Source organism: Sulfurimonas lithotrophica (assembly GCF_009258225.1).
Classification (GTDB): Bacteria; Campylobacterota; Campylobacteria; order Campylobacterales; family Sulfurimonadaceae; genus Sulfurimonas; species Sulfurimonas lithotrophica.
Genome location: NZ_CP043617.1, coordinates 801773 through 1032458 on the forward strand (window position 1 = coordinate 801773; position 230686 = coordinate 1032458).

Genomic DNA, 230686 nt, shown 5'->3' on the forward strand with positions numbered 1-230686 from the left:
GAACTTGTAAATTATCATTTAGAAGGTTTTAAATTAAAATTGCTTTCATCACCTCCAAGAGAGATCCCATATCGTGTTAATAATCTTTATTTTCAAATTGAATTAACAAGTGAAAATAGAATAGAGTTAGAAAAATCAGGAGGTTTTGCCTTCCATTTATCTGCAGAATTACCAAATATAGTGTACGCACTATGGTCTATTAGAAGCTCTTCATAAGGAAATATATATGAGTAGTACAACATTATTAATTCCAAGTTCTGAGAATAAAACGAATTTGACAAATTTTGATAAACATAAAGAAGAAAATTACAGTACTTTTAAAGATAAAACTTTGAGTTTTGTAAGAAATACTAAAAAAACACATATCCCTTATTATGATGAAGATATGAATTATTTCTTATTAGCTTCATCATCAATATTTCAACAACTTAGTATTGTACAAAACAATTATGATGTAGGACCAATTTTCGAAGTTAGACAATCGTTTATTGATTCCATAAACGAATATACTGAAATGTTAATGCAATACAATGTAGAAGAATCACAGGCCTTAGTATCAAGATATATACTTTGTACCTTTGTAGATGAGTTGATAAATACAACTCACTTTGGACAAGAAAATAATTGGTCCAGTAATAGTATGTTGAGAATATTTCATAATGAAAGTTACGGTGGTCAAAACTTTTTTAAATTGTTAGATAAATTCTTAAAAGCACCTGCTAAATTTATTTATATATTAGAACTTATGTATGTATGTTTATCTTTAGGTTTTCATGGAAAATATCGTGTAGATAATTCAAACAAGCAAGAATTAAACATGATTAGAGAGAGTTTATACAAACAAATAAAAATTATTCAAGGAAGGGAACCGTTAAAGTTTTACACCAAACATGAACCTTCAACTTTGAAACATAGACTATTTTATATAACTTCATATACTAGTATAGCTTTAATCAGCTTATTAGTATTAATAATAGTGTACACAGGCTTAAGCTTTGGAATATTTAATGAAGATCAGAAGTTTTTTACTACAATAGAAAAAAGTTTAAGTTCAAAATATTTAACAGCTAAAAATTTTAATTTAGAAAAATATAAAAAGGAATATATAAATGATTAAATCATTAATTAAAAGTGGAATTTTTTGGACACTTTTTGTATCAGCTATAGTTACTGCAATAATTATATTTGCTTTTCCTTATTTTTTTGAGTCATTTGAGGAATTGAACTATAGGTTATTGATTGCATTGTCTTTCTTTTTTATTATTGTGATTTTTGTTTTACTATATGTTGTTTTTTTACAAGAAAAGACACAAAAAAAGATTAAATCGTTTAAAGAAAAAAGAGATGTACATGTAGATAAACAAAAAAAGATTGATTTAAAGATCAAAGATATTAAAATTAAATTTAATGAAGCTTTGAAAATTTTAAAAAATTCTACATTATACAGAAATAAAAGAAGAGCAAGGTATGAACTTCCTTGGTACTTATTAGTAGGAAAAGAAAAAGAAGGTAAAACAACTTTACTTGAGGCTTCAGGATTAGAATTTCCATTAAATATAAATTATGATCATAGAAGTGTTAAGGAGGAGGGGACTTCACAAGGATTCTTATGGTATTACGCTGAGCATGCTATTTTTATTGATATGCCTGGTAAGTATATTGAGCAAGATTTGGAAGAAGTTGACAAAACAGTGTGGGAAAAAGGTTTTTTAAAAATATTTGCAAAAAAAAGATTAAGAAGACCCCTCAATGGAATTTTATTAAATATAAGTGTAGATACATTCATTAATAAAAGTGAAAAAGAACTTGAACAATATGCAAAAGACTTACGCGATAGATTCGACGAATTGTCTGATGGTTTTGCTTCAAGTATCCCAATTTATTTAATAATAACAAAATCAGATAGGATAGTAGGTTATAATGAGTATTTTTCAACTTTAAGTGAAGATGAAAGAGAAGAAATATTAGGAATTACATTCGATAATCCTTCTATGAATATTGATACTACTGTGGTAAGACCGGAATTGGAAAAGCTTCTTAAACGTATTCATAGCTCGGTTGTTGATAAACTACATCAAGAATGGGATGAAGATATACGTAGTAAGATTTTTCTTTTTCCAAATGAGTTTAGTAATATTTTTGAAAAAATTGGTATGTTTACAGATATTTGTTTTTCTCAAACTAGATATAGAAAGTCTTTAATGCTTCGTGGAATCTACTTTACATCAGTACCGGCAGATCAAGAAGCAAAAACCTCTTATTTATTATCTCAGAAAGATGATAATAAGTTGAGTACAGGTAGAAGTTCTAAAGGTTATTTTATAAAAAAACTTTTACAAGATATTATTTTTCCAGAATCTGATTTAATTAAAATGGATGAAAGTTTTAAAAAAATAAATAAGAAACGTCAAGTTTTTGCTTTAAGTTTAGCTGTTTTAAGTGTTTTAATTTTAAGTACATTATGGGTAAATGATTTTGTATCTCATAATAATTTACTTCATAACTTAGAAAAAAGAACTATAAAAATAGAAAATGAGAGAAATAAAATAACGAGCAAAGATAGTCTTGAAAAAATATTGCCAATTTTAAATGAAATAAAATCTATAAAAGATACATATGAAAATGAAATTTCAGATAGCTTTTATAGACTAAATTTTTATAATGTTGAAGACAGAACAACTCAACTTTATAGTTATTATCAAAATACGCTTGCAACCCTTTTATTACCAAGGGTAGAAAAGAACTTAAATAAACAAGTACTTTTAAATTTAAGTAATTATGATAGAACATGGAAAAATACAGAGTTATATTTGATGTTAAATGATGAAAAACATAGAAATAATGATTATTTAAAAACTGCTATGGGAGAAATTTGGGCAAAAACTTATTCAAATAAACATACAGTACAAAATAATTTAAATGAACATTTTAAAAATTTATTATCATTAAACTTTAGCCCTTATAAGCTGAATAAACAAACATTAAAAGTAGCCCGTTCAGTGCTTTATAATAAAGCAAATGTTGTTTTAGTTTATGATGAATTAAAGAAACTTGCAAATGAAAAAATGAATTTTCGTACATTTAGTTTTGAGGAAGTTTTAGGAACTAATGTAAATGTGTTTAGTGGTGATAATTATAAGATTCCAAGCTTTTTCACTAAACAAGGATTTGAAACAATAATAGTTTCAAATGGTAAAGGTTATGTAAAAAATATCTTGAAAAATAATTGGGTATTGGGAACAAGAACAGATTTAACACAAAGTGAACTTGATGATGTTTATTCTCAAGTATTAAGTTTGTATTTCAAAGAGTATAAGCATTATTGGATAAGTTCTATTACAAAACTAAATATTCCAAAAGTACATACGGAGAGTGCACTTCGTAACCAGTTAGAAGTTCTATCTCTTGCAAACTCTCCTATTATATCTATTTTACAGGCATTAAAGAAGAATACAAACATTTATACACCTGAAGAGTTAATTTTAATAAAAGCTAGAACAGAAGATAAAGCTATTGATAAGATAGCACAAACTACAGCAGAAAATAAACTTAAAACAAGTAAGCTTGTGGCAAATATTAAAACTGTTAGAACATTTTTTAAGCCTTATCATGATTTATTAAAAGATGATGAAACACCAAATATCAATTTAGAAAATTCTATGTTAGTTTTAAATGATACTTTTCAAAAGATGAATGATATATTTTCATCTATAAATCCAAAAGAAAGAGCTTTTAAGATTCTTGAAGCACGTACAAAAGGTAAAGTAGAGCCTGTAATGAAAAACTTTTCAGCATTACCTATAAACGTTGATCGCTGGCTAAAACAAGTTTTAGGGTACAATTGGGGATATCTGTTAAGACAGTCTAAAGAGTATATTCAAGAAAAGTATGAAGAAAATGTATATTCATTTTATCAACATAAACTTCAACAAAGATATCCATTTGAAAAATATTCTAATTTACAATCTGTAAATCTTGAAGATTTTAAATTATTTTTTGAGCTTAATGGAATTTTTGACAAGTTTTATAAACACCATATAGAACCTTTTATAAACATAAATAACATATCGTATAAATCATATTCCTTTAAAAAAGTTGATGGTAAATCAATAGAATTTGATAGAGAGTTTATGGAAAATATGTTGCGTGTATTTAGATTGCGTAGTATATTCTTTGATAGTAGTGGAGAAAGGCTTTACAGTAATTTTTATATTACCCCTAAGACATTAGATAAATCATTCTCAACTGTAAAGTTTAGTTATGGAAATGAACATATGCTTTATGAACATGGAGCAATTAGAGATATGTTATTCACATGGCCTACAAAAACAGAAAATAAAGCTAGTTATATCCTATATGATATATATGGTAACAAAGCTGTAAATATCAATTTTGATGGTGCTTGGTCTTTATTAAAGATTTTAAATACTCTAGATATTCAAACAGTTTCAACCAGTAAAGTTGAAGTAAAATCTAACGAATATGAAGATAAAGTCGTATTCTATATTAAAGGTGATATTTGTAAAGTATTTAAAAAAGACAAGCTTTTTGAGAATTTTAAATTAAATAAGAAAATTTAATGAAAAATAAAAGTTTTTCTTTTACACACCCTGGACATAAAAGAAGAGTTAACGAAGACTCTTTTTATGTAAATGATGAAAAAGGATTATGGGTTGTTTGTGATGGTATGGGTGGACATGAAGAAGGTTTGTTTGCCAGTAGTTTAGCAACTGATAGTTTTTCAGCTTTAGAACTAAACTCAACTTTTAATGATAATGTCGAAAGAATTCTACAAACTATTCATTTTATTAAACAACAGCTTGATAAAAAAGTTTATACTTTAGATATTAATGATTTTGTCGGTACAACTCTAATATTACTATATATTAAAGATGGTAAAGCATTATGTATAAGTGCCGGTGATTCAAGGTGTTATATATTAAGGAATGATAAGTTATCACTAGTTAATAAAGATCATACAAGAGATGTAATCGATGCGAAACAAGAAACCAGAAGTGTTTTAACAAATGCAATTTTTGCACCTGGAGATATAAATATAGATATAAAGAAGTTTACTATAAATAAAAATGATGTTTTTTTATTGTGTAGCGATGGTTTATACTCTTATTTAAATATCAAAGAAATAAAGCATGCTATGAATCTGGCATTTGAAGGTAGAGGGTTAAATTTACTGAAAACATCTGTTCTTTCTCAAGATGCTGACGATAATTTAACAGGTGCTATGATATGTGTATTATAGGCTCAAATAAAAACAAACAAGCTTTAATTGAAGATATATATGAAAATACATCAGGAATTTTCAATCAAAGATATATAATAGTTGAATATATATCTTTTGGTGGAATGAGTGTAGTTTTTAAAGTTAAAGATATATATTGTGAATACTTTAATGAGAATAAACAGTTAGTTATTAAAATTCCTATAAAGAATTTACTAAAAAAAGATGATATAGCTGCTTTTATGTATTCTGAATACACTTTTTTAAGGGATTTGAATAATGAAAATATTGTCAAAGTATATGACTATGGTATAGATATTAATACTGATATTCCATATATTGTTATGGAATATTTAGATGGAAGTTTACTAGAAAATATAAATTTACAAAATTTAAAATATAAAGATAAAATTTTTATATTTAAAAATTTACATAATACCATCAGACATATCCATAAAAAAGGTATTATTCATGCTGATATAACACCAAAAAATATAACAGTAGTACATAATAAGTTTATAACTTTATTTGATTTTGGTATATCAAAAAGAATAAATACTGAAAAAAAAATGGAGTTAGACTATAATCAAGCAAAAGCATATAATCCTAAATATTCCGCTCCTGAAATAATTAATGGAGGAAAACCAACAGTAGAGTCTGATCTTTTTTCATTGGCATTAGTCCTTTATGAAATATTTACTACAAATTTACCTTTTAATATAAATAGTTTAGAACTTGAAAAAAAACCATTGACATTTTTAAATTGTCCAAAACAGATACCCTTTATATTAAAAATATGGTTTGTTAAAAATTTAAATATTAATCCAAAAAAGAGAACTAATAAGTTGTCTATTTTACACAAAGTGATTATTTAAAGTATAAAATTATTCTAAATTGTTTTAAATAATGACAATTTAAATAAATTTTAACCAAAAAAATCATATATTACTATTTCAATTTTATTAGGAGGACAAAATAAAATGAACAATCCAATTTTTATTTCAATAGAAGGAAGTACACAAGGTCTAATGACTGAAGGTGCTTTTACACCAGAATCGGTAGGTAATTCCTATCAAGAAGGTCACGAGAATGAAGCTCTTGTAAAAGAGTTTAAACATACGATTAAAGTTCCTAGAGATCCACAGTCTGGTCAACCATCAGGTCAAAGGATTCATGAACCTCTTATAGTTTCAAAACTTTTCGATAAATCTTCACCTCTTTTATACAATGCATTAACAAAGGGTGAAACACTTAAAAATGTTGAAATGAAGTGGTATAGAACTTCATATGAAGGTAAACCGGAACATTACTTTACAATGGTGTTAGAAGATGCTGTTATAGTAAACATATCTTCAGATATGGGTTTAGAAGATAATAAAACAACTTCTCAAATAGCCCCGATGGAAAAAGTTTCATTCGCATATAGAAAAATAACTTGGAGACATGAAATAGCTTCAACATCTGGTGAAGATGATTGGAGACTTGGTGTTAGTAAGATGGCATAAGTTTTTTGCAGGGTACTCCCTGCAAAATTTGTGAAATTAAATTTGAAAAATTAAACTAAATTTTTTAAATTTAATTTTATAGAAAAGGTATTGCAGTGTCCACTCTTCCAACAGTAAATAATTCTTCAAAAATCACTAAACAATTAACAAATAAGATAAATCAAAGGATAGTTACGGATATAGTGTTAAAAACACTCAGTAATGAGAGTTTTAGCGTATATAGACTAAGTGGAAGTAGTGAAGTCGGAGAAACGTATGAGTTTAATGTATCATTTGTTTCAAGTCATGCAATAGATATTGAAGATATAGTTGATACAGATGTAAAAATAAGTATAAAAGATGAAAACTCTTTACAGATTAAAGAGATATACGCTAAAGTTTATAAAGCAAGTGAAGACTCAGTGGTAGCTTCTAAATATATGTATAAACTACATGTTGTATCACCACTGTATTATTTAAAGTTTAACAAAAGATATGAGATATATCATGATAAAAAAGCAAGTGATATAATAACTGAGATATTTAATAGATACGGTTCAGTATTAAACATCCGTCTTGAGAACAAAATAGATAGTGAAAAAATTCCTCTTAGAGAATATACTACACAATACAATCAAAGTGATTTAGAATTTATAGAAATGCTTTGTAAAGAGGAAGGATATAGTTTAGTATATCATTACTCATCAGAAGATAAAGATTTTTTCACAAGTGCATTTGAGTTTACACTATGTGAACTAAATGAACATTGTAAAGTCATCAACCATTCAGCAGTAGCAGATTTTAATATATCTAAAAAGTTTGTACCTACTAATGTGCTTGAAGATTATTATGACTATGATAAACCATCACTGGATATGAAAACAGAGTTTGGAGCTACACTAGATACAGAATTTTTAAAAGATAATAGCTCTACTAAACAACTCCGTTCGCACTTACAAACACATACCTTGAGAGATAAACTAAATGTACAAGATGAGTCTTTATATAAAGACTTAAAAAGATACTCCCAAATAGATGCATATGCTAATATGGCACAGTCTAGAGTCATAGAAGCGAACACGCAAGAACTATTTATACATGATAGTATGGCTATAGAGTTACATGATGAAAAAGCAGGAAAAAATTTTGAAGTAATAATAACTAAGTGTGAATATAAAATAGTATCCCCAAATGCATTGGAAGAGTACATTGAAGCAGAAGAATTTAGTGATGAGTTAGAGTATGAAGTACACTTTGAAGCTATACCAAAGGATGTAATATATAAACCTCTCCAAACAACACATAAACCAAAAATAAACTCAATCCAAACAGCGATAGTATCTAAGGGTACACAACAAAGTGATGAATCTGCAAATGAAATAGATGTAGATGAAAAAGGTCGTATTAGAGTGTTGTTTCACTTTGAACAAAACAAAGAAACTTCGTGTTATATAAGGGTTGCAAGTTTTTACAATGGTGATGGATACGGAGCACAGTTTTTACCTCGTGTAAATAGTGAAGTTTTAGTTAGTTTTATAAATGGTGATATAGACAAACCTGTTGTAGTAGGATCTTTATATAATGGGGAAAATAAACTCCCATATAATCTTCCTAAAGATAAAACAAAGTCATATATACGTACACATTCAATACCAGCATATGAAGAAGAATTTGGCTATAACGAAATTAGCTTTGAAGATAAAAGAGGGGAAGAAAAACTCTATCAAAGAGCCCAAAAAGATTATGAACTTGAGATAAAAAATAATTACAAAGCTGTAATAGATCATGATATGCATAGCATAGTCGGAAACGATGAAACACAAAGTATAAACAACAACTATAAGCAAACTGTAGGTAATGATTCTACTCGTCAAATTCAAGCTAATGATATTAAAGTAGTTGAAAAAGAAGAAGTTCATACTATAAATGAAGATAAAGAGTTGTTTGTGTTAAAAGATTACAACACAGTGGTTGAGCAATCTAAAAAAACAATAGTAGAAAAAGATATGATACATCGTGTTAAAGGGATACTGCATCAGTATGTTCATAAAGATGTAAAACATAAACTATTAAGTAATCTATTTATACAAGTAGGTAAAGATTATAGACTAGATGTAACACAGTCTTATCATGTAAAATCAAAAAGTGAAAAACACACTACAGGAACTTTTGAGATTTTAGCCCAAGATGGAATAAGTTTAAAATGCGGCGGGAGTGTACTAACGGTTGATGGAAGCGGGATACACCTAAAAGCTCCAAATGTAGATACGGCATCAGGCAATGGCGGAGTTGAAGCAACAGCAGTTGAAAAAGTTGAAATAGAAAAACCGGTATATAATAAAGTAAGAGTTACAAGCCTTAGTGTAGATGTTGAAAAACAAGTTGACATTACAGATATACTTACTTTTACGGCAGAAGTAGAAGTATATGAAGATGATGCATGGGTAGCAAAAACAGAACTCACAGATACTCAAAAATCACAAGTAGTTTGGGCATTTGTAAAAAATAATGATGAAAATGACAAAGATATACTCACAGACAATCCGGTGAACGACAACATAACAGAAGATGGTTTAACCATGACTGTAAATGTAGATGAAGAAAATATATATAAATACGCACACGTTCATTGTTATGTAGCCGATAGTGAGAATGAAGGTTATGCTATGAGTGAACTTAAACGTTATCTTGAGGTGGAAAATATCTTGCCTAATGGAGGCTTAGATGAAAACTCAAAAGTGGATTGTCAAGCTATACTGAATGTAGAAGACCCAAGAGCTGATGAACTAGAACAAATAAGATGGTCAATCAACGATAAAGATAAAGCAGAGTTTAATGGTAAAGAAACGATAACACACGATATGAACAATGAATCTACACGCTCGGTTATGTTTAATGCTTATATAGATGGTTCAAAAGAACTAATGGCATCATGTGAATTGCAAAATACAAAAAAAGTACAAGAAAGTTCAAACACAACATCCAATGAAAAATCTTCTTCAAAAAACAGAGATATAGAACATGATGAAATATAAATTATCTATATTACTCCTCTTAGTAAGTATTTTAAACGCAGAGATAAAAGAGTGCTTTTTAGTTGAAAATAAGACGGAGTTTATAGGATGTTTAGAGAGTGAAGTAAAAAAGAGTGATAGTGTAAAAGATACAAACTTTTTAGCATCTATATATGTAAACGATAAAGAGTATGAAAAAGCTATAAAACTTTATGAGAAGTCTGTAGAAAAAGGTGATGTAAAAGCTATGTACTACTTAGGTGGTATATATAACGAAGCTTTAAAAGATTATGACAAAGCACTTTACTGGTTTGAGAGAAGTTATGAGTATAACTACAAAGACTCTTCTGCATTTGTAGCTGAGATTTTAAGTAAAAAGTTTAATAATAATCAAGAAGCAGTCAAAAACTATCTTCAAAAAAGAATAGATGCAAACGACTCAAAAGCTTATGAATTTTTGGGAGCATATGAATACAATTTAAAAAATTATAAAAAAGCGATAGATTATTATAAAAAAGCAGTAAAAGCTTATAATAGTCCACAAGCGATGTATGCTATAGGAAGTATATATTATCAACACCTCAAAGATACAAATAAGGGTATGAAGTGGTTAAAAAAAGCATCTAAACTTCAACATCCAGATGGAGTATATAGTGTTGGTTTTATATATAAAGATAAAAAAGAATATAAAAAAGCTATAGAGTGGTTTAATAAAGCACTAGATTTAGGAGTAAAAGGTTCCCATTATGCAATATCAGAGTGTTATCGTAAAATGGGAGAGTTTGATAAAGCAAAAGAGCAATACCTAAAGATGGTAAAAGAGGGAAATATAAAAGGATATAGAGAAATAGGTGTCATGTATAGTCTTTATCCTGAAATTAAAGATGAAATAAAAGAGATGAAATGGTATGAAAGAGGGATAGAGGCAAGAGATGGTTCAGCAGCAGCAGCAGCAGCAGTAGGCTTTAGGGATAAAAAAGATTATGAAAATTTTTTAAAGTATAACAAAATAGCGTATAGTTTGGGATATGCTGGTGGTGCAAATGAGATAGCATATTATTATCTAAGAACCGTAAAAGATGAAAAAAAAGCAATTGAGTGGGGTAAGAGAGCAAACAGACTAGGCGATCCAATGTTTTTAAAATTTCTAAAAAATATAGGGGTATATGATGAGTAAACCTTTTAGTATAGGCACAGTAGTATATAACGGCAGTGAGTTTATGTCTGTTGCAAAGGTACTTAGCAATGAAGAAGTTTCTAGTACATCACACGATATGTGTGTACCTCGCGATGAGTACAACCACTGGGCTTACCTGATAGTCGGGTATGAAGAGAGTAAAAGTTTAAGAACAGGTGTAAAAGAAGATAAAAAGATTTTAGAAAACATAAAAAATAAATACATCCAAATACTAAAAAGTGCCATAGAGTCAACCGAGGGTAAGATACAGAGTAATGGATATGAGATAGATAACAAACTCGTGTATCATCAAATAAGCGGAGTAAAATCCACTAAAAACCTAAAACATTTTTTACAATCTGAAAAGTTTACTTGTCAGGCAAAAAAACTAAAAGATAGTGAAAACTCTATACTCCAAAGTAGGATGTACTTAAAACTTACCAACCAAGAAGCAAATCAGCTTTTACAAAAAGAGTACGATACACTAAACCCGGACCAGAAGAAAAAAGTACACGCTTATGCATTTGTAGCCATGCCCTACACATACAGTAATGATAAGCTTAAGTTAAATAGTGAAGCTGTTTTTGTAGCTTTTATGCCAAGGGTGCAGTTTGAAGCAGGTGTGTTTTTTGATGGGACACTTAACAATATGTACAACACAAACTTAAGGGTTGACTTTGAAAAATATACACAAGCACAAGTCGATGTTTTAGGTGGATTTTCTTCTCAAGAAAAAATATCAACAAATGGTCCAAAAAGATTTTTAGAAGGTGCTCCAAAAGAAGAAGTTTTAGAAAAAATCCAAACAGATTTAAAAAAGAGTATAAACTTTTATAAAAATGGTATTGGAGATAGTAAGCTGAAAGATTATGTCGAAAAAAGTGCGAAGGGAGCATCTGAGGAGCTTTATGCGTACTTTGAAGATGTACTATCAAGAAAAGCTTCCAGCGTGGAGGAATTTGTAAAAGAGGAACTGTTGCCGGATAAAGGAAGCTACCAAAACGACCAAAGCAATATAGCCATACTTCACAGTCTTTACGACACGAACATAAAAGACTCTAAAAGCAAAGGGGAGTTTTTTAGAAAAAGTATCTATATTACCGGAGCCGGGAGTTATAACCCTTACCTTAAAAAAGAACATGAGAGCGATGCACTTTTAGGAAAAGCTTTGGGTATGGGAGAGACAGGAGTACTAGCAAAAGTAAACCAAGCCTGCAAGTTTATAAAAGAGAGTATTGAACAGAAAAACCTAAGTTACATAGATACCTTGGTATTTGATGTTTTTGGTTTTAGCAGGGGTGCGGCGGAAGCTAGACACTTTGTAAACTCTATAGCAGATGAGTTGGATCTAAAACTTAAAAATGATAATAAAGAGTTTGTTCTTTATAAAAAAGACGGCTCAAACCTTTACCCTTATCTAATAAAAGAGATAGAGGGTAAAAAAGATGAAGTGATTATAGATAAGATAGTATTTCGTTTTGTAGGTATATTTGATACGGTTTCACACTATGGACTTTATCAAGAAGACGACAAAGAAGATGAGTTAAATCTTGTATTTGACGATACAAAAATATCAAACGTGTTGCACTTAGTCGCAAAAGATGAATATAGAGAAAACTTTGCCCTTACCAAACTTCAAACAAATGTAAGACATTTTGAAGAAAAATCTTTTCATGGTGCACATTCGGATATAGGCGGTGGATATATAGATGGAAAAGATGAAAAAATACAACTTTATAAAAGTTACAATATAAGAGAAAATTCCTTAGTAAAAACAAAAAAAAGTTTAGAGTCAAAACTTAAAAAGTGGAATAAAAAATATAGATGGTTACAAAACGATCTAATCAGCTATAAGTATGATGTAAAAGATGGATTTTATATACAAATAACAAAACGTATTCGAGGAAGTCATAGAAATGTAAGTTACACTTTATCTGCTTGGATGATAAGAAGCAGTGTAAGTTCCGAGTACTCAAAAATTCCTCTTGAGTATATGCATAAAAAACTAAAAGAGTTAAAAATACCGTTTACGTCACTTGGCACTCATAAAGTTACAGACTCTATCCTAAAACAAAACCAACAAAAAATAGTAAATTTAGATGAAAATACTATTAAGTCAATAAGGGCAAAGTATTTTCACCATTCAAGTGATTTAAGTGGGGTAGGAATGGATGGTGCAGATGCTATAGATGATAGTGAATTTTATGGAAAAAGGGTTGTATATTAGACATGTATGAATTAAAAGAGATTATATACTATCTAAGAAAATTTGACTTAGACGAAAAAAGTATAAAAAAGTGTTATGAGATGATACCAGACCCTGCCGGAAAAGTAGAATCACAAGATAAACTGTTTATAGAGTGTCAAACACAATACCATATAAACACTATAGGCTCTTTTATTGAAAATATAACCAGAGGTATAGAAAAAGGGTATATTACAGAAGCTATAAAAAAAACTGCAAGAGAGTTTAGCTATGTCAGAGAGATACCTCGTATAGCATTTTATGTGGTAGTTCTTAGCAAGGTTGTAAAATAGAGACTAGACTTTGATATAATAAGCCCAAATAAATTTTATGGGTTTTAATATGAGTATAAACGGTCGAATACTTTTTTACAATTCTCAAACAGGGGAAGGAAAACTAATCCTAGATACAAAAGAAAAAATTGATTTTTCTGTTGATGTATGGGATGATTTTGAAGTAGGACCCCAGAGTAACATCTTAGTAGAGTGTGATATTGAAGACGGCATACTAAAAAGTATAAAAGCTTCACCATTAGATGAGCCGATGCAAAAAAGCAATTTTCAAAAACAAGAAACTCAAAAGATGTTTTTTGATGAAGATGGTGGAGCTAGATACAGTGTTAGTGAAACATTGAAAAATTACTTTAGTCATATTGAAGATGTTATAGGTGAACCGCCTGAGATAATCAACACAAAAGCTCAACTTGACTATTTTTTATCTAAACGTTTTTTACTTACGGCATATAACAATTTAAGAGGGCTTGATCCTTCTTTATACGAACGTAAAAATATCAAAGAAAAAATAAATACCATAGAAGAGTTACATAAAGCATATAACAGTATCACGGAAAAAATAGATATACCGCATCTAGCTTTTGAGATGATTTTTTTACGTGTACAACCTGAATATATAGAATATCAGAAAAAAAAGGAAAAGTATCTTAACAACATTCCAATCTTGACAAAACTCATTAACTCTCTTGAACCGGAACTAAAAAAGGGAGAGGGAAATTTAAAAGTAATAAAAAACCCTAAAATTAGCACAGAACTAAAAAACAAATTAAAAAAGATACGCGGAAGATATGTCGATGCTATTCATGAGAGAGCTTGCATAACAGAAGAACTTTCTGAGATGCCTGATATAAAAGCTATATATACGGACAGATATTTTCATGATTTTGAAAGAGAACTCTCCATACTTCAAGTAAAGTATAAAGATATGATTTCAAGGATTTTAAACTATAAAGCTTATGATTTAGACGTATCGATCTGGCAAAATGCAAGTAAGTCAAAAATGATACAGGAGTACTTTAAAGATGCAGGCATCAAAGGCGGGTACTCTACTAAAACATTTTTACGCTACTACTTGGAGACGCTTGATAAAGACAAGGTAAAAGAAGAACAGGAAGAACTTTTTAAACTGCTTGATTATTTAGAAAAAATAACCAAATAAAATCTATTTAAAATAGTTCTTCTATTTTTTTGTCGGGTACTGCTAAAAGTCTTCTTTCCAAACGGTTTAACTCTTCAATAAGTTTTTTAGAAATTACTTCTAATTCTTCAAAATATTTTTCTGCCATTTTAACATCTTGAGCAGAGACTTCTCTTTTATCTCCAAAGATTTTACTGAGAAATCCTTTTTTTTGTTTAGTATAATAGATGTTATATATATTAAAATAAACATCGTGGAGTTGAAAATGCAGTTGCTCTATTTCACTCATACATTCCGCAGGATTGTTAGGAAGTCCGTTAAGTTTTTGACCTTCTTTGTAAAACCATTTGCCAAAGTTACAGTCCATAGAATTTACAGGTATTGCTTTTTCTTCAATATTCATTCCGCGTATTAAAAATTTTGCATGTTGTGTCCACTCTAAATGGGAAGCTTTGGCTGCACGTAAGTGTTCCAAAGTTTGCTGTTTATCCATATTAAATCCTATTATTTTAGTGATATAATATCAAATAATAGCAAAAATTAAAATATATTTTAATCGCTTTTTTCTTTTGTTTTAAACATATTATCAAATATGCTGTGATAATACCTTGTCATGTTTTTTGTATCTTCGCCTGCAAAAGGAAGAGGTCCTGCCATTTGGTTTACTTCAAAGAAAACAATTTCACCCGTAGTAGTTTGAGCAAACTCCAAACATCCGGTGTCAAAAGTCATAAGTTCTAACATCTCATATGTGAGTTCACTACCGAATTTAAAGACATCGGAATCTGTTTTAACTTCATGCCATTTTACGGAGATATTTTTATATATTGTGATATCGTCTTTGTCAAATACATCTATATCTTCGTGATTTACTCTTTGTTTGATGGAATATACTGTTTTTTTATCTCCGTGCTTTGTAAAATAACAACGATATTCACGTTCAATATCATATGCTTTAGATATAAGGACTTCTCTGTCTTTGGATTTATGAGAGTTTAGTATTTTAGATATGCTTTGCATCTGGTTATCACGCGAAAGATCTTTAAAAATAACACCTTTACCTTCTTGAACACAGTCTTTTTTGAGAACTATTTTATCGCCCAAGTTTTCTCTTACGTATTTCATAAAGGTTTTATGGTCACGCTGGGTTATATTAAAAGGTATTATCACATCTCCAAGGTATTTTTCCCTTTTAGAATAAAGCTCACGTTTTGCATAAAACTTATTCATGCATCCGGTATTTTGCATAGTTTGCATATTTGGTTTTACCAAGGCTCCGCCTTTTGCTTCAAGGATTATTTTTAGTATTCTGAAAAAGGGATGTGCAAGTGCTTCACGAAGCGATACAAAGTACAAATTTTCTATGTTTTCTTCGACAACTTCATCCCCTTTTATTCTAAAGAGCTTTTCATTATGTATAAAGAGAGGATTGTTATACCAAAGGCGTGCCTTTATTTTGTTTTGTTTTAAGTAATCAAGTAAAAGATAAGTCTCTATTATAGAAGCTTCTAAAACCATTGTTTGCGGGTTATAGTTGTTAAGTCCGGTTGATGGGTAATGTTTCCATATCTCATCAGGAGATGCATTCTGCAGCTTGGAAAATTTACTAAACTTATCGTAAGTTTCTCTTGGCATAATGTCAAGTGAAATTATTGCTTCTTTAATTTTCATAATATTTACTGTCCCTCTATTTTAAAAAGAGGTATTATACTATTTTTTATATGCCTGAATATAATTGTACTCGGGTACAATATACTTTTCCCCTACATTCAAAATATAATTACATAATAAAATAAAACTTTTAGGAGTTCATCATGTCAGCTGTAATAGGAAAAATAACGAATATAGACGGCGGTAAGTTTTACATTAAGTCCGAAGACGGTTCTTTACGTGAGGTAACTGAAGGGTATGAGATACATGAAGGTGAATCTCTTGTAGGTGCTGATTCTAACAGCGGCATCGATAGTGTAATCATCTCTTTAGAAGACGGTAGTGATGTTGTTGTACTTGGAAATCAAGAACAACTTTTTGATACTATGTTAACACAGCCTGCTTTTTCAGAACCTGAAGTAGCTACAAATAACGGAGCTATCGAGAACTTGATGGAAGAATACGGTGAGGATATAGATGTAGAAGACATAGAAACGGCAGCTGGTGAAGAAGCTGTTGAATCTTCTGAAGGCGGAGAAGCTGACTTTGCCGACTTTAACGGAGCTTCTACAGATATTAAAGCTGATTTACGTGACGTGAGATTCAATGCTAACCAAGAGAGAGTTTCAGAAGAAGAAAAAGAAAAGAATGATGAAGAACCTATAGTTGACTTTTCAGATGTTGCAGCTGAAGATACTACTCCTGAAGATACGACTCCGGATATTCCAGAGGATACGGTTGCAGAAGATACGATACCTCCGACTCCTGAGGACACTTTAGCAGAAGATACGAGATACCAAGTAGAAGAGGACACAACCGACGGTGTAGTTAATACTCCTGCTTCGGGTGAAGATACTACAGATGAGACTACTACTGATGCAACTGCTGAGAGTACCGTTGATGAGACTACTACGGATGCAATTCCTGAAAATACAACTGCTGAATCAACTGTAGATGCCGTAGATGAAGATACTGGTGATGTAGTAAATACGGAAGCTCAAGCTGAACAAACCGTAGATGAAGATACTATAGATGCGGTAGCGGAAGATACAACGCCTGAAGATACTACGGATGCGGTAGCGGAAGATACAACGGATGAAGCTACGACAGATGAAGTTCCTGAGAACACTATAGATGAAGCAACAATAGATGCTATACCTGAAGATACAACAGAAAATGTAGTACATACGGCTGCACAACCTGAAGATACAACGGATGAACAAACTACGGATGCAGTGGATGAAGTTACAACGGACGCTATAGTAAATGTAGCTGCAAGTGATGAAGTTACTACAGATGAAATAATACATGTAGCTGCAAGTGATGAAGTTACAACGGATGAGAGTACGGTAGATGCAGTAGCAGAAGATACAAGTGATGTAATAAATACGGAAGCACAAGCTGAACAGACCGTAGATGAAGACACTGTAGATGCGGTAGCGGAAGATACTACTGATGAAGCTACTACCGATGCGGTAAATGAACAAACAACGGATGAAGCTACGGTAGATGAAGTTCCTGAAAGTACTGTAGATGAAAATACTATAGATGCAGTAGCAGAAGATACAACGGATGAAGCTACGGTAGATGAAGTTCCTGAAAGTACTGTTGATGAAGATACGACAGATGCTATCCCGGAAAGTACGGTTGATGAGAATGTTATAACAGAAGCTAGACCTGAGGCAACAGTTCTTTCATATGAAATAATAAGCCAAAGACCTGAAGATACGGAACCTGAGAGTACAATAGATGCAGTAGCGGAAGAGACTACGGATGAAGATACTGTAGATGCAGTACCTGAATCTACAACTGATGAAGTTGTTAATACTCCGGCAAGTGATGAAGCAACTACTGATGAAGATACTACGGATGCTACACCGGAAAATACTGTTGATGAAGCAACTGTAGATGCCGTACCTGAAAGTACGGTAGATGAAGCTACTACGGATGCACAACCTGAGCAAACTGTAGATGAAGATACGTCTATACCTGAAGATACAGTAGATGAGCAGACGGTAGAAGCTACGGATGAGCAAACTCAAGATGTGCCTGAGTCAACTGAAGTAAGAACTGAAACTCTTGTTGAAGCTAGTGATATTATCTATCTTCCTAACGATGATGGATCAACAGGTCAAGATACAAATCTTGTAATCACATTAGATGTGTCAGGATCTATGTCAGGTCCACAATGGGGTGGTGTAGTTGAATTAGAAGATGGAACTACAACTACAAGATTTGAAATTGCTAAAGAATCGTTAATAACTACTATTAAATCTTACCAAGATAGTGGAGACGTTGACGTAAATTTAACTCTGTTTGGTAAAAATGCAGAAAATATCGGTTGGATGAACGGTGATGATGCTATAGATTATATAAATTCATTAACAATGAGTGCTGATGGGTATCACATTTACCAAGATGGTTCAGAGTTAAGCATAAGTACCTTAAATACAGACTACTATGACGGTATTACGGCAACTGATGACATAGACTTTAGCGGGCACGATGCAGATAAAACCGTAGGTTTCTTTATATCTGACGGAAAACCGAACGATAACAGTTGGAGAGTTGATTCAAATTATGATAGTGCAATTCAAGACTGGAAATCATTTGTAGAAAATAATATCGATGAATTAAACGTAATCGGTGTCGGTGAAGGTGCAGATGCAGATTACTTAAATATCATTCAAACAGAATCGGGTGAAACGGCTATAATGATTACGGATGATACTAAACTAGGGGATGCTTTAGAAGAGATAGTTGTAGATACTACTCCTGTAGTCGATGAAGCTGCAATGATTGAAGCGGGATATGTACTAAATGCAGATGGAAAATGGGTAAGCGTTACTACTGAGATCGTAAACAATACTACAGAAGATACTACAGATGCAACGCCTGAACAAACCATAGATGAACAAACTCAAGATGCTCAAGTAGAAGATACTACGGATGAGCAAACAACCGATGCGGTAGCAGAAAATACTACTGATGCAGTAGATGAAAGTACAACTGATGAGAGTACGATTGATGAAGATACTTATGATAACAGCGGAGCAGATACATCTAACTTAAATCATAAAGGTGATTCTACAGGTATTATCTCACTAGGACATGACGTGGATGACTTGGATATTGAGATTAAATCTTATAAACCAAGTAAAGATGAGGGTGAAGTTATCCTTTATAAAGACGGTGTAGAAGTCGGAAGAATCAGCATAGATGATGTATATAACTCTAATGATAATGCAGATACGACAATAACAATAAATGACGGAACAGTATTTGATTCTTATGAAGTAATTCACACTGGAAATGCTTATGGTTGGGGACACCATAGTCAAGAGTTTAAAGTCGGAGGTGCCGTAGAAAATAACGGTTCTGAAAATACAACGCCTGAGGACACTACGGATGCAGTAGATGAAGCTACGGTAGATGCTATCCCTGAGAGTACGGTAGATGAAGATACATCTTATGAATCTGCTGAAAATACGACAGATGAGCAAACTACGGATGCGATAGATGAACAAACGGTAGATGAGGATACTACGGATGCCGTGGCTGAATCAACTGTAGATGAATCAACCGTAGATGCGATAGAAGAAGATACGATAGATGAACAAACAACAGAAGCGGTAAGCGAACAAACTACACCTGAAGACACTATAGATGCAGTAGCAGAAGATACTACCGATGAAGTTGTAAATACGCCTGCTTCAGAAGAACAAACCGTAGATGAAGATACTACGGATGCAGTAACTATTGAAGATACCGTAGATGAGCAAACTACAAACGGCGGTGAAGAACAAACTACACCTGAGGATACTACTACAAGCGGTACAGGCGGTAGTATAGATTATGTTAATGAGGATGCAGGACACAGTAATGTAGTCGGTATCTACATTATAGATGAAAACGGTAACCCTGTTAACGCTCAGGTACTTATCGATAATCAAAATTTACTTGAAGACGGTACACAATTAGCTGATATGCTAAGTGATGGTCAGGAGTATGGATTCTTTATTATAGATAACGGTGCCGGTTTCGTTGATGCTAACAGCGTAATTACGTTTGATAACTCTGGAGATAAACCTGTATTGCTGGTTAACGGTGAAGCTATTTCAAGTCCTACATTTTATTCTCAAACTGAGCATAACAGTGATGGAGTAGATCACTTTATATTTGAATCAGATGGTGAAGGCGGAACTATTATAAGTATAGAAGATTTACCAAATAACGGAGACAAAGATTTTAATGATGTTGTTCTGCATACTGACTTAGATATACAAAACGGTGTATTTGAAAATAATGTAAATGAAGATACCGTAGATGAACAAACTACTTATACCGGCATACCTGAGGAAACTACAGATGAGCAAACTTCAGATGCAGTGGATGAGCAAACTACGGATGAAGATACTACGGATGCGGTAGATGAAGACACTGTAGCAGAAGATACAACGGATGCCGTAGCTGAACAAACAGTAGATGAAGCTACTACGGATGCAATACCTGAAGTCACAACAGATGAAACAACTGTGGATGCAGTGCCTGAGAGTACAGTAGATGAGGATACGGTAGATGCGATACCTGAAGATACGGTAGATGAAGACACTATAGATGCAGTGGAAGAAGATACGACTGACGATGTAGTACATACGCCTGCTTCGGATGAAGTTACAACAGATGAGAGTACGGTAGATGCCGTAGATGAGCAAACTACGGATGAAGATACTACGGATGCGGTAGATGAAGACACTACGGCAGAAGATACGGTAGATGAGATACCGGAAGATACAACAGATGAATCAACCGTAGATGCAGTTGCAGAAGATACAAGTGATGTTGTAAACACTGAGGCTGAGGCTGAAGAAACTACGGATGAACAGACTACAGATGCTGTAGCTGAATCTACGGTGGATGAACAAACTAGAGACTATGTTCCTGAGCAAACAACGGATGCAGTAGTAAATATTGCAGCTACGGCTGAAGATACCGTTGATGAAGATACTATAGATGCAGTAGAAGAAGATACGACTGACGATGTAGTACATACGCCTGCTTCGGATGAAGTCACAACCGATGAAAATACGATAGACGCGGTAGATGAAGATACGACGGCTGAAGATACCGTAGATGAGATACCTGAAGATACTGTTGATGAGCAAACAATAGATGCAGTTGATGAAGATACGACTGATGAAGATACAGGTGATAATATAGTTGTAGATACACTTGTCGGAGATTCTGTTACAGAGATAGATTTAAGTGCGATATCTCAAATGAGCGAAAATGGAGTAAATACACTAGACCTTGGTCAAGGTGCTCAAAACGTCGAGATAACTCTAGAAGATGTTCTGGAGATAACTGATGATAGCAATACAATGCGTATTGACGGTGATGAAACCGATAGTGTTGATTTAAATACTACGGGTGAAGATGCCGAGTGGGCTTTAGGTGAGTTTAAAACTGATTCTGAGACAGGTGAAACCTACCAAGAATATGTATCTATAGAAGGTGATACTAGCGTAACATTAGAGATTAATACTCAGATACAAGTAGAAGAGTCTTAAGACTCTTTTACGTTTTAACTACTTTAATAATAAAACCAAAGAAATTCTGTCATTAACATGAAGTTTAGAAAATATTGAACTTATATGTGCTTTTACCGTTCTTGTTGTAATACCAAGTTCATTTGCAATAGCGTCGTTCGTTAAACCTTCAAGTACCAACAATACTACATCTCTTTCTTTTAATGTTAATCTTGATTCTATCAACTCGGCAGCATCCGAATTAATTGAGGTTTTTTTTGTAGATTTTACAAGTGCGGCAGTAAGTTCAGGATAAGTCCAAGTTTTATTTTCTTTTACGGTATCTACAAGTTGGTTAAAGTGTTTTAGAAGCATTTTGGAGTTTCCATATGCTTTTACTCCGTTTTTTATAAGTATTTTTCCCGTAGCAATTGCGGGCGAGCGTTCTAAAACTACGCTGTAGTAAGGAAGGGTTTTAGAAGATATTAGAGTATTTAAGTCATGTGCAATACTATCGTAATCACATACTAAAATAAACTTTTCAATATTTTTGATTTCATTGTTAAGAGATTCTATATCATAACATGACTTGAAGTCTTGTGTATTGTATTTATTTCTCCATTCATTGATAGTATTTTCATCTGAACTAAAAAAAATAATCTGCATCTATCTACCTCTCTGAGAATACATACTGTTTAGATTTTAAAATAGGTTTTAAAATATACTGCATGATTGTTTTTTTACCGGTTACAATATCAACGCTAACCGTCATACCCGGAATGATTTTTAAAGGATGCTCTTTTGTGCCTAAATAATTCTTTTCCGTTTCTATATTGATAAGATAAAAAGTATTTTCTTCTTTATCGGTTATGGTATCGGGAGAGATATTGACTATTTTTCCTACAAGACCGCCGTGTATTGCAAAATCATAAGCAGATACTTTTACTTTTGCTTTTGCTCCGGGATGTAAAAATGCTATATCGCTAGGTTTTATTTTTACCTCTAAATACAGCTTTTCATTTGTAGGGACTATCTCAACCAAATCCGCACCGGGCTTTATAACACCGCCAATCGTGTTTACGTATAATTTTTGTACTATTCCATCTACAGGCGAGGTAACGACTGTTCTTTTTACTTCATCGCTATACGCGACCTGTTGTGTTTGAAGCCTTAGAATTTCAGCTGTTACTTCATTTAATTCTTTTTTTGCGGTATTAATGAAGAGTTGTTTATTTTCAATTCTTTTTTGTCTAAACTCTTTTATGGTTGATTCAATACGCGGAAGTGAAAGCTTGGCAGCTTCAATATCATTCTCTATACCGTTTGCTTCACGTTTTAGTTTTAAAAAATCAACCTTACTCTTTACACCTTCACGAACCATAGGTGCGGTCATAGCTATCTCTTGCGATACGTACTCAAGTGATACGTTTAAAGATTTTAACTTTGCTTTTGCCTCTTTATATTCTTGTTTTTTTTGTTCTATCTGTTGTACTATAACATTGTCTTTTGCTTCAAATTCTATTTTATTGGATTCATAAAGATTTTTAGCCAGTGCTATTTGTCTATTTAGTTCCGGATTATCCGTAAGTTCACTTTTAAACTCTTCTTGATTAGCTTCAGCTTCTAGTCTATACTTTTTGGCAAGTAGTTCTTCATACTTCATTTTATTTGTTTCAGATTTTGAAAGAGACTCGGCATTGTTGATTTTTAATATTTTATCGCCTTTTTTTATTGTTTGACCTTCGTGAACAAAAATAGACTCTACTATACCGCCTTCAAGATTTTGAATAATTTGATTTTGCCCATATGGTACTACATCGCCGTCTCCACGTGTAATCTCATCTATTTTGGCTAAAGAAGCCCAGATAATAAAAACTACTATAGTTATCAACCATATTTTTATAATAGCACTAACTCTGGTTGGTGTATGTTCTAAAATAGCAGAGCTAAGGCTCTGCATAAATTCATAATCTTTATCAGTATATTCTACAGGTTTATTGTTTTTGCTCAACTTTGTTGCCTCCACCTTGTAGTTTTAAAAGTGCTTCCTCTTTTGGAGCGTCTATAAAAACTTTACCTTCATTGAGTACGATTACTCTCTCGACTATTTTTAAAATCGTCATTTTTTGTGTAACTATAATCGATGTTTTATCTTTTAAATTTGTTTCTAAATTATCAAGCAGTTTAGATTCGGTTATTTGATCCATAGCATTTGTAGGCTCATCCATAAGCATAATAGGTGCATCAAGTAAGAAAGCACGTGCAATACCTATACTTTGTCTCTGTCCGCCTGAGAGTCCTTGACCGCGTTCGCCTACAGGCATCTCGTACCCTTTTGGATGTTTTTTTATAAACTCCGAAGTTCCGCTTACTTCTGCTGCTTTTATCATTGCAACATCGGATGCATGGGACGCACGAAAAGTTATGTTGTCTTTAACCGTGCCGCGAAATAGCATAATATCTTGAGATACATAACCGATATTTTTTCTTAAATCTGCAGGATCTATCTGTTTAATATCGATTCCGTCTATTAAAATTTGACCCGAGTCCGGTTCATACAGCCCTAATAACAACTTTTGAATTGTACTTTTTCCGCTTCCTATTCGACCTATAATAGCGATATTTTCACCCGGATTTATAATAAAAGAAACATTTTTAAGTGCAGGAATTTCAGTATTTGGATAAGTAAAAGTTACATCTACAAACTCTATATGCCCGCTGAATTTAGGACGTTCAACAAACTTTTTACCGCTAGGTCTCTCTGTTGGTTTGGATATTATGTCATTTAGAGTCTCATAAGAGGTTTTAGTATCTTCATAGTTAGTCATAAGAGCAGCTACTTGACCCATAGGTGCAAGTGTACGTGATGTTAGTATAACTATAGCAATTAGTCCACCCATGGAGAGTTCGAAGTCTTGAATAAGATATACGCCGTAAATAATTATCATAACTGTATTTAGCTGAATAAGTAGTTGAGTTACGGTTGGAATTGAAGCGGAGAGTAAACGTGATTTTAAACTCTTACCTGCTATCTCTCCTGTAGATTCTTCCCATTTATATTGAACTTGATTAATAGTTCCCAGTGTTTTTAAAGTCTCGATATTATTTAGAGTTTCGATTAAGATAGAGTTCTTTTTGGCATTGGCTTCGTGTGTACTCTCTATACTTTTTCTAAGAGGGTTTTTTATAAAAAAAGCGTAAGCCAATATTAAAAACATAGTAACCATAGGTATAAAAACTATACTTCCGCCTATGTATCCGATAACTGCCAAAAATATAACGGCAAACGGCAAGTCGATAATAGCTGCCATTGTAGCATTTGTCAAAAAGCTTCTGATTGAATCGAAATCTTTTAAGTTTGATGAAAAAGAACCAACGGATGCAGGATGGTGTGCCATTTTTAAATCCAACACTTTTTCAAAGATGATTGAGGACATAATTATGTCGCTTTTTTTAGCGGCAGTCTCCAGCAAAAAAGTCCGGGTAAATTTTAAAAACGTATCTATACCGTATATGATTGCAACACCTATTGCAAAAACCCATAAAGTCTCTATGGCATTATTTGGTACGACTCTGTCATATACGTTCATAGTAAAAAGCGGAGATGCAAGTACAAAAATATTTATAAGTAAAGATGCATATATAACGTCTTTATATATAGGCAATGATAGCTTTATAGTGCTCCAAAACCAATGTTTCTGGTTTAGATGAAGTGTCCTTGTATTATCGTCTGTATATTCATACGCTTTTTTTATCATAAAACCAAAGCCGATATACTCATCCTCAAGTACGTCTAAATCAACCCATTGCTCAACCGCTTCATCGGTCGGCATGATTATTTTTGCTTGTGTTCTGTCCTCGCTAAATCTTTCTAATATACAGGCACTTTGATTTGACAAGAGTATTATCATAGGAAGCTGAAGAGTCGATATATGAGATAGCGGTCGTCTTATTAGAGATGATTTTAATCCCGCTCTTTCGGCTGCACGTGAAAAAAGACCTTTTGCATTGTTTATTGAAAAAAGTTCGGGTGTTTCATGCCCCGGTTCCGTCGGTAGTCCGGCTGATAAAGCTTCAGCCGAAAACGGTTTATGATATAACTTTGTAAATAGTACTAAACAATCTAAAAGCGAATCCATTCTTAGATTGTCAGCTTCAGCTATTAACATATATTTCCCTTATTCAAATTATTTATATAGTTTTTTTACAACAATATCCACGCGATTATTTTTCTCTATCGCTTCATCAAGTTCCCTACTAAACATAGGTGCTTTGTCACTGTTAGCGTGTATTTTAATATTTTCCTCTTTAGCACCGGCTTTAACAAGTTGGTCTTTTACGTATATAGCTCTTTGTTTTGAGAGTTCAATCTTATCAAGGTCACTCATCTTAGCATCATCTACGTTTCCTAATATATCAAACTTCAAATACTCAAATCCGTAAGGGGAAATTTGTTGTACTAAACCGTTGAGTTTTAATGTACCCTCTTCGTTAAGTGCCGTTGCATTATTATCATCTGTATCGTTTGTGTAAAAACCTGTATATCTTTCGATTTTTAAGGTATCCTCAAATACAAACTTACATCCGTATATATTTCTCATTTTATCGTTTAAAGAGTTGCTACATAGATCATACTCATCAACTATTAAGTCTAAATCTTTATCATACGAAATAGGCAGACTATCCATATTTTGAGGTGTTTTACCGTTTAGTCCGACGTTTGAATAAACTATGTCAGTATTACCTAAAACAGTCTGAACAAGTGTCCCCATAGCATCTAAAATTCTGTATTTTGCAAAAAGCATAGAGTATTGTGTATTGATAATCTGCTGTTTTGCACCTATAAAGTCATTTTGGGCAGATAACAAGTCAAGTAAAGAACGACGACCTAAGTCATACTCTTTAGCATATAAAGTAAGTGTTTTAAACGAGAATTTTTTGTATTCGTTTAGATGCTCTAATTGATCGCCCAGTTTTTCATTAGCAGCCCATGATAAGTTAAGTCCTTCTAAAACTTGTCTTCTTAAGTCGTTTTTATTCTCAACTTCCTGATGAATTTTTGATACGCTTTGTTGAACTCTGGCTTCGTCTGAAAAACCGTTAAATAGGTTGTATCTTAGATACGCCATCGCACGTAATCTTTCATCTTTTCCCTGGATACCCGAGAGATTTTTATTCATATTTTGAGATATTTCAATATCTATAGTCGGATAATAAGCAGATTTTTGTTGTTTATATCCCGCTTGTGCCAGTTTAACATTATATGCAGCTACTAAAAGTGAAGGGTTGTTTTGTATAGAATATTGTGCAGCTTCTTCTATGCTACCCGGCAGGGCAACGTTTAAAACAGGTTTTTGCATCTTATCAACATCTAAATAGCGTCCAAAAACTCTTTGCATATTATATGTAACATCTAGCAGGGTGTTTTCTTGAACTACATAGTTTGATTTTGCCAAAGATAAAGATGATTCGATTTTATTTACTTCCGAGAGAGTAGTTAAACCTGCATCGTAGAGTTTTTGCACTTTTTTAAATATCTCTTCGTTTATATCCACATTTGCTTGAGCTGTTTCTAAAAGTTCTTTGTTTCTCATAACTTGAAGATATGCATCTACCATCTTAAAAGATATATCGTTTACATTTTCTATATAACTGTATGCAGCTGAAGTTGTACGATGCTGTTGTTGAGATATTTTATTTGTAGTCGAAAAACCGTTGAAAACATTTTGGGTAAAAGTTAGGGAATTTTGATAAACAGAAAGCGTATTACTGTTTGTTATATTCGGTCCGCCTTTTTCTATTAAAGTGGAAGCTCCGCTATAATCGGTTTTTTTCTGATTGTTTTCAACTCCAACGCCTATAGATAAATCAAGCGTAGGATAATACTCCGATTCTGCTATTTTTATATCTTCTTTTGTAGCATTATAGTTTTTAAGACGCTCTTGTACAGTAGGGTTTGTGTTTATAACTTCTTCAACAGTTGTTCTTAAGTCCTGTGCGCTAAGTAGTGTTACTAAACTTAGCGGTAAAAAGATTAGTTTTTTATTCATAATATTCCTTTTTTAACTATTGTAGAAGTTCAACTTCTATACGTCTGTTTTGTGCACGACCCTCTTTAGTAGAGTTGTCACCTATCGGGTTCTCTTCACCTTTACCTATTGCCGTTAATCTAGTAGTGCTTATACCGTAACGCGTAAGTACTTCTTTTACGGCTTCGGCTCTGTTTTGAGAAAGAGTTTTGTTTGCAGCCGCTTTTCCTACACTGTCGGTATATCCATATATAATTACGTCATAACCTTTGTTCTCTTTTAAAAACAGTGCAAAAGTCTGTAAATCGCTAATCAACTTCTCATCAATGTCCCATTTGCTTGATTTAAAATTTACGTTTAAAGTAGCAGTCTGCGGACAACCGTAACCATCAACAACAAACTCTTTTGAAGTATCGGGACAAGTATCTTTGGAATCTGCTATGCCGTCTCCGTCACTGTCAACTTCACAACCTCTGTAATCGACTTGTGTACCTTCTTGGCTATTTGGACATTTATCGTCAGAATCAGGTACTCCGTCTTTGTCCGAATCAAGTTTTACTAAACATCCAAACTCATCAACTTTTTCACCTTCTTTAGTGTTAGGGCATCTGTCTTTTTCATCTAGTACGCCGTCTCCGTCTTTATCCGAAACTGTTTCTTGGGGAACAATTTCTTTAACGGGAGCTTTTTCAATAGCAATCGGTTTAACAAACTGATATTCACTTATGGATTGATTATTTTCTTTAATTATATTTTGAGCATACAAAGAAACGCTCAGAAATGCTATAATTAAAAAGTTTACTTTAATTTTCATATTAACTTCCTCAGTTAAATTTTATTAGCTCGATTATAGCAGGTAAAATTGATTTTGCAAAGAGTTTTTATGTTATAATCGTAAAATATATGAAAAAATAATTACAAATTTGTGACAAAGCATTCTGACAATATTAGGTATAGATAAAACGTGATATAAATGTGATAAAAAGCAAGATAGGTGAAAAAACTATATGAAACATTCTGAAGTTGATAAAATATTAAATAATAAGAAAAATTTATTAACGCAAACATATTTTGAACTGCAAGAACATTTTGAAAATAAGTATGGTTACGATACCGTAGTGTTTATGGAAATAGGTACTTTTTTTGAAGTATATGAAGTAAATAACGATGATATGCAGATTGGAAAAGCTAAAGAGATAGCTGAACTTTTAAATATACAACTGACTAAAAAAAATAAAAATATTATTGAAAACTCAGATAAAAATCCACTCTTAGCGGGCGTACCTGCCGTGTCTTTTGAGAGGTATCTCTCACGCCTTATTTCTGAACAAAAATACACTATTATTGTTGTGAAGCAAAAAGGTAACCCTCCTAAAATTTCACGTTATATTTCGCAAATTGTGTCTCCGGGGACAAATTTTGACTATATAGTCGATAATGACGACAATTATATCGTTTCACTTTTAGTAGATAAACATAAAGATATATATACCGTCGGTTATTCTGCTATAGACGTAACAACAGGAAAAACTTGGCTGTATGAGACACACGGAACGAGTGAAGATCCCTCATATGCACTTGATGAAGTTTTTAATCTCTTAAACGTGTATAGAACAAGTGAAGTAGTTATAACGTTTTTAGACGGCATAGACGATCAGCGTCACGTGATGCAGTACCTTGAAATATCTGAGCACTACCACTACAGCGTAAATAACGACAGACCAAAGATAGACTTTCAAAATGAACTTTTTAAAGGTGTGTATCAGATTCAGTCTCTTTTATCTCCTATAGAGCATCTGGACCTTGAACGTTCCCCTATGATAACCGAAGCCTTAGCAATCTTGATTAATTTTGTAGTAGAACATGATTATCATATAGTTCAAAAACTCTCAATGCCAAAAACAATAGACAACCGCCGTTTTATGTATCTTGGAAATAATGCACTAGAGCAGATGGGTGTAATATCTAAGGATAAAAAAGAATTCACGTTACTAAAAATGATGGATAAAAGCTCAACCGCAATAGGAAGAAGACTTTTAAAAGAGAGACTGCTAAATCCTATAATGGAAAAAGATGAGCTGGAGCGTCGTTATAATCTTGTAGAGAGGGTAAACTCACACGTAAGGTTTTTAGATGAGACTATGCGTGGAATTTATGATTTGGAAAGGCTTTCAAGAAGACTGAATTTAAGCAAGCTTCATCCATTTGAGATGAACCACATCTACGATTCTATTGTCAGCGTTAAAGAGTTGATGCAATATGTAAAAAAACATAAGATTCAAAAAACTCCCTTTTCCGAGTTTGAGATAGATGAGTTTTTACGCGATATTCAAAAAAGTATAGATTTGGATGTTTCACGTCGTTTTACAAACCAGACCGTTGATGAGAACTTTTTAATGAGCGGTGTTGATGAAGCCATAGATACCCTTGTAAAAGAGAACTCTGTGATGCTTATAGCATTTGATGATATCATGGCGAAAATAGAATCTATGCTAAAAGATGCAAATGCATCTAGTTCAAATAAACTTGTTACTTTGGGCTTGCTTGAAAAAGAGGGTTATTATATCTCTTTATCAAAAACACGTTTTTCTATGATAGAGAGTGAATTCAAAAAGAGTGAAGAGTTTAGTGAATTTATTGTAAAAAAACTTACAAATAACGTAAAAATAACATCTGCTTTTACAGATAATCTCTCAGATAAGATTATGCAAAACAGGCGTAAGATAATTACTCTTGTAAAAGAGAGATATATTCAGCTTCAATCTTTGTATGAACGTCGTTATGCGTTGTTGTTTGATAGGATAATATCTTATGTGGCAGATTTGGATGTGGGTGTCAGCTCATCAAAAGTTGCACAGACTTACAACCATTCACGTCCGATGATAGTCGATGTAGCAGATGAGGATAACTTTATGCAACTTATGCAGCTTCGTCATCCGCTTATAGAAGTTCAAGAACGTGGAGGCATCTATGTACCAAACGATATAGTTATGGGAAATCGTGACTATATGGATCTGCCGCATCCAAAGACTGTAATGTTAGATGTATCTGTACATGACGGACACGATGTAAACGGTGTACTTTTATACGGAATTAACTCTAGCGGTAAGAGTTCTTTGATGAAAAGCATCGGTATAGCTACGCTTATGGCTCAGTCTGGATTTTTTGTTTCGGCTTCGGTTATGAAATTTTCTTTGTTTGATTCACTCTTTACCCGCATCGTATCTCGTGACAACTTGGCAAAAGGACTCTCGACTTTTGCCGTTGAGATGCTGGAGATGAAAAATATATTTAACCGTGCTACGCTTCGCTCACTTGTTTTGGGTGATGAGATAAGTCACGGTACGGAGACGCTATCCGGCGTATCTATTGTAGCATCTGCAATTATGAAACTTGCAAAAGTTCGCTCATTGTTTTTGTTTGCAACGCATCTGCATCAGCTCTCAACAATGAAAGAGATAACAAGTCTTGATAATGTGGTCGATTTGCATCTAAGCGTTGAGTATGATGAAGATAAAGATGCACTTGTGTTTAACCGTGTCCTTCAAGCAGGAAGCGGAAGCAGCATCTACGGACTTGAATTTGCAAAATCCTTGCATATGGATGAAGAGTTTTTAGATACTGCAAATAAAATTCGTAAACGTCTTGCAAAAGATTTTGACGAACTTGAACTGCTTGTCAAGAAAAAAACTTCTAAGTACAATAAAGATTTATACGTTACAAAATGTGTTATTTGTGGAGCTATGGCAGAAGACGTACACCATATAAATAATCAAAGTCTAGCAAATCAGGCAGGTTTCATAGACCATTTTCACAAAGATGCAAAACATAACCTAATCCCTTTATGTAAAGAACATCATAAAGAGATACATGAGGGCAAATTACGGGTGGACGGATTTGTTATGACTTCAAACGGACTTGCCCTAAAGTATGAGCAGCAGATGAGTAAACCTAAAGAAAAAGTTGTAGAAGAACCTGAAATAAATGAAACAAATGAAGATGAGCCTAAAGGTTTTGTTTTAGACGATTGGGATTAATTTCCTATAGATAAGGGTACTGATATAATAAAACAACAGCCCGAATCTTTATTTATCACGCTAATCTTACCGTTCATTCTTGATTCGATTATATTTTTGGCAATATATAATCCTATCCCCGTTCCGTTTGCATTTAGTTTTGTAGAGAAGTAAGGTTCAAAAATAGAATCTATAATCTCAGATGCAATGCCGCCTCCGTTATCGCATAGTTTTATTATTCCTTGATTATTTTCACGATTAATACTTATTAGTATTTTACCTTTTTTGCTTTGTTCTATTTTTTGTTGCAGTTTTATCGCATCTTTACTGTTGTTAAGTAAGATTAGCATCACTTGTTTAAACTCGTTTTCAACGCCGTAGAGTAACAGTTCATCGTTACATTGAAGAGAATATTCTATATTATAGTTTTGAAGTTGTGCGCTTAAGATTGTTAGAACATCTTCAATACTTTTTTCAGCTTCAAAGATACTCATATCTTTTTTAGGATTTAAAAAATCTCGAAAATCATCTATAGTATCTGACATATAATTTAAATTTAGTGAGATTACGTCCATCTTTTCATGAAATTTTTTCTCATTGATTAAACCAAGATCGTATTCCGTTTCTAAATTTGCAGTTGCTATTCCTATGATATTTAAGGGTTGTCTCCACTGATGTGCAATAGATTCTAACATTTCGCCCATTGCAGCCTGACGCGACTGGTGTATCATCATGTGTTCTTGGTTTTGTTGTTTGTTTATTTCATCTTTTACACGTTTTTCCAGTTCGTTGTTAAATGATTTTAATTGCTTAACATACTCTGCAAGATTAACAAACATTTCATTTGCAACATTTGCTATAGTAGAGATTTCTTTGCTTCTACTTGATTGTAAAATAGGTTTGGTGTCTTTATTTATAGAGTATTGTCTTAAAGAATTTGCAATATTCCTAAGAGCTATAAGATCATAACGTATGTAAAAAAATACGGTTGAGAAAATGATAAGTGAAAATAAAAAAGTAAATTGAAGCACTATAAATATCTCTTCATTGTATTGCGTAATATAGTGGTTTGAATACTTTAAATAAAGCGTAGCTATCTTTTCTTGTTCAACCAAGTCTAGAATATCAGCGGTATATACCTTGGTATTGTCTTGATTATAATCGTTACTTTCTTGCGAATAAAGAACTTTATTTTGTTTTGATACCAATTTTACGGATTTTATATCTTTATTTTCAAACGTAGTATTTAAAAGTTCGTTTAATTGTTTATCTTGGTCGAGAAAAATATGTATCGAAATTATAGGTCTTAAAGAGTTAAATATAATAGTTACTTTTTCATCTTCAGAAGCTCTAATAATATTTTTAAATTGAAAACTAGTAAAATAGTATATCGGTATGGTTACGATTAAAAAGAAAAACCAAAAGAAAAATACAAATTTACTTATAAAAGATTTGAACATTTAAAAAACCCGCTTGATATTTAAAAATAGTATGATAGCACAATTTATTAGAGAACAAGAGGGCTTACTAGAGATTTCTAATAGTGTATTAAATAATTATAAGTATAATGTTGTCATATTATAGAAAAACAACAATATGAAAAAAACTTATATATTTTATGATAATCCACAAAACTGAGGAATAGATGCAAATAATAGAGTTATTTAAACGACTTATTGAATCAAAAAGTGAAACACCCGATGATGGAGGTTTGCTTGATTTTATAGAAAATTATCTAGACGGTTTTAGTGCAAAAAGAATAGATATAGAAGATACTAAAAATCTTTTTATATATAAAAAATTCTCTGAAGGTGAGCACCTGTGTTTTGCAGGTCACGTAGATGTCGTTCCTGCAGGTGAAGGTTGGGATACAAACCCATACGAACTTGTTGAAAAAGATGGCTATCTATACGGTCGCGGAACTCAGGATATGAAAAGCGGAGTTGCCGCTTTTGTGCAAGCCGTTAGTGAAGTAAAAGATTTTAACGGAACATTATCCATATTGCTTACAAGTGATGAAGAGGGTGAAGCAACCTATGGTACTATAAAGGTACTGGAGTATCTAAAAGAGACAAGTTTTCTTCCAGATGCAGTAGTTGTAGCCGAACCGACTTGTGAAAAAAAATTTGGAGACGCTATAAAAGTAGGTCGCCGCGGTTCTATAAACGGCTACATTACTTTAAAGGGTAAGCAGGGTCATGCCGCATATCCAGAGAAAGCGATAAATCCTATACATAATATAGCTGGCGTACTTGGAAATATGGCGGGTATAAATATAGATGAAGGGGATGAGTTCTTTAGCCCTTCAAAATTTGTAGTTACGGATATTAGAAGCGGGATGCAGGTAACCAATGTAACTCCTAATGAGCTGAAGATGATGTTTAATGTAAGAAATACTACATTAACTACCCAAAAAGAGGTCCGTGAGTTTGTGCATCAGAATTTAAAAGAGTTTGATTATGAACTTAAGTTAACACAGGGTTCTTATCCGTTTCGTACAAATACGGATACAAAACTGGTAAAAAATATTGATTTGGCAATAGAAGAAACTACAGGTTTAAAACCGAAGCATTCTACGGCAGGTGGTACAAGTGATGCACGATTTGTAGCCGGATTTGGTATTGATGTTATTGAGTTTGGCGTAAAAAATGATACTATACATGCCGTGAATGAAAGAACTACCGCTTATGAAGTTGAGAGTTTATATAAAGTCTTTAAAAGATTAATCCAAATATGGGAGTAAAATGAGAAAGATATTTATACTGTTACTATTAGTAAATTTGCTGTTTTCAGAAGAAATAGGAGAACTTACGTTTTCGAATGATTATAAAAAAGTCATGGCTCAGGCAAAAAAAGAAAACAAACGTGTATATATGCTTATAACAAGCAGTAGTTGCAGGTGGTGTAGAAAGTTTGAAAGTACAACTCTTACCGATTGGACCGTTGCAGAAAAACTTGAAGGAAAATATTTATTATTGCATATAGATAGAGATAATGATTATTTTCCAAAGCACTTAAAACATAAAAGAGTGCCAAGACACTATTTTTTAACTCCCGATGAACAAGTTATATATACATTCTTGGGTTATTGGAACGTTGAAGACTTTACTTCATATGTAGATGATGTAGATTGGCAATATAGTGATAAACTAAAGAAAGGAATTATAAAATGAAATTCGTACAAACAGATAAAGCTCCATCGGCAATAGGTCCTTATTCTCAAGCCGTAGTAGTTGAGGGTATGGTATATACGTCGGGTCAAATTGCACTGCTTCCGGATGGTTGTGAAGATGTTTTAAAAGACGGCATCGCACCGCAGGCAAAACAGGTTATGGCAAATCTTAAAGCTGTTTTAGAAGAAGCAGGAAGTTCTATGGATAAAGTAGTGAAAACTACTATTTTTCTTGCATCTATGGATGATTTTATACTTGTAAACGGCATATATGAAGAGGCATTTGGTTCACATAAACCTGTACGTTCAACCGTAGCGGTAAAAACATTACCAAAAAATGCTCTTGTCGAGATAGATGCCGTTGCACTTATATAAAGGATATCAGTGACACCGAAGAAACGTCAAAAATATGAAGCTATAATACAAAAATCTTTAGAACTTTTTTCTTCTAAAGGTTTTTATAATACTACAATTCCCGATATTGCCAACTCTCTTAAAATGAGTGTCGGAAATATGTATAACTATTTTAAATCCAAAGATATTTTGGCAAAAGAGATTATCCAATATATATCCGTTTATCTTGGGCAAAAGATTAAAGAGATTAACGAAGAAGATATATCTACAAAAGAAAAAACAACCAAGATTATAAAGATGTACTTTGAAACCGCTGCTTCAAAACCTGAAATGATAGACTACTTTTTACGCATCTATCTCTCAAACCGTGAAGTATTTGTCGATAGTTGTCAGGGGATGATATGTGTAAACGAGTTTGTTACCGAGATTATGATCTACTTTGAAGAGGGCGTAAAGAGCGGAGAGTTAAGAGATCAGGACTTTTTCAGCGCGTTTGGTCTTTTCATGGGCTATCTTGGCGGTATGGTCTTTTTAAAAGGTGAAAATATCCTACCAAAAGAGTTAGACGAATATGTTGAAGATATCTCTAACAATATCTACAAAGCTCTGAGTGTATAAAGATGAAAAAGCTAAAAGTACTTTGGCTAAGTGCTTTGTCTTGCAATGGAAATACCCATGCTTTTTTTAATTACCCGAACTTAGAGTATTTTTTAGAAAATTTTGAATTTATTTATCATCCCGTTATTGATTCTGAGTATTCACTAGAAGATATAGTATCAAAAGAGATACAGTGTGATATATTACTTGTTGAGGGCAGTGTATCAAAAGAGTTCACACGTGCAGACGTACCAATACTAAAGATTATAAAAAAATATGCAAAAAAAGTTAGAAAAATCGTTAGCGTTGGTACTTGTGCGTCATACGGCGGTATATTTAAAAACGGTGCTTATAAAGATGTTACGGGGCTGTTTTTCGATGAAGAAAAAGAGATAGATATACTACAAGAGTTTAGATATAAAGCCATAAACATATCAGGTTGTCCCGTGCATCCGGATATATTGGTAAATACGCTTTTTGCTATCAAACAGGAGTTGAAATTAAAACTAGACAACCTTTTAAGACCAAAAGAGTATTATGCATATAGCATACACAACGGATGTACCAGAAACGAATATTTTGAATATAAGGTAGATAACCACAAATTTGGCGAACTTGAGGGCTGTATGTTTTACGAACATGGATGTCAAGCCCCTTTTACGCACGGGAGCTGTAACAAAATACTTTGGAACGAAGTAAATTCTAAAACAAGAGCGGGACTTCCTTGCATGGGATGCACCGAACCTAGTTTTCCTAGAGAGAATCTTTTTAGTACGAAAAAAAATATGGGTATCCCTCAGGAATTACCCCTTGGTGTTAATAAAAGAACTTATCTTACCTTAGCCGGAATTACAAAAGCATTTACGATAGAGAGATTACAAAAGAAGCTGATAGATGATTAAACTGATAGAAAAAATAGAGGGCGAAGCTACGCTTGATTTTAACTTTAAAGATGAAAAAATAGAGTTTGTAGATATAAAATTTAACTCAACTAGGGGAATTGAAAACATTTTAAAAGGCAAAAATGCCTTGGATGCACTTGTTATAAACCCAAGAGTTTGCGGCATCTGCGGTCATGCCCATCTGATAGCTACGGTAAAAGCTTTAGAGAGCTGCTACGATGATTTAAAAATAAGTAAAAAAGCTGAAATAATAAGAGAACTTACACTAAATTTTGAACTTATACACAACCATTTTAAATGGTTTTATCTTACATTGTTTCCGCTTTTTGGATTTAAACAAGAAGTTTTAAAAGCCTCATATGCATCACAGATAATGGGAAAAGCCATAGCTACCTTTGGAGGCCAATATCCCCATACGTCTTACGCGATAGTTGGCGGTGTCGTATGTGAAGTAACGAGTATGGATATTGTAAAAATAAACTCTTATATAGATGAGACGATAAAGTTCTTTGAAAGAAACGTAATTGATGTTGACGTAGAAAAGTTTATACTATGCGATAATGTTGAGATGGCTTTAAAAAGTAAAGGTGACTTGGCAAAAATTTTGCAAATTATTTATGAAAAAGAGTGGGTAGAACTAGGAAAAAGCTATGACAGGTTTATAGTTTTTGGTAAAAACTCTTATTTTAAAAGCGGGAAATCTCATAAAACAAGAATATCAAAAAACTTGCCATATGAGTATGTAAAAGAGGAACAAAACAAATCATCATTTGCTAAAAACGTCTCTTTTAAAGATAAGTACTATGAAGTAGGTCCGCTATCGCGTGCGATGCTAAAAAGAATACCGCTTATAAAAGATGCTCATAGAAGATACGGAGATAGTATATTAAGCAGAATTTTAGCCAGAGTTTGTGAAATAGCTCAACTTTTAAATCATTCTAAATCATTGTTAAAAGAACTAGACTTGAGCGAAGCTTCATATATAGAACCGCAAATAGATATATCAAAAGTATCGGCTAGCGGTGTCGGTGCTGTTGAAGCTGCACGCGGATCACTTATCCATAAAGTCTCCCTTGAAGAAGGCATAATAAAAAATTATGAAATAATAACCCCTACACAATGGAATCTAGCAGGCGGAAGCAGGGAAAATCAAGGCATCTCGCAAAAAGCTATGGTCGGACTCAAAGATGAAAAAATAGCGGAACTTGTTTTTAAAACATTTGATGTTTGTTCAGTCTGTACTACACATTAAATAAAAAAATTAAATTGTTTTTTAAGTAAATAGTATTAGTATAAGTTATCTTAAAGTTTTATTCCATTAAAATTGAATGAATGATTATTCAGTTTTAGAATATCAAGTAATTGAAAGGGTGGATTATGGTTGAGAGAAGAGAAGCTTTAGCTAAGATGTTTAGTGCTAAAGGGTCAAAAATAAATACTAATCGCGGTACTGAGTATTATGATTCTTTAATGCAAACAATGACTAAAAGATTAAATGAGCTTGAACAAACCGAGGTGGCTACAAAAAATTCCATAGCAAATGTTTTGGAAGCAGAAGGCTTGAATAGAAGAGATTTTATGAAGTGGGCAAGTGCTACCTGTGCGGCTTTAATGCTTCCTTCTAATTTTACTCCGCTTGTCGCCAAAGCGGCTGAACTTATGAACAGAGTACCTGTAATCTGGCTTGAACTTCAAGATTGTGCAGGAAATTCCGAAGCTATTTTAAGAAGTGATGCTCCTACTATAGATGAATTAATTTTAGAGGTTATATCTTTAGAGTTTAACGAAACTATTATGGCAGCAGCAGGGCATCAGGCAGAAGAGCATCTAGAAGAGGCTATGCACACTTTTAAGGGAAAATATCTTTGTGTCGTAGAAGGTGCAATTCCTACAGGTATGAATGGTTTTTACGGAACCATAGGTGCTACGGGGGAGACATTTGAAGAACATCTTTTACGTGTTGCTAAAGATTCTGCAGCTTTAGTTGCAGTAGGTACTTGTGCTACATTCGGCGGTGTTCCTGCTGCTGCTCCAAACCCGACAGGTGCAGTCGGTGTTCAAGATATCGTAAAAGGCAAGCCTATCATTAATATTCCTGCTTGTCCTGCAAATCCTGCAAATATTACCGGAACAATTTTGCATTTCGTTCTAACGGGACAAGTTCCAGAGTTAGACCATCTAAACCGTCCGAAATTTGCATTTGGATACAGAATCCATGACAACTGTGAAAGACGTGCACACTTTGATGCAGGTGAGTTTGTTGAAGAGTGGGGTGACGAGGGTGCTAAAAACAACTTCTGTTTATATAAAATGGGTTGTAAAGGTCCTATGACTTTTAATAACTGTTCAATCGTAAGATACAACGAAGGTGTTAATTGGCCAATCGGTTCCGGTCACGGTTGTATCGGATGTTCTGAACCGCAATTTTGGGATAAATACGCTCAAGAGCGTCCAATGGCAGATACTCACTTTAAAGCTCCGACCGGCGGGGTTGAAAAAACTGTAGATGAATTTGGTTTAGGATTATTAACGGCAGCGGGTATAGGTATAGGTGTACATGCGGTTGCCAGTGCTGTTGGCGGGAAAAAAGAAGAATGTAAAGAAGGAGCTGAATAATGTCAAAATCACAACATATAATAGTAGATCCTATAACAAGGATAGAGGGACATTTAAGGGTTGAAGCTGTAATAGATGAGAACAATGTTATTACGGATGCATATGCTTCTTCAACTATGTTTAGAGGTATTGAGACAATTTTAAAAGGTCGTGATCCTCGTGATGCAGGACTTTTAGCTATGCGTATATGTGGAGTTTGTACAGGTACTCACTACCAAAGAAGTATAGAAGCGGTTGAAAATGCATTTGATATTACTATTCCAAAAAATGCCAGACTGGTAAGGAACCTTATTCAAGGTGCATTATATATTCATGATCACGTAGTTCATTTTTACCATCTTCACGGACTTGATTGGGTTGATTTGGTAGATGCCCTAAAAGGCGATCCTAAAAAGGCTCAAGAGGAGTCTTTTAACTGGTCTAGGACTCCATACGGTGTTAGTGAATCTGAACTTATTCAAGTTAAAGAGCGTTTAGCTAAGTTTGTAAAACAAGGTCGTTTGGGAATATTTTCAAACGCATATTGGGGAAGCAAAGCATATAAACTTACACCTGAACAAAATCTTATTGCTACGGCACACTACCTGCAAGCATTGGATTTGCAACGTGATGCTGCAAAACTTATGGCGATTTTCGGCGGTAAGATGCCACACCCGCAATCACTTGTAGTCGGTGGTGTAACTTGTGTTCAGGATATTCAAAATCCTGCTCGTATAGCACTATTTAAAACACTTCTTAAAAAGTTTACGCACTTTATTAAAACTGCATATCTTCCTGATTTGGCAATGGCGGGTGTAAAATATGTAGATGAAGCGCTTGACGGAACAGGGGCAGGACTGAAAAATTTTATGTCATACGGTGATTTTAAGCTTGATGATACCGGTTTTTATAATGCTAAAAATCTATTTCCCAGCGGTGTAGTTTTAAATGGAGATTTATCAAAACTGCATCCTTTTGATCAAAGTAAAGTTGCTGAAGACGTAACCCATGCTTGGTATGATGCTTCAGGACCGCAACACCCTTATGATGGAACTACAAATCCTAACTACACGGGTTTAGAGAAAAAAGATGACGGATATGCATATCTAAAAACAAAAGAAAAATACTCTTGGATTAAATCGCCTATATATGATGATCATCGTGTTGAAGTCGGACCTCTTGCTCGTATGGTTGTGGGTGTTGCAGCAGGTGATGAGAGAATTACAAAATACGTAACTAACTTTTTAGCACTCCTTGGTGATAAACTAGGACTTGGAAAACCTGCTCCGACTGCTGCACTTTTCTCGACTGTTGGTCGTACAGCCGCTCGTGCTATCGAGACAGAACTTATGGCTGATGTTATGATTGAGTGGGTAGATGAATTAGCCGCTAACGTTGCTTCAGGTGATCTTAGTACATGGACAGAATTTGATTTTGACAAAGTAAGTAAAGATGCTAAAGGTTACGGTTTAGCCGAAGCTCCTCGTGGAGGTCTTGGTCACTGGGTAAAAATCAAAGACGGTAAGATAGAGAACTATCAAGCAGTAGTACCTTCAACTTGGAATGCTGCTCCAAGAGACTATAAAGATAGAATGGGTGCATACGAAGCAGCATTAATCGGAACAAAAGTAGCCGATGTGTCTCAGCCGATTGAGATACTAAAAACCGTGCACAGTTTTGACCCGTGTATAGCTTGTGCAGTTCATATTGTAGATACGAAGGGTAAGGAACTTAGCAAGTTCAAAGTAAGTACAAGCTGTTCTATATAAGGAGTCAGTTATGAGTTATAAAAAAATAGAGCGAATGACGGGGTTTATGAGAATAAATCACTGGATAGTAGCTATCTGTATGGTTATAGCCGTAATAACTGGTTTATATATAGGGCATCCATATTACCAAAGTTTCATAGCAGATCCAGCAGTAGATAAGTATGTAATGGCGTGGAATAGATGGGCTCATTTAATATCTGCTATTATTTTTGATGTTAGCAGTGTTGTTGTTGCTTATTTGTATTTCTTCTCAAGGTTTGAGAAGCCATATAAAAAGTTAATACCAAATGCAAAAAATCTTAGTGAATTTTTTGCAGTATTAGTAAATTTGATTACGTTAAATAGAAATAAAAATTTTGATTCATCTCATGCAGACAGCTTTAATGCCGTGTACTTTTTTATATTTCACCTTATGTTAGCGTGGATGCTTTTAACAGGCTTACAGTTATATGTACACGGTTTGGCACACGGTATGAGTTCAATTGGAGCTTGGTGGCCTTGGATGCTGCACCTTGTAACAGACTGGACGGTTGTAGTAACAGGTGGAACTTATATGGATGTGAGAATATCCCATCATGCAACAATGTATCTGATTATTGCATGGGCGGCATTTCATATATACTACCAAATCTGGCGTACTATCTTCTGGCAAGAGGGCGATATAGGTATCGTAGTAGGCGGTTCTAAGTTTGTTAAAACGTCAGAGGAATAAAATCCCTCTGACTACGCTAGCCGCTATGGCACTAAAGCTAGCCTCTAAAGAGGCAGAAATGGAGTTGTAAAATAATGAAAGTCGCAATCGTAGGTGCGGGCACTATCATCTTTAAAGATGAAGGTGTCGGTGTTTATGCTCAAAAATATATTGATAAAAACTATACATTTGAAGATGATGTTACACTTGTTGACGGCGGTGTACTCGGATTTCAGCTGATGACATATTATCAAGACTATGATAAAGTCTTAATACTTGATACTATCACAATGGAAGATGAGATAGGTTCTATCTATAACCTTCCAGCAAACGAGATGCTGGGACTTGGTTCTTATAAGCAGACCGCTCATGAAGTTGAAATAGTCGAGATGCTGGAGATTTGTTCGGTTCTTGATAAAATGGCAGAAGTTAACATCATAGGTATTATCCCTCAAGATATTATCAGTGTAAATATAGGTTTGAGCGATACAATTAAAGAGAAGTTTTTTCAGTTTATAAATGCCGCTATGGCAGAACTTGATAAAGCAGGTATAAAATACAAAAAAAACGACAAAGAATATTCTTTAGAGGATGTTATATTGTCATATTCAAATCCACAAAGTGAGTATAAAAATGGCTATCAAGCAAACTATCAAGTATAATTCTAACTCTGAGTATTTTGCAGGCTTTTTACAAGATATTGTAAAGAAAAGTGAAATAGCGGGTAAGGTCTCAAGAGCTGAAGACTCTGTAATACTGCTTTTGGATGATAGTGATATAAGTGCTATAGAGAGATTTTCAAACAATACTCAAAAGTTTATGCCTCACTCTATCTTTATGGGAAATATAGATACTATAAATGAAGATGCAGATATTACAAACAGCTCATTAGAGTCTAAAAACTATAATATCTCTTTGTGTCCAAAATGTTTGGATAAACTTACAAACCCTTCAAGTTCTTCTTATCTTGATGACTCTATTACTTGTAATCATTACTCAAACAAACAGCCTTTAAAGGTTGAGGACAACAATGTATATTCACCTCATTATAGTGAGGGTGATACACTTTTAGTAGTTGATTCATCAAAGTTAAATAACTTATTTATAATGACCGAAGATGAGATTAAAGCACTTCTCTCGATAGAGAAGCCAACAATAAAAGTAACTATAAAAGATGCCGGCTTAAAAAAGATAACTTCTAAGAACTATATAAAAATAAAATCTCCAAATACTGTAAAAGCTACAATGACGGCTTTAAATGCAAAAGACGGCGAGGTAGAGTACCTTTTCTTTGAAGAAACAGATACTTTGAGAGTGACTACGCTTCAAGGAAATATATTAATCATAAAAGACTCTCTAAATATATCAAATTCACTTGAAGATTTAGATGAAGACAGGGTGATAAACAGGTTTTTAAATATATCCAAAGAGGCAGGATTTTCTGAGGCTATATGTGCAAATTTAAGTGTAAAAAATGGAATTTCATTTTTAGTATCAAATAAACAAGAGACAAAATACACTCTAAAATTCGGCGAATTTAGACTTGGCAGTATTTTAGAACTTATGAAGCTTGATGAGAAAAAACAAAAACTGCTTGTGAATTTTGAGAAAAAATATTCAAATATTATAGAAGAATTTGAAAATAATCCAGAGTATAATCTTTTTGAGACTTTATCATGTATTTTTGAACTTAAAGGTAGAGACTTTGAGAATGTAAGTGATAAATCATTAGAGTTTCATGGAAACGGCGGGCTGAAAATAGATACATTTTTTAAAGAAGACGGGTTTGATTATGTATCGTTTTTAGGCTCGATTATGAGTTTTAAACTTGCCGGAACGGATGAGCATTATCTTGCGTATTCTACTTTTGAGGCTTTGGCGGATATGGCCATATCTACGTTAAACCAATTGAAAACAAAATATAAGATTGATAATTTCGTTATGATGGGTGATATGTTTGAAAACTCAGTTCTTCACAGCCGTATAGTTAGTAAATTTTCTCTAGCAAATCCGTATTTTTCAAAAGGCTTTGCTATAGATGACTAGGAAACACTATTTTATAGAGGGTGTTGTCCAAGGTGTGGGATTTCGTCCCTTTATCTATAAAGTAGCTACAGAATTGGGTCTTAGTGGATTTGTAAAAAATACGCCTGAGGGTGTTGAGATTGAACTCCAAGGTTGCATACAGAGTATTGAAGATTTTGAGAAAAATTTAAAAACAAAACTTCCCGTATTAGCACGTATAGATGCTATAGAGTCAAATTTTATTAAAGTTGAACAGTTTCAAAAATCATTTGAAATACTTCAAAGCGATGCAACGCAAAACAGCTCTAAAACTACACTCGTATCTCCCGATATATCGGTTTGTGACGATTGTTTAAAAGATCTAAAAAATACTAGATTTAAAAACTATTTTGCTACAAACTGTACAAACTGCGGACCTAGATATTCCATAATAAAAACTTTACCGTATGATAGAAAAAATACCTCTATGCAAAAGTTTGAAATGTGCCAAGAATGCCAAAGAGATTATGAGAACCCGCAAAACAGAAGATATCATGCCCAACCAATATCGTGTCCAAATTGCGGGCCAAAACTAAGTGAGAGTATTGAACTAGCGGCTAAAAAGATTATAGAAGGCAAAATCGTAGCCATAAAAGGTATCGGCGGTTTTCATATAGTATGTGATGCAAGGGATGACAATGTTATCAGAAGACTGCGTAAATATAAAAACCGTCCTTCAAAGCCTTTTGCCATTATGTGCCAAAATATAGAACAGGTAAAAAAATTAGCCAAGCTAAATGATAAAGAGGTTGAAATTTTAGACTCTAAAGAGAGACCGATAGTCATTTTAAACAAAGAACAAAATTCTTTAATATCTGATTTAGTCGCTCCAAACATAGACAGAATAGGATGCTTTTTGCCATATACCCCTTTGCATCATATGCTTTTTGAATTTTTATACTTTCCAATACTTGCTACAAGTGCAAATCTCGGCGGTGAACCTATTATCACTACAAAAGAGATGATTAAAGAGAAGCTCCCCTTTGTTGATTTTATTTTAGATTTTGATAGAGATATAGTAAATGCCGTTGATGATTCAGTCGTTCAAGTTGTAAATAATAAAAAACAAGTATTAAGACTAGCAAGGGGTTATGCTCCAAAAGTTATAAAAATACCTTTTAAAATAGATAAAAAAATCTTGGCAGTCGGAGCAAATCAAAAAGACACTATCGCCTTATCTTTTGAAGATAATATTATATTATCACCACACATAGGGGATTTGGATTCTTTAATGAGTTTAGAGTATTTTAAGCGGACTATAAAGACCTTTGAGGATTTTTATGATTTTAAACCCGAACTTATAGTACATGATAAGCATCCAAACTATGAGACTACAAAGTGGGCGAGAGAACAAAATATACAACTTAAGCAGGTTCAGCATCATTTGGCTCATATCTATGCTACAAAAGCAGAGTTTGGACTAAGCGGTGAGTATTTAGGGTTTAGTTTTGACGGAACGGGTTTTGGAGATGACAAGACTTTATGGGGTGGAGAAATTTTTGTAGGTGATAAGAGAAAATATCACTTTAAACCTATAAAGCTTATAGGTGCAGATAAAGCTATAAAAGAACCGCGTCGCGTTGCTTTATCTATGCTTTTTGACAATTATACTTTAGAAGAGATTTTAGAACTTGACTTAGCTTGTGTAAAAGAGTTTTCAAGCTCAAATATAAAACTACTGCATCAAAGTTATATAAAAAACATCAATTCACCTCTTAGCTCATCGGTTGGCAGATTATTTGATGCTATTGCATCTATGGCAGGACTTCTTCAGATGCAGAGTTATGAAGGTGAAGCGGGACTTATGTGTGAGATGGCTTACAACTCAGATATAGAGGATACTTTCAAATATAAAATAGATGACGGTAAAATAAATATAGAGTATGATTTTTTTGATAAAAACCTAGTTTCTAAGTTTATAAATACACTTGTTGATATAGTTTTTTATATATCTAAAAAAGAAAAAATGGATGTTATATTAAGCGGCGGTGTTTTTCAAAATAAAACTTTACTTGAACTGATTATAAAAAAATTAAAAGATGAAAAAATAAAATACTACTTCCAGCAAAAAACTCCTATTAACGACGGAGGAATCTCTTTAGGACAGATATACAATTATATTTCATAATTCGCGAAATTATATTATATATTATGATATTTTAAGCCTAAGTGAGTAAAATGTTCCAAACTATTAGGGGTATTTTTTTGACAAAGTCTTTTATATTAATTTTGCTCAGTTTAAATCTTTTGTATGGACAAACTTTAAACTCTTTGCTGGAAGAATATGAAACAAATACACAAAAATCACTGCATACGATTGACGAGAAACTTGGAAACGTAACAATATATTCACAAAAAGATTTAAGACTTATGCAATATACCACTTTAAGTGATTTGCTTAAAGAACTCCCCGTAAGTAATTTAAATAAAAATAAGTTCGGTGCTTCAAACCTCTCATTGCCAGGCAGTAAAACCGATGTCAGCGGTTTTTTCAGAATATTTATAAATAACCATGAAGTAAGTTCAAACTATACGATGAGTCCAACGGCAACCTGGATGGAACTGCCTATGGATATGGTGGACTATATTGAAGTATATAGAGGAAACAGCTCTTTTGCTTTGGGAAGTGAAAACGGCATATTTTTTATAAGAATATATACCAAAAAAGCTTCAAAAGAAAATGCTTCAAGGATTTACGGAGCCGTTACGGACAACGGTTCAAACTTGGAAGCATTTTCATATTCGGAAACTTTGGAGAATGGTTGGTCATATTTGGCATACTTGAGTTCTGCTAAGATAAATAATTATCAAAGATATAAATATAATAAAATAAAAAATGATTCAAATAAAAAGTACTTGTATCTAAATATTGAAAAAGAAGATACCGATATTAATATCGCTTATTCATATGACAATAAAGAAAACTATTTCGGTCTTTCTTTAGATGCTGACTTGGATTACGGAAAATCAACATCGCAAGATTTTTTTGTGGATTATACGGGCTATTTTTTAAATGACAACTCCTTAAAACTAAATCTCTCATACGATTTTAATAAATGTGAATATAAAGAGATAAATAATGAAGGTTTAGCATTAATCCCGGTAATTGATTTTTCAAATCCCGGTACTACTATTCCAAAAGAATATTATGATAATAAGGATGTTACTAAAACAAGTGCACTAGTTTCAAAAACAATAAAAAGCAACTCTAATAACTTACTCTTAGGTCTAAGTTTTCAAGAGAAAAAATATACGATGAATAACTCATATACGATTAATTTTGCAAATGTGATGACATATATAGATAAATTTTCAGGGTTTGATAAAGAAAAAAAATATTCTTTATTTGTGCAGGATGATTATAAAGTCAATGAAAATTTTTTGTTGGTATTAAACGGTAAACTTGATAAATATGTTCGAAACAATAATCTTAAAAATATAAAAAACGAGCAATATAGAATAGGAGCTATATATACGATAAATGAAAACTTTGGTTTAAAAACATTTCACACCAAAACAAATATAGCTCCATCTTTTTATACTTTGGATTTTGCTGATAAAAGGACACCGAATTTAGATAGACAAAGATATATTTACAGTTTTATAGAAGGTATATATGCAGATGATGATATCAGGTTTAGTATATTGTACAACGATATAAAAATCAAAGATTTTATATACTATTCTCCGATAGGTTATATCAATGTAGATCATACGATAAAATCGAAAAATTTGATACTAGATATAGTTTATGAACTATCCAAAAATAATACTTTTTATATAAACTATTATACTACCAAACTAAGTGAACACTTTAATAACTCATATAGAGGCGGTTTTGTAAAGTTAACCGGTGAACAGGATAAGTTTGAGTATTTTACATCTTTAGTTTACCGTAACGGCTACAGTTATTATAGTGTATCGACAGATGATAGTTTTAATTTTAATATGGGTCTAACCTATAAAGTAAACAATGATATATCCATAAGTATAAAAGCTGAAAATATTTTAGACGATTCGACTAAATCTCTTTACAAAGAAGGATTTATACAAGAAAACGGAAATTTCGCTTTAGAAGATTATGAACGTGAAATCACTCTAAGTACAAAGTGGGTGTTTTAATGAGAGTTCTTTTTATATTATTAACACTTATTTCACTTAGTTTTTCCAAACAACAGGTGTTTATGCTTGATGAATATGATAAAGAGATAGAACTCGAAGCTAAGATAATTTCAAAAATTGCAACGGCTACTTTAAATAATAAAATTAAGATATATATACCTAATATTTCCAAACACGAACAAGAGATATATTCAAAATATTTTGATTTAAGCGAAGATTGTAAATATGCCGATTTTATTTTTGACAAAAAAGGTTCTTTGGCAAATAGTTGTAAGAATTCTACCAAACTGTTTTTTACAAACAACTATAAAAAACTTGTCTCGGACAGTAGATATTTTGGAGCATTTTTTTGGAATAAAAGCAGACCTAATATAGTATTTATAAAAAAAAGGCTTCAAAAGAACAATATCAAACTTTCTAAAGAGTATGAACAGTTTATAGAAGATATTTATGAATAAAAAAAATGTTTTAAGGCATCCTTATTATTTAAGTATTATCGCAATAGGCACTATCTCTTTTTTAATGATTTTATTATTTTTAATAATAAAATATGAAAAAAGTATAGAAAACGATATGTTTAAAATATCTACTTCCGATGTTTTTCAAATAACTAAACATAAAGCAAACTATATAAAAAGCATATTGGGGGAGAGTGATAGTTTTATCGATGATATAAAATCAGATGAAAATCTAAGAATAAACTTAGAGAGAAATATAAAAAATCTTTTAACGACAAATATAAAATATTCTTACATAGTTTATAAAGATGAAAATGATGTTTTTAGGTTTTTAATAGATGCTTCTCCCGAGAGTGAAAAATCTATGTTAAACCAAAAGTTTGATGTTACGAGTAAAAAGTGGTTTGAAATATACACAAAAAAAGAGCCTTTGCTTATTAAACATCATCTTTTACAAAAATTATATATAAGCTATTTAGTACCGATAATAAATAAAGATAATGTTGAACTTATACTGGTTATAGATTTTTCGATAAATAAAATATCTGAAATAAATAATATTATAACGATTATGAAAATTGGGATTATCCTAATTATAGTTGTTATCTTAACTGCATTATTATTAGTTGTTTTCCAACTTATTAAATACAAAACTATGAGAAAATCATCTTTTACTGATAGGCTGACAAACATATATAACAGAAATTATCTTCATCATATAGAAAATAATATAAAACTCGACGAATATGTTTTAAGCGTATTGGATATTGATTATTTTAAAAAAATAAACGATACCTACGGTCATGATATAGGGGATGAAGTCTTACAGAAAATAGGGAGTGTTTTACTGCACACTTTAAGAGAAGATGATGACATAGCTATTAGATACGGTGGCGAAGAGTTTGTTATTTTAATTAAAATAAAAAATGAAAATACAAAAGCATCCATAAGTGTAATTCAAAGAATATTCAACAGAATAAAAGAACACAAATTTTTTGTAAAAGATGAAGAATATATTCATATTACATCATCTATAGGGGTAAATGTAAGTCCAGGCGACTATGATAATTTTGCAGAGGCATTTAAGGCTGCAGATATGGCACTTTATGAAGCTAAAAATAGCGGAAGAAACAATATAAAGTTTTCAAGAAAAAATACTTAATATATTAATTTGTACAAACTAAATGCTTTTTTAATAAAAAAGTTCCAATTTAAACTCAATTTTAATATAAAAATATAAAATATGAACAGCTATTCAGTTTTAAGGAGATTATCTTGGAAAATCTAGGTTTGGCAATTATTTTTTGGTACGGTATATTACACGCGTTTGGTCCAGATCATCTAACGGCTATAGCCGATTTTTCAATAGGTAAATCAAAGAAAAAAACACTGTTTATCACTACTCTTTTTGCAATAGGACACGGGATTACTCTTTTTGTCTTTGCAAAAATTCTACAAACTTATCATATAAGCGATGCAGTTTTAGGTTACGGTGACACAATCTCTTCAGTTGTGATTATAAGTATGGGGATATATCTTCTCTATATGGTCTTAAACGATAAAATCCATCTTAAAAAACACGTTCACGAAAATAAAGAACATATACATATCTGGTTTGGAGATGAACATAAACACGATTCAAAAGACAGTGTGAGTGCTTTTAGTATAGGGATGCTTATGGGTATAGGCGGAGTTCGCGGTATGCTTATCACTTTAGGAGTTGTAGAGAGTCAAAATGTGGACTTTATGTTAGTTGGTGCTTTTACTTTGGGTGTGATGGTAATATTCATAGGTTTTGGTGCTATTATTCTTTATATAAACCAAAATCTTTTAAACTCAAAACAAAATATAAGAAGAGTATTTGCAAGTGCGGGAATAATTTCTGTACTAGTCGGCTCAAATATGATAATAGGATAAGGAGATTTTATGTGTGCAGATTGCGGATGCAGTATAACAGACAGTAGTGTAGCAGTGGGACATCATCATAGTCATGGGAGTAGTGAGGAGCATCAGAAGGCTCATGCGCATCTACATGATAATCCTCAGTTAAACGATAAAAAAACTATAGATGTTATTAGTAAAATACTGGATAAAAATGATCATGAAGCCGGACATAACCGTGCACATTTTGATAAGAATAATGTCCTTAGTATAAATCTGATGAGCTCACCGGGAAGTGGAAAGACAACTCTTTTAGAACATCTGGCTGATTTTGTAGATTTTAAATTCGGTGTTGTAGAGGGTGACTTGGAGACAAGCCGCGATGCAGACAGACTAAAAGCAAAAGGTATAGAAGCTCACCAGATTCAAACAGGTTCGGCTTGTCATTTGGATGCCTTTATGGTTCACAAGGCACTTCACCATATGGATTTAGCTAATATTGACGTGTGTTTTGTAGAAAATGTAGGAAACCTTGTATGTCCTGCCTCGTATGATGTCGGAAGTCATCTAAACATAGTGTTGGTTTCGGTTCCCGAAGGTGAGGACAAGATTGCAAAATATCCGGTTATGTTTCGTCAGGCTGATTTGATACTCTTTACCAAGACAGATTTGCTGCCGTATTTTGAATACGATATAGAAAAAGAAAAAGACTCAGCTAGAAAGCTAAAACCAAACGTAGATATACTCGAAGTAAGTACGAAAGATGTGGATTCACTTAAAAAAGTAGCAGCTTGGATAAAGTTTAAAATGGAGATGAGATAATGTGCCTTTCAATCCCCTCTAAAGTCGTAAAAATAGACAAAGAGCTAAATATGGCTACGGTTGATACGATGGGTATAAAACGTGAAGCTTCACTTGATTTAATGGCAGAAGATGATGTAAAGATAGGGGACTATGTACTTCTTCATATAGGCTTTATTATGAACAAGATAGATGAAGAAGATGCTTTAGCATCTATAGATACATACAAAGAACTGATTGAGCTTATGGATGAAGAGGAAAGGCAAAAGGCAATTTTGGAATGAGTTTAGAACTTAAAAATCTCTATGATAATTTTAGAGATGCAGATACCATAAAAGCATATGCAAAAATCATAGCCGAAGATGCAAAAAAACTGCAAAACCCTATAAATATTATGGAGGTGTGCGGAGGTCATACCCATACTATTATGAAATACGGTATCCCTCAACTACTGCCCGAAAATATAAAGTTTATCCACGGTCCGGGTTGTCCGGTTTGCATCATGCCAAAAGAGCGGATAGACCATGCATATATACTCTCAATGCAAGAGGATGTGATACTTGTAACTTTGGGTGATATGATTAAAGTACCGGGAAGTAACGGCAGTCTGCAAGCTGCAAGAAGTAAAGGTGCTGACGTAAGATTTGTGTATTCACCTATGGAGTGCATCAAGATAGCAGAAGAAAATCCAAATAAGAAAGTTATATTTTTTGCCATAGGGTTTGAAACCACAACTCCTATGACTGCCGCACTATTAGATGCTGTTATAAAAAAAGATATTAAAAATATTTACTTTCATATCAACCATGTAACGGTACCTGAAGTTATGCGTGAACTTATAGATTCACGTGATGAGCACGTTGATAGTTACAACAACAAGATAGATGCTTTTCTTGGACCGTCTCACGTTAGCGTAATAAGCGGAAGCAAGATATATGAAGAGTTTCCAAGGGATTATAAAAGACCCGTAGTGGTCTCAGGTTTTGAACCTGTCGATGTTATGCAGGCAATCTCTATGATACTCAAGCAGTTTATACAAAACAGATGTGAGTTAGAAATCGAGTATAAAAGACTTGTCTCATATGATGGAAACCTAAAAGCCCAAAGTCTTATAGATAAATACTTTGAAAAACGCGGCATGTTCAAATGGCGTGGACTTGGAAATATTCCTGATTCTGCTTTAAAACTAAGAGATGAGTACGCTAAGTACGATGCCGAGATAATATACAAAGAAGTCCTGCCTTTAGAAGAGATAGAGGATCATAAACTCTGCATCTGCGGCGATATTTTACGTGGTATGGCAAATCCGCCCGAATGTACTATATTTGGCACTGCATGTAAACCTTCAAGCCCTGTTGGAAGCTGTATGGTAAGTAGTGAAGGGGCATGTGCGGCATATTATAAATATGGAAACTTATTATGAAAAAGCTTTTTTTAATAAGACATGCAAAATCCTCTTGGAGTGATATGAATTTGGATGACTTCGATCGACCTCTTAATAAACGCGGACTTCAAAATGCTCCTATGATGGCAAAGCGTTTAAAAGAAAAAGGTGTGATGCCTGATATTATATTGTCAAGTCCCGCTAAACGTGCCAAAAAAACGGCTAGTATTATCGCAGACGGTATAGGTTTTTCTAAGAAGGTAAAGTTTGATGATGAATTATATGAAGCAATGCCTAGTTTGTTGCACTCTAAAATAATAAACATAAAAGACAAACATGAATGTGCATTTTTAATCGGACACAACCCTGAGTTAAATATGATAGCGGAAGATTTTATCGATTTTGGAGAGAATATAGTGACTTGCGGAATTGTTGAGATTGAATTTAAATGTGATTCTTGGGCAAAAGTAAATAGCAAAAATGCTAAATTTCTTTCTTATGATTATCCAAAAAAAGGCAATTGATAGATGCAATACAGATACATAGGAAAAACAGGTCTTAGAGTTACGCCCATTTGTTTAGGAACTATGAGTTTTGGTTCATGGAGTGATGAGAAAGAATCTTACAAAATTATGGATAAAGCGGTTGATTTTGGAATAAATTTCTTTGATACGGCAGAACTTTATCCTGTCCCTCCAAAAGCAAAATACACAGGTGAGACTGAACATATTATAGGAAAATGGCTAAAGGGTAAAAAAAGAGAAAATCTTATAATAGCATCTAAAGTCGCAGGTGCGGCAAACGGTTGGTTTGTACCTCCCATTCGTAATGGTATGACGGCAATTGACAGCTTTCATATAAAAACCGCGATAGAGGGAAGTTTAAAAAGACTAGGTACAGATTATATAGATTTGTATCAGATGCATTGGCCGGATAACGTAGTACCCATAGAGGAGTCTTTAAAAGCTTTTGATGAGTTGGTTAAAGAGGGTAAGGTACGCTATCTTGGAACATCAAACGACACGGCTTACGGTTTGACTAAAGCAAACGAGACCTCTAAAAGACTAGGCATAGCAAGATTTGAATCGATTCAAAATAACTTTTCACTAAACAATCCAAGGTTTTTAGACGAGCTTGCAAACGTATGTAAAAAAGAAAATATATCACTGCTTCCATACTCACCAATAGCAGGAGGAGTATTAAGCGGAAAATATAACGGCGAGTTCTTACCTAGTATAGCAAGATATTCAGACTATTTAAAAAGTGAAAATCCAAGATTAAAAGCACAGGGTACAAGGTTTGTAAATGAGAAGTCTTTAGCCGCAACTGTAAAATATATGGAGCTTGCTAAAAAACTGGAAATTTCACCCGTAACTTTAGCAGTGGCATATTCAAAGCAGTTTGACTTTGTGGCATCCACTATTATAGGTGCAAGGACTGCAAAGCAATTGGATGAGTCTTTTTCGGCTATGGATATAAACTTGAATGATGAGACTATGAAAGAGATACAAGATATTCAAAATGAAATAATGTACCCGATGGGTTGAGTATAAATAACCATTGTTTGTGATATAATAAACTTAAATATAAGGAGATATTAAAATGGATAATTTTAAAAATATTGTTGTGGGATTGGATATCTCAAAGAATTCATTACAAATTTTAAAAAGAGCTTTTTCTCTAGCAAATGAAAATAAATCAAAAATTACAATAGTTCATGCCATTGATACTAACTGGCTCGATAGTATTTTATCGGATATCAATTTTGAAGATGTAAAAGATAGTGCTAAAAAAGAGATTGAAAAAGAGATATCTTCTTTTGATACAAATAATATTGAGTATTCTATAATTGTAGATAAAAAAGATCCATCCTCTTTTATAATAAATACGGCAAAAGATATACAAGCAAGTTTAGTTATAATCGGGGAAAATTCAAAAGAAAATTTTGAAACCAAAGTTTTTGGAACAACTGCACATAAAGTAGCACAAAATAGCAATATACCTTTGTTGATTATAAAAAACAATTATAATAATCCATATGAAAATATAGTTGCTTTTACGGACTTTTCTAAAGTTTCTTTAGATGGAATTAAATTTTCGAATGATTTTTTCAATAAAGACGATATAAAAGTTGTTTCAGCATATCAACAGGCAAGTGAACTTACTCTTAGATACTATAATAATTACGAAAATAAAGATAAGATTCAATTAAAAATAAAAGAAAAAAAAGAAGAAGAGTTTAGAAGTTTTGTTGAACAAAATAGTATAAAAAATGCTCAATTACTTGAAGATACGTACAGTGTTAAAAATATATTGTCTGAGTATGTTGATAAAAACAAAAACGATTTAGTTGTTTTAGGTTCTAAAGGTATAAATAACTCAAGTTCTTTATTATATGGATCAACATCATCTTATTTGATGGAAAACTTAAATAGTGATATTTTAGTTTTTGTACCATAGTGTGAAAAATAAACAACAAATAAAAACATATGAATAAAACAATAACTTTAGCTCAGGGGAATGGCGGAGTTGAAAACAATGAGTTGATCTCAAAAGTATTTTATAAAGCATTTAAAAATGAGATTTTAGAAAAAAGCGAAGATGCCGCGGTAATACAAAACGGCTCGCTTGCGTTTTCAACCGATAGTTTTACCGTAAGTCCTATTTTTTTTGAGGGTGGCAATATAGGAAAGTTAGCCGTATGCGGAACATGTAACGATTTAGCCATGATGGGTGCCAAGCCCAAATATCTTACTTGCAGTGTTATTATTGAAGAGGGTTTTGCCCTGAGAGATTTGGAAAAAATAGTCCGCAGTATGAAGAGTGAATTAGAGTTAAATGGCGCTATTGTTGTTAGCGGCGATACAAAGGTAGTACCTCGCGGAAGTGTTGATAAGATATTTATAAACACAACAGGAGTGGGCGAGATTACAAAAGAGGGCATCAGCTCAAACAAAATAAGTAAAGATGATGTGATTTTAGTAAACAGAGATATAGGATGCCACGGAGCTACCATCTTTATAGCCCGTGAAGGAATTGAGATGGACTCTGAGCTTGAAAGTGATTGTAAATCTTTATATCCGCAAGTAAAAGCTTTAATAGATGCAGGGATAAATATTACGGCTATGCGTGATGCTACACGCGGAGGTGTCGGGGCTGTTTTAAACGAATGGGCAAAACAGTCAAATATATGCATCGAAGTAGAAGAAGAAAGAATCCCTGTTAGGGATGAGGTAAAAGGTGTATGTGAGATGCTGGGCTTTGAAGCTACATCTTTGGCAAATGAAGGCACGTTTGTACTTGCGATAAAAAAAGAGGATAAGGAAAAAGCACTTGAGATTCTAAAGGTTTTTGAAGACAACTCATATGCGTGCGAGATAGCAAGTGTGACAGATGAGCATCTGCAAAAAGTAATACTTAAAAGTTCATGGGGGACTAAAAGGTTCTTAGATACTCCAACAGGTGAGTTACTTCCTAGGATTTGTTAGTTTGAGAATATTACTTTTGGTATCTGCTTTTAACTCTCTTTCACAAAGTGTATATACATATCTAAAAGATAATAAACACGAAGTTGTAGTTGAATTTTTTATAAGTGAAGATGAGTTAAATAAAACCATAAAAGAGTTTTTACCGGATATTATCTTTGCACCTTATCTTAAAAAATTCATCCCAAAAGAGATTTACGAAAAAACTCCTACATATATATTGCATCCGGGGATAAGAGGCGACCGAGGACACAATGCACTTGATAATGCACTAAAAGAAAACAAAGATGAATGGGGTGTAGTAATCCTTCGTGCAAATGAGGAGTTTGATGCAGGTGATATATACGCAGAAGTTAATTTTAAAATGCGTGAAGATACAAAAGCATCTATATACAGAGACGAGGTTACAAATTCTGCTTTAAAAGCCTTGGATAAACTTCTTGAAAATATTAAAGATAAAAGTTTTATACCAACTTCTCAGCTAGATGCACCTTTTCACACTTACCTTACCCAAAACGACAGGGCAATCGACTGGGAGAGAGACAGTTCAAAAGATATTATAAAAAAAATAAACTACAGCGATTCATATCCTGGTGTAAAAGATGAGTTCTTTGGTATAGAGTGCTATCTGTTCGGGGCTCACGAAGAAGAGAGGTTCAGAGGTGGAGTGAAAGAGGTCTTGGCAAAGCGTGACGGTGCTATATGTGTCGGAACAAAAGACTCTGCTATTTGGATAAGTCACTTAAAAGAGCTAGGCAGGTTTAAATTGCCTGCCACCTATGTACTAAAAGATAAGATTCAAGGTGTTAAAGAAGAGAGGCTTCCACTATTATTTGATATGAGTTATAAAACTTTTTATGAGATAAGCGTAACAAGGGACGGTGACGTATCATACCTTTGTTTTAACTTTCATAACGGTGCCATGAGTTCTGAGCAGTGCATTAGGTTAAAGTATGCGTTTGATTTTTTAAGAGAAAACTCAAAAGTAATAGTCCTAGTCGGTGCAAAAGAATTTTTCTCAAACGGAATCCATCTAAACATACTCGAAGACTCAAAAAAGCAGGGTGAAGACGGTTGGAGCAATATTAACGCTATGAACGATTTGCTAAAATCGATTATATTTGCCGATGATGTTGTGAGCGTTGCATCTCTGCATAAAAATGCAGGGGCGGGTGGTTTGTTCTTGGCCTTAGCCTGTGACAAGGTCATAGCAAGGGATGGTGTAGTTCTAAATCCACATTATAAAACACTTGGACTAAGCGGTAGTGAGTACCATACTTACACTATGGCAAAAAGAGTAGGGCAAGAACAGATGGATAAACTGCTTGATGATTGTTTGCCTATAAGTGTGCAAAATGCTAAAAGTATAGGCTTGATAGATGAAGTATGTGGGAGGGAAAATTATTTTCAAGATTTAAAAGAGTATGCAAAAACTTTTTTAGAAGATGAAGATTCATATGATGATTTTATATATGAAAAACAAGATTATCTTGATGAGAACAAAGAGTATATAAATTCCTGCAAAGAGAACGAACTAAAAGTTATGCATCCGCAGTTTTGGGATGAACAAAGTGAGTTTCATAAACTAAGACATGAGTTTGTATATAAAACATGTCCTATAAAAACACCGGAGAGATTCAAAAATCATGCATGAATATTCAATAGTACAAGCTTTAATAGACAGCTGTGAAGAAAACGCAAAACAAAACCAAGCAAGCAAAGTTACAAAAGTAGTAGTAAAGATAGGTGTAATGAGCGGTGTTGAACCACATCTTCTTGAAATAGCATTTAATACTTTTAAAGATGGGACTATGTGTGCAGATGCAGAGTTTGTTATGAATATACAAGAGATAAGAGTTTTATGTGAGAGTTGTATAAAAGAGAGTGAACTAAAAAAATTAGAATATTTATGTCCAAACTGTGGAAGTAATCAGCTGAAAGTACTTGACGGCGAAGATATGTATCTGATGCAACTTGAATTAGAGTAGCTGATTAAATAAAACTTAAAGCTTCTTTGGGTATAATTCCGCACTTTTTTAAATTAGAATTATGAATTGACAAGGAATTGTAATGTACGCAATTATCAAAAATGGTGGTAAGCAATATAAGGTTGAAGAAGGCGATATCTTATTATTAGATAAAATGTCTTTAGAGCCAAAAGCTACTATCGAAATCGAAGAAGTTCTTGCTGTAAATGCAGGTGAGCTTAAAGTTGGAGCTCCATATGTAGATGGTGCTAAAGTTACTGCTGAAGTAATTAATGAAGGTCGTGATAAGAAAGTTGTAATCTTTAAAAAGCGTCGTCGTAAAGACTCTAAAGTTAAAAGAGGTTTCAGAAGAGACTTCACACGTGTTCGTATCACAAAAATCGCTGCATAATTAGCGAATAAAATAAAGGAGAGATAAAATGGCACATAAGAAAGGTCAAGGTAGTACACAAAATAATCGTGACTCGGCTGGTAGAAGACTTGGTGTTAAGAAATATGGTGGTGAATCAGTAGTAGCTGGTAACATCATTATTCGTCAACGTGGAACTAAAATCCACCCGGGTAAAAATGTTGGTATGGGTAAAGATCATACAATTTTTGCTCTTGTTGACGGTGAAGTGAAATTTGAGCGTAAAGATAAAAAACGTCAACAAGTTTCAATTATTCCTGCTGCATAATTCTTCAAACATTTAATATTTGGGTAAAAACCCAAATATTTTTCTTTCAATTTTAGAGTATAATCTCTTACACAATTTATTAAAATTTTTCAAAACAAAAGGATATACGATGTTTACGGACAGTGTCGAATTAAAAGTTTCTTCTGGTAAAGGCGGTCCTGGTTGTGTGTCGTTTCGTAGAGAAAAGTTTGTACTAAACGGTGGTCCAAACGGTGGAGATGGCGGAAAAGGTGGAGACATCTATTTCAAATGTGACAACAATACTCATACACTTTCTGCTTTTCAGCGTAAAATGCATATAAAAGCCGACAACGGTATGCCGGGTGAAGGCTCGAACATGACTGGAAAATCAGGCAAGAAAAAAGTTATCATTGTACCTCCCGGAACTCAGATTATAGATATGCAAAGCGGTGAAGTTCTTTTTGATATGATTAAAGACGGTCAAGAGGAAAAGTTTTTAGAAGGCGGAAAAGGCGGACTTGGAAATACCCACTTTAAAAGTTCGACTAAACAACGCCCAACTTACGCTCAACCTGGTCAAAAAGGTGAGAGTAGAGAGATAAAACTTGATCTTAAACTGATTGCTGATGTCGGTCTGGTAGGCTTTCCAAATGTCGGTAAATCAACTCTGATCTCTACAGTTTCAAATGCCCGCCCTGAGATTGCAAACTATGAGTTTACTACACTTACTCCAAAACTTGGTCAAGTTAACATAGGTGATTTCGAGTCTTTTATCATGGCTGATATTCCTGGAATTATCGGTGGAGCACATGAAGGTAAAGGACTTGGAATTAAGTTTTTACGCCATATTGAGCGTACGAAAACCTTACTTTTTATGATTGATTTGGCATCTTACAGAGATTTAAAAGAGCAAATCGAAGTTTTAAAAGATGAAGTTGCATCTTTTTCAGAAAAACTTGGGAGTTCTAAGTATGCTATCGCACTAACTCGTACGGATATTATAAATCCTGATGAGTTAAACGATTTAGTTCAAAGCTTTTTAGATATTATAGGTGTTAAAGCAAATACTAAAAGTGATTTTAATTTTGATGATAATATACCTTATTTTGTTCAAGAGAGTGCAGACGAGACTTTAGGGTTTGATAAATCTATGCCTTATTTTATTGCACCGATATCTTCGGCTACACATAAAAATATAGATGCATTAAAACATGCCTTGTTTAATTTAGTACAAAGTGACAGAAGGTAGTTATACCGTGCGTGTTATCTTTATGGGGACACCCGATTATGCCGAAGCAATACTTGCTAAACTAATAGATACCGATGGTATTGATGTTGTTGCAGTTTACACTCAGCCTGATAAACCGGTGGGTCGTAAAAAGATATTAACCCCTCCTGTTGTAAAGACTTTGGCACTAGATAATAATATAGATGTGTATCAGCCAAATAGACTTCGTGATGAAGATGTTGTTAATGAGCTTTTAAAAATAGAATGTGATTATATTGTTGTAGCAGCATACGGTCAGATACTTCCAAAGGCTGTACTTGAACATGCCCCATGTATAAACCTTCATGCATCAATTCTACCACAGTATCGTGGAGCAAGCCCGATCCAGCAGTCACTTTTAAATAACGATGCTAAAACCGGTGTTACTGCGATGCTTATGGATGAAGGTTTGGATACGGGCGATATTATAAAGATAGAAGAGATAGAAATTCCAAAAGATATGATAGTCGGTGAGCTTTTTGATGCACTGACAAAAATAGCAACAGATTTAACTGTTGATGTAGTTCAAAACTATGATAACTATACACCTGTAAAACAAGATGATTCAAATGCTACCCATTGTACAAAAATTACAAAAGCAAACGGTTTGGTAGAATTTGAAGATGCATATGATCTATATAACAAGTATCGTGCATATACACCTTGGCCGGGGATATATTTACAAAGTGGATTAAAACTAAAGCAAATATCTTTATTAGATTCCCAAAAAGACGGTGAAGCAGGAAAAATCATATCTATAAATGAAAACAGTGTAGATATCTCTTGTTTAAAAGGTTCTATTAGAATATACAAAGTTCAGCCGCAATCCAAAAAAGAGATGGATGTTATCTCTTATATAAACGGAAAAAGACTATCTATTGAAGATAACTTATCTTAAAAGTGTTGACTCGACACAAACTTATCTTAAAAATCTTATTTTAAAATCTGAGATAAAACTACCTCATGCCGTTTGTGCCGAGATACAAAATGCGGGCATTGGAAGCAGAAACAACAAATGGAGCGGGATAGAAGGTAATCTGTTTTTATCTTTTGCAATAAAACTGAGTGATTTGCCAAAAGATTTAAAACTAGAATCTGCTTCTATATATTTTGCATATATTTTAAAAGAAACTCTTGCAGAAGAAAATTCAAAAGTTTTTTTGAAATGGCCCAATGATTTTTATGTTAATAATAAAAAAATAGGCGGTATGATTACAAATATAGTCTCAGATGTTCTAATTTGCGGAGTTGGTTTAAACTTAGTAGATGCACCTGAAGATTTTGAAAAACTTGATATTGTTGTATCTAAAGAAAAGTTATTAAATAGTTTTTTTAAAAATGTTCAAAATTTAATCTCATGGAAGCAAATTTTTAGCAAATATAAGTTAGAATTTTATCAAAACAGAAACTTTTTTACACATAATAATACTTATAAGGTTTTATTATCAGAAGCTGAGCTTCAAGATGATGGCTCTATAATTGTTAACGGTGAAAGGATATATAGTCTAAGATGAGCGAAGTTATAGTAATAGCAAATCAGAAGGGTGGTGTCGGTAAAACAACCACTGCTGTAAATCTTGCCGCTTCACTTGCTGTTGCTGAGAAAAAAGTTCTTTTAATAGACTCAGATCCGCAGGCAAATGCGACTACCTCTTTAGGCTTTCATAGAAACGACTATGAATTTAATATTTACCATGTATTAATAGGTACTAAAAAACTTAAAGATATTATTTTAAAATCAGATCTTCCGACACTGCATCTGGCTCCCTCAAATATAGGTTTGGTAGGAATTGAGAAAGAATACTACGATGCCGACAAAGCAAAAGGTCGAGAACTTGTTCTTAAAAATGCTATTGCAAACGTAAAAAAAGATTATGATTATATTATTATAGATTCACCTCCTGCACTTGGACCGATGACTATAAATGCACTCTCGGCTTCAAATTCGGTTATTATCCCTATTCAGTGTGAATTTTTTGCATTAGAAGGTTTAGCACAACTTTTAAATACCGTTAAACTTGTTAGAAAATCAATTAATCCAAAGCTTAGAATTAAAGGTTTTGTGCCTACTATGTTCTCTGCGCAAAATAATCTTTCTAAGCAGGTATTTGCTGATTTAAGACAACATTTTAAGACAAAGCTATTTCGTGATTTAGAAGATAAAATCATAGTAGTGCCGAGAAATGTAAAACTGGCGGAATCACCTTCTTTTGGAAAACCGGCTATATTATATGATGTAAAATCTGCCGGGTCTTTGGCATATCAAGATTTAGCACAGGCGGTTATTGCATAATGAAGTCGCAAAAGTTAGGACGCGGTTTAGATGCACTCCTTGGTGAAATAGATGAAGCTTATGATAATGAAGGTTCTTCAAAAGATTCTATAATAGAACTTGATTTAAAATCAATTCGTCCAAACCCTTATCAACCCAGAAAGCATTTTGATGATGAAGCACTTGGAGAACTTGCCAACTCTATCAAACATGATGGACTTATTCAACCTATAGTAGTTACCGAAGATGTAGATGGTTATATTTTAATAGCCGGAGAGAGAAGATATCGTGCTTCTAAGCTTGCTAAACTTAAAACAATCCGTGCAATTATTCAAAACTCGGATGAGCAAAAGATGCGTCAATTTGCTCTAATTGAGAATATTCAGCGTCAAGAGTTAAATTCTATAGAATTGGCAAATGCATATGGGGAACTTTTAAAACTTCATAATATAACTCAAGAAGAATTAGGATCTAAAATTCATAAAAGCCGTACGCATATTACAAATACAATAAGACTTCTTCAATTATCGCCAAAAACGCAAAAAGCATTAATAGAAGGTAAAATAACGGCAGGTCATGCTAAGGTTTTAGTTGGACTTGATGAACGTCAACAACAACTTGTCGTAAATTCAATAGTAGGTCAAAAGCTGAGTGTTCGTGAAGTTGAATCTATGATAAAAAGCTTAAAAAATGAACAATTTTCTTCAAATAAGCTGAATAAAGAAACAGCAAAAAAGCTAGATTTTACAAATATTCAGACAAAATTTGATGATTTGGGATTTAAAGTTAAAAGCTCTCAAAATAAGCTGACTATCGAATTTAAAGACAACTCAGATATAGAAAAACTACTCACTTATTTAAACAATCTATAAAAATTATAAATTTTTTTATCTAATTTAACAAATATTTCAATTTTATCATTGTATAATGGCGCAACTTTTAGGAGGTGCTATGTTAGATATTAATCCGATATTGCTGATAGCTACATTGGTTGTATTTCTTACACTTATCGCTACTCTTAACAGTTGGCTATATAACCCGTTATTCGCTTATATGAATAAAAGAGATGATGACATTAAAAAAGACATGCAAAAAGCAGGTACTAACGATAATGAAATCAACGAATTAAATAATAAAGCTGAACAAATAGTTATGGATGCTAAACTGGAAGCTGCAACTTTAAGAGAAAAAGTAATCGCAGACGCAAAAGAGTTAGCTGAGAGTAAGTTAGAAGCTAAGAGAGCCGAATTGGCTAATGAATATTTAGAGTTTGAAAAAACTTTGGATGAGGCTAAAGAGGTATTAGAGAAAGATTTAGAGTCTCAAATGCCAATTTTTAAAGATTCACTAAATGCTAAATTTAGTCAACTGTAAGGATGTTAAGTGATTAAAATTATACTATTACCGCTAATGGTATCAACATACGCGTTAGCATCTGGTGGTGAAGGTGGCACGGATATAGTTCAAAGAACTGTAAACTTTGCTTTGTTTGCCGGACTTATTTGGTATTTGGTTGCAGAACCTGCTAAAGCTTACTTCAAAGGAAGAAGTCAGGGGATTGCAGATGAATTGCAAAAGGTTAAAGATAGATTAAAAGAATCTGATGACCTTAAAAAAGAAGCACTTGCAAAAGTTAGCGAAGCTGAAAAGTTTGCTATTGAATTGCAAGAATCATCAAAAAAAGAGAATAAAATCTTAAACGATAATATCATGGCACAATGTGAGAAGGATTTAGTTAATTTAACTAATGCACAAAAAACACATATGGATTTTGAACAGCGTAAAATGGTAAGAAAAGTTGTAGAAGATACTATTACTAAATTACTTGCTGAATCAACAAATGATTTTGATAAAGAAGCTATGGCTAATGTTATCTTAAAGAAGGTGGCATAGATGAGTGAATTAATTGCAAAAAGATATATAAAAGCTTTAAAAAACGATATGGATGCTAAAGCCTTAGAAAACATAAGTGAAATATTTTCAGGCTTGGCTTTATCTTTTAAAGATGAAAAATTTTTAAATGTTATTTCAAATCCGGCTGTAAGTTCTCAAGATAAAACAAATATTATATTAGATGCAGTAAAATCTGCAAAATCTGAAAAAGTTAATAACTTTATTAAGCTGCTTGGTGAGAATAACCGTTTAAATGTTATTCCTTCTTTATCGGCTGCATTAAATAAAGATATTGCACAAAGTACTAAAACTTATACAGGTGTAGTATATAGTGATAGCGATATCGATGCTTCTGTTATAAAAAATTTAGGTGATGGTTTAGGGAAAAAATATGACTCTAAAATTACACTTGATTTTGTAAAGAGTGAGTTTAACGGTATTAAAGTAGATGTTGAAGATTTAGGTATTGAAATTAATTTTTCAAAATCAAGAATTAACGACCAAATTATAGAACATATTGCAAAAGCAATATAATTTTCGAGAGGAGATAAATAGTGGTAGCAAAAATACAAGCTGATGAAATCAGCTCAATAATTAAAGAGCGTATTGACAATTTTGAATTAAATGTTGATATTAACGAAACTGGTAAGATTGTTTCTTATGCTGATGGTGTTGCACAGGTTTACGGACTAAGCAATATTATGGCCGGTGAAATGGTAGAGTTTGAAGAGGGTACTAAAGGTTTGGCAATGAACCTTGAAGAAGCAAGTGCAGGTATAGTTATACTTGGTACTGGTACTGGACTTAAAGAGGGAATGAGTGTTAAGAGACTAGGTCGTCTTTTACGTGTACCTGTTGGTGATGCTCTTTTAGGTCGTGTTGTAAATGCATTAGGTGAGCCAATTGACGGTAAAGGTCCTATTGAAACAACTGAAACTCGTTTCGTTGAAGAAAAAGCACCTGGTATTATGGAGCGTAAATCAGTACATGAGCCTTTAGCAACCGGTATTAAAGCAATTGATGCACTTGTTCCAATCGGTCGTGGTCAACGTGAGCTTATAATTGGTGATAGACAAACTGGTAAAACTACTGTTGCACTAGACTCAATTATCAACCAAAAAGGTAACGGTGTTGTATCTATCTACGTAGCAATCGGTCAAAAAGAATCAACTGTAGCACAAGTTGTTCGTCGTTTGGAAGAACACGGTGCAATGGAGAACACTATCGTTGTAGCTGCAAGTGGTGCTGAAGCTGCTGCGCTTCAATTCTTAGCTCCATATACTGGTGTAACAATGGGTGAATACTTCCGTGACAATGCTAGACACGGTTTAATCGTATATGATGATTTATCTAAACATGCGGTTGCTTACCGTGAGATGTCTCTAATTCTTCGTCGTCCTCCGGGTCGTGAAGCATACCCGGGTGATGTTTTCTACGTTCACTCAAGACTGTTAGAGCGTGCAGCTAAATTAAGTGATGAAGAGGGAGCTGGTTCTTTAACTGCTTTACCAATCATTGAAACTCAAGCTGGTGACGTTGCGGCATATATTCCAACGAATGTTATCTCTATTACTGATGGTCAAATCTTCCTTGAGACTGATTTATTCAACTCAGGTGTTCGTCCTGCGATTAACGTTGGTCTTTCAGTATCTCGTGTTGGTGGTGCTGCTCAGATTAAAGCTACTAAGCAAGTTGCCGGTACGTTGCGTCTTGACCTTGCACAATATCGTGAATTACAAGCGTTTGCTCAGTTCGCATCTGACCTTGATGAAGTTTCTCGTAAACAACTAGAGCGTGGTCAAAGAATGGTAGAAGTTCTAAAACAAGGTCCTTTCTCTCCACTTGCTGCTGAGAAACAAGTTCTTGCTATTTTTGCAGGTAACGAAGGTTTCTTGGATGATATGGATCCGTCTAACGTTGTTAGATTTGAAAATGAGTTATATCCATTTATTGAAGCTTCTTATCCTCAAATTTTTGAGAATATCAGAAGTGCAAGTAAAGTTGATGACGACACAAAAGCACTAATGTTAAAAGCACTTGAAGAGTTTAAAGCTTCTTTTGTAGTAGCATAAGGGATTACTTATGGCAAACTTGAAAGATATTCAAAGAAAGATTAAGAGTGTATCTAACACTCAAAAGACGACACGTGCTATGAAGCTGGTTTCAACTGCTAAGCTTCGTCGTGCAGAAGAGCTTGCAAAACGCTCACGTCTTTATTCTGATAAACTTAATCAGGTTATTGCCGAAATAGCTGGACGTATCAAATGTCATAAAGTTGGTGGATTAGAAGGTAATAGATGTTTTACCGATATAGATAATCCTAAAACTGTTGATATAATCTTTGTTACGGCTGATAAAGGTCTTTGTGGTGGTTTTAATATTCAAACAATTAAAGCTGTTAATAAACTTTTAGCTGAGTATAAAGAAAAAAACGTAAAAGTTCGTCTAAGCGGTGTCGGTAAAAAAGGTATTGAATTTTTTAAATATAACGAAACAGAACTTTTCGAATCTGTTGTAGGTTTAAGTTCAAAACCTGAAAAGAAAACATCAGATGATTTCATCTCAACTTCTATAGAAGATTTTAAAGATGGAAAAATCGATGCAGTTCATATTGTATATAATGGTTATAAAAACATGATTACTCAAGAGTTACATGTTAATAAAATATTACCTATTGATACTGAACAATTTGAATGTGGTGAACCTGAAAAGTCGTCAATGTTAGAGATAGAAGCACAAGATGAAGAAAATATGCTTGATTCTTTGGTAAACAGATATGTTGAGTACTCTATGTATTACTCACTAATCGATTCTGTTGCTGCTGAGCATTCTGCTCGTATGCAGGCAATGGATGCTGCTACTAATAATGCTAAAGAGATGGTTAAGTCTTTAAACATTGAATTTAATAAAGCGCGTCAAGCTGCAATTACTACTGAGCTAATAGAGATTATTAGTGGTGTAGAGTCTATGAAATAATGGAGAAAAATATGATAGGAAAAATTAGCCAAGTTATGGGTCCTGTTGTTGATGTTGATTTTGACGGATATCTTCCGATAATCAATGAAGCAATCGAAGTACAAGTAAATGTAGAAGGTAGTGAGCATCGTTTAGTTTTAGAAGTTGCTGCTCACTTAGGTGACGGTCGTGTTCGTACAATTGCTATGGATATGAGTGAAGGTTTAGTTCGTGGAATGGAATGTAAAGCTACAGGTGCTCCAATTCAAGTACCTGTTGGTGAAAAAGTTCTTGGACGTATATTCAACGTAATCGGTGAGACAATCGATGGTGGTGAACAAGTTACTGATTCTGAGACTTGGTCGATTCACCGTGAGCCGCCTGCATTAGTTGACCAATCAACTAAAACAGAGATGTTTGAAACAGGTATTAAAGTTGTTGACTTACTAGCTCCTTACTCAAAAGGTGGTAAAGTTGGACTATTCGGTGGTGCCGGTGTTGGTAAAACAGTTATTATCATGGAGCTTATCCACAACGTTGCTATGGGTCACGACGGTTTATCTGTATTTGCCGGTGTTGGTGAGCGTACACGTGAAGGTAATGACCTTTACCACGAGATGAAAGAATCAAATGTACTTGACAAAGTTGCACTGTGTTATGGTCAAATGAGTGAGCCTCCAGGAGCACGTAACCGTATTGCTTTAACTGGTCTTACTATGGCTGAGTATTTCCGTGATGAGAAAAAACTTGATGTACTTATGTTTATCGATAACATCTTCCGTTTTGCTCAGTCAGGTTCTGAGATGTCTGCGCTTCTTGGTCGTATCCCATCAGCTGTTGGTTACCAACCTACACTTGCTCGTGAGATGTCTGCATTACAAGATCGTATTACATCTACAACTAACGGTTCTATTACTTCAGTTCAAGCTGTATATGTACCTGCGGATGACTTAACTGACCCTGCTCCTGCTTCTGTTTTTGCTCACTTAGATGCAACTACGGTACTTAACCGTAAAATTGCGGAAAAAGGTATTTATCCTGCGGTTGATCCACTAGATTCAACTTCAAGATTACTTGATCCGCAAATTTTAGGTGAAGAGCACTATAATGTAGCTCGTGGTGTTCAACAAACATTACAAAAATATAAAGACCTTCAAGATATCATTGCAATTCTTGGTATGGATGAGCTTTCTGAAGATGATAAAAACGTTGTTGAACGTGCTCGTAAAATTGAGAAATTTCTTTCTCAACCATTCTTCGTTGCAGAAGTATTTACAGGTGCTCCTGGTAAATATGTATCTCTTGAAGACACTATCAAAGGTTTCAAAGGTATCTTAGACGGTGAGTATGACCACATGCCGGAAAATGCATTCTATATGGTTGGTGGTATGGATGAGGCTATTGCTAACGCTGAAAAAAGCAAGTAAGCCTAAATAAAGGACTCTAATGGATACGTTCAAATTAGAAATCGTAACGCCAAACGGTCTTATCTATGCAGATGAGGCTCTTAGCGTAACATTACCGGGAGAAGAGGGTGAATTTGGTGTTTTAGCCGGTCACTCATCTATCTCAACATTACTTGAAGCCGGTGTAGTTGATATTGAAAAAACAGATAAATCTGTAGAATCAGTATTAATCAACTGGGGTGTTGTTAATGTTGATGAAGAAAAAGTTGTTGTTCTAGTAGAGGGTGCTGTTGCTATTCGCGGTGAAAGTGAAAGTGATGTGGCTCGTGCTCTTGAAGATGCTAAAGAACTTGTAAAAAGTATTGAAGATTCAGGTGCTGCTATTGCTACCGTATCTGCAAAACTTGAAAATGCAGCTCAAAAATTAATATAGATAAATTTTAAGAATGTTTAATGAAATCTTAGATTTTTATCTAAAAAGTCACCCTGTTACTATAGGTGTATTAGTATTATTGGCTATATACTTTATAGTATTAAATTGGGTGTTTTTTTATCGTTATTTTTCACTTGATAACTGGCTAAAACAAGAAAATGATTCTTTTGAATCCTTGCTTTTAGGAGCTTCAAGTGTTAGTGAATCTTCTTATTTGCATAAATTTTTAAGAGTATCATCCACAACTAAAAAAGAAGTACTACAGTTAGGAATGTTAGCAGCTACTAAAGAGGCTACTAAAGGTCTTTCAATATTATCTGTATTTTCATCTACTACACCATTTATAGGTTTATTTGGAACTGTTGTGTCAATTTTGGATACTTTTACGCATATAGGTCAAAGCAGCGGCAGTATGTCGATAATCAGTTCTGGTGTGTCAGATGCATTAGTAGCAACTGCAGCGGGTATATTTGTAGCGATTTTTGCTTACACTTACCATCAAATTTTAAAAAGAAAATCTTTTGAGATTATTAATTTTTTACAGATGCAAAGTGATGCTATACTTTCAAAGAAAGATTAGAAATGCATTATGATTGGGATGAAAAACCGGAATTAAATATCACGCCTTTAGTAGATATTATGCTTGTTCTTTTAGCTATTCTTATGGTAATCGCTCCCAACATAGTTTATGAAGAAAACATCAAATTACCTCAGGGTTCTACTTCTAAACAACTAGAAAAGATACCGCCTGTTCATATCTCAATAAAAAAAGATTTGACACTAAAAGTAAATAAAGATACTTTTGATTTGAATTCTTTTGAAGATAATTTTTATAAGTACTCAAGAAAGCTTGACTTAAAAGCTACAGTTTTAATCAGTGCTGATAAAAGCTTAGACTACGGTGTTGTTATGGGTGTATTAGGTGCTGTCAAGCAATCAGGTTTTACGGAAGTTTCCCTAGCTACAAATGGTTAAAGACAATAATTATTACTTTTACCTTAGTGGATTTATCTCACTATCTTTATTCTTCTTAGTTACTGCAACTTTTATATATATGTTGTTTCGTGATGTAAAAATAAAATCTTATGCATTAGATAAAAAAGAGTTTATATCTGTATCATTAAATACGGTTGTATCAATACCTAAAAAAAATAATTTACCAAATACTATAGAAGAGGATATAACCGTACCTATTCAAAAAGAAGAAAATATAAATATTGATGATCTTTTTAGTGATGTATCAACCAAAGAGATAACAAAAAGAAAGACTAAATCTAAACAAATAGACTCAAAAAGATATAATGAAATAGCAAAAAAAGTTAAGAAATCCAAAAAAAAAGATGTTGAGTCGATAAGCGAAAAAGTAAAATCTATAGAATCCAACGAATTGGCAAAACAATCAGATATAAGTTCTTCAGATTCATCAGCCGATGAAGTTAATGAATATTTAGCTAAAATTCAAGCTACAATTTATAATCATTTTAATCCACCTCAAAATACTCAAGGAAAATCTGCTGAAGTTGTTATTGAATTGAGTTCGATTGGTAAAATGTTGGATTTTAGGGTCTTGACTTACTCAGATAATGAGAGCTTTAATGATGAATTAAAAAAAATCAAAAAAAGATTACAAAGTGTAATCTTTCCCAAAAATCCTAATAATGAAAATTATAGATTGAGAACAATAATTATCTCTAAGGAGTAGATTTGAAAATATTATTTTCTATATTAATATCCGTAACATTTTTATTTGCAAGTGACGCAACTATTGAAGTTATAAAAAAAGTTGACTCTTTACCGGCATTAGCAGTTGAAGATTCTTCTGTCCACAATGATGAAACTTTTAAACTTAGATTTTTTAAGGCTTTAATAGCTGACTTGAATGTTTTATCCCTATTTAACGTCGATAGACATCATGTTCTTTCGGATTATGATACTGATACGGTAGATGTAAGAAATAAAGATATGGAGTATGTTTTAAAATATAAAATAGAACCGCAGGATGTAGGTTTTGTTTTAGAAATGAAAATAATAAGTAAAAACGAGATAGTTTTATCTAAAAAATATAAAATAAATGATTCAAATAAATATATGTTTGTAGCTCATACAATTGCATATGAAATTAACGAATTTATGGAGCAACCATCAATTGAGTGGATGAAGAAAAAAGTTATTTTTTCTCGTATAGTAGGTCCAAAGCGTAGTGAAATAGTTATTGCAGACTATACTTTGGCTTATCAACATATAGTTGTAAAAGGCGGTTTTAATCTGTTTCCAAAATGGTCTTCACAAAAACAAAACGGATTTTATTATACATCATTAAATGAACAAAAACCAACTCTAAAGTATGTTGATACCAGAGACGGAAGTGTAAGAGATATTATTTCTTCTGAAGGAATGATGACTTGTTCAGATGTTAATTTAGATGGTTCAAAACTTCTTTTAACAATGGCTCCAAAAGGTCAACCTGACATTTATATGTATGATGTTGCAAGCAAAATTTCTAAAAAGTTAACAAATTTTAGAGGTATAGACGTAGGAGCACAATTCAAAGAAAACAATAAAATAGTTTTCATCTCAAACAGATTAGGTTATCCAAATGTTTTTTCTAAAAATATTGATACCGGAGATATAGAGCAGATGGTATATTACGGAAAAAACAATTCTGCTTGTACTGCCAATGGAGAGTATGTAATATATAAGGCACGCGAGAGTTCAAACGCATTTTCAAAAAATACTTTTAATCTTCATATGATATCTACTAAAACAGATTTTATTAGACGCTTGACTGCTAGTGGAGTAAACGAGTTTCCTAGATTTTCAAAAGATTCGGATGCGGTTTTATTTATTAAAAATTATAAAAATCAAAGTTCAATAGGTATTATCAGATTAAATCATAATAAAAATTATCTTTTTCCATTAAAATATGGTAAATTACAAGCTATGGATTGGTAAATAATAAATTATTAATATTTTTTTGGTACAATCTTGACATTCAAACTACATAAAAGGTAAAAGTAAATGAAAAAAGCAATTCTATCTGGTGCTATACTAGCACTTATATTAAGTGGTTGTAGTGATTCCCCTAAACCTCAGGTTGATGAGAGTACAGAAGAAGTTAAGCAAGTAAAAGAAGTTGCACCTGTTGAAACAGAGACCGTATCGGCAGAAAACGGTAATGTAATTAATGAAGATGTTACAAGTTCGGCGGACAGCAATGAGATGAATATGGCTTCACTAGAGAGTGAATTGGTATCAGCTTATTTTGCATTTGATAAATATGATATTACTTCTGAAACAAGAGAAAATATATCTGCTAATGCTTCAGTTGCAAATGGTAATGCAAGTGCTTTTATGATTAAACTAGAAGGTAATTGTGATGAGTGGGGTAGTGATGAATATAACTTTGCATTAGGACTTAAACGTGCAGATGCAGTTAAAAAAGCATTAGTTTCAGAAGGTGTAGATGCTAACCGTATTACTATGGTAAGTTATGGTGAATCCAATCCTGTTTGTAATGATAAAACAAGAGAGTGTTGGGCTAAAAATCGCCGCGTAGATTATAAACTTCTACCATAACATCAATATATGAAAGATAGATTATTAGTATTATTTTTAACTTCTTTTCTATTTAATTTTGTTCTTTATGCAGATGAACCGTCTGCATTTGGAGCAGGTGACTTAAATAACCCTTCCCCATATGGACTTACTCAAGAAGAAGAAATCCTTCTTCAGAATAAAAAAAATCTTAAAAAAATAACCGTAAAAAGTAATGACCAGTCTAATGAACTTGAATCTCTAAGAGATAGGATAGACGGCTTACAAGGTATTATTGAGAGTTTAAGTAGAAAAGCGCATAAAAATAATTTAGAATTAAAAAATTTAGATCAGCAAAATAATGAAAGACTAATTAGTTCAAGTGAATTTGAAAAACGTCTTTTAGAAGTATCTACTTCAAATGCAGAATTAATTAAAAAAAATGAAGCAGAAATAAAAAGTTTGAAACTTATAATTAGTGAGTTAAGCGCATTGATTGATAATATAAATAAAAATTACGTATCAAAAGATGAATTTAATTCGTTGGTAAATGATGTAAATTCGTTTAAACAACTTGTTGCAAAAGAACTCAAAGGTTCTATGCAAAAGCAAGCTTCTTCATATAGTTCTAAAAGTAATGCAGAAGTAGCAAAAGAAGCTAGAGAACACTATGATAAAAAGCGTTATACTGAAGCTATAGATATGTACACGTATTTAATAGAAAAAAACTATAAGCCTGCTCGTGCACATTATATGATTGGTGAAATGAAATATTATAGAAAAGATTATTCCGAAGCAATCGCATATTTTAAAAAAAGTGCAAAGCTTTACTCTAAAGCCAATTATATGCCGACACTTATGTTACATACTGCTTTTTCTATGAAATATAATAACGATAATAAAAATGCAAAATCTTTCTTTGAAGCAATTGTAAAAAAATATCCAAACACAAAATTTTCTGATGAAGCAAATAAACAGCTTGAATTAATGAAGTAGTAAGAAAAAGATGTTAAAATCGCAAAACTATATATAAAGGTTTAATAATATGGCAATTGAAGCAAATCAAATCGTATCGTTAGAGTATGAAGTACGTGATGGAGATAAATTAGTTGATGGGAACGTAGGTGGTGCACCGCTAGTATTTATGTTCGGTAAAGGTCAAATTATTCCGGGACTTGAAAACGGAATTAAAGATATGGCAATCGGTGAAAAAGGCGATGTACTTGTAAAAGCTGCAGATGCGTATGGTGAATATAATGCTGAAGCTAAACAAGAAGTGCCAAAAGAGCAATTTGCAGGTATTGAACTCGAAGTTGGAATGACTTTATACGGTCAAGGTGAAGACGGCGGTACCGTTCAAGTAGTTGTAAATGAAATTGGTACAGATAGTGTAATTATAGATTTTAATCACCCACTAGCTGGAAAAGATTTAATGTTTAGTGTAACTATAAACAACGTACGTGATGCTTCTGCTGAAGAAGCTATGACCGGGATACCGGCTGAGAACAAACAAGAAGATGATTGTTGTGGTACAGGTGGCGGCTCTGGCTGTGGATGCAACTAATTTTGTAACTGCTTGTGCATCCAGTGCACAAGCATATAAAACTGCTACTCTCTTAAAAACTTTAAATGTTAATGCTCTTATTAGCGGTGAAGTAGGTGTAGGGAAAAAAACACTTGCAAGATATATTCTTAATGAAGCTCCTATGTTTGACGGTAAGGAGTATGAAGATATATTGGCAACACTTCAAAGTACAAGTGAAATAATTATAATTAATTTAGAGAATATACCTAATATAAAAATAGTTTTAGATATTATTGTAGAAAAATCAATAAGATTGATAGCAACTGCAAAAAGCTCTTTTTATAGTGAGTATATAGATGAAGTATGTAGTATTAAGTTTGATATACCACCGTTAAGCCAAAGACCGGAAGATGTAAATGAATTAATTAAAATATATGCACAGGAAGCCTCAAAATTATTTAATACTTCCAGTGAAATTAAAATTGATAATTTTAAACCTGATTTGTCTTCAAATTCGAATTCTCTAAAGAGACAAATTATGATAAATTCGCTTTTTGCTGATATAAGTGATTCTGAACTTATGGATATTATGCAGAGTTATTTGAGTGATAAATTGGGTTCAAATAATGACTATAGAAATTTTTTACATCTTTATGAAGTACCATTGATTCGTGCAGGCTTAGATAAATTTAAATCGCAACTTCAACTTGCGGACAAACTTGGATTAAATAGAAATACATTAAGAAAAAAGATATCAGATAACAAAGATTATTTAAAGGAAAATGAATGAAAAAAATAGCAATGATTTTTGCAGGGCAAGGATCTCAAGCAGTAGGCATGGGTAAAGACTTTTATGAAAATTCGGAGTTAGCTCGTGAAATGTTTGATAAAGCAGGTGAGAGAATAGGTGTTGACTTTAAAGAGTTAATGTTTGAAGAAAATGATAAACTCTCACAAACTGCATATACTCAGCCTGCAATTTTACTTGTTCAAATGATTGCATATAAATTATTCAAGCAAGAATGCCCTGATGTAAAAGCGGAACTTTTTTTAGGGCACTCATTAGGTGAATTTTCAGCTTTATGTGCATCCGGTGCTATTGATTATGTAGATGCTGTTGAGCTTGTTCATAAACGTGGAGCATATATGCAAGGTGCATGTGAAGAGATAGAAGCCGGTATGATGGCTATTGTCGGTTTAGATGATGCATCGGTAGAGAAAATATGTGCAGATGCACAGGCTGAGGGTAAAAAAGTATGGCCGGCAAATTACAATCAAGACGGTCAGTTAGTTGTAGCAGGTATGAAAGCAGATTTAGTATCTTTAGAAGATACTTTTAAAGAAGCCGGTGCTAAGAGAGCATTACTATTAAATATGTCTGTAGCATCTCACTGTGAGTTATTATCACCTGCTCAAGAGCCTTTAGCGTCTCTTATGTCAAATATGGTTAATGATAGTTTTGAAGCACCAATCGTATCAAATGTTACGACTAAAAAATATGCCTCAAAAGATGAAGCTGTATCTTTATTAAAAGACCAGTTAATCAAACCTGTAAAATATAAACAATCTATAGAGACTATTGCATCTGAAGTAGATATGGCTATTGAATTTGGTCAAGGTGTGGTATTAAAAGGACTTAACCGTAGAATCGCAAAAGATATGAATACTCTAAATATATCTGATATGGCTTCTCTAGCTAAGGTTAAAGAGGAAGTTTGCAGTTAAATGAGGGTAACCCTAGCTCAAGTATCTCCTAAGTTAAATAGAAGTAATTTAGATGATATTATCACTATTGTTAAAGAATTTAAAAATGATAGTGACATAATAGTTTTTCCCGAGTTATCTCTAAACGGTTATCTTCTGCAAGATAAACTATATGAAGATGCCTGGGATATAAATGAGTTAGACAATTTAAAAGAGTTAAGTAAAAATATAGACATAGTTGTAGGCGCAGCCATGAGAGATGGTGATGCTTTTAGAAATGCAGGACTCTATTTCTCAAAAGCTGAACTCTTATCACAGCATGATAAAGTTCATCTTCCAAACTACGGTATGTTTGAAGAAGCACGTTACTTTAAAGCCGGAAATATTTTTGAGAGTTTTCAATCTACTTTTGGAAAAACATCTATGATAGTTTGCGAGGATATGTGGCATGAAGATGTACATCGTGATCTACAAAAAGAAAACCCTGATTATATAATAGCTTTAGTTGCATCTCCGGCACGTGGATTTTCAGATGATGGTTTAGCAATACAAGATAAATGGTACGATATTTTGAAAAAAGTATCCCTAGAGTGTAATGCTAAAGTTATATTTGTAAATCGTGTAGGTTTTGAAGACGGACTTGGGTTTTGGGGCGGTTCTTGCATCGTTAACAATAATGGAAAGATAATTGAAAAACTTCCGCTTTTTAAAGAAAAAATAAAAACATTTAATATATAGGGAAATAGATATGCAAAAAATAGCAATTATGGGTGCTATGCCTGAAGAGGTAGCTCCGATTTTAGAAAAACTAGGCTCGTATAAAACTACGGAGTATGCAGGAAATAAATATTATGAAGCTTCATATAAAGGTATAGAAGTTGTTGTAGCATACTCAAAAATAGGTAAAGTATTTTCAACTTTAACTGCTACGACAATGATTGAGCATTTTGGGTGTGACAGACTTCTTTTTTCAGGTGTAGCAGGTGCTGTGTCACCTGAGCTTAAAGTCGGAGATTTGGTTGTAGCTACAAAGTTATCTCAACATGATTTAGATATTACAGCTTTTGGACATCCCTATGGGTTTGTACCTGAGGGTGCTGTTTTTGTTGAAGCTGATAAAGATATGATAGAGCTCTCAAAAAAAGTAGCTTCAAAAATGGGTAAAAGTGTTAAAGAGGGGATTATTGCTACAGGTGATCAGTTTGTTGCAAATGAAGAGCGAAAAAACTGGATTTTAGAGACTTTTGACGCCAGTGCATTAGAGATGGAAGGTGGATCTGTCGCCGTTGTTTGTAATGCTTTAAACGTACCGTTTTTTATACTTCGTTCAATTAGTGATGCTGCAGATATGGATGCCAGTTTTTCTTTTGATGAGTTCTTAGAATCAAGTGCAATAATATCTGCCGAGTTTGTTATGAATATGGTCGATGAAATCATTAAAAACTAAAGAATATAAATGTCAAAATCGATAGTACCTTCTAAAAAAATTATGTCAAAACTAGGTAAAACTAATGCCGAGTTTGAGCTAATAGAAGAGGGTGATAAGATACTTGTAGGTCTTAGTGGCGGAAAAGACTCACTTACGATGATTCATGCTATGAAAGAGCAACAGCGTCGTGCTCCTTTTAAATTTGAGTTTATTGCAGTTACTATATCTTACGGTATGGGTGAGAACTATGATGAACTTGCCCGGCATTGTAAGGAATATGATATACCATATGAGATAGTGGATACCCAGACTTATGAATTGGCAAAAGACAAGATACGTAAAAATTCATCTTTTTGCAGTTTTTTTTCACGTATGAGACGCGGTTATCTTTACACGGCTGCATTGGAGCGTGGATGCAATAAGGTTGCACTTGGTCATCATATGGATGATGCCGCAGAAAGCTTTTTTATGAACTTTATTTATAATGGTCAGATGAGGAGTTTGGCACCTAAATATAAGGCTGAGAATTCTCTTATTATAATTCGTCCTCTTATACAGATGCGTGAGCGACAGTTACGTGCATTTGTAGATGACAATGAGTTAAATGCAATTGGTGATGAAGCTTGTCCTGCAATGAGGTTTGATGTTAAAATGCCGCATGCCAGAGCAAGTACTAAAGAGATGCTAAGGGATATGGAAAAAGAATATCCTCAGCTTTTTACATCTTTAAATGCAGCTTTTAAAAATATATCATATGATAGTTTTTTTGATAAAGAAAAATTTTCTATTTAGTATTGCTAAATTTTGAAGTTATTCCTTCTTCTGATTTTTCAATTTGTTCTTGTTTTGATTGAAGTGTCTCATCTTTTAAATTTTGTAAAAAATCGAGTATTCTTGTTTGATAAGCAAGAGTTTCTTCATCTTCTGTTAAAAGACAGATGGGTCTTAATGCGTCAACATCAATTTTTTTGGCATATCTAGGTACTATTTTTAATTCTTTTTGAATATTAGATATTAAAGTATCTATATTAAGCCCATTGTCATCATATACTTTTTTAACTAACTCTTTAGTTGTAAGTACTAGTAAGTTGGCCCTATTTTCATCTTCATACAACTTAAGAGCGTATTCTTTAATTAAGTTATATGCTTCTGCTTCATCATAGACAGTATTTTCAAAAGAAGCTACTATAAGGGCAAAAATTTTTGCACGAAATTCCAATGAACCATGGTGATGAACAAAAATTTCACGGAATGCACTAAAAAAGCGATGCTTAATATTTGATGTATTTGCCATATTTATCTTAACCTAATTTTCAAATTTTACGGGAATTTCAAAATGAAACGTACTCCCTTGACCTTGTTTAGATTCAAATCCGATTTTACCATTTAAAAGCTCTATAATAGATAAAGAAATAAATAAACCCAAACCTGTCCTTGTATCTTCAAAATTTACATTAGATTTATCTCTTATAAAAGGTTTGAAAATATTTTCCTTTTTTGAATCAGGGATACCTATACCGTTATCATCTACATATACCTTTAATAATGAATTTTGAGTATCAAAAACTACTTCAAGTTTTACAGAACCTTCTTTTTCTGTAAACTTTATTGCATTAGTTAAAAGATTTGATATCACTTGAGATAATCTATTTTCATCAGTATCTATGAATTTTGGTAGATTTTTACCGAACTTAATTGAAAAGCGAAGAGATTTTTCTTTTGCTTTTAAACGAAATAGTTCAAAATTTTGCGATAAAAATTCCATAAGATTTATTTTTGTAATATTTATCGAAAAAGTTCCGTTTTGTATACTAGATATATCTGATACGTCTTTTATAATGTTATCTATATTTTTAGCACTATTATGAATCAGTTTTAAATATTGTTCTCTATTATTTGCGTCATATGAGTTTTTCAGTAAAGACTCTGAAAGTTTCAAAACTGCTTTTAGAGGGATTTGCATTTCACTAACCATATGTGATAAAAACTGATCTTTAGAGCTACCATTATCCATATATGCACTTTTTTATTTTTGATATTATAACAAAAATACTTTTAGCTATAGTATTCTTATGGTATTATACGCTATAAATTTTAGATGAGAGATTAAATGTTAATTGAAGAAGATTATGAAAAATTGAAGTTAAGCTTTATAGACTCACAAAGACTATTTGATAAATTAAATCGTGTTGCCGATCAAGCTGAAGAATTGGAGTATGATGAGAGTGGTATGTATGCTGAAGAGGAAGAGACGCTGCAACGCCATTGGTTAAAGTTAAGTGCAAAAATAGTTGATGCATTAAGCGATGCATTAAATGAATATACAATTGAACTGAAAGATATGATATCGTTAGAGAGTAGAGAATTAAATCTAAATCTTATCAAAGCTGAAAATGTTAGTGAAATAAAAGTTGATTATAGTGAAGACGGTGCAATTAGCATCTCTCAAGTTAGTTAGGAGATATTTATGGGTAGAGCGTTTGAATATAGAAAGGCATCAAAGTTAAAAAGATGGGGAGCAATGTCAAAACTGTTTCCAAAACTGGGTAAAGTTATTACAATGGCAGCAAAAGAGGGTGGTGGTGATCCTGATTTAAATCCTAAACTGCGTACGGCTATTTTAAATGCAAAAGCTGAAAATATGCCAAAAGACAATATTGAAGCTGCAATAAAAAGAGCTACTGAAAAAAATGCTGCGGACATGACTGAAGTTACTTTTGAAGGTAAAGCTCCTCATGGTGTACTTATTTTTATAGAGTGTGCTACAGATAACAATACACGAACAGTCGCTAATGTAAAAAGTATATTAAATAAAAATGGCGGAGAGATGCTGACAAACGGTTCACTTGAATTTATGTTTGATAGAAAAGCACTTTTTGAATTTGACTTAAAAGAGGAAATGGATCCGGAAGAGTTAGAGTTAGAACTTATAGATGCAGGACTTGAAGAGATTGAAGTTGAAGAAGGTGAAGTACTGGTTACGGCTGATTATACAAGTTTTGGAACTTTAAATGAAGCTTTAGAAGGTATGGGTGTTGAGATTAAAAAAGCGACATTGGAGCGTATGGCAAATTCACCTGTTAATATAACTGATGAGCAACAAGCTGATATAGATAAAATTTTAGAGCGTTTAGAGGATGATGAAGACGTTCAAAAGGTATTTACAAATATCGCTTAAATGTATTATATAGATAAAATATATACAGATACTTTAGAAGTAAAGCAATCAAAGTTTATTACCTACCTCACACCTTATGCAGAGTTTGAAAAAACTCTTGCAATCTTAAAAGAAGAACATCCTAAAGCAAGACATTTTGTTAGTGCATCTAGATACTTGAATGAGTATAATCAAATAGTAGAAGCTTCAAGTGATGACGGTGAACCAAAAGGAACATCGGGAAAGCCATCTTTAATGGTCTTACAAGGTGCTGATATGATAAATACAGGTGTGATCATTGTAAGATACTTTGGTGGTACAAAACTTGGTACGGGTGGTTTGGTTCGTGCGTATAGCGATGCTGTGAACTTGGTACTTAATGAGTCTCAGTTTTTAGAATATAAAGATGAAATAGTGAAAAATATTAGTTTCTTATACAGCAATGTAGGGAAAGTAGAACATCTATGTATGGAATGTAATATTGATATACTTGATAAAGTTTTTGATACAGATGTAAAATATAAAATAAAATCAACTAAAGAGAATTTAGAAACGTTTATTAAAAAAGCAGATAGACTTATATCTTTATAAGTTTTATCTACCTTGAACAGCATTACCCATATCCCACATAGGCATAAATATACCAAGTGCAAGTAAGATAACCATACTAGCAATCATTAAAAGCATAATAGGTTCAATTGCCGATGATAAATTATCTATAATAGCGTCAAAACGCATTTTATAGTAGTCTGCTACTTTTTGCATCATTTTATCTAAAGCACCACCGTCTTCACCTGCTTTAACCATTTGTATAATCATACTCTCAAAAAGTTTTGTCTCAGCCAAACCGTCATTTAACATAGCACCTTTTTCAACGGAGATTCTAACTTGTTTTAATTTTGATTTTAAAGGTAAGTTATCAATCATGTCTATAGATGTGTCAAGTGCTTCAGCTATTGGGATACCTGCACGTACAAGTTCAGAAAAAACCAGTGTAAATCTATTTAGTGTAGCATACTTAATAATATTTTTTATCAGGTATGTTTTTAATAATAGTTCATGCCAGCCATACCTTATATGTTTGTAGTTATTTATAAGATAGTTGAGTGTAAAAAAGGTTAATATTAGTATGGCCAAAACATAAGGACCGTAATTGTTAAAGAGATGCTCAAGTGTTAATAAAATTTGTGTAGGTAAAGGTAGTTCGGCATTTAACTCTTCAAATATAGCTTTAAATTGTGGTACAACATATGATATCAGTACCGTAAATGCTACAGCCATAGCTATCATAACATTTCTTGGGTATGCCATTGCTTTTTTAAATTTTATGACGTTTGCTCTTATTTCTTCTAGCATATCAGCCAGTGAATTTAGAGCTTCATCTAAATTACCTGTTTTTTCACCGAGTTTTACCATAGCTATTGTAAGGTTTCCAAGCTCAAACCTGAAATTCTCCATAGCTTTAGATAATGAGTTACCGGCATTTATATCATCAGCTAATTTTTCTAGTACGTATGCTAAATTTTGATCAGCCGTAGAAACGGCTACTTCACTTATAGAATCGTGAATAGATATACCGGCATTTGTCATAACTGCCATTTGTCTAATTGCAGCTATTAAAGCATCGGGTTTTACTTTTCGTTTTTTCACATTTTGCAGTAATTCATTTTTTATACGCTTAAACTTTAACTCCAAAGGTTCGGTAGATTCTTCAACTTTTATTAAAAGTCCGGAGTATTTTATTTTTGCTATGTCAGTAGCTTCTTTTCTATCTCTTGCATAGAAACCAAAAATCTGTTTTTTACCTTTAGTAAGCATTGTTGCTTGAAAATAATCCATTATTTAGCCACCCTTAATACTTCTCCAAGACTTGTTATTCCATCAAGTGCTTTTTGAATACCGTTTTCAAATATACCGATAAAACCGTCTTCTACAGCTTGCTTTGTCATATCATCCTTTGAAGCACCTTTAGCTATTAATGATGATAGCTCTTCACTGATATTTAAAACTTCACAAATCATTTCACGTCCTGAAAATCCAGTCTCATTACACTCTTTACATCCTGTTCCAGTATAAAATACTGCATCTTCAGGAATGTACTCATGTAATTCTTCTAATGTTGAAGCAGAAATTTCTTCTTCTGTTTTACAGTTTGTACATATCTTTCTAACAAGTCTCTGTGCTTGTATGGCAACAAGTGCACCTGAAATGAGATAGTGTTGTATACCCATATCTGCCATACGCGGTATTGCAGATATTGAATCATTTGTATGAAGTGTAGATATAACAAGGTGACCTGTTAATGCAGCTTTAATAGCAATTTCAAGTGTTTCTTGATCACGAATCTCACCAATCATGATTTTATCCGGATCTTGACGTAAGATGGAACGCAAAGCATCTGCAAAACCTAAACCTACTTTAGGATTAACTTGAACTTGTTGTATAAGATTCATTCTATACTCAACAGGATCTTCAACCGTAATAACTTTGTCTGCAGGATCTTTTAGCTCATTAAGTGCACCGTAAAGAGTTGTTGTTTTACCGCTTCCCGTAGGACCGGTTACTAATATTATTCCATAAGGAGCAGAGAGACCTTTTAAGAGTTTGTGATAACTCTCAGAATCCATTCCGGCTTCTTCAAGTTTTACAAGTGCTTTTTGTTTATCAAGGATACGCATAACTATTGATTCACCGTAAAGTGTCGGAAGGGTAGATATACGAAAATCATATTCTAAACTTCCAACTTCAGTTGAAAAACGACCGTCCTGAGGTTTTCTCTTTTCAGCTATATCGAGATTGGCAAGTAGTTTCAAACGTGATGTCAAAGGTGCAAATATATCTTTTGGAAAAATAAAAATTTCAGATAATTTACCGTCTATACGTCCGCGAACAGAACAGTTACGTTCACTAGGTTCTATATGTATATCACTTGCACGACCTTTAATACAAGCATTAAGAATTACGTCTATCAGTAGTAAAATAGATGAAGCTTCTTGTTGTTCTTCTATGGAACTTATTGAGTTTAGCTCATCTCTAACTTTTTTTACTAGAACTTTTTCTTTATCTTTTAGTTCAACTTTAAACAGATTATTTTGTATCTGTTTTTTTACTGCAACTTTGAGTTTAACCGGTTTTCTTGGAAAAAGTCTTTGAAGAGATTCTTTAGCTTCTATATCTAGTGGGTCGTTAATAGCAATATATACATTTAAATCATCTGAGTATATTGGTAGGGCATGATATTTTTGCAATTGATGCAGTGGAATTTTATTTGTTAAATCATGATCTATATCTATATCGTCTAAATCTATAAATTCAAGATTAAGACCTTCTGATAATTTTTTTAGTACAATATCTTCTCTGATATAATCATATCCTTCGATTATGGATAAGTCATATACTCCTTTTCTGATTTTATCTACTATAAAACGAACAAGCCTGTCCATAGTCATAAAACCTGATTGTGTAATGTGCTTTAATACAAGCATGGAGTTGACATCTTTTGCTTTGAGTCTGTCAACTTGGCCTTTCATTATAAGACCACTATCAAGTAAATCTTCTGTTATCCTATCCATCTGAAAATACCCCGTTACCAATAAACATGGCGTTGAATTGATATTGTATCAAAATACTCTTCAATTACCATTTTACTTAGTTGCTCATCGTTTATAACATATAATTTATAAGAAACTCTTGGATTCTTTTTATCTGTAAAAATATATAATGTTCTAGCTTCGTGTTCTCCTAGTTCAGAATATAAGTCAAACACTTTTGATAATATATAATCGGTTGAGGGAAGTTTTAACTTAGATAAATTATATCCATCAACTAAAGAGTGGTATAGAAGTTTTTTTTGCATTAAAATAACTGAAAAATAAGCAGAATTTGATCTTGATTCACGAGAAAACTTTAAAAGAGATATTGGAATAGATAAGCGATCTATATAATCAGATTTTAAACAGCTAAAGGCATATAAAGATATAAATTCTTCATCCCTTATATTTTTATCTAACCATTTATGACCTAAAGTACAAGCATCTTCATATTTTTCATTTTGATAATAATTAAATATATCATCTTTAATATCTGCAAATAATAAAGTTGATAAAAGGATTAAAAAAATTATTTTCATCTAAACTTTCCTGATTTTATATCTTCTAACAATACTTTCGCATTACCTGAATGGGAATGTCTGATGTATTTTTTTAAGGTTTTAATTGCTAAATCTTTTTTATTCAATTTAACCAATGATTTTGCAAAAATAATCCAGCTTTGCTCAATTTCGTTATTTATTTCATTTGTAATAAGGGCATAGTTATAGGCTTTTTCATAATCACCGAGTTTATAATATTTTTTAGCAACAAAAAGACTTAGTGCCGGGTTGTTATTTTTTTTGAATCTTTTAATAACGTCTTGAATATCGTTTTGAGTTTCTCTTTTAGATATTGTAATTTTAGGTTTTTTTGCAAAAGTTTCACTTTCCTGCGTATCTTGGTCTTGGTAAGTTTGTATAGTTTTCTCTTCTTTGACTGTATCTTCCGAAATATTTTTAGATATCTCTTCAGAAATATTATTATAAGATTTAGTTTGTACATCATTATACGAATTTACAGAATCTGTTTTAAGCTTTTTCATAAAGTCTAAAGATGGAGACAGAATCAGTTTTTCATCTTTAGAATCTTTTATTTCATTGAGAGGTTTTGTTGACGTTTTTTTATTTATTTTTTGTTCAGTGTCTTTTTTTATATCAATAGTTTCTTCTTCTATGTTTTGTTCAGAAGAAACTTTAGTACTTTGTTTTTGTTTACTTATATTATATTCTTTTTTTGAAATCGTTAAAGGAGAAATTGATTTAAAATCATTTATAAATATTAGTGTAATTATTAATATTGCAAAAAATATTATAACAACAACATATGGTAGAAAAAACTTAATTTTATATTTAAACCATTTTTGTTCAAGTTCATGTATATTATGCATCAATTAATCCTGTATGAATCGCCGACATCTCAATGATTTTATTTGATATTTTATCCATGCTTATTTTTGAGGAATTATGCTTATAATAATGTTCATATATCTCAAAAACAGAATAAAGTAGTTTGTTTGTATCTCTATAATTACCATTAGTTAATTTATATATTAACTTTATAGATTTATTTGTAAACATGTTGGCACTGTCAAAACAGTTGGCTTTCATAAGCTTTTTTTGAATATATATTTTCGATTCAGCCATAGAAGCGTTTTTAAGTTCAACAGACTCCCAAATTCTAGTTTGAAAATGCTCTTTTGCGATTAAATCTTCAGTCTGTGTTTTGTGTAAGGCAATAACAAACTTTAATTTTCTGGTATCGGATAAAAGCCTTATCTTTTCCATTAAAGAATCTGAATAAAGTTGTGCTTCATCAAGCAAAATTAAAGGAACTTCTTGAGTTTCTTTTGTTTGTATAATTTTCATAATCTGAGTGAAATTTAATTCTTTATTCTCACTAAAACCATATAAATCATGAGCTAAAACTCTATAAAATTCACTTTCATCAATAATAGGAGTCATATAATAATGAACCTCTTGATTTTTAGATAAATCTTGATGCAACTTTGATAAAAACATACTTTTACCGGTACCTGGTTTACCGTAAAGTAAAATCATTTTAAGCGGTTTTTTTACCGAATTCTTTAAAGATTGATAAATTGTAGATACACGATCTAACTGTACGTAATCTTTAGGGTTTACAGCATCTATAAAAACATCTTTGGAGTTAGTATAAATGCTAGATTTCATTTTTTTCTTTTTCTGAAGATTTAGAACTGTTTTCTAAATCTTTAGATTTTGAATTTTTCCCGTTTTTTATAAAATCTTCAGATATACCCGTATAACCTAAATCAGATAAAGATAAATCGTTATTTGATTTTTTAATAATATGTGTTTCAATTACAATTACTAATTCTTCTACTTGTTTAGAGTTCGCTTCATATCTAAAAAGATAAGATAAACCTGGTATGTCACCTAAAATTGGAACTTTACTTGAATCTTGAACATTTTTACTATTAATAAGACCGCCTAAAATAATCCTATTACCGTTTTTAACGGTAACTACCGAAGATAGTTGACGTCTACTTAAATCAGGAGGCATAATTCTATCAGAAGAAGTACTTTGACTTATATCATCTCTTGTCTCAGATAAAGACGGGTTTATTTTAAGCGTTATTGTATCATTATCTGATATCTCCGGAGTTATATTTAATAATACACCGGCAAATACAGATTCTATTGACTCGTTTTGAGTTGTAGCTGCTACACCGCCACCACTTCCTTGCTGATTTGTAGAAGATTTAATTTTGTAAAAATATTCTGTTCCTGCCGTTATTAAAGCAGGTTGATTATTGAGTGTTAAAACTTTAGGATTTGAGATTGAGTTTACATCACCTTGAGTTTGTAAAAATTTAATAACTTCTTGTAAACTTCCTTCTGCCTGAATAGTAAACATCTGACCAACTTCTCTGAGATTATTACCATATGGTGTTCCTTCAGTTATTAAGTTTTCTTCATAAGTAGAAACATTTTGCCAGTCTCTTCTATCTAAACCTAAATTGATGTTTTGAAGTTTATACAGTTGTGACCAGTCAACACCCGTAGTTTTTCCTTCACTCATGGTTACAGATAAAAGCTGAACATCTATAAGTACTTGAAGTTGAACTTTTTCTTGAAGCTTTTTTAGATATTTTTCCAATCTTCTCATCTGTTTAACGGTAGCCGTTACTGTAATTAATCCTGCATTTTTATTGATTATAGGAAAAGCTGCTTCATATTTGTCTTCAGGACGATTAAGAACTTGTTGAAGTTCTAAATCAAGTTGATGCCAAAATTTAACTTCATCGTTGCTTTCAATTTTTATACCAGATTGTGTTGTAGAACTATTACCTTGTGCTGAAGTTGAATTATTTGAAGTCGAATTAGCTGAAGAACCACTTTGGGAACTTGATGAACTTAAAGTTATATCAGTGCTCCCTGTTGCTTTTCTTTGAGATAATATATAATCTATAGCAAAAACCTTTGTAGTTAAGTAAGATATTTTTAAAAGATTGTTTTCTAAAGTGTAAGATAGGTTGTTCTCAATTAATATAATATTTAAAACTTCTTCAATGGTAAGATTTTTTAAATGAGTTTTATTTAATGGTGTATTAAGAAATTCTTGGGCATGCGGATCTGTTACTATTACGCTAAATTCACATTGATCACTTAATTGATCGATAAAATCAATTATTTTAGTGTCTTTTGTAGAGCTGACGCTGAAAAGTTCATATGAACAATCAGCATTAATCTGTGTAGATAATAGTAACGCTAGTAGTGCTCTGGATATATATTTTTTTATTGTTTTCATTTTCAAACCTACCTATTTTTTAAATTTTAATTTTGTATTTTTAGATGCAGTTGAGAGCACCTTAGTTTTTGAACTATTTTTTAAAGTAACAGTTTTATTATCTAAATGAGTTATTTTATAACTATTTACAATATCACCGAGTTTATACCATTTGCCGTTTATAAGTGCAGTTTTATTTATTATTGCATATAAAACAAAAGAATCTTTTTTATAAAGAGGTGTTGTGCTGACTTCAGTAACCGAACCGGAAACCTTACTTACCTCTTTTTTGTTAGCTTTACTACTTACATTTACGGATTTTTTATCAGTTTCTTTTTTTGAAGAGTTTTTCTTTAAAAAAATAAAAGGGTTTTTGATTTTTGACATATTTATATTGCTTTCGCCGTCTCTTGGAGGTTTTATAGCTTCAATCTGAGTATCAACCCAAGATAAATCATCATTATTTGCTAGCAAGGAAGATGTCAAAAATATAAAAATTATTATAGTTTTCATTAGTAAGTAATCCCCCATACTGAAAGCTCAATATTAGTATTGAGTTTATTTTGAGCTTTTATATCTAAATTATGAATATCAACTACTAAATCACTTTGTTCAAGAGAGTTTATAAACTTTAGTGTATTTTGAAATCTTCCCGATAAATTGATTTTCAAATCTAGCATATGACCAAAAGATTCATTGTTATCTACATATTTATTTGAAAAATCTTTAATTTTAATATTATATTTTTTTGCATTATATGCGATTGAATTTATATAAGCTCCCCATGTACGTTCATCATATATCAATGCTGATATAGTTTCAATTTTATGTTTGATATAGTCATTCTTATCTTTAAACTCAAGCATCTGTATTTGAGTTTTTTGTATATCTTTTTCCAAATTTGTTATTTTGGATTGTGGATTTAAGCTAAGATATGATTTGTCCTTATTAATTTTACTTTGTATCTGTTTAATTTCATTTTGTACTTTCATAAAATCGTTTTCGGAACTATCCCAAAAAAGATACGCAAATGCAAATATTACGGAAGCTACCATAATATAAGTGAGTTTTCTATCTTTTTCACTTTTGTCTTTTAAAGATGAATCTATTTTATGTAAATAATCTTCTATATTCATAATACTTCCACCTTTAATGTACTAAAATATTTTTTTTCGTCTTCATCATAAAATATCTTATCTATAGAAAATTTCATAGTACCCTCATAAATTTTTGTTAGATGTTTAATAAGTTTTGTAATTCTAATACTTTTATATGATACTAAACCCAATTCAAATTTATCACTTTTTTCTTTTTGAGCATATAAAACCGATTCTAACTTAACATTAAAGTTATTTAAATCTTTTGTTAAAGAGGTTAAGGTTTTAGCTTTCATAAGATAGTTTACTTTAACATCGTGGATTTTTACCAAAGTCCCTTTTTTATCTATATAGCTATTCTTTTGTTCGTTTAGCAACTTAAGAGCTTTATTTTTATCTGCCATTCTGTTCTTAATCGTAGCTTCTCTTGTCGTTTTTTTATTGTGAATTTCGACATATTCGTTATTCAATATATCTTTTTGGAGCCCTTGTGCATACGAAGCAATCCAGTTTCCAACAGGATATGCGAAACCTAAAACTAAAGAAGCAGCAGCTATCAGTATCAATTTACCGCTTTCTCTTTGAATAAATCTAGGCGGTCTTTCATAATTTGTAAAATTACAAATATATTTTTCTTCATCAGGTAAAATTACATGAAGTTGCATCAGTGAATGAAGCAGACTAATGTTTTCACCCTCAGCTGACTCAAAACCATAGTCAAAATCAAGGATTGATGTTTTGATTTGAAGTTCAAATTCACATATTTCATCTAAATTTGAAGCTGTTTGAAATTGTGTACCTATATAGATATACTCGAATTTTTTAATCTCATAAGCTCTTTTTACATAGGTTAAAATATCGTTTATATTGTAAAAAACATCCTTATAAAGTTTTATAAAAAACTCTTTGTAAGGACTGATGGTATTTTTTAAGTCTTCATTTTTAATAAAATCTATAAATTCTTCAAACTCTATACGTTCACCGTAAAGTTCACAAAAATTCTCATGTAACTGTTCAAAGGAATATTCAATCGTTTTACTGAAAATAAAATCTTTTTCATTATAAATTGCTATAAATGCACTTGTTCTTTCAAAGTATAAAAATACGTGTGCACCTGAATTTGTTATTAATTCTTTTGAATAAAGTGATTTAAATAATAGTGGAGAAGGAATTATCGTATCAATATACTTTATCTGTTTTATACTTTCCTCAAAAGTTTCATCTATAACTAATGGATCTACAATAAAAACATTGAAGTATTTATTTTCTGCATCTAAGGCATTATAAAGTTCAATATATTCTATTTTATATGAAAGGGCTTGGTCTAAAGCTAATTCATCATATGTTTTGCTAAGAATAGCATCATATATATCTTCTTCGGGAATATTTTTACTTATCGAAATTTGGGCATTTATAAAACTATCTGTATTTATATACGAGATAGAGTATTGGCCTTTTTTAAAAGTAATATCTTTATCATACGCTAAGAAGCTAGAAATTCCACTCACATAATCATTATCATAAGGATTATGTGATACAACACTTGAAAATACCTGTTCAGTCTTTTCACTCATAAGTTAAGTTCCTATCTAAAATGAACCATTTGCATGGAACAAAATTTATTATTTTTATAATACTCAACTCTAAAAACCTTTTCGTCTTTATCAATAGAGAATCTTTTAACTATAGCTTCATGAGCAATATCAATTCCAGATTCTGATTTTGAGTTTTTGCTTTTATATCCGATAACATTAACTCTAATAGAACTATCTGTCAATATTCTAAAATCGTCAATAACAGAAATTTCTGAAGTATTTTCAAATATTCCTATATCCTTATCAACTTTAACTTTAAAATATTTAGGACAATCACTACCTAACTCAAAATATTGAGAATTTAGAGTTGTTATTATTTTATTTCCTATATATATAATGTATTTGTCGTTAATTTTCTCAAAACTACCTAGGGGATGAGAGAATTCAAGTACATTGTCTTTAGATTTTAACGGAAAGTAGCTTAAATATTTTTTTATGTTAGTTAAATTCAATGAAATATTGTCATTAATCTTTAAATTTCCATTATTTTCCAATAGTTTTGATATATCTTTTGTATCTAATTTAAAGTTTCTTGTATAGGTAATGCCCATTATTTTCATAAATTCTTCTATAGCCGTTAGCTGATAAAACACTTTTTGTGAGAGAGATGATAAGTTTTTACTAGTTTCAATTGCAAAGGCGGGTTTGTTGTTTGTAACAGAAAAATATGTTAAAGATAACTGCATCGCTTCATCTTCAAACTTTGTTTTTGTATTTCTAACATCAAAGCTATGATGAGACTGAATAAGACTTTTATTCATACGATTTTTAATTGTTAAAGCTATATCGTTTAAATTTCCAAATGGTTGATTAGGACTCAATGTACATTGGTCTATTACACATGTCTGTCCCCAAGCATTTGGATTGAATATCTTACTTTTGTTCTCTTTTCTGTAAAAACCGTGACCATCGTGTAAGTTCAAGACCAGTGATACGTTTTTTGATAGTATAATATTCTTAATCTCTTTTATAATTTTTAAATCTTTATCATTATTGTTTAAACTTGCAAATTTTCTATTCATATCACCGTTGATGCCACGAGTGTTCTTTTGAATACTTTTTTTATTTAAATTTGGAACAATCCATAAGTTTCCGGATTTTATATCATACTCTGTAGCTAATAAAGAAGCAGCAAAATAACCTCCCGGTTCATCACCGTGAATACCGCCTATAACTAAAAGAGTTGTATTTGAATCATTATTTTCTTTTTTTATAAGTTGTATATTTGAAAATGATAAAGAAAAAGATATCAATAAAAGGAAAAAAGATTTTATCATTACTATTTTTCAATAAATATTTTTAACTTGTTTGAGTCGTTTAATCTCACAAGTAATGTTTTGTCTCCGTTAAATTCAAATGTTCTTGATTTGTAATATTCATTAAAAGTCACTTGATAAGTATTGTCGGCAGCCGGATAAGCTATTATGTTTATATTGGAGAATATAATTGTTTTTTTCTCTATTTTATTAAATACACGGGTCTTATATTTTTTAAATGCTTTTATGCCCATTCCGTCAAATCTTGTAAAATCATCAGAGTAATATGATAAATATTTTTCTATATCGTTATATAACCAGGCATATCTCCAATCGTATAGTTGAGATAAAATTTTTGAGAGTTCTTCTTTACTTGTAGTCTTAGGTTTGTTGGGATAGATGATTAATGCAGTTTTTTTAATATCTATATTTCTATCTAAACATTCAATACTTTGGTTATCTATGGCTATACAACCTTTTGTAAAATCATCACGTTCTTGGTTTATCGGTAATCCGTGTACCCATATTCCGCTTCCGTTTTTGCCACGCATTCTGTCGTATAAATTTGGATAAGATGTCACAAAGGCTAAAGGTCCGTAAAAAGGATCTAGTTTAGTGTCTTTGCTTAATCTGTTGTTTATATGGTACACTCCAATCGGAGTTTTCAAATCTCCTTCTTTTTGCTTATCACCATTGATTTTTCCTGTAAAAGCATTATATTCTCTTTCCTTTACAAACGTGTTGTTTTCGTCTTGCTTGTATATGGCTAAAGTAGAACTGTTTTTATCACATATCAAAAAAGAGTTGTATGACTCTGTATAACCAAATCTTGTATCTTTGTCTTTGAGTAAATTGTCCCAAAAAATTTCTTTTGTTAATTCCAAATCAAACTGTTTTTCGATACTTGATATTCCATTGGTTCTGTAAGTATTCAAAAGTTCGTTTGCAAATAAACTTGATGTAAAAAAAGCTATAAATATTATTAATTTCATGATGTATAACCTATCTCTTTTAAATATTCTTTATCTTTAGACCAACCTTTTTTTACAATAACCTGAAGATCTAAAAACACCTTTTTGTTGCTTAATATTTCTATTTTTTTTCTTGAATATATACCTATTCTTTTTATCGCATCTCCGCCTTTTCCAATAATAATACCTTTTTGAGATTCTTTTTCGACTATTATAGATGCATATATTCTATCGACATTACCGTCTTCTTCAATTTTATCAATTAAAACATCACTCTCATAAGGAATTTCATCACTTATATTTTCAAAAATTCCTTCACGAATAAACCCTGCATATATATCACGAACAAGTTCACTCGTTAAATCATCCGGATCATAAAGGTAAGGAGAGTCAGGAAGATTTTTGGATATTGTGTCAAGTAGATCATCATGTCCGACTTTCTTAGAAATTGCAGTAGGGATTAATGCTTCAAACTCGTCTGAGAATTGATTATATTGATTTATTTTCTTAAAAAGTTTTTCTTGGCTTACTTGGTCAATTTTGCTAAGAACAATTATATGTTTGACTTTTTTCTCATTTAGTTTTAAAAATTTTTCATAATGTTCGGTTGAATCCGTAACAGGTGCAAGATATACGATTAAATCACAATCACCCATAGCTTTTAGTGCTTCATCCAACATATATTGGTTAAGTACTTTTTCTTTCTCGTGCAAACCGGGAGTATCTACAAATATGATTTGAGTATCTTTATGCATAACAATAGCATTGGAGCGTTTTCTTGTGGCATTTGCTTTTTGGCTAACCATTGCAATTTTTTCACCTAGAAGTGAATTCATTAGGGTACTTTTACCTGCATTTGGTCTTCCTATTAAAGAAACGAATCCTGCTTTTGTCATTATTTGCCTTTTTTAACTTTTATAATATATATCTTGATAAATCATCGTTTTCAACAACAGTATCCAACTTATCATGTACCAATTCTTTTGTAACAATATACTCTTTGTCTTTATACTCATCAGCTATAAAACTAATCTCTTCTAAGACTTTTTCAAGTACAGTGTGAAGACGTCTTGCTCCAATATCTTCAGTAGTTTCATTTGCTTTATGGGCAAGTTTTGCGATTGCATGAACTGCTTCATCATCAAATTTCAACTCCATTCCTTCAACAGATAAGAGTGCTTGGTATTGTTTTAGAAGTGAGTTTTTAGTCTGTGTTAAAATTTGATATAGTGAATCTTCAGTTAAGCTCTCTAACTCGACTCTTAAAGGAAAACGTCCTTGTAATTCTGGTATTAGATCACTAGGCTTACTTACATGAAATGCACCTGCGGCAATAAAAAGTATATGATCAGTATTAATTACACCGTACTTTGTTGTTATGGAGCTACCTTCAACGATAGGAAGCAAGTCACGCTGAACTCCCTCTTTTGAAGGATCGTTCCTACCTTGTGATTTTTCACTCAGTGCTATCTTGTCAATCTCGTCTAAAAAGATAATTCCACCATTTTCGGCTCGTCTAAGAGCTTCTGCATTTATAGAGTTGTTATCTATTAGTTTAGCACCGGCTTCTGCACGAAGCATGATTTTTGCATCTTTTACGCTTATCTCTTTTTTCTTATCTTCTTTATTCATTTGAGAAAATACTTTTGTAAAAGATTCTTGTACTTTTATCATTTCTGGCGGTAAGTTAGAGTCAGCAAATTCTACATGGATGCTTGAGTCTATCTCAATCTCGATTATTTTATCATCCATTTCACCGCTCTCAACTCGTCTTTCCATACCTTCTAGTAGTCTTTTATAGTCATCTTTTTTAGATTCACTTGCACTCTCAGGAAGAGGGGGTAGAAGTTTTTCAACTATTTTATTTATTACATAGTTTTCAATCTTTTCTTTATTTTCTTCCTCTTTTTCAGCTTTTACAATTGATACGGCATTTATAACCAAATCACGAACCATAGATTCAACATCACGACCCACAAAACCTACTTCTGTATATTTACTGGCTTCGACTTTTATAAACGGAACTTTCATCATTTTTGCCAAACGGCGAGATATTTCAGTTTTACCTACACCGGTTGAGCCTATCATTAAAATATTTTTGGGGGTAATCTCATTTTGAAGTTCATCACTAAGTTGCATACGTCTATAGCGCGTGCGAAGTGCCAAAGCTATTGTCTTTTTAGCATCTCTTTGACTTATTACATACTTATCTAGATATTCAACTATCTCTTTTGGGGTTAAATTCAATTACTTATCCTCTAAAGTTAATGTTTTTATATTTTGGTTTGTGTAGATGCAAAGTTCACCTGCAATCATTAAAGATTCTTTTACAAGGTCTTCTTCATCCATATTTGCGTGTTTTTTAAGTGCACGGGCAGCTGAAATTGCAAAGTTTCCGCCACTACCGATAGAAGCTATTTCACCGTCTTCTGGTTCAACTACGTCACCGTTTCCGGTCAGTATAAAAATATGATCTTTATTTAGTACAATCATCATAGCTTCTAAACGACGAAGAACTTTGTCTTTTCTCCATGCTTTTGAAAACTCTATAACCGATTTTAAAATATCGCCTTTTTTATCTTCTAAAAACTCTTCAAACATATCAAAAAGATTAAATGCATCTGCAGTGCTTCCTGCAAAACCTGCCAAAATTTTTCCGTGATGCAATTTTCTTATTTTTGTAGCATTGCCTTTTAAAACAGAGTTGCCAAAAGTTACTTGACCGTCACCGCCGATTACAGCTTTGTTTTTACCTTTATAGGCAAGTATAGTAGTAGCATCAAACATAAGTTATTGCTCTCCTTGAACATCCACATGTAGTGTAGCATGTATAGCATGACCAAGTTTTAAATCTAAGTCATGCTCACCTACGGTTTTAATAGCTGTTTTATCTGTTATATGCTTTTTATCTATTTCAATATTATGTTGTTCAAGTAGTGCTGCAGCTACTTCGTCTTTTGTAACGGCTCCAAAAAGGTGTCCGTTTTGACCTAATTTTTTAGTGATGATTATCTCTAGTTTATCAAGCTTTTTAGCAAGTTCTGTAAGCTCAGCTATCTCATTTTTTAGCTCTTGAGCTTTTTTGGCTTCTTGCTCTTTATGCTCGGCAATTATTTCATCCGTAGCATTTTTTGCAAAACCTTTTTTGATTAAAAAGTTTTGACCGTAACCCGGTTTTACTTCTTTTACTTCACCGGCTTTTCCTAAGTTTTTTACATCTTTTATTAAAAGTACTTTCATCTATTTTATCTCTCTATTTCTCCACCGTATGAAACAATACCGTGAGTTAAATTTCCTATATTTGTATAACCCATGTCTTTCATAATCATTGCTACATGGGCACTTCTACTACCAACATGACAGTAAACTATGTTATGTGCATTTTTATCTAGTTTTGCATCTTCGAGTGCCTGGTAAAAACTACTTGTAGGGATAAGTTTGTCAGCACCTTTAATATGACCCATCTGCCATTCCATATGCTCACGAACATCTATAAGTGTAAAGTCAACCATTCCAAGTTCTCTTGCTTCAAGTAGTGCATTTAGCTCATCACCGTCTAATTCACTCTGTTTTATAAGAAGTTCACATTCCTCTTTTGTAAGACCGCGTGAGTGAGTATGCACGGCTTCTTCCATACCAAGTTCAATCCTTTTCTCAGCCGCATATTCAGGTGTACAAAAAATTCCACAGTGACATTTACCGTCTTCAGGAATCTCTTTCTCAATTGCAGGTTTACATGGACAAATCCTGTCATCTACACTTTTTGGTTTGTCTCCGCTGTCATCAACCATAAAACATGGACAAAATCTTTTGTTGTACATAATTTTATTACGTGCCAGACCCATCTGTACACCTTCGTTTACTTCCTCCTGTGGGTTGTAAACCCAACCGCGTGACTCACAAACCTTATCCGTAAATTTTACTGTTTTATCCATCTCGCCGATGAACTCTTCAGAGTTCATGTCAATCTTAACAATACTCATTACTTATTCCTTTTTTTTCCGGCGATAATTCTTCTAAGTGCGTTTAGACGTATAAACCCTTCAGCATCTTTTTGATTATATACTTCGTCCTCTTCAAAAGTAGAGTGTTCTTCAGAATAAAGTGACATATCAGATTCACGTCCTACAACTTGAACATTACCTTTGTAAAGTTTTAGTTTTACATTACCTTGTACGTATTTTTGTGTATTGTCTATTGCCGCTTGAAGCATCTCACGCTCTGGTGAAAACCAGAATCCATTGTAGATTAGTTTTGCATATCTTGGCATCATCTCATCTTTTAGGTGCGCTTCTTCACGATCAAGTGTGATAGATTCAATAGCACGGTGAGCTTTTAGCATAATAGTACCACCCGGAGTTTCATAACAACCGCGTGCTTTCATACCAACGTATCTGTTTTCAACTATATCGATTCTCCCGATACCGTGTTTGTTACCGTATTCGTTTAATGTTCTTAAAATTGTAGCAGGACTCATCTCTGTACCGTTAATTGAGATAGGGTCTCCATTTTTGTATCCGATAGTGATATATTCAGCTTCATCAGGTGCATCTTCAGGTGAATTAGTCCATAACCACATATCATCTTCAGGTTCATTCATCGGATTTTCTAAGTGAAGACCTTCATAAGAGATATGAAGTAGGTTAGCGTCCATAGAGTATGGACTTACTTTTGGGTTACCGTTTTCATCTACGTGTTTTTGAGAAATCTCGATACCGTGTTCCCTTGCATATGCTAAAAGTTTTTCTCTTGAATTTAAATCCCATTCACGCCAAGGAGCGATAACCGTAATATCAGGGTTTAGTCCTAAATATCCAAGCTCAAATCTAACTTGATCGTTCCCTTTACCGGTTGCACCGTGACTAACTGCATCTGCACCCATTTCTTTTGCTATTTCTATTTGTTTTTTTGCGATTAACGGTCTTGCGATTGATGTCCCTAAAAGATACTCACCTTCGTAAATAGCATTTGCTCTAAACATTGGGAACACATAATCTTTTACAAATTCTTCTTGGATATCTAAGATAAAAATATTTTCAGGTTTTATACCGTTGTCAAGTGCTTTTTGACGAGCCGGTTCAACTTCTTCCCCTTGACCCAAATCTGCTGTAAATGTAATAACTTCGGCTTTATACTCTTCTTGTAACCATTTTAAAATAATACTGGTATCAAGCCCACCAGAATAAGCTAAAACTACCTTTTTGACCTCTTTTTTCATACAAAAAAACCTTTAATATTAAAATAATTGACGCGATTATACAATAAAAGAGATTAAAAAAATGTTAGCTTAACTCCGCTTTTTAGGTGTTTAAGTTTAAGTAGTAAAAAAAGGGTAAGCTTTCTTACCCTTTTGTATCGAATAACATTCCCGATACTTCTTGCATTTTCGGTAAAAAGTCTTGAGCTTGTTCGGCCGGAAATCTTCTAATCATTTTATTTGTTTTTGATTCACTAACCGCTACATAAAATATATCATCCAAATCAACACCAAAACTTAAATCAGTTTTCATAGGTGCCAGTGCATCATTTAGTTTTTTTACTAAATCTTCAACTTGTTCTTTAGAATCTATCTTAGTAGATTTCTCTTGAGAAGCTTTTACCAAATCCGGTTGTTGAACTTGAGGTTGTTTAGATTCCTCAGTTTTTATTCCTTGTGCTTCTGTAGTATGAATTTGAGATTGTTGCTGCCTTGCAACATTTGCTATGCCATCCATGACGTACTCCTTTTTTCATATTCAATATATAAAAAATATTGCTATCAACATTAATATCGACTAATGAAAAATAAACTTTAATAATTTTATGATAATCTTGCATTTATGAAAAAATACATTAAACTATTAAAAACTGAATATGTTCTAAGACAGTTATCAACTATACAATTAATATCATACTTTGGCGCTTGGTTTAGTAATGTAGCTATATATACCTTATTGATAGAATTAAACGTAGATGCTAAAGTTGTAGCATTTGTTGCAATGCTACATTTTTTAGCAGGTGTAATTCAAGCACCTTTGTCAGGTTCGATTATAGACAGTGTCAAACCAAAAAAACTTTTGCTGACTTTGATTGGCTTTGAGATAATTTCAACATTTTTATTAATATTTATAAATGACACCTCAGACTTAAATTATCTATATGTTTTGATTTTTATAAAAATGGCAGCTGCAAGTTTTTATTTTACGACGGAGATGTCATTACTACCTAAAATTTTAGACGGGAGCAAGCTTCAGCATGCAAATGAATTACACTCTATTATCTGGTCGTTTTCTTATACTTTAGGTATGGGAGTAAGCGGTTTTGTAGTATATTGGTTAGGTGTAAAGATAGCATTTTTACTAGATACTTTAATGTTTATAGTCGGATTTTTATTGTTATACAGATTAGAGATAGATATTGAAGTGATTAAAGTAAAAGAAAAGCTTTTAAGTATGATGGCGGATACTTTTAAATATATAAAAAAATTTCCACATGCGATGCATCTGATGTTTGTACATGCTTTTGTCGGTCTTACCGCTTTTGATGCTCTTGTGGCTTTAATGGTCGATAGATATTATACCTCTATTATTGCTGCTTCTTTGGCACTTGGAATTTTGCATGCATCTCGTGCATTAGGACTTGTTTTGGGTCCTATATTATTAAGTAGGTACACAAATAATAAAGGTTTATTTTATATATTTTTAGCTCAAGCTATTGCAGTATGGTTATGGGCAATTATGATGCAAAATTTTTATCTCTCAATAGTAGCTAGTTTTATAGTGGGCTTATTTACAACAACGCTTTGGTCATATACTTATACTTTATTACAAAAAAATATTGATAAAAAGTATTATGGTAGAATTGTTGCTTATAATGATATGTTGTTTTTAAGTTCGGCTGCATTTACATCTTATATGACGGGTGTATTGGCCCAAAACGGCTTTACCTTGGAGAATATAACCTTTATAATTGGATTTGGTTTTATATTAGGCGGATTATACTTTAAATGGGTTATAAAAACTCAAAATATAAAGGAAGTTAATTGATTAGTTTTGCGTTGATTGGCGGCATACTTCTAAATATTGGAGCATTTTTAACATTTCGCGGCAAGATATACGAATCTATAGTAGTGTATCTTTTAGCAGATGTTTGTTGGATTGTGATGGCATGGGAGAGAGAAGACTTTGTCGGAGTCATATCAATTATACTCGGAGTTACTTTTGGATTATTGGCATTTATAAAAATGTACAGAGGCGATATGTATAAAAGTTTAAATAAGGAAGATATAAAAGATGATTTACAAAACTAAAGCCGGGGATATTGATTTGGATAAACTTACAAGGTTGTATCCTGCATCGGTAGTTGATTTAAACGGTGAAACGGCAGAAATGAGTCTTGAGTGGACAGATTTAAACGCAGATAAGGTCAAAGTTTTAAGATATGTATTGGTATTTGATTCAACCCCTCCGAATCAAGAACAAAAAATAAGAACTGCACTTTCATTTGATACAAAAGATGAACTTATTTTAGAGATGCAAAAAGTATCCGAGGTATTAAATGGATAGTGCTACAATCCCTTTATTGTCGATTATAGCAAACTTAAACGATGACCTTATTGTTATATTTAAAGATGAAAACGTAATTTTTACAAATAGCTCGTTTAATAGATTTTTTAACGTATTTTCAACCGAGGATTATAATACTAATTTTGGAGAATTTGAAAATAATTTTATACCGCATCCAAATTATTTTAACAAAAATAAAATCACTGGCGGTGAAAATTGGATAGATGCTATACTAAAATTAGACGAAAAGGACAGAATCGTCAGTATGCTCAGTCAAACATATGACCCTAAAGCTTTTAGCGTCAATATAGATAAGAGTGTAAAAGAGTATAGAGTTGTAGTATTTAAAGATATTACACAAGATTTAATAAAAAGAATAATGATTCAAAACCATACAAACATAGATGCAAAAAGCGGTGCATATGATAGAAAATATTTTAAAGAGATTGCAAAAAGTTATCAAGAGGCTGCCGTATTTAACGAAAAAATAGTTTCAATCTTATCTATAGTAATTACAAAAGAGGATGGTTTAGTTCATAAAGATTTTGTAAATAATTTACTTGTAATGATTCGCAGAGACGATATGTTGGTAAGATGGGATGAAAACAGATTTTTACTTGTATATATGTCTGAAAATAGTGAAATAGCCAATAAAGTTTTAGAAAAGTTTAAAAATATAATAAATTTAAATCCGATAAATAAATACGGCTGCAAGATTGAACTAAATACTCAAAAAGAAAAAGAAGATATAGCCTCCTTAATTAAAAGATTATAATAACAATGATTCCAAAATATTCTCAAGACACCCGTAAGGTTTTTTCACTTGCTATACCCGCTGCACTTAAAAGCCTTGTTGATATTCTTCAATCACTAATAGATATGCTTATGGTAGGGATGCTGAGTTTTTATGCTTTGGCGGCTGTGGGTGTAAGTATGCAGTTTATGATGATCGTTAACGTACTTATGACACTTTATGTTGTCGGTGGAAATGCCTTGATATCACGTTTTATCGGAAGCAATAGAAAAAAAAGAGCATCTTCGCTTTTGTATGCGTTGTTGATAATTTCGGTTATATTGTCGATTTTTGTAAGTTTTTTAGGTTATTTCGGCAGTGAATATTTTTACTCTATTTTAGGTGCGGAAGATGAAGTCATAGAACTTGGAAGTGCTTATTTTAAAATTCTATCTTTAGGTATTGTAGTTATTTTTATAGATGCACTGTTATTTAATGCTTTAAGTGCATCAGGGGATACAAAAAGTTCACTTTACATAAAACTCGTGTCGGCAGGTATAAATGCATTTTTAAACTATGTACTTATATTTGGTCATTTCGGATTTGTAGCTATGGGAATAGAAGGTGCGGCTATAGCAACACTTATAGCATATGCTTTTAATGTATCGGTATATTTTTTGATACTAAAAAAAACAACGGCAAAAATAAATATATTACCGATAATCAGATTTGTAGATTTAAAACGTGCACTTAAAGTGGGATGGGGTGCCGCACTTGATAGAGGAATATCAAGTATGAGTTTTGTTTTTTTCGTTGCTATAATTGCATGGTACGGCACGGTGGAACTAGCAGGTTATCAAGTGGGTCTTAGAATTGAAGGTATAGCTTTTATGCCGGGATTTGGTTTTGCAATTGCCGCAATGGCATTGGTTGGACAAAATCTAGGAGCAAAAAACAAAGAAAAAGCATACCATATGGGTGTTATAAGCGGACGTATAGCATATATTTTTATGGGCAGCATAGGTTTGTTTATGATATTATTTCCCGAGTATATTGTAGGCGTGTTTACTAATGATAGAGCTACGGTATTGGTAGCTTCACAATATTTGATACTGGTAGGTTTGGCTCAGGTACCACTTGCTATAATGTTTGTTTATTCATCGGCACTACGCGGTGCGGGTGCGACAAAAACAACTTTAAAAATAAATGTGCTATCATTATGGTTTTTTAGGATTATTCCATCATATATAGCATATAAGTTAGGTTACGGCATTATCTCTATTTTCATAATAATGAATGTGGAGACACTTTTTAAAGGTATAATATATTGGTATATTTATCAAAAAAGAGATTGGTTAAATACAAAAGTATAAAGTGGATTTATGAAGACAATAGAAAAAACTAAGAAAAATGTTTTTTTATCATCAATGGTCTTTATAACACTTCTTTTTATAATAGGCTATGTTTTTTTGACATATCAGTTTGATAAAGTCGTCGATGAAAAAGTAAAAACAATATCTGTATCCGCCAAAGAACTTTTTAATCTAAATATTCATAAATATGAAGCTAAGTTAAAAAACAAATTAAACCGTTTTGTTTATTTGGATGGTCTTAGTAAGGCAATTGCAGATAAAGATACAAAAGCAGTAGATAAAATTATACAGCATAAATATCTAAATGAAAAAGCATTAAATAAAAATATAAATATTCTTACTTTCCGCTCCTTTGACGGGATTACCATATATAGAGCACATAAACCGAATTTCTTCGGTGATAAGTTAAGCCAAAAACGAACGTTAATAACAGATACCGGTAGGTTACAAAAATCTTTAAGCGGGTTTGAACAGGGAAAACTGGAGTTGACATATCGTGTAACCAAACCGATTTTTTATAAAAATCAATATGTAGGAAATGTCGAAATAGGACTCTCCCCTATAGCTTTTTTAGAAGACTTAAAAACGATAGAAGATGTAAAACTCGAAATAATAAAAGGAAATAAAGAACAATCGGTTCAAAAATATTTCAATAATAAAACTTTACTGGATTTAAAAAACCATAAGTCTGAAACAGTCGGTAGTTTAGTGATTATATTTGATATCGAGAAACTACATAAACCATATTCAAATTTAATCAACACACTACTCGTCGTCGGTTTAATAATATCGCTATTAATTCTTTTTGCAACAAAAAAAAGTTTCGACAATGTATTTAACCATTTTAAGCATCAGGCATTTACAGACAGTACTACAGGGTTAGGAAACAGACAGTTTTTAGATGTATCGTTTTCAGAAGAGAAGATAAATGTTTTAATTCTTGGAAATATTAAGGAGTTCAGCCTTATAAATGAACTCTACGGTATGAATACGGGAAATATTGTTTTAAAAGCCGTAGCGGACGAATTTAGAAAATTCGGACACGAATACTCTATGAAGATATTTAGAACTTCATCCGATGAATTTGCTCTTTTAAAGTGTGATGAGTATTTTTCCGAAGATGACTATGTTGATATTTTAGAAGAATTACACTTAAGATTAAAGTTACTGAATATAGATGTTGAAGAGTTTGATGATATATTGCAAGTTGAGATGTACTTTGGAATATCAAACGGAAACAGCAACTTAGTTGAAAAAGCACAAATGGCTTTAAAAAAAGCCAGAGAAAAATCGCTACCGTATATAGCTTATACAAACAATATCGATACAAAACAAAGCTCTTCAAAAACAATAAAAATGAAAAAAATTTTAAAACAAGCCATAGATAACAATAAGGTAGTTCCTTTTTTTCAAGAGATAAGAAATAGGGAAGAAAAAATAGTTAAATATGAAGCGTTGGTTAGAATAATTGATTTAGAAGACGATAAAGAAAAAATTCTTTATCCAAGCGATTTTTTACCTATAGCTATGAACGGAGGACTTTATGCTTACTTAGCTAAAGAGGTGTTGATTCAGTCTTTATCGTTCTTTTCCCAAAGGGATGAACAAATATCTATCAACTTTTTACCGAATGATTTTTTTCAACCAAGGGTTATGGATACTTTATTGGAAATATTAGAAAAGTTTAACAATCCAAACAGGATAATTATTGAAATAGTAGAACAAGAGAACGTAGAAGATTTTAACAGACTTGTAAAAGTTGTGAAAAAGCTTAAAAAGATAGGTGTTAGGATAGCTATAGACGATTTTGGAAGCGGTTATGCAAACTATGCACATATCCTTAGATTAAAACCGGATTATTTAAAGATTGACGGTTCATTGGTTCAAAATATATTAGAAAAAGAAGAATCAAGAATATTGGTCAAAAGTATAGTTCATTTTGCACAAGACCTAAATATTAAAACAGTAGCCGAATATGTAGAAAATAAAGAAATTTTTGAGTTGTTGAAAAAATACGGGGTTGATGAATTCCAAGGTTATTATTTTGGCAAGGCTCAAAATTTACTGCAAGTACACTAACGAATATTTTAGTAATTTTAAGATAAAATTTCCACATGAATAATCAAGAGTATAAACAAGCAGTCCAAGAGTTAAATTTGTATGCCTATCATTACTATGTATTGGATGACCCGATTACAACCGATGAGGTTTATGATGAGCTATATCATAAAGTTTTAGACTATGAGATAAATAATCCCGATAAAAAATTAAATGATTCTCCTACTTTAAGAGTAGGGGATGTCGTGTCTGAAAAATTTGTAAAAGCAAAACATCTCTCTCGAATGTGGTCACTTGAAGATATCTTTAATGCAGATGACTTAGAGGCTTGGCTTAAAAAAACTTATAAATTAGATGAAAATATATCTTTTTATTGTGAACCGAAGTATGACGGGGCTTCACTTAATTTGATTTACGAAAACGGTAAGCTGATTCAAGGTATCACTCGCGGTGACGGAGAAGAGGGAGAAGACATTACTTCAAACGTAAAAACTATCCGTTCAATCCCTTTAAGTATAGAGCATCAAGGACGCATAGAGATTCGCGGTGAAGTTGTTATATTTAAAGATGATTTTGAAAAAATAAACGAGGAGCGTTTAAAAAATAACGAATCCGTATTTGCAAACCCTAGAAATGCAGCTGCAGGAAGTTTAAGACAGCTTGATTCTAGTATTACGGCATCCAGAAATTTAGTATTTTTACCTTATGGGATTGGGGAAAATACACTAGAGCAAAAACTTTTAAGTGACAGAATGGAATATATCTATTCTTTAGGATTTAAAAAACCGCCTCAAAGTAGATTATGCAAAGGTTTTGAAGATATTGAGGGCATCTATGAACTTATGAAAAACGAGCGTGATAATTATGCGATGATGCTTGATGGCATGGTTATAAAAGTAAATGAGATATCTTCACAAATAGATATGGGTTATACCGTAAAAAATCCTCGTTGGTCGGTTGCTTACAAATTTCCTGCAGTCGAGAAGATAACTACACTTAAAGAGATTAAGCTTCAAGTAGGTAGAAGCGGTGCAGTGACACCCGTTGCGGTGGTTGAACCCACGGATATAGACGGAGTTGTAGTTGAGCGTGCGACACTTCATAATTTTGATGAGATAGATAGAAAAGATATTCGCATCGGAGATAAAGTTATAATACTTAGAAGCGGGGATGTTATACCTAAAATCATAAAAGTTTTAGAACATGAACGCAGTGGCAATGAGCAAAAGTTTGAGCGTCCGACAAATTGTCCGGTTTGCGGTAGTGAACTTCTTCAAGAAGAGGTACTTGTAAAATGTCAAAACCTCTCATGTGAAGCAAGGGTCGTAAACTCGATAATCTACTTTGCATCCAAGCCGTGTCTAAATATTGACGGACTTGGAAATAAAATAGTAGAAGCACTTTTTAATGCCGGACTTGTGAAAAACGTTATTGATTTGTTCTCTTTAACTTTTGAGCAGTTAATGGAGTTAGATAGTTTTAAAGAGAAAAAATCTCAGAACTTGCTGGATGCACTTGAAGGTGCAAAGGGGTGTGAGTATTGGCGTTTTATAAACTCTTTGGGAATTGAGCATATCGGTGAAGTTGCTTCTAAGACACTCTCAGATGCATTTGGTTTTTCTTTTATAGATGCAAGTAAAGAACAAATAGTTGAGTGTGACGGTATTGGCGAAGAGATGGCAGAGTCCGTGTTGGAATTTATAAGAGTAAACAGAGAGACTGTTTTAGAGTTGCAGAGTATTTTAAATCCGCTAGAACCGGTAAAAAAAGCAGAAGCGGAAGATAACCCTTTTAAAGGAAAAACTGTAGTTTTAACAGGCACTATGAGCCAGCCTAGACCTGCAATAAAAGAGATGTTGGAGTCTTTAGGTGCTAAAGTTAGCGGCAGTGTCAGTAAAAAAACGGACTTTTTAATCTACGGTGAAGATGCAGGTAGTAAGTATGACAAAGCTATGGGTCTTGGAGTTAAATGTCTTACAGAAGATGAAATGAATGGATTGTTATGAAATTTTTTTTAGTTTTAGTTTTTGTATTTACCCTTAGTTATGCAGATAGAGACGGTGGTCCATATTTGGGTTATGGATACGGAAGTTCTGAATATAAAAGCGGCGGATTATACAGCTCTATGAAAGATGAAAAGGCTAAAGCCGAGTATTTTTACGGCGGAGCATATATAAATAAGCATCTATCGGTAGAACTTGGATATGTAAAACTCAAAGACGGTGGGTATAAAGTCAATGATACAGTAAGTTTAAATCATACCCTTTATACTGTGTCAACATTAGCACATTATGCTTTTTTTGATGATATATGGGATTTTTACGCTAAGTTCGGAGCAGGCTATGCAAAGTCTTTTGGTGAACAAGGTTTTAGTTTTGTTTATGGTGCGGGTACATCTGTAAGGTTTAGCGAACTTTTTAGCGTTAAACTTGCTTATGATATTTACGAATTTGGTTTTGACGAGTCACAAAACGGTTCGGCTGATTATAAACAACGTATATATTATCCGTATATAGGTGTGGAGTTTCAGTTTTAATGCGCTTAGATAATTATCTGGTTGAGAATGGTTTTGTAGATAGCCGTTCAAAAGCGCAAAATATTATAAAAAACTCTTTTGTTAGCGTAGATGCAAAGATAGTAAAAAAAAGCTCTTTTAGTGTAGATGCAAACTCTGTTGTTGAAGTGGCAGAACATGATAACTATGTAAGTCGCGCTGCTTATAAACTAAAGTATTTTTTAGAAGAGTTGAATCTGGATTTAAAAGATAGCATCTGCTTAGATATAGGATCATCTACGGGTGGATTTACTCAGGTTCTATTAGAAAACTCTGTTATGAGTGTAGATGCAGTGGATGTAGGAAAATCTCAACTGCATAAGTCACTTTTAGAAGATAAAAGAGTAAACTCCTATGAGAGTTGCGATATAAGAGAATTTAAGAGTGAAAAAAGATATGATTTAGTAGTCAGTGATGTCTCTTTTATATCTCTACTTAATATTTTAGATGATGTAGAAAGACTTGCATCTAGTAAAATCATACTTTTATTTAAACCGCAGTTTGAAGTGGGACGTGATGTTAAACGTGATAAACACGGAGTAGTACTGGATGAAAAGGCTATTGCATTAGCTATGGAGAACTTTGAGAGTAGATGCAAAGAAAAAGGATGGAATCTAATTCAAAAATCTCCATCAAAAATAACTGGTAAAGAGGGTAACTTAGAGTATTGTTATTATTTTGATAAGTAATGGTTTAGTTGACTAACTTATCGTATTGTGATAATATATCAATATGATAAAATCTTTTAAGTGTAAATATACAAAAAAGCTGTTTGACGGCAAAAGTCAAAAAAAGTTTTCACAAGCTGTTAACAATGTCGGTAAAAGAAAGCTTGATATGTTGGAAGCTTCTTATGATGAAGCTGACCTTAGAGTTCCGCCGTCAAACAGGTTTGAACACTTAAAAGGCGATTTAAAAGGGTTTTGTAGCATCAGGATAAATGAGCAATATAGGATTGTTTTTAGGTTTGAAAATTCCAATGCTTATGATGTATATATAGATGATTATCACAAATAAAGGAAAATAGATGTTAGATATAAGACCAAGTACACATCCGGGTGTTATTCTAAGAGAAGAGTTTGCAACTCCGTTGAACTTAACTCAGGCTAAATTATCTGAAGACTTGAATGTAGGTATTAAAACTTTAAGTGAGTTGTATAATGAAAAAAGAGGCATCACTTCTCTTATGGCTTTGAAACTAGCAGAGTATTTTGGAACGACTCCACATTTTTGGATGAACTTACAAAATGCCTATGATTTGTACAAGACATATGAGAAAGAAAAAAATAATATAAAAAACATAGCACATTGTGCAGCTTAGAGGGAACATTAGTTGAAAAGTATGAAAAATAGCACAGCTATTGCCATAGGTGGGTTTGACGGGATGCATATAGGACATCAGCATCTATTTGCAGAGTTAGGTGAGCAGGGGAGTATTGTCGTTATTGAAACAGGGTATGCAAACCTGACTCCCAAAAAAGAGCGTGAACATTTTAGTAAATATCCTATAATGTATTTGCAACTTGATGAAATACGTCATCTGGATGCAATAGGCTTTATAGAGCTATTACAAAGTAAATTTCCAAATTTAGAAAAAATAGTAGTAGGTTATGATTTTCACTTTGGAAAAGATAGAAAATATAACTTTGACGATTTAAAAGAACTTTTTACGGGAGAGGTAAAAGTAGTTGATGAGGTTTCATTAAACGGGGATTCTATTCACTCTCACAAGATTCGTGCAAAACTGGGCATCGGAGATATAAAAGGCGCAAATGCATTTTTAGGTCATAACTATACTATACGCGGTGTAAGAGAAAGCGGTCAAGGGATAGGTAAAAAGGAACTTGTTGCAACTATAAATCTTTCATGTAAAGACGGTTTTTTATTACCAAAAGAGGGAGTTTATGTTACTTTGACGCGTATAGATAATGAAGAACATTACCATCCTTCCGTTAGTTTTGTAGGGCATCGGGTAACAACTGACGGTAGTTTTGCCGTAGAGAGCCATATACTTGAGGGTGAAGTAGGAAATGTGGAAAAAGCAAGTATAAGTTTTGTCTCTTTTATAAGGGATAATAAAAAATTTGACTCTATAGATGAGCTCAAAAAAGCAATTAAGAGCGATATAGCTATTGCTTCAAAAGAATTAAAGTTATTACAATTATGAGAAAAAGAGAATATTTAGACAGTGTCGGCGATATCGACTTCAAATTTTACCAAACACAAGATGATTTTATAGTCGATGAAATTCCATCTATAGAGTTTAAAGGTAAAGGAAACTCACTGGTAGTTCACGTAAAAAAGACAGAAATGACTACATGGGATATGATAGCCGCTTTTTCAGAGTATCTAGCAATTCCTGCTCAAAAGATAGGATATGCCGGTTTAAAAGATAAACACGCAACTACCACCCAGTATATATCTGTAGATGTTTCGTATGAGAAAATGATTAAACAGTTTTATCATAAACAGATAGAGGTTTTGGATATAACTCGTCACTCTACGGGAATAAGAATGGGAGATTTAGCAGGGAACAGGTTTAGCATCAACCTTTTTGAAGTTGATAATATAGATGCAGGTCGTATTGAGAAGTGTGCCAGAAAAATATCCAAAAACGGTCTTCCAAATTATTTCGGTTTTCAGCGTTTTGGACGTGACAGCGACAGTTTTAAACAAGCACGTGATATGTTAAGCGGTGAGATATTTGTAGAAGATGCAAAAATAAAGAACTTTTTGATATCAATATACCAAAGTGAGTTTTTTAACCAGTGGTTACGTGAACGTGTCGAGATAAGTCAAAATGAGAATAACGGAAAATTTAAGTTGTTAGAGGGTGATGTATATGTAGATGTTAAAGGTAAACTCTCAACACCGAAAATTATTCCTATAAAAGAGTTTGAGGCAAAAAAACTGACTCCAACTGGACTTTTATGCGGTCGTGATGTTTTTCGTGCTCGTGATGAAGCTTTAGAGATAGAAGCTAAGTATGACGATGAGTTTTTACAAGAGAAAGGTTACAGAAGAGAAGCACTTATTTACCCAAAAGATATAGAGTGCAAATATGTCAAAAAACAGACAATGTTAAATATATCTTTCACTCTTCCTAAAGGCTCATACGCTACGGTTTTCTTAGAATCAATAGCAGATAAAAACTACTCTGCAAAAGATGTAAAGAAAAAGTAGGAAAATTAAAAAAAATATAAGCTCACACTGGCTATAATTTCGCCCTACAACGAAAGTGGGTTCGTAGCTCAGTTGGTTAGAGCCCTCCGCTCATAACGGAGTGGTCCCGTGTTCGAGTCACGGCGAACCCACCACTTTCCAAAATTATTTTGATAAAAACTACCAAACCCGATAAATCTTAGTAAATAATAAACCATGTGTTTTAATAATTTTAATTTATTATATTTATAAGATTTATTTCTGTATAATTCCGCTTTCAAAAAAAGGAAGTGTTTGTTTAGAATATTATTATTGTTAAGTGTAGGAAAATTATTGTGTGCGGATGTTTCAAAAAAACAGCTTGAAGTATTACAAACTGTTAGAGATGTCGCTAGAACAATTTCAGATAATCAAGGTGAAACATACGAGAATACTTTAAGTGCTATTTGTCTTACTGAGAGCAGTGGTGGCGTCCATATACTCGGTGATGTGAAAAAAGGTACTGACATTACTAAGGCATCTTTGGGAGCTTTACAGATTCAGTTAGCTACGGCAAAGCATATTGCAAAACTGACACCCTCACTTAATCATCTGTTAAAACTAAGCGATACAAAATTGGCAACGCTTTTGTTGACAGATGTAAAGACTTCTACTAAAATCGCAGCACACTTGTTAGTTAGATTAAAACACAGTAGAAAAAAGTATTTTAACATGGTAAGCGGTTATAACGGAGGATATTCAAATGCTCCTTACTATAAACGCGTGAAAAAAAATCTAAATCTAGTTTATAAACTTGTAAAGAAAAATTTACTTCAATAAGTGTAACAATAAAATTATTATTTTGAAACTACTCTACAATATTGTATAATGTTTTATAAGGTTTTATAATGAGTAGCAGAGTAAAGTTTTTAAATAAAATTACTTATATTGTTGTATTTGTATGGACATTTATAATGTTTGTAGCAGGTTTTGTACTTGTGTACAAAAACTATGAATATGCAAACGTCCTAGCAAAACACGAAGCTGTAGTCAGTGTAAAAAAAGACTTGGCATATCGTTCTTGGGTTGCTTCCCATGGAGGCGTGTACGTACCAATAACTGAAAAAACTCCGCCAAATCCTTATTTGTCTCATATACCAAACAGAGATGTAAACACTTCTGACAACCAACAACTTACCCTAATGAATCCGGCTTATACTTTGTCTCAGATGATGCAAGACTATTCACAACTTTACGGGACAAAAGGTCATATTACCAGCAGTATATTGATGAACCCTAAAAACAAACCTGATGAATGGGAAGCAGAACAACTAAATATAATAGAAAAAACAAAAAAGCCTAGCTATAAAAAAGCAGTTATAGAAGGCAAAGAATTTTTTAGATATATAAGTCCTCTTCAAACAAAAGAATCTTGCTTAAAATGTCATGCTTTTCAAGGTTATAAAGTCGGTGATATTAGAGGTGGAGTTTCCGTATCTATACCTATGCAAAAGTATTATGAAGAGGCATATTCTTTATCTTCAATAAATGTACTTATAATTTTTCTTATATATCTTTTAGGGTTGTTTTTGATCTCATATGGACGAAAAAAAGCAAAAGAAATTTTAAAAAATAAGATTAAAGATTATGAACAGCATATTTTTTCTTTAGTAAACATAATAGAAAAACGAGACAGTTATACGGCAGGACATACACAAAGAGTAGCAAACTACTCTACGGCTATAGCAAAAGAGATGGGTTTTAAAGAGGATGTTATAGATGATTTGTACAGAGCATGTATGCTTCATGATATAGGAAAAATTTCTACACCGGATTCAATACTTTTAAAGCCCGGCTCATTAACAAGTCTTGAATATGAAATAATCAAAGAACATGTTGTCGTCAGTTACGAACTTTTAAGTAAGGTGGATATCTATAAAAATATTGCTGAAATTGTACGCCATCATCATGAGCATTATAACGGTGCAGGTTATCCAAATGGCCTCAAAGGTAGTGAAATACCTATATTGTCTCAAATAATGACTGTAGCTGATGCATTTGACGCTATGACTACTAACAGAATATATAAATCTAGAAAAAGTGTCAAAGATGCCATTGTTGAACTTAATGACTTATCGCAAAAGCAGTTTAATCCAAAAATAGTAAAAGCAGCTAGCAAGGCATTGAAAAATATAAAAGTAGAAACTACAATAACACAAAGACCAAAAACGAAAATAGAAAAAGAAAGATTTTCATACTTTTACAGAGACCAAGTGTGTGGAGTATATAATACCTCGTACTTAGAGCTTGTTTTGACATATAATCATACGGATGAGTTTGATGTTAAGTGCATAAATGTAATAAATTTGCATAACTTTAACCAGTATAATCAACAAAACAGCTGGACTAAGGGTGATAGACTGCTTAAAAAATTTGCCCAAAGACTTTTAAAAATAAATACAAGTGATTTTGTCTTTAGAATTCACGGTGATGATTTTGTTATTATAAATAAAACACATTTTACACTTGATGATAAGCTTTCGTCTTTAGAAGAGATTTTAGAGGATACCGGAATTTATATTACATACAAACATTTTGATATAGAAGAAGACGATATTAAAAATACAAATGATTTAGAAAAACTACTTCAAGTATAAGTGCTCTCAGTTCAATAAAATTGAGCTGAGAGTTTAAAAAGATTTCTTTCCGTCTATTGAGACGATTTTTAAACCTTCAATATTTTCAAGTTCTTCAGCCGTAATAAATGAAATTACACCTTCTTGCCTTTTTGTATAACTTATTACTTTACTATTATCACTAAAGAGTTTAGGTGCTATACCATAACCTGCAAATACGAGTTTCAACCAGTACTTTTTAAAACGTCTTTGGTTCTTACCTATCATCTCTTTAAAAAAGTGGTCTGTTTTTTCGCCATCGGCAGTGCTTAAACCTATTTGGATGCGTTTACCGTTATCCCATATCGTTGTTTTTCCAAGAAATATACGTTCAAGTTCTTTTTTGCTAAGATTTTTTACATTTACATCTTTACTTACAACTATTACACCTTTAGAATCAGCATAAAGTGAAGGTGCCAAAAGTGCTAAAACACTTACTAGAAGTAATGATTTTATTATTTTATTAAAAAATTTCATCATATCCTCCTAAAACCCGATAGCTAAAGCGGCTCTGATTTCGCTATAGTCTTTTCCGCCAAAGAGTGGATTATTAACTTCTGATTCAACATTGTAATAATCCATTTTGATAAACATATTGTCATCAACTTCTATATTTACTCCGGGTGCATAATTTACAACGCTATTTTTACTAACATCGTGATTTGGATCTGCTTTTGAATATAAAAAATATAGATTCACAATATCGGTAATAAAGTAACTTGGTAAAATACTAAAACCGCTTCGTCTAAACGATTTTATCCCTTCTACGTCTAAAGTTCCCGTCATATACTCTGCTTCTAAACGAAAGTCGTCATTTATATGCCAGATTAGTTGTAAACCTTGAGAATCTACTACCATATTTCCAAGAGCATTACTAGAAGAATCATAATGAATCATTTTATCATGATATGCAGATGCACCTATTTGTAAATCATCTGTTAAATCAACCCTTACACGTGCAGTTATCGCTTTTTGATTGTTATCGTCTTTGTCGTATTCATTTTTATTTACTCCATAAGTTAAATCACCGTTTGTAACTTGTAGTATATAATCGTAACTCATCCCAAATATCATATCGTTACCAAGCAATGCTACACCGGTTCCCCAACGAGGGTAAAGCATCGTCTGTTCATATTCGTCATTGGATATAAAATACATCTTGTTTGTCGGATTTGGTTCTTTAAGAATTATTGTTGATGGTTTTGCAGTGTGTATTTCATTATATATACCAAAAGGCGTAAACATTTTTCCTGCACGGATTCTTAGCTTATCACTTAATGTATATTCAGCAAATGCATATTCGTAACCTACGTTACCTTTATCGATTTCACTTTGGCTTCCATGTTCCCAAGTAAAATCTACTGCAAGACGCAGGCGATCCGTCGCATTTACGTTTAAAACAATATCTATCATATCTGAATCAAATGAAGCATACTCATCCGAACGCCAGTGTTTATCTCCTTTGATATGTTCTTCAAACTCGAAATTAAAATAACCGTTTATGGTTACTTTGTCTGTCCAATCCCCATATAGAGAAGAAAACATCAGTAACAAAAACGGTAAAATCCATTTTTTCATTTTAATTTTCCCTTTTATGTAAAATTTACTCTTAAGGTTTTTATAATAGCAATATTTTTCTTGATTTATGTTACAATCTTCTAAATTTCTCCAAAAAAAATATTTAAAGTAAAAAAGGGTATCTTAAATTTAATGTTTTCTCTAATGACTAAGCTATTTTTTGCAGGTGTTTTTATATCTGTTGTTCCACTATTTATATATCAGTATATTAGTTTTGAACAAAGCAGTAAAACACTACAATTAACTTATGCCAAAGAGTTAAAACATAAAACTGAATTAACAACCCTACTTATCAATCAAGCAATTTCACACCGCTCTTCTGATTTAAATATTATTGCCGGAGGAGTCGGTGAATTACTGAGTTTAAAAAACTATAAAACAATAGAAAAACAGTTTAATAATTTAGCATTGAATAAAAACGACGTAAATTCTTTGACACTCTTAGATAAGGAAGCTAGGGTACTTATAGCCAGTGACAAATCAAGAAAAAATATTTCATCGGAAGTAAGAAATATTTTAACAACTTATAAATCCTCCGCTATAAATGAAGTATATTTATCCGAACTTGTAACAAATAATGATGAAGCATATATATACATGATAAAAAAAATGATTGATTATGATTATTTTTTGGTTATTGAGATAAATATAAAAAATATTGATTTATTATTGTCAAATTTTGATGATGAAGTAAATGGAGATAAAGCTATATATATTATTGATAAAAATAACAATATTATAATAAGCAGCGACAAAACAAAAAAAATTATGGCATCTTTTACAGATATCGATAAACTAAATTCACAAAACGAACTTGATGATAGAATTTTTCACTTTAAAGATTTTGAAAATGAAGACGTAATTGCTTCATACGATGAAATTTCAAAGTTTGGATTTAGTGAAGCACTAGGCTGGAAAATTATTGCATCTATACCTATAAGCGTGATAAACAAAGATGTTAGTAAATCTTTGGCAATAAATAAAAAAGTAAGTATTTTAATTGTTATTATCACCTTTTTGATTTTAACTTTACTTTCTAGAAATATTGTAAAATCAATTCAAAAGGTTGTTGATGTAGCAAATAAGATCAGTAGTGGAGATTATTCTGCACGAGTAGAGGATAAAAATACGACTACGGAATTTAATACTCTTTTAATTGCACTTAACTCTATGGCAGACAAAATACAAAATCGTACAAATAAGCTTGAAGAACAAAAACTTTTACTTGAAAACTTGGCACATTACGATACTTTGACACAGATACCAAACAGAGTTTTATTTAAAGACAGAATAGAACAAGCTATAGCAAAAGCTAAACGTCATAAAAATAAATTTGCTCTTTTTTATATAGATTTGGATGAATTTAAACATATCAATGACTCGTTTGGTCACGATATGGGAGATGAAATTTTAAAAGTCATAGTGCTTAGAATAAATACCGTACTAAGAAAAGAAGATACTTTTGCAAGATTAGGAGGAGACGAGTTTACTATCATACTTGAAGAATTGCAAGATATAAACTCCATTACTGTAATAGCCGATAAAATTATAGATACGATAAAAAAACCTATAGATATTAACGGAAATGTTTTTAAAGTCTCTACAAGTATCGGTATAAGTATATATCCAAAAGATGCAACGGATAAATCAAATTTAATTAAGTATTCCGATATAGCTATGTACAAGGCAAAAAGTATGGGTAAGGATAATTACCAGTTTTATTCTGAAGATATGAGTAACTACAGTTACAATAGAATCAAAATGAAACAAAGTCTTGATTTTGCTTTAGAAAATAACGAATTTGAAGTATATTACCAACCGCAGATTAATGCCAAAACAAATGAATTAAGTGGAATGGAAGCACTAATAAGATGGAATCATCCTGAGGATGGATATATCGCACCTTTAGATTTTCTTCCTCTTGCCGAAGAGATTGGGATGATTATAGAAATTGATCAGTGGGTTATGAAAACTGCCATGAAGCAGATGCTTATTTGGAATGAACAAGGATATAATCCGGTGATCTTATCTTTAAACCTCTCTATAAAGCATCTGCAACATGAAAACTTTGTAAGTATGTTAAAAAGTAATTTGGAAGAAACAGGATGCAAACCTGAATGGATTGAACTTGAAGTGACCGAGAGTCATATTATGAGTAATTATGAAGAATCTATTGCCAAATTAAAAGAGATAAATAAATTGGGTATAAGAATATCCATGGATGATTTTGGAACAGGCTACTCATCACTCTCACACTTAAAGCTTCTACCGATAGATAAACTTAAAATTGATAAATCGTTTGTAAACGACATACCTGAGGATGAAGAAGACGTAGCAATTATAAAGGCTATAATCGCATTATGCAAAAGTCTGGATCTTACAGTTTTAGCTGAAGGTGTAGAAACTGACAAACAGAGTGGATTTTTAGTTGAAAACGGTTGTAGCTACATTCAAGGGTACTTATATGGAAAGCCTCAATCAAACAAGGATTTTGAAAGAAATTTTTTAAAGAGTTAAAACTATTATTTAGTTTTTAACTCTTTACACCAAGTAATCATAACTTCATTTAGTGTTTCATTTGGAGCATCAATAAAATCTATTGTAAATTTGTCATCTAGTTCGGCTATACCTATGCTTCTTGGTCTTGCAGCCAACATCTTTGTATTTGGCAGTGCTGCACCAAAACAAAAAACAATATTTTTTGCATCTAATATATCTTTATTTATCTCACCCTTAAGTGATTTTGTATGCTCATAATGGTCAAATATAGATATAAAAGTAGATATAGGATGTGCCTCTATTTTAGTTTTAAAATACTCTAAAACTTCATTGATAGTTTTTTGAGAAATTTCATTTTTTTGTAATTCCATAGAATTTACGGGGTATTTGTCCATAAATACAGTTTTTTTCATTAGTCAAATCCTTTCTTAAAAGTTAGAATTTTAACTAATATATCTTAAAGTAATTATAATTATTAATGAAGTTTATTTGTATTTAAGGGCTTCTTCTAAAGTAGCATCTAGATTATTCATAATTTCAAACTCCAAACGACTTATATTTAGAGGTGAATTTTTATCTGAATCGCTTAACTCCATAAGCTGTTCTAAAAGTAGTTTTCTATAATCTTCTACCATATCATCGATTTGTGCAAGTTCTTCAGGAGTTGGATTTTCTCCTAAGTTATCAATTAGTTCTTGTTTATATTTTTCAACCATCTCTTCAATTTTTTCCATATTATAATCATATAGAAATTTGATGGCACCTTTTGTAGTCAGATCTTTTTTAAACTGTTGCAAAGCAGCATCCTCGTCATTTATCTCATCACGAGTTTTATAGTCGGATTTTGTTTCACCTGAATATGATTGGCGTATATCTCTTAAAAACTGTTCAAATTCAGGATCACTTGATTGTTCAAAAGCAATACTCTCTATCATCCAGTCAAGTGTATATATATTTCTTTCTTTATCAGTCTCTAAAATATTCCACTCTTTAGTTTGCTGTTGCATAGCAGTTTTTACGTTATCTGGCATATCATCTGGATAATCGCCGTCACTAAATTTTAAAAACATAGGACCAGAGGTAAGATGAAGAGACAAACTCATAGCACGTTTTAGTTTCGTGTCGGCATCCAAACCTTCGCTCATCTGCTCAAATAGCTCAGCTATTTCAGGGTCAACCTGCTCCATAAATTTTGAAGCCGATAAACCGTAACTTACATTATTTTGTTTAGTTGCGGAAACATTTACCAAACTGTTGTTATTTGTATTTATTTGCATAACTTACCCCTATAGCAATTAATGTTATTATTTAACAAGCAAAAATAGTTCCTTTAAAAGTTTGGGGGAGTATATGCTGAAAGTGAATTTCAGTGAAGTAAGCTTTATTACTTCACCGAAATAGATTTCGTAGTGTCTATAGGTTCTACTTTTGGTATTACAACCTCTAATATACCGTTATCGCTTTTAGCTTCGATATTTTCAATATCCGTATTATCAGGGATAGTAAAGCTTCTTGTGAATTTTCCGAAGTTACTCTCGATACGATAATAATCTTCCTCTTTGACTTCTTCTTTATGACTTCTCTCACCACTGATAACGAGAATATTATCTTTAACATCTACTTTGATGTCTTCTTTTTTTACACCCGGTAAATCAACATCTATATGATAGGCATATTCTCCCTCACGGGTGTTAACTTTAGGAGTAAAGTTCATAACACTGTCTTCAGTGCTTAAATCACGACTGCTAAAAAGTTTACTCTCTAAATCTCTAAGTTCTTTAAATGGATTGTATTGTGTTAATAACATGATTTTCTCCTTTGTTTTAAGTGGCATAATTTTAATACAACTCAAATATATGTGTCTGCCACTTAAGTGGCATTTCTTTTAAATTGTTAATATTTTTTTATTTATATTTGCTAAACTTTTCAAAATATATTTAAAGGTTACTCATGGGAAAGCAATATAAACATTTAAGAGAAAAAGATATAGAGTTTATAAAAAAGCAAAAATTATTTTATATAGCATCTTGCAGTGGTAAGGAAGTTAACCTCTCACCAAAAGGTTATGATACTATTCGTGTATTAGATGAAAAAACTATAGTTTTCGCAAATTATCCCGGAAGCGGCAACAGAACTTACAGAGATGCAGAAGCACAAGGCGAATTTACACTTGTATTTAATGCTTTTGAGGGTGCTGCGCAGATACTTCGCATATTTTGTAAAGCTGAAATAGTCGAATATACGAGCAAAGAGTTTGATGAACTAAATAGTCTTTTTAATATAGAAACAGGTTTGATAAGGGATATATTTAAGTTTAATATCTACGCAGTTGAGTCCAGTTGCGGTGCGAGCATACCGATTATGGAATATAAGGAAGATAGAAGTGCGTTAATAGACTGGGTTAAAAATATGCATGAAAATGAAAAACTGGACGAGTATAAGAAAAAGCGTCATAACCCTCCAAATCTTAAGGACTTGTAAAATAAAAAGGAGTTCAAACTATGACTTTGGATATGTACCAAATAGATGCATTTGCATCTAAAGTATTTGAAGGAAACCCTGCGGCAGTCATTCCGCTAAAAGAGTGGCTTGATGATGCCCTAATGCAAAAGATAGCACAAGAAAACAACCTCTCAGAAACAGTGTTTTTTGTAAAAGAGGATGAGTATTATCATATACGTTGGTTTACACCAAATACAGAAGTCGATATGTGTGGACACGCTACACTTGCAAGTGCATATGTACTGTTTGAACTGCTTAGTTTTAAAGATGATGTGATTGCGTTTAATTCTAAAAGCGGTATTTTAAAAGTAAAAAAAGAAGATAAAAAGTATGTTATGGATTTTCCTGCTCAAACAATAGATAAATGTGAGATACCAAAAGTGATAATAAATGCATTTGATAAAACCCCGATAGAGTGTTACAAATCTATGGACTACTTGGTGGTATTTGAAAATGAACAAGATATACTGGATGCAAAAGTAAATCTGCAACTTTTAAAAGAACTTGACTTGCGCGGAGTTATCATAACTTCAAAAAGTTCAAACTATGACTTTGTATGTAGATTTTTTGCACCAAGCCATGGGATAGATGAGGATCCTGTGACCGGCTCTGCATATACTCAGTTAGTCCCTTACTGGAGTGATAAACTAAACAAGAACACTTTTGCATCTAAACAGGTCTCACAAAGAGGTGGGGAAGTGTTTTGTAAGTTAGATGCAGATAAGGTTGAGATATCGGGAGAAGCTGTGAAATATTTGGAAGGAAAAATTTCAATATAAACGACTTATGATTTTTAAAAGCAAAGTTTAGGTAAAATCGCTCTAATTATCTAATCGCTTTTAAGGAAATCTATGTTTGAAGTAGTTATTGGACTTGAAGTCCACGTACAACTAAACACTAAAACTAAACTTTTTTGCTCGTGTCCTACGAGTTTTAACCATAAACAAAATACAAACACTTGTCCAACCTGTTTAGCACTTCCGGGTGCACTGCCTGTATTTAACAAAGAGGTACTGCATAAGTCTATTATGTTTGGTACAGCTATAGATGCAACAGTCAACAAGACATCTTACTTTGACAGAAAGTCTTATTTTTATCCGGATTCTCCATCCGCTTATCAAATCACTCAGCTTTATACTCCCGTAGTTGAACACGGTGAGTTAGAGATTGACTTTGAGGATGGAAGTCATAAGACTATCCGCATCAATCGTGCTCATATCGAAGCAGATGCAGGTAAAAATATCCACGATGGCGATATCTCAAAAGTCGATTTAAACCGTGCAGGAACTCCACTTTTAGAGATTGTATCTGAACCGGATATGAGAAGTGCAGAAGAGGCAATTTTATATCTTAAAAAACTTCACTCGATTATCCGTTACTTGGATATCGGTGATGCAAATATGCAAGAGGGTAGTTTTCGTGTTGACGTAAACGTATCTATCCGTCCAAAGGGTGAAGATAAACTTTACACTCGTGTTGAGGTTAAAAATATAAACTCATTCAAGTTTATCCATAAAGCGATAGAAGTAGAAGTTCAAAGACAAACGGAAGCTTGGGAAGATGGTGTATATGATGACGAAATCTACCAAGAGACAAGACTTTATGATCAGGATAAAAATGAAACACGTTCTATGCGTGGTAAAGAGGAAGCTGCGGATTACCGTTACTTTCCTGAACCTGACCTACTAAAAGCCGTAGTAACTGACGAGATGCTTGAAGTTTATTCAAAAATTCCTGAACTTCCTGATGAAAAACGTGACAGGTTTGTAAAAGAGTACGGTATAAGTGAGTACAATGCAGGTGTTATAACATCAAGTGTTGAGATGGCACACTATTTTGAAGAGATGATGGAACAGGGCATCAGTGGGAAAAATGCTGCTACATGGTTGACTGTTGAACTTCAAGCTCGTCTAAAAGGTGACACTAACATCACCAATACTCATGTAGATGCCAAGAAGCTGGGGCTTTTAGTTAAGCGTATAGAAGATCAGACTATCAGCGGTAAAGCTGCAAAAGAGGTACTGGACAAGCTTGTTGAAGAGAACCTTGATGTTGATGGTGTTATAGATGCACTTGGACTTAAACAAGTAACAGATACGGGTGCTATTGAAGCTATTTGTGATGATATAATCGGTGCAAATCCTGAGAAAGTAGCAGAGTACCAAGGCGGTAAAGAAAAGCTCTTTGGTTTCTTTGTTGGTCAGGTTATGAAAGCAAGTAAAGGTACTGCAAGTCCTCAAGCCGTAAATGAAATTTTAAAAGCAAAACTAGGATAGATAAGTGAGTATCTTAAGCAGGGCTATTATAAATATATCCTATGCTTTAGACGACTCACAAAAATACAACGATGCAAAAAAGTTTTTTTATAACCTTTTAGAAAACGATAATTACAGATTAAAAAAATATTTTGACGGATTTATGATAACGCTTATATTTTTAAGTGTATATATCCTTATCCGTGATGTTAAGCATGATATCAATGAATTTTGGATAAATTTTAATAATATAATAATTTCAATAATTTTTTTAATAGAGTATCTGCTCAGATTTTGGGTAAGCAGTAGCATCTCAAAGGTTGTTATCCATCAAAATGAGCACAATCTACTTTTAAATCGAGAGTTTAGTCTTAAAAAACTTTTTATAGTAGTAGCAAAAGACAAGCTAAAATATATTCTTTCTATAAAAGCTATAATCGACCTTTTTGCAATAATACCTTTTTTCCATCAACTTAGGCTTTTAAGGGTATTGATACTATTTAGAGTATTTAAGCTTTTTCGTTATGCAAAGAGTTTTCAGACATTCGTATCGGTTTTAGCAACTAAAAAATTTGAGTTTATAACTCTTCTGATGTTCGCATCTATCATTATATTTGTATCGTCTGTTCTTGTTTATGTTATGGAAGCAAATAATCCGTCCTCACCTATAAATACACTTTTTGATGCACTGTATTGGTCTATAGTTACTATCTCAACCGTAGGTTACGGAGATGTCACGGCTGTTACAACGGAGGGTCGTGCAGTAGCACTTGTAGTTATAACATCGGGTATAGCGGTTTTAGCTTTTTCAACATCACTTGTAGTATCCGCATTTAGTGAAAAACTTGATGAGATGAAAGAGATGAAAAGTATCGATAACGTTTCAAAATTTAAAAACTTTTATCTTATCTGCGGGTATGAAGGTGTAGCAGGAGAAGTTGCTAAGATGCTTAAAAAAAACGATTTTCAAATTTTGGTTATGGATGAAGATGAAAAACGTATAAAGCAAGCTGTTAAAGACGGTTTTGAAGCTCTTAATTTTGATCCGGGAGAGGTGGATAGTTATAAGAAGTTAAATATTGACCTCTCAAAACATGTAAAAGCAGTTTTGGCACTGCGTCAAAGTGATGTTGAAAATGTATATACGACTCTGACGGTTCGCTCAATGCATCAAGATGTTTATATACTCTCACTATTGATGGAGGAGATGCATAGAAACAAACTCTCTATTGCAGGTGCAAACGAGATTATATACGCAAAAGACTTAGTCGGTATGATAGCTAAAGAGTTTGTCGGTCAGCCTGTTGCTTTTGAAGTTATTCATGCTTTAAGAAGTGAGTTTTCAGGTGTAGATATGGAAGAGATTTTGGTAACTGGTCGCATCTTAAAATATATCTCAAGTATCAATCAACTTGAAAATGAAAAATTTCGCGTAGTTCTTTTGGGAATATGGAAAAAAGAGAGTGATGAGTTTATTTTTAATCCTAAGTCGGATACGGTTATTGAGCTCGGTGATTATTTGGTTGTGATTGGGAACTCTTTATTTATTCGTGAATTTAAAAGAGCACTGCAAAAAAAGATATTTAGATGAAAAAATTGGTAGAAAAGAAAGAAGCAGCACTTATTTTCGGTTACAACGAGTATTCGTTAGAGATAGCTAAAAATATATCGTTTAAATATAAAAATATAGAAGTCTTTAGTTTGGAAAAAAATGAAGATTCTAGTCATTTTGATTTGAGTGATGATTGGTCGGAACTTGAAAATAAGTTTGATATGGATAATTCCGTAGCATTTTGCGTACTTCAAGACGATGCTACAAATATATTTTTAACTTTGTCACTTCGAGCTACTTTTAAAAACCTAAATATTATAGCTTTTTGTAAAAACAAAGAGGGTGCAAATAAACTTACCTTAGCCGGTGCAAATAAGGTAATACCACTTGTTCAAACAACTGCAGCCATGATAAGCGATATGTTAAGAAAACCTATAGTTACTAAAGTTATGCACGGAATATTATATGAAAAAAGTGATTTGAAAATCGCTCAGATTCGTGTGGAAAAAGAAGCAAGCTTTATAGGAAAATATCCTTTTGAAGTAAACTGGGGTGAGGATTTTGGGATTATAGTTTTATCAATTATGCAAGACGATATTAGTTCTAGCTTTATATACTCGTCAAAAGCTAAACATAAAGCTATAAAAAATGGAGATATTTTAATAGTAGTTGGGTATGATAACGATATAATAGAATTTGAATCTTTGATAGGGAGTAGATGTGAAGTCAATTGGGGTGATTGGAGCAGGTAAGTGGGGGAGTGCATTAGCATACGCATTTAGTGAAAAAAATGATGTAGTTATCACTTCCCGTACGCCTCGTGACTTGCCAAATTTTGTATCATTAGAAGAAGCCTTAAAATGTGAGTACATTGTTATGGCAATACCTGCTCAACAAGTCTCTACATGGTTAAAAGAAAATTTTAGGTTCAATGGGCAAAAAGTCTTGGTCGTAGCTAAGGGTATAGAAGCATCCAGCGGGCGTTTTTTAAACGACATATACAGACCATACGTACCTGATGCAAACATAGCTTTTTTGTCCGGTCCGTCTTTTGCGGTAGAAGTTCAAAAATCATTACCTACTGCACTTGTAGTAAACTCGACCAATGAAGAGTTAGCAAGAGATTTTGCAGATATATTTCCCTCTTTTATTAAAAGTTATACATCAACTGATGTTATAGGCGCAGAGGTTGCAGGTGCATATAAAAACGTAATAGCGATAGCCGCGGGCATCTGTGAAGGCTTGGGTCTTGGTAAAAATGCGGCTGCAGCTTTGATATCACGCGGACTTGTTGAGATGCAGCGTTTTGGGTTGGCTTACGGTGCAAAAAAAAGTACCTTTACTGGACTTGGCGGAGCAGGAGACTTATTTTTGACTGCGAGTTCGACTATGAGTAGAAACTTCCGTGTAGGGCTTGGATTAGCCAAAGGAAAAAATCAAGATGAGATTTTAAAAGAGCTTGGCGAAGTAGCAGAGGGCATCGGTACGGCTTATGCACTTCATGAGATATCTGAACATAAAGATTTGTACCTGCCTATAGCAAAAGAGGTATATGAGATGCTAGAGGGCAAAGACCCGCAAGAGAGTTTAAAAGATTTACTTTCAAAATGAGGGATATATATGATTGAACACAAAGAACAAATTAAAAAAATATCTATAGGTATTTTAATAGGTTTGCTTGTTTTTGGGATTTCAATCAGTATATTCAATCCTACACAAGCCTCACTTCTAGGTCTTATTGCAATGATGGTAGTTCTTTGGACAAATGAGGGCTTGCCACTTGCTGTGGTTTCACTTTTACCTATTATTTTGTTTCCAGCTTTTTCCATACTAAACACAAAAGCAACGGCAATAAACTATTCGCATCCGATTATTTATCTATTTTTAGGTGGTTTTTTAATAGCAATTGCAGTTGAGAAAACAAACCTGCATACTTGGATAGCAGACAAGATACTCTCTCTTTTTCCAAATACTCCAAGGGGTATGATATTTTCTTTAGCCATAACTTCAGGATTGTTAAGCTCAATTCTTTCAAATACGACTACAACTCTTCTTCTTATGTCGATAGCTTTGTTTATAACAGAAGATGTAAAACTAAAACTTAGGTTTGCTCTTGCTATAGCATATGGTGCGAGTGTTGGTGGGATTATGACACCTATCGGTACACCTCCAAATCTTATACTTTTAGGAATTATGTCTGATAAGGGGATGGATGCTATACCGTTTTTTCAGTGGATGTGGATGGTTGTCCCGCTTGCTGTTTTAATGTTTATAGTAGTAAGTATGTTACTTAGTCTTGGAGTTCCAAATGTTCCATTAGACAGGGTAAACGATAAAAAACCGCTTGAAAAAAATCAAAAAAAAGTTTTATATATTATAGGTGGACTTATATTTATGTTGCTTCTAAACGCACCTATGAAGCCTTTTTGGTCCGGTCTTGGACTAAGTGAAGCAGGAATGTTACTCGCTGCAGGACTTATACTTTTTGCACCGCCGTTTAATATATTGGAGTGGATGGAAGATAAAGCAAAAATTCCATACAGGATTATGTTTTTATTTGGAGCCGGGTTTTCTATAGCGAAGGCTTTTAGCGAAACAGGGCTTGCATCGGAGGTTGCATCGTATCTTATAACTATGACGGAACTTCATCCGATACTTTTACTTTTTGCGGTAGCTATGCTTATAACATTTACGACAGAGATAACTTCAAATACTGCACTTATATCTATAATGCTTCCTGTTATATACTCTGTTTCTATCCAAACAGGTATAAATACAACACTTTTTATGATGGTAGCAACTCTTTGTGCAAGTTATGCTTTTATGTTGCCTATCGCAACTCCACCAAATGCCATAGCCATGAGTAGTGGAGTCGTAAATGTTAAAAGCATGATGAAGTACGGGATTATTCTAAATCTTGTAGGTATATTTTGTATAGTTATGATAGCCGAGTTTTTTTGGAAAGGGATTCTCAGTTAGTCTTTTTTGCATCTGTTAATTCTTTTATTTTTTATCATCACATAAACATCTTTTAAAATTAAAAACAGACAGTAAAACCAAAGTGCATCCAGTATGTAGTTTTGGTTTAATCCATTTATATATAAGTATGGAAATCCTAAAAAATATGGCCATTTAAAAAAATAAAAAAACAGTATTCCCGCACCGTAAATCTCTTTAATAATTCTTTTCATATTGTATTATTGTAAAATAGATATAAAAAAATAATAAATTTGTATTATTAACTAAATGGAAACAAAAAAATTAGATTTAGTTAGTTTTTATTTATTAAATTGTAATATACCAATTATTAAAAAAAGATTGGATTGGTTGATGAGAAAAAAAATAACAGTTCTATACATATTTGGCTTATTGTTTTTACTGACAGGTTGTGGGGGTGGATCTTCATCTTCATCTGCTTATGTTTCTGTTGGTTCTAGTGTTACAGGTAGTATTGTTCCTACAATATCTGCTTTTTCAGCTTCTGTGGATGAAAATGCTTCTATAAATACGGTGGTAGGTACTATAAGTGTTACCGATTCAGGTGATAGTAGTATAAGTTCATTTACGTTAAGTGATACAACAAACTTTAGTATTGCCTCATCAGGGGTTATAACAACTAAAACACTGCTTGATTATGAAGCTAAATCAGTTTATAACCTAAGCGTATATGCTACAAATGAAGCAGGGGACAGTACAAGTAAAGATGTTACTATAAATATAAACGATATTGATGATGATCTTGCAACAGTTATTAAGATTCCGACAATAGTCGTAGTAATGAATTGGGATGATTATTTTGAAACAGATTCTTCAATATGGTATGATAAAATATTTAATAAATCTCTAAATTCAGTTAATCGCTGGTTTTATGAGACAACCGAAGGTGAGTTACAGCTTGAACCGATAACTGAAAGTTCAGGAACTGCAAACGACGGTATTATTATGGTTAATATGGGTATTTCTCATCCGGGAAGTAGTTCTGGCGATGAATCTTCTTGGAGAGATACACACTTAAGTTCGGCAATAACAAACTTAGAGGTAGTAAATAATGCTGATTTTGCGGCACTCGATACAAATGCTAACGGTTCTTTAGATAGAAAAGAGTTAAATATTATCTTTATAGTAGCAGGTGGCGAAGAATCATACACTGATGATGCAACTCACTCTATTTGGGCGCATGCTTGGTCTTTTCCCTCAGATTCAAACTTAACCGTAGATGGTAAGTATGTTATGAAATACACAGGTGTAGAAGCTACCAGTGGAACATATGGAAGATTTGGTGCAAACCATGATGACCATAAAGCAACCATAGGTATTATAGCACACGAACTAGGCCACTCCCTATTGGCTTTGGATGATTACTATGATCCTTTCAATATTAGTTCAGGTTTGGGGTGGTATGATATTATGAGTTCCGGTTCGTGGGCACGTAAAGTCGGTGATGCATACTACGGTGAAACACCAACGCAGTACAGTGCATTTAACAGGGCAGATTCTTTCTTGGACGTAAATGTAACAACGCTTAATTCATCATCGGATGTTACTATAAAGTGTAGTTCAAAAAATATAATCAAACTTGAGACAAGCTCGGCAAATGAATATTTTTTGGTTGAGTGTAGAGATACGGCAAAGATAAACTCTGATATATCTGTAATTATATTGATCATGATTTTACGGAAGACAGACTCTTTATGATGGCATATCATGTAGATACAAATAAAGCAGATAATTCTGAATCGGGTGTACAGACATCGCTTAACCATTATAAAGTTGCACTTATGCAAAAAGATAATATACTTTTTACCGACACACAAAATTTAGCGGCATATTTTGATAATGTTTATATTCAAGGAGATACGGCTATACCTACGTCAGAAACTAGGTTATATGACGGTACAAATACAAACTATACTATCCAAGTTATAGCAGAAGATTATACTAATAGAGAAATGACTATTAGAGTAACTAAATAAAGGAAAAATTATGAAAATAGAAAATTTATTCTTAAAAATAAGTTTAATGCTTGTGTTCTTAACTACTTTTACTTTTGCAGGACCTGCTTTTCCAGGTGCAAGAACATTTACTCAACCCGATGGAACTAAATTTGAAGGAGTTCTAAAAGGTGATTCATCATTTCACTGGATAGAAAGTGACGGCTCAATTATTATAATGAATCCAACAGATAAGTTTTACTATAAAGCAACTATAGATGCAAATAATTCTTTAAACTTAACTAGTGAAAAACCAGCGAATAAAACATCTGAAATATCTGCTTCTAGTGGTATAGAAGATAAAAAACACGATGTATCTCAAGAAGATAGAAAAAAATTGTATAAACTGTATAAAAAGTCTAAAGTAGGTAACTATCCTAGATAGAGTTTATACTGTTAACAATTTTGTATAAATTGTTTCCATATTTTTAGAAGCTATCATTTTAGGATGTACGGTGAACTCATTTTTATTGTCTATATTTAAGTCCGTTTTATTTGTATAATAATAACATCTATATGCTATAATCCAAACTCAATACAATATAAAGAGTTTAAAATGATAGTCCACATAGTTATGTTCAAGTTTAAAGATGAAAATAAACAAGAAAATCTTTTAGTAGTAAAAAGTAAATTAGAAGAGTTACAATCAAAAATACCAATGTTAGAGAAAATGGAAGTCGGAATTGACTTTAACCAAAGTGAGCGCGCATTTGACCTTTCACTTTATTCTACTTTTGCAACAAAAGAAGATTTAAAAGCTTATGCCGTGCATCCTGCACATCTTGAAGTAGTCGAGCTTATAAAGAAAGTTACAGAGGTTTCAAAAGTAGTAGATTATGAATTATAATTAAAAAGTTTTATAATGCATATTTCACCCGCAACAAAGATAACACTTTTGCTAATTTCGATGCTGACTATGATGTCAAACGTAGCAATAGTGACGATGCTTCCGCATCTAAATGAACATTTTGAACATATAGAAAATATTGAACTTTTTTCGCGTTTAATGATTACTTTGCCGTCTTTGGCTATAGCTTTGTTGTCTCCGTTTTTAGGTCATTTAGTTTATAAAATAGGTAAAAAAAGAGCATCTGTTATAGCTTTGATTCTTTTTTCTTTGTTTGGTACGGCAGGTCTGTACCTTCAAGATATTTATAATCTTTTATTTTCAAGGTTTTTGTTCGGTATTGCTATAGCACTTTTGATGATAATAGCTACTACGCTTATCGGCGATTATTTTAAAAATGAAGCAAGACACAAGTTTATGGGAACTCAAAGTGCGTTTATATCCATAGGCGGAATCATGTTTATAGTCGGAGGGGGAATTCTTTCCGATATAGACTGGCGTTATCCCTTTGGCATCTATATACTTGGTTTGTTTGTTTTAGTATTTGTTATAAAGTATCTTGTAGAGATAAACACACATGAACAAAAAGAGGAAGACGATACATACTTAAACCATAATCTTTGGTATATATATCTTTTAGCGTTTATTTTGATGCTTGTATTTTATATATTACCGACTCAGATGCCGTTTTTGATGATAAATGTTTTTGGAGCAAGCGGTACTTTAACGGGAGCTATTATAGCTATGGCATTTGTCTTTAATGCACTTGGTGCTATTAGTTTTGCAAAGTTTAAAGCAAAGTTTCATTTTAGTAGCATCTATCTAATCGGAATGGGTATTATAGCTACCGGATTTATATTGATAGGAAATGTAAATAATGTTTATTTCTTCTTTTTAACATCGCCCATAATGGGCTTTGGCGGAGGACTTTTAATGGCAAATATGACCTCGTGGATGCTTGATGTCGCACATCATACTAAACGTATAAAAGCATCTGCGTATCTATCGAGTGCTTATTTTTTCGGGCAATTTTGTTCACCTCTAGCTACAATGCCGCTTGTTAGACAAGTCGGTATTAAAAATTTTTTTATAGTAAGCGGAGTTATCCTTTTTATAGTTATATTAATTGGAAAGTTTTTTACAAAAAGTAGGGCTACTTAAACTCTATACCTTCATACCTGTCGTATATCCACTCAGCTACTGCTTGACTCTCCTGATGAGTTATTTTTCCTTTTAAACTAGGCATTACCCCAAAACGCTCCAATGCTCCGGCATTACACATAAAATAGTCTAAATTTGGATTTATAATATAATCTTTAATAAACAAAATAACCAAATGACGATGTGTATCTTCATCATCGTCTTTAATTATAATATTTTCTTTTAGGCGGTTTGAGACTTCAACCATAGGAGGTGCTTTTATTTTGTCAAGATTATTTATTGTTTTTTCTTTGCTTATCATCTCTATATGACAACTTGCACATTTGTCTTTATATACTTTGTATCCATCAACAGCAAAAAGTGATGTATAAAAAAATATGGAGTATAGAATCAACTTTTTCAATTATTTTCCTTTATTATTAAAATTATAAATATAAAAAATACTTAAATCTTGTAAGTAATTTTTATATACTACTTTTTTTGTATTAAAGATTTGTTAATGTATAAAAAAATTTATAGAAGGAGCTTACTATGGGTGAACCTCGTTTAGAAGATATTGCAGATTATGATACTTTAAAAGGTGAAAAGAAAAAGGTGGTTTTTGCCGTAATCTTGGCAGGCTTAACTATAGGAGTTATATATACTATAGCTTATAATATGTATGATAATTCAGATGAAAATTTAGCACAAGATAAATCATATAAAGTTGCCCCTAGAAAATAATGTTATCCATTATTTAGATAATATTACAAAAATTTTATGAAGGTCAATATATGTTAATGACAATTGTCACAGTTTATTCTATTTACGTACTAATCTCTATATATGTGAGTATTATGCAGATAGGTTATATTAATGAAGTTAAAAATAAAGAAGCAGTACTGTTAAGTCCGAGTGAATTTTTAAAAGCTGCTTCTTACTCGGTAGCTAAAGAAAAACTATCTATTTTTACGACATTTTTTGATTATCTGTTTTTCATTGCATGGATGAGTTTTGGTATTTCATATTTATCAAATAACATATTCTTTGAAAATGAAGCTGTTTTAAATATAGCAATTGTTATGGGTTTTGTAATTGTAAACTCTATATTGTCACTTCCTGTATCTTACTATGAAAAGTTTGTACTGGATGCTAAGTACGGGTTTAACAAATCCAGTATGGGCTTATGGGTAAAAGATACCTTAATAAGTTTTGTGATGACCTTGATTTTTGGTTCTTTGGTTGTTTGGGGTATTTATGAAATTATATCAAGCTTTACACTTTGGTGGTTATGGAGCTTTTTATTTATTTTTGCAGTTGTAGTACTTATAAATATGTTATACCCTGCATTTCGTGCAATGTTTTTTGACAAACTGACTCCGCTTAAAGATGAAGAACTGGATGCAGAAATAAAAAGCCTTATGGATAAAACAGGCTTTAAAAGTTCAGGTGTATTTGTAAGCGATGCATCTAAACGTGACTCAAGATTAAATGCATATTTCGGCGGTTTTGGAAAAGCTAAGAGAGTAGTGCTTTTTGATACGCTCATTGAAAAACTTACTACAAAAGAATTACTTGCAGTACTTGGACATGAACTGGGACATTTTGCACACGGAGATATTTATAAAAACATTGCACTTGTCGGGGGTATGCTTTTTGTTATGTTTGGCATCTTCGGTAACCTTCCCGAGTCGCTTTATCTTGAACTTGGAATATCGCAAGAACCTTATTTAGTCATGATTTTACTTATGCTTTTTATGCCTGTTCTTGGATTTATAATGATGCCTGTAATGGGGATAGTAAGCCGTCATAACGAATATGAAGCAGATAGGATGGGAAGTGAACTAGGCGGTGCAGGCGGTGAAGTAGAGCTTGCAAATGCACTAAAAAAACTTGTTGAAGAAAATAAAAGCTTTCCTCTTTCGCATCCTTTATATGTGTTTTTTCATTATACGCATCCGCCTGTAATGGAAAGACTTCGTGAACTTGGAGTAGATATATAACTTCGCTTAATAGATTTTCTTGACCTATGCACTTAAAGTGTAAATATTACTTAGCTATAATATCCCTTGTAATTACGTAATTAGAGGGATAAAATGATAGAGATTGAAAATGATTTAAACATAGTAATGGATGCCGAATTTGAAAAAGGTAACTTTGTTATTTTACAGTTCACATCCGAGCTTTGTGATGCCTGCTCAGCTTTAGAGATGGAACTTGAGGATATAGAAGAAGACCATAACGATGTATCAATACTTTCAATCGATGTTAGTGAAAATGAATCTGCAGTAGAATATTATGATGTTTACCAGACACCGACTATGATAATTTTTAATAATCAAAGAGAGGTTCTTTTTAACGGTATAGGCGTTATGCTCTCGCAAGATATTGAAAAGTTATTGGGTAAATAGTATAATATCCGATTAAATTTTATGGATTAAATAATTTTGAGAATTTTTTTACGATTTTTTTTGGTTTTAAGTCTTTTACACGGTATTGTCTATGGGCTTGATTTTAAACAAACGAAAGTTATTAAGCTAAAAAAGGATGAACAAAAGAAAATTCTTGTAAAATACGACAACATTATTAAACTTTTTGAATTTAGATGGACACTGTATAAAAACGGCGGATTGGTTATCCATAGGTCGTATGATAAGATAATTTCGCAAAATATACTTTATAAAAGATATAAAAATAATTCATTTAGATTAGAACTTAAATCGCCTGGTGCGGGTAAGTATTATAATTTGCCGTATATACTTGTCAAGTTTGAAGATTTTGATTTTAAAACAGATGAAGCAATTTTTAAACTATTTTTGTATGACGATGCAGGAAACGTTAGTTTAAAAGAGATAAAATAAGAGCTAAAGAGGATAGATGCAAAGAGTAGAAGATGAAATACTAAGGCTAATAGACGAGTGTGACTATAGTGAAGTTACACGCCTATTTAAAAATTTAAGCGGTGGAAAAAGACTTCGTGCAAAGCTAATATTAAAAATAGCTTCAAATCATGAAATGGCTCCGCTTTTAGCTGCAATAGTTGAACTTATACATGCAGCAAGTCTGCTTCACGATGATGTAATAGATGAAGCAGATACTCGCCGCGGCGTAGCTTCGGTTAATGCGACTGATGGCAGTAAAACGGCGGTAATGCTTGGAGATATATTATATTCAAAAGCTTTTACCGAACTTGTTAATTTTGATAAAGATATCGCAAAAACTATAGCATCATCTGTAACGGCATTATCCAAGGGTGAAATGATGGATGTTAAAATGGCTGATGAATTTAATGCAGACGAAGACAAATATCTCGATATGCTTTATCTAAAAACTGCTACACTTATAGAAGCTGCTGCTGCAGCTGCGGCAATGCTTGTAGGAAAAGATGTAGAAGCTCATGCAATCTATGGTAAAAACCTTGGTCTGTCTTTTCAAATTATAGATGACATTTTAGATATCACTCAAGATTCTGCTACTCTTGGTAAACCTGCACTAAATGACTTTGTAGAAGGTAAATGTACACTGCCTTATATCTATCTTCATAGAAAGTTGGATGATTCGGATAAAAAACGTCTTGAGTCTCTTCATGCCAAAAAATTAGATGAAAACGACAGTGTTTGGATAAAAGAGAAAATGCAAGAATATAAAACGGTAGAACAGTCCTTTGAGTTGGCGGCACTGCTTTCAGATGAAGCTAAAGGCGTTATGTCTGCAGATGCCGAGCTTGTAGCTATACTAGATTCAATGATAAAAAGAAGTTTCTGATGCATTATTTAACGGTAAGTTTTTCACATAAAAATTCGACTATTGAGATTAGAGAGAAGTTAACATATCCAAATGAGAAAAGTGTAAACGGCTGTCTTACAAAACTAAACTCTTCAGATGAGATAAACGAAACTATCCTTATCTCAACCTGTAACAGGATGGAGATATTTTGTTCATGTAGCGATATTGTTGCGGCAAAAGAACACGTGTTTAACATGTTAAGCGAGAGGGCCGGCATATCTATTGAAGAGCTTCAGGAAAGAGCTGACGTATATGATGACTCTACTGCTATTCATCATCTTTTCTCGGTAGCATCCGCCCTTGATTCAATAGTAATCGGAGAGACGCAGATCGCGGGTCAGTTAAAAGATGCATTTAGATTCTCTTATGATAAAGGTCACTGTGATAAAAAGATAGCACGTGCGGTAAAGTCTGCTTTTAAGTGTGCCGCAAAAGTCAGAAATATGACAGATATATCTTCAAAACCGGTATCGGTTGCATCTGTTGCCGTTTCAAAACTAAAGTCTGTTTTAGACGATATCGAAGGTAAAAAAACTTTGGTTATCGGTGTAGGCGAGATGAGTGAGATAACTGCAAAACATATGATTTCCCACGGTGCCGACGTATATATAATGAATCGTACAAAACAAAAAGCACAAATACTCGCAGATGAAGTGGGTGCAAAAGTTTACGACTACGGTCAGCTTGATAAAGCAGTGAATGAATTTGAAATACTTTATACGGCTACAAGCTCAAACACTCCGATTATCACAGACGATATGATTAAACTGTGTAACTACCAAAGATTTTGGTTTGATCTTGCCGTTCCAAGAGATATAAGCTGTTCATATACGGGTATGATACAGCTTTTTACTGTTGATGATTTAAAATCTATCGTAGAAGAGAACAAAGGTATAAAAGAGGGTGAAGCCAGAAAAGCTCACGGAATAGTGGGTCGTAGCGTTGTAGAATTTTTTGAATGGTTGGATGCTTTAAATGTTGAACCTATGATAAAAGATATTTATAAAAAAGCATATAAAACGGCTGAGATAGAATCAAAACGTGCAATTAACAACGGTTATTTACCTAAAGAGTATGAGGTTCAGGCTAAAAAGATGGCTGAACAAACATTAAAAAGATTTCTTCACGATATGACATCAAAGATGCGTGAAGTATCAACAGAGCCAAAGTCAGACAGTATAAGCGGTGTTATGCAGATGCTTGCAAACAGTGAAAATGACAGTATTCCTGATAAATATAAAAATATGGAGAAAAAATAGTGAGAAGATCTAAGGCATTTATTCCAACAACTAAAGAAGCACCTAGTGATGCGGTACTGGCTAGTCATATATTTTTGTCGCGTGCGGGTTTTATTTCGCAAGTCGCTTCGGGGTTATACTCTTATATGCCCTTAGCTAAAAAAGTAATAAGAAAAATAGAAAACGTTATACATGAAGAGATGGCAAATGTGGGTGCACAAGAAGTTGAGTTAAGCTTTGTTGCTCCGAGTGATTTATGGATTGAGAGTGGTAGGATAGATAAGTTTGGAAAAGAACTTTTAAGATTTTATGATAGAAAAGAAAAGCTTTTTGTTCTTGGACCTACACATGAAGAGATGATGGTTGATTTAGTTCGTAATCGTATAACATCTTATAAAAACCTTCCATTAAATCTATATCAAATAAAAACAAAGTTCCGTGATGAAGTAAGACCTCGTTTTGGTCTTATGCGCGGGCGTGAATTTATTATGAAAGACGGTTACAGTTTTCATGCATCTGTAGAAGATTTAGATAGAGAATTTAATGCACTTGAAGATGCATATAAAAGAATTATAAAACGTCTTGGACTTGACTTTAGAGTTGTTGAAGCTGATAGCGGTGCAATCGGTGGAACAGGTTCAAAAGAGTTAATGGTGCTTGCAGATAGCGGTGAAGATACTATTGCCGTGTGTGACAAATGTGAGTATGGTGCGAACATAGAAGTTTTTATGGATATGGAAGAACTCGGTGAAGATTTTGATGCAAGCAGTGTTAGTGATATAAAAGAGTTAAAAGGTGATGACAACTGTCCACACTGTGATGGTAAACTCTCTCTTACAAAAGGGATAGAGGTCGGGCATATCTTTAAACTAGGTACTACATACTCAAAAGCCTTAAAAGCAGAGTTTTTGGATGAAGAAGGAAAAAGCAAACCCTTTATAATGGGTACATACGGGATGGGTGTATCTCGTCTTGTTGCAGCCGTAATTGAACAGCATCATGATGAAAACGGTTGTATTTGGACCAAGGAGACTGCTCCTTATACTATTAATATTATGATCTCAAATGTTAAAGATGAAGCACAAAATACTTTAGGTGAAGAACTTTATTTAAAACTTTTAGGTGAAAATATAGAAGTTATGATTGATGACAGAAAAGATAGATTTGGTTTTAAAATGAAAGATGCTGAGTTAATTGGTTTTCCATTCACTGTTATAATTGGAAAAGAGTTAGAAAACGGTATAGTTCAAATATTTAACAGAGCTACAAGAGAAAAAATTTCTGTACCCTCGGGAGAGATTTATAAAAAAATTATGGAATTAATTTAATGATATATTTTATCGTTTATCTGTTTTTAGAGGTGCTTTTATCGGTTAATATTTCATCGTATATAGGTGGATTATGGACTTTTTTTGAAATACTTCTAAGCGCTTTTATAGGCATATACATATTAGTAAATTTTAAAGAGTCTCTTCGTGAAAATCTTACGGCAGTCTCTTATAACTGTATAGACTTGCAGGAGTTCCAAAGTTTAAATCTTTTTACTTTAATCGGTGCCGTTTTTCTTATAATACCGGGTTTTTTAACAGATATCCTCGGTGTACTTATGCAGTTTAGTGTTTTTACTACTATGTTTGTAAATAGATATCAAATGCATAAGACTAACTCATGTAGAAAAGAAGATCAAGAATTTAATTCGTATAACTCACATATTACAAAGGAATCAGATGTCATTGATGTTGAAATTATTAGCGATAACTCTACTAAGTAGTACGTTTGTTTATGCTACAAGCAATAAACAAGTTGAAGATTTTTTATATAAAAATTTTAAAAGTAATCCAAATATAAAATCTATAAAGATTGGTGTAAGTTCAAAAGTAAAAATAAAGCAAATGCCGCAATGGGAAGCTTTTATCGTTGATGTTGATGCAACGGTTAAAGGTGATAGAAAAGTTAAACAGAAGATGATATGGTTTTCAAACGGAATAGTGATGTCTCCTGATTTAATCGATATAAAAACAAATAAATCATTAAAAGACAGTGTCTCTCCAAAATTAGAAGCTAAGCACTATAAAAAAGAAAATCTTATTTACGGAAATGAAAATGCCAAGCACAAAGTAGCTATATTTTCCGACCCGCTATGCCCGTTTTGCCGCTCTTATGTTCCAGAAGCGATAGAATATATGAAAAAGCAACCGGAGAATTTTGCTCTTTATTATTACCATTTTCCGTTGCCGTCATTGCATCCGGCTGCAGTTGAACTTTCAAAAGCAGCTATAGCAGCAGAACTTCAAGGCGTTAAGGATGTAGTTTTAAAACTCTACAATGTCAAACTTGATTCAAAAGAACGTAACGTATCCAAAATTTTAAAAGCATTTAACGATGCAGTAGGTACAAAAATAACCGAGAAAGATTTAAAAGATTCGAGTGTAGTTAAACATTTTGAACAAGATCGTAATATAGCAGATGACGTTATGGTTCAAGGTACACCGACAATATTTTTTGACGGTGTAAAAGATAAATCAAAGAAAAAATATTTAGGTGTAAAATAGATGGATAAACTCGTAATTGCGACAAGGGTTTCAGATTTAGCTTTATGGCAAGCTTATCATGTAAAAGAAAGGGTGGAAGCTTCATTTCCGAATATAGAAGTTGAGTTAAACAAAATAGTAAGTAACGGTGATAAGGTTTTGGATAAACCACTTGCTTTAATAGGCGGAAAAGGTCACTTTACAAAAGAACTTGAAGATGAGATGCTTGCAGGCAATGCACACTTGGCAGTACACTCTTTAAAAGATGTACCGACATATATACCTGATGGTTTAGAACTTGTATCCGTAACACAGCGTCAAGATCAAAGTGACGTATTTTTATCTCATAAGTATAAAAGTCTGGAAGAACTGCCTCAAGGTTCAGTAGTTGGAACAACAAGTCTTAGACGCCGTATGCAGCTTTTACAAAAAAGACCTGATTTAAAAGTAAAAGATTTACGTGGAAACGTAAATACCAGACTTAGAAAACTAGCAGAAGGGCAATATGATGCCATTATATTAGCTTTCATCGGTTTGCATAGATTAGACTTACTAAAAGATATACCTCATACGCAAAAACTATCACTTGATATGATGATACCGCCTATGGGTCAGGCAGCACTTGGTATAGAGATAGTTCAAGGTAATGATAAAGTACGCGAAATAGCAGAGTCTTTAAAAGATGAAGATACATTTATCTGTACTCAAATAGAGAGAGACTTTATATCTAAAATCGGAGCAGGGTGTTCAGCTCCTGTTGCTTGTAATGCCGTTAAAAATGCAAATGAGATTACTTTTAGAGTTATGCTTGGGTTTCCCGATGGCACAAACGTGATGCAGGAAAAAGTAGTTTGTGATGCAAGTGAGTGTGAAAATTTAGGTAGTGAATTAGCTCAAAAGATGATAGACAACGGGGCACTGGAACTACTTAAACGTGCCGAAGATACTGCATTTAAAGAAGAGATGCCTCAAAGATTATAAGGACACAAGAAGATAATGGGGATTATCTTCTTAGGAGAATGAAACAGGTTTATTAAAAGTTGTTTGATTGTTTTAAAAAAATTAGTGGTGACCCCGAGGAGAATCGAACTCCTGTAACATGGATGAAAACCATGGATCCTAACCGCTAGACGACGGGGCCTTAAAAAAATGGTGTCCTGTTCAGGATTCGAACCTGAGGCCACATCATTAAAAGTGACGTGCTCTACCAACTGAGCTAACAAGACGTTATTCTCTTTGTTAAGAGGTCGAAATTATAGACAAATCATTTTTTAATGTCAAGAGTTTTTTTGACAAATTTCTAAATTTTTTTAAAACATTACATTTTGGGTAAAATGCGAACATGAATTATTTTTCTTTTGAGTACCCTTGGTTTATATTGTTACTGATACCGATTATATATTGCCTATATAGATGTAAGGAATATTCAAAGAGTATTTTTTTTGTTCACTTACACCTTATGAGTGCAAAAAAAAGTTTAAAAAATATAGAGTGGATAATAAAGATACTGATTTTTATATTTTTGGTCGTAGCTTTAGCTTCCCCTATTTTAATAGATAAAACAAACCCTCTTAACCGTCACGGAAAAGATATAGTCTTAGCAATAGATGCAAGCGGTTCTATGAACTCATCCGGTTTTGCCGAGGATGAGGAAGAGTTAAAGGGAAAAAGCCGCTTTGAAATAACAAAACATATAGCAAAAAGTTTTATAAATACAAGACAAAGCGATAATATAGGTGTAGTAATGTTTGGTGATTTTGCTTTTATTGCATCTCCGATAACTTATGAGAAAAATATTATTGTAGATATGCTTGATCTGTTGACTCAGGGTATGGCAGGACAAAATACGGCAATCGGTGAAGCTATAGCTATAGGTGTGCGTGCTTTTAAACACTCACGTGCAAAAAGTAAGATAATAATACTCCTTAGTGACGGTGAACACAATAGCGGAACGATAAGCCCAAAAGAAGCGGTAAAAATAGCAAAAGATAAAGATGTTAAGATATATACGATTGCCATTGGGAAAAAAGGTGAGGCTGATGAATCCCTACTTATGAAAATAGCATTAGATAGTGATGCACATTTTTATTATGCATCCAATGCTAAAGAGTTAAAAGCGGTATATGAAAATATTGATAAACTGGAGAGTTCAAAGATAAAAAGCAGAGAGTATTTGTTAAAAGATTATCTTTATGAGATATTTTTACTCTTAGCTACAGCACTTTTAATCTACTTAATATACAGGGAGATAAAAAGATGAACTTTTTAAATCCTGAATTTTTTTGGTTGTTTTTATTTTTACTTGCCGTGTATGTAAAAAAAGACTATAAAAAGTTCAATCCAAGTACATACGGATATGTTGTTACATTTATTTTTATTGTTATTGCACTTAGCAGACCTGTAATAGAACAAGAACCTATAAAAACAAAACAATCTTTAAATGATGTAGTCATAGGTGTTGATTTGTCCTACTCGATGCAGGGAGAGGATATAAGTCCAAACAGACTCTCTAGTGCAAAAGAGTATCTCTCTAATCTCGTAAAAAATAATACAAAAACAAGATTTGGAGTACTTGGATTTACAACAAATGCAATAGTGCTTAGTCCACTTACACAAGACAGTGAACTGCTTTTGCATCTGTTTAACTCTTTGGATGAATCACTTATCGTAACTAAAGGCTCCAGTGTAATGCCTGCGTTAAAACTAGCGAGAAGATTATCTAAAAGTAAAAAACTTTCAGTTGTTCTTTTAACCGACGGCGGGGATGAATTAAACTACAGTGATGAATCCGAGTTTGCAAAAGAAAATAAAATGACTGTAAATATTATGATGCTAGCGACAAATAGCGGTTCGACTCTTAAGCTAAAAAACGGAGATTTGCTTGAAGATGAAAAAGGTGATATTGTAGTAAGCCGAGCAAATTCTGCCATCAAAACTATAGCAGATGCAACAGGTGGAGTCTATAGTACAAACTTTAGTGATATAATCTCGGCATTATCATCCCAAAGAGAGGCAAATATTAATACTCAGGTCACTATTGTTCAAAATAAGGAACTTTTTTATTATTTTATTGTTTTGGCAATACTAAGCTTTTTAGTAAGTGTTACAAGTCTAAAAAGATTTGTTATAGCTTTTTTAATTTTAATCGGTGTAGATGTGCAAGCATTTGACTATAAAAGCTTTTATGAGGCAAATAGATTATATACTGAGGGTAAGTATGAAAAAGCCCTGCAAAAGTATAAACAACTTCGCTCTAGCGATGCTTTAGATAAGTCTATAGTTTTTTATAACATTGCAAACAGCTACGTAAGGCTAAAAGAGTTTAAAAAAGCTAGGGAGAACTATATGAAATCACTTACACTTCATTACTCTTTGGAAGCGGATGAAAATCTTTATTTTATAAAAGACGTAGATGAAGAGAAACAGATGAGTACGGGTCAGCAAAAAAGTGTAAAAAAATCTTCAGATGCCAAACAAAAAGAATCAAGTGAAAAGCAAAAAGAGGGTGGCGGCTCAAATATGAATGTAAGTGCAGCCTCAAGTTCCGCAAGCGATAACAGCGGAAAAAAAGTAAAATCAAATCAAAGCTCCGTAGATATGAGTAATGGAAAGGCAAAACTAAGTTCGCGTCAATATGAGTTAATAAATAAAAGGGGTGTAAGTGAAAAACAACCTTGGTAAGATACTGATAATACTAATAATAATTTTTATAAACCTAGATGCCAAAGAGTACATTTGGAGTGCGTCTATAAATAAAAAACAAGCATATGTAAATGAAGCCGTGCATCTACACTATAGCTGTAAGTTTAATTCAAGAGACGAGCTACATGTAATAGAGTTTAATCCTGTAGGTACTTACAAAGATTACGATATTTATCTCTTAAGCGAGAGTGAAAATATCATAGACGGCAAACGCGTAAATGATTTTGAATTTGTCGCTTTTTTAAAAAAAGCGGGCTTAATAGAATTTAATTTTGATGTTTTGATGAAAAAAACAAATCAAGACTCCATAAACAATACTGTACTTGGTCGTGACAATGCCGACTATGAACAATTTAGCAAAAAACTTATAAAACAGAAAAAACTGAGCATCGATGTCTTAGCAAACGATATTACGCTTCTTGGTGATTTTGAATTTAAAGTAAAAAAAGATAAAACGAGCATCGATGCTTATGAACCTTACCATTTTGAACTAATCATAGAGGGTACGGGTAATCTTGATAAACTAGAAGATATAGATTTAAAAATACCCGGTGCAAAAGTATTTACATCTAGGGCACAAAAGAATTATGTGTTGACAGAAGATGGTTATAAGGGAAAATGGAGTCAAAAATTCGCCATAGTTTCATCTGAAAACTTTGAATTTCCAAATATTAGCTATGAGTTTTATGAGAAAAAATCAAATACTTTAAAATCATATGAGATAAAATCTTTTGAAGTAAAGGTAAAAGAGTTATATAAAAAAGAAGATCTTTTAGATGATGTTAAAGAGGAAAGAAATATTTTTAAAACAGAGTATCTGTACTATATTTTAATTTTTATCAGTGGTTTTTTAGCAGGTAAAATAAAAATAAGTAAAAATTCCAAAGACGAAAAAAAAGGTGATTTAACTCATAAAGTACAATCTTGTAAAACTTTGGATGAGTTATTAGTATTGTTAATAATTATAGATTCTGTAAAATACAGTGACTTGATAAAAAAGCTTGAATCTAAAGAGTTGTCTTTATTAGAAGCTAAAAAACAACTTAGTAAATAGCATATTTATAAAAAATCTTGTACAATACGGCTACATTACGAAATAAAAAAACATTTGGGGATATTATAATGAACACAAAAAGTATAAAATTTAGAATTACTTCTTTAATAGCCGTGGCTATTTTTGTAGTTATATCAAGTATACTTTATATATCTGTATCACGTGCAACCGAGTCTTTGGTTAAGAGTAATATTGATTTACTAGATGCCGTAAAAGAGTCTAAAAAAGAACATATAAACGATTTTTTCTCATCAGTAAAAAACCTTTTGCTTGCCAAAAGTACGGATAATGCAACTACTCAAATTTTATGGACTTTGGATGAAGGCTTTGAAGAACTTGAAGACTATGATGAAGTTGATATGGAAACAATAAAAAAAGAGTTGATTAAACATTATAAGAACGAATATATTAACAAAATAAATTATAAGGTCAAAAACTCAGCCCCAAAACGCTCAGCAGAAGAATATCTTCCTAAATCAAAAAGTGCACTTGTAGCTCAATATCTTTATATAATACAAAATCAATATCCGGTCGGTGAAAAAGATAAACTCTTTATGAACAAAGAGTCAAAAGATACTTACTCGCCTAACCATGTACAAGTACATCCTACATATAAACATATACTCGACAATTACGGATTATATGATATCTTTTTGGTAAATTCTAACGGTGATATAGTTTATTCCGTAGCTAAAGAAAAAGATTTTGGAACAAATATTTTAAGAGGCGTATATGCAAACAGCGGTCTTGGAAAAGTCTTCAAAAAAATCCAAAATACCCAAAGAGGTGAAGTTGCATTTTCCGATTACTCGCCTTATGAGCCTAGTTTCAATGACCAAGGTCTATTTTTAGCATCTCCGCTTAATTTCGGAAAAGATTTTGAAGGTGCCGTAATCTTCCAACTACCGCGTTCTAAGATAAACAATGTTATGAACTTTCATGGAAACTATGAAAAAGCTGGTCTTGGAAAAACTGGTATTGCAAATTTAGTTTCAAATGACGGATATATGAAAAACGACAGTCGTTTTTTAAAAGATATTACCGATAAAGATGTTATTAATTCAGGAACGACTATCGGTACCGTTCAAATAAAATCAAAATCGGTGGATGCAATTCGTGAAGGTAAAAGCGGCAGTTGGATTATAAATAACGATATGGGTGTCAGTGTTATAAGTTCATATGAACCTCTTAATGTTTTTGGAAAAAAATGGGGTATTATCGTTGAGATTGAAGAGGAAGAAGTATTAGATAACGTTAATGAGTTAAGAGATGCTATTTTAATGATTTCGGTAGGCTTGTTTTTAGTCTTTTTCGTATTAAGTGCGTTTTTGATACAAAAAATAGTAGTGAGTAAACTTCAAGTACTTCAAGATGCTACATATGATTTGGCAAAAGGCGAGGGTGACTTGACTCAGCGCATTTCCGTACCAAAAGGTGATGAAATATCTGAAGTCGCTACAAATATAAACGATTTTATTAAAAAAGTTCAAACAACCGTATCTGAAGCAAAAAATTCATCGTCACAAAATACTTCTATAGCATCTACACTCTCGACTACATCTATAAATATGCAAGAAAAAGCTCAGCAAGAAAGTGAGATTGTCGAGGCTGTATCAACAGAAGGAAACAACCTTAGAGATATATTGACAAGTTCAGTTGAGCAAGCAAAACAAACTAAAGAGAATATTAACTCTGCAGGTATAATTCTTCGTAATGTAAATAATCAAATTATACATCTTGCAAACGAAGTACAACATCGTGCAGATGATGAACTGCAACTATCACACAGGCTGGAGCAGTTAAGCTCAGATGCCGAACAAGTAAAAAGTGTACTTGAAGTTATATCCGATATTGCTGACCAGACAAATCTTTTAGCTTTAAACGCAGCTATAGAAGCTGCCCGTGCGGGTGAACACGGTCGTGGATTTGCCGTAGTTGCAGATGAAGTTAGAAAACTGGCAGAACGCACGCAAAAATCACTCTCAGAGATTAATGCTACTATCAGTGTTATCGTTCAGTCGGTTATAGATGCAAGTGACAGCATCTCTACAAATGCTAAAGAGATGGAGAGTTTGTCTCAGTATGCATCTAAAGCCGAAGAAGATATAAATACAAGTGTTGAGTCGATTGAACAGTCTATAACACAAGTTGATGAGACCGTAACGGGATATATAAACAATTCGGCAACGGTTGAATCTATGGTAAATAAAGTTAATGAGATTGAAGATATATCGTCTCAAAACAAAAGAAGTATAGAAGATATTGCCAATGCATCATCCGAGTTATCTAAGATGACTGCAAACTTGGACAAAATGTTAAACGACTACAACACATAAGTTTTGCAAGACAAAATATACTACCTATCTAAAGAACTCTTTGAAGATGACTTTTACTTCAAAGAGGTTATCTGTAAAAATACCAAAAATAACTACTACTGGAGTGATGAGTGGAGTGAAGAGTTTTATATAAAACTCGCACAACTTGGGTTTATCTCAACTACTTATGATACAAAAGACGGTTTAGTTTTGCTTCCTGAGCTTCAACTAGACTATGCCGTTTTAGACTTTAAAGAACTTCACATATCTAAAAAAGTAAAAAAACTTCTGGATTCTGATAAATATATTTTTACAAAAAACACTCAGTTTCATAATGTTTTAGAATCCATAGATAAACTGCATAAATACAACTGGTTAAAGGGAAAATATAAAGATATTTTAATGTCTTTGTATGCATCTAACGAAGATAGAGATGATTTTGAAATTATGAGTTTTGAAGTGTTATGCTCATCTACAAAAAAATTAGTTGCGGGCGAAGTAGGTTATAAAACAGGTGGCATATATACAAGTCTCAGCGGTTTTAGCCTTAGAGATAAAGAGTATAACAATTTTGGTAACCTTCAAATGGTTTTACTTGCACAGTACTTGGAAAAAAATGGATACTTGTTTTGGAATCTCGGGCATCCTCATATGGAGTACAAGAAAAAACTCGGTGCTAAAGTTTACAGCAGAGACGAGTTTTTAAAGAGATTCATACACATGTCTGAAAAATAAAGCACTATTTTTTTTGCTCCTCTATTTTTTGTACTACTATACTTTTATCAATACCTGCAGCATATTTATAAACAAGTGTTCCTCCGCTTCTACCTTGGTAAAGCGAAGCTATCAATACGATTATAATTAAAACAAGAGAAATGTTTTCATATAACACAGAGTTTTTGGAAATCGCAAACCATTTCACAATGGAAGTAACTACCAAGATGCCTACAACTATAAAACCGAATATTTTATGTTTATTTAAAGAATTTATACCTTCTTGAAGGATATTTTGATCTGTGATAATTTTTTGTGCATCATCTATCCCGCTAACTACTGCGAGAAAAGAAGCCAGCATCGCAAAACCTATAATTCTCAAAGCTGCTTTGGAATACGCTTTATCTTTTGTAATAAAATATGTAAACTGTGAAAATAAAGCGATAATCGGTAACGCTACCACAAAATGTACAAACGGAGGATGTAAGATATTCATTTTTCTTCCTTTTTAGTTAGAGGGTAGATAGATTGTAGTATTAAAAAAATTAATAATATATTAAATTGTTTTAATAACTCTTAAGTAAGTAAAATAAGTGTTAATACTGTCATAAAATGACTATATTTAACCAAACATTTACCACCCTAAGATATACTACTACAATTTCAAAAAATAGGCATATTTAATGAGTAAATTAACAGATATTAAAAAAGAAGTAAGTAAAGTAGTGGTGGGTCAAGAGAAGATGATTGATTCACTTCTAATCGCACTTTTATGTGAAGGTCACATACTTATAGAGGGTGTACCGGGACTTGCAAAAACTACGACCGTAAACGCACTTGCAAAATCTCTGGGGCTAGGCTTTAAACGTGCACAGTTTACACCGGATTTACTGCCGTCGGATATCTTGGGTGCTGAGATATACGACCCTCAAAATAATGCTTTTAAAATCAAAAAAGGTCCTATTTTCACAAATCTTTTACTTGCAGATGAGATAAACCGTGCCCCTGCCAAGGTTCAGTCCGCTTTACTTGAAGTTATGCAGGAAAAGCAAGTTACATTGGGTGATGAAACGTTTAAGCTAGAACCTCCGTTTTTTGTAATGGCTACACAAAATCCTGTTGAGCAAGAGGGTGTGTATCAACTTCCAGAAGCACAGCTGGACAGATTTATGTTAAAGCTTGTAGTAGATTACAATTCAAAAGATGAAGAGTTAGAGATTGCAAGACGCATTTCAAGTGGAAATTTTGAAGATATAGAAGCTGTTGTAAGCAAAGACGATATAGATGAACTTAAAAAACAAATCAAAGATGTCCATGTAGATGCAGAAGTAGAAGAGTATATGATAGAGCTTGTAAATGCTACAAGAAACCCTAACGAGTACGGACTTGAAGAGTTGACGGATTTTATTCAGTTTGGAGCAAGTCCTCGTGTAAGTATAGATATGTTCAAAGCCGTTAAAGCTATGGCTTTTATGCGTGAGAAAGATTTTGTAACGCCTGTTGACGTGGCATATATTGCAAAAGAGCTTATGCGTCACCGCATCGTTTTAACATACGAGGCAGAAGCAGAGGGAATCACTACCGATGAGATTATCCAAAAAGTTTTAGAGACAGTAAAAATACCGTAGGTAAATTATGAGCAAACTGCAAAAAATATTAGTTAGGGCTCGTCGTCAAGTCTTTTCTGAAATGGTCGGAAATAATCCTTCCATTTTTCAGGGCGAGGGTTATGACTTTATAGAGCTTCGCGAATATATGCCCGGAGATGATATCAGGCATATTGACTGGAATATCACAGCCAAGATGCAAAGTCCTTACATCAAGATTTTTCGTGAAGAGCGGGAATTAAATGTCGTACTTGTTACTATTTTGAACGGTAGTGTTCATTTTGGATCTAAAAAGTTTAAGCAAGAAAGTATAGCCGAAATAGCGGCACTGCTAGGTTTTTCAACTCTTAAAAATGGTGACTTGTTAAGTTACTATAGCTTTACCGATAAGATGGATAACTTTTACAAACCAAGCAAAAAAATACACCAAATCCAATCTATCACAAAAGATATTTTAGACTTTGAAGCCCTAAATAAAAAGGTTGATTTTAAATTTATAGCAGATACTTTATATAAAAGATTAAAAAGAAAATCTCTTATTCTTTTTGTAGGTGACTTTTTTGAAATTCCTGACTTTAAACTGCTTGCTAAAAAACATGAAGTAGTATCTTTGATAGTAAGAGATAAACTGGAAGAAAAACCGCCTCAAATGGGTTTTGCATCTTTGGTTGATCCTGAGAGCGGAGCTACACTAGAAGGAGATTTTAACCGTTCAAGTGTAGATTCATATGCAAAAAAAGTCCATGCACACGACCATAAACTATATGACACGTTTAGAAAACATCAAATACGTTTTACAAAAGTATATACGGACGATAACCCAAGCGTAAATTTACGTCGTCTGTTTGAGGGTAGGTAGATGCAACAGCAAAGTTATGACATACCTTTACACGATATAAAAACTATAGTTGAAGTAGAAGAGTACTCGCTTTATTACCTTTTAGGTATCTCGGCAGCAGCTATTGTTGTTCTTTTTGGAATAGGCTATTTGATATATAAATACTTTAAAAACAAGAATAGATATAACGAAAGAAAAGAGCATTTTAAAATTATAAATAGTTTAGATTTGAGCGATACTAAAAAAGCTGCATATGCTATTAGTCTGTATGGAGCTACATTTAAAGATGACGGCGATAGACAAAAAGGGATGTATGAAAATCTGACAGACAGACTAGAAGCTTATAAGTATAAAAAACAAGTTGATTCTTTTGATAAAGATACACTGAGTTATATTGAACTGTATAAGGGTATGATTGATGTTTGATGGCATCTACTTTGAGTTTCCAAAACTTATATTTGTTATATTTTTCTTTATAGCGTGTGCTAGTTTATGTAAGATGAAACTTCCGTCTTTGTATTTTCCACATACTGCATCTTTTATGAAAAATACCGCAAGTAAATCAAAACTTCTGTTTTTTCTAAAATGGACGGCAATAAGCATGATGATAGTAGCACTTATGAGTCCTGTAAAAGATGAGCCGTATGAGTTAGAACCTAAAGACGGATATGAAATGACGCTTGTTTTAGATGCATCGCAGTCGATGCAGGCACGCGGTTTTGACATAACATCTCCTACATCTACGCGTTTTGATGTTGTAAAAGAGATAGTAAGCGATTTTATAGATAAAAGAAAAAATGACAATATAGGTCTTGTAGTCTTTGGCGCTTACTCTTTTATAGCATCTCCTCTTACATATGATGAAAATATTTTAAAAGGAATAGTGAAAGAACTCTACATCGGTATGGCAGGAAAATATACGGCACTTTACGAATCGCTTGCACAAGGGGTAAACCTTTTAAAGATGAGTGATTCAAAATCAAAAGTCATCATACTTTTGACGGACGGTTTTAATACGCCTGATAATCGTTTTCCTCTTGATGTAGCACTCGATATGGTAAAAAAAGAGAAGATTAAAGTTTATCCTATCGGAATAGGTGGACAAAATGAGTACAATAAACAAGTACTTATAAAAATTGCAAAAGAGAGTGGCGGTGTCGCCTTTGGTGCTGCAAATGCAAATGAACTTCAAGATGTTTACAAACGTATAGACGAGCTTGAAAAATCCGAGATTAAAAATGAGACCTTTTCTTATCTTGAATACTACTATATATACCCGCTGTTTATAGGATTTTTAGCTTTAATGTTTTACGTATATCTGAGAAATAAAATAGGAGCAAGCGAGTGAGTTTTTTACATCCCGAATTATTATATTATCTGCTTCCTCCGATGTTTATATTATTTGGACTTTTACTTACCCAAAAAGAATCGCAAGCTCATTTTTTCAGTGACGACGTGATAGATAAATTAAGAGTCTCAGCCAATATGCTTACTCTAAAGGCAAGGAATGCACTCTTTTTACTGACTGGTGTATTAATAGTTTTGGCACTTGCTCAACCTGTTATAAAAGATGGTAGTGTAGAGGTTAAAGCTAAAAGTGCGGATATTATGATAGCACTTGACATAAGTGATTCTATGCTCGCAACAGACGTTTATCCTTCAAGACTCGAATCTGCTAAGAAAAAGGCTCTTATGTTACTCTCAGATGCACCAAACGAGCGTTTAGGCGTAGTGGCATTTGCAAAAAACTCTTATCTTGTATCGCCACTTAGTTTTGATTCATCTGCAGTTGCGTTTTTGCTCTCAAAACTCGATACTGCATCCATTACACAAAAGGGAACCGATTTTTTATCGATGCTTGAGGTTGTATCAAATGCAAAAAGCAAAAGCGAGAAAAAATATTTGCTAATTTTAAGTGACGGTGGCGATAAAAAAGACTTTTCAAAAGAGATTGAATTTGCAAAAGAGAAAAACATAATAGTATTCATACTCGGTATGGGTACAAAAAAAGGTGCACCTATAAAACAAAAAGACGGTAGTTTTATAAAATATAACGGGGATATAATAATCTCAAAACTAAATGAAGAAGTGTCTGATTTAGCTACTAAGACGGGTGGAGTTTATATACAAAACAGTGTAAGTGATAAAGATATAAAAACAATGTTTGCCGAGATGCAGCGTGTTAGTGATAAAAAAGAGTTAAAAAGTCAAAATATAAATAAATATATACCGCTATTTTATTATCCTCTTGGTTTGGCACTTTTTATACTTTTAATAGCTACAAGTTCGATGAGTAAAAGGGTAAAGGTTAATCTGCCAAATATTTTTGTTTTATTTTTAATATCTTTTGCATCTGTAGATGCGGAAGCAGGAGTGTTTGACTTTATAGAACTTGACAAGGCTAAAAAAGCTTATGAAAAGGGTGAGTATAAAGATTCTGCAAAAATATATGAACAATATGCATCTGAGCATCAAAACGGGCAAAGTTATTTTAATGCCGCAAACTCGTACTATAAACAAGAAGATTATAAAAAAGCATTAGAGAACTATGAAAAGGCCACATTTAACGATAAGTATGAAAGAGCTAAGAACTTTGCAAATATGGGAAATGCATATGTAAAATCAAAAACTCCCGATGGACTAAACAAAGCAGTGGAAGTTTATGAGAAGTCTTTAGAAATAAAAGAAGACAAAAAGGTCAGAGAAAACCTTGAAGCTGTTAAAAAAGAGCTAGAAAAACAAAAGAAAAACCAACAAAACAAAGATTCTAAAAACGATAAGAAAAAAGATAAAAAAGAGGATAAGAAAAAAGACAATCAGTCAGAAGACTCGGATAATAAAAATTCGGATGAAAAATCAGACGATAAAGATCAAAAAGACAGTTCAAAATCTAAAGAGTCAAAAGATAAACAGCAAGAACAAAAAGATTCAAAAAGCAAAGAAGAAGAGCAAAAAGATCAAAAACAAAACAAAGACAATAATGAATCAAAACAACAAGAACAGCAAAAACTCCAAAACCTGAGTGAAGATAAAAATGAAACAAAAGAACAAGATAAACAAAGCAAGCAGGAAAAACCTGCTCAGATGCAGCAGATGAGTGATGCGGAGTTGGAAAAATGGATAAATCAACTTCAAACTAAACAAAAAACATATCTATATCAGTTAAATAAATCAAGTAAAAGGCAAGATGAGAATGAAAAACCTTGGTAAGATAATAATTTTTTTAACCTTTTTTATAAGTGCTTTAAACGCCTCAGTTGTGGCAAGTGTAGATTCTTCAACTATCACTAGAGGTGAGATGGTAACCTTGTCTTTAAAGCTTGAAGGAGAAGATATTGAAACTCCAAATATACAAACTGTATGTGGCGAAGACGTAATATCTACAAATTCTCAGACCAGTATAGAGATGATAAACGGGAATTTTAGAAAAAACTATGTACTTTCATATAAATTTTTACCTCAAAAAAGTTGTGTAATTGAGCCAATTGCGGTAAATATAGGCGGAAAAACAGAATATACTAAAAAGATAAGTATCAATGTAGAGACTCAAAAAGTAACAAAAGATTCCCCGTTTATATTAACTTTAGAATCATCAAAAGACGAAGTTTTTGTGGGTGAGAGTTTTGAAGTTACACTTTTATTTAAACAAAAAAACAATGCAACGGCAGTTGACAGTGAGTTTGTACCGCCAAATTTACAAGGATTTTGGATAAAAAATGAATCAAAACCTGAGCGTTTTAAAGATGCGGAATATACAACTACAAAGGTTGTATATACGATGGCAGCCCAAAGAGAAGGTATGCTTAAAATATCTGAAGCTAAGATGAAGATTGCCTTGCGTAGCCATATAACCGATAGTTGGGGCTCATGGGTACCACAGATAAAATGGAAGACATACTTCTCAAACGATTTAGAGATAAAAGTTAAAAAACTTCCTGCAGGGATTGAGTTAGTAGGTGACTTTACTATAGATGCTAAGGTAGATAAAACATCTATAAACCCTAACGAAGCCGTAAATTTAAGTATAGAGTTAGTAGGTCTTGGAAATTTAGAAGATATAAAAACTCTAAAACCAAGTATAGACGGAGTTAGTATATTTGATGAAAAGGTCGAAGTTAATTCTAATAAACTTACGCAAAAAATAGCTTTTGTATCTGACAAAGATTTTACAATACCTCCAATTACACTAAGATATTTTGATCCACAAACAAAAGAGATAAAAACTATAAGTACCAAAGAGTTTAAGATAGATGTAAAAGGTGTAGAAAATAAGAGTGAGGCATTAAATATTAAGCGTCAAGAAGTGCCTGATAACGAAACCGCTACTTCAACAAGTGAAAATTTGCCTTTTTTATGGGCTGTGTTAATATTTATATCCGGTATTTTAGTCGGAATAGTTATTATGTTGTTCAAGCCTTCTATAAATAAAGATACAAATAATGGTTTTGATATTAAAGATGAGAAAAAACTTCTTATAAAACTTCTTCCGTACGAGGATGACAAAGAGGTTAAAGAGTTGATGAACAAACTCGAAGCAAATATCTACTCGGCTAAAAAAGAGCCTGTAGATAAAAAAGCCTTAAAAGAGTTGATTAAAAGATTAGGAATTTCCTAGTCTTTTGTTATTAGTGGTATGGAATTAAAGCATAACCACTATTTTGTAATTGAATTACACGTGTTATAGAGTTTTTAACGATATCTGCTTCAGAAATAATATCATCTTTTTTATATCCAAATTTATTTGTAGCAATTTTACAAGCTTCGATTTTTACATTGTGTTCACGTTTTAACTGTGTTAGCTTTTGATGGATTGCTTTAATATCTTTATTGTCACTTTTTTTATTCACTATCGGTGTACATTTTGAATGGATTGTCAAAACAAAATCATACGGTATATTTTTTTGTTTTAATTCTTTTGCCGTCATATCAATTAACTTCATTCTTGTTAAAACAAACTTCATATCCCCTGCAGCACAATCAAATACGGCTTTTTGTTCTGCTGATAAAATGCTAAAAAGCATTACAAAAGAAACTAATATTTTCTTCATTATATATCCTTATTTTTTTAAATGGTAAAAACGTTAAGTTTAACTTAACGAAATGATATTTTATTAGGTTTTACTTAAGAGTTATTTAAAGTCTTTTAATACATTCATAAAATGAATTAAGTTCATTTTATGAACTTATATATTAAAATAGTTAAAAGATTTTAAAGGGAAGAGTGTATGAGTTTAAAGAAAAAAATAGAAGAGATAAAAAGAGATTTAATACTCGAAGAAGCATCAAAACTCTTTCAAAGTGAGGGTTACGAAAATATGAAGATAGCTGATTTAGCTTCTATTGTCGGAGTATCTGTAGGTTCTATTTATACACTTTTTGGCTCAAAAGAAAATCTTTATAATAACTATATATTAAATCAAATTGATTATTATTTAGAGATACTGGAAAATGAAATCAAGAATGTAAAAGATCCGTATGAAAAACTTAAAATACTCACAAATATCAAGTTTCAAGCCTTTACATCGCATAAAAACATACTACATATAGGTGTAAATCATCCGTTGTTTTATATAAATACTTACAATTTTACCGACGAAGATGACGTTATGATGCATGTATATATGTTTATAAGTGAAAATATCATGGAACCTTTGAGGAAAAAAATCTCAACTACTAAGACTGCACTGGAGATGACTTTACTGTATGATAGTCTTAGTACCGCTATGGTTAAACACTGGGTTATCGTAAACGATGATTTAATGCAAAGAAGTGATGAACTTTTAGAAAGTTTTTTATTAATAACCAAAAATAGATAAAAGGGAGTGTTATGATTAAAGTTAAACTATTTTTAATGCTGTTTTTTGCAACTGTTGTTTTAGGTGCTGATTCATTATCACAGGAGATAAAAGTTGGTATTATTATGGATGCACAAACTTCTGGATATCAAAAGATAAAAGATGAACTCTCAACAGAACTAAAGCTTATGACACAAAGTGAATTTAATGTTCATTTTGTAAATCCAATCATTATTGACTGGTCAATTATAAAAGCACAAGCTGCTTTGGAAAAATTGCAAAATAATCCTGATATCGACTTGATAATAACTATAGGACTAGTAAGTGCAAATATAGCTTTAAAAGAAACAAAACTTACAAAACCAACTTTTGCACCGTACCTACTTCATTTTGAACAGCAGCCAATAGTTGTTAAACAAAATTTAAACTATCTATATTTTAGTACACCCTTTGATATAGCACTTAAAAATTTTTTAGATGTTGTTAATTTTAAAAATATGACACTTATTGTGGATGAAAAACTTTCTTCATCGCTTCCTGAAGCAATGAAAAGTTTAAAAAAATCTGCTTTGGAAAAAGGTATAAATCTTCATCTATTTGTAATTAATTCTAAAAATTCTTTTAAACAAATACCATTAGATACCCAAGCTGTTATGCTTACACCTCTTCCGTCTTTAGATTTTGAATCTAAAAAAGAATTAATAGATGATTTAATAAAGAGACGGATTCCAAGTTACTCTTTTGGAGATGATTTGAGTGTTTATGACGGAGTTATGATCTCTTCGTTCTCAAGGGAAAATATCTCCAGAAGAATTAGACAATTGGCATTAAATATACACTCCGTTCTAAGAGGTGAAGACCCGCGACAACTGCCTAATAAATTTGAAGATAAACATCAACTGATAATTAATCTAAAAACGACAAATAAAATTGGCGTATATCCTCCATTTGATATTTTAAACAAATCAAAACTTATAGAAGATGATAAAGAGTCGCAAGGTGATGAATTTAGTTTAAGTGATGTTGCAAAGCTCGCAATAAAAAACAACCTTAATATTATTGCGGGAGAGTTGGAAATAAAACTAGAAGATGAAAATATTAAAGAGATACGTTCTGTTTTACTACCTCAAGTAACAGGTGATATTACATATACGCAACATAATAGTGATAATATTTATGTAAAAAACGGTTTTTATGCCCACAAGAGTTCAACCGGAGCTATTAAGCTTCATCAAGTTCTTTTTTCAGAGAAGGCTTTGGCTGCTTTAGATATACAAAAAAAATTTAAGACTGCTAGCGTAGCGCAACAACGTACATTGGAGATGGATATTGTTGAACAGACCAGTACGCTGTTTTTAGATATATTGATTGCACAAACGCAATTAAAAGTAGAACAAGAAAATTTAAAATTAACCAAATCCAATTTAGATATGGCGCAAGCACGTGTCGATGCAGGAAGTTCCGATCTTTCAGAGCTTTACCATTGGGAGAGTAGAATTGCTACTTCAAAACAAGGTGTACTTCAAGTAAAAGCAGTACTTGAACAAGCCCAAGATGCACTTAATCTTATTTTACATCGTCCAATAACAAGTAGAATAAAAACCATACCTGCTACTTTAGATGACCCTTCTTTACTCATAAGCAATAAAGAACTTTTATCTTTAATTACAAATGAAAATGAGATAAAGCTTATAAACAACTATTTTGTAAAAGAGGGATTAAAAAGTGCATCTGAGTTACAGATGTATGATGCTTACATAGCTGCTCAAAAACGTAAACTTGTATCTCAGAGCAGGGCTTACTATTCGCCTGATATTGAATTGGTTGGGGAAATGTCTAGGGTTTTTGACGAAAAACGTAATCCCTCAACGGGTACCAGTTTAGAAGATCAAACTAATTGGAGTGCGAGTTTTGTACTTTCACTGCCTTTGTATGAAGGAAGTGCCAGAAGTGCTCGTTTTTCAGAATCACAGCTTAAATTGCAACAGTTACAATTATCAAAAGATTATCAAAAAAACTCAATAGAGCAGCAAATTCGCTATGATTTACATACTATTCGTTCTAGTTATCCTTCTATTAAACTTACTAAACAAGCGGCAAAAGCAGCAAAAAAAAGCTTTAACCTTGTGCAAAATAACTATGCAAAAGGGACTCGTTCTATGAGTGATTTACTTATAGCTCAAAATGAAACTATTTTAGCCGATCAAAAATCTGCAAGTGCAATCTATAAGTTTTTAAAAGATCTTATGAATTTGCAAAGAGATATAGGAAAATTTGATTTTTTTATGGATGAATCTGAACGTAAGCTTTATACAAACAGGTTTTCACAAATCATAAATAATTCGGATAACCAATCATCCCCAATATCAAAGGTGAAATAATGAATAAAAGTATTTTAAAAAAGGTTTTTTTAGGAGTTTTGATTGTAGGAGGTTTCATTGTATATTATATGATGGAAAATTTAAATTCGAATCAGCTACCGGATGCATTTGTATTTGGAAACGGACGTCTTGAAATGACTGAAGTTGACATAGCTACAAAATACCCCGGAAGAGTAAAAGAAGTGTTAGTCCAAGAAGGTGATATGGTTTCTAAAGGGCAACTAATGGCTAAGTTAGACACAAAAGAGTTAGAAGCAAAACTAAAACAAACCAAAGCTATGGTTGAACAGGCTGTGCAACAAAAAGAGTATGCAAAAGCAATAGTAGCTCAGCGTAAAAGTGAACTATTGCTTGCAAAAAAGAATTTAGAACGTTCCAAGTCACTTTATATAAATAAAAATATATCCTTGGTGCAGTTACAACAAGATGAGACAAAACTTATAAGTTCAAACGCAGCATTAGAAGCTGCAAAAGCTCAAGTAGTGAGTGCTGATGCTTCTATAGAAGCTGCAAAGGCACAGGTGGAAACTATAAAAGTAAATATTGAAGAAAGTAATTTGTTCGCACCGATCGAGGGAAGAGTGCTTTATAAACTTGTTGAACCCGGAGAAATTGTAGGCAGTGGTACAAAACTATATACTCTTTTAGACCTAAGCGATACATATATGACAATTTTTCTTCCTACGGCAGATGCAGGGCGAGTAGCTATAAATACTCAAGCACGTATTGTTGTTGATGCAATGCCAAATATGCCGATACCGGCTTTTGTATCTTTTGTTTCTCCAGAAGCACAATTTACTCCAAAAGAGATTGAAACTGAAAAAGAGCGTGCAAAATTGATGTTTCGAATAAAAGTAAAAGTTGATTTTAAAATGTTTAACGGTGGTTTTAAAAATGCAAAAAGCGGTCTTCCCGGTATTAGTTATGTACGTTTAGATGATTCAACGCCATGGCCGAATTATCTTCAAGTTAAAAAGAATAATAAAATTGTTCCATGAAACCTGTTGTACGCATAGAAAATCTTTCTCATCACTACGGTAATACGATTGCAGTAGATAAGATAAGTTTAGATATACCTTCTGGATGTATGGTTGGTTTTATAGGTCCCGACGGTGTAGGAAAATCGAGTGTACTTGCATTAGTCTGTGGAGTGCGTAAACTTCAAGAAGGTTTTATCGAAGTTTTTGATAGTAATATTAATCTACAAAGCAACAGAAATGCTATAGGACCACGTATTGCATATATGCCACAAGGTTTAGGAAAAAACCTTTATATGTCGCTCTCAGTTGAAGAGAATATTGATTTTTTTGGTCGTTTATTCGGTCAAAGTAAGAGTGAAAGAAAAGCAAGAATAACGGAACTGTTGGCAAGTACAGGGCTTACTAATTTTAGGGATCGTCCGGCAGGAAAATTATCGGGAGGGATGAAACAAAAGCTTGGACTTTGTTGTGCACTAATTCATGACCCAGAACTTTTGATACTGGATGAGCCGACTACAGGTGTAGATCCACTTTCCAGACGTCAGTTTTGGGAGCTTGTTGAGAGAATTCGTCAAAGACGAGAAGGTATGAGCGTTATTATTGCAACGGCATATATGGAAGAGGCTGAACATTTTGACTGGCTTGTGGCTATGGATGAAGGCAAAATTTTATCTACGGGCACACCAAAGGAACTTCTCTTAAAAACTAAAACTACTAATCTTGATGAAGCATTTATCGCTTTACTCCCTGAAGAAAAACGTCAAGGGCATGAAATTTTACATATAGCTCCAAGAAAAGCTCAAAAAGAAGAAACTAAGGCTATTATTGCCAAAGGTTTAACGATGCGTTTTGGTAATTTTACTGCTGTTGAAAATGTGAGTTTTTCTATAAAACGCGGTGAAATATTTGGATTTTTAGGTTCTAACGGTTGTGGAAAAACAACAACTATGAAGATGCTGACAGGCTTATTGACGCCAACAAGCGGAGAATCATGGTTGTTTGAGCAAGCAACGGATGCTCAGGACATACAAACAAGAAATCAGGTTGGTTATATGACTCAGTCTTTTTCTCTTTATACGGAGTTAACGGTATATCAAAATCTTATCTTACATGCACGATTGTTTCATATACCAAAAGAGAAAATTAAAGCTCGTGTAAATGAGATGATAGAGAGATTTAACCTTCAACATTATCAATATATACTCACTGCCGATTTACCTTTAGGAATTCGTCAACGTCTTTCTTTGGCAGTAGCGGTTATACATTATCCTAAAATACTTATACTTGATGAGCCTACTTCAGGCGTAGATCCGATATCAAGGGATCGTTTTTGGGAGTTGCTAATAGACCTTTCACGTAATGACGGTGTAACAATATTTGTCTCAACACACTTTATGAATGAAGGTGAGCGTTGTGACAGAATATCGCTAATGCATGAAGGACGTGTTCTTGCAAGCGATACTCCACAAGCACTAACAAAACAACGAAATAAAGAGACTCTAGAAGAAGCATTTATTGAATATTTAGAAGAAGCCGGCGGAACTAAAAAGGAAAAAAACACTGAACCTATAGAGCTTGAGTTTGAAAAATCTAAGATGCCAAACCGTTTTTTCAGTCCTTTACGTCTATTTGGATATAGTTACAGAGAAACACTTGAACTACTTCGTGATCCTATAAGACTTATGTTTGCATTATTGGGTACGATTTTACTTATGCTGACTTTAGGATACGGTATTACAATGGATGTAGAAGACTTACGTTTTGCCGTACTTGATCGAGATCAGACTCCTCAAAGCCGTGATTATATTCAAAATCTCTCAGGTTCCAGATATTTCCTTGAACAAGAAGCTATTAAGACTCAGTATGAGTTAGATCAGCGTATGAGAAGTGGAGAACTATCTGTTGCACTTGAAATACCTTCAGGTTTTGGGCGTAGCCTTAAGCAGGGGCGTGAAGTTGAGATAGGCGTTTGGATTGATGGTGCTATGCCTTTTAATGCTGAGACAATTAAAGGTTATATGGGTGGAATGCACTATGACTATTTAGTAAATTTGACACGTCAAACAATGGGATATACACCTAAGTTATCAGCTGCAAATATTGAAATGCGTTACCGTTATAATCAGGATTTCAAAAGTATTTATGCAATGGTTCCTGCGGTTATTCCTATGTTACTGGTATTTATTCCTTCGATTTTAATGGCATTAAGTATAGTCCGTGAAAAAGAACTTGGTTCTATAACCAATTTTTATGCGACACCAGTAACACGTTTTGAGTTTTTACTCGGTAAGCAGCTTCCTTATATAGTAATAAGTATGATAGGCTTTTTTGGTCTTTTGCTTTTTGCAATATTTCTTTTTGGAGTACCGCTTAAAGGAAGTTTATCGAGTCTTATTTTAGGAGCATTGCTTTTTGTTACTACTACGACAGGTATGGGATTGTTAATGTCTGCTTTTGCCAAAACACAAATTGCAGCAATTGCGGGAACGGCAATCGTTACTCTTTTGCCGACAATTAGTTTCTCGGGACTAAAAGACCCTGTCAGTTCTTTAGAGGGTGTAGGTGCTTTAATCGGGCATATATTCCCTGCAACTTTTTTTATTAATATAAGTCGTGGTGTTTTTAGTAAAGCGTTAGAATTTAAGGATTTAACTAATGACTTTATAGGTTTGATAGCAGCAGTAATTGTAATTACCGTGTTAAGTGCAATAGCACTGAAAAAACAGGAAATGTAATGAAAAAACGGGTATTAAACGTATTATATTTGGGTATTAAAGAACTTCAAAGTCTTTGGCAAGATAAAGTTATGTTGTTCTTAATCATATACTCTTTTTCTTTGGGTGTTTACATAGGTGCTACTTCTGCTAGTTCGGAACTAAATAAAGTACCAATTGCATTTGTAGATGAAGATCACTCACCGTTATCTGCACGTTTAATGAAAGCTTTTCATGAACCTATGTTTATCTCCCCCGATATAATTAATGCAGATGAAGTAGATAAAAATATGGATGAGGGGATATATACTTTTGTAATCACTATACCTCCTTCTTTTGAAAAAGAGTTATTACAAGAAAAAAATCCTACTATACAAGTTAATATCGATGCAACTCAGATGTCTCAAGCAGGAATAGGGGCTGGTTATATACAGCAAATGATAAATGATGAATTAAATATATTTCTTAACGGTTATAAAACTGGTGCAACTTTGCCGATTAATTTGGTAACAAGGATAAAGTTTAATCCAACTCTTGATAGTTTGTGGTTTGGAAGCATAATGAAACTAATTGAGCAAATTTCAATGCTCTCAATTATACTCTCTGGTGCGGCATTAATCCGTGAACGCGAACACGGAACGTTAGAACATCTTTTGGTTATGCCTCTGAGTGCTACAGAGATAATGCTCTCAAAAGTATGGTCGATGGCTTTAGTCGTGGTTGTTTCATCGGCACTCTCTTTGTTTTTTCTTATTAAATGGATATTGGCGGTTCCTATTTTAGGTTCGGAAATATTGTTTTTATTTGGAGTGTTATTAATGCTTTTTGCTACAACATCAATGGGGATTTTTATGGGAACGGTTGCACGTACCATGCCCCAACTTGGATTAATAGTTATACTGACAATTTTACCGTTGCAAGTACTCTCAGGCAGTGTTACCCCTTTTGAGAGTATGCCTGAAGGTATTCAAGACGTGATGCTAATTATGCCTACGAGCCATTTTGTTAAAATGGCGCAAGGGGTTTTATACAGGGGTGCGGGTATAGATGTTGTATGGCCTGAACTTTTAGCTATTGTTTCTATCGGTATGGTGTTTTTTCTTATATCTTTGGCAATTTTTCGTAAAAGTTTGGCAAGTTCCCAATAAGAAAATATTATATTTTAGTCGAATATATCGTGTAGTTTTTTACCGTTTTGGATATCTTTATGTACATTCTCCCAATCATCGTTTTGTATATTTGATTTCAATATTTGGAGTTCTTCTTCAAATAATTTTATAGCTTCTAAAAGATTTGATTTATTTTGTCTAAATATATCTTCCCACATATCAGGGCTACTTTTTGCCAAACGGCTCATCGAACGAAAACCACCTGCTGCCAAAGCTAGAATATTGTGTTTGTTCTCTTGATTCATAACCGTATTTGCTATAGAGTATGATATAGCATGAGGCATATGCGATATAAAAGCAGCGTGACGGTCATGTTCACTTGAACCCATAAAATATTTTTTCATTTTAAGAGAGCGAAAAATTTTTTTAGATATATCACGTTGTAGCTCTCCACTATCCTGTATATCGCATAGTACTACCACTTTATCTTCGTATAATCCTTCTATAGCAGCACTTGGACCAAAATTCTCAGTCCCTGTCATGGGATGTGCCGCTATAAAGTTTTTACGGATTGATTTTGGAATAGACTGAACGATTTTTTCTTTTGTACTTCCAAGGTCTATAATAGTTGTGTCTGCATCCACATCTGTTAGATTGTTTAGTGCAGATATTACGCCATCTACGGGTATAGCCAAAAATATTACATCGTATTTTTTTACATCTTTAAACTCAACTATCTCTTCAACTAAACCAAGTTTTAAAGCTTCACGTTGATGTGTTTCATTATGATCGCTACCTACTATTCTTTTTACAAAATCCAATTTTTTTAAACTAAGTGCCAATGATCCGCCCATTAGTCCTAAACCTACTATCGCTATATTCATATGTTTCATCTTTTTATACCAAATTTAAAGTTGTTTGAAAGTTTACCTAATATTAACCTCATAAAAGGTAAAATCTTTTCTTATTTTACATTATGGATAATCTATGAAACTACTTTTAGCTATATTGCTAACTTTTTTAATCACAGAAAATATTTTTGCACAAACGATAAAGTCTATTAAATATGACGGTATTGTTCATATCTCGGAATCGGTTGCACTAAATATGCTTGACTTTGAAGTCGGTGACGAACTTGACGAAAAAAAGATAAACGAAGCTATAAAAAAATATTTTAAACAGGGATACTTTACAGATATTAGAGCAGAAATCAAAGATGGCGAGCTTACATTTTACTTTGTTGAAAAACCATTAATCTCAAAAATAGAGCTTAAAGGTTACAAAGAAAACGATGAGGAAGTTAAAAATAGTATTATCCAAATTAAACGCGGTTCATTGTATGATGAGAAAAAACTTCAAGCTGCTAAAAAAAGACTTATAGATGCTATGAGTCAAGACGGTAAGATTGATTCAGTTGTGGAAATACAAAAAGAGTATTTAGAAAACGGTAGTATAAAAGTTACTTTTATCGCAAATGAAGGTGAAGAAATAATCATCGAAAAGCTTAAGTACTCAGGCTTAAAAGGTATAGAAGCAGATGAATTTGATGATGTAGTGGCAAACAAAGAACATCAATGGATGGGTTGGTTTTTTGGGCGAAATGATGGAAAAATGCATCTGCAGGATTTAGCATACGATCATCTTCGAATACGTGATTATTATATGCAAAACGGTTATTTGGATATTAAAGTCGAACAACCTTTTGTAAAAGCCGATTTTAACAACTATACTGCTTTTATGAGTTATGTCATAGAAGAGGGTGAGGTATATGAAATAAGTGCTATAAGTATAAATCAAGTTAAAAAAGTAATTGATGATGAAAAAATTAAAGAGGTCATCTCTTTAAAAGCGGGTGATGCTTTTAATATTAAAACATTTAGGGAAGATTCCAAAAGAATTAAAACGCTTATAGGTGATTTGGCATATGCTTTTGTTCAAGTAGTACCTGATTTAAGAAAAAATGAAAAAGATAAAACCGTTGAAGTCGTATTTAAAATAATGCCAGGTGATAAAGTAAAGATAAGAAATGTTTTAATTTCCGGAAACAATAGGACTTTAGACAGGATTATAAGACGTGAGTTATATCTTGGTCCTGGAGATATGTACTCTATGACGGATTTAACGGATTCAAGAAACTCACTGGGGCGTTTAGGCTTTTTTGAAGGTCAAACAATCGAAGAAAAAAGAATAGACAATCAGACAATGGACTTAATCGTAAAGGTTAAAGAAGCACCGACCGGTAATGTTCAACTTGGCGGTGGTTACGGTTCATACGGCGGATTTTTACTTAATATTTCCGTTGAAGACAGAAATATATGGGGTTCCGGTATAAATGTTGGAGTCAAAGCTGAAAAATCAGAGACTACAAGAAACTACTCGTTTAATATATCAAATTCTAGATTAAACGACAGTGACTTCAGCGGAAACTTCTCTATATATAAATCTTCATACGACTATAACGATTATACAACAAACAGCAGTGGTATAAACATGGGTATCGGGCATAGATTTTCAAGACATGTTAGCGGTTATTTGGCATACGGATATTCAAGTCATGATTATGAAAATATAGATTCGAGTATTACTACGAACCCATACTACTTTGAAGATTATTCAAAAAGTTCAATCTCCATGAGTATAAGCTTTGACAATACAGATGACTATTATCTTCCTAGAAGCGGCTATACTCTTAGTCAGGTTTTTGAAAAAGCAGGACTCAATGCAGATGCAAACTATGTTAAATCACGTACTAAATTCAATGTATATAAAGGCTTGAATGACTATTTTGGTTTTGATGCTATATTTAGGTATAAATCAAGATACTATTTAGCAGTAGATACGGGATACCTTCCTATAGCTGAAAGATTTTATATGGGTGGTCTTGGCTCGGTTCGCGGATATGATTCATACTCAATATCTCCTAAAATTTTACAAACAAGTGCAGATGGTATAGTTAGTGAGATAAGAACAGGAGGAAAGCAAACATTTTCAAACTCTTTGGAACTGAGTTTTCCTTTAGTTGAAAAAGCTAAAATGCGTCTTGTAACATTCGTAGATTGGGGTTTTATAGGAGATTCCAAACTTGATGAATTTTCACGTGGCGGCTACGGAGTAGGACTTGAATGGTTTAGTCCGGTAGGACCAATTCAGCTTATGTATGCAAATCCGCTTAATGAGAAGGTGGGTGACAATACTTCTGCCTTCGAGTTTACAATGGGTCAAAGATTTTAGATTTAGTTAAATACTATTTCTAAATCTTCCAAGGCTTTAAGATTCTCAATATCCTCTTTTGCCAAGTACATTCTATTTTTAGAATCTATAATTAGCTTGTTACCTTCAAGGGAGCATCTAAAATCTATATTTCTAGGTCTGTGATTAAGTAGATAGATGCTTAGAGTCAATATGTAACTAAGTGTGTTTAATGTTTTTGTATCAGGCAATAATACTTTATACTTTTCAATATGTACATTTGATGGGAGTTTTCTTTTTGCATATCTTACAAGCGTAGATATTAAAACCATCTGCTTTTGTGTAAAACCATACTCTAAAGAACTTTGGATAAGATAGTAGCTGTGCCTGTTTTGTGCAAACTGATGGATACTGCCGCCTGAAGGGTACAGTTTAGCTGCGATTGCCAAATCTCTTCTATATTTAGCATCTAAATTAAATTTATCCTGCAAGATATCAAAAAGTTCTTTTGAGAGTTTATTTAAGTTATTTGAGTATTCTTTGTCGCTGACGTGGGCATCTAATATATGTCTAACCGATGTATTATAGTTCGCAGGTAGCTTGTCTTTTGATGTTCTTAGTAAATCACTTAAATATACACCTTCACGGACACCTACGCCACTTGCAATAAGTTCATTTATGTTGAGCTTTTTTATTACCCTTTGAAGTATTAAAGAACCGGGTTTTATTATATCAAATCTATTTTCTTTAATATTTAATTTGCAAAGTTCTTCTTCATCGGCATTTAGTACAGCTTTTAAAAATGTTTCAAACTCATCGGATTTAGACTCATATGCATGAATTTTACGTAGAGGAAAACTTTTTTGCTTCATTATTGCAGTGATTATGGCACGAAATGTTCCGCCTATACCTATTAGTTTAGAAGCATCAATATCATTTAATACTTCTAATTTTTCATCTATATATTTTTTTGCACCGTTTATATCGTTATTGTCGAAAAATAACTCTTTTAATCTAACCGTACCCAAATCAATAGATATAGTATCTGTCACATTTTTATTGTCTATATAAGCAAATTCCGTTGAACCACCCCCTACATCTATTGTAAGGGCATTGTTTTGATTGGGTAGAAGGTTTGCACAGGCTATACCGCCAAGATATGCTTCACGTTCTCCGTCAATAACTTTGATGTTTAGTTTTAGTTCATCTCTGATACGTTTTATAAAATCATACTTGTTTGGTGCATCCCGAAGGGCGGAAGTAGCTACACATAGTGTTTTTCTAGCTTTAAAAGATGATATTATATTTACAAAATCAGCCAGTGCAAAAAATGTTCTCTCCATTGCATCTTGTTGTAGGTTTGAATTGTTTTGGTAGGCATTTTGTGATAGACGAACCTTACTTTTAGATTCGTATAAAAGATGGAAGGCAAAGCGGCTTGTTTTTTCATAAATAACCATTCTAACAGAGTTAGAACCGATATCTATTACAGCTACTCGCTTTGCCAAGCTTTATTCTTCTTCAGCTAAAATTGTTTTATATTTAAATTGAAGTTCGGTAATTGATTCTACATTGTCTTTATCTAAAACTATACAATCAACAGGACAAACGGATATACATGCAGGCTCATCATACACTTCTACACATTCAGTACATCTATCAGAATCTATAAAGTATATAGGGTCACCTTCTTCAATAGCCTCAGTAGGACATTCTTCCCTACAAGCATCACAAGCTATACATTCATCATTTATCATTAAAGCCATTTAAAAACCTTGTTTTTATAATCAGTAATTTTTATTAATCAGATTTATATCAAATTAAAGCTTTAAGTTATCTTTTGCTAGGAATTATGCATGATAACTTTGAATTTATCTGTAAGCAAGCTATTGTTCCGCTTATCCCGTCTGTTCTGTTTCTTATATTTATTCTAGCTCCTAATGCATCAGCCCCGCTTTTTGCCAAAAATAAGCCAAGACCTACTCCGCTTTTGTTTCCTTGACGTTTAAAAGGTGCAAAAAGATCTACACTTTCATCTATACCGCAACCTTCATCCAAAACTTCAATTAAAAGTCCATAGTCGTCTTGACTACTTCTAATATGTACTTTTTTATCTACCGGTGTAAATTTAAGTGCATTTTGTAAGAAATTTTGAACTATTTGGTTAAGAAGACCAATCTGCAACATTGCCATAAAACCGTCCGGTTTAAAATCCATGGTAAGTTCTTTACCTTCATTTTCTGCTATTAATTTAAAATCGTTCGCTTTGTTTTTCAAAAATTTTATTACATCCACTTCTACCGGTTTTTCAAGTTGTGCACCCTCTTGACGACCTATATTAAGAATATTTGATACGATGATATTCATATCATCTACGGATTTATTTGTAGTCTCTATTGCCTCTATATATTCTTCGGGTGAGCGTTTTTTTATTAATGTAACTTGATTTTTTAACTTTATCACCGCAAGTGGAGTTTTCATCTCATGGGCAGTACCGATGAAGAGCTCTTTTTGATATTTTACAAAGTTTTGGATGCGAAGAATCAAGTGATTTATCGTTTCACCAAGTGGTTCAAATTCTTCGGGAAGTTCCTCGACTTTTACAGGTCTCATAAGATGCTCATTCATGTTTGAGAGTTTATTTGAGAGTGATTTTATCGGTTTAGTCAACATTTTAGAGAGTGCAATTGCATATATAATTACAAGACCAAATCCTACTATATTTATAACAAGTATATATTTTAAAATTTTCTCTAGAAGTTTTTTTGTAGGTGTTATCTCTTTGGTAATTTTGAGATAGCTAAAGTCATCAATATTAAATGGATAAATTAGAGTTAAAAATGTACGTTCATTTTTTGTGTTTTCATAAAGATCTATTTTATTTTCCATATTTTTTTTCAAAGATATAACTCCTACAGCCAGATTTAAATAAGAATCTGTAGAATCTGTTGCTAGTTCTATGATAGATCTGTTTGAAGATATGTTCTTTGCATACTGTAAAAGTTCACTATGTTTTTCATCATATATAGATTTTTCTATGTAAAAGTATAAAAAAGATGAAAAGACAAATATTAATAAAATAGATGAAAATATAAGTTGAAATAAAAAATTTCTTCTAATACTGTTTGAAAACATATAATATCCATAAATTAAGATGTAATATTATATCTAAAAGGGAAGGGAAAATGTAAAGGGAACTTATCCCCTTACTTGTTTTTTAGTTTATCTCTTTAGGAAAACAAAAACGGTAACCACGACGACGAACAGTCTCAATTGTAGTAATACCTAATGGTTTATCCATTTTTTGGCGAATTTGATTAATAGCAACTTCAATTACATTTGGAGTAACTAGTTCAGGTTCTTCCCAGATAGCATCTAAAAGTTGTTCTTTAGACACGATTTGGTCACGGTGACGAGCTAGATGAGTTAATACTTCAAAAGGTTTACCTTTAAGTTCGATCTCTTGCTCTTTATAGTTGATTTTTTCCTCTTCAGGATTAATAGTTAAATCTTCTATCTCAATTATATTGCTTCCGCCAAAACGTAAACGTGCTTCAAGACGAGCTACTAGTACGTCAAAGTCAAACGGTTTACGAATATAATCATCCGCACCTGCTCTTAAAGCTTCAATCTCACTGTCATTATCATCACGAGCAGATAATACAACTACGGCAGTTTTTGGTGTATTTGTTTTAATATCACCGATAATGTCAACTGAATTTCCATCCGGAAGCATCCAATCCATTAAAACTAAATCGTAATTACGAATATCTAAATAGTATTCACCGTCTTTTAAAGTCTCTGTAACATCACTTTGGTAACCAAACTCTTTTAGTCCCTCTGCTAACATTTTGTTTAGAGTAACTTCGTCTTCTATAATTAATATACGCATATATATTTTTCCTATTAAATGAAAATTTGGTGGAATTGTAGCATAAAAATAACTTAGTTTAAAGTATTTTTAATAATTCGTCAAAGTTTTCTTTAAATTTAGACAGAAAAGGTATCGCTTACACTTACGGTGCAATCTGCTAAAATAGAGGGTTTAGAGATTTTTAAGGTATATGAGTTTATTAAAGGAAATTCTTTTGAAATTTCTGATTTTAAACTTAAAATTGCGTCTTCTATAAGCTTAAATTTAGAAAAAATCATCTTTTTTTTGATTAAATCTACGATTTGGGTATAGTTTATATACTCATTTTTAAATTCATATTCACATTCAAAATTTATGATTACATCTTGTTCTTGAATGCGTTCATGCTCTAAAATTCCAATTATGCATTGAAACTTTAGATCTTCTATATGAATTTTCATCTTATATAACTCTTTTTTCTTCACCTTTAAACAAACGAATAAAGTTAGGGATATGTTTATAAAAAAGTATAAATGCTATGATTAAAACAGGTGCATGAGCCATTTCAGGTTTAAGTACAAAACTTGCAATAACTAATGCTAAAAGTGCAGTCATTGAAGACAAAGATGATATACGAATAACTTTAGCACCTATTGCCCAAACAACTAACGCTATTATAGTCTCAATCGGTAGCATAACCATCATAACACCCATCCCCGTTGCAACGCCTTTACCGCCTTCAAAGTTCAGATACGGAGAAAAGCAGTGTCCGATTACCGCCAGTACGGCTATACCCCAAAGTGTAGCCTCGCTTAATCCTACAGCCATGGCTATAAGTAAAACTACTATACCTTTTAGTGCATCTAGGGCAAGAGTTGCAGCTCCCAGTTTTTTAGCAAGTATCGGATTTGTCTCTTTTACGACGCGTAAAACATTTGTAGCACCGATACTTCCGCTACCGCTAGCTTTAACATCGACACCTGCAAACCATTTAGCTAAAAGCAGACCAAAAGGTATACCTCCCGCTAGATATGCTAAAATAAAAAATTGAACATTAGTATTATTTAAAAATTCCATAAGTGTCCTGAAAATAAATTATTGTATTTTACTTAAATCTTAATAATATATAGATAAAATGATGCAAAATAAGCAGGAGAAACAATATGTTGGATTTTTTCATAAAACTTTTTAAAACTTTTAACTCTTCACAAACTCCTTGGCAGATGTCTTTATCAATATCACTCGGAATGGCTATGGGACTTACGCCTTTTATAGGCTGGCAGAGTATAGTTATTGTACTGTTTGTACTTGTAATAAACATACATATAGGACTTTTTATAGTCTCAAGTGCTTTTTTTGCAGGTATCGCTTATCTTTTAGATCCGACTTTTGAGTCTTTGGGCTATAATATATTAACAAATCCAAATCTGCAAGACTTATTTACAACTGCTTACAACTCTTCACTTATGAGGATGACATACTTTAATAATACTCTTGTAACGGGTTCGTCTGTTGTAGCTTTTGCTTTACTGATTCCAATGTATTTCGTATTAAATTCTTTGGTATATATTTATAGAGATAAAATAGCAGGCGTACTTCAAAAATATACTATTTTTAAATTTTTAGGTATTGAAGTAAGCGGTAAAAAAGATAGGTTTTTAAGAATCTGGGGATTTGGTGTTTTCGCAATTTTAGGGACTTTAATCGGTGTTTTTATTTTAGTGTTTTTAGACCCATTGGCTAAAATTGCACTTGAAAAGTCTATAAGTAAAGCTACGGATAAAAACGTACAGATAGATAATGTAAACTTGTCTCTAAAAGAGGGTGCTTTAAAGATTGATAATTTAAATATATTTGAAAACGGTGTTAGCTCTTTTAGGTCTAAAAATATAGGGGTGGATATAGATTTTAATCAGCTTTTGTTTAATCGTTATCATGTAAATAATCTATCGGTTAAAGGTATGGAATTTAAACAAAGCACGGATGCAAAGGTTCAACAAAAAGAGATAAAAAAACAAAAAGAATCTTCTTCGCCTAGTTTAGACTTTGGTTCTATAGATTTGCCTAAACCCGAAACGCTAATAGCAAATATGGGACTTAGTTCAACTACTAACTATGAAAATGCAGAAAAAGAATTTAATTCTATAGAAAAAAAGTATAAAGATATTGTAGATAAATATTTTTCCAAAGATGAACTAAAAAGCATCAAGGCTGATGTTGAAAAAATAAAATCAAATTTGAAAAAAATTCAAAAAATTAAAAAATTAAAACCGGAACATTATGATTTAATTTCAAATGCTTTAGAAGATATTGAAAAGTTAAGAAAAACTATAAAACAAAAAAGAAAAGTTTTAAAAACTCTCAAAAATGACTTTGAAAAAGATAAAAATATACTTAGAAAGTTTTCCGATGAGCTTATTAACGGTGCAAAAAATGATTATGAAAATCTGTCTAAAAATTATAGGTTTGATGAACAAGGCGGTATAAATGTAGTCGGAGCTTTGTTTGGAAATAATATAAAGGGATATTTAAAAACTTTTTTAGATTATTATGAAGTGGCAAAACCCTATCTTTCAAGCAAAGAGGAACCGCCTGCACCTCCAAGAGGAGAGGGTAGGTGGATAAAATACAAAGAACTTAACTCTTTAGCTGATATTTATGTAAAAAATATAGATATAGACGGTATATACGAGACACATAAATTTTTGGCAAATATTAAAAATATAAGCTCAAACCAAAAGCTTATAAACAAGCCTGTAAGCTTAAACATAAAGAGTGACGGAAAACTTTCCAAAAATATAGACTTTAAAATAGTGAAATTGCAAAAAGCTGACTATAATTTAAATTTAAATGCCAAAACACTTGATTATATAACGATAGATGCAGATGCAAAAATAAACTATGCAAAAACTCAGTTTTCAAGTAAAAATTTAAAAAACCTAAAAGAATTTTATATAGATATTATACTTAGCAAAGAGATATATTCTCCAAATATTAAAGTTAAGTCGGATTTGGATAAGAAGTTAAAAGATATATTTCAAAAAGCTATAGAAGAACAAGTGTTAAAATATAAAAACAGACTTAAAGAGTTAATAGATTCCAAAATGCAGGAAAAACTGAAAAAACTTGGTTTAAAGAATTCGGAAATAGTAAAATTAGGGGCACTTTTAAATGGTTCACTTGACGACTTTTCAAATACGGAACAATTACTGAATTCATATGAAAAAGAACTTAAGTCACAAGCTAAAAACAGGCTAAAGGAGAAAGCTACGGAAAAAGTAGGTGATTTACTAAAATCATTTAAATTTTGATTTTGTATCATTTACTTGATAGAGGTCATAGGAAAATGATTTACATAGTATTATAATTTGTATAAATTATTTTTATAAAAAGGTTTTGTAATGAAAAAGATTATAGGTATGGTTATTTTATTTTTATTGCTTGCATCTCAGGCACAAGCAATAAGTGAAGGTGAAAATTTAGCAAACGAAAAATGCGGATCTTGTCACTTAATGGGTCAAATAACAAAAGAAAAATTAAATAGAATGGCTGCACCGCCTTACTGGATTCTTGGTAAAAAAGTTAAAGCCGTTAGTAAAAATGAAGAAGAAGCCGTAAATTTTATAGTAGATTACGTATATAATCCATCTGAGGATAAGATGTTGTTTCCAAAAGAAACAAAGGAAAGATTTGGTTTAATGCCTTCTTTAAAGGGTATTGTTACCGAAGATGAATTAAGAAGCATTGCCAAATATATTTTAGATAACGCTTCAAAATAATATATTATTTTTTTTGATATAATTACGAAAAATAAGTTTTAGGAATAATTTTTTGAGTTTATCAAATAAAGAATTAATAGAAAAAATAAATGAATATAAGAAGAAGTTGAGCGTAACTATCGTAGCTCACTTCTACCAAAGAGACGAAGTATTTGAGATGGGTGACATTACAGGTGATTCACTTGAACTTGCAATGCGTACAAAAGCCGATGATGCTGAGTTTGTAGTTTTTTGCGGTGTAGGTTTTATGGGGCAAAGCGTAAAAGTTTTAAGCCCAAACAAACGTGTAGTTATGCCAAAAGTTGCTTGTTGTGCAATGGCCAGTATGATTGATGCACTTCAGTACGATAATACGGTAAAAGCATTAAACGATGCCGGAATACCAAATGAAAATATACTCCCTATAACTTACATAAATTCAGATGCAGGTGTTAAAGCAAAAGTCGGTGAAATGGGTGGTATGGTTTGTACAAGTTCAAATGCCAAAAAAATTATTACTACTGCTTTAGAAGAGGGTAAAAAAATCCTTTTCGTACCTGATAGATGCCTTGGTCAAAATATTGCAAATCAGATGGGACTTAAATCTTGCGTAGTAGGTGACGGAACCGATTTAAATGAAGCGGATATCATCTGTTTTGACGGTTTTTGTTCAGTTCATCAGCTTTTTACGGTTGAAGATATAGAGTTTTACAGAGAAAAATACCCTGGAATTTTAATAGCCGTGCATCCGGAATGTGACCCTGCTATTTGTGACAAAGCAGATTTTGTAGGTTCAACTTCTCAACTGATTAAATATATTACAGAACTAGACCCTGAACAAAAAGTAGCGGTAGGAACAGAGTTTAATATGGTAAACCGCTTGCGTCCTAAAAATACTTATGTTTTAAGTTCTACCAAGCCAGAATGTCCTACTATGAATGAAACTACACTAAAAGACTTGTATGATGTACTTAAAGCAATTGACGAGGGTGAGCCTTTAAATGAGATTCATGTAGATGAATCAACTCAAAAATGGGCTAAAATAGCACTTGAAAGAATGTTAGAACTATGATGAACCTTGAAGAGTTTGTAAAATCTACATTAGCCGAAGATATCGGTCGCGGTGATCTTTACGCACTTGTTGAAGAAGCCGTAGAAGCGGAAGCTTATGTTATTGCAAAGTGCGACGGCATTATGGCAGGGCAAACATATGTGAATACTTTGGCTTTTATAGAAGAACTGGAAATAGAATGGTTAAAAAATGATTCGGAATCGTTTGTAGATGGTGATATTTTACTTAGAGTTCGTGCAGACAGTCATAGAGTTTTAAGAACGGAACGTACCCTTTTAAATATGCTTTTACATGCAAGTTCTATTGCAACTCTTACAAAAAAATATGCCTCTATAGTTGAACCTTACGGTGTTAAATTATTAGATACAAGAAAAACAAGACCACAGCTTAGAGTATTTGAAAAGTATGCTACGAGATGCGGTGGTGCGGTAAATCACAGACTTGGGTTAGATGATTCGCTTATGATTAAAGATACTCACCTAAAGACTATAAAAAACTTAAAAAATTATATTCAAAAAGCTAGAAGGCAGATACCTTTTACAACAAAAATAGAAGTAGAAGCTGAGACTTTTGATATAGCAAAAGAAGCATTTGAATCGGGTGCAGACGTAGTTATGTGTGATAATATGACACCTGAGCAAATAAGGGAAATAGTAGCTTACAGAGATGCAAACTATGCACATATTACACTTGAGGCGAGCGGAAATATCTCACTTAAAACGATAGAATCTTATGCAAAAACCGGTGTAGATGCAATTAGCAGCGGTGCTCTGACTCATCAGGCAAATTGGATAGATATATCAATGAAAGTACAGTAAAGGTAAACTATTTTTCTTAACTAACAATAGTTTCAGTAAAATTTGATAAAATTATCACACTTAAGTAGGTCCTACTTACTTGAAACCAATATAAAGATTTTTTATGCAACAAACACAAGCAAGAGTAAATATTTATGCACTTTTATCCAGAGTTTTACTTCAAGAACTTGATTTAAAACTTTTAAAAACTATTAAAAATGATGAGAATATTTTAGAGTTTTTTCCAACTTTTAAAGATTGGAAGGCACTTAAAGAATTAAGCGATGAAAAGTTAATAGAAGAAGTTATAAATCCTGATTTTGTAAACCTATCGGTTCTTCATTTAATTCCTTATGAAACATTTTATACAAGAGATGACCAGATGGTTGAAACCGGTGGTGCAAACCCCGTTACGGATATGTACAGTGCTTATGATTTTATGGTTGATTTTGAAAAAGCTCGTACGGTCTCGGCTGATCATATAGGTGTGGAGTTAGAATTTATGCATCACTTGGCAACTGCAGAATTAAAAGCACAAGAAGCTGATGATAAAAAAGCTGCAGATGAGCTAAAAGAAGTACAACATGAGTTTTTAAACAAACACTTATTAAGGTGGGCTCCGATGTATTTAATAAACTTAAAATATGAAGCTCGTACACCGCTTTACTATGATGCAGCTGATTTGGCTTTAGAATTTATTCTAAGTGATAACGAGTACTTAACAGAAGAGTTAAAAAAATAAGTTTATGATTAATCTAAATGCAGGTGCATGTGTACGCTCATTAAGCGTAGAATCCAAGTGTGATAATTGTGAAGTTATATGTCCCACACAGGCAATAGCTTTTGTTGAATCAAACCCTATTCCGGCAATAAACCACTCTTTATGTGTGGGCTGTGGAGCCTGTGATGCCGTGTGTCCTAATGAAGCATTGCAACTTGATGATTTTAAATCGCATGAGTTTTTCTTTGATTTTTTAGAGGATAAAGAAAATTTAATTTCGTGTAGAAAAAATGTACCGTGTATAGCTGCACTAAATGTTGAAAATCTTATATCAGTAGCTGTAATAAAAAAAGATATAGTTTTTGATATGGGGCATTGTGATGAATGTGAAATAGCACATACCTGTAAGCCAAAAATAATTGAAAATGCAGAAGAAGCTTCTTATTTACTTGAGGCTATGGAAAATAAAGCTACGATAAGTCTAAAAAAAGTAAAGTATGAACCTGCAGAGGTTGAAGATCAAACAAGCAGACGTGATTTTTTTCGTTTGGCTAATTTAAAAACAGTCGGTAAGGTTCAAAAAAACTTTGAAAACGAGATAAAAAAAGCAACGGATGAACTTACTGAGCACACACTCGGTAAAACTGATATCGCACTGCTTAGAAAAAAAACAATACCGACAAAACGAAAGCTTTTTTACACAGCGATAAAAAGGGTAGAAAAACCGAGTCAGTATCATGTAGTAGATGCAACAGAGGTCTCTTTTACATCTTCAAAACTTCTTGATTCAGATAAATGTACGGCTTGTCAAATGTGTTATCGCATCTGTCCGACAGGTGCACTTACAAGCGATATAAAGAATTCAAAAATAGATTTTGACCCGTTTGTATGCATCAAATGTAATACTTGTCACGATGTTTGTGAGCCTGAAGCGCTGACTCTTAGTCCATCTTATAACGTAAAAGAATTTTTTGAACCTAGTGTAGTAAATCTTATAAATTTTAACGTAAAAAGATGTAATGAATGTAATATGATTTTTAGCACAAACGATACAGATGCAAAACTATGTTACAGATGTAAAGTAGAAGAGGAAGAGGCAAGAGAGCTTTGGGGGATAAATGAGGAGTATTAAAGATGATGAACAATGATAACCAAATATCTAAAGAGACCAAACTTTTTGGATATATCGGTGAACATGCTGGTGTCAGCCGTTTTTCGGCTATAAGTAACAAACTATACAAAGCTGATGGATTTGATGCTATGATGATACCAATGAATATACGTGAGGATGATTTGTACTTTACGGTGGCAAATATGAAAAAGTCACACGTAAACGGAGCCGTAATATCAAGTGAATATGTTAGCGATGTTTTAGAGATAGTTGATGATGCAACAAGTTTAGCTAAGCGAAGCGGAATGTGTGATATCATATTCCGTGAGGGTGAGAGTCTAAGCGGCGATGTGTTTTCTATCAGGGTTTTAACGGAGCTTTTAAAAGATATGCATATACGACGTGTAGCACTAATAGGTATAAATCATTATGCAAAAGCATTCTCATTTTTAGCATGCGGATTTGAAGTAAGTTACTTTAATGAAAATTTAGAAGAACTGATGGCTTTTACAAAAGATGTAGATTTAGCACAAGCAGATATAAACCGTATAGCTGATGGTATGAATATTGATTTCTCGGCATATGATGCGGTTTTGGATTTTTCGGATTTGGAGGATTTTTCCATGATTGAAAAATTGGCTGAGTTTAACTTTGATATGAAAAATACAAAGCAGTTCTCGGCATTAAAACAAAGATGCAACGAACTAGGTAAAAAATATATCTCATATGATGATATGTTGGATAATTTAGCACAAGCAGTTTATAAAAGAATAAAATAGATAAAGGAATATACAAAATGAACCACCATGATATAGATGATTTAAAAGCAGAGTTTGATAAGTTTGTAAAAGATAAGTGTTCACTAAATTCGGAAGAAAACATATATGAAAATCAAAATCCGGACGCAGGCGATAAAGAGGATGAGGAACCGGTTCCTCAGTTTGTAGATGCACTTACGTCAAAACTTTTAGCACCTGCAATAAGCGGTGTGTATCTTTCACGTTTAGATATAAAAAGGATAGCTGAGGCTATAGATGAATCTATACCAATAAAAGAGCGTACAAAGATGGTAAAGGCATTATTCCGCCATACAACAAAAAGAAAGTATCTCGAAGATGCATTTACAGAAGTTAACAAGCATATAAACGGTCGTATTTTAATGTATAAAGAACTCAGTGAATCGTTTCCTGCTTCAAAAGAGATATTTGACGATTATATCCAAAAAGCAAATAAAACAATGAAAATGTTTGAACAGATAATTAATGATTATGAAGAGATAGAACCTACAGACGACCCAATGTTTGTATAAATAGTTATCATCTTCGTTTAATTAAGAGTTTATGGATATATATTTATCTATTGATTCTTTTAATATATCTAGGTTTTCTTTATATCTTTTTGCATATTCAGGAAGTATCTCATACTTTTTGAATATAATTTTTTGTAGTATTTCACTTGATAGCTCTTGCATATCATCAGCTCCAACGGCACCTGCTAAGCCTCTCATGTCAAGACATAACATTCTAGCTTGCTCAAATCTGTGTTCTTCAATCAAGTTATCAAATACTTTGTCACTCTCTCCGTATGCATCTATAAACTCTTTTAAAACCTCTATATAAAAAATAGGATTATCGTTAGTCTGCCTAAGACCGCTTTGTATATTTAAACCATCAAGTTTATCTAATATTTCAGCATCTATGTTTTTAGGTAAAGATTCTGTTATATTTTCATTTTTTTTATTTATAAAAGTATCAAAAGCACTGTATAATCTTTCTTTTTCCAAAGGTTTGGCTAAATAACCGTTCATACCTACATGAAAAACTTTATTTATTTCATCTGTCGCAGTCAAAGCACTTAATGCTACTATCGGCACCATATTAAGAGAAGGGTTTTTTCTAATTCTTAGTGTAGCTTCATATCCGTCCATAATCGGCATATTAATATCCATTAGTACCATATCGAATTTATTGTCGTTGTATAGGATGTCAACGGCTTCTTTACCGTCATTTGCAATAGTTACGTGCATATTTGATTTTTTCAAAATACTTGTTAAAACTTTTTGGTTTATATGGTTGTCTTCAACAATAAGTAATTTTGAATCACTAAAATGGGAAAAACTCTCTAAAGATATATTTTTTGCATATATAAAACGTTCTTTTTGAACTTTAAGTATATTGTTTTGTAAATTATTTTCACTCGTTAAAGCATCTTTTTTTGTATCTAAAAGTGTATAATAGATACTCTCTTTTGTAAGTGGCTTGTAAAGTTTTGATGCAGTTAACTTTAATTTGTTTGTTTTTGAAAAAATATTCCCTAGTATTATTACTTTTGGTTTATGGTTTTTATCTATTTTTGAAATACTTTCAATAACTTTAGAGTTAGCTAGTTTTTCATCAAGTATAATTGTAGTATATTTTGAAAAATCCGGAAGTTGTTCTAAAAATTCATCTTTATTTTGTGTATTTACATCACACCTTAGCGTTTGTAAGATTCTTTTTATGGCAAGAGTAGTTTCTATAGATGAATCAAGAAGATATATTTTTTCATCTTGTATTTTTTTGGTATCTAGTTTATGTTTTTTTAGTGTAGCGGAATCGACTTCGTTAAATGGAAGGTTTAAAACAAACTCGACATTAGAATCTTTATAATTATTTCTTGCAATTATGCCCCCGCCAAGCAGTTTTGAGAGTTCATTTGATACAAATAAAGACATTCCGTCGTATTTTTTTGTATTTTCATTATAGGTTGTTTGGAAGATATCGGCGCTGACTTTAACTTTTGTATCGGCATAGAGTACAAAATGAAGTGTAGTCGGTGCATTGAATTTACTTCTTTTTGAAACTTGAATTACTATTTGTTTAGATGAGTTTATGATACAAAACTCTATTAAAGTTACTAAAATTTTTGAGATACCCAAAGTATCGGAATTCAACATATCCGGAATATTATCATCAACATCAAAAATAAGTTCTAAATCACTCTCTTTATTATTCGATTTAACTTGACCTAAAATATCGTTAAGAAGATTTTCGAGTTTAAATATTTTATTTTTTGGATGAATCTTTTGTGCTTTTATTTGCAAAAATTCTATTAAATCGCTTGTAGCATCTATAATCGTATTTTCGGAATTAATAACTTTGCTTATATGATCTTGCACAGATTCGTTTTTTGTTTTTAATTTTGTCGTATCTCCAAGTGTTTCTTTTGTGATGTTTTGGATGTTTTTACTCATCTCGACAAGTAGTTCACTCTGTCTTTTTTCTATCTCTTGTTGTTGTTCTCTCATTTTTTTGTGTTCAGACTTTAAGCGTGCTAATTGTTGTGAAGACAAATACAAGGCTGCTATACCTATAAAAGCAAGTCCAAAAAGAGCTATCCACATTGTTTGTTGTTCTGCTATATCAACTTCGATTGAGTCTGCAAAAAGTGAGATATTTAGAAAAAGCAGTAGTGAAAAAATATTTTTCATTATATTCCTTGGTTAAGTTTAAAAGATTATAACAAAATAATTAATAAAAAAAAATTATATAATTTTTAAGATTCCTTGCCAAATAACTGCACTTAAAATCCCGGCTGCAAAACCTGCAACTATGTCATCTGCCATAACGCCGACTCCGCCTTTTGCTTCACGATCTAATCTACCGATAATAGATGGTTTTGTTATGTCGAAATATCTAAATAATATGAAAGATAAAACAGATTGAATTAAAAAACCGTTTTCAAAAGTTGAAAGTTCATTTAAGTCGATGCTTATAGCCGGTGCTACACTCAGTGCAAACCACATACCTGCTAGCTCATCAATAACAATTCTTTTATCATCGTGAATACCAGATTTTTCTTCATATCTATTTATCTCTTTTATGGCGATTGCAGTTATTAAAACAGTAGCCATAAAAAGTGTTTCTGCACTAAAATATATTAGTATTAGCATTCCAAGCGGCAGAGAAATCAATGTACCTATGGTTCCCGGAGCTTTTGGTGCAAGACCAGAGTAAAAAAGTGTTATAAAAAACCAGTTCATATATTTGCCTGTTATGTTAAAGATGTTGTTTGATAAAGCTTCATGAGTTCTAAATAAAAATCTTTTTCGGTATGTTCTTCCAATAAGCCCTCGATAGGCAACAAATCGTAATAAAGCTTTTCTAAATTTTTAAATCTGTTTGGATGCAGTTTTGATAAGATTTGTGCCGAGAGTTCTTTTCTTATCAATATAGTCGGTGGAAGAATACCTAATTCAAGGAGCTCCAAAATAGAATCGGAATGAAAAGATATCTGATGATGCTGACCATGCGGACAGGTGTTTTTGCTGACAAGTGTAGTACATTTATCACAGTAAACATATTGACTAGCCACCGTTATCTCTATATCTATCCCTATAACTTTATCTATAATAGATTTATTTGAATTAGAATCATAAAACATACCCAGACCTGCATGGTTTAGACCTACCGTCAGCCTGTCACAGCCATAATTTTTTGATACTATAGCATCTAAGATAATTTCATTATATCCTGCAAATATATAACTGTTCTCAAGCGGTACGATAAGCACTTCGTTTTTTGTTAAAAAATTATTTATAAAGTATTCTAAAGATTCTTTTCTGATATCATAACTAAGATTTGATTCCGTATATGGTTTAAGTAAAAAAATTATTAATAAACCCGTGTTTTCTAAAGTTTGACGTATAAGCCTTTCATGTCCACGATGCAAAGGATTTGCAGCCATCATTAAAGCCGTCGTATGTTTAGCATTTACTCTTTCTTTGGCATCTTCAATCATTTTTTTGCATTGAAATTGCTTTGGATTTGAAATGGTAAAGTCACCGCTTATGGCTAGAGAACCTATTCTGTTGTACGTTGCCTGAACACCAGGATGGGAAGCATCGTCAGTTCCGTATATTTGTCTGATACGATCTTTTGGGTCAATTTCAAAAACTTCTTCAACAATCATTTTTGCAAATTCTACTTTGTCGGATATCAATGTTATCTCTTCCCCGACCTCTAAAGATTTTAAAACATCATGATTCATTTTTCCAGAAGGTGCCAGTATAAACGGAAACGGAAAAGTCTGTCCGTTTATAAGTCCTGTTTTTAATACTTCTTCACTCTCTTTTGAGTTCATCAGTTTAGTCGCAGGTTTTAAAAGACCGTTTTTCAACATCTCCAATGCAGATGCAGCTTCTGCATCTATAAAAAGTGTTTTATTTTTTCTTGACGATGTCATATTTTTTACGTTTCTCCCATAAGCTTTTACGCGATATACCTAGTTTTTTAGATAACTCTGTATCCGGAAATTTATTTTGATAATTCAGTACGATAAATTTTACATAATCCTCAATAGGAAGTATCTCTCCTTGGTCAAAAATATTGTTTTCGCTTTTTATTTCTATTATATTATAATCGATATCATCTATTTTATCGCTACTTGCCACAATGGCTTGTTTATCTGCTATAGCTTCAAAAAATGCCTTTTTCTCACTTTTTTTAAGTGACTGATAATCAATTATGTAAAGGATTGTATTCGGTCCGGTTGCATTTATTTCGGCCAGTGCTTTTGGATCTGTTAAAGTAACAAAACTTAAAGCCTTGTTTTTTACACGCGCGTGTTCAAATGCAAAGGCATCTGCATTTTTTACAAAACCGGATGATATAAACACAGGAAGTTCAATATCTTCATGGTTGTAGTCGTTTGATATATTGGAAAAAGAGTGACTTAGGTATTTTTCATAAGCAATATTACGTTTTTTAACTTTTTCGTAGTCTTGATAATGATTTATCTTTCTTACAAGCTCTTCAATCATAAAAGGTTTTAAAATATAATCTTTAGCCCCTGCAGCAAGAGGTTTTGATACCGTATCGTTTGATATATAAGAAACCATCAATATTATAATAGAATTTTTAAACGTATCTATTACCGGATTAAAGTCTTGCCCGTTGATGTTTGTCGATAGCAGCACTACATCATAGTTATTGCTTTTAATTGCATCTCTGGTTGAAGTACACATTTCACATACATGTCCTAAGTCACCTAGCTTTGTAGCTATACTTTGTGCTAAATATACTTCATTTTCTATAATTAATATCTTCAAAATACTTTACCCTTATTCTTATTTTATTTTTTGCCAATCAAAATATTTTAAATTAGCATTAGCTATTACTCCAACACCCTCGGCTCGACCTATAAAACCGAGCTTTTCAGTTGTTGTAGCTTTTACGTTAACTCTTTGCATCTCACAATGTAAAATTTTTGCCAAAGTTTCTCTAATCTGCATTTTATATTTTCCTATACGAGGTTTTTGAGCAGCTATGGTTATATCTACGTTCACAATGATAAACCCGTAACTATATATTTTTTTTACTACAAGTTTTAAAAGTTCTTTTGAATCGATACCTTTATATTTGTCATCATTGTCAGGAAACATCATACCTATATCGCCCATTCCGGATGCACCAAGTAATGCATCTATAAGAGCATGTATAACTACATCTCCGTCACTGTGAGCTTTAAATCCAAAATCTGAATCAATTTTTACACCGCCTAGATACATTTCACCCTTGTCATCAAACGCATGTACGTCAAAACCGTTTCCGCTTAATGTGTCATTTGATGGAGCTTCAAGGCAAGGTATCTTGTTCAAATCGCCAATATAGGTAATTTTATGTGCAGCTTCATCACCTTGGATAAATTCTCTTGTACCCCCTGAATCAATAATGGCACTACTCTCATCCGTAAACTCTTTATCCGTATTTAATGCCGATCTGAGTGAAGATGTTTTTGATAATTGGGGAGTTTGAATACGTTTTACTTTGTTTCTGTCTATGGTGTCGTTATCATATACTATTGTATCATTTACGGGTAAGTACGGAACGATGCAGTCTGCATCCGAAGATAGTGATATGATTTTGTTTAAAAATGAATTATCTATACAGGATCTTGCTATATCACTTACTAATACATAATCTGTTTCTACGAATTTCAAAGAGTTTTTAAGTGATTGCTGACGGGTATCTCCGCCCTCTGCATATGTGAAGTTACCGTAGTTTTTCATAAACTCTATATCTTCTTTTGAAGATGAAATTATGATTTTACTGAAAAAACCTGTCTTTTGCAGTTTGTTTGCTACGAAATACCACAGTGGATCGTGACCAATTCTAAGCCATTGTTTTTTAATATCTAACTCAAATCGGCTAGAACTGCCTGCTGAGAGTAAGACTAACGTTAAGTCTCTCAAAAAATAACCCCATAAAAACTAAGTGTTACAAAATTATACATCTTATAAACTTTGGCAATCTTGAAACGCATATATTTTTTAATATTTTCATGTTTGTATAATGGTGTTTTTTTGGATATATCAATAATAAAAAGTGTGATATAATCACGCTATGAAAAATACTATCAATTTACTAAAAAAATACAATGAATTAACAGTTATAGATACACCGCTTGATATCTATTTGGAAATCCCGCACTTGGCATATGCAGAGGTTAAAAAAGAGGATGGGGGAAAAGCTCTTTTATTTACCAATGTTATAGAAGAAAAAACCGGTAAAAAATTTGATGAACCCGTACTTATGAACTTGTTTGGCTCTTACAAAAGATGTGAATTGCTTTTTGGTCGCACTATAGAATCAGTTGCAGATGAGATTACAAAACTTCTTCATATGAAACCACCCTCAGGTCTTAGAGACAAAATATCTATGGCAAGTGAATTGTTTAATTTGAAAAACATATTTCCAAAACGCTTAAAAGGCAAGGGTGCATGTCAAGAGATTGTATATAAAGATGAAGACGTAGATCTTTCACGCATACCTGTACTTACGACATGGGAGCAAGACGGTGGACCGTTTATAACAATGGGACAGGTTTATACGCAGTCGCTTGACGGTGAAATGGTTAATCTTGGAATGTATAGACTTCAAGTATATAACAAAGATACTTTGGGAATGCACTGGCAGATACATAAAGACTCTTCACACTTTTTTGATCAGTATCAAAAAGCAGGTAAAAAGATGCCCGTTTCAGTTGCAATAGGTGGAGACCCTCTCTATACTTGGTGTGCTACGGCTCCTCTTCCATATGGTGTAAATGAACTTTTAATGTACGGTCTTATTACTAAAAAACCTGCGCAGCTTGTAAAATCGCTTACAACACCGCTTTATGTACCAAAAGATGTTGATTATGTTATTGAGGGTTGGGTCGATACAGAGCAGTTAAAACTTGAAGGTCCTTTTGGAGACCATACAGGTTATTATACTTTAGAAGAGATGTATCCGTGTATGAAAGTAAGTGCTATCACAACCAAGAAAAAACCTACTTTCCTAGCTACGGTAGTTGGTAAACCGCCATTGGAAGATAAGTATATGGGTTGGGCAACAGGAAAAATATTTTTTCCGCTTTTAAAAACAACGGCACCTGATCTAATTGATTATCATATGCCTGAGAACGCAGGTTTTCATAACCTCATTTTGGCAAAAATGCAACCACTTTATAAAGGACATGCTAAACAATTTATGCATGCATTTTGGGGAGCAGGGCAGATGAGTTTTGTAAAACATGCAATTTTCTTGGATGAAAATGCTCCTAAATTAGAAAATTATGAGGCATTAACGACATATATTTTAAACAGGTTTACTCCAAAATCTCTTTTTATATCCGAGGGTATTCTGGATGCACTTGATCATTCGTCTCCCGAAGAATTAGTCGGTGGAAAGTTAGGTATAGATGCAACTGCGGCACATAAAGTTGAAGCTCCAAATCTTCTCAGTGATGAAGATTTGTTAAACCAAGTAAAAGAGTTGATTCCGGATGCAGTTGATTTGCATCAGTTTATGAGACGTACAAAAAATCCTATAACCGTAATAAGCATCAATAAAACAAAAAATGTAAAAGAGTATTTTGAAGCTCTTGTTCCTTTAAGTACAAATATCCGTATAGTTGTATTTATTGATAATAAAGCCAATGATGTTTTTAATTCATATATGACAATTTGGAGGGTTACAAATAATATTGATGCACTAAGAGATATTTTTATATCCGGACTTATGGTCGGAGTAGATGCTACAAATAAAAACTCACTTGACGGTTTTAGCAGAAGATGGCCGGATGATGTTGACTGCACTCCAAGTGTTATTGAAAGACTCAAAGAAAAAGGTGTATGGGACTTTTCTGACAAACTACATAAGAAGTATCAAATATAGTTAAAAAATAATTTTGTTTTTTAACTATTAAGGTGCATATAATATTTTGTAATGTACTATAGCCATTATATTTTAAGGTCAATTATGAAAAAAGCTTTTTTTATTATTATCTCAATATTTTTCTTCACGGTTATACCATCTCAAGCTGCACTTTACAAGGGACAAAAAGTATATTCAAAGGTTTGTATGAAGTGCCATACTAACGGTGAAGCATTCGTATCAAATAAAAAGCAAAAAGAATGGAACTCCCTTATGAAAAACAAGGGGAAAAAGTTAGCTGAACTACACTTAATATCAGAAGATTTTAAAAAAGAAAAACAATATCAAAAATATAAAAAATATTTTGAAGGAAACGAATTTAAGAAAAAATCTAAACATTTAAAGCAGTTTTTAGTAGAGTATGCTAAAGACAGTGGAAATGTACCTGCTTGCAACTAACTTAACTATAGTCTATAAAAATTTTGTAATCTCCCTTTATTTAGCTAAAATACGAAACTTATTTTCTTAGAGGATATATTAATATGGAAAAAATGTGGTCGGGTCGTTTTTCACAATCTGCGTCGTCTCTTTTAGATGAATTTAATGCATCTATTATGTTTGACAGAGAACTTTATATAGAAGATATAGAAGGCTCTATCGCTCATGCTACTATGTTACAAAAGCAGGGAATATTAACGCAAAAAGAATTAGAAAATATAATTACGGGTTTAAATCAAGTCCGCTCAGAAATTGAGAGTGGTGAATTTAAGTGGAATATATCGGACGAAGATTTACATATGGGTATTGAAAAGCGTCTAACCGTGCTTATAGGGGATGCCGGTAAAAAACTTCATACTGCACGTAGTAGAAATGATCAAGTTGCAGTTGATTTTCGTCGTTGGACACTAAAAAAGAACCTCGCTATAGTAGAGGCTATTAAAAAGCTAATGGCAGAAATTTTAGTAGTTGCCAAGCAACATACAGAGACTTTAATTCCGGGTATGACACATTTACAACATGCACAACCTACTAACTTCGGGTTTCATCTTGGAGCATATCTTTCAATGTTTAAGCGTGATATTGCAAGATTTGAAGACTCTTTTAAAAGAAATAATATCTCTCCTCTTGGTTGTGCGGCACTAGCAGGTACGCCACATAACGTAGATAGAAAAATGACAGCAGAACTACTTGGTTTTGATAGTGTAAGTACAAATTGTTTAGATACCGTAAGTGACAGAGATTTTGCTTTGGAGATTTTATTTAACATCTCTACAATGATGATGCATATCTCACGCCTCAGTGAAGAGCTTATTATGTGGAGTTCTTACGAATTTGGGTTTGTAGAATTAAGTGATGAATACTCAACCGGAAGTTCAATTATGCCACAAAAGAAAAATCCTGACGTACCTGAGCTTCTTCGTGGAAAAACAGGACGTGTATATGGTTCTTTAATGGGACTTTTAACCGTAATGAAAGGTCTTCCGCTAGCATATAATAAAGATACTCAAGAAGATAAAGAGGGTGTGTTTGATGCAGTAAAAACTGCTGAAATATCACTAGAGATTTTAAAAGAAGCTATTAAAACTATGGAAGTAAAACCACATAATATGGAAAAAGCTTGTGCTATAGGGCATTTAAGTGCTACGGATTTGGCTGATTATCTAGTTGAAAAATGCGATATTCCATTTCGTGAAGCTCATTTTATTACGGGTCGTGCCGTTGCAAAAGGTGAAGAGTTAAACACAGACTTAAGCCAGATGGAATTCAAATATCTTAAAGAGATAGATGAAAGAATCAAAGAAGACGTAATGGAGTATTTAGTGTTACGTAACTCTATGAATGCAAGAACTTCAGAGGGTGGAACCGCTACAAAAAGAACAAAAGAACAATTGGCATATTTTAAAGATTTTTTAGAAGGAAAAAACTAATGAAAGTCACAGTCTCTCATCAAAATGATATGAAATTTGAAGCTAAGACTTCAAAAAGCAGTTTTATAATCGATTGTCCTACTATTTCACCGGTTGAATATTTTTTATCCGGACTTATAACATGTAGTGCTACAGATATTATATTGATACCAAAAAATCAAGGTAAATCTGTGACTGATTTGGTTGTAGAAGGTGATGTTATTCGTGCCGAACCGCATCCGGCGAAGTTTGACAAACTGCATCTAACATACAGTTTTAACTCAGATGCAGATGATGATACACAAGCTGCACGCTGGGTAATGGCTTCTCTTGAGACATATTGCTCAACTATCAATACTATACGCGATACTACGCAGATTACTTACACGATTATCCACAATGGTAAGACTATCCGTGAAAACGAAAAGATGATATCAGGCGGTGGTTCAAATATAGATCTTGGTGATATATCAGGATGTCCGTCTTAATATTTTAACTTCCGTAAATCTCATTATACGCAGCCATACGTTTAGAAACTTTTTTTAAGTAGCGTTTTGGCTCATCAAACCTTAAATTTTGTAATAGTTTAGCGTAAACTTCTTGAGGTGATAGTTTATTTATTATCGGTGCAGCTTTATTCATATTGTATTCTTTTGTAAAAGCATATGCTATATTCCCCGTACCGGTATTATATGCTGCAATTGTGCAGTAGAGCCTACTATCTGGATTTTTGATTTTTCTTAAATACTTATAATATAAAATATGTAAGTATGCACTTCCCATTTTGATGTTATTTTTAGAGTTGTAAAGGTAAGCTCCAGATACAAGTTTATCCTGATTGTATAAAAACTTATATGTATCACGACCGGCAGTATTTGGAACTATCTGCATTAATCCATATGCCGGTACGTGACTGCGTGCACGTGGATTAAAGCTACTCTCAGAATGTATAACGGCAAAAATTAGAGGTTTTGGCAGTTTACGTTTTTTAGCATGTTCTTTTACGTCGGCAAGGTATATTTTGGAACGTTTAATCATAGTATCGTTTGGTAGTTTTACTACTACACTGTAAATTTTTGCATGTTTTAATTTCTTAGATTCTATAACATCTATTTTTGAATCCGATATATGTTTGTTAACATATTTTTTTACAGAATTTTCAGTAGGTTTTTTATCAAATACTACCGTTGAGAGTATAGGTTTGTTATCCACTTTTGAATCTTTTATGTCAAAAGGTTTTGCTATTTCAGATAACTTTTTCTCCAGCCCATCATTTTCTTGGAGAGTTTTTGTGTCTATTGTTACGGCTTTGGCAAGGGCAATTTGTAGGTTTCTTTTAGCCTCGTCTTCCGAAGCGGCTATAGTTTCAAGGGTTATTATATTGTCTTTAAAATTTACGTCTGAACGTGTTTTTTTGTCATCTGAGTATGATAACCAACTCTCCTGTGTTGAGAGTTTGGCATCATTCCAAAAAAGGTTTATCTCTTTTTTGTAGTCTTTATAAACTTTTGTTTGAGCTTTTTGATAAGCCTCAAACTCTGCTTCTTGAGATTGTTTATATCTGTTGAAATCCTCCATACTTTTTCTAAAATCATCAGCATTTAAAACAAATGCCAAAGAAAAAAGAAGCAATACAGCTAGGATTTTTTTTAGCATCAGAAGTTATCTTTCGGGTTTGAATCGCTAAAGTGTCCCCATTTGAGTTTTGCACCGCCCAATATATGAAAATGCAGATGCTTGACTTCTTGTCCGCCATCATCCCCTATGTTTGTTATAACTCTGTAACCGGTATTGTCAATACCCATTTTCACTGCTATCTCTTTTATAAATTCCGTCATCCCGGACATAATAGATGCATCAACGTCATGGAAGCTGTCTACGTGTATTTTAGGTATAGCTAAAATATGTACAGGTGCCTTTGGATTGATGTCGTGAAATGCTAAAAAATCATCGTTTTCAGCTACTATATTTGATGGAATTTCTTTATTAATTATTTTACAAAATAAACACATGTATTACCTTTATAGTCGAATTTTTACAATTGTATCATATATTTGTTGATGGTATATTTATTGTGCTAGTAGATTTATACAAGCTATTTATAAATATTATTTAAGTATAATCCTTTCCAAATTTAATATGTGGGTGAGACTGTTGGAAGAATGGTATGATGAGATAAAAAACGCCACTGCTGTTGAGCGTATAGAAGAGATAAGAATCTCCGTATTTGGTAAAAAAGGGATTTTAGCCGCAGAATTTGCTAAGATGAAATCAGCACCAAACGAAGAAAAATCAAAAATAGCTAAAGAATTAAATACTCATAAAAGCTCTTTGATGGAACTACTGACAAATAAAAAAATAGAACTTCAAACAAAAGAGTTAGAAGAAAAAATGAAAGAAGAGGGTATTGATGTCTCTTTATTTGGTACTAAAAGTGAAGCAGGTGCACTTCATCCGGTAATGGAAACCATGGATAGAATGGTTGAGTATTTTGTTGCTTTAAACTTTTCTGTAAAAACAGGAAACATAGTAGAAGACGATTTTCATAACTTTGAAGCATTAAACCTTCCAAAATATCATCCGGCTCGCGATATGCAAGATACTTTTTACTTTAAAGACGAGATGCTGCTTCGTACACATACGTCACCGGTACAGATTCGTACGATGATGAGCCAAAAACCACCGATTAGAATGATAGCACCGGGAGCTGTTTTTAGACGTGATTACGATATTACGCATACACCTATGTTTCACCAAATTGAAGGACTTTTAGTCGATGAAGAAGGTAAAGTTTCTTTTGCCAACTTAAAGTATATTATGGAAGATTTTTTAAAATATATGTTTGGTGATGTGGATGTAAGATTTCGCCCGTCTTTCTTCCCGTTCACGGAACCATCCTCAGAAGTTGATATCTCATGTGTTTTTTGTAAAGGTGACGGTTGTCGAGTTTGTTCACATACAGGTTGGATAGAGATTTTAGGCTGCGGTATAGTTGATCCAAATGTTTTTGAAGCAGTAGAATATGAAAATGTTAGCGGATATGCATTTGGTTTAGGTGTTGAGCGTATTGCAATGCTTATACATCAAATAGGTGATTTACGTTCACTTTTTGAAGGAGATATTAAGTTGCTGGAGCAGTTTCAATGATAGTTACAAAATCTTGGTTAAATGAATGGATAGATATAAATGAGATTTCAACTGATGATTTATGTAAAACGTTTAATGCTATCGGTTTAGAAGTTGATAGAGTAGTCAACTATGATATACCTAATAAAATAATATTCGGTAGAGTTGTAGAATGTGAACAACATCCCGATGCCGATAAACTCAGCGTGTGTAAGGTAGATATAGGTACAAGCATCCGTCAAATCGTATGTGGAGCTTCAAATGTTCGTACGGGACTAGACGTAGTGGTAGCTACAATCGGTTGTACGATGCCTGGCGGTATGGTTATAAAACCGGTAAAGCTTCGCGGTGTAGAATCTGAGGGTATGATATGTTCCTCATCTGAAGTAGGACTTCCTGATATCGGTGAAGGCATTATGGAAGTTGATAGCAGTATCGGTGATTATGAACTTGGACAAGAGGTAAATACTCATCCGATATTTAATGATGATTTAATAGAGATAGAATTGACCGCAAATCGCGGTGATTGTTTGAGTATTCGTGGTGTTGCACGTGATTTGAGTGCGGCATACGGAACACCTTTAAAAAGTACAACTATCAAACAAAACGATGATAAACGTTTGGGAATCGGACGCATACTTAGTTTAAATCACGATAATGATTACAATGTCAACCTTAGATATAAGGCTATGGATATAAAAGGGTTGATATTACCTTTTATAGTTAGATTGAGACTCGCTCAAATCGAAGAAAATAGAGAATCGGACATAATGTCTATGATGCTTTATGCTACACATAGCAGTGGAGTTATTTTAAGGGCATATGAACATTCATTTTTTCAAGAAAACAGTGATAAGATGGCAAAAATAGATCTTGTAAACGATGATAAAAATTTTGCTTCAATAATGACTCATGAGGGGAAAAAAGCTTCAACTGTAGGTATTATTCAAGAAGAAGAATCAAAAGTTTCTTCTAAAGAAGGAATAGTTTTATTAGAAGCCAGTTATATACCACCCGATATAATATCTAAAAAAATGCTAGATAATAAATTAGAATCAGGTCCTCTTTATTATAGAACTTCACGTGGAAGTGAACCTGAATTAAATAGAGGTTTAGATTTTTGTATAAAACTAGTTGAAGCAAATTCAGATTCTACTACTTACGGCGGAACAATTGAATTGTGTGATAATTATGAAGAAATAATTGTTAGTGTTTCAAAGTCTGAGATAGATGAAATAGTAGGTGCTAAGATTGATAAAACTAGAATAACAAAACTTCTAAAAGATCTTGGGTTTGATACGTCAAAATCTCAAGGAGATTCTTATGTTGTTTCAATACCTAGATACCGACACGATATTACAAACAAACAAGATATTGTTGAAGAGATAGTTCGTATGGTAGGGATTGATAATATTGAATCAAAACCTTTTGAGATTAGAGAAGAAAATCGTTTAGAGGATGATTATTTTTGGTATAAAAAAAGAAAAACATATAGGCATAAAGCTGCTTCATCAGGTTTTTTTGAGTCAATTCACTTTGTGTTTGACGAGAAAAAAGTTTTAAATGAATATGGTTTTAAAACATTAGACGATAAAAAAGACTTACTTAATCCAATAGCAAAAACATTAGATACCCTAAGACCTACGCTTTTAACTTCTCTCTTAAAAGCAGCTTCTTCAAATGCAAAGAACGGGTATTCGTCTATTAAACTTTTTGAAGTCGGTTCTGTATTTTCAACTTCAAGAGAAGAAAGCGTGAAAATGTCTTTGCTTTTTAGCGGGACAGTTTCTAAAGACGGCATCCGAAATAACGGTAAGCCAAAAATGGTTGATTTTGGATTTTTTACTCAAAAAATATCTGATATCGTAGGAGAGTTTGAGTTAGTGAAATATGAAACAACTCATAATCTTTCTCATAAGTATCAGTGTGGCGCAATAATACAAAATAAAGAAAAAATAGGAGAGGTTTTTCGAGTTCATCCAAATGTCGAAAAAACATATGATTTAGATGTTACATATATGTGTGAACTTGATTTTGAAAAACTTGCATATACACTTAAAACTGCTATAAGTAGATCAAAGTATCAAGCTTCTCAAAAAGACTTAAGTTTAATTATGCCTAAATCGATGGATTATTCGGTAGTTAAAAAAGTCATTAGTGATGCAAAACCTGATGAAATAATAGAATTTTATCCCGTAGATAGGTATAGTGATAATGAATTGGGCGATAATATGAGTTTAACTATACGTTTTGTCTTACAAAGAGATGACCGTACATTAGAAGAAGAAGATATCACATCATCTATGGAAGCGGTGTTGGAAGTATTGAAAAAAGAGTTAAAAATAGGTCTTAGATGAGCAAAATAGTAGTTAATCCAGTCGATAGTTTTTCACTGAATATTTCTGATATAGCACCGGATAAATCTATATCTCATAGAAGTGCTATGTTTTCAATGCTTGCAGATGGTGAGAGTCAAATAACGAATTTTTTAAGAGCAGAAGATACTATGAACTCTTTAAAAATAGTACAAAATCTTGGTGCTAATGTTGAAGATGACGGAGAGATTATTAAAATATCTTCAGACGGTATAAAAGAGCCATTTGAAATACTTGACTGTGGAAATTCCGGAACGGGTATGAGACTTTTTTGCGGGCTTCTTAGTTCCGCAAATGGTCATTTTGTTTTAACAGGTGACAAATACCTTCGTTCTCGCCCTATGAAGCGAGTTACAAGACCTTTGATGGAGATAGGTGCAAAATTTGACGGTCGTGATGATGCGAACTTAGCTCCTCTTAGTATTCGAGGTGCTAAATTAAAAGCATTTAACTATAAAAGTGAAATTGCATCTGCACAGGTTAAATCGTGTATGATATTAGCAGCATTAAGAGCCGATGGAGAGTGTACATATACTGAGCCTGAACTATCACGTGATCATACTGAGAGAATGCTAAAAGGTATGGGAGCTGATGTAGTAGTTGATGGACTTAAGACTACTATCAAACCTATGAAAAAGCTTTTAAATCCACTTAGTATTCGTGTACCTGCTGATCCTTCATCTGCATTTTTCTTTGCCGTAGCTGCTGCGATAACTCCAGGAGCTGATGTTACTTTAGAAGGGATTACTCTTAATCCTACCCGTATCGAAGCTTTTAAAGCATTAGAACGTATGGGTGCAGATATAGTTTATGAAAAAACAGATGATAGGTATGAACCAATCGGTAATATAAAAGTTAAATATGCACCTCTAAAAGCTATAACGGTTGAAGATAATATCTCATGGCTTATAGATGAACTTCCTGCACTCTCAATCGCTTTTGCCTGTGCAGATGGAGAGAGTGTTGTTAAAAATGCAGAGGAGTTACGTGTAAAAGAGTCTGACAGAATATCAACCGTAGTAGAAGGTTTAAAAGCCTGTGGAATTAAGACAACAGAATATGAAGACGGTTATACCGTGACGGGTGGAGAACTTAAAAGTTCTGTTGTTGATAGTGACGGTGATCATCGTATAGCCATGAGTTTTATAATTGCAGGACTTAGAAGCGGTATGGAAGTAACAGATTTAGAATGTATAAATACCTCTTTTCCAAACTTTTTTGAGATTTTACAAAGAATAACGGAAATAAAAATAAACTAAATTCATCTAAGAATTTACTTCTTTGATGAAGGAGATGATAACGATGCAGATACAACTTGCAGAAAATTATGGATTTTGTTTTGGGGTTAAGCGTGCCATTAAAATAGCTGAAGATAATAAAAATTCTTCTACTTATGGTCCATTAATACACAATTCAAAAGAGATTGCAAGACTTGAAGATGATTTTCAAGTCGGACTAACCGATAGTCATAAAGTATTTAAAGCCGGTGATAAGGCGATTGTTCGTACACACGGTATTCAAAAACAAGAACTCGAAGAACTTAAAAACAATAATGTAAACGTTGTAGATGCAACCTGTCCATATGTGACAAAACCCCAAGAGATAGCTCAAAATATGAGTGAAGCCGGTTATAGTGTCGTGATATTCGGAGATGAAGCACATCCTGAAATCAAAGGTGTAAAATCATATGCTACAAACGGAGCATTAGTCGTTACATCTTCTAAAGAATTACAAGATATAAAACTAAAAGAAAAAATAGCTTTGATAGCTCAAACGACCAGAAAAGTTGAAGACTATATGGAAGTTGCTAATTATTTAATTCCTAGATATAAAGAGGTCAGGGTTTTTAACACAATATGTAATGCAACTTTCGAGAATCAAGAAGCGGTGCTAAATCTTTCCAAAAAGGCAGATGTGATGCTTGTAATCGGTGGAAAAAATTCATCAAATACTAAACAACTCTTTAGTATCTCTAAAGATAATTGTGCTGATTCTTATCATATCGAAGATGAAAAAGATTTAGATTTTTCATGGTTTAAAAACAAAAAACTTTGTGGAATAAGTGCAGGTGCATCTACTCCTGATTGGATTATTCAAAACGTTATAGATACAATAGAATCAAAAATCGACTAAATATTACTTGAAAATTATAATTTTTATAAAAAAGTAACCATTTTTTGGATATAATCACGAAATTTTATATGTAACAGAGGATAGGTAATGGCGTTCGATAACGAATCATTTGAGGAAGAAGAAAATTTTGCAGAGATGTTCGCTGCAAGTGAAAAGAAGCAAAGTGCAAGTAACCGTATAGTTGAAGGTGAAATTGTAGAGATTCAAGCTGATGACAATAGAGCATTAGTTGGTGTCGGTGATAAATCTGAAGGTATTTTAAACCTTGATGAGATTAAAGATGAAAACGGTGAACTTAAGTTTGGTTTAGGCGATAAAATCAAAGTAATGGTTACAGGATACTACAATGAGCGTCCAAAAATCTCTTATAAAAAAGTATTAGAGCAAGAAAAAACACTTGATTTTATTGAAGCAAATAAAGATAACTTTGAAGATTTAATTATTGAAGGTGTAATTACAAAGAAAAATCGTGGCGGTTATGTTGTAGAAGCAGACGCCGTTTCATTTTTCATGCCACGTTCATTAGCGGCTTTTAAAGATAGCGATGATGTAATCGGTCGTAAAATCAAAGCACAAGTTATTAAAATTGATGAAGATGAAAACTCTATCGTAGTTTCACGTCGTAAACTTTTCAATGAAGAGCGTAAGAAGAAAAAAGAGATTATTGATAAACTAATGGAAGATGACGTAATCGTAGAAGGTGAGATTAAAAAAATCACTTCTTACGGTATGTTTGTTGATGTTGGAGGAGCTGACGGTCTTGTTCATTATAACGAGATCTCTTATAAAGGTCCTGTTAATCCTTCAAAACTATACAAAGAAGGTGATAAAGTTAATGTTAAAGCTATCGCTTACGACAAAGACAAACGTCATCTTTCACTTTCAATAAAAGCTGTTCAACCTGATCCATGGGCTGAAGTTGAATCTGAACTGGACGAAGGTGATACTATCACTGTAACTGTTTCAAATATTGAAGCATACGGTGTATTTGTTGACTTAGGAAACGACATAGAAGGTTTCTTACATATTTCTGAGATATCTTGGGATAAAAATGTTAAAAATCCAAATGATTATTTAACAGTAGGTCAAGAGATTGATGTTGAAGTTATCGAGATTAATTCAGATACTCACAAACTTAGAGTTTCTCTTAAAAAACTTCTTCCAAAACCGTTTGATGAGTTTGTTAAAAATCATAAAGAAGGTGATATTGTTACAGGTACTGTTACATCTCTTACGGACTTTGGTGCATTCGTTCGTATTGACGGTGTTGAAGGTCTTTTACATAACCAAGATATCTCTTGGGATAAAAACGTAAAATGTAAAGATGTTTTAAAATCGGGTGAAGAAGTTGAAGTTAAGATTGCTAAAATCAATGCTGATGATCAAAAAATCTCACTTAATCGTAAAACTCTTTTAGAGTCTCCTATTGATACTTTCTCAAAAAGCCACAAAGTAAATACTGCTATTACCGGTACAATCCGTGATATTAAAGATTTCGGTGTATTCGTATCGCTTGGTGATGGCGTAGATGCACTTATCCGTGATGAGGATTTAGCTCCATTAAACAAAGAAGAGTTAGAAGTTGGTCAAGAGATTGAAGCTGCTATAGCCGTAATCGATACAAGACGTGATCGTATCCGTTTATCTGTTAAAAAATTAGACTATATTAAAAGCCAAGAGATTTTAGATGAGATTAATGATAATCAATCTCACTCTTTAGGTGATTTAATTAAAGATCAAATAAAGTAAGATGCATACTGTATTAAAATGGTTTACTCCTCTCATTGGGATTGGAGTAATCATTTTTGTTGTAATCTTTTTAATAAATATTAACTCTCATGAAAGAATTAAAGAGTTAGAACCGCTTTCTCGAAAAAGTACTACTGCTAAACCAAAAAATGAAAAGGTTTGGTTAGAACACTTTTCTGATACTCAAAGATTAGGGTATTTTTATCCTGTTAATGAAGTATATATAAAAACTTCTTTAGATAAAAAGATACTAAATAAAACTGTATATAGATTATCTGCTTCACTTATAGATCCATATCAGTTATTTTGTTTAAAAGAAGAGCTGAATCAGCATAAGTTAAAGTATTATCTCAAAAGAGATAAAAACGGAGTATTATTAGATATATACTCTCAAGACAAACCTAAACTAAGTTCATTAGTTAAAGTTTTAAAAAACTACCAAATAGAGGCGAGTATTTCGCTATATAAAGAGGACAAATAAATGCAAAAACATACTATAGTAGTTTGTGACCATATTCATGATGCCGGTCTTGAAATGTTAAAAAATGATGAAAACATAAACTATGTTTTCGCAGCCGATGTTGATAAGACTGAACTTGTAGAAAAAATTATCCCAACTGCCGATGTTGCAATTACAAGAAGTTCAACAGATGTAGATGAGTTTTTTATCTCACATGCAAAAAATTTAAAAGCTGTTGTTCGTGCAGGTGTAGGTGTTGATAATGTAGATATTCCTGGATGTTCAAAAGAGGGTATTATAGTTATGAACGTACCTACTGCAAATACCATTGCTGCCGTTGAACTTACAATGGCTCATATGCTCTCATGTATGAGAATGTTTCCATACTCTCACAATCATTTAAAACAAGAGCGTATATGGAAGCGTGAAAAGTGGTACGGATATGAGCTTAAAGGCAAAAAACTCGGTGTAATCGGTTTTGGTAACATCGGTAGTCGTGTTGCTAAGCGTGCTAAGGCTTTTGAGATGGATATTGTTGCATATGATCCATATATTCATCCATCTAAAGTAACTGACTTGGATATGACATATACTAAAAACTTCGATGATATTTTAGCTTGTGACATCATTACTATACACACACCTAAAAATAAAGAAACTATAGATATTATCAATGAAGCTGAAATAGCTAAAATGAAAGACGGTGTAGTTTTAGTTAACTGTGCACGTGGTGGTCTTTATAATGAAGATGCACTATACAACAATCTAAAAAGCGGTAAAATCCGTTTTGCGGGTATAGATGTATTTATTAAAGAACCTGCAACTGACCATCCATTACTTGACTTGGATAATGTAACTGTTTCACCACACCTTGGTGCTAACACTTATGAGTCTCAGTATAATATCGGTACTCAAGCTGCTCAAAATGCTATTGAAGCTGCAAAAGGCATAGCTTATCCCCATGCTATGAATTTACCGATAGATGAAACTACTATCCCTTCATTTGTAAAACCGTTTTTAGAGATGGGGCAAAAGATCGGTTTCTTAGAGTCTCAAATGAATAAAAGCCAGATCGTGTCTATAAAAGTAAGCGGATACGGTGAGATCGGTAAATATGTAGATTCACTTTCAACTTTTGTTGCAGTCGGTGCAATGAGTGAAAATTCTAGCGATACTATTAACTATGTAAATGCCGACTTTATAGCAAAAGAGAAGGGCATAGAGATATCAAGTGAAGATTGCGGTGATTCTAGTGTATATAAAAACCTAATAACTATTAAACTTACAACTGCCGAGGGTACTACTACTATCAGCGGTACTATATTTGATGACAATGTTCAACGTCTTGTTGCGATTGACGGTTTTGATATTGAAGTGGCACTTCGCGGTAATATGATTATGTTTAAAAATACTGACGTTCCTGGCGTAATCGGCAGTGTAGGTATGGTTTTAGCAAATAACAATGTTAATATTGCAGATTTTTCATTGGCTAGAAATACACAGGGCAATGCTTTAGCTGTAGTGCTTGTTGATAATGCAGTTAACGATGCTACAATAAAAGAGTTATCTGACTTAGAAGCTTGTCTAAGTGTAAGTTACGCTTCTATATAATAAATAAAGTTCCTCTTCTTAATTACTCTACTTTTTAAAGTAGGGTAAGTCTCCTCAATAAAACAATTTTATAAAATAGTAATAATATTTTCAGAAAACAGAAATAAAATAAGACAATAAGTTATGTAAAATAACTTATTGAATGAAGATTATATATCTTTTGTTTTATCCATTAAAATCGGAATAAATATCAAAGATACGATAACTGCAGCTACAGTACCTGAAATAAGTGCTACACCAAGACCGCCAAATACAGGGTCACTCGCTAAAAGTGCAGAACCAAGGATAATTGCGATTGCCGTCAGCATAATAGGTTTCGCCCTTGTAGCACTTGCTATAGCAATAGCACGTCTTTTCTCTATAGCTTTTTCTTCTATAAGAGATTTTGCAAAATCAATTAAAAGTAAAGAGTTTCTTGAACTGATTCCCATAAGTGCGATAAACCCTATCAGTGAAGTCGCAGTCAAAAAGAATGTCTCGGTCGTAACCAGATCAGCTACCCAGTGTCCTATAATAACACCTATGATAGATAAGAAACTACCACCGAGTACTATACCGCTAAGTGCAAAAGATTTATAGTAAACTACAAGAAGTAAGAAAATCAATATAAGTGCAGCGATAAAAGCAGCTCCTAAATCTCTAAAAGTATCTAGTGTAACTTTCATCTCTCCGTCCCAGCGGAGTAGATACTCTTCACCGTCAGTTTTGTCTTTAAGTTTTAAGTCAAACATATAAGTTGTTATTCCATCAACTTTGCTTACTTTATATTTATCTGAAAATTTTTCTATCATAATATCTCTAGCTTCAAGAAGCGGATATACTTGGGATACCATATCTGTCTCAGCTACAACATTTACCATCGTCTTTAAGTTTTTATGATAAATCATAGGTGAACTTTGACCTTCTTCAATAGCTACGACTTCAGTAAGCGGTATCATCATACCGTTTTTATTCATAAGACTTAATTGGCTCAGTTTAGCCTTTAAAGAAGATATTGTATTTGAGTTGATTTTTTGACTTTCATCACTAAGTGAGACAAATATAGATATTTGATCATTCAAGTCAATAGTATTTTTAACAGCTACACCCATACCTTCAAATGCAAGATAGAGTATTTGATTCACTTGTTCAACACTTAAACCGCTTTTACTTATTTTATCCGATATAGGGACAAGTTGGTATTTTTTATAACTCTCGTCAGCCATAACATCTACATCTACTAAACCTTCTGTATTTTTTAGGATACTTGCAACATCGCGACTTAGTTCAATAACTTTTTGATTATCTTTACCATATACTTCAACAACTATAGATGCAAGAGTAGGAGGGCCTGCAGGCATCTCTATCATCTTAATGTTTGTACCTTCAACTAAAGGGATACATTTATCTTTTATTACGGGACGAAGCCTTTGTACCATGTTAAACGACTTATCGTCTCTAGTATGTTTATCTGTAAGATTTACAACAATCTCAGCAAACTGTTCACCTATCTTCATTCCGCTGCCTTTTACAAGCCCTGCATAATCAAGAGGTGAGCCTTGTCCCAAAAACAACTCTAAATCTGTTACATGTTCTTCTTTTTGTAAAATACCTACGGTACATTCACTTACCGCTTTTGTTTGATCTATTGAACTACCGTTTGGAGTGTCAATATATACCGTGAAAGTATTTGTACTTTTTCCCGGAAGCATTTTGGCTAAAACTATTTTTGTAGGAAACATCATAATTGAGCCAACAAAAAATAGAGCAACAAGTCCAAAAACAATTAATGTTTTTTTAGGGTTGTCTAAAATACCATATACAAACTCTTCAAATTTTTTACCTTGATGTTCGTGACCCATTAATTTGCCTCCTTTTCAGTATGTTTATGTGAATCGTCTTGTGATCTGTGAAGTAGTTTTCTTCCAAGATACGGTGTAAATATATATGCTATAAACAATGATGCTAAAAGAGCAACAGGTACATTTAAAGGAATAGGTTTCATAAACTCACCCATCATACCTCCTACAAACGCCATAGGAACCATTGTTAGTATAATGGCAAGTGTAGCAACATTTGTCGGTGCACCTATCTCATCGGTAGCATTGATGAGAAGTTCATCTATATCTCTATCTTGACTATCGTGAGCGTGCATATGTCTGTGAATATTTTCAATAACGATGATGGCGGCATCTACTAATAGACCAAGTGAAAGCAAAAATGCAAACAGTGTAATCCTGTTAATAGTCTGGTCACCCATGTATGCCAAAAATAGTGTAATAGCTAAAATTGCAGGTACAGTAAAAGTTACGATTAAAGATTCTTTCCATCCTAGGAAAAATACAAGCATTACGGCAATAATAACTATGGTAATAACTAGGTGATGTACCAGTTCGTTTACGGCATCGTTTGCTCTAACTCCGTAATTTCTGGTAATAGTATATGAGATGCCAAGTTTATTCAAGCTCTCTTTATTGGCTTCTAAAAGTTCTTTAACGTCATCAGCTACAAATACTGCATTTGTACCTGCTAGTTTGGAAACAGATAGCGTAATTTGTTCATAAGACGAACCGTCTTTAAAAAACACTTTTGCACTTTGTTTATTCTGAATATCTATACTATCTGTAATTTTTGCTACGTCTCTTAAATATATAGGGCTTCCCATATATTGTGCTACCATGATATTCTCAACATCTTTAATAGAATCGATTGCATTTTTAATACCGAATATTACAAGTTTATTATCTTTTGTCGGAGCACTGACACTTGGAACACGAACGGCAATAGATTTGATACCTTGAACAATTTGACCTAAAGATAGATGATAACCTTTTAATTTAGCGAGATCTACTTCTACGTTATACTGTGCTTTATGAGCCCCTTTTAATTCTGTTTTGGAAACACTGTTTATGGCACTTATTTCTTTTTTTAAATTTTCAATAGTTTCTAAATACTTAGGATAAGAAATAGATTTGTTTTTTTGGTAAAAAGCTATACCCAGAATCGGTATATCAATATCAATATCAAGAGGTTTTACAAGCGGTTGCATAATATTTTTAGGAAGCTTATCCATATTTTGCATCACTTTATCATACAATTTAAGATTAGATATCTCTCTGTTTTGTCCAATATAGTACATAACATTTACAACTGCAACATTATCCATACTCATAGAATAGATATGTTCAATACCTTTTATCTCTCTAAGCTTTGTTTCTAGCGGCTCCACGATTATTTGCTCAATCTCTTTTGGTTTCAATCCCGGTGCGGGGATAATAATACTACCTCCGCTAATAGAGATCTGCGGGTCTTCCTCTCTTGGCATAACTTCTAATGATATATACCCGATAGCCAGTAAAAAGATAGCTAAAACGGCAGTTAGCGGATTATATAAAAATCCACGAGCTAATTTACCGGCACTATCAGTTACTTTAATATTTGATAGGTCTTTTTCTTTCATGCTATTGTACCTTTATATCAACAGTAGCATACATACCCGGATAAACTGACTTACTATTGGTTTTGAAAGAAACTTTGATTTTAAATGTATGCGTCATAGGATTAGAGTTTGGAATAATAGCACTGATTTTTCCAACTGTATTTATATCTAACGAAGGTATAGATACTTGTACTTTCGTACCGTGTTTGATACTTTTTAAATTACTTTCTGCAATCTCAGCCGAAATTTTTAAGTTTGATAAATCCGATAATATAACTGCCGGCATTCCAGGCATAGCCATCTCGCCGACTTTAATATTTTTAGCTACAACTACACCGTCGTTAGGAGCTTTTATATGTAAATATCTATATTGATTTTCAACCTCTTTTAGTTGAGCTTCTGCTTGAGCTACTTGTTTTTTAGATATATCAATCATATCTTTTAAATTAGCTTCTGCAAGTTCAAGAGTTTCAACTTCGTGTTTTGAAACCATATCTTTTTCATAAAGACGTCTGTGACGATCTAGGTTCAGTTTTACGTTTGTATATTGGTTTTGATACATTTGAAGGGCGAGTTGAGCTTGACTTATTCCAAGTTTAACTTGTGTCAAGGCTGAATCTATCTCTTTAGAATCAATTTCGTACAGCAATTGACCTTTTTTTACGTATTCGCCTTCACTAACATTAACCTGTGTTACAAAACCCATAAAACGACTTGTAATCATCTTTTGGTTATCGGATATTACACTTCCCGAAAGTGTCAAAGTCTCTGCTACTAAAGCCGCCCCCATTGCTAAAAGTATAAGTAGTTTTTTCATTTATTTATCTCCATTTGCTAATTTTATAAGTGCAAATATACGCTCGTTTCTTTTGTTTTGAGCCATTTGCAGTTCAAGTATTTTTTCTATTTGTTGTGATTGTTTAATAATTACGTCACTCATTGATGATAGTTTCTCTTTATAACGACCTTCATAGTTTTTGTAAATTTCATTTGCAAGTTTTAACTCTTTTTCTAAAAATGCCACTTCAGCATCTTGAGTCTCTATCTCTGTTCTAAGTTTTGCAATTTGCAGTTTTATGCCGTGACGGGCAAGTTCTACTTGAGATTTAGTTTTTAGTTTTTCTATTTGTGCCTCTTCAACTTTTGAAGCATCAACACCACCGTTAAAAATATTCCAAGTTAGACGTGCTCCGACAGTATAAGCTTTATGATCGCTTGCTTCACCTAAAAAGGTATCATCTGCAGTAGATAATTCCGCAAATGCACCTATCATCGGGTAGTAGTTAGACTGTTGCACATCTACCATAGATTCTCTAATTTCTAAGCCTGTACTTGCTCTTTGAATATCTAAATTGTTTTTTAGTATATCCTCATCGTTGATTGAAGGCATCTCAATATTACTTTTAGGTATCTCAATAGCATCAACTTTTTGGTTTAGTAAAAAACCTATAAAGTGGTATAGAAGTTTTTCATTATAGTTCATTTGAGATATTAAACGCTCTACATTACCTTTTTTAGCTTGAACTTCCAAAAGGTCACTTTTTTTTGCATAACCGACTTCTATCATTTGATTAGTCATTCTCTCTAGCTTATCTATATTTTTCATAATAATGTTTAAGTTATTAATAGAGTTTTCGAGTAGTGCCATATCGTAATAACTCTTTTTAAGCTGATAAATTTTTTCATTTATAACTTTATCTTTATCAAGAGTTTTCATTTTAGCCATTGATTCCATAATAGCTGTATATGAACTAATTTGAAAACCTGTAAATATAGGCAACTCATATTTTATTTTAGATTGAAAGAAATTTCTTGCATCCGGATAATTTAAATCTTTTGGTGCAATTGTTAAAGGGTTTGAACATGAAGCCGGAGGTGTAGCACTCATACACGGTAAAAACTCTGAAAATCCAAAATCACCGAAATCCGCTTCACGCGACTCTAATTTAAAACCAAAAACATTTCCTGCACTATCAGACTTTGCAACATCTTGAACAAAGTCTAATTTACCCCAATTAGTACCGCTTACACTGCCTATTTTTTCTTTAGCGGCTTTTACGTCTAAAGTAGCAGCTTTAATCTCAAGGTTCTGAGAGTTTAATATTTTTAATGCATTATCAAGTGAAATAGGTTCATCTGCATTAAGTACAAATACACTAAAAAGTGTAAAAACTAATTTCCTCATTTATCTTGTCTCCTAATTTTTTATAATTAATTTTTATATTGAAAGTTAAGGAGAGATTATACCATAGTTAACTTTTATTTATATCAAATGCAAAGCAAAATTTTATTATTTGAAATATTAATATAAGAAAATAAAATAATACTATTTTAAGATTATATCACTAAAATTTGATTATAGTTTTTAAAAGGGTAGTTTTATGGGGTATGCGTGTCCAATAGCATTTGAAAAAATTGATTCAGGGATATCTAGGATATCTTCATTGATAGTGAGTATTTTTGTAACTTATTATCTTTATAGCTTTAATATATATATATTATACTTTTTATTTTTAGATTTTTATATGCGTATATTTTGTCAAAAAAACTTCTCTCTTATTTTTTTGATTTCAAAAATGTTAAAAAAAGTTTTAAATATCAAAGATGCATTCACAGATAGCGGAGCAAAAAAATTAGCAGGTCTATTTGGAATATTTTTTATACTGCTACTTGTACTTTTAAACCATATGGATTTAAAAGAATTTTCTTTTTTAGTAGGCGGTATTTTTATTTTATGTTCACTCTTAGATGCAAGTATAAATTATTGTGTAGGTTGTAAAGTATATTTTATAATTAAAAAAATATACCCAAGTTTTATGTCTTAAATGTTAAAATTATAAAAATTTTACACTATAGGGGTAAAAAATAGATATGCAAATGGTAGTTGATTCCTTTCGTTCAAAAGGAAAGTTATTTAAAAAAATGCAAGAGATTTCACCAAAAGAGATAGGTGTAAGAAATAAAATAAAAATGTATAAAGCTACTGATACAAGTGGTTATTTTTGGGCTATATTTGCGGTAAGTCAAAAATCTCGATTGCTTATGAAAGATGTTCATAAATTTGAAGAGATTTATGAAAAACTAACTATTTTATGCGAGCATAATTTTAAACATAAGTTTCTGTTTATAGATGCACCTCTTTGTTCAAAGGCAAAAGATGCATTTAAACAAAAGGGTTGGAAACTAAGCTGATGCTCTTATGTGATATTGGTAATACATCGTATCATTTTCTGGATGCAGACGAAGATTACAAAGAGGATGTGAAAACTTTTAATCCAGCCTCAATAAAAGAAAATGTATATTATATTTGTGTAGAGCCAAATACGAAAAAAAGTCTTTTAAAATTTTCCAACTGGATAGATTTATCTGAAAAAATAAATATGAGCAACTATTATAACACTATGGGGATAGACAGAATAGTCGCTTGTGAAGCTGTGCAAAACGGCGTAATTATAGATGCGGGAAGTGCAATTACCGTTGATGTAGTAAAAGATGGTGTATTTCAAGGTGGCTTTATATATCCCGGATGCAGGGCTATGAGTTTCACTTACAAAAATATATCATCGGCACTTGACTATGAATTTAACTATGATTTAGATACTAAAAAACTTCCAAAAAATTCACAAGATGCTATCAGTTACGGATATTTAAAACTATTATATTCTGAAGTTATCTCATATAAAATGCCGATAATTTTAACAGGCGGAGATGCAAATCTATTAAAGAAAATATTTGTAGATGCCAAGGTAAATGACAGACTTATATTTGAGGGTATGAAGAAGCTTATATAAACTACAGCTTAATTTAGATAAAATCCCGTAAATATTTTATACAAGGTTATACATATGTTAACAGTTGCACTTCCAAAAGGTCGTATTGCAAAAGAAACTCTAGAGATTTTTGGAAAGATTTTTGGTGATGAATTTATTTTTGATGATAGAAAACTTATTTTAGATACACCGAAATTTCGTTTTTTACTAGTAAGAAACCAAGACGTAGCGACATATGTATATCATCAGGCAGCCGATATCGGTGTAGTTGGGCTTGATACTTTAGAAGAGCAGGGGCTTGACGTTATACGTCTGCTTGATCTGCAAAAGGGTGTATGTAAAGTAAGTATAGGGATGAAAAAAGGTGAGAAGTTAGATCTTAATAAACCTGACTTAAAAGTAGCATCTAAGATGGTAAATATCACTAAACGTTACTTTGAAGAGCGTGCAGTTAGTGTAGAGATCATTAAACTTTACGGCTCGATTGAACTAGCTCCTCTTATAGGTCTTGCGGATATGATAGTTGATATCGTAGAGACAGGAACTACAATGAAGCAAAATGGTTTAGAGGTTGTAGAAGATATTATGACAAGTTCAACTTACCTGATTGCAAACAAAAACTCTTATGTATCTAAAAAAGACGAAGTTTTGGATATTTATGAGAAGATAGAAAAAGTTATAAAGTCGTAGATGACAGGCTCACATATGACAAATCTGGACCTTTATTCAAAAGCCGAACATTTACTCGGAATAGAAGAGGCTACAGAAGCACTTTATGATGTATATCGCGGTGAACTTGATGATTATGAAGTAAAAACACTGCTTGATGTAGGCTGTGGGCGCGGCGGATTTATGGAGCGTCTTATAAGTGATGGTATTACGTGTAAGGGAATAGACCTAAGCCAGATGATGGTAGATGCATGTAAGGCTAAAGGCTTAGATGCTCAGTGTATAGATATAAAAGAAGAGAGTGGTAAATACGATGCAATAGTAAGCATCTTCGATGTTTTAAACTTTATGGATAAAGACGGTTTAACAAGTTTTTTAGAATCTGTAGCATCTTGTTTAAATGAAGACGGTATTTTTATAGCAGATATAAATACACTCTCAGGCTTTGCAGATGTAGCCGAGGGTAGTATGAGTAATGACACGGGTGAAGAGTTTTTAAGCGTAGATGCAGTGTTTGAGAATAATGAACTTCATACAAAAATAACTCTGTTCGAGAAAGAAAATGAGTTATATAGAAAATATCAAGATACTATAGTCCAGTATTTTCATAAACTAAACTTTTTTAAAAATCTAAATGGTCTAAAACTTATAGATAAACAAACTTTTTCACTTTATGCAGAGGAAGATAAAACACTTCTTATCTTTAAGAAGAAGTGATTTATTGACAGTTTTTACATATACCCATTAGTGTAACTTGTGTATTTTTTAGTAAAAATCCGTCTTCATTCCCTAAATTTTTATACATATCTTCAAAACAAAAGTCTATATCCATAACTTCATTACATTTTTCACAGTGCATGTGGGCATGATCTTCTTTTGTAATTTCATATAAAGTTTTAGAATTATTTACACTAACTTCAGTCAATAGCTTGTTTTCAAGCATAAGACGTATGTTTTTATAAAGAGTCGCAAGCGATATACTTGGATATGATTTTTTTACCCTTTCATATAACTCTTCAATATTTATATGACCTCTCATATGCATAATTGATAAAATACCGATTCTTTGTTTTGTCGCTTTAAGATTATGTTCTCTAAGCATTACTTCAAAATTATTCATAACAGAATTTTATCATTATTTTTATGTGATAAATGAAAATTTTTAAATTGTATGATAATAATAATATTCGTTTAAGATAAGATACTCTACACTTCTTGTTAATTAAGGAGAAACGATGTTTAAAATATTACTTGCATTAACACTTTGGGTATCGCTTTATGCAACTCAAAAATATACGGGTTGTGAACTTGCACAATACGGTGATGTAAAGGTACAGTTAGATAAAAAAGCTGATTTTGTGAAAGTTAAGTATGATGCTATAGCCAAGAGTGGAAGTAATTTTAAAGATATCCTTGTGGGTTCTAAAATAACTTTAGATGATAAAAAAGTTATAGAAATAATAGATATACGAGCAAATAAACGAGTCAAAGGTGAACCTAGAACAGGTAGTTTGACTGTAAGTCGTGATTCGAAAAAGATTAAAATGAACTATTGGTACAATAACGGACACTTTATAGCTTACTCTCAAAAAAATCAAGAACATCTTTCTTTCTACTTTGATATAAAAGCTATTCTTTGTTACACAAACTAATAGCACTTTTAACAGCGTTTATATAGCTTAGTGTTTTGGCTTTGCCTTGATAGGCTATATCAAATGCAGTACCGTGATCTACCGAAGTTCTAACTATAGGTAAGTTTAAAGATATATTTACACTCTCATCAAAATAGAGTGCTTTTAGTGGTGTTAGACCTTGGTCATGGTACATTGCAACATAATAGTTAAAGTTTTTTCTCGCATCTGGTGTAAATGCTACATCCGGAACTAAACAACCAACATAGCGCTCAAAGCCTAGCTTGTCGTTTACACTCTTTATTGCGGCTTCTATTTCACGTTCTTCATCACCTAAAACTCCATTGTCGCCTGCATGAGGGTTTAGTCCAAGTACGGCTATTTTTGCTTTAGGTAAAGAGGTGTCTAAATCTAAAAAGAAACTCACAAGCTTATCTTGTTTTATACTTTTGGCTACATCTTTTAAAGGTATATGCTCGGTATAAAGTGCTACAAACATCTTCTCGCAACCGAGCATCATAATGGCATCTTGTTTGAAGTGTTTGCGAAGTAGATCGGTATGACCTTTATAGTCAAGTCCTGCCAAGCTCCATGCTTCTTTGTGTATAGGCATTGTAACTACTGCATCTGCTTTATCGCTTTCGCATAGACCAATAGCTTTTATAAAGCTTTCATATGAAAATCTTCCACTATTTGCATCTATAGTAGATGGTTTTATTTCAAAGTCTGCATCCATTTTAACAGTTTGAAAATCTTTTGGAATATCTACATTTAAAAGTTTGGCAGCGTGAGCAAGCAGTTTATCGTTGATGCAATAGACGGGTTTACATATTTTGGAAATCTCATTATGTGCTTTTAGTGCTATCTCTATCCCAACACCGTTAATATCACCGACACTTACTGCTATTTTTTTCATTATCTTGTAGTTAGTTTCTTCATCTCTTTGATAGCTTCGGATAAGCCTGAAAAGACACTTCTTGCAATAATGCTTTGACCTATATTTAACTCGGTAATTTCTTCTATATCCATCATATAATGAACGTTCGCATAATTTAATCCATGTCCAGCAGCAACTTCAAGCCCGAGTTTTTTTGCATATACAGAAGCCTCTTTTATGTTTTTTAATTCATTTTCTAGCATTGTTTCTAATTTATAACGAGGTAGTTCCAACTCCTTTATGCTATGGTTTGAATGGGATAGATTGGCGTAAAGCATAGCAAAAATATTTGCAAATGCACCTGTATGAAGTTCAACCATTTCAGCACCCAATTCTTTTGATTTTTGCATAGCTTCCATGGTTGGATCGACAAATAAAGAAACGGGAATAAGTGAATCATGTAATTTTTCTACGGCATAACAAATTTTACTTGAGTGGTTAAAAACATCAAGTCCGCCTTCAGTAGTTACTTCTTCACGTTTTTCCGGGACAAGTGTAGCACGATGCGGTTTCATATCGCAAACTATGTCTAATATATTTTTATCTATCGCACACTCTAAATTTACGGGTAACTTAGAATTAATCATGATGTTTTTAACATCAATATCTTGTATATGTCGTCTGTCTTCTCTAAGATGTATGGTTATTTGGTCAGCTCCGCTTTCACATGCTACAAACATTGCTTGAAGAATATCAGGGTCGTTTACACGTCTAGCTTCACGTAAAACAGCTACATGGTCTATGTTTACACCTAAGTTCATTTTACACATTTAAAATCCTATATACAAATTTTTTATATTTTTGTTCAAGCTCATTATGTTCAATTTCATCTCCAAAATGCACTTCAACTATCTTTTTATTTTTAAATGGTGCGTGTTTAAAAACACTCTCCAAAGTATCGTTAATAAAGACCGGTACTATATCAAGCTTATTTGATCTTGCTATTTTTTGAGCACCGGGTTGAAATTCTAATATATTATTGCTTTTATTTCTCTCCCCTTCGGGGAAAATATATATATTTACATCATTATCTTTATCCAGAGAGTGTTTTATTTTTTTAAAAAAACTAATGAGACCTTTTTTCTTCTCAAGATCAACACTAATATTTCCGCTATATTTAAAAAAGTCACCGTAAAAAGCGTTAAACAACTCCTCTTTAGCTATCCAAAGACCTGATTTATTATGTTTGGAAAAGATACTTTCCATAATTATTATATCTAAAAGCGATCGATGGTTGATAATATAAAGTTTATGATTTTTTTTTGGTAAAGAACCATATATTTTAATATCGATATTTAAATATTTCAAAATATTATTTGCATATGCTTGACGGTCTTTTGATAGCTGGATATGTGCTTGTTTATGAGTTATAAAGGGATGCTTATATGTTCTTTTAAATATTTTTATATATTTATATCCGAGTTTAATCATATATGGGTATTTGATAAGTTTTTTAATCATCGGATTTAAACTTTTCTATACCCTTAAGCATATATATTATTTAGACCTGTGAAGAGGATGTTGATAATCATTACGTTCACATGCAGTAAACATAGAAGCAATAGCTAAAGCTAATATCGATGTTATTATGATTTTCATGCTTATTATCCTTACTATAAATTAATTTAAAAACACTATTTTAGCTAAATAGAGTTAATTATTAGCTTATCTAATTGGTCTAAATCATCTGTAGAAGAGAAGCAACTTTTATCTCCGCAGATTAAATATTCACTGTTTGAATCAGATTTTAGCAATATAAACGGATATTTTAATGCACTTAGTTTATCTATATGGTTGCTTAGATTGTCTTGAGTTGATTTAATAATTCTTTCACCCTTTGTATATCTAAGAACCTGTTCTAGCATTTTTGGATATAGAACCGGGCGTCTTGCCAATTCATATGAATTATATTCAAGCGTTTTAAATGCAAAATGTGCGTATTTCTCATCTTCTATTATACTGCTTAGGCTAAACATGGCTTCAATAATGACCGCTACGCTTGAAGTATATGTATTATCCGATATTTCGGCTTTTGTTTCAAAGTCCATATCGCTAAAATTCCATACGCCGTTTTTATAAAACTTTTCAAGTGCAATATTTATAAATCTTTGTGCTTGTATAAGATATATATCTTTGCCAGTATATTTATAAGCACTCATTATTGCATCTGCTAAAAATGCGTAGTCTTCTAAAAATGCCTCAATCTTAGGAGTCTTGTGAATGAGTGTGGTATGGTAGAGCTTTTCATCTATATACATTGTTTTTAAAAGCTCATTTAGCGAATTAACGGCTATCTTATTATATTTATTGTCTATACTACCTAAAATAAATAATGATTTAAGCATCATTGCCGACCATGAAGTTTGAACTTTTTTATCTATAAACGGATACTCTCTATCTTTGCGAATATTCTGAAGTATAGTCTTTATTTCAGCAAATTCTTCAGGGGCATCTGCATCTATTCTAATTATATTTTTGCCTTCAAAATTTCCCGTTTGCGTTACTCCGAGCTGTTTGAGTACTTTATCTACGTTTTCATATTTATCGTTTAGTGCCTGTTTTACTTCATCGTATGTATATATAAAGTAAGAACCTTCTTCGCCTTGACTGTCAGCATCGCTTGCGGAGTAAAAAAGTCCATTTTCACTCATAAAGTTAAGCCAAAAGTCAGCAATACTTTTTGCAATACTTAAGTGTTGTTCATCTTTATAAATCAAGTATGTTTTAGTATATACTTCACACAATAAAGCATTGTCGTAAAGCATCTTTTCAAAGTGCGGTACCAACCATCTCTCATCAACGCTGTACCTGCAAAATCCGCCGTCTATCAAGTCGTATATACCGCCTTTTGACATATTGTTTAAGGTATCTAATAGCATCGCACGAGCAGCTTTGTCATCATAGAGTCTGTCTATCGTTAAAAGTGTGTTTAAGGTATTGGCTTGGGGAAATTTCGGCGATACCGAAAAACCTCCAAATCTTGGGTCATAATTGTTTTTTACCTGATGTAAAAAATTTTTGTAAAAATCCTCTTTTAAGAGAGTTGCTTCTTTTGGATGTTCATAATGGTTTATAAAACCTTCAACTTCATCCGCATTTTTATAAAGTTGTTCATCGTTTTCATTTATTTTTTGAGCTATCAGTTTTGTCAGTTCAATAAAACCCATCCCTTCTATGGAACCTGCCCTTGATTCAGGCGGTATATAAGTCCCTGCAAAAAACGGCTTGTTCTGCGGTGTACAAAAAATTGAGGTAGGCCAACCGCCAGGACGACGGTTAAGAAGCATATGTACCTCTTGAAAGTGTTTATCTATATCGGGTCTTTCTTCACGGTCAACTTTTATAGATACAAAGTTTTCATTTAGTATCTTTGCACACTCCTCATTTTCAAATACATTTTCTTCCATAACATGACACCAATGACATGATGAATATCCTATACTTATAAATATAGCTTTATTTTCTTTTTGTGCTTTTTCAAATGCTTCATCACACCAAGGATACCAATCTACAGGATTGTTTTTATGTTGTTGAAGATATGGAGAATCTTCGTATGTTAGTTTGTTCGACATTATATTCATCCACCTTTATATATAAAACCGCTAGTTATAGGAGTATTTATTTTTTGGTATTTTATGTAAATAATATTAATATTTTTTGAAAAAAAGTTTTCAATATATATTTTTAGTTATAATAACGCTTATGAAAAGAAGAGATTTTTTATTAACTTCAATATTGACACCAGTCTTTGCAAAAAATTTGTTGGCCAACGATACGGATATTTATTTAACGGCTAATGAATGGAGAACTTTAGTTACTCTAAACCAAAGATTAAAAAGATTAAGACGGTATGTAGGCTTTGCAAACTTTAATATTATCTCTTATACGAGTGCATTGTATTATGGAAGAAACTATAGTAGAATCGGAGAATTTAGCAAAGAGGAATTGAACCTAATTGACAAACTCTTCCATGAAAGACCTTCGCAGTACGGTTTTTTCGGTATTAAAACCTGTGAAAATATAGAGAATGAAATCCTTTTAAAAGATGTTAGCAAAATTCCATATACGGGACACTATCTGTTTAAAGGGCAGCCTGAAAAAGACTATAAAAACCTTTTAGCAGATGTTGGTCCAACGCTTATTCTTACATCGGGTGTTAGAAACGTAATAAAACAGTTGAGTCTTTATGTAAATAAAATATACTATTTAAACGGAAATGTGACTCAAGCGAGTAACAGTATAGCACCTCCTGCATACTCATATCATACGATTAGTGATTTTGATGTAGGTAGAAAAGGGTGGGGATATAAAAATTTTACGGCGGACTTTGCTACGACGGATGAATTTTATAAAATGAGGGAACTTGATTATATCGGTATGAGATACGATAAAAATAATAATGACGGAGTAAGATTTGAGCCATGGCATGTTGAAGTTATTTAGTCTGCTTTTTTTAGTTTCAACTGCACTTTTTTCTTCTACTAAAAGTTACGATTTTAACCTTATTAAAAAAGGTATTGATGACAACAATACGCTTTTGGTTATTGGCGGCATCCAGGGTGATGAGCCCGGAGGTTTTTTGTCCGCATCTCTGCTTGTAACACACTATGAGATAACAAAAGGTTCTGTTTGGATAGTTCCAAATCTTAATTTTTACTCCATTATAAAAAGAAGTCGCGGACCTTTTGGGGATATGAACAGAAAATTTGCCGAACTCTCCTGTAATGACCCTGAATATGATATAGTTCAAAGAATTAAAGGGTATATAAAAGAAGATAACGTAAAGCTAGTCGTAAATTTGCATGACGGAAGCGGCTTTTATCGTCCACAGTATATTGACAAACTTCATTCTCCGTATAGATGGGGGCAATGTTCTATCGTAGATCAAGAAAAAATAGATGCTAAATACGGTAATTTAAAAGAGATATCCGAACAAGTCGTAAATTATGTTAATAAGTATTTAATGAAAGATGAACATAAGTATCATGTTCATAATACAAGAACAAACGAGGGTGATGAAGAGATGGCAAAAACCCTTACATATTTTGCCATAAATAATTCAAAAGCTGCTTTTGGTAATGAAGCCAGCAAAAGTTTAAGTACGCATCAAAGAGTTTATTATCATCTTTTGGCTTTAGAGAAATATATGCAAATTATGGGTATAGAGTATAAAAGAAAATTTAATATGAACTCTAAAGGTGTATATGCAGCTATAAATAATGATATATATATATCAATGTATGATAATAAAATAAAACTCCCCCTTAGTAAAATTAGAAACTATTTAAGATATTTCCCGATTAAAAAAGACCAAGAAGTAAAATTTCGTGCAAGTAATCCTCTTTTAACTATTGTTCAAAAAGATAATGAATATACTATCCAATACGGAAATAGAAGGCTCTCAAGATTAAAAGCCGATTATATGGAACATGATGAGTATAGACCCGAAGTAGAATTTCTGGTTGACGGTATAGAAAAAGATGTGAAATTCGGAGATATAGTTGAGGTAGAAGAAAACTTTCTGGTAAGAAACGATAATGCTTACAGGGTAAATGTTATAGGCTTTACGACAAACTCCAAAAAAGAGACCGATATGAAAATAAAGAAAAATCAGATTGCTAAAAAATTTTCAATAGATAAAAGCGGCGATATATATAGGGTAGAGTATTACAAAGAAGACAAATTCGCAGGAATGGTCCTAATTAAATTTAAAAGTTAAACCTTTAATTTATAAAATGTGATTATAATGTGATTTAATTATTTTGAGGATATTTTATGATGAAAAAATTGTTACTATTATTTTTCGCAGCTATTTCACTTATAGCGGCTCCAAAATTTTTGATGCCCGAAGATGCATTTAAACCAAGTGCTGAAGTAAATGAAAAAAATCAAATAGTTGCCAAAATAGAGATAGCAAAAGATATATATCTTTATGAAGAGTCTATAAAACTTGAAGTTCCAAGCGAGAGCGGTCTAGTTATAGCAAATATTGAATCTCCCAAGTCAATTGATCATTATGGAGATATGGCATATACGACAAGTCCTACTTTTATAATAGATTTAGAAAAAAATGCAGATATTAGCGGTGTCAAAGAGATTGAATTTAAACTATCTTATCAAGGCTGTTCTGAACAAGGACTTTGTTATGAACCATATACGGATGCTTTTAAATTAAAAATTGATACAAATAAGCTTAGTAGCAGTAAAACAAAAGCATTAAAAACTTTAGATGTAAAAAAAGAAAAAAGTCAAAATAAACAGACAGAGATTAAACAGATAGATACTAAAGAAAAATCTGAAACAGATATGATTGCAGATGTAATAAAAAATAGTAGTTTATGGGTAATACTTTTAACTTTTTTCGGTTTTGGATTATTATTGTCTTTAACACCGTGTGTATTTCCTATGATTCCGATAATATCGGGCGTTATAGTTTCTCAATGTAAAAATGAAGGTAGATGCAAGGCATTTACAATGTCGCTTATCTATGTACTTGCAATGAGTGTGGCATATACTATCGCGGGTGTATTAGCAGGAATGTTTGGAGCTAATCTGCAAGCCGCTCTTCAAAACCCTTATGTTATTTTTGCATTTGCCGGTGTATTTGTGGCATTAGCATTTTCTATGTTTGGATTTTATGAGCTTAAAATTCCCGATAGTATTGTAAGCAAAGTCAGCACTACGGGAGAGAAAAAAGGCGGATTTGCAGGTGTGGCGGTCATGGGCTTTTTATCTGCTTTAATTGTCGGACCTTGTGTGGCAGCACCGCTTGCAGGTGCACTTGTATATATTGGGCAAACAGGAGATGCCGTTCTTGGCGGGGCAGCTTTATTCTCTATGAGTTTGGGTATGGGAATTCCACTTATTCTTATCGGTACTAGTGCAGGTAAGTTTATGCCAAAACCGGGTGAATGGATGACACTTGTAAATGCATTCTTCGGTGTAACAATGATAATTATAGCTATCTGGATGTTAGAGCGTATATTGGATAGTACAATCACTATGCTTGCATATTCATTTACAGGGATATCTTTTGCATATTATCTTGGTCTTTTTGATAGTGAAAAAACACATCACCATGTTAAAAAGTCTATAGCTATGATTATATTTATATATTCTTTAGCATTATTTGTAGGTGTTCTTGGCGGTTCAAGCTCTATGGGTAAACCATTAGAGGTTTTTAAAGCTTCAGCTTCTTCTTCATTTGTAAAACAAACATCTTCACATAAAGAGTTTAAAGTAGTTAAAAATATTCCTGAGTTAGATGCTTTGCTAGAAGAAAATAAAGGAAAAAAGATACTTATTGATTTTAGTGCCCAGTGGTGTACGTCTTGTAAAGAGTTAGAACATATCACTTTTGCAGATGAAGCCGTTAGAACTAAGATGGATAAGTTTGTTTTAATCAAAGCCGATATCACGGAAAATACAGATAAACAAAAAGCCTTAAGTGCCAAATACGGTGTATTTGGACCGCCTGTGATTATATTTATATCTGAGGCGGGTGATGTTATAGATTCAAAAACCATTGTCGGTTTTATTGAACCGGAACCTTTTTTAAAGCATCTTCAAAGTATCTAAATGAGTTTTAATTTAGACGAGAGTGAAAAAAATTTACTAAAAAATATAGCAAGAGACACACTTTTTGAAGCCGTAATAAACGGCAAAAAGTTTGAAGTAGATGCTACAGAACTTTCACAAAATCTAAAGACAAATGTCGGTGCATTTGTAACTCTTTATAAAAATAAACAACTTCGTGGATGCATAGGGATTTTTGAGCCAAATGAACCTTTATATGAGGTAGTTAGAAATATGGCTATATCTTCCGCATTTCACGATACTAGATTTAATCCCGTAAGCGAAGATGAGTTAGAGGATATAGAGATAGAGATATCTGTTTTAACTCCAAGAAAAAAGATAAGCTCTTTGGATGACATAGTTATCGGAAGAGACGGCATATATATACAAAAAGGATCAAGAAGCGGTACTTATCTGCCCCATGTTGCAATACAAATGGGTTGGGATGCAGAAGAGTTTGTAAGCAGTTGTGCACTTGAAAAAGCCGGAATAAGTTTTGATGAAATTAACGAAGCTGATATATTTACATATCAATCTATAGTCTTCTAAATTATCTTTTCAGCCGGATTTTTATATTTTTTTATCGTTACAAGCCAGTAAGATATTGCAAGACCTACGATAACTACAGCTATAACCAAAAGTTCATCACCTTTTTCAGATGATAAAGAATAAATAAGTACCTTTCTAATAAGAGCCGCCATTGCGAGCATTATAAATGCACCTATAGCAAAACCTTTGCCCTGAAGATGGTTAATCTCTTCATGTATAAGTTCAATCGCCGCCCATAAAACAAGTAAGCTACCTAAAACTGTAAGAATACCTTTCTCTATTCCTTTATCCGAGAAAAATAACAGATATATATCGTATCCAAAAAGACCGATTGCAAAAAAGGCAACTAAAGCTAAAGCTCCGGCTAAGAAGTAGTTTATATATGAATTAAATTTTTTTAAGCCAGTAAGTATATTTTTTTCAATTTTTGATAAAGATAAAAATTTACCCAATTCTTCTTCCCTGTAGGAACTGGTTAGTGTATCGAGATTAATATCAATTATTTTTTCAACTGCTTTTATTTCGTTTATATGATACTCTTTATTTAGAAAATTCTCTTCTATATTAGTTAAAACAAAAGTTCTAACAAAAGTAAAAGCTGAATTTACATAGTGTGTAGGCAAACCTATTCTTACATGAACTTCACCTATTTTATACAGATATGTAAAATATTGTAAATCATAGTTTCCGCAAAAAAGATTTATAAACCATTCTTTTATTCTTTTTCTATGGTATTGGATTATTTTTTTATTTTTTAAAAATTGGGCAGTTCGTCCAAATCCCCAAATATAATCGTAAAACTCATCAACAAATTTATCTGCAAGTTCGGTCATTCTAGGTTGTAAATCTTTTAAAGTAGCTTCTTCTTCTTTTGTAAATTTATAGTGTTCTTTTAAACTTTTGTGATCTTGCATATTAAAACCTTTAGTCGAATAGTATGGTAATTATTATATCACATTTACAAATTAAAAAAATTACTTTTATAAATATAAAGAAAACCAAAAAATATGTATAATAAAATATGTTTTTAAAATTTATGCCATTATTCTTTGTCGCTTTTATAGGTGTATTTATAATTATAAATATGTATATAAACAGACGCTTTTTTACTCAACTGCATCTCAGTCAAAAGTCAAAAAAATATTTAAAATATTTTTTATACATAAATATATTCGGAATTGTACTTTATGTATTAGGAAGGTATTTATTTGATTTTCCAAATTGGTTATACTTTTTAGTTTCACTTCCTATAGGTATTCTCTTTCTACTATTATGTAGTGCAGTGTTCTATGACATAATTAGAGTTATCTCAGACAGAGTACCTATGAGTAATAAAAGAAGAGATTTTTTTAAAAAATCACTTGATATATCTTCACTCGGTGTTGCGTTTGCATTAAGTAGCCGTGCAATATATGAAGCTAAGTTTATAAAATTAGAACGCGTAGATGTTGAGATAAAAAATCTAAAAAATAAATATAAAATAGTACAACTTAGTGATATACATATAGGCGGAATCGTAGATAAAAATTTTATTCACTCTATTGTTGAGAGAGTAAATAATCTTGAACCGGATATTGTAGTAATAACAGGTGATTTGGTAGATATAAAAATTTCACGTGCACGTGAAGCTCTTGATGAATTTAAAAAGCTAAAACATAAACTCGGCATATATTTTGTAGTAGGGAATCATGAGTATTTTCACAATGTTGATGAGATAATAGACGAAGTCAAAAAACTTGGTTTTAGAGTTTTAGAGAATGAAAATGTTTACATTGGAGACAAAGGTGAAGGTTTTAATTTGGCAGGCGTTTATGATATTTTTGGATATAGAGCAGGGCATCATATGCCCCAAATCAAAGATGCTCTAATGGATATTGATAACAACTCACCGACTGTTCTTTTGGCGCATCAGCCTAGATATATAGAAGAAGTAACAGGGGAGGTTGACTTGATGCTAAGCGGTCATACGCACGGCGGGCAGTTATATCCGTTTAAAGCCCTTGTAAAATTACAACAGCCATATCTTAACGGTTTATATCAACATGATGAAAAACTGCAGATTTACGTCAGTAAGGGTACCGGTTTTTGGGGTCCTCCGATGAGACTTGGAGCTTCATCGGAGATTACAGAGATAACTATTTCGTAATCAAATCAGCAACATTTTTTGAACTTCCATGTTGCAAATATGCACGTAACTCTTTAGAGTCTTTTAAAAATGAATCTCTATTATAGTTATTGAACGCATCTATAAGATTTTGAGCGGTAACTGCATCTTGTAAAAATTCCGGATGCATAGTTTTGCCCTTATGTTTATCGTACATAATATTTGCTAATCCTGCATATTTTGTAGTAGCCAAACGACTTACTATAAACCAGTCTATTTTATTTGCAATATAACTTAAGACAAGAGGCGTACCTATTATGGAAGCTTCAAGTGTAGCAGTCCCCGAACATATAAAAGCAAAGTCTGCATCTAAGAGTGTATTGTAAGTTTCATGCACAACTTCAAATTTGCTAATATCACCGTATAATGCGTCTATCTTTTCTTGTGAGAAGTTTGTAGGGATAATGAGGATGCCCTTAACTCCCAGTTTTTCTCTTACTTCTCTAAAAATCGGCATAAGTCTCGTTATCTCACCTTTACGGCTTCCGGGCATAAAGACTATTTTTTTAACTTTATCGTTAAGAGATGTTTTAAACTCTGTAATTTGGTCAAGCAGAGGATGCCCTACATAAGTAATATTTGCATCACTAGGATAGTAAGATGGCTCAAATGGAAGTATAGATGCAAGTGTATCTATAGTGCGTGCCAAAACAGGGATGCGTTTTTTCTTCCATGCCCAAGCCTGAGGTAAAATATAATATATGATTTCTTTGTTTGGATATCTTTTTTTAAGTGCTTTTGCAAGCGGAAGATTAAAGCCTGAAGAATCTATTAGAAGCACTTTATCAACATCTTTTGCCAACTCAACCATCTCATCTTTTAGTTTAAAAAAGAAACGCAGTTTTTTTAGTGCATCTACAATGCCCATTATTGCCAAAGCCGATAAATCGACTATGGGATTACCAAGCTCGTTGCTAAATATCCCGACAAATTCTACATCGTCAGCTAGTTCTTTCTTTAATGATTTTAGATGCACATTTGCCGAGTGCTCTAATGCAGAAACAAGTATTTTCATGAACCGCCGTCTCCTTCTTGGTAAAAACTGTCATCATATTTTTGAGTCGATGTTTCTTCTATATATTCGTTCATATATGTAGTGAGTGCATCTATCTCATTATCGCTAAGGTTCATAGCAAACGGTATCATCATCTCTTGTTGCTGGTTGTCTGCTTCGCGTGAGCGAAAACGATTTAGCTTGTAAGTTAGAAAACCTTTTGCACGGTTAGCCAGATAGGGATACCTATGCATACCCTCCAACTTTACACCGTGACAACCTCCGCAACCTTTTTGTTTATAAAGTTTTTTACCTTTTTCATAAATAGTGTCTGCATCTAAAGTTAAAAAAATTAAAAATAATGGTAAAAGAAAACGCAATCTAAGCCTCAATAAATTATAATAACAAAATTATATCAAAACCAGCAGCAAAGGCAGGCAAAAATGGTAATAAAAAACGCAATGATTTGTGATGATGAGGGTTTACGTGAAGGTAACTTTACTATTGAAGACAGAACAGACAATATTATAGATGCAAACGGTGCGTACCTAATCCCTGCTTTGGTTGATTTGAATGTTAGACTTAACGACGGTGTGTTAAACTCGCAAAATATCCAAGCAGTATCGCTTGAAGCTAAAAAAGGAGGTGTCGGTCATATAGTTTTAAACGCCGATTCAACACCTTCTATAGATAATGAAGGAATTTTAGAATTTGCACAAAATGGACTCAGAGATGCAGAAGGCTCAAACGTAGATGTTATGTTAAATGCACTTCAAAACGACGGAAGTTTAAGTAATATCGCAATTCTTTTGAAAAAAGGTGCTATCAGTCCGTATATGAGCACTATAGCAAAAAACGACGTAGCTATAAAAATAGCCGAGTATATTCAAATGTATGGAAATACTTTGTTTGTAAAAGCTGAGGACAACTCACTTATAAGCAGCGGTGTTATGCTTGAGAGTGATGTAAGTTCTCGATTAGGACTTGCAGGCATACCTGATTTGAGTGAAGTTTTACATGTTAGTCGTATGATTGAGATAGCAAGACATTTTAAAATAAAAATACTTTTTAAATCCATAGCATCTCCTCGTTCAATCTCTTTGATAACACAAGCAAAAAAAGAGGGAGTAGAAGTTTCCTGTGAAGTGTCTCTTCATCATTTGATAAACTCAGATGAGGCTTGTGAAGGGTTTAATACGGTTGCGAAACTTGACCCGCCTCTTACATCCAAAAGCGATGTAGTTTTACTTCAAGATGCATTAAAAAACGGACAAATAGATATTTTGACTATGTTGCATCAGCCATCTTCCCCGGTAAATAAAGAAGTGGCGTTTTATGATGCCGCATACGGATGCGAATCTATAGCTGATGCACTCCCTCTTTACTATACAAAACTCGTAAAAACAGGTTTAATCTCCATGGAGAAACTTGTTGAGTTGGTCTCTTTAAATCCAGGAAATGTAGTGGGTACTAAAAAATCGTATATTCTTTTTAATCCTGAAGTGGAATCAACAATAGATAATACCCAATCTCTTTATAACGGAGAAAATGTGTTTGGAGAGGTTATAAATCTATAAAGATTTAAGGAACTTTTGTGGATACAATAGAGTTAGAGTTAAAAAATAAAATCGCTAAGATGCTTATTGTAGGGTTTGATACTCTTAAAGCAGATAAAGAAGACTATATTTATAAGTGTATAAAAGAGTATAAAGTTGGTGGAGTTATACTTTTTGATAAATTTTATAATGATAGAGAAAAAGCTAAAAATATTAAAAATCCAGCACAATTAAAAAAATTGACGACCGAGCTTCAAAATATAAACAAAGAGAAACTTTTAATATCTATAGACCAAGAGGGCGGGCGTATAGCCAGACTTAAACAAGAAGATGGTTTTTCTAAAACTCTATCGGCAAAAGGACTTGCTTCTTTGGGTGAAGAAACTTCACGTAAGCATTATACATCCATTGCATCCGAGTTGCAAAACTTGGGTGTAAATGTTGACTTTGCACCACTTGTAGATTTAGGTCTAAATAAAGAGAGTGACGTCATATACAAATTGGACAGGGCTTATGGTGATGATGCAGAAACAGTAAGTAAATATGCAGAGATATTTATGGATGAACTGGCTAATCATAAAGTGATTAGCTGTCTTAAACATTTTCCCGGTCACGGTTCGGCTAAGGGTGATTCACACGAGGGTTTTGTAGATGCTACAACTACTTGGAGTGAACTAGAATTAGAACCGTATAAAAAACTTCTTTATAAAACCAAGATGATAATGACTGCACACGTTTTTAACAAAAATTTGGATGATAAGTATCCAGCTACACTATCTTATAATACAAATACAAAGTTGCTTAGAGAAAAACTTGGGTATGACGGTGTAATTATAGGGGATGATTTACAGATGGGTGCTATAAAAGAGCACTACTCAAATGAAGAGGCATTAAAACTTAGCATAAACTCAGGAGTTGATTTAGTTATGTACTGTAATCAGCTAGGAGACGACAAGGCTGAAGATATTATAGATATTATCTATAAGCTTGTAATAAACGGCGAGATAGCACAAGAACGTATAGAAGAGTCAAATAAACGCATAGATAGACTTTTGAGTGAGATATAGATGCAAACGGGCTTTTCGTTTTATGACTGGTTGATATTTGCTTCATACTTTGCACTGCTTATTTTTGCATCTATCTTTTTAGCCAATAAAAATATGAAAAGCTCACGTGAATTTTTTGTAGCATCCAATGCTATGCCTATTTATGCCGTAGCTCTTTCACTTTTAGCTACAGCTCAATCAGCTGCAACATTTTTGGGTGCACCGGAGTTTTCTTACAGATACGACTTAACGCTTATAGGTTACTCTATAACCTCACTTTTGGCCATATATATAGTTTCAAAACTATTAGTACCTAGGTTTTATGCAATTAATGCACTTAGTGTGTATGAACTTTTAAAAACAAGGTATGATGAGAGTGCATCTAAGAGTGCAGGGATAATGTTTTTGGTAGGGCGTGTATTTGCATCGGGGGCTAGGCTTTATATAGCTGCCATTGCACTTAGTATGATTGTGTTTTATGAAGTGAGCTTTTACAGCGTAGTTTTAAGTGTGATTATTTTAATAATAGGTGCTTTGATTTTTACCTATTTCGGCGGTGTAAAATCAGTAATATACAGTGACATTATTCAGATAGTGGTATATCTTGGAGCCGGGATAGCGGTTCTTTTTTATCTGTATAGCTCTTTAGGTATGGATTTCTCTACTATAATGTCTAAGTTAAATGAAGCTCAAAAGCTAAAATTTGTAGATTTTGAATTAAGTTTTTCAAATGAGGGGAAGTTTAATATCTTTGCTCTTCTAAGCGGATATATGCTTTTAAATATTGCCGCTTTTGGGCTTGATCAGGACTTAACTCAAAGGGTACTCTCATGTAAAAATGAAAAACAGGCAAGTTTTTCTTTATACGGTGCTACACTTTTAAGCATACCGGTATCTATGTTGTTTTTATCAATAGGTCTGCTTTTATATCTTTACTACCAAGAACATAGCATCTCACAAAAGTTTGAAGGACAGAGTGTTACGATTTTTATGTACTATATCTTAAATGAGATGCCTGAGGGTTTAAAAGGTTTTGTTACAATTGGGGCAATTGCCGCGGCACTCTCTAGTACAAACTCTGTTTTAGGTGCTATGAGCTCGGTCGCTATTGAAGATATATATAAGCCTTTTAAATTAAAAAAAGATCCAAACACCAAAGAGTTGCATTTTGTAAAAATGGCAAAAATTATGGTGCTTTTATTTGCTTTGGCATTATCTGTTATGGCAATTTTGAGTTATATCGTCCACTCTATGAGTGAAGTTCCGCTTATAAGTTTTGCCCTTGGTGTAATGGCATATGCCTACAGCGGACTTTTAGGTGTTTTTGCCGCAGCCATATTTACTACAAGGGGTAACTCAAAGTTAGTCCCTTATGCACTTTTAGGTGGATTTTTGAGTGTTTTAAGTATGCAAGGGTATACTTTTGGTTTTGATATAGGTTTCGCATGGCAATTAATGATAGGAACCTTTATCTCGTTTATTATTATGCAGATTGGGAAGGATTAAAATTGTTATATTTGAGTGTTAAACTAATACATATTTTTTCGGTGTTTATTTACGGTGGGTTTCTTTTTACGGATAATCTTTTTTTGGCAAAAATGAAAAATGATTTGAGCGATGATGAGCATAGTAAAGTTAGAGAATACTTTATGCAGTATGTTAGAAAGGTTGTGCCAAAAGCTCTTGTAGTAGCTGTTATAAGCGGTATATACCTTTTACATGAAAATTTTGGAACTATTAGTGCTGATGGTCTTAGCAGTTTTCAAATTATGCTTGGGCTAAAAGCATTCTTGGGATTATGGCTTGGAGCTCGCGGAATTTTACAAGTGTTTTTCGGTATTCAGCCTTTTATTTTTAAAAGTCATTTAGTACCTTTTATACTCGTAATTATAATTATTTTCTTATCCCAGGCGATGCACTACGGGAGTTTTTAGTTGATTTTTAAGTATTAAGAGGCAAGGTATGAAAAAAGAATTGTACATCGGTGTTATGAGCGGAACAAGTTTGGATGCCATAGATATATCACTGTGTGCAATAAACAAATCAAGCTTTAAAGTCGTTGCATCTAAAGAATATCCTTATGATGAAGAGTTAAAAGCAAGTGTACTTAAAATGATTTCTCAAAATATCTCTCTTAAAGAGTTCGGTGAAACAGATTATCGACTAGGTATGATGTATGTAGATGCAATAAGAAAGTTTTTAAAAGAATTTTCACTAAATACCAAAAATATAACTGCAATAGGACTTCACGGTCAAACTATCTGGCATGAACCAAAATCTGACTATCCTTTTTCTTTACAAATCGGAAATGCATCTTTAGTTGCCAAACAAACAGGAATAGATGTTGTAAGTGATTTTAGATCCGGAGATATAGCATTAGGCGGAGAAGGTGCTCCTTTTGCTCCCGTATTTCATAAAGAGATGTTTAGCACTTTAGGTAAAAAAACAGCTATCTTAAACCTTGGCGGTATAGCCAACTTGACTATACTTCAAGGTGGTATGCTCGGTTATGACTTAGGACCTGCAAATATACTTTTGGATATATGGATAAAAAAAAATAAAAATAAAAAATTTGACAAAGACTCAAAGTGGGCGAGAGAGGGCAGTGTTGATTTTGGATTGCTGAGCCGCTTTTTAGATGAAGATTTTTTTTCAAAAAAAGCACCCAAAAGTACAGGTAGAGAACTTTTTAATGAAGAGTGGCTGGAACTTAAACTGACAAATTTTAGTACAAAAGCTCAAGATGTTCAAAGAACACTCTTAGAACTTAGTGTTTCTATAATCGCAAAAGAGGTTAAAAAGTATGAAATAGAACTTCTTTTAGCTTGTGGAGGCGGAGCCAATAACGCTTATCTTATAGAATTGTTAGCCCAAAAGCTAGACGGCATAAAAGTATGTACTACTGATAAATTCGGTGTTAACGGCGATTTTTTGGAAGCTATGGCTTTTGCATATTTTGCTTATAAAAGAATCTCTAATGAAGAGTTGCATCTAAAAAGTGTAACGGGTGCTTCGCGAAACGGGATTTTAGGGGCTGTATATGCAGCTGATTAAAAAATTTTTAGCAAATAGCGTATATAAAGATTATGAAATACAAACAGCTTCTACCGATGCCAGCTTTAGAAGATACTTCCGTATAAGCAAAGATGAAAAAAGTTTTATCGTTATGGATTCGTCTTTAGAGAAGGAATCTTTAAAACCGTTTGTAGAGGTAACAAAAAAGCTCTTAAAAGCAGATGTGGATGCACCTAAAATATATTTTGAAAATTTAGAAGAGGGTTTTTTGGTTTTAGAAGATTTTGGTTCACAAGATCTTCTAAGCTCATTAAATAAAGATAATTTTAAAAAATATTATAAACTTGCTATAAACGAGATACTGAAGATGCAAAAGGCAGATACAAATGATTTGCCCATGTATGATGAAGTGTTTTTAAAAAAAGAGATGTCTTTGATGAAAGAATGGTTTATAGAAAAATTTATAAAAGACAAAAACTATGATACCGCTATGATTGATGAAGCCCTAAATTATATAGCAAAAGAGGTTCTTTCTCAGCCGCAAGGATATTTCGTACATCGCGATTTTCACTCAAGAAATATAATGCTAAGAAGTGATGAGAGTCTTGGCGTTATTGATTATCAAGATGCAATGAATGGAAGCATCACTTATGATTTAGTTTCACTTTTAAGAGATTTATATATAAGATTTGAGCCAAATGATATAGAAGAGTTGGCTTTATATTTTAGAGATATTGCAGGTATAGATGCAAACGATAAAGAGTTTATGAGATGGTTTGATTTTATGGGTATGCAACGTCATATCAAGGTACTTGGAATATTTTCTAGGCTTTATCTGCGTGATGGCAAAGACGGCTATTTAAAAGATTTACCGCTAACGCTTCAGTATCTGTTGGAATCTGCATCCAAATATGACGAAACCTCAAAACTATACGGGTATTTAAAAACGATTAGATTATGACAGCAATGATATTGGCAGCGGGACGCGGAGAAAGGATGCGTCCTTTGACGGATGAAAAACCAAAACCGCTTTTAGAAGTATCTCAAAAACCTCTTATAGAGTGGCATCTGGAAAAACTGGCACAGTGTGGATTTAAAAAAGTAGTTATAAATATAGCCCATTTAGGATATATGATACCAAAGAGGCTCGGCGATGGTTCAAAATGGGGTTTAGAGATATGCTACTCCGATGAGCAAGAAAGCGGAGCACTCGAGAGTGCAGGAGGAATCATAAAAGCATTACCTGAGCTTAGTGAAGAATTTTTGGTACTAAATGCGGATATATGGTGTGATTACGAGTTTAAAAACGGTTTTAAATTAAATGGTAAGCTGGCACATTTGATACTTGTAGAAAATCCAGAACATAATCCAAAGGGTGACTTTGAATATAAGGGTTTAAAATATACTTTTTCAGGAATAGGGTACTATTCTAAGAAAATGTTTGAAAATATGAAAGTAAAGAAGCTGGCATTAGCACCGATTTTAATACAAAACATAGCTAAAAATAAAATCAGCTTTGAAATTCATAAGGGAATATGGATGGATATCGGTACTGTGCAAAGATTAAAAAAGGTGAATAAACTATGCAATTTAAAATAATAATATTAATTTTTTTAACAACTACGTTATCGGCTAAATATACAAACTGTGATTTTAAAAACGAGCATTATACGGATATTTGTAAAAAAGTTGTAAAAAGTGGAGTAAGTTACGATTATGTAAACAGATTTTTACTTTCACATTTCAAAACAAAAAGGTTTGATGAAGTATCTTGGAAATATCTTCAGCCAAGACATATTAAAACACATAAAAAAAATGAAAAAAAAGCAAATAACTCATTAGTTTCTTCAATACCTAAAATAGTAAAACATCTAAAAAAGTATAAAGAAGTTTATGACTATACAGAAAAAAAGTACGGAGTAAACCGTGAGGTTGTAGCTTCCATACTTATGAAAGAAACAAGTCTTGGAAAACTAAAACCAAAACATGATGCTTTTATAGTGTTTAACACTATAGTAAAAAGGATAAATCCTAAAACAAACAGACAAAAATGGTTGCTAAAAATGGGAAAATCAAATATGGCATCTATAATAAAGCATTGTTACAAAAAAGATGTAGAACCAGAAGAGTGTAACTTGCCAAGCTCATATGCAGGGGCTGTCGGAATTCCGCAATTTATGCCTGAAAATTTTAAATATGCGAAAAGTTACTGTGAAGGCGAAATTTGCGATCTGACGAAAATGGAAGATGCCATAGTAAGTGCGAGTTATTTTTTACACAAACGTGCAAAATATAAAAAACTTATTGACTGGGATAAAATCCCTAATATGGAAAAAATTGAAGCCGATTGGTATGAGTTTGAATATAATAACCAATATGCATCGTTTTCTTACAAAAAAAATAGAAACGGCAGAGTCTATAAGTGTTATGTCTGCGGGAAAAAAGATTTACAATATTTAGATATATACATAAAGAAAGTCCTAAAATATAATAACTCCTCAAATTACGCAGTAGGTGTTATGAGACTGGCATACGATACACATTATTTTTAATATTTTATATAGTTCTAAATTAAAACAATATATAATAGTAACATAAAATAATAAAAGAGATGCATGAATTTAAGACTTTTAATAATATTTGCTTTACAGTTATATTTATACTCTCAGCCGATAATGCCGCTTCCTCTTAGCATCTCCGTAGATGAAAAAAAAGCTCAACTCGGTAAGGAACTATTTTTTGATACTATCCTCTCTTTAGATAACAGTGTATCTTGTGCAACGTGTCACGACATAGAAAAAGGCGGTGATGACGGGTTGGTTTTTTCTATCGGAATAAATGGAAGACAAGGGGATATAAATGCTCCTACGGTTTTTAATTCTATATATAATTTCAGACAATTTTGGAACGGAAGAGCAAAGGACTTAAAAGAGCAGGCAAAGGGTCCTATTGAGAATCCTTTAGAGATGGGAAATAATTTTGGAAATTTGATAGAGGTATTAAGTAATACTCCATATAGAAAAAGATTCAACGCCTTGTATAAAGACGGTATTACTGCAGATAATATAGCAGATGCGATAGCTGAATACGAAAAAACATTAATAACTCCGGAGTCTGCGTTTGATAAATATTTAAACGGTGATGAAGATGCTATAACTAAAGAGCAAAAAGAGGGTTATGAAGTTTTTAAAGATGTTGGTTGCATAACATGTCATCATGGAATTAACATAGGTGGAAATTTATATAATAAATTCGGTGTTATAGAATCTGCAACATCTAAACGTAAAGGTAGATACGAAGTCACACAGAATAAAGAAGATATTTATTATTTTAAAGTGCCCTCACTGAGGAACATAGAAAAAACTGCACCTTATTTGCATGACGGAAGATACGATAAACTAGAAGACGTAGTGAAGTTTATGTCTAAATATCAACTGGGTCGTGCTATTACGGATACAGAGATAGATAAAATAGTAAAATTTTTACATTCGCTAAGCGGTAAGATACCTCAAGGGATAGAGTAGTTTAGTATGAATAAGTTTGAAAATTTTACTACAAAAAATAAAACAGATACTGTATATGTACTGATAATATTTTTTATAGTTTTGATATCTGCTTTATCTTTGTATTTGATTAGAGCCAACAGCATTATACAAAGTGATACTGAATATAAAAAAATCATCTCTGAACTGCATATATTAAATAAGGGTTTTGATAATTTCTTTTTAAAATCCACTACATTTAATAATTATGACCTTATAAATAAAAATATTAAAGACTTTGAAGAAAAACTTGAAATATTATCGACAAAAAATAAAAATACAGTATTTAAAGATAAATATAACGATTTATTAAACAGATTAAAAAATGACTTTAAGGATAAAAAAAATGTTATTGAGTCCTTTAAATCCGAAAATGCTCTTTTAATAAGTTCTATACATTATCTCAATAAGTTAAATGAACTTGTTTCAAAAGAAAGACTACTGGATAAAAAAGATATAGATTTGATGCAAAAAACTTTATCCGATATTATGCTTTATTATATAAATACATCATTTCTTAGTAAAAATATATCTGCAAATGTAAAATACTTTTCCAATCTGCATGAAAAAAACAAACTAAACGAGTTAAAAATGTTTATAGCTCATGCAAATAAAAGCATACAAAGAATAGACAAGTTATCTAAAATAAAAAATAAAAAATATTTTTTAAACGATTCAATCAAAAACTTGGAACTCTTTTTGAATAAAAAATTTACAAATGCTATATACAACGGACGTATAGTAGTTGTAGTACTTTTGATTATTGCATTTTTCTTTTTAGCTGCTTTGCTTATCATGTATAAACGCACACTAAAAGTAAAAGATGATTTAATAAGTTTTACAACGGCGGTAGAAAATAGCTATAACTCTATTGTTATTACAGATGCCGAGAAAAATATTATATATGTGAACGATATTGTTTTAAAAGAAACCGGTTATGAAAAACATGAACTCTTAGGGCAAAATCCAAGGATTTTAAAATCAGGAGATAAATCTGATGAGTTTTATCAAGAGATGCATAAATCTCTTGATAAAGGAAATCGTTGGGAAGGCGAGTTTATAAATAAACGTAAAGACGGAACGGAGTTTTACGAAAAAGCTTCAATATTACCGATATTTCAAGATTCAAAGTTGGTTAATTATCTTGCCGTTAAATTAAATATTACCGATTACATTATTCAACAACAAAAAGTTAAACATATGGCATACCACGACTCTTTGACGTCATTGCCAAACAGAACAAACGTAGAAGAGTATCTAGAAATTAATTTACCGATTGCCAAAAGAAACAATCATAAGATTGCTATTTTGTTTATTGATATAGATAATTTTAAAACTATTAACGATACTTTAGGACACGACGTCGGAGATGACTTTATAAAAGAGTGTGCTAAAATGCTCAGAAGCGTACTTAGAAAATCGGATATATTGGCACGTATAGGCGGTGACGAATTTTTAATAATTTTAGAATCCATAGATACAAACTACAGTGCAGCAGATGTCAGTACCAAGATAATCGATATGTTTCAAAAACCAATTGATGTAAAAAACAATAAATTGACCTTAACTCTAAGTATCGGAATATCTATTTTTCCTAACGATGCAGATAACTATATCACTTTATTTAAATGTGCAGACATGGCTTTATACAAAGCAAAAGAAAGCGGAAAAAATAATTTTCAATATTACAAGAAAAAATTGTCCGTAAATATGCATGGTAGGTTAAATATAGAACAGGCTCTAAAAGGTGCTTTAAAAAAAGATGAAATTTTTCTTGTATATCAGCCAAAATATAATATTGCTTCAAAAGAGATTGTAGGTTTTGAGACTTTGGCAAGATGGGAAAACGAAAAATTAGGGCTTATTCCTCCGGATAAGTTTATTACTATAGCTGAGAGTACAAACGATATTTTAGAAATCGGTTTGTTTATTTTTAAAAAAGCATGTATAGATTTTAAAGACTTTAGAGAGATAAACACAAATCTTCAAACTATATCTATAAATATCTCT

At 32.6% G+C, this 230686-nt stretch carries 225 protein-coding genes and 3 tRNA genes (2 of these 228 cut by a window edge); 163 read left to right on the forward strand and 65 right to left on the reverse strand.

Annotation, left to right across the window (positions count from 1 at the left end):
* The 11 genes from tssK to FJR48_RS04120 all read left to right on the forward strand — a co-directional run.
* Positions 1–216: the 3' end of a type VI secretion system baseplate subunit TssK gene (tssK, locus tag FJR48_RS04070; protein WP_152306882.1), read on the forward strand. It extends 1116 nt beyond the left edge of the window; 216 of the gene's 1332 nt are visible here — the last part of the coding sequence; its start codon lies off the left edge, out of view; its stop codon occupies positions 214–216.
* Positions 217–226: 10 nt separating this feature from the next.
* Entirely contained in the window at positions 227–1117 is an 891-nt protein-coding gene (gene icmH / locus FJR48_RS04075; RefSeq protein ID WP_152306883.1) for a type IVB secretion system protein IcmH/DotU, read from the forward strand.
* Entirely contained in the window at positions 1110–4580 is a 3471-nt protein-coding gene (gene tssM / locus FJR48_RS04080) for a type VI secretion system membrane subunit TssM (RefSeq protein WP_152306884.1), read from the forward strand. Before icmH ends, tssM begins: the two co-directional genes overlap by 8 nt.
* Positions 4580–5260 (forward strand): PP2C family protein-serine/threonine phosphatase, encoded by a 681-nt coding sequence (locus tag FJR48_RS04085; RefSeq protein ID WP_152306885.1) that lies wholly within the window; start codon positions 4580–4582, stop codon positions 5258–5260. The genes tssM and FJR48_RS04085 overlap by 1 nt, the downstream gene beginning before the upstream one ends.
* Positions 5248–6114 (forward strand): serine/threonine-protein kinase, encoded by an 867-nt coding sequence (locus FJR48_RS04090; RefSeq protein WP_152306886.1) that lies wholly within the window; start codon positions 5248–5250, stop codon positions 6112–6114. The genes FJR48_RS04085 and FJR48_RS04090 overlap by 13 nt, the downstream gene beginning before the upstream one ends.
* Positions 6115–6219: 105 nt before the next feature.
* A complete protein-coding gene (locus tag FJR48_RS04095) occupies positions 6220–6744 on the forward strand; it encodes an Hcp family type VI secretion system effector (RefSeq protein ID WP_152306887.1) in 525 nt (174 codons plus the stop codon).
* Positions 6745–6839: 95 nt separating this feature from the next.
* The gene (locus FJR48_RS04100) at positions 6840–9758 is read left to right on the forward strand and encodes a type VI secretion system Vgr family protein (protein ID WP_188108624.1); all 2919 of its coding nucleotides are present in this window, start codon (positions 6840–6842) and stop codon (positions 9756–9758) included.
* Positions 9748–10914, forward strand: coding sequence for a tetratricopeptide repeat protein (locus FJR48_RS04105; RefSeq protein ID WP_188108625.1), 1167 nt, complete (start codon positions 9748–9750; stop codon positions 10912–10914). The genes FJR48_RS04100 and FJR48_RS04105 overlap by 11 nt, the downstream gene beginning before the upstream one ends.
* A complete protein-coding gene (locus FJR48_RS04110) occupies positions 10907–13141 on the forward strand; it encodes a T6SS phospholipase effector Tle1-like catalytic domain-containing protein (protein ID WP_188108626.1) in 2235 nt (744 codons plus the stop codon). Before FJR48_RS04105 ends, FJR48_RS04110 begins: the two co-directional genes overlap by 8 nt.
* Positions 13142–13143: 2 nt before the next feature.
* On the forward strand, positions 13144–13452 hold the full coding sequence (locus tag FJR48_RS04115; RefSeq protein WP_152306891.1) for a hypothetical protein: 309 nt from the start codon (positions 13144–13146) through the stop codon (positions 13450–13452).
* Positions 13453–13501: 49 nt separating this feature from the next.
* Positions 13502–14611, forward strand: coding sequence for a hypothetical protein (locus tag FJR48_RS04120; protein ID WP_152306892.1), 1110 nt, complete (start codon positions 13502–13504; stop codon positions 14609–14611).
* A gap of 7 nt (positions 14612–14618) precedes the next feature.
* Here the strand turns inward: FJR48_RS04120 and FJR48_RS04125 are convergent, their stop codons facing one another.
* Positions 14619–15083 (reverse strand): CZB domain-containing protein, encoded by a 465-nt coding sequence (locus FJR48_RS04125; RefSeq protein WP_152306893.1) that lies wholly within the window; start codon positions 15081–15083, stop codon positions 14619–14621.
* Between the two features lie 59 nt (positions 15084–15142).
* Positions 15143–16261, reverse strand: a complete 1119-nt coding sequence (locus tag FJR48_RS04130; RefSeq protein ID WP_152306894.1) for a hypothetical protein — start codon at positions 16259–16261, stop codon at positions 15143–15145.
* A gap of 143 nt (positions 16262–16404) precedes the next feature.
* On the opposite strand from FJR48_RS04130, the gene FJR48_RS04135 reads away from it, so the two are divergent.
* A complete protein-coding gene (locus FJR48_RS04135; protein WP_152306895.1) occupies positions 16405–21810 on the forward strand; it encodes a DUF4114 domain-containing protein in 5406 nt (1801 codons plus the stop codon).
* A gap of 18 nt (positions 21811–21828) precedes the next feature.
* Here the strand turns inward: FJR48_RS04135 and FJR48_RS04140 are convergent, their stop codons facing one another.
* Genes FJR48_RS04140 through FJR48_RS04160 form a run of 5 tightly spaced genes read right to left on the reverse strand, consistent with a single transcriptional unit; the run spans position 21829 to position 28611 of the window.
* Entirely contained in the window at positions 21829–22434 is a 606-nt protein-coding gene (locus FJR48_RS04140) for a response regulator transcription factor (protein WP_152306896.1), read from the reverse strand.
* A gap of 4 nt (positions 22435–22438) precedes the next feature.
* Positions 22439–23779 (reverse strand): HlyD family type I secretion periplasmic adaptor subunit, encoded by a 1341-nt coding sequence (locus tag FJR48_RS04145; protein WP_152306897.1) that lies wholly within the window; start codon positions 23777–23779, stop codon positions 22439–22441.
* Positions 23763–25937 (reverse strand): type I secretion system permease/ATPase, encoded by a 2175-nt coding sequence (locus FJR48_RS04150; RefSeq protein WP_152306898.1) that lies wholly within the window; start codon positions 25935–25937, stop codon positions 23763–23765. The genes FJR48_RS04145 and FJR48_RS04150 overlap by 17 nt, the downstream gene beginning before the upstream one ends.
* Positions 25938–25955: 18 nt before the next feature.
* The gene (locus tag FJR48_RS04155) at positions 25956–27818 is read right to left on the reverse strand and encodes a TolC family outer membrane protein (protein WP_152306899.1); all 1863 of its coding nucleotides are present in this window, start codon (positions 27816–27818) and stop codon (positions 25956–25958) included.
* 16 nt (positions 27819–27834) lie between these two features.
* On the reverse strand, positions 27835–28611 hold the full coding sequence (locus FJR48_RS04160; RefSeq protein ID WP_152306900.1) for an OmpA family protein: 777 nt from the start codon (positions 28609–28611) through the stop codon (positions 27835–27837).
* A gap of 193 nt (positions 28612–28804) precedes the next feature.
* Here FJR48_RS04160 and FJR48_RS04165 point away from each other — a divergent pair, with 193 nt between their 5' ends.
* Positions 28805–31834 (forward strand): MutS-related protein, encoded by a 3030-nt coding sequence (locus FJR48_RS04165; protein ID WP_152306901.1) that lies wholly within the window; start codon positions 28805–28807, stop codon positions 31832–31834.
* On the opposite strand, the gene FJR48_RS12295 is transcribed toward FJR48_RS04165, so the two are convergent.
* Positions 31831–33273 carry a sensor histidine kinase gene (locus tag FJR48_RS12295; protein ID WP_241856122.1) on the reverse strand — a complete coding sequence of 481 codons (1443 nt, stop codon included), beginning with the start codon at positions 33271–33273 and terminating at the stop codon, positions 31831–31833. The two genes, FJR48_RS04165 and FJR48_RS12295, sit on opposite strands and share 4 nt — an antisense overlap.
* A gap of 185 nt (positions 33274–33458) precedes the next feature.
* Between FJR48_RS12295 and dapE the strand changes: the two genes are divergently transcribed.
* The 51 genes from dapE to FJR48_RS04425 all read left to right on the forward strand — a co-directional run bounded on the left by dapE (position 33459) and on the right by FJR48_RS04425 (position 77924).
* Positions 33459–34556: a succinyl-diaminopimelate desuccinylase gene (gene dapE / locus FJR48_RS04175; RefSeq protein ID WP_152306902.1), complete on the forward strand. Its 1098-nt coding sequence runs from the start codon at positions 33459–33461 to the stop codon at positions 34554–34556.
* Position 34557: 1 nt separating this feature from the next.
* Entirely contained in the window at positions 34558–34986 is a 429-nt protein-coding gene (locus FJR48_RS04180; protein ID WP_152306903.1) for a thioredoxin fold domain-containing protein, read from the forward strand.
* Entirely contained in the window at positions 34983–35360 is a 378-nt protein-coding gene (locus tag FJR48_RS04185; RefSeq protein WP_152306904.1) for a Rid family detoxifying hydrolase, read from the forward strand. The genes FJR48_RS04180 and FJR48_RS04185 overlap by 4 nt, the downstream gene beginning before the upstream one ends.
* Positions 35361–35369: 9 nt before the next feature.
* The gene (locus FJR48_RS04190; RefSeq protein WP_152306905.1) at positions 35370–35957 is read left to right on the forward strand and encodes a TetR/AcrR family transcriptional regulator; all 588 of its coding nucleotides are present in this window, start codon (positions 35370–35372) and stop codon (positions 35955–35957) included.
* Positions 35958–35959: 2 nt separating this feature from the next.
* Positions 35960–36838, forward strand: coding sequence for an NADH-quinone oxidoreductase subunit B family protein (locus tag FJR48_RS04195; RefSeq protein ID WP_152306906.1), 879 nt, complete (start codon positions 35960–35962; stop codon positions 36836–36838).
* Positions 36831–38090 (forward strand): nickel-dependent hydrogenase large subunit, encoded by a 1260-nt coding sequence (locus FJR48_RS04200; RefSeq protein WP_152306907.1) that lies wholly within the window; start codon positions 36831–36833, stop codon positions 38088–38090. Before FJR48_RS04195 ends, FJR48_RS04200 begins: the two co-directional genes overlap by 8 nt.
* A 125-nt stretch (positions 38091–38215) precedes the next feature.
* Positions 38216–39454, forward strand: coding sequence for a hydrogenase small subunit (locus tag FJR48_RS04205; RefSeq protein ID WP_152306908.1), 1239 nt, complete (start codon positions 38216–38218; stop codon positions 39452–39454).
* Positions 39454–41202, forward strand: a complete 1749-nt coding sequence (locus FJR48_RS04210) for a nickel-dependent hydrogenase large subunit (protein ID WP_152306909.1) — start codon at positions 39454–39456, stop codon at positions 41200–41202. The genes FJR48_RS04205 and FJR48_RS04210 overlap by 1 nt, the downstream gene beginning before the upstream one ends.
* A 10-nt stretch (positions 41203–41212) precedes the next feature.
* Positions 41213–41914 (forward strand): cytochrome b/b6 domain-containing protein, encoded by a 702-nt coding sequence (locus FJR48_RS04215; protein ID WP_152306910.1) that lies wholly within the window; start codon positions 41213–41215, stop codon positions 41912–41914.
* 74 nt (positions 41915–41988) lie between these two features.
* Entirely contained in the window at positions 41989–42555 is a 567-nt protein-coding gene (locus FJR48_RS04220) for a HyaD/HybD family hydrogenase maturation endopeptidase (RefSeq protein WP_152306911.1), read from the forward strand.
* The gene (locus tag FJR48_RS04225; RefSeq protein ID WP_152306912.1) at positions 42527–43939 is read left to right on the forward strand and encodes a hydrogenase; all 1413 of its coding nucleotides are present in this window, start codon (positions 42527–42529) and stop codon (positions 43937–43939) included. The genes FJR48_RS04220 and FJR48_RS04225 overlap by 29 nt, the downstream gene beginning before the upstream one ends.
* The gene (hypF, locus tag FJR48_RS04230) at positions 43932–46085 is read left to right on the forward strand and encodes a carbamoyltransferase HypF (protein ID WP_152306913.1); all 2154 of its coding nucleotides are present in this window, start codon (positions 43932–43934) and stop codon (positions 46083–46085) included. The genes FJR48_RS04225 and hypF overlap by 8 nt, the downstream gene beginning before the upstream one ends.
* 77 nt (positions 46086–46162) lie before the next feature.
* Positions 46163–48079, forward strand: coding sequence for a TonB-dependent receptor plug domain-containing protein (locus FJR48_RS04235; protein WP_188108627.1), 1917 nt, complete (start codon positions 46163–46165; stop codon positions 48077–48079).
* On the forward strand, positions 48079–48537 hold the full coding sequence (locus FJR48_RS04240; protein ID WP_152306915.1) for a hypothetical protein: 459 nt from the start codon (positions 48079–48081) through the stop codon (positions 48535–48537). Before FJR48_RS04235 ends, FJR48_RS04240 begins: the two co-directional genes overlap by 1 nt.
* Complete coding sequence (locus FJR48_RS04245; RefSeq protein ID WP_152306916.1) at positions 48530–49699, forward strand: GGDEF domain-containing protein; 1170 nt, start codon at positions 48530–48532, stop codon at positions 49697–49699. The genes FJR48_RS04240 and FJR48_RS04245 overlap by 8 nt, the downstream gene beginning before the upstream one ends.
* Positions 49700–49812: 113 nt before the next feature.
* Entirely contained in the window at positions 49813–50454 is a 642-nt protein-coding gene (locus tag FJR48_RS04250; protein ID WP_152306917.1) for a hypothetical protein, read from the forward strand.
* Positions 50455–50463: 9 nt separating this feature from the next.
* On the forward strand, positions 50464–51240 hold the full coding sequence (gene hypB / locus FJR48_RS04255) for a hydrogenase nickel incorporation protein HypB (RefSeq protein ID WP_152306918.1): 777 nt from the start codon (positions 50464–50466) through the stop codon (positions 51238–51240).
* On the forward strand, positions 51240–51503 hold the full coding sequence (locus tag FJR48_RS04260) for a HypC/HybG/HupF family hydrogenase formation chaperone (RefSeq protein ID WP_152306919.1): 264 nt from the start codon (positions 51240–51242) through the stop codon (positions 51501–51503). Before hypB ends, FJR48_RS04260 begins: the two co-directional genes overlap by 1 nt.
* Positions 51500–52642, forward strand: a complete 1143-nt coding sequence (gene hypD, locus FJR48_RS04265; RefSeq protein WP_152306920.1) for a hydrogenase formation protein HypD — start codon at positions 51500–51502, stop codon at positions 52640–52642. Before FJR48_RS04260 ends, hypD begins: the two co-directional genes overlap by 4 nt.
* On the forward strand, positions 52639–53127 hold the full coding sequence (locus FJR48_RS04270; RefSeq protein WP_152306921.1) for a SixA phosphatase family protein: 489 nt from the start codon (positions 52639–52641) through the stop codon (positions 53125–53127). Before hypD ends, FJR48_RS04270 begins: the two co-directional genes overlap by 4 nt.
* A 3-nt stretch (positions 53128–53130) precedes the next feature.
* Complete coding sequence (locus FJR48_RS04275) at positions 53131–54150, forward strand: aldo/keto reductase (RefSeq protein ID WP_152306922.1); 1020 nt, start codon at positions 53131–53133, stop codon at positions 54148–54150.
* Positions 54151–54205: 55 nt separating this feature from the next.
* Entirely contained in the window at positions 54206–55063 is an 858-nt protein-coding gene (locus FJR48_RS04280) for a universal stress protein (protein WP_152306923.1), read from the forward strand.
* Between the two features lie 29 nt (positions 55064–55092).
* The gene (gene hypE / locus FJR48_RS04285; RefSeq protein WP_152306924.1) at positions 55093–56091 is read left to right on the forward strand and encodes a hydrogenase expression/formation protein HypE; all 999 of its coding nucleotides are present in this window, start codon (positions 55093–55095) and stop codon (positions 56089–56091) included.
* 1 nt (position 56092) lies between these two features.
* Positions 56093–57742 carry a hydrogenase maturation protein gene (locus FJR48_RS04290; RefSeq protein WP_152306925.1) on the forward strand — a complete coding sequence of 550 codons (1650 nt, stop codon included), beginning with the start codon at positions 56093–56095 and terminating at the stop codon, positions 57740–57742.
* Complete coding sequence (gene hypA / locus FJR48_RS04295; RefSeq protein ID WP_152306926.1) at positions 57735–58076, forward strand: hydrogenase maturation nickel metallochaperone HypA; 342 nt, start codon at positions 57735–57737, stop codon at positions 58074–58076. Before FJR48_RS04290 ends, hypA begins: the two co-directional genes overlap by 8 nt.
* 82 nt (positions 58077–58158) lie before the next feature.
* Complete coding sequence (gene rplU / locus FJR48_RS04300; RefSeq protein ID WP_152306927.1) at positions 58159–58467, forward strand: 50S ribosomal protein L21; 309 nt, start codon at positions 58159–58161, stop codon at positions 58465–58467.
* A 28-nt stretch (positions 58468–58495) separates the two neighbouring features.
* Positions 58496–58753, forward strand: coding sequence for a 50S ribosomal protein L27 (gene rpmA, locus FJR48_RS04305; RefSeq protein WP_152306928.1), 258 nt, complete (start codon positions 58496–58498; stop codon positions 58751–58753).
* Between the two features lie 109 nt (positions 58754–58862).
* A complete protein-coding gene (gene obgE, locus FJR48_RS04310) occupies positions 58863–59963 on the forward strand; it encodes a GTPase ObgE (protein WP_152306929.1) in 1101 nt (366 codons plus the stop codon).
* 7 nt (positions 59964–59970) lie between these two features.
* Positions 59971–60879, forward strand: a complete 909-nt coding sequence (fmt, locus tag FJR48_RS04315) for a methionyl-tRNA formyltransferase (protein WP_152306930.1) — start codon at positions 59971–59973, stop codon at positions 60877–60879.
* Entirely contained in the window at positions 60860–61495 is a 636-nt protein-coding gene (locus FJR48_RS04320) for a biotin--[acetyl-CoA-carboxylase] ligase (RefSeq protein WP_152306931.1), read from the forward strand. The genes fmt and FJR48_RS04320 overlap by 20 nt, the downstream gene beginning before the upstream one ends.
* On the forward strand, positions 61492–62274 hold the full coding sequence (locus tag FJR48_RS04325; RefSeq protein WP_152306932.1) for a ParA family protein: 783 nt from the start codon (positions 61492–61494) through the stop codon (positions 62272–62274). Before FJR48_RS04320 ends, FJR48_RS04325 begins: the two co-directional genes overlap by 4 nt.
* On the forward strand, positions 62274–63125 hold the full coding sequence (locus FJR48_RS04330) for a ParB/RepB/Spo0J family partition protein (protein ID WP_152306933.1): 852 nt from the start codon (positions 62274–62276) through the stop codon (positions 63123–63125). Before FJR48_RS04325 ends, FJR48_RS04330 begins: the two co-directional genes overlap by 1 nt.
* Positions 63126–63204: 79 nt before the next feature.
* Positions 63205–63627, forward strand: a complete 423-nt coding sequence (locus FJR48_RS04335; RefSeq protein ID WP_152306934.1) for a FoF1 ATP synthase subunit B' — start codon at positions 63205–63207, stop codon at positions 63625–63627.
* Between the two features lie 9 nt (positions 63628–63636).
* On the forward strand, positions 63637–64146 hold the full coding sequence (locus FJR48_RS04340) for a F0F1 ATP synthase subunit B (protein WP_152306935.1): 510 nt from the start codon (positions 63637–63639) through the stop codon (positions 64144–64146).
* Positions 64147–64680 carry a F0F1 ATP synthase subunit delta gene (locus tag FJR48_RS04345; RefSeq protein WP_152306936.1) on the forward strand — a complete coding sequence of 178 codons (534 nt, stop codon included), beginning with the start codon at positions 64147–64149 and terminating at the stop codon, positions 64678–64680.
* A gap of 20 nt (positions 64681–64700) precedes the next feature.
* Positions 64701–66218 (forward strand): F0F1 ATP synthase subunit alpha, encoded by a 1518-nt coding sequence (gene atpA, locus FJR48_RS04350; RefSeq protein WP_152306937.1) that lies wholly within the window; start codon positions 64701–64703, stop codon positions 66216–66218.
* A 10-nt stretch (positions 66219–66228) separates the two neighbouring features.
* Positions 66229–67122 carry an ATP synthase F1 subunit gamma gene (gene atpG, locus FJR48_RS04355; RefSeq protein ID WP_152306938.1) on the forward strand — a complete coding sequence of 298 codons (894 nt, stop codon included), beginning with the start codon at positions 66229–66231 and terminating at the stop codon, positions 67120–67122.
* Positions 67123–67133: 11 nt separating this feature from the next.
* Complete coding sequence (atpD, locus tag FJR48_RS04360) at positions 67134–68528, forward strand: F0F1 ATP synthase subunit beta (RefSeq protein ID WP_152306939.1); 1395 nt, start codon at positions 67134–67136, stop codon at positions 68526–68528.
* 19 nt (positions 68529–68547) lie between these two features.
* On the forward strand, positions 68548–68940 hold the full coding sequence (gene atpC / locus FJR48_RS04365) for an ATP synthase F1 subunit epsilon (protein WP_152306940.1): 393 nt from the start codon (positions 68548–68550) through the stop codon (positions 68938–68940).
* A 13-nt stretch (positions 68941–68953) separates the two neighbouring features.
* Positions 68954–69520 carry a MotA/TolQ/ExbB proton channel family protein gene (locus tag FJR48_RS04370; RefSeq protein ID WP_152306941.1) on the forward strand — a complete coding sequence of 189 codons (567 nt, stop codon included), beginning with the start codon at positions 68954–68956 and terminating at the stop codon, positions 69518–69520.
* 2 nt (positions 69521–69522) lie between these two features.
* On the forward strand, positions 69523–69915 hold the full coding sequence (locus FJR48_RS04375; RefSeq protein WP_152306942.1) for an ExbD/TolR family protein: 393 nt from the start codon (positions 69523–69525) through the stop codon (positions 69913–69915).
* Positions 69908–70642, forward strand: a complete 735-nt coding sequence (locus tag FJR48_RS04380; RefSeq protein ID WP_152306943.1) for a TonB C-terminal domain-containing protein — start codon at positions 69908–69910, stop codon at positions 70640–70642. The genes FJR48_RS04375 and FJR48_RS04380 overlap by 8 nt, the downstream gene beginning before the upstream one ends.
* Before the next feature lie 2 nt (positions 70643–70644).
* Positions 70645–71892, forward strand: a complete 1248-nt coding sequence (gene tolB / locus FJR48_RS04385) for a Tol-Pal system protein TolB (RefSeq protein ID WP_152306944.1) — start codon at positions 70645–70647, stop codon at positions 71890–71892.
* A 66-nt stretch (positions 71893–71958) separates the two neighbouring features.
* A complete protein-coding gene (locus FJR48_RS04390) occupies positions 71959–72516 on the forward strand; it encodes an OmpA family protein (RefSeq protein WP_152306945.1) in 558 nt (185 codons plus the stop codon).
* Positions 72517–72525: 9 nt separating this feature from the next.
* Positions 72526–73470, forward strand: coding sequence for a tetratricopeptide repeat protein (locus tag FJR48_RS04395; protein WP_152306946.1), 945 nt, complete (start codon positions 72526–72528; stop codon positions 73468–73470).
* A gap of 49 nt (positions 73471–73519) precedes the next feature.
* Positions 73520–74038: an FKBP-type peptidyl-prolyl cis-trans isomerase gene (locus tag FJR48_RS04400; protein WP_152306947.1), complete on the forward strand. Its 519-nt coding sequence runs from the start codon at positions 73520–73522 to the stop codon at positions 74036–74038.
* A complete protein-coding gene (locus FJR48_RS04405) occupies positions 74025–74789 on the forward strand; it encodes a DNA-binding transcriptional response regulator (protein ID WP_152308380.1) in 765 nt (254 codons plus the stop codon). Before FJR48_RS04400 ends, FJR48_RS04405 begins: the two co-directional genes overlap by 14 nt.
* Positions 74786–75724, forward strand: a complete 939-nt coding sequence (gene fabD, locus FJR48_RS04410) for an ACP S-malonyltransferase (RefSeq protein WP_152306948.1) — start codon at positions 74786–74788, stop codon at positions 75722–75724. Before FJR48_RS04405 ends, fabD begins: the two co-directional genes overlap by 4 nt.
* Positions 75725–76441: a nitrilase-related carbon-nitrogen hydrolase gene (locus FJR48_RS04415; protein WP_152306949.1), complete on the forward strand. Its 717-nt coding sequence runs from the start codon at positions 75725–75727 to the stop codon at positions 76439–76441.
* A 10-nt stretch (positions 76442–76451) separates the two neighbouring features.
* On the forward strand, positions 76452–77150 hold the full coding sequence (locus FJR48_RS04420; RefSeq protein WP_152306950.1) for a 5'-methylthioadenosine/adenosylhomocysteine nucleosidase: 699 nt from the start codon (positions 76452–76454) through the stop codon (positions 77148–77150).
* Between the two features lie 9 nt (positions 77151–77159).
* Complete coding sequence (locus tag FJR48_RS04425; protein WP_152306951.1) at positions 77160–77924, forward strand: tRNA 2-thiocytidine biosynthesis TtcA family protein; 765 nt, start codon at positions 77160–77162, stop codon at positions 77922–77924.
* Here the strand turns inward: FJR48_RS04425 and FJR48_RS04430 are convergent.
* A complete protein-coding gene (locus FJR48_RS04430; RefSeq protein WP_152306952.1) occupies positions 77917–78426 on the reverse strand; it encodes a hypothetical protein in 510 nt (169 codons plus the stop codon). The two genes, FJR48_RS04425 and FJR48_RS04430, sit on opposite strands and share 8 nt — an antisense overlap.
* Positions 78427–78438: 12 nt before the next feature.
* A complete protein-coding gene (locus tag FJR48_RS04435; protein ID WP_152306953.1) occupies positions 78439–79146 on the reverse strand; it encodes a sensor histidine kinase in 708 nt (235 codons plus the stop codon).
* A 96-nt stretch (positions 79147–79242) separates the two neighbouring features.
* Between FJR48_RS04435 and FJR48_RS04440 the strand changes: the two genes are divergently transcribed.
* The 3 genes from FJR48_RS04440 to FJR48_RS04450 are packed head-to-tail and all read left to right on the forward strand — an operon-like array spanning position 79243 to position 80880.
* Positions 79243–79590, forward strand: coding sequence for a hypothetical protein (locus FJR48_RS04440; RefSeq protein WP_152306954.1), 348 nt, complete (start codon positions 79243–79245; stop codon positions 79588–79590).
* Positions 79591–79599: 9 nt separating this feature from the next.
* Positions 79600–80310, forward strand: a complete 711-nt coding sequence (locus FJR48_RS04445) for a YebC/PmpR family DNA-binding transcriptional regulator (protein WP_152306955.1) — start codon at positions 79600–79602, stop codon at positions 80308–80310.
* A complete protein-coding gene (locus FJR48_RS04450) occupies positions 80311–80880 on the forward strand; it encodes a YigZ family protein (RefSeq protein WP_152306956.1) in 570 nt (189 codons plus the stop codon). It abuts the gene before it with no gap.
* A gap of 3 nt (positions 80881–80883) precedes the next feature.
* Here the strand turns inward: FJR48_RS04450 and FJR48_RS04455 are convergent, their stop codons facing one another.
* From FJR48_RS04455 to FJR48_RS04540, 18 genes are all read right to left on the reverse strand, one after another.
* On the reverse strand, positions 80884–82128 hold the full coding sequence (locus FJR48_RS04455; protein ID WP_152306957.1) for a type II secretion system F family protein: 1245 nt from the start codon (positions 82126–82128) through the stop codon (positions 80884–80886).
* Positions 82128–83861, reverse strand: coding sequence for a GspE/PulE family protein (locus tag FJR48_RS04460; protein ID WP_152306958.1), 1734 nt, complete (start codon positions 83859–83861; stop codon positions 82128–82130). The genes FJR48_RS04455 and FJR48_RS04460 overlap by 1 nt, the downstream gene beginning before the upstream one ends.
* A 14-nt stretch (positions 83862–83875) precedes the next feature.
* Positions 83876–84418: a hypothetical protein gene (locus FJR48_RS04465; protein ID WP_152306959.1), complete on the reverse strand. Its 543-nt coding sequence runs from the start codon at positions 84416–84418 to the stop codon at positions 83876–83878.
* On the reverse strand, positions 84415–85266 hold the full coding sequence (locus tag FJR48_RS04470; RefSeq protein WP_152306960.1) for a CDC27 family protein: 852 nt from the start codon (positions 85264–85266) through the stop codon (positions 84415–84417). Before FJR48_RS04470 ends, FJR48_RS04465 begins: the two co-directional genes overlap by 4 nt.
* The gene (locus FJR48_RS04475) at positions 85259–86068 is read right to left on the reverse strand and encodes an ATP-binding protein (protein ID WP_152306961.1); all 810 of its coding nucleotides are present in this window, start codon (positions 86066–86068) and stop codon (positions 85259–85261) included. The genes FJR48_RS04470 and FJR48_RS04475 overlap by 8 nt, the downstream gene beginning before the upstream one ends.
* Entirely contained in the window at positions 86058–87668 is a 1611-nt protein-coding gene (mshL, locus tag FJR48_RS04480; RefSeq protein WP_152306962.1) for a pilus (MSHA type) biogenesis protein MshL, read from the reverse strand. The genes FJR48_RS04475 and mshL overlap by 11 nt, the downstream gene beginning before the upstream one ends.
* 12 nt (positions 87669–87680) lie before the next feature.
* On the reverse strand, positions 87681–88160 hold the full coding sequence (locus tag FJR48_RS04485) for a hypothetical protein (RefSeq protein WP_152306963.1): 480 nt from the start codon (positions 88158–88160) through the stop codon (positions 87681–87683).
* Complete coding sequence (locus FJR48_RS04490; protein WP_152306964.1) at positions 88160–88783, reverse strand: type 4a pilus biogenesis protein PilO; 624 nt, start codon at positions 88781–88783, stop codon at positions 88160–88162. The genes FJR48_RS04485 and FJR48_RS04490 overlap by 1 nt, the downstream gene beginning before the upstream one ends.
* On the reverse strand, positions 88780–90318 hold the full coding sequence (locus FJR48_RS04495; protein WP_152306965.1) for a hypothetical protein: 1539 nt from the start codon (positions 90316–90318) through the stop codon (positions 88780–88782). Before FJR48_RS04495 ends, FJR48_RS04490 begins: the two co-directional genes overlap by 4 nt.
* Before the next feature lie 11 nt (positions 90319–90329).
* The gene (locus tag FJR48_RS04500; RefSeq protein WP_152306966.1) at positions 90330–91616 is read right to left on the reverse strand and encodes a M99 family carboxypeptidase catalytic domain-containing protein; all 1287 of its coding nucleotides are present in this window, start codon (positions 91614–91616) and stop codon (positions 90330–90332) included.
* Between the two features lie 2 nt (positions 91617–91618).
* Positions 91619–92587 (reverse strand): L,D-transpeptidase family protein, encoded by a 969-nt coding sequence (locus FJR48_RS04505; RefSeq protein WP_152306967.1) that lies wholly within the window; start codon positions 92585–92587, stop codon positions 91619–91621.
* Positions 92584–93462, reverse strand: a complete 879-nt coding sequence (gene era / locus FJR48_RS04510) for a GTPase Era (RefSeq protein WP_152306968.1) — start codon at positions 93460–93462, stop codon at positions 92584–92586. The genes FJR48_RS04505 and era overlap by 4 nt, the downstream gene beginning before the upstream one ends.
* Before the next feature lie 19 nt (positions 93463–93481).
* Positions 93482–94813 (reverse strand): ATP-dependent protease ATPase subunit HslU, encoded by a 1332-nt coding sequence (gene hslU / locus FJR48_RS04515; protein WP_152306969.1) that lies wholly within the window; start codon positions 94811–94813, stop codon positions 93482–93484.
* Positions 94814–95353 (reverse strand): ATP-dependent protease subunit HslV, encoded by a 540-nt coding sequence (hslV, locus tag FJR48_RS04520; protein WP_152306970.1) that lies wholly within the window; start codon positions 95351–95353, stop codon positions 94814–94816.
* Between the two features lie 3 nt (positions 95354–95356).
* The gene (gene rplI, locus FJR48_RS04525) at positions 95357–95806 is read right to left on the reverse strand and encodes a 50S ribosomal protein L9 (protein ID WP_152306971.1); all 450 of its coding nucleotides are present in this window, start codon (positions 95804–95806) and stop codon (positions 95357–95359) included.
* Between the two features lie 5 nt (positions 95807–95811).
* Positions 95812–96549 (reverse strand): ferredoxin-thioredoxin reductase catalytic domain-containing protein, encoded by a 738-nt coding sequence (locus tag FJR48_RS04530; protein WP_152306972.1) that lies wholly within the window; start codon positions 96547–96549, stop codon positions 95812–95814.
* Positions 96549–97784 carry an argininosuccinate synthase gene (locus FJR48_RS04535; protein ID WP_152306973.1) on the reverse strand — a complete coding sequence of 412 codons (1236 nt, stop codon included), beginning with the start codon at positions 97782–97784 and terminating at the stop codon, positions 96549–96551. Before FJR48_RS04535 ends, FJR48_RS04530 begins: the two co-directional genes overlap by 1 nt.
* Positions 97785–97908: 124 nt before the next feature.
* The gene (locus FJR48_RS04540; protein WP_152306974.1) at positions 97909–98280 is read right to left on the reverse strand and encodes a flagellar protein FlaG; all 372 of its coding nucleotides are present in this window, start codon (positions 98278–98280) and stop codon (positions 97909–97911) included.
* Positions 98281–98385: 105 nt separating this feature from the next.
* Here FJR48_RS04540 and FJR48_RS04545 point away from each other — a divergent pair, with 105 nt between their 5' ends.
* The 16 genes from FJR48_RS04545 to FJR48_RS04620 all read left to right on the forward strand — a co-directional run bounded on the left by FJR48_RS04545 (position 98386) and on the right by FJR48_RS04620 (position 112626).
* A complete protein-coding gene (locus FJR48_RS04545; protein ID WP_152306975.1) occupies positions 98386–99591 on the forward strand; it encodes an MFS transporter in 1206 nt (401 codons plus the stop codon).
* Positions 99588–99854 (forward strand): hypothetical protein, encoded by a 267-nt coding sequence (locus tag FJR48_RS04550; RefSeq protein WP_152306976.1) that lies wholly within the window; start codon positions 99588–99590, stop codon positions 99852–99854. The genes FJR48_RS04545 and FJR48_RS04550 overlap by 4 nt, the downstream gene beginning before the upstream one ends.
* Entirely contained in the window at positions 99838–100110 is a 273-nt protein-coding gene (locus tag FJR48_RS04555; protein WP_152306977.1) for a hypothetical protein, read from the forward strand. Before FJR48_RS04550 ends, FJR48_RS04555 begins: the two co-directional genes overlap by 17 nt.
* Positions 100103–100885, forward strand: coding sequence for a hypothetical protein (locus FJR48_RS04560; RefSeq protein ID WP_152306978.1), 783 nt, complete (start codon positions 100103–100105; stop codon positions 100883–100885). Before FJR48_RS04555 ends, FJR48_RS04560 begins: the two co-directional genes overlap by 8 nt.
* Positions 100886–100890: 5 nt before the next feature.
* Complete coding sequence (locus FJR48_RS04565; protein ID WP_152306979.1) at positions 100891–102216, forward strand: MATE family efflux transporter; 1326 nt, start codon at positions 100891–100893, stop codon at positions 102214–102216.
* Between the two features lie 9 nt (positions 102217–102225).
* Positions 102226–104295, forward strand: a complete 2070-nt coding sequence (locus FJR48_RS04570) for an EAL domain-containing protein (protein ID WP_152306980.1) — start codon at positions 102226–102228, stop codon at positions 104293–104295.
* A 35-nt stretch (positions 104296–104330) separates the two neighbouring features.
* On the forward strand, positions 104331–106280 hold the full coding sequence (gene ligA, locus FJR48_RS04575; protein ID WP_152306981.1) for an NAD-dependent DNA ligase LigA: 1950 nt from the start codon (positions 104331–104333) through the stop codon (positions 106278–106280).
* Entirely contained in the window at positions 106277–106810 is a 534-nt protein-coding gene (locus FJR48_RS04580) for an outer membrane beta-barrel protein (protein WP_152306982.1), read from the forward strand. The genes ligA and FJR48_RS04580 overlap by 4 nt, the downstream gene beginning before the upstream one ends.
* Entirely contained in the window at positions 106810–107517 is a 708-nt protein-coding gene (gene tlyA, locus FJR48_RS04585) for a 23S rRNA (cytidine-2'-O)-methyltransferase TlyA (RefSeq protein ID WP_152306983.1), read from the forward strand. Before FJR48_RS04580 ends, tlyA begins: the two co-directional genes overlap by 1 nt.
* 43 nt (positions 107518–107560) lie before the next feature.
* Positions 107561–107845, forward strand: coding sequence for a type II toxin-antitoxin system RelE/ParE family toxin (locus FJR48_RS04590; protein WP_152306984.1), 285 nt, complete (start codon positions 107561–107563; stop codon positions 107843–107845).
* Positions 107846–107855: 10 nt separating this feature from the next.
* On the forward strand, positions 107856–108149 hold the full coding sequence (locus FJR48_RS04595) for a HigA family addiction module antitoxin (protein WP_152306985.1): 294 nt from the start codon (positions 107856–107858) through the stop codon (positions 108147–108149).
* Positions 108150–108170: 21 nt separating this feature from the next.
* The gene (locus tag FJR48_RS04600; RefSeq protein WP_152306986.1) at positions 108171–108995 is read left to right on the forward strand and encodes a bifunctional riboflavin kinase/FAD synthetase; all 825 of its coding nucleotides are present in this window, start codon (positions 108171–108173) and stop codon (positions 108993–108995) included.
* Positions 108992–110011 (forward strand): tRNA pseudouridine(13) synthase TruD, encoded by a 1020-nt coding sequence (locus FJR48_RS04605; RefSeq protein WP_152306987.1) that lies wholly within the window; start codon positions 108992–108994, stop codon positions 110009–110011. The genes FJR48_RS04600 and FJR48_RS04605 overlap by 4 nt, the downstream gene beginning before the upstream one ends.
* A 57-nt stretch (positions 110012–110068) precedes the next feature.
* Positions 110069–110145: transfer RNA gene (locus FJR48_RS04610), tRNA-Ile, on the forward strand.
* Between the two features lie 139 nt (positions 110146–110284).
* A complete protein-coding gene (locus FJR48_RS04615; RefSeq protein WP_188108628.1) occupies positions 110285–110809 on the forward strand; it encodes a transglycosylase SLT domain-containing protein in 525 nt (174 codons plus the stop codon).
* A 68-nt stretch (positions 110810–110877) separates the two neighbouring features.
* Positions 110878–112626, forward strand: coding sequence for an HD domain-containing phosphohydrolase (locus tag FJR48_RS04620; protein ID WP_152306989.1), 1749 nt, complete (start codon positions 110878–110880; stop codon positions 112624–112626).
* A gap of 33 nt (positions 112627–112659) precedes the next feature.
* On the opposite strand, the gene FJR48_RS04625 is transcribed toward FJR48_RS04620, so the two are convergent.
* Both FJR48_RS04625 and FJR48_RS04630 read right to left on the reverse strand, forming a co-directional pair.
* Positions 112660–113121, reverse strand: coding sequence for a type 2 periplasmic-binding domain-containing protein (locus FJR48_RS04625; protein WP_152306990.1), 462 nt, complete (start codon positions 113119–113121; stop codon positions 112660–112662).
* Between the two features lie 9 nt (positions 113122–113130).
* Positions 113131–114222, reverse strand: coding sequence for a porin (locus tag FJR48_RS04630; protein WP_152306991.1), 1092 nt, complete (start codon positions 114220–114222; stop codon positions 113131–113133).
* A gap of 144 nt (positions 114223–114366) precedes the next feature.
* On the opposite strand from FJR48_RS04630, the gene FJR48_RS04635 reads away from it, so the two are divergent.
* Positions 114367–116739 carry an EAL domain-containing protein gene (locus tag FJR48_RS04635; protein WP_188108629.1) on the forward strand — a complete coding sequence of 791 codons (2373 nt, stop codon included), beginning with the start codon at positions 114367–114369 and terminating at the stop codon, positions 116737–116739.
* 5 nt (positions 116740–116744) lie between these two features.
* Here the strand turns inward: FJR48_RS04635 and FJR48_RS04640 are convergent, their stop codons facing one another.
* The 3 genes from FJR48_RS04640 to FJR48_RS04650 form a co-directional block, all read right to left on the reverse strand.
* Entirely contained in the window at positions 116745–117134 is a 390-nt protein-coding gene (locus FJR48_RS04640; RefSeq protein ID WP_152306993.1) for a DUF6858 family protein, read from the reverse strand.
* A gap of 72 nt (positions 117135–117206) precedes the next feature.
* The gene (locus FJR48_RS04645) at positions 117207–117998 is read right to left on the reverse strand and encodes a hypothetical protein (RefSeq protein ID WP_152306994.1); all 792 of its coding nucleotides are present in this window, start codon (positions 117996–117998) and stop codon (positions 117207–117209) included.
* A 107-nt stretch (positions 117999–118105) separates the two neighbouring features.
* On the reverse strand, positions 118106–118528 hold the full coding sequence (locus FJR48_RS04650; protein ID WP_152306995.1) for an Hsp20/alpha crystallin family protein: 423 nt from the start codon (positions 118526–118528) through the stop codon (positions 118106–118108).
* Positions 118529–118671: 143 nt separating this feature from the next.
* Here FJR48_RS04650 and FJR48_RS04655 point away from each other — a divergent pair, with 143 nt between their 5' ends.
* The 7 genes from FJR48_RS04655 (at position 118672) to FJR48_RS04685 (ending at position 126009) form a co-directional block, all read left to right on the forward strand.
* The gene (locus tag FJR48_RS04655; RefSeq protein WP_152306996.1) at positions 118672–119202 is read left to right on the forward strand and encodes a pyridoxamine 5'-phosphate oxidase family protein; all 531 of its coding nucleotides are present in this window, start codon (positions 118672–118674) and stop codon (positions 119200–119202) included.
* A gap of 20 nt (positions 119203–119222) precedes the next feature.
* Positions 119223–120002 carry a PhzF family phenazine biosynthesis protein gene (locus FJR48_RS04660; RefSeq protein WP_152306997.1) on the forward strand — a complete coding sequence of 260 codons (780 nt, stop codon included), beginning with the start codon at positions 119223–119225 and terminating at the stop codon, positions 120000–120002.
* A 72-nt stretch (positions 120003–120074) separates the two neighbouring features.
* Positions 120075–121499, forward strand: coding sequence for an Asp-tRNA(Asn)/Glu-tRNA(Gln) amidotransferase subunit GatB (gatB, locus tag FJR48_RS04665; RefSeq protein ID WP_152306998.1), 1425 nt, complete (start codon positions 120075–120077; stop codon positions 121497–121499).
* A 4-nt stretch (positions 121500–121503) separates the two neighbouring features.
* Positions 121504–123069: a potassium channel family protein gene (locus FJR48_RS04670; RefSeq protein ID WP_241856127.1), complete on the forward strand. Its 1566-nt coding sequence runs from the start codon at positions 121504–121506 to the stop codon at positions 123067–123069.
* The gene (locus tag FJR48_RS04675) at positions 123066–123782 is read left to right on the forward strand and encodes an NAD-binding protein (protein WP_152306999.1); all 717 of its coding nucleotides are present in this window, start codon (positions 123066–123068) and stop codon (positions 123780–123782) included. Before FJR48_RS04670 ends, FJR48_RS04675 begins: the two co-directional genes overlap by 4 nt.
* On the forward strand, positions 123751–124641 hold the full coding sequence (locus tag FJR48_RS04680; RefSeq protein WP_152307000.1) for an NAD(P)H-dependent glycerol-3-phosphate dehydrogenase: 891 nt from the start codon (positions 123751–123753) through the stop codon (positions 124639–124641). Before FJR48_RS04675 ends, FJR48_RS04680 begins: the two co-directional genes overlap by 32 nt.
* A gap of 9 nt (positions 124642–124650) precedes the next feature.
* Entirely contained in the window at positions 124651–126009 is a 1359-nt protein-coding gene (locus FJR48_RS04685; protein ID WP_152307001.1) for an SLC13 family permease, read from the forward strand.
* Here FJR48_RS04685 and FJR48_RS04690 read toward each other — a convergent pair.
* Positions 126006–126221 carry a hypothetical protein gene (locus FJR48_RS04690; protein WP_152307002.1) on the reverse strand — a complete coding sequence of 72 codons (216 nt, stop codon included), beginning with the start codon at positions 126219–126221 and terminating at the stop codon, positions 126006–126008. The genes FJR48_RS04685 and FJR48_RS04690 overlap by 4 nt on opposite strands.
* 139 nt (positions 126222–126360) lie before the next feature.
* Between FJR48_RS04690 and FJR48_RS04695 the strand changes: the two genes are divergently transcribed.
* The 5 genes from FJR48_RS04695 to FJR48_RS04715 all read left to right on the forward strand — a co-directional run bounded on the left by FJR48_RS04695 (position 126361) and on the right by FJR48_RS04715 (position 130029).
* A complete protein-coding gene (locus tag FJR48_RS04695; protein WP_188108630.1) occupies positions 126361–127725 on the forward strand; it encodes a cadherin domain-containing protein in 1365 nt (454 codons plus the stop codon).
* The gene (locus FJR48_RS04700) at positions 127722–128003 is read left to right on the forward strand and encodes a hypothetical protein (protein WP_152307004.1); all 282 of its coding nucleotides are present in this window, start codon (positions 127722–127724) and stop codon (positions 128001–128003) included. Before FJR48_RS04695 ends, FJR48_RS04700 begins: the two co-directional genes overlap by 4 nt.
* 10 nt (positions 128004–128013) lie before the next feature.
* A complete protein-coding gene (locus tag FJR48_RS04705; protein ID WP_152307005.1) occupies positions 128014–128406 on the forward strand; it encodes a hypothetical protein in 393 nt (130 codons plus the stop codon).
* Positions 128407–128577: 171 nt separating this feature from the next.
* Entirely contained in the window at positions 128578–128868 is a 291-nt protein-coding gene (locus FJR48_RS04710; protein ID WP_152307006.1) for a Dabb family protein, read from the forward strand.
* A gap of 15 nt (positions 128869–128883) precedes the next feature.
* Complete coding sequence (locus FJR48_RS04715) at positions 128884–130029, forward strand: MFS transporter (protein WP_152307007.1); 1146 nt, start codon at positions 128884–128886, stop codon at positions 130027–130029.
* Here the strand turns inward: FJR48_RS04715 and FJR48_RS04720 are convergent.
* The gene (locus FJR48_RS04720; protein ID WP_152307008.1) at positions 130022–130432 is read right to left on the reverse strand and encodes a c-type cytochrome; all 411 of its coding nucleotides are present in this window, start codon (positions 130430–130432) and stop codon (positions 130022–130024) included. The genes FJR48_RS04715 and FJR48_RS04720 overlap by 8 nt on opposite strands.
* 128 nt (positions 130433–130560) lie before the next feature.
* Here FJR48_RS04720 and FJR48_RS04725 point away from each other — a divergent pair, with 128 nt between their 5' ends.
* The 10 genes from FJR48_RS04725 (at position 130561) to hemC (ending at position 138544) form a co-directional block, all read left to right on the forward strand.
* Positions 130561–130752, forward strand: a complete 192-nt coding sequence (locus FJR48_RS04725; protein WP_152307009.1) for a hypothetical protein — start codon at positions 130561–130563, stop codon at positions 130750–130752.
* A gap of 50 nt (positions 130753–130802) precedes the next feature.
* Complete coding sequence (locus FJR48_RS04730) at positions 130803–132011, forward strand: M48 family metallopeptidase (RefSeq protein ID WP_152307010.1); 1209 nt, start codon at positions 130803–130805, stop codon at positions 132009–132011.
* 93 nt (positions 132012–132104) lie between these two features.
* Positions 132105–132419, forward strand: a complete 315-nt coding sequence (locus FJR48_RS04735) for a thioredoxin family protein (protein ID WP_152307011.1) — start codon at positions 132105–132107, stop codon at positions 132417–132419.
* 36 nt (positions 132420–132455) lie between these two features.
* The gene (locus tag FJR48_RS04740; RefSeq protein WP_152307012.1) at positions 132456–132869 is read left to right on the forward strand and encodes a hypothetical protein; all 414 of its coding nucleotides are present in this window, start codon (positions 132456–132458) and stop codon (positions 132867–132869) included.
* A gap of 16 nt (positions 132870–132885) precedes the next feature.
* Positions 132886–133773: a polyprenyl synthetase family protein gene (locus FJR48_RS04745; RefSeq protein WP_152307013.1), complete on the forward strand. Its 888-nt coding sequence runs from the start codon at positions 132886–132888 to the stop codon at positions 133771–133773.
* Entirely contained in the window at positions 133773–135053 is a 1281-nt protein-coding gene (gene hemA / locus FJR48_RS04750) for a glutamyl-tRNA reductase (RefSeq protein WP_152307014.1), read from the forward strand. Before FJR48_RS04745 ends, hemA begins: the two co-directional genes overlap by 1 nt.
* A complete protein-coding gene (gene proS / locus FJR48_RS04755) occupies positions 135053–136360 on the forward strand; it encodes a proline--tRNA ligase (protein ID WP_152307015.1) in 1308 nt (435 codons plus the stop codon). The genes hemA and proS overlap by 1 nt, the downstream gene beginning before the upstream one ends.
* The gene (locus FJR48_RS04760) at positions 136360–136803 is read left to right on the forward strand and encodes an FxsA family protein (RefSeq protein ID WP_152307016.1); all 444 of its coding nucleotides are present in this window, start codon (positions 136360–136362) and stop codon (positions 136801–136803) included. Before proS ends, FJR48_RS04760 begins: the two co-directional genes overlap by 1 nt.
* Complete coding sequence (locus tag FJR48_RS04765) at positions 136760–137584, forward strand: DsbA family protein (protein ID WP_152307017.1); 825 nt, start codon at positions 136760–136762, stop codon at positions 137582–137584. Before FJR48_RS04760 ends, FJR48_RS04765 begins: the two co-directional genes overlap by 44 nt.
* Positions 137585–138544 (forward strand): hydroxymethylbilane synthase, encoded by a 960-nt coding sequence (gene hemC, locus FJR48_RS04770; RefSeq protein ID WP_152307018.1) that lies wholly within the window; start codon positions 137585–137587, stop codon positions 138542–138544. It begins immediately after the preceding gene.
* A gap of 85 nt (positions 138545–138629) precedes the next feature.
* On the opposite strand, the gene FJR48_RS04775 is transcribed toward hemC, so the two are convergent.
* Together FJR48_RS04775 and FJR48_RS04780 are read right to left on the reverse strand one after the other, a co-directional pair.
* Positions 138630–138704: transfer RNA gene (locus FJR48_RS04775), tRNA-Glu, on the reverse strand.
* Between the two features lie 9 nt (positions 138705–138713).
* A tRNA-Lys gene (locus FJR48_RS04780) sits at positions 138714–138789 on the reverse strand.
* Positions 138790–139022: 233 nt separating this feature from the next.
* Here FJR48_RS04780 and FJR48_RS04785 point away from each other — a divergent pair.
* The 5 genes from FJR48_RS04785 to FJR48_RS04805 all read left to right on the forward strand — a co-directional run bounded on the left by FJR48_RS04785 (position 139023) and on the right by FJR48_RS04805 (position 145369).
* Positions 139023–139823 carry a VWA domain-containing protein gene (locus tag FJR48_RS04785; protein WP_241856129.1) on the forward strand — a complete coding sequence of 267 codons (801 nt, stop codon included), beginning with the start codon at positions 139023–139025 and terminating at the stop codon, positions 139821–139823.
* Complete coding sequence (locus FJR48_RS04790) at positions 139820–141244, forward strand: VWA domain-containing protein (protein WP_152307020.1); 1425 nt, start codon at positions 139820–139822, stop codon at positions 141242–141244. The genes FJR48_RS04785 and FJR48_RS04790 overlap by 4 nt, the downstream gene beginning before the upstream one ends.
* Positions 141225–142319, forward strand: coding sequence for a BatD family protein (locus tag FJR48_RS04795; protein ID WP_152307021.1), 1095 nt, complete (start codon positions 141225–141227; stop codon positions 142317–142319). The genes FJR48_RS04790 and FJR48_RS04795 overlap by 20 nt, the downstream gene beginning before the upstream one ends.
* Positions 142320–142387: 68 nt before the next feature.
* Entirely contained in the window at positions 142388–144655 is a 2268-nt protein-coding gene (locus FJR48_RS12440; RefSeq protein WP_152307022.1) for a methyl-accepting chemotaxis protein, read from the forward strand.
* A 3-nt stretch (positions 144656–144658) separates the two neighbouring features.
* Positions 144659–145369: a GNAT family protein gene (locus FJR48_RS04805; protein ID WP_152307023.1), complete on the forward strand. Its 711-nt coding sequence runs from the start codon at positions 144659–144661 to the stop codon at positions 145367–145369.
* Between the two features lie 4 nt (positions 145370–145373).
* On the opposite strand, the gene FJR48_RS04810 is transcribed toward FJR48_RS04805, so the two are convergent.
* Positions 145374–145844, reverse strand: a complete 471-nt coding sequence (locus FJR48_RS04810; protein WP_152307024.1) for a DUF2231 domain-containing protein — start codon at positions 145842–145844, stop codon at positions 145374–145376.
* Positions 145845–146031: 187 nt separating this feature from the next.
* Between FJR48_RS04810 and FJR48_RS04815 the strand changes: the two genes are divergently transcribed.
* From FJR48_RS04815 to FJR48_RS04840, 6 genes are read left to right on the forward strand one after another with little or no spacing between them, the layout of a single operon-like run.
* Positions 146032–146976, forward strand: coding sequence for an AAA family ATPase (locus FJR48_RS04815; RefSeq protein WP_152307025.1), 945 nt, complete (start codon positions 146032–146034; stop codon positions 146974–146976).
* A 7-nt stretch (positions 146977–146983) separates the two neighbouring features.
* A complete protein-coding gene (locus FJR48_RS04820) occupies positions 146984–147814 on the forward strand; it encodes a DUF58 domain-containing protein (protein WP_241856131.1) in 831 nt (276 codons plus the stop codon).
* Positions 147815–148219: a hypothetical protein gene (locus tag FJR48_RS04825; RefSeq protein ID WP_152307026.1), complete on the forward strand. Its 405-nt coding sequence runs from the start codon at positions 147815–147817 to the stop codon at positions 148217–148219.
* Positions 148212–149141, forward strand: coding sequence for a VWA domain-containing protein (locus FJR48_RS04830; protein ID WP_152307027.1), 930 nt, complete (start codon positions 148212–148214; stop codon positions 149139–149141). The genes FJR48_RS04825 and FJR48_RS04830 overlap by 8 nt, the downstream gene beginning before the upstream one ends.
* A complete protein-coding gene (locus tag FJR48_RS04835) occupies positions 149138–151003 on the forward strand; it encodes a VWA domain-containing protein (RefSeq protein ID WP_152307028.1) in 1866 nt (621 codons plus the stop codon). Before FJR48_RS04830 ends, FJR48_RS04835 begins: the two co-directional genes overlap by 4 nt.
* Positions 150987–152408, forward strand: coding sequence for a BatD family protein (locus tag FJR48_RS04840; protein WP_152307029.1), 1422 nt, complete (start codon positions 150987–150989; stop codon positions 152406–152408). The genes FJR48_RS04835 and FJR48_RS04840 overlap by 17 nt, the downstream gene beginning before the upstream one ends.
* Positions 152409–152418: 10 nt before the next feature.
* Here the strand turns inward: FJR48_RS04840 and FJR48_RS04845 are convergent, their stop codons facing one another.
* Complete coding sequence (locus tag FJR48_RS04845; protein ID WP_152307030.1) at positions 152419–152841, reverse strand: DsrE family protein; 423 nt, start codon at positions 152839–152841, stop codon at positions 152419–152421.
* A gap of 177 nt (positions 152842–153018) precedes the next feature.
* On the opposite strand from FJR48_RS04845, the gene FJR48_RS04850 reads away from it, so the two are divergent.
* From FJR48_RS04850 to FJR48_RS04870, 5 genes are read left to right on the forward strand one after another with little or no spacing between them, the layout of a single operon-like run.
* Complete coding sequence (locus tag FJR48_RS04850) at positions 153019–153609, forward strand: TetR/AcrR family transcriptional regulator (protein WP_152307031.1); 591 nt, start codon at positions 153019–153021, stop codon at positions 153607–153609.
* Between the two features lie 11 nt (positions 153610–153620).
* Positions 153621–155969 carry a TolC family protein gene (locus tag FJR48_RS04855; protein WP_152307032.1) on the forward strand — a complete coding sequence of 783 codons (2349 nt, stop codon included), beginning with the start codon at positions 153621–153623 and terminating at the stop codon, positions 155967–155969.
* Positions 155969–156967 (forward strand): HlyD family secretion protein, encoded by a 999-nt coding sequence (locus FJR48_RS04860; protein WP_152307033.1) that lies wholly within the window; start codon positions 155969–155971, stop codon positions 156965–156967. Before FJR48_RS04855 ends, FJR48_RS04860 begins: the two co-directional genes overlap by 1 nt.
* Positions 156964–159684 carry a ribosome-associated ATPase/putative transporter RbbA gene (rbbA, locus tag FJR48_RS04865; protein ID WP_152307034.1) on the forward strand — a complete coding sequence of 907 codons (2721 nt, stop codon included), beginning with the start codon at positions 156964–156966 and terminating at the stop codon, positions 159682–159684. The genes FJR48_RS04860 and rbbA overlap by 4 nt, the downstream gene beginning before the upstream one ends.
* Complete coding sequence (locus tag FJR48_RS04870) at positions 159684–160811, forward strand: ABC transporter permease (protein WP_152307035.1); 1128 nt, start codon at positions 159684–159686, stop codon at positions 160809–160811. Before rbbA ends, FJR48_RS04870 begins: the two co-directional genes overlap by 1 nt.
* 14 nt (positions 160812–160825) lie before the next feature.
* Here the strand turns inward: FJR48_RS04870 and FJR48_RS04875 are convergent, their stop codons facing one another.
* Positions 160826–161656, reverse strand: coding sequence for a prephenate dehydrogenase (locus FJR48_RS04875; RefSeq protein WP_152308383.1), 831 nt, complete (start codon positions 161654–161656; stop codon positions 160826–160828).
* 103 nt (positions 161657–161759) lie between these two features.
* Between FJR48_RS04875 and bamA the strand changes: the two genes are divergently transcribed.
* Entirely contained in the window at positions 161760–164003 is a 2244-nt protein-coding gene (gene bamA / locus FJR48_RS04880; protein ID WP_152307036.1) for an outer membrane protein assembly factor BamA, read from the forward strand.
* 2 nt (positions 164004–164005) lie between these two features.
* Here bamA and FJR48_RS04885 read toward each other — a convergent pair whose 3' ends face one another.
* The 6 genes from FJR48_RS04885 to plsY form a co-directional block, all read right to left on the reverse strand.
* Positions 164006–165469, reverse strand: a complete 1464-nt coding sequence (locus FJR48_RS04885; RefSeq protein ID WP_152307037.1) for a Ppx/GppA phosphatase family protein — start codon at positions 165467–165469, stop codon at positions 164006–164008.
* A gap of 3 nt (positions 165470–165472) precedes the next feature.
* Complete coding sequence (locus tag FJR48_RS04890; RefSeq protein WP_152307038.1) at positions 165473–165727, reverse strand: YfhL family 4Fe-4S dicluster ferredoxin; 255 nt, start codon at positions 165725–165727, stop codon at positions 165473–165475.
* Between the two features lie 67 nt (positions 165728–165794).
* A complete protein-coding gene (locus FJR48_RS04895; protein ID WP_152307039.1) occupies positions 165795–167096 on the reverse strand; it encodes a sensor histidine kinase in 1302 nt (433 codons plus the stop codon).
* A gap of 82 nt (positions 167097–167178) precedes the next feature.
* A complete protein-coding gene (gene hsrA / locus FJR48_RS04900) occupies positions 167179–167853 on the reverse strand; it encodes a homeostatic response regulator transcription factor HsrA (protein WP_152307040.1) in 675 nt (224 codons plus the stop codon).
* A gap of 98 nt (positions 167854–167951) precedes the next feature.
* Positions 167952–168275: a dihydroneopterin aldolase gene (locus FJR48_RS04905; RefSeq protein WP_152307041.1), complete on the reverse strand. Its 324-nt coding sequence runs from the start codon at positions 168273–168275 to the stop codon at positions 167952–167954.
* Between the two features lies 1 nt (position 168276).
* On the reverse strand, positions 168277–168891 hold the full coding sequence (gene plsY / locus FJR48_RS04910; protein WP_152307042.1) for a glycerol-3-phosphate 1-O-acyltransferase PlsY: 615 nt from the start codon (positions 168889–168891) through the stop codon (positions 168277–168279).
* Positions 168892–168977: 86 nt separating this feature from the next.
* Here plsY and FJR48_RS04915 point away from each other — a divergent pair, with 86 nt between their 5' ends.
* The 8 genes from FJR48_RS04915 to FJR48_RS04950 all read left to right on the forward strand — a co-directional run bounded on the left by FJR48_RS04915 (position 168978) and on the right by FJR48_RS04950 (position 176582).
* Positions 168978–171125 carry a TIGR03545 family protein gene (locus FJR48_RS04915; RefSeq protein ID WP_152307043.1) on the forward strand — a complete coding sequence of 716 codons (2148 nt, stop codon included), beginning with the start codon at positions 168978–168980 and terminating at the stop codon, positions 171123–171125.
* 90 nt (positions 171126–171215) lie between these two features.
* Positions 171216–171593 (forward strand): cytochrome c family protein, encoded by a 378-nt coding sequence (locus FJR48_RS04920; RefSeq protein WP_152307044.1) that lies wholly within the window; start codon positions 171216–171218, stop codon positions 171591–171593.
* Between the two features lie 52 nt (positions 171594–171645).
* Positions 171646–172644, forward strand: a complete 999-nt coding sequence (gene nadA, locus FJR48_RS04925; RefSeq protein WP_152307045.1) for a quinolinate synthase NadA — start codon at positions 171646–171648, stop codon at positions 172642–172644.
* Entirely contained in the window at positions 172644–173462 is an 819-nt protein-coding gene (gene nadC, locus FJR48_RS04930; protein ID WP_152308384.1) for a carboxylating nicotinate-nucleotide diphosphorylase, read from the forward strand. Before nadA ends, nadC begins: the two co-directional genes overlap by 1 nt.
* Before the next feature lie 103 nt (positions 173463–173565).
* Positions 173566–174183 carry a TorD/DmsD family molecular chaperone gene (locus tag FJR48_RS04935; RefSeq protein ID WP_152307046.1) on the forward strand — a complete coding sequence of 206 codons (618 nt, stop codon included), beginning with the start codon at positions 173566–173568 and terminating at the stop codon, positions 174181–174183.
* 4 nt (positions 174184–174187) lie between these two features.
* A complete protein-coding gene (locus tag FJR48_RS04940) occupies positions 174188–175294 on the forward strand; it encodes a 4Fe-4S dicluster domain-containing protein (RefSeq protein ID WP_152307047.1) in 1107 nt (368 codons plus the stop codon).
* Positions 175295–175296: 2 nt separating this feature from the next.
* Positions 175297–176052 carry a hypothetical protein gene (locus tag FJR48_RS04945; protein ID WP_152307048.1) on the forward strand — a complete coding sequence of 252 codons (756 nt, stop codon included), beginning with the start codon at positions 175297–175299 and terminating at the stop codon, positions 176050–176052.
* A gap of 17 nt (positions 176053–176069) precedes the next feature.
* Positions 176070–176582, forward strand: coding sequence for a hypothetical protein (locus FJR48_RS04950; protein ID WP_152307049.1), 513 nt, complete (start codon positions 176070–176072; stop codon positions 176580–176582).
* A 21-nt stretch (positions 176583–176603) separates the two neighbouring features.
* Here the strand turns inward: FJR48_RS04950 and FJR48_RS04955 are convergent, their stop codons facing one another.
* The 5 genes from FJR48_RS04955 to FJR48_RS04975 are packed head-to-tail and all read right to left on the reverse strand — an operon-like array spanning position 176604 to position 182504.
* The gene (locus tag FJR48_RS04955) at positions 176604–178742 is read right to left on the reverse strand and encodes a response regulator (protein WP_152307050.1); all 2139 of its coding nucleotides are present in this window, start codon (positions 178740–178742) and stop codon (positions 176604–176606) included.
* A 54-nt stretch (positions 178743–178796) separates the two neighbouring features.
* Positions 178797–179294, reverse strand: a complete 498-nt coding sequence (locus FJR48_RS04960) for a phosphatidylglycerophosphatase A family protein (RefSeq protein WP_152307051.1) — start codon at positions 179292–179294, stop codon at positions 178797–178799.
* Between the two features lie 11 nt (positions 179295–179305).
* Complete coding sequence (locus tag FJR48_RS04965; protein WP_152307052.1) at positions 179306–180496, reverse strand: sulfate adenylyltransferase; 1191 nt, start codon at positions 180494–180496, stop codon at positions 179306–179308.
* On the reverse strand, positions 180474–181361 hold the full coding sequence (locus tag FJR48_RS04970; RefSeq protein WP_152307053.1) for a response regulator: 888 nt from the start codon (positions 181359–181361) through the stop codon (positions 180474–180476). The genes FJR48_RS04965 and FJR48_RS04970 overlap by 23 nt, the downstream gene beginning before the upstream one ends.
* A gap of 18 nt (positions 181362–181379) precedes the next feature.
* The gene (locus FJR48_RS04975) at positions 181380–182504 is read right to left on the reverse strand and encodes a bifunctional 2-C-methyl-D-erythritol 4-phosphate cytidylyltransferase/2-C-methyl-D-erythritol 2,4-cyclodiphosphate synthase (RefSeq protein ID WP_152307054.1); all 1125 of its coding nucleotides are present in this window, start codon (positions 182502–182504) and stop codon (positions 181380–181382) included.
* A gap of 151 nt (positions 182505–182655) precedes the next feature.
* Here FJR48_RS04975 and FJR48_RS04980 point away from each other — a divergent pair, with 151 nt between their 5' ends.
* The 4 genes from FJR48_RS04980 to FJR48_RS04995 all read left to right on the forward strand — a co-directional run bounded on the left by FJR48_RS04980 (position 182656) and on the right by FJR48_RS04995 (position 186844).
* Positions 182656–184470 (forward strand): menaquinone biosynthesis decarboxylase, encoded by a 1815-nt coding sequence (locus FJR48_RS04980; RefSeq protein WP_152307055.1) that lies wholly within the window; start codon positions 182656–182658, stop codon positions 184468–184470.
* An 84-nt stretch (positions 184471–184554) separates the two neighbouring features.
* Positions 184555–184908 (forward strand): cytochrome C, encoded by a 354-nt coding sequence (locus tag FJR48_RS04985; RefSeq protein WP_152307056.1) that lies wholly within the window; start codon positions 184555–184557, stop codon positions 184906–184908.
* A gap of 83 nt (positions 184909–184991) precedes the next feature.
* Positions 184992–186377, forward strand: a complete 1386-nt coding sequence (argH, locus tag FJR48_RS04990; protein ID WP_152307057.1) for an argininosuccinate lyase — start codon at positions 184992–184994, stop codon at positions 186375–186377.
* A complete protein-coding gene (locus tag FJR48_RS04995; RefSeq protein WP_152307058.1) occupies positions 186377–186844 on the forward strand; it encodes an OsmC family protein in 468 nt (155 codons plus the stop codon). Before argH ends, FJR48_RS04995 begins: the two co-directional genes overlap by 1 nt.
* 4 nt (positions 186845–186848) lie before the next feature.
* Here FJR48_RS04995 and FJR48_RS05000 read toward each other — a convergent pair whose 3' ends face one another.
* Entirely contained in the window at positions 186849–188012 is a 1164-nt protein-coding gene (locus FJR48_RS05000) for a murein transglycosylase domain-containing protein (RefSeq protein WP_152307059.1), read from the reverse strand.
* Complete coding sequence (locus FJR48_RS05005) at positions 188012–188368, reverse strand: histidine triad nucleotide-binding protein (RefSeq protein ID WP_152307060.1); 357 nt, start codon at positions 188366–188368, stop codon at positions 188012–188014. Before FJR48_RS05005 ends, FJR48_RS05000 begins: the two co-directional genes overlap by 1 nt.
* A 142-nt stretch (positions 188369–188510) precedes the next feature.
* Between FJR48_RS05005 and pheS the strand changes: the two genes are divergently transcribed.
* From pheS to serA, 7 genes are all read left to right on the forward strand, one after another.
* The gene (gene pheS, locus FJR48_RS05010; RefSeq protein ID WP_223176127.1) at positions 188511–189503 is read left to right on the forward strand and encodes a phenylalanine--tRNA ligase subunit alpha; all 993 of its coding nucleotides are present in this window, start codon (positions 188511–188513) and stop codon (positions 189501–189503) included.
* The gene (gene pheT / locus FJR48_RS05015) at positions 189500–191839 is read left to right on the forward strand and encodes a phenylalanine--tRNA ligase subunit beta (protein WP_152307062.1); all 2340 of its coding nucleotides are present in this window, start codon (positions 189500–189502) and stop codon (positions 191837–191839) included. The genes pheS and pheT overlap by 4 nt, the downstream gene beginning before the upstream one ends.
* Positions 191836–193116: a 3-phosphoshikimate 1-carboxyvinyltransferase gene (aroA, locus tag FJR48_RS05020; RefSeq protein WP_152307063.1), complete on the forward strand. Its 1281-nt coding sequence runs from the start codon at positions 191836–191838 to the stop codon at positions 193114–193116. The genes pheT and aroA overlap by 4 nt, the downstream gene beginning before the upstream one ends.
* A gap of 43 nt (positions 193117–193159) precedes the next feature.
* On the forward strand, positions 193160–193990 hold the full coding sequence (locus FJR48_RS05025) for a 4-hydroxy-3-methylbut-2-enyl diphosphate reductase (protein WP_152307064.1): 831 nt from the start codon (positions 193160–193162) through the stop codon (positions 193988–193990).
* A gap of 87 nt (positions 193991–194077) precedes the next feature.
* Complete coding sequence (locus FJR48_RS05030) at positions 194078–195739, forward strand: 30S ribosomal protein S1 (RefSeq protein WP_152307065.1); 1662 nt, start codon at positions 194078–194080, stop codon at positions 195737–195739.
* A gap of 1 nt (position 195740) precedes the next feature.
* Positions 195741–196220 carry a hypothetical protein gene (locus FJR48_RS05035; protein WP_152307066.1) on the forward strand — a complete coding sequence of 160 codons (480 nt, stop codon included), beginning with the start codon at positions 195741–195743 and terminating at the stop codon, positions 196218–196220.
* On the forward strand, positions 196221–197810 hold the full coding sequence (gene serA / locus FJR48_RS05040; RefSeq protein WP_152307067.1) for a phosphoglycerate dehydrogenase: 1590 nt from the start codon (positions 196221–196223) through the stop codon (positions 197808–197810). It abuts the gene before it with no gap.
* Between the two features lie 149 nt (positions 197811–197959).
* Here the strand turns inward: serA and FJR48_RS12445 are convergent, their stop codons facing one another.
* Genes FJR48_RS12445 through FJR48_RS05060 form a run of 4 tightly spaced genes read right to left on the reverse strand, consistent with a single transcriptional unit; the run spans position 197960 to position 203413 of the window.
* Positions 197960–199651 (reverse strand): efflux RND transporter permease subunit, encoded by a 1692-nt coding sequence (locus tag FJR48_RS12445; protein ID WP_152307068.1) that lies wholly within the window; start codon positions 199649–199651, stop codon positions 197960–197962.
* Positions 199651–201249, reverse strand: a complete 1599-nt coding sequence (locus FJR48_RS12450; protein ID WP_152307069.1) for an efflux RND transporter permease subunit — start codon at positions 201247–201249, stop codon at positions 199651–199653. Before FJR48_RS12450 ends, FJR48_RS12445 begins: the two co-directional genes overlap by 1 nt.
* A 1-nt stretch (position 201250) precedes the next feature.
* Complete coding sequence (locus FJR48_RS05055) at positions 201251–202045, reverse strand: efflux RND transporter periplasmic adaptor subunit (protein ID WP_152307070.1); 795 nt, start codon at positions 202043–202045, stop codon at positions 201251–201253.
* Positions 202046–203413, reverse strand: a complete 1368-nt coding sequence (locus FJR48_RS05060) for a TolC family protein (protein WP_152307071.1) — start codon at positions 203411–203413, stop codon at positions 202046–202048.
* 196 nt (positions 203414–203609) lie between these two features.
* Between FJR48_RS05060 and FJR48_RS05065 the strand changes: the two genes are divergently transcribed.
* From FJR48_RS05065 to FJR48_RS05085, 5 genes are read left to right on the forward strand one after another with little or no spacing between them, the layout of a single operon-like run.
* On the forward strand, positions 203610–204053 hold the full coding sequence (locus tag FJR48_RS05065) for a DUF4395 family protein (RefSeq protein WP_152307072.1): 444 nt from the start codon (positions 203610–203612) through the stop codon (positions 204051–204053).
* A 46-nt stretch (positions 204054–204099) separates the two neighbouring features.
* Positions 204100–204420 (forward strand): hypothetical protein, encoded by a 321-nt coding sequence (locus FJR48_RS05070; protein ID WP_152307073.1) that lies wholly within the window; start codon positions 204100–204102, stop codon positions 204418–204420.
* Positions 204420–205019 (forward strand): type III pantothenate kinase, encoded by a 600-nt coding sequence (locus FJR48_RS05075; protein WP_152307074.1) that lies wholly within the window; start codon positions 204420–204422, stop codon positions 205017–205019. Before FJR48_RS05070 ends, FJR48_RS05075 begins: the two co-directional genes overlap by 1 nt.
* 54 nt (positions 205020–205073) lie before the next feature.
* Complete coding sequence (hisG, locus tag FJR48_RS05080; RefSeq protein WP_152307075.1) at positions 205074–205688, forward strand: ATP phosphoribosyltransferase; 615 nt, start codon at positions 205074–205076, stop codon at positions 205686–205688.
* Between the two features lie 15 nt (positions 205689–205703).
* Entirely contained in the window at positions 205704–206384 is a 681-nt protein-coding gene (locus FJR48_RS05085) for a class I SAM-dependent DNA methyltransferase (protein WP_152307076.1), read from the forward strand.
* A gap of 1 nt (position 206385) precedes the next feature.
* On the opposite strand, the gene FJR48_RS05090 is transcribed toward FJR48_RS05085, so the two are convergent.
* Complete coding sequence (locus tag FJR48_RS05090) at positions 206386–206787, reverse strand: Fur family transcriptional regulator (protein ID WP_152307077.1); 402 nt, start codon at positions 206785–206787, stop codon at positions 206386–206388.
* A 115-nt stretch (positions 206788–206902) separates the two neighbouring features.
* Here FJR48_RS05090 and FJR48_RS05095 point away from each other — a divergent pair, with 115 nt between their 5' ends.
* The gene (locus tag FJR48_RS05095; RefSeq protein ID WP_152307078.1) at positions 206903–207319 is read left to right on the forward strand and encodes a hypothetical protein; all 417 of its coding nucleotides are present in this window, start codon (positions 206903–206905) and stop codon (positions 207317–207319) included.
* Here the strand turns inward: FJR48_RS05095 and pdxA are convergent.
* From pdxA to FJR48_RS05115, 4 genes are all read right to left on the reverse strand, one after another.
* The gene (gene pdxA, locus FJR48_RS05100) at positions 207297–208214 is read right to left on the reverse strand and encodes a 4-hydroxythreonine-4-phosphate dehydrogenase (RefSeq protein WP_152307079.1); all 918 of its coding nucleotides are present in this window, start codon (positions 208212–208214) and stop codon (positions 207297–207299) included. The genes FJR48_RS05095 and pdxA overlap by 23 nt on opposite strands.
* Positions 208214–208996, reverse strand: a complete 783-nt coding sequence (locus FJR48_RS05105; RefSeq protein WP_188108642.1) for a pyridoxine 5'-phosphate synthase — start codon at positions 208994–208996, stop codon at positions 208214–208216. Before FJR48_RS05105 ends, pdxA begins: the two co-directional genes overlap by 1 nt.
* 1 nt (position 208997) lies before the next feature.
* The gene (locus FJR48_RS05110) at positions 208998–209696 is read right to left on the reverse strand and encodes a lysophospholipid acyltransferase family protein (RefSeq protein ID WP_152307081.1); all 699 of its coding nucleotides are present in this window, start codon (positions 209694–209696) and stop codon (positions 208998–209000) included.
* A gap of 182 nt (positions 209697–209878) precedes the next feature.
* Positions 209879–211807 (reverse strand): thioredoxin domain-containing protein, encoded by a 1929-nt coding sequence (locus FJR48_RS05115; RefSeq protein ID WP_152307082.1) that lies wholly within the window; start codon positions 211805–211807, stop codon positions 209879–209881.
* Between the two features lie 130 nt (positions 211808–211937).
* Here FJR48_RS05115 and FJR48_RS05120 point away from each other — a divergent pair, with 130 nt between their 5' ends.
* From FJR48_RS05120 to amrA, 4 genes are read left to right on the forward strand one after another with little or no spacing between them, the layout of a single operon-like run.
* Positions 211938–212678 carry a M15 family metallopeptidase gene (locus FJR48_RS05120; protein ID WP_152307083.1) on the forward strand — a complete coding sequence of 247 codons (741 nt, stop codon included), beginning with the start codon at positions 211938–211940 and terminating at the stop codon, positions 212676–212678.
* Positions 212662–213954 (forward strand): M99 family carboxypeptidase catalytic domain-containing protein, encoded by a 1293-nt coding sequence (locus tag FJR48_RS05125; protein WP_152307084.1) that lies wholly within the window; start codon positions 212662–212664, stop codon positions 213952–213954. The genes FJR48_RS05120 and FJR48_RS05125 overlap by 17 nt, the downstream gene beginning before the upstream one ends.
* Before the next feature lie 56 nt (positions 213955–214010).
* A complete protein-coding gene (dsbD, locus tag FJR48_RS05130) occupies positions 214011–215813 on the forward strand; it encodes a protein-disulfide reductase DsbD (RefSeq protein WP_241856133.1) in 1803 nt (600 codons plus the stop codon).
* The gene (gene amrA / locus FJR48_RS05135) at positions 215814–216359 is read left to right on the forward strand and encodes an AmmeMemoRadiSam system protein A (protein ID WP_152307085.1); all 546 of its coding nucleotides are present in this window, start codon (positions 215814–215816) and stop codon (positions 216357–216359) included.
* Here amrA and FJR48_RS05140 read toward each other — a convergent pair.
* Complete coding sequence (locus FJR48_RS05140) at positions 216356–217273, reverse strand: protoglobin domain-containing protein (RefSeq protein WP_152307086.1); 918 nt, start codon at positions 217271–217273, stop codon at positions 216356–216358. The two genes, amrA and FJR48_RS05140, sit on opposite strands and share 4 nt — an antisense overlap.
* 410 nt (positions 217274–217683) lie before the next feature.
* Between FJR48_RS05140 and FJR48_RS05145 the strand changes: the two genes are divergently transcribed.
* Entirely contained in the window at positions 217684–218505 is an 822-nt protein-coding gene (locus FJR48_RS05145) for a metallophosphoesterase (RefSeq protein ID WP_241856136.1), read from the forward strand.
* Here the strand turns inward: FJR48_RS05145 and lpxB are convergent.
* Together lpxB and FJR48_RS05155 are read right to left on the reverse strand one after the other, a co-directional pair.
* The gene (lpxB, locus tag FJR48_RS05150; protein ID WP_152307088.1) at positions 218495–219538 is read right to left on the reverse strand and encodes a lipid-A-disaccharide synthase; all 1044 of its coding nucleotides are present in this window, start codon (positions 219536–219538) and stop codon (positions 218495–218497) included. The genes FJR48_RS05145 and lpxB overlap by 11 nt on opposite strands.
* Positions 219535–219897 (reverse strand): c-type cytochrome, encoded by a 363-nt coding sequence (locus FJR48_RS05155; RefSeq protein WP_152307089.1) that lies wholly within the window; start codon positions 219895–219897, stop codon positions 219535–219537. The genes lpxB and FJR48_RS05155 overlap by 4 nt, the downstream gene beginning before the upstream one ends.
* Before the next feature lie 63 nt (positions 219898–219960).
* On the opposite strand from FJR48_RS05155, the gene FJR48_RS05160 reads away from it, so the two are divergent.
* The 10 genes from FJR48_RS05160 to FJR48_RS05205 all read left to right on the forward strand — a co-directional run.
* Positions 219961–221094, forward strand: coding sequence for an amidohydrolase family protein (locus tag FJR48_RS05160; protein ID WP_152307090.1), 1134 nt, complete (start codon positions 219961–219963; stop codon positions 221092–221094).
* Between the two features lie 17 nt (positions 221095–221111).
* Complete coding sequence (locus FJR48_RS05165) at positions 221112–222140, forward strand: glycoside hydrolase family 3 protein (protein ID WP_241856137.1); 1029 nt, start codon at positions 221112–221114, stop codon at positions 222138–222140.
* Positions 222141–223625: a sodium:solute symporter gene (locus FJR48_RS05170; protein ID WP_152307091.1), complete on the forward strand. Its 1485-nt coding sequence runs from the start codon at positions 222141–222143 to the stop codon at positions 223623–223625.
* A gap of 2 nt (positions 223626–223627) precedes the next feature.
* Positions 223628–224053: a hypothetical protein gene (locus FJR48_RS05175; protein WP_241856140.1), complete on the forward strand. Its 426-nt coding sequence runs from the start codon at positions 223628–223630 to the stop codon at positions 224051–224053.
* 28 nt (positions 224054–224081) lie between these two features.
* Positions 224082–225173 (forward strand): anhydro-N-acetylmuramic acid kinase, encoded by a 1092-nt coding sequence (locus FJR48_RS05180; RefSeq protein WP_152307092.1) that lies wholly within the window; start codon positions 224082–224084, stop codon positions 225171–225173.
* Positions 225160–226095 carry an aminoglycoside phosphotransferase family protein gene (locus FJR48_RS05185; protein WP_152307093.1) on the forward strand — a complete coding sequence of 312 codons (936 nt, stop codon included), beginning with the start codon at positions 225160–225162 and terminating at the stop codon, positions 226093–226095. Before FJR48_RS05180 ends, FJR48_RS05185 begins: the two co-directional genes overlap by 14 nt.
* Positions 226092–226733 (forward strand): N-acetylmuramate alpha-1-phosphate uridylyltransferase MurU, encoded by a 642-nt coding sequence (gene murU / locus FJR48_RS05190; protein ID WP_152307094.1) that lies wholly within the window; start codon positions 226092–226094, stop codon positions 226731–226733. Before FJR48_RS05185 ends, murU begins: the two co-directional genes overlap by 4 nt.
* Complete coding sequence (locus FJR48_RS05195) at positions 226718–227686, forward strand: lytic murein transglycosylase (RefSeq protein ID WP_152307095.1); 969 nt, start codon at positions 226718–226720, stop codon at positions 227684–227686. Before murU ends, FJR48_RS05195 begins: the two co-directional genes overlap by 16 nt.
* A 63-nt stretch (positions 227687–227749) precedes the next feature.
* A complete protein-coding gene (locus tag FJR48_RS05200; RefSeq protein ID WP_152307096.1) occupies positions 227750–228658 on the forward strand; it encodes a cytochrome-c peroxidase in 909 nt (302 codons plus the stop codon).
* A 6-nt stretch (positions 228659–228664) separates the two neighbouring features.
* On the forward strand, positions 228665–230686 hold the 5' portion of the coding sequence (locus tag FJR48_RS05205) for an EAL domain-containing protein (RefSeq protein WP_152307097.1). It continues 480 nt past the right edge of the window; 2022 of the gene's 2502 nt are visible here — the first part of the coding sequence; its start codon is at positions 228665–228667; its stop codon lies off the right edge, out of view.

Bases quoted from the DNA above. Each gene is read 5' to 3' on its own strand.
- icmH (WP_152306883.1), top strand. From the start codon at position 227: ATGAGTAGTACAACATTATTAATTCCAAGTTCTGAGAATAAAACGAAT.
- tssM (WP_152306884.1), top strand. From the start codon at position 1,110: ATGATTAAATCATTAATTAAAAGTGGAATTTTTTGGACACTTTTTGTA.
- FJR48_RS04085 (WP_152306885.1), top strand. From the start codon at position 4,580: ATGAAAAATAAAAGTTTTTCTTTTACACACCCTGGACATAAAAGAAGA.
- FJR48_RS04090 (WP_152306886.1), top strand. From the start codon at position 5,248: ATGTGTATTATAGGCTCAAATAAAAACAAACAAGCTTTAATTGAAGAT.
- FJR48_RS04095 (WP_152306887.1), top strand. From the start codon at position 6,220: ATGAACAATCCAATTTTTATTTCAATAGAAGGAAGTACACAAGGTCTA.
- FJR48_RS04105 (WP_188108625.1), top strand. From the start codon at position 9,748: ATGAAATATAAATTATCTATATTACTCCTCTTAGTAAGTATTTTAAAC.
- FJR48_RS04110 (WP_188108626.1), top strand. From the start codon at position 10,907: ATGAGTAAACCTTTTAGTATAGGCACAGTAGTATATAACGGCAGTGAG.
- FJR48_RS04115 (WP_152306891.1), top strand. From the start codon at position 13,144: ATGTATGAATTAAAAGAGATTATATACTATCTAAGAAAATTTGACTTA.
- FJR48_RS04120 (WP_152306892.1), top strand. From the start codon at position 13,502: ATGAGTATAAACGGTCGAATACTTTTTTACAATTCTCAAACAGGGGAA.
- FJR48_RS04125 (WP_152306893.1), bottom strand. From the start codon at position 15,083: ATGGATAAACAGCAAACTTTGGAACACTTACGTGCAGCCAAAGCTTCC.
- FJR48_RS04130 (WP_152306894.1), bottom strand. From the start codon at position 16,261: ATGAAAATTAAAGAAGCAATAATTTCACTTGACATTATGCCAAGAGAA.
- FJR48_RS04135 (WP_152306895.1), top strand. From the start codon at position 16,405: ATGTCAGCTGTAATAGGAAAAATAACGAATATAGACGGCGGTAAGTTT.
- FJR48_RS04140 (WP_152306896.1), bottom strand. From the start codon at position 22,434: ATGCAGATTATTTTTTTTAGTTCAGATGAAAATACTATCAATGAATGG.
- FJR48_RS04150 (WP_152306898.1), bottom strand. From the start codon at position 25,937: ATGTTAATAGCTGAAGCTGACAATCTAAGAATGGATTCGCTTTTAGAT.
- FJR48_RS04155 (WP_152306899.1), bottom strand. From the start codon at position 27,818: ATGAATAAAAAACTAATCTTTTTACCGCTAAGTTTAGTAACACTACTT.
- FJR48_RS04160 (WP_152306900.1), bottom strand. From the start codon at position 28,611: ATGAAAATTAAAGTAAACTTTTTAATTATAGCATTTCTGAGCGTTTCT.
- FJR48_RS04165 (WP_152306901.1), top strand. From the start codon at position 28,805: ATGAAACATTCTGAAGTTGATAAAATATTAAATAATAAGAAAAATTTA.
- FJR48_RS12295 (WP_241856122.1), bottom strand. From the start codon at position 33,273: ATGTTCAAATCTTTTATAAGTAAATTTGTATTTTTCTTTTGGTTTTTC.
- dapE (WP_152306902.1), top strand. From the start codon at position 33,459: ATGCAAATAATAGAGTTATTTAAACGACTTATTGAATCAAAAAGTGAA.
- FJR48_RS04180 (WP_152306903.1), top strand. From the start codon at position 34,558: ATGAGAAAGATATTTATACTGTTACTATTAGTAAATTTGCTGTTTTCA.
- FJR48_RS04185 (WP_152306904.1), top strand. From the start codon at position 34,983: ATGAAATTCGTACAAACAGATAAAGCTCCATCGGCAATAGGTCCTTAT.
- FJR48_RS04195 (WP_152306906.1), top strand. From the start codon at position 35,960: ATGAAAAAGCTAAAAGTACTTTGGCTAAGTGCTTTGTCTTGCAATGGA.
- FJR48_RS04200 (WP_152306907.1), top strand. From the start codon at position 36,831: ATGATTAAACTGATAGAAAAAATAGAGGGCGAAGCTACGCTTGATTTT.
- FJR48_RS04205 (WP_152306908.1), top strand. From the start codon at position 38,216: ATGGTTGAGAGAAGAGAAGCTTTAGCTAAGATGTTTAGTGCTAAAGGG.
- FJR48_RS04210 (WP_152306909.1), top strand. From the start codon at position 39,454: ATGTCAAAATCACAACATATAATAGTAGATCCTATAACAAGGATAGAG.
- FJR48_RS04215 (WP_152306910.1), top strand. From the start codon at position 41,213: ATGAGTTATAAAAAAATAGAGCGAATGACGGGGTTTATGAGAATAAAT.
- FJR48_RS04220 (WP_152306911.1), top strand. From the start codon at position 41,989: ATGAAAGTCGCAATCGTAGGTGCGGGCACTATCATCTTTAAAGATGAA.
- FJR48_RS04225 (WP_152306912.1), top strand. From the start codon at position 42,527: ATGGCTATCAAGCAAACTATCAAGTATAATTCTAACTCTGAGTATTTT.
- hypF (WP_152306913.1), top strand. From the start codon at position 43,932: ATGACTAGGAAACACTATTTTATAGAGGGTGTTGTCCAAGGTGTGGGA.
- FJR48_RS04240 (WP_152306915.1), top strand. From the start codon at position 48,079: ATGAGAGTTCTTTTTATATTATTAACACTTATTTCACTTAGTTTTTCC.
- FJR48_RS04245 (WP_152306916.1), top strand. From the start codon at position 48,530: ATGAATAAAAAAAATGTTTTAAGGCATCCTTATTATTTAAGTATTATC.
- hypB (WP_152306918.1), top strand. From the start codon at position 50,464: ATGTGTGCAGATTGCGGATGCAGTATAACAGACAGTAGTGTAGCAGTG.
- FJR48_RS04260 (WP_152306919.1), top strand. From the start codon at position 51,240: ATGTGCCTTTCAATCCCCTCTAAAGTCGTAAAAATAGACAAAGAGCTA.
- hypD (WP_152306920.1), top strand. From the start codon at position 51,500: ATGAGTTTAGAACTTAAAAATCTCTATGATAATTTTAGAGATGCAGAT.
- FJR48_RS04270 (WP_152306921.1), top strand. From the start codon at position 52,639: ATGAAAAAGCTTTTTTTAATAAGACATGCAAAATCCTCTTGGAGTGAT.
- FJR48_RS04275 (WP_152306922.1), top strand. From the start codon at position 53,131: ATGCAATACAGATACATAGGAAAAACAGGTCTTAGAGTTACGCCCATT.
- FJR48_RS04280 (WP_152306923.1), top strand. From the start codon at position 54,206: ATGGATAATTTTAAAAATATTGTTGTGGGATTGGATATCTCAAAGAAT.
- hypE (WP_152306924.1), top strand. From the start codon at position 55,093: ATGAATAAAACAATAACTTTAGCTCAGGGGAATGGCGGAGTTGAAAAC.
- hypA (WP_152306926.1), top strand. From the start codon at position 57,735: ATGCATGAATATTCAATAGTACAAGCTTTAATAGACAGCTGTGAAGAA.
- rplU (WP_152306927.1), top strand. From the start codon at position 58,159: ATGTACGCAATTATCAAAAATGGTGGTAAGCAATATAAGGTTGAAGAA.
- rpmA (WP_152306928.1), top strand. From the start codon at position 58,496: ATGGCACATAAGAAAGGTCAAGGTAGTACACAAAATAATCGTGACTCG.
- obgE (WP_152306929.1), top strand. From the start codon at position 58,863: ATGTTTACGGACAGTGTCGAATTAAAAGTTTCTTCTGGTAAAGGCGGT.
- FJR48_RS04325 (WP_152306932.1), top strand. From the start codon at position 61,492: ATGAGCGAAGTTATAGTAATAGCAAATCAGAAGGGTGGTGTCGGTAAA.
- FJR48_RS04330 (WP_152306933.1), top strand. From the start codon at position 62,274: ATGAAGTCGCAAAAGTTAGGACGCGGTTTAGATGCACTCCTTGGTGAA.
- FJR48_RS04335 (WP_152306934.1), top strand. From the start codon at position 63,205: ATGTTAGATATTAATCCGATATTGCTGATAGCTACATTGGTTGTATTT.
- FJR48_RS04345 (WP_152306936.1), top strand. From the start codon at position 64,147: ATGAGTGAATTAATTGCAAAAAGATATATAAAAGCTTTAAAAAACGAT.
- atpG (WP_152306938.1), top strand. From the start codon at position 66,229: ATGGCAAACTTGAAAGATATTCAAAGAAAGATTAAGAGTGTATCTAAC.
- atpD (WP_152306939.1), top strand. From the start codon at position 67,134: ATGATAGGAAAAATTAGCCAAGTTATGGGTCCTGTTGTTGATGTTGAT.
- atpC (WP_152306940.1), top strand. From the start codon at position 68,548: ATGGATACGTTCAAATTAGAAATCGTAACGCCAAACGGTCTTATCTAT.
- FJR48_RS04370 (WP_152306941.1), top strand. From the start codon at position 68,954: ATGTTTAATGAAATCTTAGATTTTTATCTAAAAAGTCACCCTGTTACT.
- FJR48_RS04375 (WP_152306942.1), top strand. From the start codon at position 69,523: ATGCATTATGATTGGGATGAAAAACCGGAATTAAATATCACGCCTTTA.
- FJR48_RS04380 (WP_152306943.1), top strand. From the start codon at position 69,908: ATGGTTAAAGACAATAATTATTACTTTTACCTTAGTGGATTTATCTCA.
- FJR48_RS04390 (WP_152306945.1), top strand. From the start codon at position 71,959: ATGAAAAAAGCAATTCTATCTGGTGCTATACTAGCACTTATATTAAGT.
- FJR48_RS04395 (WP_152306946.1), top strand. From the start codon at position 72,526: ATGAAAGATAGATTATTAGTATTATTTTTAACTTCTTTTCTATTTAAT.
- FJR48_RS04400 (WP_152306947.1), top strand. From the start codon at position 73,520: ATGGCAATTGAAGCAAATCAAATCGTATCGTTAGAGTATGAAGTACGT.
- fabD (WP_152306948.1), top strand. From the start codon at position 74,786: ATGAAAAAAATAGCAATGATTTTTGCAGGGCAAGGATCTCAAGCAGTA.
- FJR48_RS04415 (WP_152306949.1), top strand. From the start codon at position 75,725: ATGAGGGTAACCCTAGCTCAAGTATCTCCTAAGTTAAATAGAAGTAAT.
- FJR48_RS04420 (WP_152306950.1), top strand. From the start codon at position 76,452: ATGCAAAAAATAGCAATTATGGGTGCTATGCCTGAAGAGGTAGCTCCG.
- FJR48_RS04425 (WP_152306951.1), top strand. From the start codon at position 77,160: ATGTCAAAATCGATAGTACCTTCTAAAAAAATTATGTCAAAACTAGGT.
- FJR48_RS04430 (WP_152306952.1), bottom strand. From the start codon at position 78,426: ATGGCAAATACATCAAATATTAAGCATCGCTTTTTTAGTGCATTCCGT.
- FJR48_RS04435 (WP_152306953.1), bottom strand. From the start codon at position 79,146: ATGGATAATGGTAGCTCTAAAGATCAGTTTTTATCACATATGGTTAGT.
- FJR48_RS04440 (WP_152306954.1), top strand. From the start codon at position 79,243: ATGTTAATTGAAGAAGATTATGAAAAATTGAAGTTAAGCTTTATAGAC.
- FJR48_RS04445 (WP_152306955.1), top strand. From the start codon at position 79,600: ATGGGTAGAGCGTTTGAATATAGAAAGGCATCAAAGTTAAAAAGATGG.
- FJR48_RS04450 (WP_152306956.1), top strand. From the start codon at position 80,311: ATGTATTATATAGATAAAATATATACAGATACTTTAGAAGTAAAGCAA.
- FJR48_RS04455 (WP_152306957.1), bottom strand. From the start codon at position 82,128: ATGGATTATTTTCAAGCAACAATGCTTACTAAAGGTAAAAAACAGATT.
- FJR48_RS04460 (WP_152306958.1), bottom strand. From the start codon at position 83,861: ATGGATAGGATAACAGAAGATTTACTTGATAGTGGTCTTATAATGAAA.
- FJR48_RS04465 (WP_152306959.1), bottom strand. From the start codon at position 84,418: ATGAAAATAATTTTTTTAATCCTTTTATCAACTTTATTATTTGCAGAT.
- FJR48_RS04470 (WP_152306960.1), bottom strand. From the start codon at position 85,266: ATGCATAATATACATGAACTTGAACAAAAATGGTTTAAATATAAAATT.
- FJR48_RS04475 (WP_152306961.1), bottom strand. From the start codon at position 86,068: ATGAAATCTAGCATTTATACTAACTCCAAAGATGTTTTTATAGATGCT.
- mshL (WP_152306962.1), bottom strand. From the start codon at position 87,668: ATGAAAACAATAAAAAAATATATATCCAGAGCACTACTAGCGTTACTA.
- FJR48_RS04485 (WP_152306963.1), bottom strand. From the start codon at position 88,160: ATGAAAACTATAATAATTTTTATATTTTTGACATCTTCCTTGCTAGCA.
- FJR48_RS04490 (WP_152306964.1), bottom strand. From the start codon at position 88,783: ATGAATATAGAAGATTATTTACATAAAATAGATTCATCTTTAAAAGAC.
- FJR48_RS04495 (WP_152306965.1), bottom strand. From the start codon at position 90,318: ATGAGTGAAAAGACTGAACAGGTATTTTCAAGTGTTGTATCACATAAT.
- FJR48_RS04500 (WP_152306966.1), bottom strand. From the start codon at position 91,616: ATGATAAAATCTTTTTTCCTTTTATTGATATCTTTTTCTTTATCATTT.
- FJR48_RS04505 (WP_152306967.1), bottom strand. From the start codon at position 92,587: ATGAAATTAATAATATTTATAGCTTTTTTTACATCAAGTTTATTTGCA.
- era (WP_152306968.1), bottom strand. From the start codon at position 93,462: ATGACAAAAGCAGGATTCGTTTCTTTAATAGGAAGACCAAATGCAGGT.
- hslV (WP_152306970.1), bottom strand. From the start codon at position 95,353: ATGTTTGATGCTACTACTATACTTGCCTATAAAGGTAAAAACAAAGCT.
- rplI (WP_152306971.1), bottom strand. From the start codon at position 95,806: ATGAAAGTACTTTTAATAAAAGATGTAAAAAACTTAGGAAAAGCCGGT.
- FJR48_RS04530 (WP_152306972.1), bottom strand. From the start codon at position 96,549: ATGAGTATTGTTAAGATTGACATGAACTCTGAAGAGTTCATCGGCGAG.
- FJR48_RS04535 (WP_152306973.1), bottom strand. From the start codon at position 97,784: ATGAAAAAAGAGGTCAAAAAGGTAGTTTTAGCTTATTCTGGTGGGCTT.
- FJR48_RS04540 (WP_152306974.1), bottom strand. From the start codon at position 98,280: ATGGATGGCATAGCAAATGTTGCAAGGCAGCAACAATCTCAAATTCAT.
- FJR48_RS04545 (WP_152306975.1), top strand. From the start codon at position 98,386: ATGAAAAAATACATTAAACTATTAAAAACTGAATATGTTCTAAGACAG.
- FJR48_RS04555 (WP_152306977.1), top strand. From the start codon at position 99,838: ATGATTTACAAAACTAAAGCCGGGGATATTGATTTGGATAAACTTACA.
- FJR48_RS04560 (WP_152306978.1), top strand. From the start codon at position 100,103: ATGGATAGTGCTACAATCCCTTTATTGTCGATTATAGCAAACTTAAAC.
- FJR48_RS04565 (WP_152306979.1), top strand. From the start codon at position 100,891: ATGATTCCAAAATATTCTCAAGACACCCGTAAGGTTTTTTCACTTGCT.
- FJR48_RS04570 (WP_152306980.1), top strand. From the start codon at position 102,226: ATGAAGACAATAGAAAAAACTAAGAAAAATGTTTTTTTATCATCAATG.
- ligA (WP_152306981.1), top strand. From the start codon at position 104,331: ATGAATAATCAAGAGTATAAACAAGCAGTCCAAGAGTTAAATTTGTAT.
- FJR48_RS04580 (WP_152306982.1), top strand. From the start codon at position 106,277: ATGAAATTTTTTTTAGTTTTAGTTTTTGTATTTACCCTTAGTTATGCA.
- tlyA (WP_152306983.1), top strand. From the start codon at position 106,810: ATGCGCTTAGATAATTATCTGGTTGAGAATGGTTTTGTAGATAGCCGT.
- FJR48_RS04590 (WP_152306984.1), top strand. From the start codon at position 107,561: ATGATAAAATCTTTTAAGTGTAAATATACAAAAAAGCTGTTTGACGGC.
- FJR48_RS04595 (WP_152306985.1), top strand. From the start codon at position 107,856: ATGTTAGATATAAGACCAAGTACACATCCGGGTGTTATTCTAAGAGAA.
- FJR48_RS04600 (WP_152306986.1), top strand. From the start codon at position 108,171: ATGAAAAATAGCACAGCTATTGCCATAGGTGGGTTTGACGGGATGCAT.
- FJR48_RS04605 (WP_152306987.1), top strand. From the start codon at position 108,992: ATGAGAAAAAGAGAATATTTAGACAGTGTCGGCGATATCGACTTCAAA.
- FJR48_RS04620 (WP_152306989.1), top strand. From the start codon at position 110,878: ATGAGTAGCAGAGTAAAGTTTTTAAATAAAATTACTTATATTGTTGTA.
- FJR48_RS04625 (WP_152306990.1), bottom strand. From the start codon at position 113,121: ATGAAATTTTTTAATAAAATAATAAAATCATTACTTCTAGTAAGTGTT.
- FJR48_RS04630 (WP_152306991.1), bottom strand. From the start codon at position 114,222: ATGAAAAAATGGATTTTACCGTTTTTGTTACTGATGTTTTCTTCTCTA.
- FJR48_RS04635 (WP_188108629.1), top strand. From the start codon at position 114,367: ATGACTAAGCTATTTTTTGCAGGTGTTTTTATATCTGTTGTTCCACTA.
- FJR48_RS04640 (WP_152306993.1), bottom strand. From the start codon at position 117,134: ATGAAAAAAACTGTATTTATGGACAAATACCCCGTAAATTCTATGGAA.
- FJR48_RS04645 (WP_152306994.1), bottom strand. From the start codon at position 117,998: ATGCAAATAAATACAAATAACAACAGTTTGGTAAATGTTTCCGCAACT.
- FJR48_RS04650 (WP_152306995.1), bottom strand. From the start codon at position 118,528: ATGTTATTAACACAATACAATCCATTTAAAGAACTTAGAGATTTAGAG.
- FJR48_RS04655 (WP_152306996.1), top strand. From the start codon at position 118,672: ATGGGAAAGCAATATAAACATTTAAGAGAAAAAGATATAGAGTTTATA.
- FJR48_RS04660 (WP_152306997.1), top strand. From the start codon at position 119,223: ATGACTTTGGATATGTACCAAATAGATGCATTTGCATCTAAAGTATTT.
- gatB (WP_152306998.1), top strand. From the start codon at position 120,075: ATGTTTGAAGTAGTTATTGGACTTGAAGTCCACGTACAACTAAACACT.
- FJR48_RS04675 (WP_152306999.1), top strand. From the start codon at position 123,066: ATGAAAAAATTGGTAGAAAAGAAAGAAGCAGCACTTATTTTCGGTTAC.
- FJR48_RS04685 (WP_152307001.1), top strand. From the start codon at position 124,651: ATGATTGAACACAAAGAACAAATTAAAAAAATATCTATAGGTATTTTA.
- FJR48_RS04690 (WP_152307002.1), bottom strand. From the start codon at position 126,221: ATGAAAAGAATTATTAAAGAGATTTACGGTGCGGGAATACTGTTTTTT.
- FJR48_RS04695 (WP_188108630.1), top strand. From the start codon at position 126,361: ATGAGAAAAAAAATAACAGTTCTATACATATTTGGCTTATTGTTTTTA.
- FJR48_RS04700 (WP_152307004.1), top strand. From the start codon at position 127,722: ATGATGGCATATCATGTAGATACAAATAAAGCAGATAATTCTGAATCG.
- FJR48_RS04705 (WP_152307005.1), top strand. From the start codon at position 128,014: ATGAAAATAGAAAATTTATTCTTAAAAATAAGTTTAATGCTTGTGTTC.
- FJR48_RS04710 (WP_152307006.1), top strand. From the start codon at position 128,578: ATGATAGTCCACATAGTTATGTTCAAGTTTAAAGATGAAAATAAACAA.
- FJR48_RS04715 (WP_152307007.1), top strand. From the start codon at position 128,884: ATGCATATTTCACCCGCAACAAAGATAACACTTTTGCTAATTTCGATG.
- FJR48_RS04725 (WP_152307009.1), top strand. From the start codon at position 130,561: ATGGGTGAACCTCGTTTAGAAGATATTGCAGATTATGATACTTTAAAA.
- FJR48_RS04730 (WP_152307010.1), top strand. From the start codon at position 130,803: ATGTTAATGACAATTGTCACAGTTTATTCTATTTACGTACTAATCTCT.
- FJR48_RS04735 (WP_152307011.1), top strand. From the start codon at position 132,105: ATGATAGAGATTGAAAATGATTTAAACATAGTAATGGATGCCGAATTT.
- FJR48_RS04745 (WP_152307013.1), top strand. From the start codon at position 132,886: ATGCAAAGAGTAGAAGATGAAATACTAAGGCTAATAGACGAGTGTGAC.
- hemA (WP_152307014.1), top strand. From the start codon at position 133,773: ATGCATTATTTAACGGTAAGTTTTTCACATAAAAATTCGACTATTGAG.
- FJR48_RS04760 (WP_152307016.1), top strand. From the start codon at position 136,360: ATGATATATTTTATCGTTTATCTGTTTTTAGAGGTGCTTTTATCGGTT.
- FJR48_RS04765 (WP_152307017.1), top strand. From the start codon at position 136,760: ATGTCATTGATGTTGAAATTATTAGCGATAACTCTACTAAGTAGTACG.
- hemC (WP_152307018.1), top strand. From the start codon at position 137,585: ATGGATAAACTCGTAATTGCGACAAGGGTTTCAGATTTAGCTTTATGG.
- FJR48_RS04785 (WP_241856129.1), top strand. From the start codon at position 139,023: ATGAGTGCAAAAAAAAGTTTAAAAAATATAGAGTGGATAATAAAGATA.
- FJR48_RS04790 (WP_152307020.1), top strand. From the start codon at position 139,820: ATGAACTTTTTAAATCCTGAATTTTTTTGGTTGTTTTTATTTTTACTT.
- FJR48_RS12440 (WP_152307022.1), top strand. From the start codon at position 142,388: ATGAACACAAAAAGTATAAAATTTAGAATTACTTCTTTAATAGCCGTG.
- FJR48_RS04810 (WP_152307024.1), bottom strand. From the start codon at position 145,844: ATGAATATCTTACATCCTCCGTTTGTACATTTTGTGGTAGCGTTACCG.
- FJR48_RS04815 (WP_152307025.1), top strand. From the start codon at position 146,032: ATGAGTAAATTAACAGATATTAAAAAAGAAGTAAGTAAAGTAGTGGTG.
- FJR48_RS04820 (WP_241856131.1), top strand. From the start codon at position 146,984: ATGAGCAAACTGCAAAAAATATTAGTTAGGGCTCGTCGTCAAGTCTTT.
- FJR48_RS04825 (WP_152307026.1), top strand. From the start codon at position 147,815: ATGCAACAGCAAAGTTATGACATACCTTTACACGATATAAAAACTATA.
- FJR48_RS04830 (WP_152307027.1), top strand. From the start codon at position 148,212: ATGTTTGATGGCATCTACTTTGAGTTTCCAAAACTTATATTTGTTATA.
- FJR48_RS04840 (WP_152307029.1), top strand. From the start codon at position 150,987: ATGAAAAACCTTGGTAAGATAATAATTTTTTTAACCTTTTTTATAAGT.
- FJR48_RS04845 (WP_152307030.1), bottom strand. From the start codon at position 152,841: ATGAAGAAAATATTAGTTTCTTTTGTAATGCTTTTTAGCATTTTATCA.
- FJR48_RS04850 (WP_152307031.1), top strand. From the start codon at position 153,019: ATGAGTTTAAAGAAAAAAATAGAAGAGATAAAAAGAGATTTAATACTC.
- FJR48_RS04855 (WP_152307032.1), top strand. From the start codon at position 153,621: ATGATTAAAGTTAAACTATTTTTAATGCTGTTTTTTGCAACTGTTGTT.
- FJR48_RS04860 (WP_152307033.1), top strand. From the start codon at position 155,969: ATGAATAAAAGTATTTTAAAAAAGGTTTTTTTAGGAGTTTTGATTGTA.
- rbbA (WP_152307034.1), top strand. From the start codon at position 156,964: ATGAAACCTGTTGTACGCATAGAAAATCTTTCTCATCACTACGGTAAT.
- FJR48_RS04870 (WP_152307035.1), top strand. From the start codon at position 159,684: ATGAAAAAACGGGTATTAAACGTATTATATTTGGGTATTAAAGAACTT.
- FJR48_RS04875 (WP_152308383.1), bottom strand. From the start codon at position 161,656: ATGAATATAGCGATAGTAGGTTTAGGACTAATGGGCGGATCATTGGCA.
- bamA (WP_152307036.1), top strand. From the start codon at position 161,760: ATGAAACTACTTTTAGCTATATTGCTAACTTTTTTAATCACAGAAAAT.
- FJR48_RS04890 (WP_152307038.1), bottom strand. From the start codon at position 165,727: ATGGCTTTAATGATAAATGATGAATGTATAGCTTGTGATGCTTGTAGG.
- FJR48_RS04895 (WP_152307039.1), bottom strand. From the start codon at position 167,096: ATGTTTTCAAACAGTATTAGAAGAAATTTTTTATTTCAACTTATATTT.
- hsrA (WP_152307040.1), bottom strand. From the start codon at position 167,853: ATGCGTATATTAATTATAGAAGACGAAGTTACTCTAAACAAAATGTTA.
- FJR48_RS04905 (WP_152307041.1), bottom strand. From the start codon at position 168,275: ATGAAAATTCATATAGAAGATCTAAAGTTTCAATGCATAATTGGAATT.
- plsY (WP_152307042.1), bottom strand. From the start codon at position 168,891: ATGGAATTTTTAAATAATACTAATGTTCAATTTTTTATTTTAGCATAT.
- FJR48_RS04915 (WP_152307043.1), top strand. From the start codon at position 168,978: ATGTTGGATTTTTTCATAAAACTTTTTAAAACTTTTAACTCTTCACAA.
- FJR48_RS04920 (WP_152307044.1), top strand. From the start codon at position 171,216: ATGAAAAAGATTATAGGTATGGTTATTTTATTTTTATTGCTTGCATCT.
- nadC (WP_152308384.1), top strand. From the start codon at position 172,644: ATGAACCTTGAAGAGTTTGTAAAATCTACATTAGCCGAAGATATCGGT.
- FJR48_RS04935 (WP_152307046.1), top strand. From the start codon at position 173,566: ATGCAACAAACACAAGCAAGAGTAAATATTTATGCACTTTTATCCAGA.
- FJR48_RS04940 (WP_152307047.1), top strand. From the start codon at position 174,188: ATGATTAATCTAAATGCAGGTGCATGTGTACGCTCATTAAGCGTAGAA.
- FJR48_RS04945 (WP_152307048.1), top strand. From the start codon at position 175,297: ATGATGAACAATGATAACCAAATATCTAAAGAGACCAAACTTTTTGGA.
- FJR48_RS04950 (WP_152307049.1), top strand. From the start codon at position 176,070: ATGAACCACCATGATATAGATGATTTAAAAGCAGAGTTTGATAAGTTT.
- FJR48_RS04955 (WP_152307050.1), bottom strand. From the start codon at position 178,742: ATGAAAAATATTTTTTCACTACTGCTTTTTCTAAATATCTCACTTTTT.
- FJR48_RS04960 (WP_152307051.1), bottom strand. From the start codon at position 179,294: ATGAACTGGTTTTTTATAACACTTTTTTACTCTGGTCTTGCACCAAAA.
- FJR48_RS04965 (WP_152307052.1), bottom strand. From the start codon at position 180,496: ATGACATCGTCAAGAAAAAATAAAACACTTTTTATAGATGCAGAAGCT.
- FJR48_RS04980 (WP_152307055.1), top strand. From the start codon at position 182,656: ATGAAAAATACTATCAATTTACTAAAAAAATACAATGAATTAACAGTT.
- FJR48_RS04985 (WP_152307056.1), top strand. From the start codon at position 184,555: ATGAAAAAAGCTTTTTTTATTATTATCTCAATATTTTTCTTCACGGTT.
- argH (WP_152307057.1), top strand. From the start codon at position 184,992: ATGGAAAAAATGTGGTCGGGTCGTTTTTCACAATCTGCGTCGTCTCTT.
- FJR48_RS04995 (WP_152307058.1), top strand. From the start codon at position 186,377: ATGAAAGTCACAGTCTCTCATCAAAATGATATGAAATTTGAAGCTAAG.
- FJR48_RS05000 (WP_152307059.1), bottom strand. From the start codon at position 188,012: ATGCTAAAAAAAATCCTAGCTGTATTGCTTCTTTTTTCTTTGGCATTT.
- FJR48_RS05005 (WP_152307060.1), bottom strand. From the start codon at position 188,368: ATGTGTTTATTTTGTAAAATAATTAATAAAGAAATTCCATCAAATATA.
- pheT (WP_152307062.1), top strand. From the start codon at position 189,500: ATGATAGTTACAAAATCTTGGTTAAATGAATGGATAGATATAAATGAG.
- aroA (WP_152307063.1), top strand. From the start codon at position 191,836: ATGAGCAAAATAGTAGTTAATCCAGTCGATAGTTTTTCACTGAATATT.
- FJR48_RS05025 (WP_152307064.1), top strand. From the start codon at position 193,160: ATGCAGATACAACTTGCAGAAAATTATGGATTTTGTTTTGGGGTTAAG.
- FJR48_RS05030 (WP_152307065.1), top strand. From the start codon at position 194,078: ATGGCGTTCGATAACGAATCATTTGAGGAAGAAGAAAATTTTGCAGAG.
- FJR48_RS05035 (WP_152307066.1), top strand. From the start codon at position 195,741: ATGCATACTGTATTAAAATGGTTTACTCCTCTCATTGGGATTGGAGTA.
- serA (WP_152307067.1), top strand. From the start codon at position 196,221: ATGCAAAAACATACTATAGTAGTTTGTGACCATATTCATGATGCCGGT.
- FJR48_RS12445 (WP_152307068.1), bottom strand. From the start codon at position 199,651: ATGGGTCACGAACATCAAGGTAAAAAATTTGAAGAGTTTGTATATGGT.
- FJR48_RS12450 (WP_152307069.1), bottom strand. From the start codon at position 201,249: ATGAAAGAAAAAGACCTATCAAATATTAAAGTAACTGATAGTGCCGGT.
- FJR48_RS05055 (WP_152307070.1), bottom strand. From the start codon at position 202,045: ATGAAAAAACTACTTATACTTTTAGCAATGGGGGCGGCTTTAGTAGCA.
- FJR48_RS05060 (WP_152307071.1), bottom strand. From the start codon at position 203,413: ATGAGGAAATTAGTTTTTACACTTTTTAGTGTATTTGTACTTAATGCA.
- FJR48_RS05065 (WP_152307072.1), top strand. From the start codon at position 203,610: ATGGGGTATGCGTGTCCAATAGCATTTGAAAAAATTGATTCAGGGATA.
- FJR48_RS05070 (WP_152307073.1), top strand. From the start codon at position 204,100: ATGCAAATGGTAGTTGATTCCTTTCGTTCAAAAGGAAAGTTATTTAAA.
- FJR48_RS05075 (WP_152307074.1), top strand. From the start codon at position 204,420: ATGCTCTTATGTGATATTGGTAATACATCGTATCATTTTCTGGATGCA.
- hisG (WP_152307075.1), top strand. From the start codon at position 205,074: ATGTTAACAGTTGCACTTCCAAAAGGTCGTATTGCAAAAGAAACTCTA.
- FJR48_RS05085 (WP_152307076.1), top strand. From the start codon at position 205,704: ATGACAAATCTGGACCTTTATTCAAAAGCCGAACATTTACTCGGAATA.
- FJR48_RS05090 (WP_152307077.1), bottom strand. From the start codon at position 206,787: ATGAATAATTTTGAAGTAATGCTTAGAGAACATAATCTTAAAGCGACA.
- FJR48_RS05095 (WP_152307078.1), top strand. From the start codon at position 206,903: ATGTTTAAAATATTACTTGCATTAACACTTTGGGTATCGCTTTATGCA.
- pdxA (WP_152307079.1), bottom strand. From the start codon at position 208,214: ATGAAAAAAATAGCAGTAAGTGTCGGTGATATTAACGGTGTTGGGATA.
- FJR48_RS05105 (WP_188108642.1), bottom strand. From the start codon at position 208,996: ATGAACTTAGGTGTAAACATAGACCATGTAGCTGTTTTACGTGAAGCT.
- FJR48_RS05110 (WP_152307081.1), bottom strand. From the start codon at position 209,696: ATGATTAAAAAACTTATCAAATACCCATATATGATTAAACTCGGATAT.
- FJR48_RS05115 (WP_152307082.1), bottom strand. From the start codon at position 211,807: ATGTCGAACAAACTAACATACGAAGATTCTCCATATCTTCAACAACAT.
- FJR48_RS05120 (WP_152307083.1), top strand. From the start codon at position 211,938: ATGAAAAGAAGAGATTTTTTATTAACTTCAATATTGACACCAGTCTTT.
- FJR48_RS05125 (WP_152307084.1), top strand. From the start codon at position 212,662: ATGTTGAAGTTATTTAGTCTGCTTTTTTTAGTTTCAACTGCACTTTTT.
- dsbD (WP_241856133.1), top strand. From the start codon at position 214,011: ATGATGAAAAAATTGTTACTATTATTTTTCGCAGCTATTTCACTTATA.
- amrA (WP_152307085.1), top strand. From the start codon at position 215,814: ATGAGTTTTAATTTAGACGAGAGTGAAAAAAATTTACTAAAAAATATA.
- FJR48_RS05140 (WP_152307086.1), bottom strand. From the start codon at position 217,273: ATGCAAGATCACAAAAGTTTAAAAGAACACTATAAATTTACAAAAGAA.
- FJR48_RS05145 (WP_241856136.1), top strand. From the start codon at position 217,684: ATGAGTAATAAAAGAAGAGATTTTTTTAAAAAATCACTTGATATATCT.
- lpxB (WP_152307088.1), bottom strand. From the start codon at position 219,538: ATGAAAATACTTGTTTCTGCATTAGAGCACTCGGCAAATGTGCATCTA.
- FJR48_RS05160 (WP_152307090.1), top strand. From the start codon at position 219,961: ATGGTAATAAAAAACGCAATGATTTGTGATGATGAGGGTTTACGTGAA.
- FJR48_RS05170 (WP_152307091.1), top strand. From the start codon at position 222,141: ATGCAAACGGGCTTTTCGTTTTATGACTGGTTGATATTTGCTTCATAC.
- FJR48_RS05180 (WP_152307092.1), top strand. From the start codon at position 224,082: ATGAAAAAAGAATTGTACATCGGTGTTATGAGCGGAACAAGTTTGGAT.
- FJR48_RS05185 (WP_152307093.1), top strand. From the start codon at position 225,160: ATGCAGCTGATTAAAAAATTTTTAGCAAATAGCGTATATAAAGATTAT.
- murU (WP_152307094.1), top strand. From the start codon at position 226,092: ATGACAGCAATGATATTGGCAGCGGGACGCGGAGAAAGGATGCGTCCT.
- FJR48_RS05195 (WP_152307095.1), top strand. From the start codon at position 226,718: ATGCAATTTAAAATAATAATATTAATTTTTTTAACAACTACGTTATCG.
- FJR48_RS05200 (WP_152307096.1), top strand. From the start codon at position 227,750: ATGAATTTAAGACTTTTAATAATATTTGCTTTACAGTTATATTTATAC.